General features: G+C 48.6%; 178 protein-coding genes, 2 pseudogenes and 1 riboswitch. Of the genes and pseudogenes, 119 read left to right on the top strand and 61 right to left on the bottom strand.

Annotated features, from left to right (window positions below):
- The first annotated feature begins 294 nt into the window (after positions 1–294).
- From BFJ94_RS21215 to BFJ94_RS21225, 3 genes are read left to right on the top strand one after another with little or no spacing between them, the layout of a single operon-like run.
- Positions 295–1,200 carry a copper amine oxidase N-terminal domain-containing protein gene (locus BFJ94_RS21215; protein WP_120464415.1) on the top strand — a complete coding sequence of 302 codons (906 nt, stop codon included), beginning with the start codon at positions 295–297 and terminating at the stop codon, positions 1,198–1,200.
- Between the two features lie 11 nt (positions 1,201–1,211).
- A complete protein-coding gene (locus BFJ94_RS21220) occupies positions 1,212–1,802 on the top strand; it encodes a hypothetical protein (protein ID WP_120464416.1) in 591 nt (196 codons plus the stop codon).
- Positions 1,781–2,182: a hypothetical protein gene (locus tag BFJ94_RS21225; RefSeq protein ID WP_120464417.1), complete on the top strand. Its 402-nt coding sequence runs from the start codon at positions 1,781–1,783 to the stop codon at positions 2,180–2,182. The genes BFJ94_RS21220 and BFJ94_RS21225 overlap by 22 nt, the downstream gene beginning before the upstream one ends.
- Before the next feature lie 128 nt (positions 2,183–2,310).
- Here the strand turns inward: BFJ94_RS21225 and BFJ94_RS21230 are convergent, their stop codons facing one another.
- On the bottom strand, positions 2,311–3,549 hold the full coding sequence (locus tag BFJ94_RS21230) for a peptidase (protein WP_120464418.1): 1,239 nt from the start codon (positions 3,547–3,549) through the stop codon (positions 2,311–2,313).
- A 209-nt stretch (positions 3,550–3,758) separates the two neighbouring features.
- Here BFJ94_RS21230 and BFJ94_RS21235 point away from each other — a divergent pair, with 209 nt between their 5' ends.
- Positions 3,759–4,082: an S-layer homology domain-containing protein gene (locus tag BFJ94_RS21235; RefSeq protein ID WP_120464419.1), complete on the top strand. Its 324-nt coding sequence runs from the start codon at positions 3,759–3,761 to the stop codon at positions 4,080–4,082.
- Positions 4,083–4,429: 347 nt separating this feature from the next.
- Here BFJ94_RS21235 and BFJ94_RS25475 read toward each other — a convergent pair whose 3' ends face one another.
- Positions 4,430–4,588: a hypothetical protein gene (locus tag BFJ94_RS25475; RefSeq protein WP_162944365.1), complete on the bottom strand. Its 159-nt coding sequence runs from the start codon at positions 4,586–4,588 to the stop codon at positions 4,430–4,432.
- Between the two features lie 298 nt (positions 4,589–4,886).
- A complete protein-coding gene (locus BFJ94_RS21245; protein WP_120464421.1) occupies positions 4,887–6,266 on the bottom strand; it encodes a Glu/Leu/Phe/Val family dehydrogenase in 1,380 nt (459 codons plus the stop codon).
- A gap of 299 nt (positions 6,267–6,565) precedes the next feature.
- Here BFJ94_RS21245 and BFJ94_RS21250 point away from each other — a divergent pair, with 299 nt between their 5' ends.
- The 8 genes from BFJ94_RS21250 (at position 6,566) to BFJ94_RS21285 (ending at position 17,508) form a co-directional block, all read left to right on the top strand.
- Positions 6,566–7,447, top strand: a complete 882-nt coding sequence (locus tag BFJ94_RS21250; protein ID WP_120465352.1) for an ABC transporter permease — start codon at positions 6,566–6,568, stop codon at positions 7,445–7,447.
- A 48-nt stretch (positions 7,448–7,495) separates the two neighbouring features.
- Positions 7,496–8,374 carry a carbohydrate ABC transporter permease gene (locus BFJ94_RS21255; RefSeq protein ID WP_120464422.1) on the top strand — a complete coding sequence of 293 codons (879 nt, stop codon included), beginning with the start codon at positions 7,496–7,498 and terminating at the stop codon, positions 8,372–8,374.
- A gap of 69 nt (positions 8,375–8,443) precedes the next feature.
- Positions 8,444–10,048 carry an extracellular solute-binding protein gene (locus BFJ94_RS21260; RefSeq protein WP_229716961.1) on the top strand — a complete coding sequence of 535 codons (1,605 nt, stop codon included), beginning with the start codon at positions 8,444–8,446 and terminating at the stop codon, positions 10,046–10,048.
- Positions 10,049–10,124: 76 nt separating this feature from the next.
- On the top strand, positions 10,125–11,843 hold the full coding sequence (locus tag BFJ94_RS21265; RefSeq protein WP_120464424.1) for a polysaccharide deacetylase family protein: 1,719 nt from the start codon (positions 10,125–10,127) through the stop codon (positions 11,841–11,843).
- Position 11,844: 1 nt separating this feature from the next.
- Positions 11,845–13,083 (top strand): DegT/DnrJ/EryC1/StrS family aminotransferase, encoded by a 1,239-nt coding sequence (locus BFJ94_RS21270; protein WP_120464425.1) that lies wholly within the window; start codon positions 11,845–11,847, stop codon positions 13,081–13,083.
- Positions 13,084–13,109: 26 nt separating this feature from the next.
- Positions 13,110–14,972, top strand: coding sequence for a hypothetical protein (locus BFJ94_RS21275; RefSeq protein WP_120464426.1), 1,863 nt, complete (start codon positions 13,110–13,112; stop codon positions 14,970–14,972).
- Between the two features lie 7 nt (positions 14,973–14,979).
- A complete protein-coding gene (locus BFJ94_RS21280; protein ID WP_120464427.1) occupies positions 14,980–16,017 on the top strand; it encodes an alpha/beta hydrolase family protein in 1,038 nt (345 codons plus the stop codon).
- Between the two features lie 33 nt (positions 16,018–16,050).
- Positions 16,051–17,508, top strand: coding sequence for an extracellular solute-binding protein (locus BFJ94_RS21285; RefSeq protein WP_120464428.1), 1,458 nt, complete (start codon positions 16,051–16,053; stop codon positions 17,506–17,508).
- A gap of 302 nt (positions 17,509–17,810) precedes the next feature.
- On the opposite strand, the gene arcC is transcribed toward BFJ94_RS21285, so the two are convergent.
- The 9 genes from arcC to BFJ94_RS21330 form a co-directional block, all read right to left on the bottom strand.
- The gene (gene arcC / locus BFJ94_RS21290) at positions 17,811–18,785 is read right to left on the bottom strand and encodes a carbamate kinase (RefSeq protein ID WP_120464429.1); all 975 of its coding nucleotides are present in this window, start codon (positions 18,783–18,785) and stop codon (positions 17,811–17,813) included.
- Positions 18,767–19,681, bottom strand: coding sequence for an oxamate carbamoyltransferase subunit AllH family protein (locus BFJ94_RS21295; RefSeq protein ID WP_120464430.1), 915 nt, complete (start codon positions 19,679–19,681; stop codon positions 18,767–18,769). The genes arcC and BFJ94_RS21295 overlap by 19 nt, the downstream gene beginning before the upstream one ends.
- 30 nt (positions 19,682–19,711) lie before the next feature.
- On the bottom strand, positions 19,712–20,977 hold the full coding sequence (locus tag BFJ94_RS21300) for a YlbE family protein (protein WP_120464431.1): 1,266 nt from the start codon (positions 20,975–20,977) through the stop codon (positions 19,712–19,714).
- Positions 20,978–21,008: 31 nt separating this feature from the next.
- A complete protein-coding gene (gene fdrA / locus BFJ94_RS21305) occupies positions 21,009–22,751 on the bottom strand; it encodes an acyl-CoA synthetase FdrA (RefSeq protein WP_120464432.1) in 1,743 nt (580 codons plus the stop codon).
- Between the two features lie 60 nt (positions 22,752–22,811).
- Positions 22,812–23,861, bottom strand: a complete 1,050-nt coding sequence (gene allD / locus BFJ94_RS21310) for an ureidoglycolate dehydrogenase (protein WP_120464433.1) — start codon at positions 23,859–23,861, stop codon at positions 22,812–22,814.
- Positions 23,862–23,923: 62 nt separating this feature from the next.
- Complete coding sequence (allE, locus tag BFJ94_RS21315) at positions 23,924–24,688, bottom strand: (S)-ureidoglycine aminohydrolase (protein WP_120464434.1); 765 nt, start codon at positions 24,686–24,688, stop codon at positions 23,924–23,926.
- A gap of 42 nt (positions 24,689–24,730) precedes the next feature.
- Complete coding sequence (locus BFJ94_RS21320; protein WP_120464435.1) at positions 24,731–25,978, bottom strand: MFS transporter; 1,248 nt, start codon at positions 25,976–25,978, stop codon at positions 24,731–24,733.
- Positions 25,979–26,036: 58 nt separating this feature from the next.
- Complete coding sequence (gene allC, locus BFJ94_RS21325; RefSeq protein WP_120464436.1) at positions 26,037–27,269, bottom strand: allantoate deiminase; 1,233 nt, start codon at positions 27,267–27,269, stop codon at positions 26,037–26,039.
- Between the two features lie 168 nt (positions 27,270–27,437).
- The gene (locus tag BFJ94_RS21330; RefSeq protein WP_229716959.1) at positions 27,438–29,120 is read right to left on the bottom strand and encodes a PucR family transcriptional regulator; all 1,683 of its coding nucleotides are present in this window, start codon (positions 29,118–29,120) and stop codon (positions 27,438–27,440) included.
- 257 nt (positions 29,121–29,377) lie between these two features.
- Between BFJ94_RS21330 and BFJ94_RS21335 the strand changes: the two genes are divergently transcribed.
- Both BFJ94_RS21335 and BFJ94_RS21340 read left to right on the top strand, forming a co-directional pair.
- Positions 29,378–30,250 (top strand): alpha/beta hydrolase, encoded by an 873-nt coding sequence (locus tag BFJ94_RS21335; protein ID WP_120464437.1) that lies wholly within the window; start codon positions 29,378–29,380, stop codon positions 30,248–30,250.
- 116 nt (positions 30,251–30,366) lie between these two features.
- Positions 30,367–33,711, top strand: a complete 3,345-nt coding sequence (locus BFJ94_RS21340; protein WP_188831426.1) for a chitinase N-terminal domain-containing protein — start codon at positions 30,367–30,369, stop codon at positions 33,709–33,711.
- Between the two features lie 647 nt (positions 33,712–34,358).
- On the opposite strand, the gene BFJ94_RS21345 is transcribed toward BFJ94_RS21340, so the two are convergent.
- Positions 34,359–35,132, bottom strand: a complete 774-nt coding sequence (locus BFJ94_RS21345; protein WP_120464439.1) for a Cof-type HAD-IIB family hydrolase — start codon at positions 35,130–35,132, stop codon at positions 34,359–34,361.
- Between the two features lie 234 nt (positions 35,133–35,366).
- Here BFJ94_RS21345 and BFJ94_RS21350 point away from each other — a divergent pair, with 234 nt between their 5' ends.
- Positions 35,367–35,705 carry a DsrE family protein gene (locus BFJ94_RS21350; protein ID WP_120464440.1) on the top strand — a complete coding sequence of 113 codons (339 nt, stop codon included), beginning with the start codon at positions 35,367–35,369 and terminating at the stop codon, positions 35,703–35,705.
- Between the two features lie 133 nt (positions 35,706–35,838).
- Here BFJ94_RS21350 and BFJ94_RS21355 read toward each other — a convergent pair whose 3' ends face one another.
- Positions 35,839–40,227, bottom strand: coding sequence for a collagen binding domain-containing protein (locus BFJ94_RS21355; RefSeq protein ID WP_120464441.1), 4,389 nt, complete (start codon positions 40,225–40,227; stop codon positions 35,839–35,841).
- A 214-nt stretch (positions 40,228–40,441) separates the two neighbouring features.
- Positions 40,442–41,590, bottom strand: coding sequence for a response regulator (locus BFJ94_RS21360; RefSeq protein WP_240431924.1), 1,149 nt, complete (start codon positions 41,588–41,590; stop codon positions 40,442–40,444).
- A gap of 181 nt (positions 41,591–41,771) precedes the next feature.
- On the opposite strand from BFJ94_RS21360, the gene BFJ94_RS21365 reads away from it, so the two are divergent.
- A complete protein-coding gene (locus tag BFJ94_RS21365) occupies positions 41,772–43,160 on the top strand; it encodes an aldehyde dehydrogenase (RefSeq protein WP_120464443.1) in 1,389 nt (462 codons plus the stop codon).
- An 18-nt stretch (positions 43,161–43,178) separates the two neighbouring features.
- Here the strand turns inward: BFJ94_RS21365 and BFJ94_RS21370 are convergent, their stop codons facing one another.
- Genes BFJ94_RS21370 through BFJ94_RS21385 form a run of 4 tightly spaced genes read right to left on the bottom strand, consistent with a single transcriptional unit; the run spans position 43,179 to position 47,350 of the window.
- Positions 43,179–44,348 carry a GerAB/ArcD/ProY family transporter gene (locus BFJ94_RS21370; RefSeq protein WP_120464444.1) on the bottom strand — a complete coding sequence of 390 codons (1,170 nt, stop codon included), beginning with the start codon at positions 44,346–44,348 and terminating at the stop codon, positions 43,179–43,181.
- 17 nt (positions 44,349–44,365) lie between these two features.
- Entirely contained in the window at positions 44,366–44,602 is a 237-nt protein-coding gene (locus BFJ94_RS21375; RefSeq protein WP_120464445.1) for a hypothetical protein, read from the bottom strand.
- 6 nt (positions 44,603–44,608) lie between these two features.
- Entirely contained in the window at positions 44,609–45,814 is a 1,206-nt protein-coding gene (locus BFJ94_RS21380; protein WP_120464446.1) for a Ger(x)C family spore germination protein, read from the bottom strand.
- 21 nt (positions 45,815–45,835) lie between these two features.
- Positions 45,836–47,350, bottom strand: coding sequence for a spore germination protein (locus BFJ94_RS21385; RefSeq protein ID WP_229716964.1), 1,515 nt, complete (start codon positions 47,348–47,350; stop codon positions 45,836–45,838).
- A gap of 515 nt (positions 47,351–47,865) precedes the next feature.
- On the opposite strand from BFJ94_RS21385, the gene BFJ94_RS25480 reads away from it, so the two are divergent.
- Entirely contained in the window at positions 47,866–48,225 is a 360-nt protein-coding gene (locus BFJ94_RS25480) for a hypothetical protein (RefSeq protein ID WP_162944366.1), read from the top strand.
- Positions 48,226–48,901: 676 nt separating this feature from the next.
- Here BFJ94_RS25480 and BFJ94_RS21390 read toward each other — a convergent pair.
- Positions 48,902–49,948: an SIS domain-containing protein gene (locus BFJ94_RS21390; RefSeq protein WP_120464447.1), complete on the bottom strand. Its 1,047-nt coding sequence runs from the start codon at positions 49,946–49,948 to the stop codon at positions 48,902–48,904.
- A gap of 256 nt (positions 49,949–50,204) precedes the next feature.
- Between BFJ94_RS21390 and nagA the strand changes: the two genes are divergently transcribed.
- The 6 genes and pseudogenes from nagA to BFJ94_RS26350 all read left to right on the top strand — a co-directional run.
- Positions 50,205–51,434 carry an N-acetylglucosamine-6-phosphate deacetylase gene (gene nagA, locus BFJ94_RS21395; RefSeq protein ID WP_120464448.1) on the top strand — a complete coding sequence of 410 codons (1,230 nt, stop codon included), beginning with the start codon at positions 50,205–50,207 and terminating at the stop codon, positions 51,432–51,434.
- Between the two features lie 24 nt (positions 51,435–51,458).
- The gene (locus tag BFJ94_RS21400; RefSeq protein WP_120464449.1) at positions 51,459–52,424 is read left to right on the top strand and encodes an ROK family protein; all 966 of its coding nucleotides are present in this window, start codon (positions 51,459–51,461) and stop codon (positions 52,422–52,424) included.
- Positions 52,425–52,498: 74 nt separating this feature from the next.
- Positions 52,499–53,365 (top strand): class II fructose-1,6-bisphosphate aldolase, encoded by an 867-nt coding sequence (gene fba / locus BFJ94_RS21405; RefSeq protein ID WP_120464450.1) that lies wholly within the window; start codon positions 52,499–52,501, stop codon positions 53,363–53,365.
- Positions 53,362–54,291: a 1-phosphofructokinase family hexose kinase gene (locus BFJ94_RS21410; RefSeq protein ID WP_120464451.1), complete on the top strand. Its 930-nt coding sequence runs from the start codon at positions 53,362–53,364 to the stop codon at positions 54,289–54,291. Before fba ends, BFJ94_RS21410 begins: the two co-directional genes overlap by 4 nt.
- A gap of 94 nt (positions 54,292–54,385) precedes the next feature.
- A complete protein-coding gene (locus tag BFJ94_RS21415) occupies positions 54,386–55,177 on the top strand; it encodes a DeoR/GlpR family DNA-binding transcription regulator (RefSeq protein ID WP_120464452.1) in 792 nt (263 codons plus the stop codon).
- 161 nt (positions 55,178–55,338) lie between these two features.
- A pseudogene (locus BFJ94_RS26350) lies at positions 55,339–55,866 on the top strand (transposase family protein); the annotation flags it as partial.
- A gap of 20 nt (positions 55,867–55,886) precedes the next feature.
- On the opposite strand, the gene BFJ94_RS21425 reads toward BFJ94_RS26350, so the two are convergent.
- The gene (locus tag BFJ94_RS21425) at positions 55,887–56,420 is read right to left on the bottom strand and encodes a hypothetical protein (protein WP_120464454.1); all 534 of its coding nucleotides are present in this window, start codon (positions 56,418–56,420) and stop codon (positions 55,887–55,889) included.
- A 362-nt stretch (positions 56,421–56,782) separates the two neighbouring features.
- Between BFJ94_RS21425 and BFJ94_RS21430 the strand changes: the two genes are divergently transcribed.
- The 13 genes from BFJ94_RS21430 (at position 56,783) to BFJ94_RS21490 (ending at position 72,996) form a co-directional block, all read left to right on the top strand.
- Positions 56,783–57,154 (top strand): helix-turn-helix domain-containing protein, encoded by a 372-nt coding sequence (locus tag BFJ94_RS21430; RefSeq protein ID WP_120464455.1) that lies wholly within the window; start codon positions 56,783–56,785, stop codon positions 57,152–57,154.
- A gap of 37 nt (positions 57,155–57,191) precedes the next feature.
- The gene (locus BFJ94_RS21435) at positions 57,192–58,082 is read left to right on the top strand and encodes an aldo/keto reductase (RefSeq protein WP_120464456.1); all 891 of its coding nucleotides are present in this window, start codon (positions 57,192–57,194) and stop codon (positions 58,080–58,082) included.
- A 335-nt stretch (positions 58,083–58,417) separates the two neighbouring features.
- A complete protein-coding gene (locus BFJ94_RS21440; protein WP_120464457.1) occupies positions 58,418–59,833 on the top strand; it encodes a helix-turn-helix domain-containing protein in 1,416 nt (471 codons plus the stop codon).
- A 198-nt stretch (positions 59,834–60,031) separates the two neighbouring features.
- The gene (locus BFJ94_RS21445; protein ID WP_120464458.1) at positions 60,032–60,217 is read left to right on the top strand and encodes an aspartyl-phosphate phosphatase Spo0E family protein; all 186 of its coding nucleotides are present in this window, start codon (positions 60,032–60,034) and stop codon (positions 60,215–60,217) included.
- An 815-nt stretch (positions 60,218–61,032) separates the two neighbouring features.
- The gene (locus tag BFJ94_RS21450; RefSeq protein WP_120464459.1) at positions 61,033–61,923 is read left to right on the top strand and encodes a nucleoside hydrolase; all 891 of its coding nucleotides are present in this window, start codon (positions 61,033–61,035) and stop codon (positions 61,921–61,923) included.
- A gap of 17 nt (positions 61,924–61,940) precedes the next feature.
- On the top strand, positions 61,941–63,197 hold the full coding sequence (locus BFJ94_RS21455; RefSeq protein WP_120464460.1) for an ABC transporter substrate-binding protein: 1,257 nt from the start codon (positions 61,941–61,943) through the stop codon (positions 63,195–63,197).
- A 108-nt stretch (positions 63,198–63,305) separates the two neighbouring features.
- A complete protein-coding gene (locus BFJ94_RS21460; protein WP_120464461.1) occupies positions 63,306–64,175 on the top strand; it encodes a carbohydrate ABC transporter permease in 870 nt (289 codons plus the stop codon).
- On the top strand, positions 64,175–65,008 hold the full coding sequence (locus BFJ94_RS21465; protein WP_120464462.1) for a carbohydrate ABC transporter permease: 834 nt from the start codon (positions 64,175–64,177) through the stop codon (positions 65,006–65,008). The genes BFJ94_RS21460 and BFJ94_RS21465 overlap by 1 nt, the downstream gene beginning before the upstream one ends.
- A gap of 16 nt (positions 65,009–65,024) precedes the next feature.
- Positions 65,025–67,175 carry an ADP-ribosylglycohydrolase family protein gene (locus tag BFJ94_RS21470; protein ID WP_120464463.1) on the top strand — a complete coding sequence of 717 codons (2,151 nt, stop codon included), beginning with the start codon at positions 65,025–65,027 and terminating at the stop codon, positions 67,173–67,175.
- Positions 67,176–67,201: 26 nt separating this feature from the next.
- A complete protein-coding gene (locus BFJ94_RS21475) occupies positions 67,202–68,209 on the top strand; it encodes a LacI family DNA-binding transcriptional regulator (protein WP_308424677.1) in 1,008 nt (335 codons plus the stop codon).
- Positions 68,210–68,216: 7 nt separating this feature from the next.
- A complete protein-coding gene (rbsK, locus tag BFJ94_RS21480) occupies positions 68,217–69,176 on the top strand; it encodes a ribokinase (protein ID WP_120464465.1) in 960 nt (319 codons plus the stop codon).
- Positions 69,177–69,211: 35 nt separating this feature from the next.
- On the top strand, positions 69,212–70,909 hold the full coding sequence (locus BFJ94_RS21485) for an alpha-glucosidase (RefSeq protein WP_120464466.1): 1,698 nt from the start codon (positions 69,212–69,214) through the stop codon (positions 70,907–70,909).
- Positions 70,910–71,076: 167 nt separating this feature from the next.
- On the top strand, positions 71,077–72,996 hold the full coding sequence (locus BFJ94_RS21490) for an LTA synthase family protein (protein ID WP_120464467.1): 1,920 nt from the start codon (positions 71,077–71,079) through the stop codon (positions 72,994–72,996).
- A 66-nt stretch (positions 72,997–73,062) separates the two neighbouring features.
- Here the strand turns inward: BFJ94_RS21490 and BFJ94_RS21495 are convergent, their stop codons facing one another.
- A complete protein-coding gene (locus BFJ94_RS21495) occupies positions 73,063–73,839 on the bottom strand; it encodes a DUF1266 domain-containing protein (protein WP_162944367.1) in 777 nt (258 codons plus the stop codon).
- Positions 73,840–74,145: 306 nt separating this feature from the next.
- Between BFJ94_RS21495 and BFJ94_RS21500 the strand changes: the two genes are divergently transcribed.
- The 7 genes from BFJ94_RS21500 (at position 74,146) to BFJ94_RS21530 (ending at position 82,585) form a co-directional block, all read left to right on the top strand.
- Positions 74,146–77,553, top strand: coding sequence for a copper amine oxidase N-terminal domain-containing protein (locus BFJ94_RS21500; protein WP_120464469.1), 3,408 nt, complete (start codon positions 74,146–74,148; stop codon positions 77,551–77,553).
- Between the two features lie 214 nt (positions 77,554–77,767).
- The gene (locus BFJ94_RS21505) at positions 77,768–78,769 is read left to right on the top strand and encodes a glycosyltransferase (protein ID WP_120464470.1); all 1,002 of its coding nucleotides are present in this window, start codon (positions 77,768–77,770) and stop codon (positions 78,767–78,769) included.
- 216 nt (positions 78,770–78,985) lie between these two features.
- Complete coding sequence (locus tag BFJ94_RS21510; protein ID WP_120464471.1) at positions 78,986–79,891, top strand: polysaccharide deacetylase family protein; 906 nt, start codon at positions 78,986–78,988, stop codon at positions 79,889–79,891.
- A 185-nt stretch (positions 79,892–80,076) separates the two neighbouring features.
- On the top strand, positions 80,077–80,409 hold the full coding sequence (locus tag BFJ94_RS21515) for a PadR family transcriptional regulator (RefSeq protein WP_120464472.1): 333 nt from the start codon (positions 80,077–80,079) through the stop codon (positions 80,407–80,409).
- A complete protein-coding gene (locus BFJ94_RS21520) occupies positions 80,406–81,023 on the top strand; it encodes a DUF2812 domain-containing protein (protein ID WP_120464473.1) in 618 nt (205 codons plus the stop codon). Before BFJ94_RS21515 ends, BFJ94_RS21520 begins: the two co-directional genes overlap by 4 nt.
- Before the next feature lie 183 nt (positions 81,024–81,206).
- Positions 81,207–81,737 carry a sigma-70 family RNA polymerase sigma factor gene (locus tag BFJ94_RS21525; RefSeq protein WP_188831423.1) on the top strand — a complete coding sequence of 177 codons (531 nt, stop codon included), beginning with the start codon at positions 81,207–81,209 and terminating at the stop codon, positions 81,735–81,737.
- Positions 81,734–82,585, top strand: coding sequence for a DUF4179 domain-containing protein (locus BFJ94_RS21530; RefSeq protein ID WP_120464474.1), 852 nt, complete (start codon positions 81,734–81,736; stop codon positions 82,583–82,585). Before BFJ94_RS21525 ends, BFJ94_RS21530 begins: the two co-directional genes overlap by 4 nt.
- A gap of 97 nt (positions 82,586–82,682) precedes the next feature.
- Here the strand turns inward: BFJ94_RS21530 and BFJ94_RS21535 are convergent, their stop codons facing one another.
- From BFJ94_RS21535 to BFJ94_RS21565, 7 genes are all read right to left on the bottom strand, one after another.
- A complete protein-coding gene (locus tag BFJ94_RS21535) occupies positions 82,683–84,419 on the bottom strand; it encodes a putative bifunctional diguanylate cyclase/phosphodiesterase (RefSeq protein WP_120464475.1) in 1,737 nt (578 codons plus the stop codon).
- A 346-nt stretch (positions 84,420–84,765) separates the two neighbouring features.
- Positions 84,766–86,379 carry a response regulator gene (locus BFJ94_RS21540; RefSeq protein ID WP_120464476.1) on the bottom strand — a complete coding sequence of 538 codons (1,614 nt, stop codon included), beginning with the start codon at positions 86,377–86,379 and terminating at the stop codon, positions 84,766–84,768.
- Entirely contained in the window at positions 86,354–88,267 is a 1,914-nt protein-coding gene (locus BFJ94_RS21545) for a cache domain-containing sensor histidine kinase (protein ID WP_229716952.1), read from the bottom strand. The genes BFJ94_RS21540 and BFJ94_RS21545 overlap by 26 nt, the downstream gene beginning before the upstream one ends.
- A gap of 66 nt (positions 88,268–88,333) precedes the next feature.
- A complete protein-coding gene (locus tag BFJ94_RS21550) occupies positions 88,334–90,013 on the bottom strand; it encodes a type 2 periplasmic-binding domain-containing protein (RefSeq protein WP_120464477.1) in 1,680 nt (559 codons plus the stop codon).
- Between the two features lie 95 nt (positions 90,014–90,108).
- Entirely contained in the window at positions 90,109–90,999 is an 891-nt protein-coding gene (locus BFJ94_RS21555; protein WP_120464478.1) for a carbohydrate ABC transporter permease, read from the bottom strand.
- 18 nt (positions 91,000–91,017) lie between these two features.
- Positions 91,018–91,956, bottom strand: a complete 939-nt coding sequence (locus tag BFJ94_RS21560; protein WP_229716962.1) for an ABC transporter permease — start codon at positions 91,954–91,956, stop codon at positions 91,018–91,020.
- A 377-nt stretch (positions 91,957–92,333) separates the two neighbouring features.
- Entirely contained in the window at positions 92,334–93,164 is an 831-nt protein-coding gene (locus BFJ94_RS21565) for a hypothetical protein (protein ID WP_120464480.1), read from the bottom strand.
- 298 nt (positions 93,165–93,462) lie between these two features.
- Between BFJ94_RS21565 and BFJ94_RS21570 the strand changes: the two genes are divergently transcribed.
- Positions 93,463–94,263 carry a formate/nitrite transporter family protein gene (locus BFJ94_RS21570; protein ID WP_120464481.1) on the top strand — a complete coding sequence of 267 codons (801 nt, stop codon included), beginning with the start codon at positions 93,463–93,465 and terminating at the stop codon, positions 94,261–94,263.
- Positions 94,264–94,326: 63 nt separating this feature from the next.
- Here BFJ94_RS21570 and BFJ94_RS21575 read toward each other — a convergent pair whose 3' ends face one another.
- The 4 genes from BFJ94_RS21575 to yedE all read right to left on the bottom strand — a co-directional run bounded on the left by BFJ94_RS21575 (position 94,327) and on the right by yedE (position 98,413).
- Positions 94,327–95,160: a glycosyltransferase family 8 protein gene (locus tag BFJ94_RS21575; protein WP_120464482.1), complete on the bottom strand. Its 834-nt coding sequence runs from the start codon at positions 95,158–95,160 to the stop codon at positions 94,327–94,329.
- 199 nt (positions 95,161–95,359) lie between these two features.
- Positions 95,360–96,550, bottom strand: a complete 1,191-nt coding sequence (locus tag BFJ94_RS21580) for an ROK family transcriptional regulator (protein WP_120464483.1) — start codon at positions 96,548–96,550, stop codon at positions 95,360–95,362.
- 439 nt (positions 96,551–96,989) lie between these two features.
- Positions 96,990–97,217 (bottom strand): sulfurtransferase-like selenium metabolism protein YedF, encoded by a 228-nt coding sequence (gene yedF / locus BFJ94_RS21585; RefSeq protein ID WP_068779406.1) that lies wholly within the window; start codon positions 97,215–97,217, stop codon positions 96,990–96,992.
- Positions 97,214–98,413, bottom strand: coding sequence for a selenium metabolism membrane protein YedE/FdhT (gene yedE, locus BFJ94_RS21590; RefSeq protein ID WP_120464484.1), 1,200 nt, complete (start codon positions 98,411–98,413; stop codon positions 97,214–97,216). Before yedE ends, yedF begins: the two co-directional genes overlap by 4 nt.
- Positions 98,414–98,860: 447 nt before the next feature.
- Between yedE and xylA the strand changes: the two genes are divergently transcribed.
- From xylA to BFJ94_RS21650, 11 genes are all read left to right on the top strand, one after another.
- Positions 98,861–100,177 carry a xylose isomerase gene (xylA, locus tag BFJ94_RS21595; RefSeq protein ID WP_120464485.1) on the top strand — a complete coding sequence of 439 codons (1,317 nt, stop codon included), beginning with the start codon at positions 98,861–98,863 and terminating at the stop codon, positions 100,175–100,177.
- A 125-nt stretch (positions 100,178–100,302) separates the two neighbouring features.
- Positions 100,303–101,799: a xylulokinase gene (gene xylB / locus BFJ94_RS21600; RefSeq protein ID WP_120464486.1), complete on the top strand. Its 1,497-nt coding sequence runs from the start codon at positions 100,303–100,305 to the stop codon at positions 101,797–101,799.
- Positions 101,800–102,297: 498 nt separating this feature from the next.
- On the top strand, positions 102,298–104,088 hold the full coding sequence (locus tag BFJ94_RS21610) for a sensor histidine kinase (protein ID WP_120464488.1): 1,791 nt from the start codon (positions 102,298–102,300) through the stop codon (positions 104,086–104,088).
- 6 nt (positions 104,089–104,094) lie between these two features.
- Positions 104,095–105,618: a response regulator transcription factor gene (locus BFJ94_RS21615; RefSeq protein ID WP_120464489.1), complete on the top strand. Its 1,524-nt coding sequence runs from the start codon at positions 104,095–104,097 to the stop codon at positions 105,616–105,618.
- Positions 105,619–105,773: 155 nt separating this feature from the next.
- Positions 105,774–107,255 (top strand): ABC transporter substrate-binding protein, encoded by a 1,482-nt coding sequence (locus BFJ94_RS21620; protein ID WP_120464490.1) that lies wholly within the window; start codon positions 105,774–105,776, stop codon positions 107,253–107,255.
- Between the two features lie 141 nt (positions 107,256–107,396).
- Positions 107,397–108,329 carry an ABC transporter permease gene (locus BFJ94_RS21625; protein ID WP_120465357.1) on the top strand — a complete coding sequence of 311 codons (933 nt, stop codon included), beginning with the start codon at positions 107,397–107,399 and terminating at the stop codon, positions 108,327–108,329.
- A 76-nt stretch (positions 108,330–108,405) separates the two neighbouring features.
- Positions 108,406–109,272, top strand: coding sequence for a carbohydrate ABC transporter permease (locus tag BFJ94_RS21630; RefSeq protein ID WP_162944420.1), 867 nt, complete (start codon positions 108,406–108,408; stop codon positions 109,270–109,272).
- 147 nt (positions 109,273–109,419) lie between these two features.
- The gene (locus BFJ94_RS21635; protein ID WP_120465358.1) at positions 109,420–111,657 is read left to right on the top strand and encodes a glycoside hydrolase family 3 N-terminal domain-containing protein; all 2,238 of its coding nucleotides are present in this window, start codon (positions 109,420–109,422) and stop codon (positions 111,655–111,657) included.
- A gap of 5 nt (positions 111,658–111,662) precedes the next feature.
- Complete coding sequence (locus tag BFJ94_RS21640; RefSeq protein WP_120464492.1) at positions 111,663–114,785, top strand: alpha-mannosidase; 3,123 nt, start codon at positions 111,663–111,665, stop codon at positions 114,783–114,785.
- A 43-nt stretch (positions 114,786–114,828) separates the two neighbouring features.
- Positions 114,829–116,148, top strand: a complete 1,320-nt coding sequence (locus tag BFJ94_RS21645) for a glycoside hydrolase family 125 protein (protein WP_120464493.1) — start codon at positions 114,829–114,831, stop codon at positions 116,146–116,148.
- Positions 116,149–116,330: 182 nt separating this feature from the next.
- The gene (locus BFJ94_RS21650; RefSeq protein ID WP_120464494.1) at positions 116,331–117,329 is read left to right on the top strand and encodes a glycoside hydrolase family 130 protein; all 999 of its coding nucleotides are present in this window, start codon (positions 116,331–116,333) and stop codon (positions 117,327–117,329) included.
- A gap of 137 nt (positions 117,330–117,466) precedes the next feature.
- Here the strand turns inward: BFJ94_RS21650 and BFJ94_RS21655 are convergent, their stop codons facing one another.
- Both BFJ94_RS21655 and BFJ94_RS25485 read right to left on the bottom strand, forming a co-directional pair.
- Positions 117,467–118,018, bottom strand: a complete 552-nt coding sequence (locus BFJ94_RS21655) for a hypothetical protein (RefSeq protein WP_120464495.1) — start codon at positions 118,016–118,018, stop codon at positions 117,467–117,469.
- A 95-nt stretch (positions 118,019–118,113) separates the two neighbouring features.
- Positions 118,114–118,278 carry a hypothetical protein gene (locus tag BFJ94_RS25485; protein ID WP_162944368.1) on the bottom strand — a complete coding sequence of 55 codons (165 nt, stop codon included), beginning with the start codon at positions 118,276–118,278 and terminating at the stop codon, positions 118,114–118,116.
- A gap of 193 nt (positions 118,279–118,471) precedes the next feature.
- Here BFJ94_RS25485 and BFJ94_RS21660 point away from each other — a divergent pair, with 193 nt between their 5' ends.
- The 3 genes from BFJ94_RS21660 (at position 118,472) to BFJ94_RS21670 (ending at position 124,217) form a co-directional block, all read left to right on the top strand.
- A complete protein-coding gene (locus tag BFJ94_RS21660) occupies positions 118,472–119,188 on the top strand; it encodes a response regulator transcription factor (protein ID WP_120464496.1) in 717 nt (238 codons plus the stop codon).
- The gene (locus tag BFJ94_RS21665) at positions 119,185–120,543 is read left to right on the top strand and encodes a sensor histidine kinase (protein WP_120464497.1); all 1,359 of its coding nucleotides are present in this window, start codon (positions 119,185–119,187) and stop codon (positions 120,541–120,543) included. The genes BFJ94_RS21660 and BFJ94_RS21665 overlap by 4 nt, the downstream gene beginning before the upstream one ends.
- 287 nt (positions 120,544–120,830) lie before the next feature.
- Positions 120,831–124,217 carry a discoidin domain-containing protein gene (locus BFJ94_RS21670; RefSeq protein WP_120465359.1) on the top strand — a complete coding sequence of 1,129 codons (3,387 nt, stop codon included), beginning with the start codon at positions 120,831–120,833 and terminating at the stop codon, positions 124,215–124,217.
- 107 nt (positions 124,218–124,324) lie between these two features.
- Here the strand turns inward: BFJ94_RS21670 and BFJ94_RS21675 are convergent, their stop codons facing one another.
- From BFJ94_RS21675 to BFJ94_RS21685, 3 genes are all read right to left on the bottom strand, one after another.
- Entirely contained in the window at positions 124,325–125,182 is an 858-nt protein-coding gene (locus tag BFJ94_RS21675; RefSeq protein ID WP_120464498.1) for a sugar phosphate isomerase/epimerase family protein, read from the bottom strand.
- Positions 125,183–125,286: 104 nt separating this feature from the next.
- The gene (locus BFJ94_RS21680; protein WP_120464499.1) at positions 125,287–126,165 is read right to left on the bottom strand and encodes a sugar phosphate isomerase/epimerase family protein; all 879 of its coding nucleotides are present in this window, start codon (positions 126,163–126,165) and stop codon (positions 125,287–125,289) included.
- Positions 126,166–126,398: 233 nt separating this feature from the next.
- Positions 126,399–127,457, bottom strand: a complete 1,059-nt coding sequence (locus BFJ94_RS21685; protein WP_120464500.1) for a Gfo/Idh/MocA family protein — start codon at positions 127,455–127,457, stop codon at positions 126,399–126,401.
- Positions 127,458–127,589: 132 nt separating this feature from the next.
- Between BFJ94_RS21685 and BFJ94_RS21690 the strand changes: the two genes are divergently transcribed.
- From BFJ94_RS21690 to BFJ94_RS21720, 8 genes are all read left to right on the top strand, one after another.
- Positions 127,590–128,453: an AraC family transcriptional regulator gene (locus BFJ94_RS21690; RefSeq protein ID WP_120464501.1), complete on the top strand. Its 864-nt coding sequence runs from the start codon at positions 127,590–127,592 to the stop codon at positions 128,451–128,453.
- 124 nt (positions 128,454–128,577) lie between these two features.
- Positions 128,578–129,660, top strand: coding sequence for a hypothetical protein (locus BFJ94_RS21695; RefSeq protein ID WP_120464502.1), 1,083 nt, complete (start codon positions 128,578–128,580; stop codon positions 129,658–129,660).
- Between the two features lie 748 nt (positions 129,661–130,408).
- Positions 130,409–131,560, top strand: coding sequence for a group II intron reverse transcriptase/maturase (ltrA, locus tag BFJ94_RS21700; protein ID WP_229717260.1), 1,152 nt, complete (start codon positions 130,409–130,411; stop codon positions 131,558–131,560).
- A 19-nt stretch (positions 131,561–131,579) separates the two neighbouring features.
- Positions 131,580–131,741, top strand: coding sequence for a hypothetical protein (locus BFJ94_RS25955; RefSeq protein ID WP_229717261.1), 162 nt, complete (start codon positions 131,580–131,582; stop codon positions 131,739–131,741).
- A 233-nt stretch (positions 131,742–131,974) separates the two neighbouring features.
- On the top strand, positions 131,975–132,943 hold the full coding sequence (locus tag BFJ94_RS21705) for an AAA family ATPase (protein WP_120464503.1): 969 nt from the start codon (positions 131,975–131,977) through the stop codon (positions 132,941–132,943).
- Between the two features lie 10 nt (positions 132,944–132,953).
- Entirely contained in the window at positions 132,954–134,075 is a 1,122-nt protein-coding gene (locus BFJ94_RS21710; protein WP_120464504.1) for a DUF58 domain-containing protein, read from the top strand.
- 39 nt (positions 134,076–134,114) lie between these two features.
- Positions 134,115–134,984 carry a GNAT family N-acetyltransferase gene (locus tag BFJ94_RS21715; protein WP_120464505.1) on the top strand — a complete coding sequence of 290 codons (870 nt, stop codon included), beginning with the start codon at positions 134,115–134,117 and terminating at the stop codon, positions 134,982–134,984.
- A 192-nt stretch (positions 134,985–135,176) separates the two neighbouring features.
- Positions 135,177–136,439 carry a glycosyl hydrolase family 28-related protein gene (locus BFJ94_RS21720; RefSeq protein WP_162944369.1) on the top strand — a complete coding sequence of 421 codons (1,263 nt, stop codon included), beginning with the start codon at positions 135,177–135,179 and terminating at the stop codon, positions 136,437–136,439.
- A gap of 207 nt (positions 136,440–136,646) precedes the next feature.
- On the opposite strand, the gene BFJ94_RS21725 is transcribed toward BFJ94_RS21720, so the two are convergent.
- Positions 136,647–137,954, bottom strand: a complete 1,308-nt coding sequence (locus tag BFJ94_RS21725) for a right-handed parallel beta-helix repeat-containing protein (protein WP_162944370.1) — start codon at positions 137,952–137,954, stop codon at positions 136,647–136,649.
- A gap of 107 nt (positions 137,955–138,061) precedes the next feature.
- Here BFJ94_RS21725 and BFJ94_RS21730 point away from each other — a divergent pair, with 107 nt between their 5' ends.
- Positions 138,062–139,039, top strand: a complete 978-nt coding sequence (locus BFJ94_RS21730; protein ID WP_120464508.1) for an NAD-dependent epimerase/dehydratase family protein — start codon at positions 138,062–138,064, stop codon at positions 139,037–139,039.
- Positions 139,040–139,167: 128 nt separating this feature from the next.
- Positions 139,168–140,517 carry a DUF4129 domain-containing protein gene (locus BFJ94_RS21735; protein WP_120464509.1) on the top strand — a complete coding sequence of 450 codons (1,350 nt, stop codon included), beginning with the start codon at positions 139,168–139,170 and terminating at the stop codon, positions 140,515–140,517.
- Between the two features lie 63 nt (positions 140,518–140,580).
- Here BFJ94_RS21735 and BFJ94_RS21740 read toward each other — a convergent pair whose 3' ends face one another.
- Together BFJ94_RS21740 and BFJ94_RS21745 are read right to left on the bottom strand one after the other, a co-directional pair.
- Positions 140,581–141,681, bottom strand: coding sequence for a C40 family peptidase (locus BFJ94_RS21740; protein ID WP_120464510.1), 1,101 nt, complete (start codon positions 141,679–141,681; stop codon positions 140,581–140,583).
- 238 nt (positions 141,682–141,919) lie between these two features.
- Positions 141,920–143,239: a hemolysin family protein gene (locus BFJ94_RS21745; protein ID WP_120464511.1), complete on the bottom strand. Its 1,320-nt coding sequence runs from the start codon at positions 143,237–143,239 to the stop codon at positions 141,920–141,922.
- A gap of 253 nt (positions 143,240–143,492) precedes the next feature.
- Positions 143,493–143,592: riboswitch (purine riboswitch) on the top strand.
- 54 nt (positions 143,593–143,646) lie between these two features.
- Here BFJ94_RS21745 and BFJ94_RS21750 point away from each other — a divergent pair.
- On the top strand, positions 143,647–145,083 hold the full coding sequence (locus BFJ94_RS21750) for an NAD(P)/FAD-dependent oxidoreductase (protein WP_120464512.1): 1,437 nt from the start codon (positions 143,647–143,649) through the stop codon (positions 145,081–145,083).
- Positions 145,084–145,333: 250 nt separating this feature from the next.
- Positions 145,334–147,310 (top strand): type I pullulanase, encoded by a 1,977-nt coding sequence (gene pulA / locus BFJ94_RS21755; RefSeq protein ID WP_120464513.1) that lies wholly within the window; start codon positions 145,334–145,336, stop codon positions 147,308–147,310.
- Between the two features lie 226 nt (positions 147,311–147,536).
- Here pulA and BFJ94_RS21760 read toward each other — a convergent pair whose 3' ends face one another.
- The 3 genes from BFJ94_RS21760 to BFJ94_RS21770 form a co-directional block, all read right to left on the bottom strand.
- Positions 147,537–149,837 carry a glycoside hydrolase family 65 protein gene (locus BFJ94_RS21760; RefSeq protein ID WP_120464514.1) on the bottom strand — a complete coding sequence of 767 codons (2,301 nt, stop codon included), beginning with the start codon at positions 149,835–149,837 and terminating at the stop codon, positions 147,537–147,539.
- A 60-nt stretch (positions 149,838–149,897) separates the two neighbouring features.
- A complete protein-coding gene (gene pgmB / locus BFJ94_RS21765) occupies positions 149,898–150,554 on the bottom strand; it encodes a beta-phosphoglucomutase (RefSeq protein ID WP_120464515.1) in 657 nt (218 codons plus the stop codon).
- A 191-nt stretch (positions 150,555–150,745) separates the two neighbouring features.
- Positions 150,746–151,786, bottom strand: coding sequence for a LacI family DNA-binding transcriptional regulator (locus tag BFJ94_RS21770; protein WP_120464516.1), 1,041 nt, complete (start codon positions 151,784–151,786; stop codon positions 150,746–150,748).
- A gap of 776 nt (positions 151,787–152,562) precedes the next feature.
- Between BFJ94_RS21770 and ltrA (BFJ94_RS21775) the strand changes: the two genes are divergently transcribed.
- The 4 genes and pseudogenes from ltrA (BFJ94_RS21775) to BFJ94_RS21790 form a co-directional block, all read left to right on the top strand.
- On the top strand, positions 152,563–153,633 hold the full coding sequence (gene ltrA, locus BFJ94_RS21775; RefSeq protein ID WP_229717066.1) for a group II intron reverse transcriptase/maturase: 1,071 nt from the start codon (positions 152,563–152,565) through the stop codon (positions 153,631–153,633).
- Positions 153,630–153,941 (top strand): reverse transcriptase domain-containing protein, encoded by a 312-nt coding sequence (locus BFJ94_RS21780; RefSeq protein ID WP_229717064.1) that lies wholly within the window; start codon positions 153,630–153,632, stop codon positions 153,939–153,941. Before ltrA (BFJ94_RS21775) ends, BFJ94_RS21780 begins: the two co-directional genes overlap by 4 nt.
- 23 nt (positions 153,942–153,964) lie before the next feature.
- Positions 153,965–154,255, top strand: coding sequence for a group II intron maturase-specific domain-containing protein (locus BFJ94_RS21785; RefSeq protein ID WP_229717063.1), 291 nt, complete (start codon positions 153,965–153,967; stop codon positions 154,253–154,255).
- A 65-nt stretch (positions 154,256–154,320) separates the two neighbouring features.
- Positions 154,321–154,769: pseudogene (locus tag BFJ94_RS21790) on the top strand (group II intron maturase-specific domain-containing protein); the annotation flags it as partial.
- An 86-nt stretch (positions 154,770–154,855) separates the two neighbouring features.
- On the opposite strand, the gene BFJ94_RS21795 reads toward BFJ94_RS21790, so the two are convergent.
- Positions 154,856–155,509 carry a hypothetical protein gene (locus tag BFJ94_RS21795; RefSeq protein WP_120464519.1) on the bottom strand — a complete coding sequence of 218 codons (654 nt, stop codon included), beginning with the start codon at positions 155,507–155,509 and terminating at the stop codon, positions 154,856–154,858.
- Positions 155,510–155,681: 172 nt separating this feature from the next.
- Here BFJ94_RS21795 and BFJ94_RS21800 point away from each other — a divergent pair, with 172 nt between their 5' ends.
- Positions 155,682–155,924: an S-layer homology domain-containing protein gene (locus BFJ94_RS21800; protein WP_120464520.1), complete on the top strand. Its 243-nt coding sequence runs from the start codon at positions 155,682–155,684 to the stop codon at positions 155,922–155,924.
- A 63-nt stretch (positions 155,925–155,987) separates the two neighbouring features.
- On the opposite strand, the gene BFJ94_RS21805 is transcribed toward BFJ94_RS21800, so the two are convergent.
- Positions 155,988–157,733, bottom strand: a complete 1,746-nt coding sequence (locus BFJ94_RS21805) for an alpha-glycosidase (protein ID WP_120464521.1) — start codon at positions 157,731–157,733, stop codon at positions 155,988–155,990.
- 393 nt (positions 157,734–158,126) lie between these two features.
- On the opposite strand from BFJ94_RS21805, the gene BFJ94_RS21810 reads away from it, so the two are divergent.
- From BFJ94_RS21810 to BFJ94_RS21875, 14 genes are all read left to right on the top strand, one after another.
- On the top strand, positions 158,127–159,167 hold the full coding sequence (locus tag BFJ94_RS21810) for a LacI family DNA-binding transcriptional regulator (protein ID WP_120464522.1): 1,041 nt from the start codon (positions 158,127–158,129) through the stop codon (positions 159,165–159,167).
- Between the two features lie 658 nt (positions 159,168–159,825).
- Positions 159,826–160,998 carry a Gfo/Idh/MocA family protein gene (locus BFJ94_RS21815; RefSeq protein ID WP_120464523.1) on the top strand — a complete coding sequence of 391 codons (1,173 nt, stop codon included), beginning with the start codon at positions 159,826–159,828 and terminating at the stop codon, positions 160,996–160,998.
- Positions 160,999–161,273: 275 nt separating this feature from the next.
- Positions 161,274–162,920 (top strand): extracellular solute-binding protein, encoded by a 1,647-nt coding sequence (locus BFJ94_RS21820; RefSeq protein ID WP_120464524.1) that lies wholly within the window; start codon positions 161,274–161,276, stop codon positions 162,918–162,920.
- Positions 162,921–163,033: 113 nt separating this feature from the next.
- Complete coding sequence (locus BFJ94_RS21825) at positions 163,034–163,891, top strand: ABC transporter permease (protein ID WP_120465360.1); 858 nt, start codon at positions 163,034–163,036, stop codon at positions 163,889–163,891.
- A gap of 33 nt (positions 163,892–163,924) precedes the next feature.
- Positions 163,925–164,809, top strand: coding sequence for a carbohydrate ABC transporter permease (locus tag BFJ94_RS21830; RefSeq protein ID WP_120464525.1), 885 nt, complete (start codon positions 163,925–163,927; stop codon positions 164,807–164,809).
- 30 nt (positions 164,810–164,839) lie between these two features.
- Positions 164,840–166,573: a sensor histidine kinase gene (locus BFJ94_RS21835; protein ID WP_120464526.1), complete on the top strand. Its 1,734-nt coding sequence runs from the start codon at positions 164,840–164,842 to the stop codon at positions 166,571–166,573.
- 13 nt (positions 166,574–166,586) lie between these two features.
- A complete protein-coding gene (locus BFJ94_RS21840) occupies positions 166,587–168,275 on the top strand; it encodes a response regulator (RefSeq protein ID WP_120464527.1) in 1,689 nt (562 codons plus the stop codon).
- 92 nt (positions 168,276–168,367) lie between these two features.
- Positions 168,368–169,609: a Gfo/Idh/MocA family protein gene (locus tag BFJ94_RS21845; protein WP_120464528.1), complete on the top strand. Its 1,242-nt coding sequence runs from the start codon at positions 168,368–168,370 to the stop codon at positions 169,607–169,609.
- A gap of 975 nt (positions 169,610–170,584) precedes the next feature.
- Positions 170,585–171,175 (top strand): hypothetical protein, encoded by a 591-nt coding sequence (locus BFJ94_RS21850; protein WP_120464529.1) that lies wholly within the window; start codon positions 170,585–170,587, stop codon positions 171,173–171,175.
- On the top strand, positions 171,130–172,377 hold the full coding sequence (locus tag BFJ94_RS21855) for a sensor histidine kinase (RefSeq protein ID WP_162944371.1): 1,248 nt from the start codon (positions 171,130–171,132) through the stop codon (positions 172,375–172,377). Before BFJ94_RS21850 ends, BFJ94_RS21855 begins: the two co-directional genes overlap by 46 nt.
- A gap of 55 nt (positions 172,378–172,432) precedes the next feature.
- Positions 172,433–173,557, top strand: a complete 1,125-nt coding sequence (locus BFJ94_RS21860; RefSeq protein ID WP_120464531.1) for a response regulator — start codon at positions 172,433–172,435, stop codon at positions 173,555–173,557.
- Positions 173,558–173,936: 379 nt separating this feature from the next.
- Positions 173,937–174,827: an ABC transporter permease gene (locus BFJ94_RS21865; protein WP_120464532.1), complete on the top strand. Its 891-nt coding sequence runs from the start codon at positions 173,937–173,939 to the stop codon at positions 174,825–174,827.
- Positions 174,828–174,872: 45 nt separating this feature from the next.
- The gene (locus BFJ94_RS21870; protein WP_120464533.1) at positions 174,873–175,757 is read left to right on the top strand and encodes a carbohydrate ABC transporter permease; all 885 of its coding nucleotides are present in this window, start codon (positions 174,873–174,875) and stop codon (positions 175,755–175,757) included.
- A gap of 64 nt (positions 175,758–175,821) precedes the next feature.
- Positions 175,822–177,573, top strand: a complete 1,752-nt coding sequence (locus tag BFJ94_RS21875) for an extracellular solute-binding protein (RefSeq protein WP_120464534.1) — start codon at positions 175,822–175,824, stop codon at positions 177,571–177,573.
- Positions 177,574–177,648: 75 nt separating this feature from the next.
- Here the strand turns inward: BFJ94_RS21875 and BFJ94_RS21880 are convergent, their stop codons facing one another.
- Positions 177,649–178,344, bottom strand: a complete 696-nt coding sequence (locus BFJ94_RS21880) for a 4'-phosphopantetheinyl transferase family protein (RefSeq protein ID WP_120465361.1) — start codon at positions 178,342–178,344, stop codon at positions 177,649–177,651.
- Positions 178,345–178,573: 229 nt separating this feature from the next.
- Between BFJ94_RS21880 and BFJ94_RS21885 the strand changes: the two genes are divergently transcribed.
- Complete coding sequence (locus BFJ94_RS21885; protein WP_120464535.1) at positions 178,574–179,965, top strand: L-cystine transporter; 1,392 nt, start codon at positions 178,574–178,576, stop codon at positions 179,963–179,965.
- Between the two features lie 471 nt (positions 179,966–180,436).
- Here the strand turns inward: BFJ94_RS21885 and BFJ94_RS21890 are convergent, their stop codons facing one another.
- From BFJ94_RS21890 to BFJ94_RS21900, 3 genes are read right to left on the bottom strand one after another with little or no spacing between them, the layout of a single operon-like run.
- Positions 180,437–181,708: a hypothetical protein gene (locus BFJ94_RS21890; RefSeq protein WP_120464536.1), complete on the bottom strand. Its 1,272-nt coding sequence runs from the start codon at positions 181,706–181,708 to the stop codon at positions 180,437–180,439.
- Between the two features lie 11 nt (positions 181,709–181,719).
- On the bottom strand, positions 181,720–182,202 hold the full coding sequence (locus tag BFJ94_RS21895) for a PulJ/GspJ family protein (protein WP_120464537.1): 483 nt from the start codon (positions 182,200–182,202) through the stop codon (positions 181,720–181,722).
- Entirely contained in the window at positions 182,199–182,684 is a 486-nt protein-coding gene (locus BFJ94_RS21900) for a type IV pilus modification PilV family protein (protein WP_120464538.1), read from the bottom strand. Before BFJ94_RS21900 ends, BFJ94_RS21895 begins: the two co-directional genes overlap by 4 nt.
- 389 nt (positions 182,685–183,073) lie before the next feature.
- Between BFJ94_RS21900 and BFJ94_RS21905 the strand changes: the two genes are divergently transcribed.
- The 10 genes from BFJ94_RS21905 (at position 183,074) to BFJ94_RS21950 (ending at position 192,156) form a co-directional block, all read left to right on the top strand.
- Positions 183,074–184,759: a GspE/PulE family protein gene (locus BFJ94_RS21905; protein ID WP_120464539.1), complete on the top strand. Its 1,686-nt coding sequence runs from the start codon at positions 183,074–183,076 to the stop codon at positions 184,757–184,759.
- Positions 184,756–185,808 (top strand): type IV pilus twitching motility protein PilT, encoded by a 1,053-nt coding sequence (locus tag BFJ94_RS21910; RefSeq protein WP_229717059.1) that lies wholly within the window; start codon positions 184,756–184,758, stop codon positions 185,806–185,808. Before BFJ94_RS21905 ends, BFJ94_RS21910 begins: the two co-directional genes overlap by 4 nt.
- Position 185,809: 1 nt before the next feature.
- Positions 185,810–187,018: a type II secretion system F family protein gene (locus tag BFJ94_RS21915; RefSeq protein WP_120464540.1), complete on the top strand. Its 1,209-nt coding sequence runs from the start codon at positions 185,810–185,812 to the stop codon at positions 187,016–187,018.
- Positions 187,019–187,237: 219 nt separating this feature from the next.
- Positions 187,238–187,675, top strand: coding sequence for a prepilin-type N-terminal cleavage/methylation domain-containing protein (locus BFJ94_RS21920; RefSeq protein WP_120464541.1), 438 nt, complete (start codon positions 187,238–187,240; stop codon positions 187,673–187,675).
- A gap of 267 nt (positions 187,676–187,942) precedes the next feature.
- The gene (locus BFJ94_RS21925; RefSeq protein ID WP_162944372.1) at positions 187,943–188,431 is read left to right on the top strand and encodes a prepilin peptidase; all 489 of its coding nucleotides are present in this window, start codon (positions 187,943–187,945) and stop codon (positions 188,429–188,431) included.
- Positions 188,401–189,363 (top strand): type IV pilus biogenesis protein PilM, encoded by a 963-nt coding sequence (gene pilM, locus BFJ94_RS21930; protein ID WP_120464543.1) that lies wholly within the window; start codon positions 188,401–188,403, stop codon positions 189,361–189,363. Before BFJ94_RS21925 ends, pilM begins: the two co-directional genes overlap by 31 nt.
- A 1-nt stretch (position 189,364) precedes the next feature.
- The gene (locus BFJ94_RS21935) at positions 189,365–189,922 is read left to right on the top strand and encodes a PilN family protein (protein WP_120464544.1); all 558 of its coding nucleotides are present in this window, start codon (positions 189,365–189,367) and stop codon (positions 189,920–189,922) included.
- Positions 189,919–190,566, top strand: a complete 648-nt coding sequence (locus tag BFJ94_RS21940) for a hypothetical protein (protein ID WP_120464545.1) — start codon at positions 189,919–189,921, stop codon at positions 190,564–190,566. Before BFJ94_RS21935 ends, BFJ94_RS21940 begins: the two co-directional genes overlap by 4 nt.
- Positions 190,567–190,777: 211 nt before the next feature.
- Positions 190,778–191,215 (top strand): NfeD family protein, encoded by a 438-nt coding sequence (locus BFJ94_RS21945; RefSeq protein WP_120464546.1) that lies wholly within the window; start codon positions 190,778–190,780, stop codon positions 191,213–191,215.
- Entirely contained in the window at positions 191,215–192,156 is a 942-nt protein-coding gene (locus BFJ94_RS21950; RefSeq protein ID WP_162944373.1) for an SPFH domain-containing protein, read from the top strand. Before BFJ94_RS21945 ends, BFJ94_RS21950 begins: the two co-directional genes overlap by 1 nt.
- 77 nt (positions 192,157–192,233) lie before the next feature.
- Here BFJ94_RS21950 and BFJ94_RS21955 read toward each other — a convergent pair whose 3' ends face one another.
- From BFJ94_RS21955 to BFJ94_RS21970, 4 genes are all read right to left on the bottom strand, one after another.
- Positions 192,234–193,118, bottom strand: a complete 885-nt coding sequence (locus tag BFJ94_RS21955) for an ATP-binding cassette domain-containing protein (RefSeq protein ID WP_120464548.1) — start codon at positions 193,116–193,118, stop codon at positions 192,234–192,236.
- A 29-nt stretch (positions 193,119–193,147) separates the two neighbouring features.
- Positions 193,148–194,389, bottom strand: a complete 1,242-nt coding sequence (locus BFJ94_RS21960; protein WP_120464549.1) for a hypothetical protein — start codon at positions 194,387–194,389, stop codon at positions 193,148–193,150.
- A 114-nt stretch (positions 194,390–194,503) separates the two neighbouring features.
- Complete coding sequence (locus tag BFJ94_RS21965) at positions 194,504–195,178, bottom strand: PspA/IM30 family protein (protein ID WP_120464550.1); 675 nt, start codon at positions 195,176–195,178, stop codon at positions 194,504–194,506.
- A gap of 62 nt (positions 195,179–195,240) precedes the next feature.
- A complete protein-coding gene (locus BFJ94_RS21970) occupies positions 195,241–195,465 on the bottom strand; it encodes a PspC domain-containing protein (RefSeq protein ID WP_120464551.1) in 225 nt (74 codons plus the stop codon).
- Between the two features lie 491 nt (positions 195,466–195,956).
- Here BFJ94_RS21970 and BFJ94_RS21975 point away from each other — a divergent pair, with 491 nt between their 5' ends.
- A complete protein-coding gene (locus BFJ94_RS21975) occupies positions 195,957–196,682 on the top strand; it encodes a glycerophosphodiester phosphodiesterase (protein ID WP_120464552.1) in 726 nt (241 codons plus the stop codon).
- Between the two features lie 16 nt (positions 196,683–196,698).
- Positions 196,699–197,910 carry an SLC45 family MFS transporter gene (locus BFJ94_RS21980; protein WP_120464553.1) on the top strand — a complete coding sequence of 404 codons (1,212 nt, stop codon included), beginning with the start codon at positions 196,699–196,701 and terminating at the stop codon, positions 197,908–197,910.
- 275 nt (positions 197,911–198,185) lie between these two features.
- On the opposite strand, the gene BFJ94_RS21985 is transcribed toward BFJ94_RS21980, so the two are convergent.
- Positions 198,186–198,905: a YcnI family copper-binding membrane protein gene (locus BFJ94_RS21985; protein WP_120464554.1), complete on the bottom strand. Its 720-nt coding sequence runs from the start codon at positions 198,903–198,905 to the stop codon at positions 198,186–198,188.
- Positions 198,906–198,926: 21 nt separating this feature from the next.
- Positions 198,927–200,657, bottom strand: a complete 1,731-nt coding sequence (locus BFJ94_RS21990) for a copper resistance CopC/CopD family protein (RefSeq protein WP_120464555.1) — start codon at positions 200,655–200,657, stop codon at positions 198,927–198,929.
- A gap of 262 nt (positions 200,658–200,919) precedes the next feature.
- On the opposite strand from BFJ94_RS21990, the gene BFJ94_RS21995 reads away from it, so the two are divergent.
- The 7 genes from BFJ94_RS21995 (at position 200,920) to BFJ94_RS22025 (ending at position 208,087) form a co-directional block, all read left to right on the top strand.
- On the top strand, positions 200,920–201,897 hold the full coding sequence (locus tag BFJ94_RS21995) for a diaminopimelate dehydrogenase (RefSeq protein WP_120464556.1): 978 nt from the start codon (positions 200,920–200,922) through the stop codon (positions 201,895–201,897).
- A 261-nt stretch (positions 201,898–202,158) separates the two neighbouring features.
- Positions 202,159–202,722 (top strand): helix-turn-helix transcriptional regulator, encoded by a 564-nt coding sequence (locus tag BFJ94_RS22000; protein WP_120464557.1) that lies wholly within the window; start codon positions 202,159–202,161, stop codon positions 202,720–202,722.
- A gap of 1,005 nt (positions 202,723–203,727) precedes the next feature.
- Positions 203,728–204,684 carry a cytochrome aa3 quinol oxidase subunit II gene (gene qoxA / locus BFJ94_RS22005; protein ID WP_120464558.1) on the top strand — a complete coding sequence of 319 codons (957 nt, stop codon included), beginning with the start codon at positions 203,728–203,730 and terminating at the stop codon, positions 204,682–204,684.
- Between the two features lie 24 nt (positions 204,685–204,708).
- Positions 204,709–206,652, top strand: a complete 1,944-nt coding sequence (qoxB, locus tag BFJ94_RS22010) for a cytochrome aa3 quinol oxidase subunit I (protein WP_120464559.1) — start codon at positions 204,709–204,711, stop codon at positions 206,650–206,652.
- The gene (qoxC, locus tag BFJ94_RS22015) at positions 206,649–207,245 is read left to right on the top strand and encodes a cytochrome aa3 quinol oxidase subunit III (RefSeq protein ID WP_120464560.1); all 597 of its coding nucleotides are present in this window, start codon (positions 206,649–206,651) and stop codon (positions 207,243–207,245) included. Before qoxB ends, qoxC begins: the two co-directional genes overlap by 4 nt.
- A 1-nt stretch (position 207,246) precedes the next feature.
- Complete coding sequence (gene qoxD, locus BFJ94_RS22020; protein ID WP_120464561.1) at positions 207,247–207,531, top strand: cytochrome aa3 quinol oxidase subunit IV; 285 nt, start codon at positions 207,247–207,249, stop codon at positions 207,529–207,531.
- Between the two features lie 208 nt (positions 207,532–207,739).
- Positions 207,740–208,087 (top strand): metal-sensitive transcriptional regulator, encoded by a 348-nt coding sequence (locus BFJ94_RS22025; protein WP_120464562.1) that lies wholly within the window; start codon positions 207,740–207,742, stop codon positions 208,085–208,087.
- An 80-nt stretch (positions 208,088–208,167) separates the two neighbouring features.
- Here the strand turns inward: BFJ94_RS22025 and BFJ94_RS22030 are convergent, their stop codons facing one another.
- From BFJ94_RS22030 to BFJ94_RS22045, 4 genes are all read right to left on the bottom strand, one after another.
- The gene (locus BFJ94_RS22030) at positions 208,168–210,234 is read right to left on the bottom strand and encodes a serine hydrolase domain-containing protein (RefSeq protein ID WP_120464563.1); all 2,067 of its coding nucleotides are present in this window, start codon (positions 210,232–210,234) and stop codon (positions 208,168–208,170) included.
- A gap of 147 nt (positions 210,235–210,381) precedes the next feature.
- The gene (locus BFJ94_RS22035; RefSeq protein ID WP_120464564.1) at positions 210,382–210,993 is read right to left on the bottom strand and encodes a hypothetical protein; all 612 of its coding nucleotides are present in this window, start codon (positions 210,991–210,993) and stop codon (positions 210,382–210,384) included.
- A complete protein-coding gene (locus BFJ94_RS22040) occupies positions 210,974–211,174 on the bottom strand; it encodes a type II toxin-antitoxin system antitoxin (RefSeq protein ID WP_120464565.1) in 201 nt (66 codons plus the stop codon). Before BFJ94_RS22040 ends, BFJ94_RS22035 begins: the two co-directional genes overlap by 20 nt.
- Positions 211,175–211,191: 17 nt before the next feature.
- Positions 211,192–212,043: an SPFH domain-containing protein gene (locus BFJ94_RS22045; RefSeq protein WP_120465363.1), complete on the bottom strand. Its 852-nt coding sequence runs from the start codon at positions 212,041–212,043 to the stop codon at positions 211,192–211,194.
- Positions 212,044–212,263: 220 nt separating this feature from the next.
- Here BFJ94_RS22045 and BFJ94_RS22050 point away from each other — a divergent pair, with 220 nt between their 5' ends.
- The 10 genes from BFJ94_RS22050 to BFJ94_RS22090 all read left to right on the top strand — a co-directional run bounded on the left by BFJ94_RS22050 (position 212,264) and on the right by BFJ94_RS22090 (position 222,037).
- Entirely contained in the window at positions 212,264–212,938 is a 675-nt protein-coding gene (locus BFJ94_RS22050; protein WP_229717057.1) for a stalk domain-containing protein, read from the top strand.
- A gap of 173 nt (positions 212,939–213,111) precedes the next feature.
- On the top strand, positions 213,112–213,855 hold the full coding sequence (gene nfsA / locus BFJ94_RS22055) for an oxygen-insensitive NADPH nitroreductase (RefSeq protein ID WP_120464566.1): 744 nt from the start codon (positions 213,112–213,114) through the stop codon (positions 213,853–213,855).
- Between the two features lie 843 nt (positions 213,856–214,698).
- Positions 214,699–215,286, top strand: coding sequence for a TOMM precursor leader peptide-binding protein (locus BFJ94_RS22060; protein ID WP_120464567.1), 588 nt, complete (start codon positions 214,699–214,701; stop codon positions 215,284–215,286).
- The gene (locus tag BFJ94_RS22065) at positions 215,283–216,680 is read left to right on the top strand and encodes a YcaO-like family protein (RefSeq protein WP_120464568.1); all 1,398 of its coding nucleotides are present in this window, start codon (positions 215,283–215,285) and stop codon (positions 216,678–216,680) included. Before BFJ94_RS22060 ends, BFJ94_RS22065 begins: the two co-directional genes overlap by 4 nt.
- 44 nt (positions 216,681–216,724) lie before the next feature.
- Positions 216,725–217,468 (top strand): nitroreductase family protein, encoded by a 744-nt coding sequence (locus BFJ94_RS22070; protein ID WP_120464569.1) that lies wholly within the window; start codon positions 216,725–216,727, stop codon positions 217,466–217,468.
- A gap of 180 nt (positions 217,469–217,648) precedes the next feature.
- Entirely contained in the window at positions 217,649–218,572 is a 924-nt protein-coding gene (locus BFJ94_RS22075) for a polyprenyl synthetase family protein (protein WP_120464570.1), read from the top strand.
- Between the two features lie 177 nt (positions 218,573–218,749).
- Positions 218,750–218,923, top strand: a complete 174-nt coding sequence (comX, locus tag BFJ94_RS25490; RefSeq protein ID WP_162944374.1) for a competence pheromone ComX — start codon at positions 218,750–218,752, stop codon at positions 218,921–218,923.
- Positions 218,924–219,012: 89 nt separating this feature from the next.
- Positions 219,013–220,023, top strand: a complete 1,011-nt coding sequence (locus tag BFJ94_RS22080) for a hypothetical protein (RefSeq protein ID WP_120464571.1) — start codon at positions 219,013–219,015, stop codon at positions 220,021–220,023.
- 132 nt (positions 220,024–220,155) lie between these two features.
- Entirely contained in the window at positions 220,156–221,400 is a 1,245-nt protein-coding gene (locus BFJ94_RS22085) for a sensor histidine kinase (RefSeq protein WP_162944375.1), read from the top strand.
- Entirely contained in the window at positions 221,378–222,037 is a 660-nt protein-coding gene (locus BFJ94_RS22090) for a response regulator transcription factor (RefSeq protein WP_120464573.1), read from the top strand. Before BFJ94_RS22085 ends, BFJ94_RS22090 begins: the two co-directional genes overlap by 23 nt.
- Before the next feature lie 153 nt (positions 222,038–222,190).
- Here the strand turns inward: BFJ94_RS22090 and BFJ94_RS22095 are convergent, their stop codons facing one another.
- Positions 222,191–223,018 (bottom strand): TatD family hydrolase, encoded by an 828-nt coding sequence (locus BFJ94_RS22095; protein WP_120464574.1) that lies wholly within the window; start codon positions 223,016–223,018, stop codon positions 222,191–222,193.
- Positions 223,019–223,510 lie beyond the last annotated feature (492 nt).

The following is a 223,510-nucleotide window of genomic DNA, read 5'->3' on the forward strand; positions in this document are numbered from 1 at the left end:
CATTTTAAGAAGGGACGGTTTTTTTATACTTCTAGGATTCAACCAAAATGTTTCAGGTCTGATCCGCCGGCTCGAGTTGGCTGTTCATACTCATAAGGTCACTTCAGTAATGGGTCTAAAGGCCATGAAAATTTAGGTGGTTGTACTCAGTAGGGATTAATTATCTGTAATTCCATTGTTTGTGGTATGTGCTGATAGTATAATATCAAGGATTACATAAGGGGAATATTTCCATAAACCCACAAAACATCCTGTCTATCAAGATATCAAAAAAATTTAAGGAGTTGATTATTCATGAAATTAAAGAAAACGGGATTTGTACTTATGTCATTGGTTCTTCTACTGACCATGATGCCTGCCATGACATCCGCTGCCTCCAAGCTGTCGATCGTAGTTGAGGTTAACGGGAACCTAATCTCATTTCCGGATGCGAAGCCGTTTATGGACAAAAGCAATCGAGGGCAGGTGCCAGTCCGATTAGTAAGTGAAGCACTCGGAGCAGAAGTAGGCTGGGACAGCAAGAGCAAGCAAGTTACCGCGGAAATGGGAGAGGACACCATTGTTCTGACCATGGGACAGAAAGCGTACACCGTTAACGGCCAAACGAAACAACTGGACACAGTAGCTCAGCAGAAACAGAATAGAACCTTCGTTCCTCTGCGCTTTGTCAGCGAGGCGCTCGGTGCTAAAGTAATCTGGCATAAGGATCTTTATAGTGTGGAGATTTTAACGGGGCTTGCGGCGGTGCAGGAGGAGAAGAAGGACGACAAGGTGGATGATACGGCAGATAACGCTACGTCTACACTACCTAAATATATTGAGGATTCATGGGGCGTTAAAAGAAGTATAGAGGGGGAGACTCAAAAAACGACTTCTGAAGGATTCAGTCACTATAACTCCTATAATTCGGGGTTAATTGCATCTGGTCATAAATCAAACGGGAAAGATTTAATGTTCTTACAATCTCAAGTTCGTTTTGATAAAGATGGTGTGGATTATAGCCAACAGGTTAAAGATTTGGATGAATTATTGCGCCAAAAGATTGAAACTGAAACAGTAGACAAGATCATGAAGTATGTAAAACAAAAGACCAAAAGGGAAGATGAATTGGAAGCAAAGGAATTCAGTGACAAAACCTATGGTATTCAGGTTGAGTCCAGGTATTGGGATAATATCGTTGTATCGATTTGGTATAAGTAGGTGTAATTTAAATGAAAAGACAAATCAGTATATTTCTTTTGATCGTTCTTTTCTGCGGTATGGTATCGCAAAACATTATAGCTGCTGAGGAAGAAGATAATGGAGAGAAGATAACTCTCGAGGAACTAAAGACGCTTACTCCGAAAGCAGTGTTAGAAAGAGCTAATAAGGATATGGAAGAGTTGTATGGTTTAAAAAACTTTTTTCCACAAAAGGTAAAAGGGAGAGAGCTTAATACTGCCCTGTTACAGCAACAAATTAATGAAGCGATTAGAGCGCCTGAGAGGTTTACAGGTTTTGACATTGTATATGGCAGTAGCCACGGCACAAAGATTACCCATAAAGGAAAAGTCATGACCAGATATTCTGGATACAATGTATTTGGAGATCCTGTATCCACGGATGGTTTTCCCTGGGATGCAGGCTGGAGCGGAACTAAAATTCAAAACTTCCTGTTTATACCAAGTCCCTGGGATACCAAGAAACTAAATCAGCTATTTGACAATTTTCCCGAAAGCTTCGGTTCAAAACCACCCGAAAAACTCACCGAATACCTGGGCGGCGAAACCTTCGAAGGCAAGTGCACACCGAAGGATCGGTAAGCAGACCCTATGAGTATAAGCATTATTATACGGTGTGCACGGGTGAAGGTGAGAATAGAAAATGTGAGGAGAAATCAGAAACCCTGACAGGAACCGCGACCGCGAAGTTTTTACCAAATACAGTCCCTAATACCTACGAAATGTATGTATACAACGGGATGAAGGATGTTCCAAAGCGCGAGTACCGTGACGAAATCGAAGATAATCAAACGGATTCTGTTGTTAAGAATCTATTTTGGACGAATGAACCCTATCCCTATAATGTGATTCGCTGGATGCACCATCAGGATGCAGAGGGGAAAAAGTACGACTGGACGAAAGCTCCAGGACAATATAAGCGTCCATGCACCGCCAATCAGAAAAAACTAAGTATTATGTAGCTAGCTTATGGGTCTGTCGAATAGCCTTCAAACACTGCACCAGTAGCACCAGCTTGTCTAACAAAAAAGGCTCCCCACAGGTTTATCAAAACCTGCAAGAAGCCCCTTTGTAGTATTTTCACCAATTATTATTCTGCTGCTGCATTGCCACTATCACCACTAACAATGACTACCTCTGCGTTCGTAATTCCTGGCAAGGATCTGGTCATGATCGGAGAGTGGTAGACTACAACTTTCATTCCGTCCTTCAATTCGGAGTCTCCGCCAAGCGCCGGAAGTACGACCGTCTTATCGGTGATGTTCAGGATGATATCGTTCTCCGTCTTGTCATCGGAGCCGACATTTAGGTAGACTTGGCCTTCTGCAGCCCGTTCGGAAGTGGAGATTGTGCCTTCAGCCTTCACTGCTTCAGAGGCTTTGACCACGATCTTCTTGGCATGGGTTTGTGCAGGGTAGCTCATGGCCATAACGTTGCCATAAAGTGCATCAATATAGGCGTTCTCCTTCAATGCGTCAGCGGTCAGAGCAGCTCCGTTCTCATCGACAATTTCCGTGTCTTGATCGACATGCAGTACCAAATAGTTGGTGCCGCCTTGCTCCATTGCATTGCCGATAACCGTGATCGATCCGGTTTTATCGTTAATATTCGTAATGATACCGCTAGTTCCTGGAGACAGATCAGCGATCTCCTCGGTATTGACAACCATATAGTTCGTTGTGGATTGAGCCGGCAGGCTCATGGCTACAGCCGGTCCATAGAAGGCTTCAATGCTCATACCTTTTTTGATATCCCCAGCTTCAATGGCCTTGTGATTCTGATCGAGGATCGAGGCTTTAGAGTCCAGATGCAGGATGATTTCATCTTGATGACCGCCATAGAGGTCGGTGCCTTTTACGAAGAGGCTGCCGTCCTCGCGAACCTCGGAAACTGTGCCCTTGATTGCGCTGAAATCACGATCCTGAACGACGAGCGTCAGAGCAGTTCCGCGGGCGGGCAGGCTCTTGGTGATGTTCGGATTGTAGAAGGCTTTGACGACCTTCTGATCATCGATGATCTTCTGCAGAGCTACTTTATTGCCCCGGGCATCCACGATCTTGGTATCCTTGGTGATCGACAGAATGATCTCACTTTGGTCTGTTGGCGCCAGGCTGCGGCCCGTTACTGTAATGAACTTTCCTGTATTATCATTCACGAAATTCGTGATCTTTCCCATGGTACCAGGTACTACCTTTACTTGATTGACGATAGCTTCGTTATTTCCATTCGAGATGAGAGGGGTCTGTGCATTTTGGGCAAAAGCTGCTGCAGGTATAGCTGCCATGGCCAGAATCGTCGCGGTTGCTAGAACTTTGAATGGTTTTTTCATGAGTGATTCCTCCTAGTTTCTGTGTGTAGGGTCGTACTTATGGCACTACGGCCAGCCGTTAGAGACATTTATATTGCCTGTCCCAGTTAAGCTTTTCGCCATTATAGACGGAGGACATTAAAGAATGTTGCAGTTCGGGATGAACAAATTTGAAGGCATCCTTTCATCTCGATAGGCGCTGAAGAAAGAAGAGGAGCTTACGTTCCAGGATGCAGCTCAGCTTCCGAAATGGGCGAGATCCGATATTGCCCAATGACCATACCTTCCGTGCGGATCAGGAGATAACCCGTACTGAGCTGGCGGTGATGGCCGCGAAGGCGCTGGGCGCCAACGAGCCTTCGCAGGAGGCATTAACATTTGCCGATGCTGGCAGTATTCCGGCCTGGGCACAAGGCTGGATCGCCACCGCTGTTAATGAAGGCCTGATACAAGGGCGCGGCAGCAACCGCTTCGCCCTGCGTGAGCTGGCAACCCGGGCGGAAGCCTTAGTCGTTGTCATGCATTTGCTTCAGGTTCAGGCTCAAGGGCAGTGATATAAAAAAGAAGAGGCTGTCTCAATAGTCGATCTTTTGACTTGGAGACGCCTCTTTTGCGTGCCCGAAAATGTGAACATCCCCATGCACTGGCCGGATCACTCGGACACGGACATTATTGTCCGTTAGCGCTGATCCTGTGGCACTTAGCTCTTGTAACGGACAATGATGTCCATTACAAGGGAAATAGCCGCGAAAAATTGCATTTTGTGCCTCTACTGGTCAAAAGTGTCCGTTGGAGAAGCGTATTTGCTGTTTCCATGCTCTAACGGTCATTTTTGACCGCTTGAGCATTGCGATCACATCACTCCTCGAATTGCCGTTATTTCTCGCAAAATTTCTTTTTGTTATCTGAGCAATAGCCCCGGAATTGAATATTTATATAAATCCGGTGTCTCCGGATCTGTGAACAAGTAGAAGCTCCCAAAGTTATCCTGTGCCAGCTTGCGAACGCCAGTAGCCAGTACAGTGATCTCCTTCGTCAAGGCGTCGACCTTGAATATCATATTTGGGGGAAGTTGCTGGCTTAGGATCCTTAACAACTTTAGCCTGAGCTTGAGCTTTAGCAGAATTCATCGGGAAGCCGGAACAGGTAAGCGCTATCACTAGATAGCAAAAGAAAAGCATCAGAGCGGTCCTTCGGAACTTCACCATTCGTGGACATACCTCCTTTTTTATATGCGAAGATTTGAATACGTGTATATTACATGCATACATAAATCGTCGATCCCTCGTCAAGCTTTATTTAATTTAATAGAAAAAAGGGTCAAGCAGTGTCTAATCTGCTTAACCCTCTGTCTTATCCTAGAATAGTTTCCCTTGCGCGTAAAGAATCGTCGATATCCTCATAATGGCATGGTCAAAACAAGTTTGTCTAAGGGATTTATCAGTGCCAAAATAAAGCGGATAAATCTTTTTCATGGTGCTCTCCATCTTTTTATGCAGCTGTTCGAAGATCTCTGATTCGGTGTAGTATTGGGTCTCCCGGCCCTGCAGCCATTCGAAATAAGATACGATGACTCCACCTGCATTCGCCAGAATATCCGGAATCACAAGTGTACCTCGATCCGCTAATATATCATCCGCTTCACCCGCTATTGGAGCATTCGCCCCTTCCACAATGATCGGAGCCTTAACCCGGTCTACATTGTCTACTCTAATCTGATCCTCTAATGCGGCCAGTACGAGCACATCCACATCAAAATATAGAATAGCCTCCCGATCCAGAATGTCAGCCTGGACACCTGCTTCAAGAAGCTGCTCTTGATTGATAGGGAGATCCCCTTGGTTAGCCGCGGCAAATTTGGCCAATGCAGGGATGTCCATTCCGTTCGAATTATAAAGGGTAATATTGCGGTCACTGACGGCGATGATTGTATTGTTTATGTATTGACAGCGATAAGCCTCAGAGGCCATGACAGATCCGACATTACCGAATCCCTGGACAGCTAGAGTGATCGGACGGTTCCGGCACTCCAGGACGGTTGCTGCCTGCCTGGTAGCAGACTGAGATAATTGCTCGTGATGTTCCTCTGGATAGTCATGTAATAAATATCGGAGTGTATAATAGACTCCTTTACCAGTAGCCTCTTTGCGGCCGAGGGACCCACCATTCAGTACGCTTTTGCCTGTGAAGCTGCCCAGATAGGGTTTTCCGTAGTGGATATCTTTATATTCACTCATCATCCAGTCCATCTCACGTGCGCTGGTTCCCACATCGGGAGCGGGGATATCCTTGTCCGGACCCAGGACCTCGTTAAAATAATGGACATATTTTTTACATATTTGATAGAGCTCCTTGGTAGAGTATTCTCGCGGATTAATGGCAACTCCGCCTTTGCCTCCCCCGAAGGGAACCTCATGCAGCGCATTCTTTAATGTCATCAGAGCTGCTAGATTGACCACCTCTTTTTCATTGACGGACTCATGGAACCGTATACCGCCCTTGTAGGGCCCAAGCGTGTCATTATGCTGCATACGGAAGGCGGGGATTCGTTCTATCACTCCATTATCCCTAGCAATTCTCAAGTAAGCTTTATGAATATGGTTAGGGGTTGATAGAATCGTAATCAGGGATTGAATAGCTTTGACCCTGTCCTCATTTTTGAGCTCCGATAAGAAGAGGGGTTCATCCAATAGATCGTTTAAGGACTCCTTAATAACATCTGTTGTCTGCTTTGCCATGACTTTAATCACCTCAATTTAAATTTAACCGCCTATACAGAGTGTAGCAGTGAAAGAAAACGCTATCAACTATGATTAATTAATACCTGTATATTACATGTATACACATTAACGTGGAACTCGTCAACTATTAGCCACGAATCGTTGCCAGGACTGAAGAAATAGCAGCTTCCGATTTAAAAAAATTCGATATTTAAAATTAAGGCATTGACAATGATTACCGGTTTGGTTAATTTAAATACAGGTAATATACAGGTTCTTATAAGGGGGGGTTTGCATTGGCAGGAATATTTAATCGCATGAAAAGAGAACGCTTTATTTACTTATTGCTGCTGCCGGGACTGTTATATTTCATCATTTACCGTTATCTCCCCATGGCCGGTTTGGTCATTTCGTTCCAGGACTATAATCCCTTTGTGGGAATTTGGAAGAGCGAGTGGGTAGGCTTCAAGCATTTTGCCCGTATGTTTGAAGATAGCGAAGTGATCCATGTTCTAATCAATACGCTGCAAATCTCAGTATTGCAAATATTCGTGGCCTTTCCGTTCTCTATTATTCTGGCGCTTATGCTTAATGCTCTGCGTAATGAAACGTACAAGAAGCTGATCCAATCGATGGTGTATCTGCCGCATTTTCTGTCTTGGGTAGTAGTAGTCGGGATCTTCGTCGTATTCATGCGTGGAGAGGGGCTTATTAACTCCATTTTGGCGCAATTCGGCCTTTCCGGGATTCCCTTTTTGACAGAACCAGCACTTTTCAAGCCGATTATTGTTCTGCAGACGATCTGGAAGGAAGCGGGCTGGGGCACGATCATCTTCTTGGCCGCTCTATCCGGGGTGAATCCGGCTCTCTATGAAGCAGCTGTTATAGATGGAGCCTCCAGGTTTCGGCAGCTATGGCATGTGACTCTACCAGCGATTCGAGGTGTGATCGTCACTTTATTTATTTTGCGGCTAGGTAGTGTTCTGGACACCGGGTTTGAACATATTTTCCTGATGCTGAACCCATTTAACATGGAATCGGGGAATGTGCTGGATACCTATGTTTACTACAAGGGGATTCAACAGGGGAATATCAGCTTCGCTACATCGGTCGGAATGTTTAAGGGAGTTATCGGTCTTATCCTTGTTGTAAGCGCTGGCAAGTTAGCCAAGCGATTTGGCGAGGACGGACTCTATTAATCTCTCGGGTGATCGGGACGATCAGGACAGTGAGAAAGGAATTTATCTATGAATACAAGAAATGTTGCGGAGAAAATATGGGATTGCTTCAACATTGCAGCTTTAGCGGTGATTGCTAGCTTGATGCTGCTCCCGTTCGTACATATTTTTGCAGTCTCCTTCTCATCGCTGGAGGATGTGCTGCAGAAGGATTTCATATTGTGGCCCAGCCATTGGACGGCGGATTCCTACCGGGTCATCTTCCAATCCAGGCCATTCATCAGCTCGCTTGGTGTGACGGTCACGATTACGGTGCTAGGCACCCTAGTGAGCTTGATATTAACCACATCGATGGCTTATGCGCTAACTCGTAATATATTGGGGCAGCGGGTCATCCTGCTGATGATCATCTTTACGATTCTATTTAACGCGGGCATGATTCCCGTGTATCTGGTCGTCAAATCGACGGGGCTGATTAACTCGCTATGGTCCTTGATCATTCCGGGGGCGATCAGTTCATTTAATCTGATTGTCATCCGGCAGTTTTTCCTGAATATTCCCGGCGAGCTGAGCGAAGCCGCCCTCATCGACGGTGCCAATGAGATAAGAACATTCTGCTCCATTATACTTCCGCTATCGAAGCCGGCCTTGGCGACATTCGCCTTGTTCTATGCGGTCGGTTACTGGAACAAATATTTTGAGGGGATTTTGTATCTGAATGATGCCAGGAAATGGCCTGTTCAAGTCGTCCTGCGTCAGATGGTCATTATGAACGAGACGACCTCTACTTTAGGCTCGGATGTGCTGCTGCAATTTGAGAATCAACCCCCTCCCGTGACGATCCAGATGGCGGCGATTCTTGTAGCTACATTACCTATTCTCATTCTCTATCCGTTCCTGCAGAAGCATTTTGCCAAGGGGGTGATGATCGGTTCAGTAAAGGGTTGATGCTGCAGCATGATCAGACTATGAATGTAAGGCTGTATCTCAATTAAATGTCGGAGGGGATCAATTGAAATGAAGCTCAAGAGGCTGACCATGTGGGTAGTTGTTCTGCTGCTCGTGTTCACGACAGCATGTTCATCTAGTAAGGGCCAAGGTGAAGCTCAAGGTGAGACAACGGACAAGAAGGAAGCTGCAGCGTCAGAGCCAGAGAAGACAGAGGAGAAATACAAGATTACGGGGGCGACCTATATTTTCGGTAATCCGCCTCCATCCGGTGGGCGTGGGCAGCAGATGCTTAACGAGAAGTTTAACGTCGATTATTTCGTAGAGAAGATTCCAAGCGAGAATTTCATCGAGAAGATCACGGCGATGGTGGCAGGTGGCAATATGCCCGATCAGATCAGCTTCCGTGCAGCGAATATCGAATTGTTCAATCGTTGGGCCAAGCAGCAAGCCTTTCTGCCTCTTGACGATTACATTCAGGAATTTGATTACTTGAAGGAGATTCCTGATGAGCTGTGGCTACCATTTACGGTTGATGGGAAGATATACGGTATTCCAACATGGTCTCCGGTAGAGTCGCAATCCTTCATAGTGCGTAAAGACTGGCTGGATAAATTAGAGCTGTCTGTGCCGACCAGCTACGAGGAGCTTGAGCAAGTGGCCATCGCCTTTACGAAGAAGGATCCCGATGGCAATTCGAAGCATGACACCTACGGTTTAGCTATTGGTCAGGATATCAATCCTTCCTATGCGATGGGTCCCTATTGGCAGAACGACACCTGGTATCACAAGAATGCGGAGGGGAATTTCATTCCGGGCATGATCTCGGAGGGACGTAAGGAGCTGATCCAATTCTTCGCTGATCTGCATAAGGAGAAGGCTCTGACCAGTGATTTTGCGGTAGTCAATTGGGCGGATACGAATAATGAATTCTATTCCAGCAAAGCGGGGATCTTTCTAATCGCTGTGCGCGGAATGTCCCAGGATTATATGGATGCGTTGCAGAAAATTGACCCATCTGCGGAATTTGTCGTGCTTGAGCCGTTTGCCGCACCGGATGGCTCAAAGGGCTTTACCGCAGGCTCGGGATACTCCAGATTCCTGACGTTAAATGCCAAGCTGGCTGACAGCCCGGATAAGGTGCGCAAAATGCTAGAGATCCATGGCTTCTCACGCCAATATTATCCGGCTTCTACCACGACCTCAGCCAATGAAGACTTCGATTGGTACTACGGCAATGAAGGGGTCGGCTATAAGCTGGACGAGAACAATATCCGCGTGCCTCTTACTGAGCCGGGTAGCGGTACCGAGCCTTTTCTGTACTTTATAGATAGCACAGCCTGGGTAGGTGCCGAGGATGATGCCGAATTCCCGCTTGCTTATACGAATGAGAAATTGCGAGAGGCTACACAGCAATTAGTAGATATTAATAAGTCATATAAGCTGTATTATCCACCGAGCGTAGGCATTATTTCCGCTGCGGAGACGGAGCACGGCGCAGAGCTGAACACTTACCTGATCAATGAGCAGACCAAGATGATTACGGGCAATCGGCCGATTTCCGAGTGGGATGATATGGTTCAAGAGTATTTGAAGCGCGGCGGCTCGAAGATTATAGAAGAATACAACGCGGTCATTAAGGGGCGCGGGTATACCGAGCATATCTGGAAATAGAGTGTTGTTAAGGGAATATGCTGAAGCCTGAGGCATTTCAGCATATTCTCATCATTCGATAAAGGTTGTGAAAGCGATGGGATTGGCACGAATAGGAATATGGCTGGATCAAGGAGCCCTGGAGCACAGACATCGATACGGGGTGAATGTTTTTCAGGCCTATATCTTGGAGATTATGGATCATTTAGGCTTCTCATTTACGACGATAGACCATGCTGCACAGATCCGCCGTGAGACGGTGGATGTAGTCATTATTGCATTAGCCAGCGAACAGCGAGCGGACCATGAGGTGTTATGGAATTTCATGCTGGAAGGTGGGAGCGTCATCTCCTTCGCTGGACTAACCGCATTATCCGCTCGATTGGGATGCTCGCCAATGCGGGAGATTCCAGTCGCTTATGCGGATATAACAGTGGACTGGTATAGAGATGTCCGACTGCGCGGATTTGATTATCGCCCTTGGGCGCGGGATGTTCAGCGATCTGCGGATACGAATGCGGTAAGCATGGGCTATGGGTCAATCCATCAGGGGAGACCCGACGGGGAAGCCTGCGGAGATGTCATCCAGAGCTTCTGCATCGGTAAGGGGCGATTGGAGCGCTGGGCCCTGGATATTCCGGCGACCATCGTGCGATTACAGCAGGGGAAGCGGCCGGTTGTAACGGATGGGCTGCCAGCACCCGACGGAACCGGGTCCGTTGATGATTGGATTCTGAAGGCAGATGATGATATGCAGCAGGATTGGGAATATGATCGGTTGACTACGGAGACCGGGATGAAGTATTTTGCGTACCCATATGCGGACTTATGGAAGCAGGCTTTTGCCGGACATTTATTACATGTCGCTACGGAGCAGGGACTGATCCTGCCCTTCATTGACTATTGGCCGGATGGTGTAGAGCAGGTCGCCATGATCTCCCATGATAGCGATCATAACATAGATGAGTCAGCGGAGCTCACCCTGGAGCTGCTTCAAGAGCATGATGTGCAGAGTACATGGTGTATGATCGAGCCAGGATATTCCCCGCATCTATATGAACGGATTAAGAATAATGGCCATGAATTAGCTCTGCATTACAATGCACTGCCACTGGATAACGGTGCCTGGGAGCAGGCTGAATTTATCCGGCAGCATGAATGGTTCAAATCAATAACAGGCTTCTCCCATGCGATTTCCAATAAGAATCACTATACCCGGTTTGAAGGGTGGGGAGAATTATTCGATTGGTGCGAAGAGCAGCGGATCGAATCGGATCAGTCCAGAGGGCCGAGCAAGAAGGGGAATGTAGGCTTCACGTTCGGAACCTGTCATCCTTATTTCCCAATCGCTTGGTCAGATCAGAAGAATCGGATTTACAATGTGCTGGAGATCCCCTTTTTAACGCAGGATTTGAATCATGATGCACTGGCGGACAGCAGCGTGATCCAGCCATTCCTGGACGGTGTAGCTAGGGTGCGCGGGGTAGCCCATTTCCTATTCCATCAGGTACATATTTTGAAGCAATTGCCTGTGCGAGAGGCGCTTTCCAAGGTCATTATCGAGGCGAAGCAGCGGGGCTTTGTCTTTTGGACGGGGAAGCAGATTAATGATTGGGTACGAGCCAGACGACAAATCTCCATTCTTGGAATCCGCGCGGATGGTGCTGTTGAATTCAGTCATCCAGATTCGGCCCATCAGGCTGTAGTCTGGGTTCCGCTGCAGGCGAAGGAGCAGGTAGAATCCGGGCATGTGCAAGTGAAGTATGGGATTCGCTGTAAGAAGCAAGTATTGACTAGTATAAAAGAGGTGAACTGAATTGACCCATACCAATAAACTGGCGATACATGGCGGGGAGAAGGCGAAGCAGACCCCGTTCGGAACAGGCAAGAGATTCGGACTTGAGGAAGCGAGAGAGCTGTTAGAGGCGTTGGAGCAGAATACACTATTCTATCATTTTGGAAATAAGGTCAAACGCTTTATTGCTGATTTTAATGAAATGTATGGAGTCCCTTACAGCGTTGCTACTTCCTCAGGGACGGCTGCGATCCATGTCGCCTTGGGAGCAGCGGGTGTTACGGTAGGTGACGAGGTGATCACTAGTCCGATTACTGATCAGGGAACAATGATTGGGATCTTGTATCAGAATGCGATTCCTGTTTTCGCCGATTTGGACCCGTATACCTACAATTTGAACCCGGCATCGATTGAAGCTCGGATTACCCCGAGGACGAAGGCGATACTGGTGGTTCACTTGGCAGGTAACGCATGCGATATGGACCCGATAATGGAGATCGCGAGAAAATATAATATCAAAGTGATCGAGGACTGTGCCCAGGCCTATCTGACGGAATACAAGGGGCGGCTCGCTGGCACGATGGGGGATTATGGCTGCTTTAGCACTAATGATTTCAAGCATATTTCAACAGGTGACGGCGGGATTGTGACTGTAAATTCCGGGGACGAGGAGGATTATCGCCGAACTCATGCCTTTGCGGACAAGAACTATAAACGAATCGGAGAAAGCCTGGATCGCAATCCGAGTAGCCTTGCTCCGAACTATAGAATGAGTGAACTGCAGGGGGCAGTGGGGATTGGTCAGTTAAAAAGGCTGGAATGGCTCTGCGGCAGAAGAGCGGAATTAGGCAGCGCCTTAACCGAAGGGCTGAAGGATCTGCCACAATTGACCACGATGCAGGTTCTGCCGGATAGCCGCTGTACCTACTGGTTCTATATGTTCCGATTGGTCGAGGACAAACTGAATTGTACTAGAGAGGAATTCGGCGCAGCGCTTGAAGCGGAGGGCATTAAGAACCGGTTAGGTTATATTCCATCTGTAGTGTACATGCAGCCTATGTTTCAGAATAAACAGGCCTATCTGAATAGCCAGTTCCCATTTGACTTGACCGGCACGGATTATAAGCAGGGCGACTGTCCTGTATCTGAGGAGATCCTGCGGACGGCTATTCAAGTGCCGCTCAATGAGTTCTATACCGATCAGGATTTGCAGGAAATGATAGAGGCGATACGGAAAGTCACTTTGTATTATGCCAAATAGCGAAGTGTTAGAGGTGAATCCGCAAAATGAGTATAACTAAGCTGGGGATACCGGTAGATGCAGCGGAATCCAGAACGGCAGCAGTATGTATAAATGAGACTGGCGATAGCCGAGTGGTCATTGCAGCCAAGGGCTTCCTGCTCGTCGTAGATATAGAGTCGGGGGAGTGTGCGCAGTTACTCTTTCCCGATGGCAATACCGAGTATCCGTACGATTGCTTTGCAAGCAGCAACGGAATGTTCTATGTTGGCGCGGGGAATAGGTTCTATGCATTAGATCCGTACCAACTCATCTATGTGGCTGTGCTCCAGATCAGCCAGCATCGAGATGAATTATGCGGCTTTAGCTATGCGGAGAATTTGCAGGGGCATATCTATGTCGCTTCATATCCAGCGTGTCGCTTGTATCGCTATCGTCCAGAGGAACAGGATATCACCTGCTATGGGAGCATGGATTCTGAGCAGAAATACCCCTCTTATATGGCAGTGGATGCTTATGATTGGGTGTACCTGGGAATAGGAACAGCTAGGAAAAATATTGTTGCTTATCATCCCCAGCGCAGTGAACGTCGAACCTTGCTCCATGAGGAATTAAGAGGTATCGGTATGGGGCAGGTCATGCAGGGGGAGGATCATCAGGTATACGCGCTTCTAGGAGAGCATTGGGCAAAAGTTGAACAGGGAGTGGTTATCGAGCGGTTAACGGATAACCAGCTCCCTGCCTCACTTTACAAGGGAACCAGCTTCGACAAATTTCATCGTCAACTGCAAGGAAAATGGCGGCTCCTCAGCCATAGCCTGTCGAATCGCGAGCTGCTTCTGAAGCATATAGATTCAGAGCAGGTGAAGGTCATTCGGCTCACCTATAAATCCGAAGGAGCTGCGCTGTCTACACTGATTTCTGGGCCGGATTCATGTATATATGGAACGTCGATGCATCCTTTGCATTTCTATAGCTATGATCCACATGCGCGTGGGAAGGGGGAAGGACAGAACAGGCTTATCAATTGGGGACCCCATGTCATTCAGCATGGCTTCGGTGGGAACATAGCCGCTTATACCGTGCAAGGGAATCTACTGATTGGGGCGGCTTACCCTGAAGGGCGACTCCATCTGTATGATGTAACAAGGCCGATTCAGACCGACAAGGCATCGTTGCTAGCGAATCCGAATGGCCAGCCGTCGATACGTAATCCTCTTTGTGTAAGCTCTCATCCTGAGATTTTTCGCCCCAGATGTGTGGTTGCATTGCGGGATCAGGAGCATGTCGTATATGGCGGTTTCCCTGGCTATGGCATGGTGGGTGGGGCTCTATGTATCTATCATCTGCGATCGGGTAAGGAGTGGCTCATTCCAAATTCGGCGTTGATCGAGGGACAGAGTACGGTCTCATTGGTAGAGGCGATCACGGACAGTGTGCTCATCGGCGGAACCAGCATTGAGACCCCTGGAGGCGCAGAGCCGAAGGCACATTCTGCCTGTATTTACACCTTGGACTTGGAGAAGAGGAGCGTTATGCAGTGCTGGATGCTGCGCGAGGATATTCGGGAATATACTTTGCTGTTGGTAGCACCCAACGGCTGGATTCATACGATAACCTCCTGCTCTAAGTACCTGGTATGGGACCCGGGCTGTGAGGGGGTTATACATGAGGTCGATTTGTCATCCTGGGGCAAAGTATTGCATAGCGGCTGGTTGCTATCTGTAGAGGAGGAGTGCATCTATGGAGTGATGGGTTACGCTATATTTCGAATCCCCCTGGATAGCCTGCAGCCCGAGCGGCTTTTCATTCCAGAGAGGGAGATTACTGCCGGATTAGCCAAGGTAGATAATGAGCTTTATTTCGCGATGTCGGCAGTGCTATGCAGCTACTCAATGAAGGAGGGGTGACGGGGGCATGGGATATCGCTTATCAGCATTGTCGAAGGAAGGGTTTCCGAATCTATTAGATGGAGTTAATCACATGAATGATTGGGCGAAAAAAAGAGAGAACATTGCGCAAACATGGCAGCGCTGGATCGGCTGGATGCCTGAATCTGTCCCGACGGACTATACGATATATTCCGAGCAGCCGCAGTCGGATCATATCCGCATTCACCTCTCTTACAAGACGGGCTTCGGCGATCATGTATATGCTTATTTGCTGATCCCTGGCAAGGAGAGGAATCCCCGAGATCCATACCCGGCGATGCTGGCGCTGCATCCGACCGATGCCAAAGGCAAGGCGGATGTTGCGACGGAAGAGGGACGGGAGAATCGCAGATATGCGCTGGAGCTTGTCTCAAGGGGATATGTCGTACTGGCGCCGGATACCATTACGGCAGGCGAGCGTATCTATGAAGGGGCGGAGGCATTTCAGACCGCTCCCTTCTACCGTGAATTCCCCCATTCGACAGTGATCGGGAAGATGATTCATGATCATCAGCAGGGGATTGAGCTTTTATTAACCCTGCCCTATGTAGACCCGGCACGGATCGGTGCAATCGGGCATTCATTAGGTGCTTATAATGCTTACTTCCTAGCTGCGGTAGATCCGCGGATCAGAGCTGTTATTTCCAGCTGTGGTCTATGCCCCTTTACGGACGACCCGACCCCGGAGCGATGGGGACAGCGTGACTGGTTCTCACATATGCCCAAGCTTACGGAGGCCATTCTTGCGGACGAAGTTCCGTTTGAGTTCCACGAGATTATGGCCCTGATGGCACCAAGACCTTTATTCAACTGGTTCACCCAGAACGATCCGATCTTTCCAAATTGGCAAGCCGCAGCCCTTGCCTCTAGCAATCTCGACGCGCTGTACCGATGGTTAGGTCATGATAGCAGCTATATTTCTTTGCTGGGAAATGGGGGACACGACTTCCCTCCAGGCATCAGAGAGGAGAGCTATGAATTTGTCGATCGTTGGCTTAGAAACAGTGGATCGTTTATAATATAGAAAATAATTGCAATAAATAGGAGCGGATTGTTTGTGTTAAGTCGAAAAAATGATTTCTTAATACGTTATCAAACTTTAAGAGACGATCTGCGCGGAGAAATATTAAGCGGTAGGATTAAACCAAATGAATATATACTGCCTGAGAATACACTGAGTCAGAAATATAATCTTAGCCGGGTATCCGTTCGTAAAGTGTTGGCGGAGCTTGTCGAGGAAGGACTTATAGAGAAAATTACGGGAAAAGGGAACCGGGTTACCATCCCCAAGGACGGCCTGGCTAGAGAGAAGATCAAGCTCGCCTGGTTCTCTTCCTCTTATGAGTTAAATATCGTCGAGGAGATTGTGAAGAGGTATAATCAGTCCCAGCCGTTCGCTGAGGCCGAGCTGACTATTATTCCAGAGTCCAGCTATATGGAGAGCATTGTGCAACTGATCGAAAGCGAAGACGGCCCGGATGTGTTCATGGTATCCGACAGCCAGTTCAGGCAATTGTTAGATATGGGCAAGCCTCATCTGCTGCATCCGTACTTATCGGATAAGATGAACCCGCAGGAGGATAGCTATCCGAAGCTGTATGAATTGTTCGAGTATGAGGGAAAGTCAATCATCACTCCGTTTTTATTTTCGCCTGTTGTGGTTTGTTATAATCAGCGGCTATTTGAGCAGGCCGGTATCCGTGGACAGGACCCTATTCACAATTGGACAGCACTTATAGATACGGCCAAGTCCTGCACGAAGGATACCGATGAGGATGGCCGGATCGATCATTATGGATTTTGCTTCTCCTCCTCTCCTCATAGATGGCCTGTATTCATGCTTCAGAATGAAGGCATGCTGGTTTCCGATAATAATGAATGTGTCCTAGACCATCCCAATACGATAGAGGCATTGCAATTTTGTCTGGATTTAATGTATAAGGAGCAGGTTTCCCCAATTTATTCCCATGGCAGTGAGTATATGGCTGAGTCCTTATTTATGAAGGAACGTGTGGCTATGATTCTCAGTACGTATTACTTCATGAATGAATTCAGAGGGAGTACGATGCAATGGAATGTGTGCCCGGTTCCCGCGCAGAAATCGGAAGGGACGTTGCTGCTGGGCGGCGGACTGGGGATCAATAAGAATAGTCGGCGTTTGAAGCTGACCGAGAGTTTTGTGGACTACATGGTTGGGACTGAAGCCCAAACATTATTGAAGAAGATGGGCTGCACGATCCCGGCACTGAAAAGTGTGGCAGAAGACGACACCTTGCTTGATCCGGCAATTCACCCTGAGAACTACAACGTGTTTCAAGAGATTATGCCGTATGCCAAGACGCTTCTTGAACTGAAGCTGAGCACGAGTGAGTTCGATCTACTGAGAGATGAAATGCAGCTGATGTGGATGAACATTGAGAGCCCGAGCGAGGCTTGCGTGCGAATTGTGCAGCTTATTAATGATCAGCGCGCTCAAGCTGCTGCCTCTGCCAAGTCCGTGGTTGAAGAATCATAATAGTCTAAATGAAAATACAGAACGCTATTTTCTCCCCAATATGGCTCCCCCGTTTCGTTAGAGTATCGTTCGAGCTCGTTGGGTGGGGGAGGTTTCGCCAAAGCCTGCAAATATGCAGGAATTTCGCTCAAATTCCCCTCTGGACGGATAAATTCCTGCGAAAAGGCAGGTGTTTTCCACGCCTAGGCCCGTTTCCGGAGAAAAAGAAGAGAAAGCCTGCATATTTGCAGGCTTTCTCTCGTAACAGGCGCTTTCAGGCTCAAAAACCTGCATATCTGCAGTTTTCGTTGTTACACTTACACCTAGCCCGATTGCGACGCACACTTATAATAATCGTTTTCCCTGATGATCCGGGTGCCCGATTTACCCTCCAGGGCCAGATCAGCCTGATCCAGCGAGCAGATGACGGACATCCCGCCTCTTTCAGCAAAGCCGATCGCAGCCTCCATTTTAGGCCCCATGCTTCCGGCACTGAACTGGCCTTCATCCGCATACTGCTGGGCTTCCTCCAGGGATATCGTTCCCAGCGACTTTTGCTGCGGTGTTCCATAATTCACATACACATTTTCCACATCCGTCAGGATCATGAATATATCCGCGTCCACATCCTGGGCCAACTGGTATCCACTGCGATCCTTGTCAATTACCGCTTCTACACCGATCAAGGTTCCATCAGCCTGACGGTATACCGGAATTCCACCGCCACCTGCGGCGATCACAATCGCTCCCTGATCCGTCAGCGACCGGATGAAATGGGCGCCGATAATGGATATCGGCATCGGAGAGGGAACGACACGGCGCCAGCCTCGGCCCGCATCCTCCTTAACGATCCAGCCCTTTTCTTCCGCGAGCTGTCTAGCTTCTTCCTCCGAATAGAAGACGCCGATCGGCTTCGCCGGGTCCAGAAAGGCCGGGTCTTCCTTCGACACCTCCGTGAGCGTCAGCATACTCGTTACATGATTGCTTAATCCGAGCTTCTGTAGCTCGTTCTTCAAGCATTGATTCATCATATATCCGATGAAGCCTTGGGATTCTGCGCTGCATACATCCAGCGGAAACGGCGGAACCACTTCCTTGGCTTCGTCTTGCTGACGCAATATATTCCCCACCTGCGGGCCATTTCCATGGGTGATGATGACTTCATAGCCCTGCCGCACAATGCGGGCGATCACCTCGCAGCATTTCCGGACGTTGTCTACTTGATTCTCATAGGTAGCCTGTTGCTTCGGCTGTAGAATGGCGTTGCCGCCAAGGGCTATCACGACTTTTTGTGCCAAATTGGATTCCTCCCTATTGTTAGCATCCCGAGCAGTATCCCAAATGCGGTATCCAGACCGGAGCTATGTCCCACGGACAATAATTCTCTGGTCCGCTTCATCAGGTTGCCGGTGTCCCCTAGAGCAAGGGCATGCAAGACATTCGATACTACGGAACTGAATTGTCCCTTTAGCGCATAGCGCAGATATTCCCGGCTGATATCCGTCGTTAAAGCTTCTAGCTCGATTAGCTCCGATAAATGCTGTCGGAACCGGTCCGAACAGATACCTGTAATGGCATCCCCTGCCAGTATTCCCGTCAGCATGTCATCCCCGGAGGGGGTCAGACCGTTGCCTCTGCCCATCCAGTATCTGAGAGTTTCATCGATGAGGGATAGGCTCTGCATTTGAACTGAATTCATAAGCTGTATCGCCTTGTGCTCATGATCTGAACAGGAGGCATAGGATCTAACAAGAATGCATTCGGTAAAATGCTCCACTTGAATCCCCGTGCCTGTAGGCCGGCGATATGCGCCTATTTCGGAGGCGAATACACCCAAGCTCGATAGCAAGGCTTCAGGCTGGACCTCCGCCAATCCTATAGTAGAATCATATGCACGCGGGCGATCTAATTTAATACAGAATGAGGAGAAGAAGAGGGACGACATGACGCGGTCATACAGCACGGCATCCCCTTGATGAAGTAGTGCGATGAGCTGCGGTACCTGTTCATCATCGAGATGGATGCCGAACGGAAGCTGCCCGTTCTTCATACCGCCGATGAAGATAAGTCCGTCTCCCATCCTTATATTCCACCCATTCTGAAAAATGCTGTGCACATAGCCTATTTCATCAGCATGGAGAAGAGGGTGTATAGAAGCGCTATGGGCTTCGCTCGTCTGGATGAGGTATGTCATGCCGTTCTCCCCTTGTCCTTCATTATTGATTCAGATCAGTCCCAGCTTCAGCGCATAGGCCTCAAGCGCTTTCTCGAAGCAGGCCAGAGGTGCGCGAACCGTACCTGCGCCGATCTGACCAACGCCCGGTTCCTTGTGAGCGATCCCTGTATTAATTACTGGAGTAATGCCTGTTTCAACGACCTTCCGGGCATCGATACCCAGGCAGGTTCCTTGGAAATTCCAGGTCGGGATCGTGAAGTTAGGGTTGTGATCGATACAGATTTCCGTCATTTCATTACTGGTCGCCAGCGCATCATCGAATCCCCCTGCGCCTACGAACCGGGTTACACCAGGCGCAGCCACCATGGCCATGCCGCCTACGCCAAAGGCTTCAGTAATGGCGCTATCCCCGATATCCGGGTTGGCCATGTCCTGTGAGTACCCGGTGAAGAACAAGCCTTGCGGAGTATTCACCGGCGCAGTGAACCACTCGTCGCCCATGCCGCTGATACGGATTCCGAAGTTTTGACCATTTCTGGACATGGCTGTAACGACGGTGCCATGTTCGATCGTTCTGGCCGCGTCGAGCACCGCCTTGGAAGTCGCCATAGCAATATTCAAGAAGAACTGGTCAGTATCAGCCAGGAATTCTACTACCGCGGATTTATGTTCTTCGCTCAGATCCGTCCGCAGAATGTAAGGTGTGATCTCCTTCAAGAATACGAGGGAGGCCGCGATATTCCGTTGGTGGAATTCATCCCCCATCGTGATCGCCTTCGCGATCATCACGTTGATGTTCAGTCCATTCTCGGTAAGAGATAGCGCTCTGGACAGAGTAGGGCCGAGTACATCCCGCATCCATTTAAGACGCAGGATGACCTCATCAGAATAAGCTCCGAAGCGCAATACCTTGCCGATCCCCTCATTCATCGTGCAATAGGCCCGGTTGCCGTCGGTCCGGTTCTCTACCACGACGACCGGCATATTAGCGGAGGTAATGCCTCCCATCGGCCCTACCGCCTGCACATGGTGGCAAGGGATGAAGGTGATCTCCCCTTGCTTCAACAGGGTCATGGCCTGCTGTTCATCCTCCGCCCATCCTTCGAACAGGCAGGCTCCGACACAAGCGCCCTGCATAGGGCCGGTCATGTCCTCGAATTGTATCGGCGGCCCCGCATGCAGAAGCACCCGTCCGTTAAGCTCCTCCACTACCGTCTTGGCAGGAACGACATCCACCAGAAATGGGGCGCCGGCCACGATTTTTTGAATGACTGCCTGATTCGCTTCGTCGATTGTTGTATAAGGTCCGTACATGCTGCATCCTCCTAAATTAGGTGTATTATCTCTAGCTGAGCAGGCTCAGTATTCTGCGCATTTTTTCATTGCCTCCGGCGATCGGACGCCAGTCATACTGGACCGTGCTGCCCCCGTAGCTGCTGATCGTATGGGTGAATTTCTTCAAGCCGATATTGATGACTCGTGGTTTACTGCTTAACAGCTCGGCGATAGCCTCCGAGACCTGAATCTCTCCCTGCATTGTCTGCTTCACTTCAGAGTGGGTCTTATCGTTGTCCTGGAGCTGAATACCCATCATAGCCAAAGCGGTGCGTACAGCCTGGTTATTGCTCTCCTTGACGATCACGCCTGCCTGCTCCAGCTTGGCCTTCTGCTCCTCATAATTCTGCGGGTCATTCGCCGTGCCGCATAACGCCGCCACGAAGTATAGATTCCTTCCCTTGGCTGCCGCTTCGCTCCGGGTATTCTGAATGACGGGCAGCAGAGCCCCGGCCATATCATCATGGGAGCCATATCCCAATACAATATCCAGCAGGATAATCGCCGTAGACTCATCTTGCGCGGCCTGCTTGATATAATGGACTCGCGTCTCTGGGTCGATCATCGGGTGCGGCTTGCCCTGGGTGTATTTGTCGTCTCCCAAGTCGATGACTTCATGTCCACCGGCTTTAAGCAAGTAACCGTCCTCATGAATGAGCTGCCCCAACTCCAAGCCTTTCGACATGAGAACCGCAGCCTCATAAGCGAGGGTACCGCCCGAATAGAGCCCTTTGATCGTCGTTTGCTCTGGTCTGAGCGCTGCGCTAGGCACCTCTCCGTTCAGCTTATTGTAGTTCGCCTGAATCGCTCGGCCTTTGGACAGATCGACAGCGATCATAGCGGTCTCTTCCAAGGTGGAGGCGTAATATACGCTGCCTTCGTGAGTCTGCGGCTCCTCCCCGACGAAGATAGCAACGACCGGCTTCGACAGACGGTGCAGCAGCTGCACAACCTGATTCCGCACTTCCTTGGCGGGCGGTTTGGAGATCACAGCGATCACTTCGGTATCCTTATGCTTCTCCAGCCCTTGTATCGCATTTAACATCGTGATCGCTCCGATCGTATCGGACAGATCGCGTCCTCCAGTCCCGATGGCGTGACTCACTCCGCCGCCCAGGCGGTCGATAAGGCTGGTGACCTCCTGAATCCCGGTGCCGGAAGCGCCAACGACGCCGATATTGCCCTCTGTGATGACATTGGCGAAGGCGATCGGGATACCGGAGAATACCCCGGTTCCGCAATCCGGGCCCATCACCAGCAGACCCTTCTCAGCGGCCTTTTGCTTCAGGCGCAGCTCATCGTGAATGTCAACATTATCGCTAAAAATAAAAGCATGAAGTCCATGATCAAGCGCCTTCTCGGCCTTTTCTGCCGCATATTGCCCTGGAACAGAGATCAACGCCAGATTGGCATTCGGCAGCGTCTTCATCGCCTTATCCCAGGTGCGTACGGATTCGAAGGCCTGTTTACTGCTGCTTACGGCCTGGTTTTTAAGTTCAGCTTCAATCGTAGCCAGTACCTCGGTTACTTTCTCGGCATGATCAGTTCGGATCACGATGCACATATCGTTAGGGCCAGCTTGGTCCAGTTCGTCCGTATACATGCCGGTATTCTGGAAGATTTCCTTGTTCGCCGGCGTTCCCATCATAATTGAGGCTTGATGAACGCCATCCATCATGGAGATCTTGTTCGTCAGCAGCATGAGGTTCACCGAATCCTGATAGGAATTTTCTTGAATGATGGAATATAGCATGGAGATGAGCACCTCTTTTTTCGTCAGTAAATTAGTTCGTAATTACAGCTTGCCCGTCCATTACTTGGCAAAAGGATCTTTGTTATCGTACTGGTTCTTATGAACAATATCCGAGACCAGATATTCATAGATCTCATCGACAATCTCGATGCCGTTCTTCTCGTACTCGGCTTGAATATGATCGCTATTCTGCCCTGGGAACAGCACCTGCGCAATGCCGGGCGCCGGCTTGATTCGGTTCAGTTCATCCATGGTCTGTGAGATGCGTTGTTTAAATTCACCCGGGTCGGTGAAGAAGGCCGGATTAATGACCAGATGGAACTGCCCAAGATTACGGTATTCGGTCAAATCATGATACATCGAAGAGACTTTGTTCCCGAATGGGAGGCCTAGCAGTATGCCCGAGAGCACATCCACCATCATCATCAGTCCGTACCCCTTCGGTCCGGCGATAGGGAGCAGGGCGTTCACCTTGAAAGGATCTGTCGTCGGATGCCCCTCTCGATCCACTGCCCAGGATTCCGGAATGGATTCATGCCTGGATCTGGCGTGCAGGATCTTCCCCCAAGCCTGTACCGTCGTGGCCATGTCCAAGGTGATGATGCGGTCGTCCTGGCTTGGCGCGGCAAAGGCGATCGGGTTCGTTCCGTAATACGGCTCGGAGCCGCCGAAGGGAACGACCATCGGGTCGGATTGGCAGACGGAGATGCCGATCATTCCGGCTTTGGCCGCCTGCCGTACGAAGTAGGATAATGCTCCGCTATGCCCGATTCTCCGCACGCCGACAGCGGCGATTCCGCTGCTCTCGGCCATCTTGATCGCTTCATCCATCGCCTGCTTGGCAGCGACATGGCCAACCCCGTTATCTCCATCGAAGACAGCTGTACATGGCCCGGTTTTCTCAAACTTGAATTCTGGCTCCGTATTGATTCCGCCTTTGGCAATTCGCTCGGCGTAATATTCCACTCTCATAGCTCCGTGGGAATGAATGCCTCTCACATCGGCATGGACCAACACGTCCGCCACGCCGTCAGCATGCTCCTTAGATAGACCTGCCTTATGCAACTTAGCGGCAATCAGTTCGTTCAACTTGGCTCTATTCACTCGCAACTCCAACACCTCTGTTCATTTATGTTTGTACACTAGGTTAACCGTTGCATTAAGATGCGGTCTTAGAGATTAGCGTCCCGGTTACAGTCCTTGGAATAGACATAAGCGAGCTTATCCCGGCCGACAGCATAGCAAGCCTGCTGTACATAGGGGCCCATGAAGATATAGTCGCCCTTCTTCACCGGAATCCATTCATTGTCCAGGTTGTACATTCCTTCACCGGAGAGCAGGTAAGCTCCATGCTCCTGCACATGAGTCTCGATAAAAGGATGGCAGGCCCCGGGATCGAAGGTCAGAATATGAAAGTTCATATCGAAGGCAAGCTCTTTAGGCAGCAGATCCTGAATCCGCATATCGGTCATCCCGTCATAATCCTCTTCGGGAATATCGTTCGAGTTGCCGGTGACGACCCATGGCTTCAGGTCTTTTAACGGTTTATGTTTCTGCTTGTAGAGGAACAACTTGCTGTCGCCATCCTTCAGATTTTCAAGGTACATCGTCGTACCAGGAGGGCAGTAGAGATAGCCGCCGCTGCTCAGCGTGTAAGCTTGATCGTCGGCAGATGCCTTAATCTCGCCCTCAAGCACATATACGAACGTCTCGATATGCTCCTGGCCGCCGAAGCCATCCTTGTTCATGCCTCCTTGGTGCATCGTAACGATGTAATCTACGAAGCTGGCTCCCAGCTTAGGGGTTGCCAGTATCGATATAGAGCAGTTCTCGAAGCCGGGAACGACGTTATTAACGAGCCCCTCCGGGGCGATTAGCGCGTATTTCCCATGTTTGATAATAGAGCGGCTAGACAATAGATCCGTAGGATATCCCATTGAATTTCTCTCCTTAGATTTTTTGATTTTCTATATTTATCACTACTTGCCCTGTGCTGCAGGACGTTTAACGAGATTGGCGAAGAACAGGAAGGCGGTTCCCACTAAAATGATGCCGATCGCCAGGTAGAAACCAAGGATCTTGCTGCCCGTAGCGTCAGAGATCAGTCCCGTTACGAACGGAGCGATAACTGAAGACATCATGCCGAAGAAGTTGAATACGCCGAAGGTGGTGCTGTATCCTTTCTTAGGTGCGATGTCAGCTACGTAGGAGATCATGATCGGGTCAACGGCTAATTTACCGAAGAATCCGTACATAATCAGGAACAGAATCAGCAGTTCATTGCTTTGAATCGCGACCGTCAGATACAGAGTAACGGCGGCGATGATTTGCAAGATAATGACGACCCTGATCTTCCGATTCTTGAACTTGTCGGACAGCTTGCTGAACAGCAGGGCGCCGGGAACCGAAGCGAAGGCAACCAGAGCTGAAGCGAAGCCGATGGCAGCTCCCTGGAATCCACGTTCCATTTGCAGGTAGCTCGGCAGCCAGGTCACAATCATGTAGTACCCGTAACAAATCGCGAAGTATATGACATAGGCCGAGATCATTCGAATATCTCCGAACAGTGTCTTTAGAGAGGCCCTGTCCTCCGCGTTCTTCTCCTTGCTGGCTTCAGCGGATTTTATCGGCTTCTCCTTAATTACCTTGGCAAAAGCGAGAGTTACGGCGATAATCAGACCGGTTGTAATGAAGAGGAGCGGCCTCCAGTCCCAGCCCTGTCCTTTTACCAGGTAAGAGGAGCCGATATAGCCGATCGCCATCCCCAGAGCCGAGCCGCTATTGATAATGGCTGTGGAGAAGCTTCGCTTCTCATCCGGGATAGAGGATGAGGAGATCGAGTAGGCCGGTCCATAATAGGTACCTTGTCCAAGTCCCGCCAGGAAGCTGCCCACGAGCAGGAATAGCAGGGAAGGGGCGATACCGACGGTAAAGGCACCGAAGGCGAAGATTAAGAAGCCTGGGATGAGCATGATCTTCCTGCCTAGTTTATCTGCCAGGAAGCCGGAAGGAATCTGCATAGAGGTGTATGCCAGGAAGAACAGACTAGAGATCAGGCCCATGCTGGCATCGGATTCGATTCCGAGTTGGATTTTGATTTCAGGCAGGATCGGATTCAGCACTGTTCTGTAAATCCAGATAACAGTCCAGCCAAGACAGAATAGAATCACGATCTTCTTCCAATATTCCATTCCGCCTTGCTTAGCTGTCGAAGCTTGTTTGTTCATCTCTTTATTTCCTCCTTAATCATGAGGGGTTTCGGGATGCAGTTAAGCTGAATACTGTTTACTCTTGGTATGCCAGTTTGTACAGGGTTCCGATCAGAGCCTTAACTCCTTCAGCCAGATCATGGGGCTCGGTATATTCCGCCGGATTATGGCTGATGCCATCTCTGCTCGGTACAAAAATCATAGCTGTTGGCGTCAGTTCGGCCAGAATCTGCGAGTCATGTCCTGCCCCGCTATGCATCAGCCTGTAGTTCAGGCCCTTCTCTTTGCATTGGCGTTCAATCACTTCGACGATGCGTCCGTCCATAGGGACCGGATCGGCATCCATCCACATATCGATATTTAGCTCAACGCCCATGTCCTCCGCGATCCTTTTCAGGGAAGCTGTGATCTCCTCGGTGAATTGAATAATCTCGCTCTTCTCGGTATGACGGACATCCAGGGTGAATAAGGCGTGGCCTGGGACGACATTAACTACATTGGGCTTCACTTCGATCTTGCCTACCGTGGCAACTAACGGATCTCCATGCTGCTTCGCCCGGTTGATGATATCGCAGATCATGGCGCTGGCGGCCTGAACGGCATCCTTGCGGTAGCCCATCGGTGTTGTCCCGGCATGGTTCGCTTCTCCGTTCACTTCGATGGTGAATCGGCGCTGCCCCACGATGCTGTGCACGACACCGACCGATTGGCCTTCCTTCTCAAGCACGCTGCCTTGTTCGATATGAATCTCAACGAACGCTTTCAGATCCCGGCGAATCTCCGCGGACTCATCGCGGAACCTAAAGCCGCATTCTCTCATCGCATCCACGAAGGCGATGCCGTCAAAATCGGCAATATTCTGCACCTCTTCGCGTTTTGCTGTACCGACTATATTTTTAGAGCCCCAGAAGGCATATGGGAATCGGCTTCCTTCCTCCTCCGCCATCGATACGACCTGTAGATTGCGTAGCGGCTGCCCGTAGGTTTCCTTCAAATACTTCACAGCGAGCAGACCAGCGACAATACCGTATTGTCCGTCGTATAACCCGCCATTGCGGACTGTATCCACATGCGAACCGGTCAGGATAGTCTCGTCTTGATATTTCGTGCCCTGCAGGCCTCCGAACAGATTTCCGATTTCATCGAAATACACGTCGAAGCCTTCTTGTTTCATCCAGCCTTCCAGAGCCTTCTGAGCCTCCAGCCATTCTTTAGAGTAGAGTAGACGGGTAATTCCCCCCTCAGGGTCATCCCCGAAATATCCGAGCCATTCTAATAGCTGCATGATATCGTGACTTAATTCTTGCATGCTCATCGTTCCTTTCTATGATGATGAAGATGAAGCTAAGAAATGGTTAACCTTCTTACACTTAAATTGTAAGCGTTTACTAAAATGTGATCATTAACAGAAGTGGATAAAAGTCCGCCGGACGTTTTATCCACTTTGGGTAAAAACAGAGCTATGCTGTTTGAAAAATCATCTTGCTATTTCTTTTTTTAACAAATTTAGAATCTTAATCCCAACGCGAACCTCGAGCATTTCCTCCGAATCCTCAAAATCCATATCCGTGATCTCCTTGATTCGTTCCAGCCGGTACATCACGGTTTTATAATGGACGAACAGGTCCTGGGCGGCTTTGGCTGCATTTTGATTATGCTGCAGGAATATATCGAGCGTGTGGAGCAGATCATTCTTAATGGCGTTCTTGCTCTCAACCAGTCTGCATAGCGGAGCAGGGATGAAGGAGGTGAGCGCCTCCTGCTCTGGAAACTGACACAACAGCCGGAATAGGCCGAGCTCCGAGAAGGCGGTGATCGATTCACTGCCATGTAGTACACCGCCGAGCTCTAAGGCATCTTGGGCTTCCTGATAGCTCTTCGACACCTCCATCGCCGTTTCCGCTATCCCTCCGATGCCGATCTGGACTACGATATCCTGGGTCTTTTCGCGGATATCTTTCTGAATTTCACGGGCTTTTTTCTTGACGGCTGACAGCCAGTCCTTGCTCTTAACTCCTTGCTGCTTGACGGGCAGGAGCAGAATGATCATATCGCTACGGCTGCGCATGATGCCGTTTTTGAAGCTGGAATGGATCGCCTCATGCAAATAAGTGAAGGTGTCACTTTGTAATTTTCGCATATTTTGCGGTTTATTCATTTCATTTTCACTAAGCGAGGAGAACTCTTCCTGGACATGGAATAACAATACGGCATACGAACGCTCCAGTTCCCAGCCGATCAGATTGGCCCGCTGGTAGATCGTCTCCAGCACCTGGGGTCTGCCCGCCAGCAGATCGTCAATGATGTCGTTCTTGAACTCTCGCTCCACCTCCGCCACGGCGAACTGCTTGACCAGCTCCAGGGACAGCGCTGTAGCGGCATTCTCTATCGCAATGAAATCGAGCTCCTCCAGTGGCCTGGTGGCCTCGGTGATAATTAGATACACTTTAATATGATTAACCGTTCGAATCGGGACGACGACTTGATCGACATTTTTCACGGTGGGTTCGGATACTTGCGCTTTTCTCCAAAAATACGGGAATTTTGTCTCGAATATTTTCTCAAGCTCAATGTCCAGCTCCTGCTGCTCCAAGGGGATTGCGGATAGGGAGTCAGGGATCATACAGGCGAAATTTCGGTCATAGAGGGATACGGGGTTGCCGATCAGTTCCTCCAGAGTATCGATAATGGAATCCAGGCCTGCATCTGTCAGGGAGAGCGCAGTGAAGCGGTCATGGACCTCTTTAAAATATTTAAGCTTCATCACCTGGTTATTGAACAGCTCCTCCATCACGGGATAGAGCACATCGACATACGGGATATCCTGAGGAATCTGAATGATGGGCAGCCCAGCCCGCTCGCCGGTCTCTATGATGGCATCAGGGATTTCTTTGACAAAACGGTGATTCTTGATCATCAGAGCGCTGACCCCTCTTTCAGCCAGCCGAAGTATAAATATCCGCTGCTCTTCCTCCGAATAATTGAGAATCGGGTACAGGCTCGTCAGCAGCATCTCGCCGCCCTTCAGCCAATCCGCGATATCGGGAGCCTCCATGATCGTGATTCCTTTAATGACGTTGCATAGTCCGGCTTTGCCTCCCAGGACCTCGGCGTTCCTCAGCCTTTTCATTCTCAACACATGTTCTACTCTAAACTCCATTATCTAGTCTCCTTTGAAGCGATAATCCCCATCTAAAGAGCAGACGGGGATTTGATCGGGGATGGTAGATCATTGTTCTGTTCTCCTTTTTTCGACAAAAACTTTTCGATCTCCTGCACCATGCACGGATTGTTGAACCTGGCTTCCAAAGACAGTACGATAAGCATACGCAGCCGGGAGATGTCCGGGCAGTTTGGAATATATTAGATAGCATTGACGGTTAGGACTGACAATATGAACGAGAAAGGGGATAAAAGATGAGAACAATCTGCTATAAAAAGATTGGCGGAGTCGAGCTGCTTGGGGACTTCTATAGTACCGGTCAAGTGAATTCGCCTGTAGTCGTCTATATTCATGGGGGAGGCTTCATATGGGGGTCGAGACAGGAGATTGCCAAGGAGGAGGCCGAGCGCTACAACCAGGCCGGATTCCATGTGTTCTCGATCGATTATCGGTTAGCTCCGGAGACGAAGCTTGCAGCGATCGCTGAGGATATTCTCGATGCCATCCATTGGCTGCAGAATGAAGCGACTGATGTGCTGGGGATTGAGGTGCCTGCCATCGCTGTGGTTGGCCATTCGGCAGGAGGGTATCTTGCGCTGCTCGCCGGGGCGAGAGAGCCGAAGCTGAAGGCGGTCGTGTCTTTTTACGGATATGGGGATCTGCGGGCCGACTGGTCTACCCAGCCGAGTCCATACTATCTGGAGAAGCCGATCGTACCCCGGAAGCTGGCGGATCATTTGATCACAGACCGCATACTAACGGAAGCTTCTGTTCAACGCAGATACGGCCTTTACCTATATCATCGTCAACAAGGGAGCTGGGTTCAGGCAGTCACCGGGCTTGATTCTGAGCGGGATCGCGCGGAGCTGGAACTGCTCTGTCCTGTGGAGTCCGTAACGTCCGCTTTCCCGCCGGTTATGCTACTGCATGGTGAGCAGGATCAGGATGTGCCGTGTACAGAATCCCTGCTCATGGCGGAACGTTTGCACCGTGCCGGAGTTGCTCACACGCTCGTTACTTTGCCTGGTGAAGATCATTTGTTTGATCAACAGAAGGGGAAGGAGAGTGTCCGGCAGGTCTTGGCCCAGGAGCTTGATTTCCTTCGCGAGCATTTAACGTCTGTATAATTTTTCCGCGAAAGCTCTGAATTTACATAAACCTGAACATCATTTAGTCCTCCAATAATAATCCGATGTAAGAATGAAGATGTTGTACTAGTATTTATCAATCGGGGAGGGTAATGATGAACAAATGGTCTAGAGTCATATCCAAATGGTTAAAATCAGGTATCGCACTGTCATTAGCATTATCGCTTCAACTCGGGTTGGGCCAGGAGGCCCCGTCTGCTCATGCGGAAGGCCCGAATGATCCCGCGCCATTTATTGCCGCGAAGGTCGTTAATGAGAACGCTGGGAAAAAAGTGCTCTTCGACAATACGCATGGGCAGACAGCGGGAGCCGCCGATTGGGTGATCGACGGGGGCTTCTCGGACTTCGGCAATGCGTTAGCCAACAATGGGTATGATGTGAAGGAGCTTCGCAAGCCTACATCATTTACTTACAATGATCTGAAGGATTATGAAGTATTCGTCATTGCTGAGCCTAATATTCCTTTTAAGCAAAGCGAGCAGCAGGCGATGGAGCAATACGTAGAAGAGGGTGGCAGCATCTTCTTCATCGGGGATCATTACAACGCGGATCGCAACAAGAATCGTTGGGACGGTTCTGAAGCGATTAACGGATATCGCCGGGGAGCGTGGGAAGACCCCAAGAAGGGAATGAGCACGGAGGAGAAAAATGCAGCGGCCATGCAAGGAGTTGTCAGCTCCGATTGGCTCGCTGATAATTTCGGTGTTCGGTTCCGTTATAATGCCTTGGGTGATATCAACGCTAATGATATCGTAGCCCCGAATCAGGCCTTCGGGATTACGCAAGGGGTGTCCAAGGTAGCGATGCATGCCGGTTCCACGCTGGCGATTACAGATCCGAATAGAGCGAAAGGGATCGTGTATCTTCCGCAGACCAATGCAGCTTGGCCTAATGCGGTGGATCAAGGCGTCTATAATGGCGGCGGGAAGGCGGAAGGCCCCTATGTCGCCGTCTCCAAGGTCGGTCTGGGTAAGGCAGCATTCATCGGGGATTCCTCTCCGGTAGAGGATGCTTCGCCGAAATATCTGCGCGAAGAGACGGGAACCAAGAAGACCACCTATGACGGGTTCAAGGAGCAGGATGATGCGAAGCTGCTCGTGAATCTGGTAGATTGGCTATCGGAGCAGGAGAATTATACGGGTCTGAATCAGGTGAGCGGCTTGCAGCTTGATGCGGCGACTGAGCTGCTGCCATTCGAGGCGCCTGCCGCCTCCACTGAGCCTCAGGCTGAGCCATGGTCGGCTCCAGCTGCAGGATACAAGTGGTGGGATTCCTCGACCTTCAAGGCAGGCTCCTATGGTGGGCCGGCAGCGAGCGCGAATGCCGCTTATTCCTTCGTGCATCAAGCGCTTCTCCCTAATGCCCAGGATTTTCAAATCCGTGTTGTGGTGGATCAACTCCCAGCCAACTCTACGGTATCCGGTCTGGGCCTGGGAATCTATCTGACTGGCGGCACGCAGGTCGCCAAGGTTCAGAATGCAGACGGCAGCTGGCCTTCGGCTTACGGATACAGCCAAACCTTCAGCGTCACCTCCAACAGCCAGGGCCGCGCCTATAAAGATCTGACTGTTAGAATCAAGCCAGGTACAGCGGGAGCCGCGAATCTCAGATTAAGACAGAATGGCAATAATCTGTTGACTACATCTGTGACACTAGCTAATGTGCCTGCCGAACCGCTTCCAGAAGAAGGCGGCTCCACTCCGCTTCCTGCTCTGAGCACGATTGCAGAGGGAAGGGGCAAGCCGGAGGGAAGCGTAGTTACGCTGCAGGGCACGATTACGACCGAACCGGGCTCGTTCGGCGGGCAAGCTTTTTATATGCAGGATGAGACGGGCGGTATTTATGTGTATCAGAGTACGGGCGGTTTCCATCAAGGCGATATAGTTAAGATTACTGCTCCGCTCACTCTTTACAATACGGAGCTTGAGCTCGCCGATCCGCTCGCGATCGAGAAGGTTGGAACGGCTGAGCTGCCTGCATCGAAGCAAGTAGTTTCGGTGAATGCAGATAATCAAGGCCAACTGGTCGAGCTGAGACAGGCGAAGATTCAGAATATCATCGCGGCGGCTCCGACAGGTTCGTTTGAGTTTGATGTAGTTCGTGATGGGATCAGCAATCATGTGCGTGTGGATGCCAGAACAGGGCTGCAGCTTGCCGATTTTCCTTATGAGGAAGGTCAGGTTGTTGATTTGCGGGGGATCTCCGCCATTTTCAAAGGCGTCTATCAGTTGAAGCCGCGGGGGTTGAGCGATATTTCGCTCTCCCCAGCTGCTGTTGCGCCGGTGACCACGGCGATGCTCTCTGAGGTGCCTAACGGTAACGGTTGGTTTAAGCACGGGGTTAAGCTTACGCTGAGCGTGGAGGGGCAAGAGAGTGGCGGTAGCGGCAATGGAGGTACGACTGGTAGTACGGGGGGTACGACGACGAAGTATGCGGTAAATGGCGGGCCAGAGACGGTTTATACCGAGCCTGTAGTGATTGACTCTGAGGGCGCTCATACGGTTCGATATTTCTCTGTGAGTGCGGCAGGTTATGTGGAAGAGGCGAAGTCTATCGAGGTCAAGCTGGATCTGACCGCGCCAGCCGTTACGTTGACCCAATCGGGCCAAGTGGTTGGTGATGTGCGGGAGCAGGATATTTTGAAGTTTGAACTGAGCAGCTCGGATGCGGGGTCTGGCGTAGCTGCGGAGAAGCTGTGGATTGATGGGCAAGAAGTGGCAAGCGGACAGGCTGTTGCCGCGAAGGATCTTGGTCTGGGCGAGCACACGGTGAAGTATGCGGTGGAGGATTTGGCAGGAAATATTGCTCAGGATAGCGTTGTTTTTCGTGTGAGCGCGGACGGGGACAAGCCACAGCCGAAGGGAGCTCCAGGAAAGCCTGTACTGTCCAGCACGAGTGGACATGCTAACGGGCTTCGGGAAGGAAATTTCAAGATTCAAATGAATATGTGGTGGGGCAATAATGGTACAGAGTTCAAGCTATATGAGAATGGTGAACTGATCCATAATATTGCCTTATCAGATGCATCCCCGACTGCCCAATTCGCAAGCGTGGATATAGCTGGTAGAGCGAATGGTACCTATGTCTATACCGGGGAGCTGATCAACTCGCAAGGCTCGACCAAGTCCCAGGAGTTAGTCGTCGTTGTGACTGATGCCTCTCCAGGCAAGCCGGTCCTCTCGCAGGATAACTGGGACGGCGATGGAAACTATAATGTCTCCATGAACATGTGGTGGGGAACGAATGCTGCGGAGTATCGGCTATATGAGAACAGCGTATTGATAGATACGCAGAATCTATCCATCAACACCCCCTCTGCACAACGCGCTGTAACCTACCTGTCCAACCGCGCCGTCGGCACCTACGAATACCGCGCCGAATTGATCAACGCCGCGGGTGTAACTTCCAGCGAGGTGATTACGGTTCGGGTGAGCAAGTAATTGGGATTAGAGTACGTAGTAGGGGGCAGAACTTTGTCCCTTTCCTTGAGGCTCGACCTTTTAGGAGCCTTTTAGGACATTTTGGACTTTATAGAGCTTCAAACCTGCAAAAATGCATCTTTTTTTGCTGTGATACCCCTCAACGAGAACAAAGCCTGCAAAAATGCAGGCTTTTCACTTTAAAAAGCGATAATAGAAGTAAAATGGCTGAAATTCCTGCATTTTCGCAGGTATTTACTCAAAAAGGGGAAAATTAGGCGAAATTCCTGCATTTTCGCAGGCTTTTTCTAAACGTCCAGCACCCCGCACCAATATCCCGTCTGAACGTCCTGACCTAAGCCCCAAACGCCCAGCACCAAGCGAACAAACCGCCCCGCAGCACCAGCTCAGCCCAAGTTACTAACCTTCCCTAGCCAATACCCGGAATTAGCATTCAACGAGGCTCCTCGCACCACAGCATCCTGCAATGTTCAATACCCGCCACTACCATCCACAGCGCCTTGCTCGAATCCAACACGACCTCCAGCACCCAGCACACCACACCATCTCGCCCCCACTGAGCGACCAACTGGTACAGCATGCACAGCGTGCTTGGCCTTTAAACAGCGCCCGCACCTGTGGCCTCACTAACCGCTTAAGAAATCCGCCTACAGGATCTGTGCATATTTCAGGCCGTGGAGGATGCCGCCCTGGTCGACGTGGCTGGTTACATAGTTGGCATAGGGGAGCAGGTCCTCATGGGAATTGCCCATAGCGATGCCAAGGCCTACGGTGGACAGCATTTCCTTGTCGTTCAGGCCGTCACCGAAGGCGATCGCCTGCTCTGGCTCCAGCTCCAGAAGACGGAGCATGGCCTTGACCCCCTCCGCTTTGGAAGAGTCAGCTGGCAGTACGTCCATCGCCGTTTTATGCCAACGAATGTAACGCAGCCCTGGAATTTGCTTCTGATATATAGGTTCATCCTGTTCTTCACAGTGCAGAAAGACTTGATAGATATCCGCCTTGGTCCAGAAGTCGGGATCATAGCCAGGTAGATCGACCTTCAGGGATAGAACGGCATTTTGAACAGAAGGGTCAATCTCATTATTGGCATAGAATTCCGCACTTCCCTCAAACACCAGCGAATGACGGTGCTCCGTCGACAGTCTGACCAATGCTTCCACATCAGTCCGCGGTATCGGATGCTGGTAGATCGTTTTGCCTTTATATACGACATAACCCCCGTTCAGACTTACATAGGATTCGATTCCCAGCTGCTGGGCCAGCTTCTCAAAGAAATACGGTGCCCGCCCTGTAGCGATAACGGGCTCGACCCCGCGCCGCTTCGTCTCGGCGACCGCTTCGATGGTGTCCAGCGGAATCTTCTTCTCATCATTCACGAGCGTACCGTCAATATCAAAAAAGGCAATTCTATAATTCATCAATTCGTTGTCTCCTATCCTCTGAAGTATCTCTCTACTAATATGGACGTAATATACCATCCGCTTGAGCGGGTGGCAAGCTACAGACAGGCCCGGATCAACAGTTTATAGCTTGGAACTGGTTGCTGCAGATTCATGAAATACATAAGCCGAGTATAAATCCGCACCGACTGAGGCTTCATAGATATAGTACAATTATCTAACAGATGGCTTATTCATGAAAGGATGAAAAGAATGGACAAGAAGGTTATTTTTCTGACTACAGACAGTTTGGGGAACGGTGATACAGAGCTAGGGGCGCAGCTGTTGGAGACATTCGTAAATCTGCTTAAGCAGCGTCAGCCCTTGCCTGTAGCAGTATTTTGTGTGAACCGTGGGGTACTGGCTTTAACGGAGCAGTCATTTGCATCCCTCCATTTAAAGGAGCTTCAAGATAAGGGCGTACCTGTTCTTGCCTGTGGTACCTGTGTCGATTATTATCAAATCCGCGAACAGTTAGTAGCCGGAGAAGTGTCGAGTATGGGGCATTTCATGGAACTGGCGGAGAAGTACGAGGTTGTTACTATCGCATAGCATTCGGGAGGAATGTCACTAACGGCAAATTCCCTATTCTCATAGAAAAAGGGGCGTCTCCAAGTCGAAAAATCGACATTTGGGACAGCCCCTGCTTTACTTTTTAGTTATAAAGGATGGTTAAGGCTTCATCTTACTTAGTCTGCAGTTGCCTTCTTCTTAGGAGGTACAGCGTAGCTCCAACAGCGATGAGTGCCAGGCCTGTCAGTTGGTAGGGTAGAAGGCTCGATTCGCCTGTTTTCGGCAGCACTTTGCCTTTGCTTGCTTGATTCTTGGCTCCTTCAGCCCTTCCTTTGTCAGACGTTTCAGCTGCTGGCGTTATTGGTGTTTCTTCCTGCGATTCGGTCAGCTCTTCCGTCGTTGGCTCAGGATTTACTGTTTGGCGATTCTCTGGATCAGTTTGTCCAGGCTGCCTCGAATCGGGATTCTCACCAGGTTCTGACTCCTTGTCCGAATTTACTGGGTGGGGGGGAGTTGGACTTACTGGCGTAGTAGTGCCACCACCACCGCCTCCGTTTCCGCTACTGTTCCAGTTATCACCGCCCCCGGAATTTGGAAGGCTGGTGTTTATCTTTTCCACGAAAATAGTCTCTGTCTGCTGATCAGAAATTTCAAATTGTACAGGTGTCTTATCCAGTAAGAAGCCTGCTGGTGCTTTGACTTCAATAAGGTGGTATTTATTCGGCTTCAGATTGTCCAGGAACAGTTCTCCGTTCTTGTCTGTGGTCAATTTGGCTGTATCGATATCTTTGACGAGTTGGTACAGATAATTACCGTCTTGATCGAAGATAGGCGATTGCTCCCACAATTCGAATACAGCGCCTGCCAGCCTCTGATCCTTGCTTGAGTTATATTTACTTAAATGAACGGAGCGGTCATTCACCTTGTTCTCAATAGTTCTTGACGTTTCTGGCTGATTAATGGATATCGCAGTTTCAGCCTGCTCGATGACATAGCCATCCGCCTTGATCTCAACCAAGGTATAGTTGCCATACTTCAGATTATTGAACTTGATCAGACCATTCTGATCGGTGACACCCTCGGCGACAATCGCATTAGAGCTGTCCCGAAGCTCGAATTCTACCCCTGGAATGGCGGATTGATCCTTGGCATTTACCTTGGTTACGATCAGTTTGCCGTCGAGACCCCATGCATTAGTCTTTGACAATGGCACGAAGGTCGTCTGGTTTTCCTTTATCTCAAAGGTCACTGGCCTCGTATCCAATTCATAGAATTCCGGAGCGGTGATTTCGACCAGCTGATACTTTCCTGACTCTAAGCCGCCTTTTGCAATTCTCCCCTCAGTATCTGTCTCTAGCACATCGATAGGAATCCCCAGCGGGAAAGTGCTAGTAATTTTATTTAAGACAAATTTAGCTCCTTTTAATTTCTTGTTTGGATCGCTAGAATCTGTCTTGATTAGTTCAAAGCCCTGCCGGATAATCTCATTGACAATCGTGAAAGGCACTTCAGGATCTTTGAAATAGATATCCTTTCCTTGATCCGTTGCATAGTCAGGGTCCGCTAAGTAGCCGCTAGGAGTAGAGACCTCTTTTAATTTATAGGGCAAGCCTTCTGTCTTTCCGTTGTACCTGTATTTCTTGACAGTCTTGGCGTTCCCATTGCTATCGGTAATAAGAGTTTCCAACAGAGCGGTATTTGAAGCGTTCCAGAGCTCGAAGATGACTCCCTCAATCGGCTGATTCAGATCATCCAGCTTGTGAATCTTCAGCTGCCCATTGCCGGTAGATACTCCTCCGCCAGCTCCCGCGAGTGAGACCTGTATCCCCTTCGCTCCATCGTTACCTTCAACGGATGCGATGCGGCCTGCGAACTTGGCTTCATTTTCAATTCTCTCGCCACTATCCGCATTAATATAAGATTCATATTGCAGAATATAGGCGGTTTTTAATTCTTTCTTGAAGGTAAGGGTGAAGGTGTTATCTTGAACCTCCAGCTTAAAGAAATCATTATCCTGATTTCCATCTTTATTGAGCGGCTCACCGATCGTTGAGATCTCTCCATTGTTACCGGCAGGTAGATCTGTCTTATATAGTCGCAGGGAATCCGCTAGTAAAATTTGATTATCCGATAAAGTATCTGTTAAAACAGAACCGGCTGGAATGTAAGACTGGCTAGGGTTGATTGTAACTTTCCAGGCAGCTTTGTCTGTTTTCCCTTCCTGTCTGCCCTGCTTGTACAGCAGTTCGCCGCCATGCTTCGGGGTCACTTCAGCCTTCTGCTCGAATAGACTTGTAGTTCCATCCAATAGAGCCGCATAATTAGAATAGATTCCCTCTATCGGAAAATTGCCATCAAGGCTAGTTCTGTATTTGACCTGATAGGCTTCTTTACCTATTTTACCTAGACTTAATTCGAAGCTCTTGTCATCATCAGCTATCTTGAGATTATAATTCGTAACAACCTCGCCGATAGATACCGTATTATTCTTGCTATCCAGAATCAGCTTATTGACCTCGAAGGAGTCTTTGATATAAGTCTGATTTCCTGTCAAGGAGTCGGTAATTGTCGCATTCTCTACGTTAAACAGATTGTAATTGGCAATAACCGTCCAAGTGATCTCTTTGTCCTTGGCGCTGTATGTGCCTATTTTTCTGCCATTGTTATTCGTAAAGTCCTGAGGGGTTACTTTGGCCTGTTTATCAAGCTGATGAGAGCCATTCAGATCTTTCCATGTCAATGTCGCTCTATTCTCATAAGCGCCATCCGCAGGTTTGCCTGCTTTAGGATCAAATGATGTCTTATAAGTAATCGTAACTGGATCTTTGATCACCTCTCCACTCTTGAGCTGGAGCGTGAATCCCTCGCTATAATCATCTTGCGGCATCAATTTGAAGGGGGATTTAGTCAGTTCTTGATCATTAACTTTAATACTCTCCGGGAGCAGATTCATATGATTACCCGCGTAATCATCTTTGATCACAATGTTGGACATTTCAATCCGATCCTCATTGAGGACAAGCTCCCATTCAATTTCCTTCTCATTGAAGTCTTCATGCTTTACATTCTTCCTGAAGATCAGTTCACCAATCCAATGGGAAGCGGACTTCTCGATATTCCCGAAAGTAACAGAGTTAGTGACGTTTTGATCTTCATAAACACGCTCTTCTATTTCCGTTTGATACTCAATCAGGTAGGCCTCGGTGATCGTATTTTTGAATTCAAGTGTAAAGCCGGTCTCGAAGCCAGCGTTATCCTGCAAGACTTGTAAATCATATTCGCTCTTGTCGATTAGAGCATCGCGCAACGCATGTCCATAACTATCTATGGTTACTTTATACACGTTGAACTTGTTATCGGCCAGTTTGAGTTTAACCTTATTGTTGGGGTTGAATATGTCCTTAATGATCGGCTGTCCAATCTTCTGTAAATTATAATTGTACTCAATGGCCCAATCGATAGTCCGCTTGATCCCCGCAGCAGTAGAGACAGTATCCGAATTGGTGACCTTCTTGTTCAACGGTTCATTGAAGCTTATATATACACTGGCAGAGGTCTCTTTGCTGTACTTTCCATCATTTCCGGTAAGCGTGACAGCATTCTTGTATTCTCTGTTTAAAAAAGGTTCTTCGGTTGGAGCGGCAACATGAGTCTTGTACTTTACTCTATAGGCTTTATGGATATCTCCCAGCTTGATAGGGAATTCCTGTTCTGTTCTGAATAGGGAGCCCTCCTTAACCGTTCCATCGATATTTACTATTAATTCATAGACCTTAATATCATCTTTGAGGGATAATCCGTCCCCGAGTTGGTCATTCAGCTCGGCGCCTTGTATTGCTTGCTCTTGCTGATTGAAGTCAACCGTCCATTCCACTTCATCAGAGTTGAAGCCCTTCGGATTGTTGACGTTTTTTATCAATTGATCTGTAGCTGTGTTTTTGAAGTTTACAACGATGCTGCCGGCGGACGCGAACTCAAAGAGTTGCTCCAATCCATCGCCAAATTTCTGCTTATTGAACTCGATCCATACGAAGAATTGGCCCTCATACCCCAGCCCATGATCAATGCTGTCGTTGAACGTGAACGTGACAGTTCCCGCCGGGGTTACAACATAATCCCCGACTCCGCCTGTTAATGAACCGCTCAGAACATCAGGGATGGCGAACTTGTCCGGGAGAGTGAAGGTGTAGGCTGAACCAGCGCTGTAAGGGTGGCCATCCTCTAGTTCCCAATCAAAAATAATGGCTACTGGCCTATCCGCATTGGCCAAATAATCAGGGCTATCCAATCGTTTGCCATTCGGATGAAGCGCACCACTATTCTCATCATAAATAGGCTTGTCATCATACATTTCTACTGTAATAAGGGAGAACTTATCCGTAATCCCAATTCCAGACTGAGGACCCTCACTACCATATACATTTTCCGTGACACTTTCCTGTGCCGTTACTGCAGCATCCTCGGATTCACCTTCAGCCAGGGTGACGGAAGAGGGCAGCATAATATTTAGCATTAAGACAAGCACAAGAAACATAAATAACGGCTTTCGATACTTCTTCATGATAGAGTCATTCACCTCTCAAAAATTTTGTGATCATGTCGATTTAGGTCGATACTTATCCCAGCTAATATAAAATAGGTCACTGAATATATTCTAAATATGTATGGGTGGGGGAGCTTAACAGAAAAAAGACGATGAGTTCCTCGTGAAGAGAAACTCATCGCCTAGATTTTGCTCTATGTTCGCTCTATTATAAGCTTCTTACATATCGCCATTAAATCGATTGCTTCCATTCCAGGTACCAATTTGTCAATTCTCTGCTAGGAGCTACGTCAAATTCATCCCGCAGCTTAGTACATAGAATCCGGTACACTTTCCTGACCTCTAACTGATGATTCGATATGGAGTATACCTTCATTAAGCCGAGGTATCCGTCTTCCACATAGGGCAGTCTATATACGATTTCTTGGTATAATGACATAGCTTCCGTATACATCTCACTAGACAGACAATACTCCGCCAGTTGCTTCACATGAGTCAGCCAGATCAGCCGGAGGCGTTCCTGCTCATATTCTGCCCAGGTATAGCGATGATCGGCTAGATAATCCCCTTTATATAGGGACAGGATAGACAGATGTTGCCCCATAGTATCAGCAGTTACGGGCCGAGCCTTCTTGACCCGAGACTCCCAATCCTCCACATCCAGCTTCACATCTCCTAGCAGAAGGCTGTACCCGCCATCCTTATATTTGATCTCTAGCTCGAACTCCGCTTCCTTAAGTACTTTGCGAATCTGGTAGATCGCGGTATGTAATTGGGCTGTCGCTTTGTCGATATCATATTCCGGCCATAGCAAGTCGATCAACGACTGCTTGGTTACGATGGTATCGTGATGAAAGAGCAGGTAAGCGAATATCTCCGGGGCCTTCAGTGTTCTGCAGGCAAAAGACTTCGTTGTTCCATCCGCATCAACATAATGGATATTCCGAAAACAGTTCAGCTGTATAGCGTTCGCTTCATTGCCACGGTCTGTTAATTCTCCTGCAGCTTTGGCAATACGCTGTAAGGTGATAACTAATCTGTCCGGACTGACTGGCTTGAGCAAGTAATCAAGCGCGTTGATCTCAAACGCCTTCAAGGCGTATTCCTGAAAGGCAGTCGTGAACACGATTTCAATATGTGGTTGAATATTCAGCAACTGATTAGCCAATTCAAACCCGGTAATCTCAGGCATTTCAATATCCAAAAAAGCCAGATGCAGAACTTCCCGCCGAGCTGCTGCAAGAGCTTCAAGAGGATTCATGTAGGAACCGGCAAGCTCTATATCTACCTCGGTCTGCTCCCTCAGTAATGTCTCCATTTTCAATATAGCAAGGCTTTCATCATCGACGATAATTACCTTAAGTCCCATACCTCTCTTCATGCACCTCCGCTTGTTTGCTGCCCTCATTCTAGCACAGAAAGTGGTATCTAAGGATGATTGTATGTTAAATCCTTGTCTTTACCTGGTCAAGCCTTCTTGCGCAGGGATTGCTCCTTATGCTTGTGTCGGTGTATGTTTAGTATAGAATGGATTGGATCAGTAAGAAGGGGGAGTGAGTAAAATGGCGGAACTAAATCCTGAGGTAGTCGCAGAAATACTTAAGCAGCAGCACAGCGTTATAAATACAGGGAGAACCCGTTCTCTCGAGTTCAGGCTGCAACAGCTCCAGGCGTTGAAGAAATCTGTTCAGCAGCATGAGCGTGAGATTATTCATGCGTTGCATCAGGATTTGCGCAAGCCCGAGTTCGAGGCTTACTCCACGGAGGTCGGGTATTTCTATGACAGCATCGGCTACATCATAAAGAATCTACATAAATGGATCAAGCGGGAGCGGGTTCGTACCCCGATCGTTCACTTCGGGTCACGCAGCTATGTATATTCGGAGCCGTATGGCTCGGCATTAATTATCGGGCCGTTCAATTATCCGTTTATGCTAGTGATGGACCCACTGGTCGGTGCGATCGCTGCCGGAAATTGCGCAGTCATCAAGCCTTCAGAATATACACCGTATGTATCACAGATTATATCCAAGCTGATTGGCGAATGTTTTGACGAATCCTATGTACGGGTCATTGAAGGGGGACAGGAGGCCAACTCCGTATTGCTTCAGGCACCATTCGATATTATTTTCTTCACGGGGAGTGTCCGGGTCGGCAAGATCGTCATGAAAGCTGCGGCCGAGCATCTCACCCCGGTCGTGCTGGAGCTGGGCGGCAAGAGCCCTTGCATCGTGGATCAGGAGGCGAACTTGGACTTAGCAGCACAGAGGATCGTCTGGGGAAAATATTTGAACACAGGGCAGACCTGTGTTGCTCCCGACTATGTGTTGGCCCATCAGGCTATCCGTAAGAAGCTTATAGCGAAAATGAAGGAGTACATCCTGGCCTTCTACGGAACGCAGCCGCGGTTCAGTCCGGATTATGGGCGGATCGTCAATCTCAAGCATTGGGATCGTCTGAACGGGCTGCTGGAGGGAGCTGTCATCGCTGCCGGAGGGCAGACGGACCGGGATGATCTGTATATTGCACCTACCTTGCTGGACGAGGTGAACTGGAATGACAAGGTGATGGAGGATGAGATCTTTGGCCCGATCCTGCCGGTACTGGAATATAGTGATCTGCAGCAAGTGATTGATGCGGTCAACTCCAGACCGAAGCCGCTGGCCCTTTATCTGTTTACGAACGACAAACAGGTCGAGCAGCGGGTGATGAGTACGGTGTCTTTTGGCGGGGGATGTGTGAATGATACGATCATGCATTTGGTCAGTCCGTATCTACCTTTTGGCGGCGTTGGCTCATCTGGCATGGGGGCTTATCATGGACGGCATAGCTTCGATACCTTTTCCCATAAGAAAAGCGTGCTGAACAAGTCCACCCGGATTAACCCAAGCTTCCTGTTCCCGCCTTATAACGATAAGAAACTGGGACTGGTCAAGCGATTTCTAAAATAGATCTGCGCCATTAAAAGCTTATTGAGTTTCGTTCGAGTTCGTATTATTCGTATTATTTGTGTTGTTATTATTGTTCGAATTCCTATTTGCAAAGAGCTTGCGAATGAAATGAGTGAGCAGCATGATGACCGGCAGGAGAAAACCCCACAGCAGCATAAAGGCGGGCCAGGTTTCTCCGTCCCATTTTTGCTGATAAGTGATATTAGGGTAGATGATCTCCGCCATAGCTACGAGAATCATACCAAGCGGCAGCACCAAAGGGCGATAATCCCGCAGATTGAAGATGCATGTCAATCCCAAAGCTATGAAATACATGTAGATTGCAATTCTGAAGAACAATGTCGTGTACCACATGATCCCCATAATGACCTCAATCCGCTGCAGAAAACTACCGATGTTGATCTTCTGAGCTAGCAGATAGCTCGGATACATGCTGTTCGCTATAATATCAGGTCCGAAGACCAGTATACCCAGAGCCACAATCAAGGTGATGGCCAGTCCTCCGATTATAGTTCCGATTAAGAGGGCTCTTCTCGCTTTTTTGGCATCATTTACGGCCGCGGAGTGGAAGATGAGCAGGCAGAAGTGAGGAAGCACCACGCCTGACAAGAAGCCGCTGGCCGCCGGCCAGATGGGCTTCATCCCGTTCTCCATCAAGGGTAATATATTCTCCGTCTGCGTCTGATTAAGAATCAGGATGGCGAAGGAGAAGAACAGGAGGATGAAGGGAAGGATCAGGAGCTCAGAGGAACGGGCGATGGTCTCGATCCCCAGATGCACGCCCATTACAATGACAACCGTAAATAGAATATTAATCGCTTGTGTCGGAGTCTCCGGCATAATTTGTGTTGTCACAAAGTTGCTGGTGAAGTAGAGCGCTGGCGAAGGGCCAGTGAGAAATAGTGTAATAACGACCAGCAGTGCAATCGTTTTGCCCAGCCATTTGCCGAACAGAGTCTCCATCATAAGGATCATGTTCAATTGGGGATAGAATTTCGTCAGCAGATTATACAGACATAGTACGGCAACCCCCAGGAACAGTCCAACGAGACAAGCGATCCAGGCATCCTGCTTCGCAGCCATAGTTACAGCGGACGGAATGATGAGTATACCGCTGCCGATCGTGAAGAACATCGTCAAGGTCGTAAGCTGCCTGGGAGATATATTAACTTCGCGGTATTTCTTCATGAACTTCACTCCTCGGACTAGACCAGTCCAATATTTTTCAGCAAAAGAATGAGCGGACTAAGTATATTCGTGATGACTTGAAGCGGCGTAGGAACATCATGCAGCAGATTCACAGTAAGACTTGCGGCGACTCCAATGCTCAGAAGAATGAAGAAGGCCCACAACTCTTTATAGTATTTATTTTTGAACAGGTCAGGGGCCACGAACCAGATAATATAACTGGTCACTACTAGGATCACCACAATGCTGAGCATAATAGATTACTCCTTCAAGTTTTTCAGAAAAGAGTCCTTCGTCGTACCAAGCCGCTTTATGCTTACATCTACACTGATATTTACCGGCAGATTGCGAAAATATCGCTGATCCCAATCCTCTTGCAGCTTCTTCCAGGCCTTGGGATTGGAACGATGGATGGTATCGCCGAATCCGAAAATATCTGAACCGTATTTTGTCTGTACGGTATGAATAGAGTTCTCCATAAGGGTCTTGATCCGTTCGCTGAACAGCTGCTCGAGCATATTGACCGTTTGCATATCGAGCAGATCCAGGTTTTTACATTCTACATCGGAGATATTCCCGGTGACGCGCACATCAATATTGATCTGCGGCTGTCCGTCGATGACCTTGCCGCGGGATTTCGTCTTCGATGTGATAACCTCGAACGAGATTTTGCCGCCGCTGGGGCATTTGGCATGATCCATCGTAGTTTTGATGTTGTCGCGAATGAAATTATAGCCCTTGCTTTCATCTTCAGTTAGGAAGCCGACCACTTTATCGTAATTAAACACAGCGATCCCCGAAAATTTCAACTGAGTAGGCGTATTGATCCCTTCCACATTCTGTTTCTTTGCGCCCAATTCCGGATCCCCTATAATCCGCAGAACAGGCAGTACGGGATGTTTGCCTTTGCTGAGCAAGTCACTGACCATTTCATTCAAAGTTTCCGTTAAGCTAGGCGCCCAGGTCTGCTCGGATGTCTCCAAAGAAGCGAATAATTTATTGGCCGGAATTTTCTGCAGTGGTGTCATGATCTTCAGGGCCTCCTCGGCCGTGGCACCTCGTACGATAGCGAGGTAGAAGTCCGTCCGCATCTCATGGTCCCGGAGCAGGAAATCCAGCGACTCGGCTACGCCATCCTCAGCTAGAGCCTCTCCAATCAGCACCATTCTCAATTGGGCGACATACATTTTACGCGGACTGGTATTACTGATCCTCCGTATGGCCTCGGAGACGGTATGTCCCTTCGCGGTATACAGGGTAGCCGGAGCCTCGCCTCCTCCTTTGCCGCCTGTAACCTCGCTCGGATTTACAACTTGTACCGATACCTGGTAGCTGTTGTCCCCACTCTTGTCCAGTCCAAATCCAACAGCTATGGCGAGCTCGTTTAACTCACGGCGATTCCAGCATCCCGTTAAGAGTGAAGTCACGATAAAAAGCAGAAGCAGACAAGCTGCATATTTTTTCATTGTCTGATCGGTGCCACCTTTCTATCTGTGCTTCGGTGGGTTTGGTCCCGAGTTAGGGCCTTGCCGCTGAATATTCTTCTGATTAATGAGCCGCGGACGTTTGATCATGAAGCGATGCGGTAGGCGCAGAAGCGTATCCTTGTTATCGCTCGGGATAATCGGCGCCAGTGGAGTCATATAAGGTACACCGAAGGTACGCAGACTGCACAGGTGCAGAATAATGATGGTACATCCGGCGAAGATGCCCACCAGTCCAAAAGAGGCCGCCAGACCCATCAGCGGGAAGCGCAGCATTCGGAAGGCGATGGACATATTATACGAAGGCAGCACGAAGCTGGAGATCGCAGTGAGTGAGACGACGATAACCATGGCTGCCGAGATAAATCCGGCCTGGACTGCAGCTTGACCAATGACGAGAGTTCCTACGATAGAGACAGCCGCTCCAATATATTTAGGCATGCGTACGCCCGCCTCACGCAGAATTTCAAACGTCATCTCCATCATGAGCGCCTCGAAAAAGGCAGGGAAAGGGACAGCCTCCCGCTGTGAAGCCAAGCTCATCAATAGAGCGGTAGGAATCATCTCCTGATGGAAGGTGGTAACTGCAATATAGAAGGACGGGCTCAAAAGAGAGACCACCAGACCGACATAACGGAGAAGGCGGATGAAGGTGCTGATGTCGGCACGCTGATAATAATCCTCTGCAGCATGCATGAAAGAGACGAATGGCGCCGGTACACAGAGCACAATCGGAGTGCCATCGACGAAGATGGCGATCTTGCCCTCCAGCAATTCAGCCGCGATGACATCGGGCCGCTCCGAGTAGTATACCGTTGGAAAAGGGGTCATTGTCTCGTCCTGAATCAATTCCTCAATATAGCCGCTCTCCAGAATAGAGTCGATGTTGATGTTGCTCAGCCTGGAACGTACTTCCTCCACGATCTGATCATTTACGATCCCTTTGATATACATAATGGCCACATCCGTTCGAGAGACATGGCCGATTTGCATGGATTCCATCCAGAGGCTCGGGTCCTTAATTCTGCGCCGGACCAGCGTCGTGTTGGTACGCAGCGCCTCGGAGAATCCTTCGCGCGAACCGCGCACGACATTCTCGGAGGAAGTCTCGCCGACACCGCGATCCCTCCAGCCGCGGACACTGGCTGCGGTGGCGGTATTCTCACCGTCGACGAGCAGGATCGTATCCCCGGATAATAGCGAATGGAACAGGCTGTTGTAGTCCGGAAGATCATGTATATCACCGAAGGTTAAGGCCCGGTCTTTAATAAGCTGAGACACGTTGGAGATATCGCGCTTCTCTTCACTAAGAAGATCTAGAACTTCCCCTTCCGGTTGCATTAACGGTTCCATAATATAGTCATTAATGATCGTGCAATCGGCTAGCCCATCGATGAACAGAATAGCGATCAGTCTGTCATTAGCGGGGCTGAAGGGGAATCTTCTAATAATGAGATCAGTGCTGTTACCAAGCGAGTCCTTAATGAACTTAACGTTCTGCTCAAGACTTTTAGAGATCGGTGGAAGCTGCGGGTCTTGGCCCGATTTTGTTTCCTGAGTGGCATGCGCCTTGGGATTATTCGGTGTATTTGGCTGCTGTCTGTATTGTTGATTTTGCTGATTCTGTTGGTTTTGTGCGCTCTGTTGGTTTTGTTGCTGTTGTTGGTTCTGCTGATTTTGTTGACCCTGCTGCTGTTGTTGCTCTGCTGGTTCTAACCCGTTGCTGGTAGGCCCCCCATCATTCGGAACCCCTCCACTATTCCCACTGGACGCACTCGCTTGATTGCTTCCACCTTCCGTCTGATTGCTTTGGGAAGCAGCGTTTTGGGGCGTTTGGTTCTGAGAAGCATTGCTCTGGTCAGCGCTATTTTGGGTTCCACCGCTTTGTGACGCGCTGTTCTGGGTTGAGTTACTCTGTGATGTATCGCCTTGAGACGTATTATCTTGGGAAGCCCCATCCTGAGAAGCATTGTTCTGAGTATCGCCTTGAGATGCACTGTCCTGAGTCGCACCATTTTGGGATGTCCCGCTCTGTGCCTGCATTTCTTGCGACTCCTGAGCCGTCTCGGTTTCTTGACCATTTTGCGTTTTTTGGCTGTTCTCAATCTCCAGCATGGCTTGCGATTGCTGATATTGTTGGCCGTTTTGGCCTTGTTGAGTCGCCTGATTCTGTTGCTCTGCTTGTGCCTTTGAAGGCTGATTACTATCTTGACTCTCTTGCCCTTCAGGGGCATTTTGAGTGTTTTGCGTTTCCGGTTTTTTTTCTGATTGTTGACCCGTTGCGGCTGCGGAACTATTTATTTTATGAAGGTTTTTCCTTTTACGCATGCGCATGGCTGTCCACCCTCTTGTATTTATTAGCAATCATTATTGCCAACGAGGCTGAGCGATAAACTTGATTCTTGATTATCGGAAGACATTCCTGTGCCACATAGTTAGATATGTAATTGTGAAGCCACGTTCGTGCTCAATCGCCCCGTATACCAGAAAGCCTGCAAATATGCAGGAATTTCGTCTCTCTGCCGTCCCAAAATGGAAAATTCCTGCGAAAATGCATCCTTTTTCACCATATCGGCCTGATTCTACAGAAAAAGGTGGAAAAGCCTGCATAATTGCAGGAATTTCCTAGTAACAGGTGGTTTTGAGGTTAAAAGCCTGCATAATTGCAGGCTTTTAACATTGCATGGGCACTTCGAGCGGTATGCGGGGGAAAGTTACGAAGCTACTAAGGGTTTCCTTGGGGCATTTCGCGGTAAGTAAGTCACTATTGATCTATTTAGGTCAGTCCGTACGAATACACTGGTTACTATAAAAGCCACTATTGAGTGGTCGCGCAGATATATGGGTCTACGGATTCCTATGGCCACTTTCATTTGAACTCAAAGGGGATCGAGGGAACTTGTACTGGGTTCGCCCATTCACTACAGGCTACAGGTGGACCGCCCAGCGATGAGCGAACTATCGGCATGTGCCAAGTACAATAAGGATGTAAAACGGATTGAAAAAAAGCAGGCCCAGGAACTTAAGTTTCCTGGCCTGCTTTTCTGTTATATGTCTGGACTTGGAGGGTTAGAGCTTGACCCAGGCGACAAGGCCGTCGGGCTGATCCGGGTCGATGCCTAATTGTTCAGCTTTGCTAAGCGCAACAATTTGCGGGATGAAAATAAACGGAATGCCGTGTGCGGCAGTATCCAGCTTGTTGGCGGAGACGATGGCCAAGTCAACGAACTCGGCAGGAATCACGTCTGGCCGATCCGCGAAGGCAATAATTCTCGCTCCCCGGTTCTTAATATCGCGCATAAGCTTGTGTTGATGCTCGGTTCCACGATCCGACAGTGCCGCGATCACCAAAGTATCTTCTCCTACCGTAACCATCGGTCCATGGCGAACATCGAGCAGATGGAAGGAATGAGCCTGAATCTTGGCAATTTCCGTTAGCGCAATAGCTCCTTCAGAGGCAAGCCCCTGGAGCTCGCCATCAGCCAACAGGACGGCATTAGTCCAATTGAAGTCAGCTGCACTGCGGATGCTGCTCTCAACAGACTCCATATAAGCTTCGCCCTGGCTGATTGCAGTCTGCAGATCGGCGATGAGCTTGTCATCTCCACCCACGAATGCACTCAGCAGCAGATTGGCCATATACAAATTCGTGACTGTCCGGGTCTGGCAGACGCTATGGTCGAATGCCCATGGCAGTTCCAGAGCGAAGTCAGCTTGCTTCGAGAGCGGTGAATCGCTCACACAGGACAGAGCCAGTACCGGAAGGTTATTGCCTGCTTCGCGGAGTAGACGAACTGCTTCCACAACCTCGCTGGTACTGCCGGAGCGGGAAGGTGCTACCAACAACGTGTTCCGCAGCATTGGCTGATACTGCTCATAGTTCAGCATAAGATCTCCGCCCGCCAAGGCGTAGGCAGGTAGGCCAGCCCGCAAGGAGACGGACTGAGCAGCGGAGCGGCTCAGACAATAACTTGATCCGCAGCCGACGAAGGTGATCGAAGAGATAGCTTGGGTTTTAACGAAGTCAACGATTTGTTGTCTTTTGCCCATCATGTAGTCATAAGTTTGTTGCAGGGCAGCGTATTGCTGCTTGATTTCACTGTAAGTCAAGCTCATAGACGCTTAGACCTCCTATTAGATAAGTTCGAATATTCATTTATAACGTATGAGGACAGTGTATATCATAAAAATGATTTTTTCAATCAAAATAAACACAACAATGATTGATAAATTTAAAAAACGATCATAAATACCGAATTTATTCATTTATCAATCAATTATATATTGATTTGATCATAAAATAAGAATATTATAATCATAAAGTGATTTATTCAATCAAAATAGATGTCGAATAACATAGGAGGGTGCATCTATGGAGTCCAGCGCGATTCAAATTCAACATGCTCGAATTTTAACGCCACAAGGCTGGATCAACAACGGAAGTTTATTTATCAAAAATGGAAAAATCGTCGGCATAGACCAGGGAGACGAAAGCGGGGTAAAGAGCAGCGAACAGCTGACCTTCGGCGACGAACGATGGACGCAGGTCGATGCGGCGGGGAAAATGCTGCTGCCCGGCTTTGTAGATGTCCATGTGCATGGCGGTGGTGGATTTGATGTTATGAAAGGGAGCAGCGAGGAATTGTACGGCATGTGCCGGTTCCATGCATCCAGAGGCACCACTTCATTGCTGGCCACCACGTTGACTGCGACGCATGAGGAGATTATCTCCGCGCTAGAGGCATCCGCCAAGGTCGTTCAAGATACAGATCGTCAGCCGGATGGTGCTCATCTGCTCGGGGTTCATTTGGAAGGGCCATTCCTGAATCCGGCAAGGAGCGGAGCTCAGAATCCGGATGATCTTCGCGAGCCGTCTATCGAGGAGTTCGAATCCTTCTGGTCCGCCTCCAAAGGCACGATCAAGCTGATGGCGATTGCTCCTGAGCTGAATTCTGCAGAAGAAGTCATCGTACATGCTGTGAATAAAGGAGTCACCATCTCATTAGCTCATACAGATGCGGATTACGCAACGATGAAAAAGGCTGTGGAGTGGGGAGCTACGCAGGTCACCCATCTATTCAACGGCATGCGTCCATTGCATCATCGGGAGCCTGGAGTTGCCGGGGCGGGGCTAATGCTGGATGAACTCGCAGTAGAGTTGATTTGCGACGGTCATCATGTCCATCCTGATTTGATCAAATGGGTATTCAAAATCAAGCCTGAAGGCAAGGTCATTATGATCACCGATAGCATGTGCGCGGCCGGTTGTCCTAATGGTGAGTATTATCTGGGCAAGCTTCCCGTCCTGATGCATAACGGGCAGGTCCATCTGAAGCTGGATGACGGCTCTTTGGGCAGCTTGGCAGGCAGCTCGCTGACGATGATCGATGCTCTATCCAGAACTGTGGCTTTCACGGGCAAGGAAATCGCTGATATCGTTCCAGCCCTTACGATTCATCCGGCCACGCAGATCGGCGTCCAGGATAGGAAGGGATCGATCGAGCTTGGAAAGGATGCCGATCTAGTCCTGATCGACGATGATTTCCAAGTACATCAGACCTATGTGCTAGGTTGGCAGGTCTATGATGCTGCAAGCCATTAATAGTGAGGGGAGCGGGATTCTTCTATGAAGTATGCCGTTGGAGTCGATGTAGGAGGCACCAATATTGTCTGCGGGCTGGTGGATGAGGACGGGAATATCGTAGCCCAGCGTAAATATCCTACCGATTCGCAGGAAGGCCATCAGGCTATTTTATCAAAAATCAGTGCCACGATTGAGCAGTTAATAGAGGAAGCCGGCATAGCATCAGAGCAATGTGTTGCAGTAGGAATGGGGATCCCGGGCTTGGTAGATCCGGAACAAGGCGTGAGCCTAAGGGCAGTCAATCTGAATTGGCGCAATATTCCAATAGCTGGCCGTTTAAAGGAGCTTACTGGCAGATCGGTCTACATCGATAATGATGTGCGCATGTATGTCTATGGAGAGGCGGTTGCCGGAGGCGGCAGAGGTCATGAATTTGTCTATGGAGTGACGATCGGAACGGGCTTGGCTTCAGCCTTCGTGCAGCATGGTAGCTTGCACTACGGACATCGCTTCATGTCTGGGGAGATCGGCCATGTACCTATAGAAAATGTGGATTTTCCGTGCAATTGTGGACGGATCGGCTGTCTGGAGACGGTGGTGTCCGCGACTGGCATTGCCAGACAAGCGCGCAGCCGGATTACGAAGGGGGAAGCAAGTTTGCTGCAGGAATGGTTCCCGGATATCGCTGATATCACAGCCAGCGGGGTATCCAGAGCTAGCGATGCCGGGGATATCCTGGCCCGCGATGTTCTGGCCCAGACCGGCAAGACGTTCGCCAGAGCTCTAGCCTGGGTGGTTCCCCTGCTCTCACCGGATGCCATTGTAATCGGTGGCGGCGGAGCATTAGCAGGCGAGGCGTTATTCGCCCCTATGAGGCAGGAGTTGGATGATTTACTGCTTCAAGATTATCTAGGCCAGTTCGTGATCAAGACCGCCGAGTTAAATGATCATGCCGGTATAGTTGGCAGTGCTCTTTGGGCGCTGAAACGCAGCGGCAGTAACGATTAGCGATTCAGTTTAGCAAGTTAATTATAAGCCATATGAATTATCCCATTAATTATATTTTTAGGAGGACAAATCTTATGCCACTTATTTCGTCTACTTCCATGCTTCAACAAGCCAGAGAGAATGGATACGCCATCACTGCTTTTAACGTTCATACCTTGGAGATGCTGCAGGCTGTCGTCGAGGCGGCCAGCGAGACGAATTCGCCACTTATTATTCAATCGACGGTGGGCACCGTCAAGCATCTGGGACCTAAATATATCGCTGCGGCAGCTAAGGTTGCTGCGGATCAGACTGGCTTGCCGATCGCGCTTCATCTGGATCACTGTACGGATTTCGCTACGATTATTCAATGTATCCGGGCGGGTTATACCTCAGTCATGATCGACGCTTCCATGCTTCCCTATGAAGAGAATGTGAAGCGGACGCAACATGTAATGGAGGTAGCCGCAGCTATAGGAGTGAATGTCGAGGCTGAATTGGGCAAGGTTGGCGGAGTTGAGGATGATATCGTAGTCGATGAGCGCGACGCTATGCTGGCTGACCCAGATGATTGCAAGCTGTTTGTTGAACAGACGAAGGTGCTGACATTAGCGCCAGCGATCGGAACTGCACATGGTATCTATAAGGGCGAACCGAACATTGATTTTGATAGAATTGCGAAAATTGCCGAGAAGGTAGACGTTCCGCTTGTCCTTCATGGAGGCTCTGGCATTCCGGCTGACCAGGTGAAGAAGGCTGTTGCCCTAGGGATGTCCAAGATGAACGTAGCCACTGAGCTGAGAATCGCCTTCTCTAATGCGATCAAGGACGTATTCGCGAAATCTCCTGAAGAGAATGATCCGCGCAAATATATGGTTCCAGCCAAGGAAGCAGTAAAACGCCTGGCCATCGAGAAAATGGAATTATGCGGATGCATCGGTAAGGCAGGAACATTGAAATGATTACTACTGTCACCTTGAATGCGGCGATCGATAAGACCTATTATGTCCCTCGGTTCGTCCCTGGCGAGGTGCATCGCGTGGCTCAGCAAATCGCTGAGCCGGGCGGCAAGGGGAATAACGTCGCCAAGGTTATTCGCTTATTGGGCGGCGAGGTGACCGCATCTGGTTTTGTTGCCGGGAACAATGGGGCCTTTATCGAAAAGGGCATGCAGGCGCAGGGAATCCATACGGCATTCGTAGCAGTGGCGGGTGAATCGCGCGTATGCCTGAACATCATGGACGAGTCGAATAGCCAGTCCACAGAGTTGCTGGAGCAGGGGCCCAAGGCCGGGCATATGGAGCTTGCCGAGCTTAATTTAAGATTGGGCGAGCTGACCCAGAAATCGAACATTGTTGTGCTGTCCGGGAGCCTGCTTCCTGGCGCCTCAGCCGGATTGTATGCGGAACTGATCGACACCATTAAATCGGTGGGAGCGCGGGTGTTTCTAGACACGAGCGGCGCTGCTCTTAACGCCGGGATGGAAGCTAAGCCTCATTTTGTGAAGCCGAATGAGCATGAATTAGCAGCCTGGCTCGGCAAGGAAGGCTTGAGTGAGACGGAATGTATTGAAGCGGCCCGTCAATTGTCAGAGTCGGGTATTCCACAGGTATGCGTTACATTGGGCGAGCGGGGGACGATTGCACTCATCGATGGAGCTGGCTTTCGTGTAACTCCGCCCGAGATTCAGGCTGTAAATACAGTCGGCTGTGGGGATTCTTTTGTGGCCGGGATGGCATTTTCGGAGGAACGTGGGGACGCACCGGCAAACAGACTGCGAATAGCGACAGCAGCGGCTGCGGCTAATGCGATGTCGGAGCGGGCAGGGCACTTCGAGCAGGATGTATATGAGAAATTGATTGACCAAGTGAAGGTTGCTCCATTATAAGCTCCCAAGTTCCCGCTTGCATTCTTGTCCTTCATCCTCCAAAATTATATGTTAGAGCTGTTGACGGACCATTAGTTTACAAGAGGAGAAGGCTATGGAAATTTCAAAAACCGGACTTCGCAGAGCGAAGATTCTGGAACTGATAAAAGTAAGCGGCAAAATATCGATTCAAGAAATAATAGAAGCGACGGGCTGCTCGGAAGCGACGGCCAGACGCGATCTCGACTCGTTGGAGAAATCAGGAGAGATTATCCGTACCATTGGCGGAGCGATATATGATGGAGATCGTGCTTCGACATCCGAGGTATCTTTTGCGGATAAACGCTTCTCGCATCTTCCGGACAAGGAACGGATCGCACGTAGGGCGGCCTCTTTAGTTGAAGAGGGCGATGTGGTCGGGCTTACGGGCGGGACGACGACTTTTCTGATCGCCAAGGAGTTGAAGAAGCTACGCAATATTACGATTGTGACCAATGCGGTTAACATCGCTGCGGAGCTGGTTGATGCGGAAGAGATCCAGGTCGTAGTTATTGGCGGAGTGATGCGTACGAAGAGCTATGAGTTGATTGGACCCCTCGCTGAGAGCGTGGTGTGCAAGCTCAATGTTACGAAGATGTTTCTCGGTGTAGATGGAGTCTCCCAGGAGCATGGCTTCACGATGCATTCGGAATTAGAGTCCCGGATTGCCCAGCAGCTGATCGAGCGCTCAAGCCAGGTCTATGCGGTATTTGATGACAGCAAGCTGCGGAGATCGGCCTTGTTCACGATTACCCCGTTGTGCCAGGTTACAGGGATTATTACGAACAAACTGCCTGACGGCTGGACGGCTCCCGAATGTGAAGAGCAGCAGCTTGAGATTTACATCGCATCAGATACAGATCAGTAGGACGGATCGTGGTTACTGTGGACATATACACCTATAGATAAGATTGCCCGGATCGGGCGATCTTTTTTTAGCGCTCTGGGAAATCACAATACCGATATAGAAACTATAAATGAGCAAATTGGCTTCCAGAAAACTGTAAAATCAAAAAGAATAGAGACAAAGTGAACCTTTACGACAAGACATTCACTCACCCGGACGGCTCTGCATATACGAAAATCGACCGGGTTTGTGACCAGGCTCAGACCTTGCCTCTCCCGCCTCATCGCGGCTATTGTCTGGTCGATTCCTGGTTTACCTGTCCCCGCGTCATGGATGCGTATGCGCGGCGGCAGGCTATCACGTCATCGGTGCACTGAAACCAATCGGATTCTCTACCCCCAGGCATCCGGGTCTCCATTCAAGACTACGCGCAGCATATCCGCAAAGTAGACGTTCGCCTCGTCACCGTGAGCGGTTCGTCGTACTGGATGTATCGCTACGAAGGGGCATTGAATGGAATCGACAACGCCGTGGTTTTACTTTGCTGGCCGAAGCAGGCTTTCGGAGAGCCGAAGGCGTTGCGCGATTTTTGTTGTACAGATATCACACTGGAAACGGATACCATTGCAGCATTCTACGCCAAACGCTGGCCCATCGAGATTTTCTTTCGGCAATCCCAAAATAATTTGGGCTTTGACACGTATCAGGTTCCACAAACCGTGTACTCTACCTAGTTATAATAAATTGTTCTATCCATTGAATGTCTATTAATTCCAAACATATTAATTGCTTTGAGATTGTCATTATATATCATAAGATTATAATCCAAGTTATTACGTAACAACTCAATCTCTTCATCTGATAATTCATTGTCCATAATCAGTGGTATTTCTATAGCGTACTCTCTTTTCCCATTAGGCTCGATAGGTTGAAGTTCAAAATAATCGGATTCTTCAACTTTAAGAATATTTGAGACTTCTTTTGGAAAAAGTAATCTGTAATATATTTTTGGTTTTGTGATTAATAATTTTTGATAAAATTTCTCGTGAAATGTAAATGTCCATGTATATACTAGTTTATTATTTCCATACTTTATATCAAATGAACTTACACTGAAGTTGGCAGGCACAAACCAAAGATTATTCTCAGTTCCAGACGCTTCATCCAATTGACGATTGATATTTTCAAACGTCATATTTTGATTATTGCTACAACCAGCAAGAAACAAACAGAGAACTATAACAAATAATCGTAATTTAGGCATGTATAATCACATCCGCTAATATAAACTATTATTACGTAAAATTGAGTGAAGAGCATAACACCTTGTACATACTCCAAGATTGCAAAATTGTAATATATTTCAATATAAATAATAATATAGAATATTTGGTTGAGTCAATAATAATTAGAGAATGGTGCTAAGGTCTTGGTGATGAACCATTCAGCATGTGCCTGATGAAACCAATACCCTAGTAAATTACTCAGTTCATGGCTACCTGTATTCACTAGAGCCCAATTGATCAATTAATGAAAAAATGGTATAATTTATATAAGCGTTACCGCTGATTAATGTATCTGTACAGGATATATTAATTATTTATTCTTAATATTTTGGGTGAAAACATGGATACTGAAAAGTCGAAGTACATCACTATACTTCGTCCTCTCGATTACATTATGGATGTTAAAGAAGCAGCCAAACTTTGGAATAATAGTCCATCGTATGTCAAAGACCTATGTAGACTAAAACTTAAAAAAAAGGGGATGGCAATTAAAAAAGGAAATACCTGGATCATTAATAAAAGTAATGTTACTGACTCAAATAATCCTCTACTTTACATTTTAGATGCGGAAGAAGCAGCAGTACGTTGGAATTATAGCCCATCCTACGTAAAGGATCTGTGTAGAGAGAGTCTTGAGGAAAAAGGATATGCAATCAAAAAAGGAAAGACATGGATATTGGATGCTAACCAACCAAATCCTAAATTACTTTAAATAGATCTATCGTATCTAATAGATGAGGAGGGGTAGAATGAAATATCGTACACTTGGGAAAACAGGCCTCGATGTGTCGGTGATCGGCATGGGAACTTGGCAATTCGGCGGAGAATGGGGCATTCAATTTACCCAGAATGAGGTAGATGCGATTCTCGATCAGGGTCAGGAGCTCGGCATCAATCTGATCGATACAGCCGAGTGTTATGGCGATCATTTGTCCGAGTCCTTCATCGGGAATTATATGGGCCGCCGCAAGCGGGAGGACTGGATTATCGCTACGAAATTCGGTCATCATTTCCATGAGCGCTTTACCCGTACAGATGTGTTCGATGCTGCTGATGTTTTGAAGCAACTGGATGCGTCTTTGAAGGCGTTGAATACGGATTATATTGACCTGTACCAGTTCCATTCCGGGCCGGATGCAGTATTCGATAATGATGCGCTGTGGACTATGCTGGACAAGCAAGTGCAAGACGGAAAAATACGCCATTTAGGCACTTCGATCGGCAATAACGATAACCTTCATCAGACAGAGCAATCCAGTAAAGTCAATTCAGAAGTGATTCAGGTCGTCTATAACCGTCTGGATCGCAAGCCAGAAGAGCGTGTATTCCCGTCCTGCCAGAAGCAGAATCTGGGTGTGCTGGCCCGTGTCCCGCTGGCGAGTGGTTATTTGAGCGGAAAATATAAGCCGGGTGCGGTGTTCGATTCCACTGACGTTCGCCATCGTCATGATCCAGAGAGCACGCGCCGCAAGCTGGAGGAAGTGGAGCGAATTTATCGCAACGAAGTTCCGGAAGGCGTGAATATGGCACAGTGGGCCTTGGCCTGGTGTCTTAAGAATCCGGTCGTCACCGCAGTAATTCCGGGATGCAAGAATCCAGCGCAAGTAGCCTCCAACGCTGCGGCTGCGCAATTGCTGTAAAATCGGTGCATTGGCTCTAAACGAAACTACATATCGCTATTTTCACAAAAAAAGCTGTAAAAAATTTTAACGAAACACCATATTGTTATTTTGTGGAAATCCGGGTTTTTGACCTCCAATGGGCTCCAATAGCGATACCCCGTTCGTTAGAGTGAACAAATGGATGTTCCGACATAGCCATCCTAATTTATCAAGTATTTGGCATAAAATTACGGGAAACGTGATATTTCTTATTGACCATTGTCAAAATTAGCCTTAATATTAAATTATAGATTTTTTTCAATATTATGGATTGTCTGGATTGGCTATTACTTTCATAGGGGGGTGAATCCTTTTTGATTTCCACCGTCACGATACGCGCAGAATTAGAAAGCTACATCAAGAAGGAGGGGATAACTCTTCATCAATTTGCTGAAACATCCGGAATTAATGTAGGCACCCTAAGTGGCATTATTAACGGGAACAGACCGATATCGATTGGACAATTGGATCTCATTACCGAGATTATGGGCCTTCCGGAAGGCAGCTATTATGAAATGTATGTGGATGAGAGTTTTGCTTCATCAGCCCCACATTGGCGTAGGTTACGTCCCTTTCTGCTTCGCTGCGCGGAGCTTCGGAGACATGATTGTATTCAAAAGGTACTTGTTCTCCTGATTGAAGATATCAAACAGGTGGCAGGTATTTTTGAAACGGCGGAAATCATGTTTGAACAAGGACTGAAAGAGGCAGCTATTCTTCTGTATGAATGTGTGGTCGAAAGTGAAAGATCAAGTCATTGTGAACGTTTAGCTATCAGTTATTTCAGATTGTTTCAAATCTATCAAAAGGATAACCATAAGAACTTCACTGCCGCAGCTCAATTTATTCCATATCGCCACAGACTGCCTGAACATCTCGTACTCGACGGGTTAGTCATGTTGGCTGAATTATACTACGTGAATAAAGATTGGGATGAAGTTGAGAAATATACGGATGAATTATGCAACTTGACAGAGATTCTGTATCGTAAACGTTGTTGGGAGACTCCTGATTTTAGGCCCTCTCGATCATTGGTCTATTACTACGGTATAGGTTATCTTTATAAGGGTGCTTGTTATGAATTCCGAAGGATGTTCAGTGAATCCCGGAAATGGATCGCTAAATATGCCGACTTAAGCTGGTTTGAGAGTTTGGATCAGAATATGTTAGTGGAAGTTGAGAGATACAAGATGTTTGCTCGTGCCAATTTGCTCTCCATAGATGTCAAGGAGGGGAGAGTGTCGAGAATCCCCGAGTATATTGAGTTTCTGAAGGAGAACCCAAGCGAAGTGCTGGAAGGCTTGATTACTTTGCTTGAATCGGCAAATCGGCATAAGTTTTTTGTGGACGAGCATCTTAGTTTATTTTCAGATGAGATTAAATATTATCTCAGTATTAGTAAGCAAATACCGGATGACCATAACAATCAGGACTTTGTTTACAAAGAACAAGTTCATACATTCCGCTGTTCCTTATTTTTTCAGAAATATGCAATCTATTGTTTCAGGAAGAAGATGCTGGCAGAGGGGATTAAGAATACCTTACTCAGCCTAAAGTTTTCGATCCGAATCAACAGTAAGAGCATGATGGCGAACAGCATGATTTTATATGAGTTCTACAGGGACTATAGCACCACGGAGCAACAAACAACTTATATCAAATTATGTGAGGAGGCGTGGGACAATGAAGAAGAGTTTAGTATGGATGACTATGCAAATTCTATCTGTTAGCGTTGTTATTGGAGGAGTAATCACAGCATTTACACATGGCGCTGGTTATTAAGATTAATTTGAGATTGGACGAAGAATCAACTCTATCTTGAGTTGATTCTTTATTTTTACCAAATTTGGGATTTTTTATTATATGCACAAACATCCAATATGCATTATTTAGCAACAGACCCTAAAATATAACATAGGGTGATTGACGTGATTAGAAGAGAGACGATAAGAACTATTATTGAGCAGGAACGAGAGGAATTAAACCGACTAGCGGCACAATACGGTTTATTGGACAGGCGTGTGCTTGAACAATCTGTAGAGCTCGATGAATTGATAAATAAATATAATAAAGTCAGGTATTATGACTCTCAGAAGAAGAAGCCGATTGCTTAGAAAGCGAAGGGGCTTCTTTTTCTGTACTCTCCCCATTCTAACGAAACTGGGCATCGCAATTTGCACGAAAAAGGGCTGTTCCCAATCCTAACGAAACTGGGGATCGCTATTGAGGCCAATAAGTAACTAAAAGGCTGATTTTCGCCCAAATAACGATATGGAGTTTCGTTAGAGTTAAATTAACGTCGTTTTCCCTAAAATAACGATACCCAGTGTCGTTAGAGTTAAAGCACCTTGAGGAACTCGATTAACCTTCAACGACCTTCAACAAACGGAACGTCATACTACACAAATGTAGCCAGTGTAACGCAACCAACACAACCAACGCAACTCAACCAGCAAACACAACCAGCGCCACACAACACAACCAACCAGCCCCAAGCTCCCCTCCCTACTACTCCAACTCCTCAAACTACTCTCCAACTAATCCTAGACAACTCTCGAACTCCTCCCCCAACACGTACCAACTCTCCCCAATTTGCTTCAACACGCATCAATTCCCTGAGACACCGCAGATAACCCATATTTCCCTAATCGTCCTTATGTGTAAAAATTACATATTTTTATTTAGCAAGAAGTAAAATCAACCAATTGACATCCCAACCTTTTAATTTAAGGAAAACCGCGTCGTTTCAACAAAAATTCATACAAAAGGGCACCTTCTGCCCTTGATGAAAACGTTTGAACCTGTTAACATAGCGCTTATAGTTGTTATGACAACACTATAAAAGGTTGAGGGATATGTAATAATTACACCCAGTAAACTCACACCTTTTGAACAATTACATATTTCTCTCCTATTTCAGCGATAGGAGGTGGTAACCATTCGAAAGATAATCATCGACACAGATATTGGCGACGATATCGATGATGCCCTGGCGATTGCGCTTGCCTTGAATTCACCCGAGCTTGACTTGGTTGGCTTAACGACGGTATATCGCAATACGCCGATTCGTACTAAGCTGGCGCTTCAACTGCTGAAGGCTTACGGAAGATTGGATATTCCGGTAGCCACGGGGATCGGTAAGCCGCTATTTGCGGAGACGAATATTGACGATATTCCATGTCAATGGTCCGATGAGTATCATGATATTGGACTCAATAGCGATCAGCATGCAATCGATTTCCTAATCGAGCAAGTACGACTTGATCCGGAAATTACGATTGTTGCGATCGGCCCGCTAACGAATATTGCCTGCGCAGTTATGAAAGCACCAGAGGTTATGAAGCAGGCTAAAATCGTCATGATGGGCGGCATGTATTCAGCTTATTATCCGGAGTGGAACATCGTCTGTGATCCGGAGGCGGCGGCGATCGTGTTCAATGCCGGTCTTCGCTTAACGATGGTAGGCTTGGATGTAACGCTTAAATGCCGCTTGACTGAAGCGGATGTGGAGAAGATCAATCGGGCCAGCCAGAGCGAAGTCAGCTTCCTCTCACGTCTTCTCACCCAATGGATGGATTCATCGAAGCATCTTCCAATCCTTCATGATCCGTTAACTGTAGCCTATGTAAGTCATCCAGAATTGCTAAAAGTGGCACCGAAGCGAATGCTTGTAGAATGCAAGGGCGAGCATACAAGAGGAATGACCGTCGAAGAGCAGGATGTATTCTTCGGTCGTCCGACAGAGACAAATATGCTTGTAGCCGTAGATGTTTTGCGAGATCAGTTTGTTGACATGTTTATGCAAAGATTGTTCAAGTGAACAGGGGGATATTACAAATGAGAAACAAAAAGGCAACTTGGGGAGTAGCGCTTCTAGCAGGCGTATTGCTGTTATCTGGATGCGGGAGCAAGGCGAACAACAACGTAGCCGCTAACAATAACAGCGAATCCGAAGGTAATCAGGTAACGATTGAATTGTTCAACCAGAAATCAGAGATTAAAGATTATATGGAGCAGATTATTCGAAACTTCGAAGAAGAGAATCCAAACATTAAAGTAAATCAGGTTCAAGTCCCTGACTCACGTCAGGTTCTATATAGCCGGATGGCAAGTAACGACGCACCAGATATCATGTCGATTTTTCCGAATGAATCCGACTTCAGAACTCAAGCTGAATCTGATTATTTCCTGGACCTGACGGACACCGATCTTCTGGCTAATGTCGATCCTACATATTACGAAGATGTGAAAGTTAACGGCAAGGATTACAGTGTGCCATTAACGATGAATGCTTATGGTATTTTCTATAACGTTACGAAATTCAATGAGCTGGGATTAACGGTTCCTACAACTTGGGGGGAATTAGAGAACACAGCCAAAGCAATTAAAGAGAAAGGTAAGATCCCGTTTGCAACCAGCTTCAAGGATGCCTGGACGGCGGGTCACCTTACCGAAGCGTTGATTACCAATGCAGAGAATCCTGAGGCGGCAGCGAAGTTCTTCGCAGATCCTGCTGCGAAGGCAGAGGATAACGCGGGGATTCAGAAGATGATCACTCAAATGGACTTTATCCGTGATTACAGCCAGGCGGATGCGGCCGGTAATGGATACAATGAAGCGGTCAATCTGTTCGCTACTGGAGAAGCTCTGATGCTCCCTCAAGGGATCTGGGCTGTGCCGGTCATTGATATGGCAGGTATGGAAGACGAGTATAAGATGTTCCCTGTACCGAATGACAGCGGCGCTGGTGTTGTTACTGGCGGTATTGACTATGCGCTTGCGATCTCGGCAGAGACGAAGCACCCGGAAGAAGCGAAGAAATTCGTTAAATTTATGACTGAACAGAAGACAGCTCAATTCCTAGCGGATAACGAGAAGTCACCTTCGACTGTGAATGGGGTAAAAGCGAATTCACCACAGACAGAGGATGTTACCAAATTGCTCTCTGAAAATGGACGCTTTCAGCCATGGCTTCACTTTGATTGGAAAGCAGGTCTCGACTCCAGCTGGGGGACTGAAACTTCTGCTTATCTGATCATCAAGGATAAAGGGGCTCTGGAATCCTGGATTAATAAGGAATTTGGCAAGAACTAAAAATGGTAATCGGACGATAATAGGTTGGAACTGGGGAGTAAAATCCTTGGTTCCACTCTCTTTATTCGGTGATTGTATGTCAACTTTTTTTGAAATGGGGGACAGTGAATGAAAAACTTCAACAGACATGCCCATTATTTTTTCACACTGCCAGCTCTACTCTTGTATGCCATCTTCTTCATTTACCCGTTGATCAACGGGTTTCTGTATAGCTTGACGGATTGGGACGGGTTGAGTAAGACACATAAATATATCGGATTCGATAATTATAGCGAGCTTTTGAGTGATGGACGGATACGCAACAGCCTGGGCTTTACATTTCGATACGCGCTGCTGCTGATTGTTCTGACGGTCGTGCTGGGCGTAGTTATTGCGTTGCTGCTGAATCGTGTTAAGAAATTTCAATCCTTTTTCCGGACGACTTATTTCTTCCCGGCAGTTCTCAGCTTGATCACCGTAGGCTTGATCTGGAATCAACTGTTCTCTCAAGCTCTTCCGGCTTTCGGTAAAGCGATCGGTTCCGAGATGCTGTCGAAGAATCTGCTATCTGACCCGAGCTGGGCTTTCTATGGTGTTCTGTTCGTCAGCCTATGGCAAGGACTGGCCATTCCGATTCTATTATTCCTGGCTGCCCTACAGAGTGTGCCGCAGGATTTGCTTGAAGCGGCCAGTCTTGATGGTGCTAATGCATGGCAGCGTTTTCGTTCGGTGGTTGTGCCTTTTCTGATCCCGACCTTAAATATGGTCGTTATCTTATCGGCCAAGAATGGAATCACCGCCTTTGATATTATCGTCGCCATGACTGGAGGAGGTCCGGGACGAACGACGGAGAGTGTGGGGCTGCTTGTATATAACTTCGCCTTTAAGGAGTTTAAATTCAGCTATGCCAGCGCACTTGCCATGATCCTGTTCGTTATTATCGGCCTGGTGTCGATCATTCAGATCCGCTCCAGCAGCAGATATGAGGTGAATGCATAATGAGAACAGAGAAGCGTTTGACCGCAGTGAGTTATATTTTGCTGCTTATGGGCTTGGTGGTTATACTTACTCCACTGTATCTAACCCTGATCACGGCATTCAAGACAACGAAAGAGAGTGCGAGGAATTTCTTCTCTTTTCCTACTGAATTGTATTTAGGCAATTTCCAAGAGGTTATCAATAGCAATAATTTCTTTCAATTTTTTGCTAACTCGATTATGATAACTGCAGTTTCTATCGTGCTGATTCTACTCGTTGTGCCGTTAACAGCCTACGCGATCAGCCGCAATCTTGATAAATGGTACTTCAAAACCTTCTACATCCTGTTGATCCTCGGAATCATCGTTCCGTTCCAGGTGATCATGCTGCCGGTCACTAAGCTGATGACCCAGCTTCATTTATTGAACAGGGTCGGTTTGATCTTCCTCTATGTTACTTTTGCTCTGACCCAGGGGGTATTTCTGTATGTTGGTTACATTCGGACGACCATCCCGAAGGAGCTGGAGGAAGCCGCCTATGTTGACGGTTGTACGAAATTCAGAACCTATTGCTCTATTATTTTCCCGCTCCTGGCTCCTTTGACAGCGACAATCATCATAATCAATGCGTTCTGGATCTGGAATGACTTTCTGCTCCCGCTGCTGATTCTGAATAAAGCGGAGACGTATTGGACGCTTCCGTTATTCCAATATAACTTTAAGTCAACCTACTCTGTGAATTACAATCTGCTATTCTCATCCTTTGTGCTCACGATTATTCCGATCATGACGGTATATGTTATCTTCCAGAAGCAGATTATTGCCGGTCTGACGGGCGGAGCTGTGAAAAGTTGATTAATGAGGTGAAAAGATGAGTTTTCCTGCTAATTATATGGAGAAACTGTACGGAGGCTGGCTGGGTAAAGTGATTGGAGTTGTCCATGGCGCCAACATTGAAGGTTGGAGCTATGAGCGAATTGAACAGACCTTCGGTGAGATTAGTGAATACCCATTTTTGTTCAAGCATTTTGCCGCTGACGATGATATTAATGGCCCTGTGTTCTTCATGAGGGCGCTGGATGACTTCGATCCACAGCAGATTACCCCCAGGGAGATGGGGCACACTCTCTTGAACTATGCAGCGGAAGGCCATGGCTTCTTCTGGTGGGGAGGATATGGTGTATCTACGGAGCATACGGCGTATATGAATGTGAAGAACGGCATTCCTGCGCCGCTGTCCGGTTCGATTGAACAGAACGGCAAGACGACAGCAGAGCAGATCGGCGGTCAGATTTTCTCGGATTGCTGGGGGCTGGTCTGTCCAGGGAACCCGGCGAAGGCGGCGGATTTAGCGGCGATGATGTCGAGTGTCACCCATGATGGTGACGGTATTCGTGGCGGCAGATTTATTGCGGCATGTATCGCTTCCGCTTTTGTGAATAGCCGAATTGAAGATATTATTGCCGATGGGTTATCGGTCATTGAAGCTGATAGCGACTATGCAACTATGGTTCGCGATGTCGTAGCCTTCTATGATCATCATCCGGGCATCCAGTGGCGCGAAGCTTTTAGCTATGTGCTAGAGAAATACGGTTATCAGCACTATGAAGGGGTATGTCATATCATCCCTAACGCGGCCGTCATCGTCTTGTCCATGCTGTATGGACAGGGGGATTTCAGCCGGACGATCAACATCTGTAATATGTGCGGATGGGATACGGATTGTAATGTGGGGAATGTAGGCGCTATTCTTGGTGTGCTCTGCGGCCCTGGCGGTATCGACCGAAAATGGACGGAGCCGATTAATGATTTTGTGTGCCTGTCGGGGACGATCGGCAGTCTGAATCTACAGACGATACCACAGATTACAGCTTATACGGCGAAGCTGGCCTGCAAGCTGCATGGCGAGTCCATCGATGGCTGGGATCCTATTATACATGATGACAGCACGCATTACTTGCATTTTGAGCTGCCAGGCTCTACCCATGCTTTAGAGTGGACATACAAAGGGAATGACCGCATCATTCTGACCAATACGGATTGTGAAGCTTACAGAGGTAGACGTTCCTTGCAATTGACGGCTCCTTCCGTTTTTACAGGAACGACCTTTGATTTGTATTTTCTGACCTATGCCAAGCCTGCGGATTTTGATGATAGTCGTTATGATCCGGATCTATCGCCGACGGTCTACCCGGGACAGAAGGTGGACGCTTATTTGAAGCTGGATGAATCCGTCGGCCCAGGTCTACATGTTCGTCTCTTCGCGGAGGATGACGCTACGGGCCGCCGTATGTATAGCGAGCATTTCATTTTGAACGGGGATTGGCAGAGGGTATCTTATCAGATTCCTGCAGCCGAGAATGTAATGATTCGTAAGCTAGGGCTGGAGTTCACGGTAAGCGGAGATGCCAGCTTGAGAGAGAAGTCCTTCCCACTGAAGTGCTTCCTGGATGAATGGAAGGTATATGGTGCGGCCGATTACGGCACAGACTTCTCCTCCGGGCGGTTGGAGAAATGGAATGCCATCCATCAGACCGTATCTCAGTTGACTTATCTGCGCGGGATTTGGCGGCTGGAGGAAGGTCGATTGGCAGGAGGCCATGGCTATGATATCGCCGAGTGCTATACCGGTTCCCACGGCTGGGAGGATTATGTCTTCAAGGCCAGATTGACGCCGCTTAAGGGCGAGCATCATCATCTTCTGTTCCGCGTGCAGGGAGCCATGAGGAGCTATGCGGTTGGATTCGCACCGGATCATACCCTTTGTCTGTATAAAAATTTCGAAGGCTATCGTAAATTACAGGCTTGTTCTTTTCATTGGGAGAATCGTGTAGAATATGAGCTACAAGTGTCTGTGGTCGGCTCGCAAATCGATATTGCTGTGAACGGGGCTCCGCTCCTTCAATATCGGGACGAGGATCTTCCCTATCTGCGAGGCTCGATCGGCTTCGGCAATAGTCACGGTAGTCGGACAGCTTATTCCTACTATGAAGTAAGACCTGTTATGAAATCAGGCAAATAAAACAAGCAATTACGTATAGAGTGGTGGTGTTGAACTTGTCGACGATCAAGGATGTGGCCCAGTTAGCCGGTGTATCGGTAGCTACGGTATCACGCATGATCAATCAGAACGGCTATGTTAGCGAGGGTGCGCAGAAGCGCATCGCTGAAGCGATGACCCAGCTTGGGTATGAACCGCTGAATCGGCGCAGACTTGCTGATCTTAGTATGCCAACGATTGCACTTATCCTTCCCGATATCACGAACCCCTTCTTCTCCGAATTGGCGCGAGCGGTCGAGGATGTATGCCAACAGCGGGGTTATACGGCCTTCTTCTGCAATTCTGATAATCAGGACTATAAGGAGAAGTCGTATCTTGAGGCTCTGAGGAAGCGAAGAATCGACGGGATCATTTATGCGTCCAATTATTTAACGCAGGATGAGCTGGATAAGCTGGAGCGAGAGAAGATTCCGGTCGTAGTTCTGGACCGTACATCGGATGAACAGAAATGCACGTTGATCCGCTGCAACAACTACGCAGGTGCACAGATGGCGGTTAAGCATTTACTGGATATCGGCTGCAGGAAGATTGCTCATATCTATGGTCCGCAAGAGATAGTCACTGCTCAAGAGAGACTTAATGGGTACGAAGACTTTGTCAAATCATTCTCCTGGTATACCCCATCCCTAATGGCACCTGGCCATTTTCAATTGGATGGGGGGATGCAGGCGGTTGAGACATTGCTGCTGCGCCATCCGGATATTGACGGGATCTTTGCCGGCAATGACTTCATGGCTATAGGCGCCTTGAAGGCGCTGCACCGCAGGGGAATCCGGGTGCCGGAGAATATTGCCGTCTGTGGCTTCGATGGCATCAAGCTGGCTGAGATTATCGAGCCAGAGCTGACGACGATTGCACAGCCCATCTATAAGATGGGGGAGCAGGCGGCTCGCACTATTATACAGCAGGTGGAATCTGCGGAAGCAAGGTCTCAATCCGAAGTGATTGAGATCAATGTATCGTTAATCACCAGGGATTCAACACGAAGGGATTGAGATAGCAATGATAGGCAACCAAGAACCTAACATTGTCGTTATAGGAAGCATTAATATGGATATTATGATAGAGACCCCTATTATTCCAGGGCAAGGCGAGACCATTATGGGTCAAGGGGTAAAGCTGCTGCCTGGGGGAAAAGGGGCGAATCAGGCCGTGGCGGCTTCACGTCTGGGCCTGCCGACATCATTCATCGGAGCCGTGGGCGAGGACACCTTCGGCCAGCAGATGCAGCAGGAGCTGAATCGCCATTCGATTCATCAGTCGTTGAATATTATGCCGGAAGTGAAAACTGGCGTAGCCTCCATCTGGATTCATGACCAGGACAACCGAATTGTCGTGATCCCGGGTGCCAATGGCGAGATTACATGGTCGGATATCGAACGGCAGCATGCCTTGATCGACCAAGCGGATGTCGTGCTTCTGCAGCTGGAGATCCCGCTGGAGACGGTAGTTAAGTCCATTAAATATGCATACGATAAAGGAAAAAAGATCATTCTAAATCCGGCGCCGGCCCGTGAGCTACCTGAAGAAGTGTATCCGATGCTGCACACGATCACACCGAATCGCCAGGAATTATCCATCCTGGCCGGGATGCCGGAGTTAATGGAGACGGATGACCAATCTACCTTACATATAGCAATGAAGAGGATGATTGAGAAGGGCCTTCCTTCGATCACTGTGACTCTAGGCTCCAAAGGTATGGTCTATATGAATAAATCGGGCAACTGCTTCCACGTTCCGGGCAAGAAGGTGGATGTCGTGGATACTACAGGAGCGGGGGATTGCTTCAATGCCGCTTTGGCGGTGTCTGTCGCCAGAGGCTGGGAGATGAAGCGGGCCGCAGAATACGCGGTAGCCGCCTCTGCACTAGCGGTAACGAAATTTGGCGCGCAGAATGGGATGCCTAGCGAAGAGGAAGTTACGGCTTATCTTACAGGTATGGTGAGTCACACAACGGCATAGTTTCTTGTATTTCTTGCATATATGGAGGCAGCGATATGCGTAAAGTATGGTGGAAAGAGGCGGTTGCATACCAGATTTATCCGCGGAGCTTCATGGATTCGAATGGAGATGGCATCGGCGATCTGCAGGGGGTCATCTCCAAGCTGGACTATCTGCAGGACCTGGGAATCGATGTCATCTGGGTCTGTCCGATCTATCGTTCTCCGAATGATGATAATGGCTATGATATCAGTGATTATTACGATATTCTGGATGAGTTCGGCTCGATGCAGGACTTCGATATGCTGCTTGGGGAGTGTCATAAGCGGGGGATCAGGCTGATCATGGACCTGGTGCTGAATCATACCTCGGACGAGCATCCCTGGTTCATCGAATCCCGTTCCTCACGGGATAATCCGAAGCGGGACTATTATATTTGGCGAGATGGCAAGGATGGCGCCGAACCGAATAACTGGGAATCGATGTTCAACGGCTCCGCCTGGGAATATGACGGCCAGACCGATCAATACTATCTGCATTTGTATTCCGTGAAGCAGCCCGATCTGAATATGGAGAATCCGGTTGTACGCCAGGAGCTCATCTCCATGATTCGCTGGTGGCTGGATAAAGGTATCGACGGCTTCCGAGTAGATGCGATCACGCATATCAAGAAGCTACCGGGACTGCCGAATATGCCGAACCCCAAGCATTTGCGATATGTGAACGCGATGGCAGGACATCGCAATATTCCAGGCATCCATGATTTCCTGCAGCAGTTCAAGCGTGAGGCCTTCGCCGATTACGATATTATGACGGTCGGGGAGGCAAGCGGCACGCCGATTTCCGAAGCGGATCAATGGATCGGTGAGGAGAACGGGGCATTTAACATGATCTTTCAATTCGAGCATGTCAGCCTGGACTTTGGGCCAGAGGGACGCTGGGATTGCGGTCCGTGGAGCTTAATTAAATTAAAGCAGATTATGCAGAAATGGCAGCTCGGGCTGGACGGTATCGGCTGGAATGCCCTCTATCTGGAGAATCATGATCAGCCACGCAGTGTATCGCGGTTCGGCGATCCTGTCCATTATCATAAGGAATCAGCCCAAATGCTGGCGACCTTCTTCATGCTGATGCAGGGCACTCCCTTTATCTATCAGGGACAGGAGATTGGCATGACGAATGTTCATTTCCATAGTCTGGACGATTATCGCGATGTAGAGATCTACAATTATTATCGGGAATGGTTAATGGATGGCCATGATATGGAAGAGACGATGCGCCGGATCAGGTTCCGGGCCCGTGATAATGCGAGGACACCTATGCAGTGGGAAGATACCCCGCATGGCGGATTCTCCAGCGTTGTGCCGTGGATTCGTGTGAATCCGGATTATCATCATATCAATGTCCGGCAGCAGCTGACGGACCCCGATTCGATTTTGAATTATTATAAGCGATTAATCTCTCTGCGCAAGTCGAGTGAGACGCTCATTTATGGCAAGTACGGAAGCTTTATGGACAGGCATCCTGAGATATTTGCCTATTCCCGTTCCCTGGGGGATGAGAGCTACTTCATCGCCCTGAACTTTTACGGAAATACGCCGGAATTTCAATGGCCGGAGGAACTGAAGGGAGAGCGCTGCCAGATCGTACTTTCCAATTATGAGCGAGATGAGCAGGACGTGCCGGATGACTGTCGGTTGAATTCTCACTTTGTGATGAAGCCTTATGAGGCCATCGTCTATCGACTCGGTTAGGGTATACGAAGCTTGAGCCTAGGAGCTCCCATGGTGTTATATATGGGCAGCTCCTTTTTAGTTTACGATACATAAAGCGGTAATCTCTTACTAGTGACCAAGTTAGATAATCTCGCTCATTGCTGCTATAATGTTCACTGACCAATACTAGAAAGAGATGAAATAAGATGGGAAATGACCGAACTGTAAACCGATGGAAATTTGTCGTTACGTTCTTGTTGATATTATTAAAAGTCGGTCTCATGCGTTTTTTCTTCTATGAAGGAATCCGTTGGGGCGGCTTGCCTGCTGAGGCGTTGTCTATGCTGGCGCTGCTATGCTTGGTAGATTTGCTGTTCCCTATTAAGAGGAAGGGGATCGTCTATACTAGCTTCAATATCATAATCTCATTGATCCTATTTGCGGCTACTTTGTACTTTGCCCACTTTGGGACGATTCCGACCTATGCGGTGCTGAGCGAGCTGAATCAGGTTCCGCAGATCCGGGGCAGTGTGAATGCGCTGCTGCGGCCGGAGCAATTTTTGTATTTTGTCGATATAGTTGTGCTATGGTTGGTGCTTCTAGTCCGTAAGATCGTCTCAAGCCGCCGCAGTCGCAGACTTAGCTTCTCAATGGACCGCCGTGATTCAGGTGGCAGAAGCCGTGGCTGGATGATCGGAGTATCCGTTGTTCTAGTACTGTGCGTTGGTGCATCAGCTCTGTATGTCCGTTCTGGTAAAGGGATTGATAATGAACTGGTGCGTGGTGAGAAAATAGGCTTATTGAATTATCAGGTAGATGCTGCTCTTCGTAATCAGGAGGAAGAACGCATGATCCGCGAAGGGAATCTGCAGGAGAAAGTGGATGAGATTCATGCGCTGCAGAACACATATCCTTACCGCGACCGCGATACGACCGCATCGGGGACACCGGATTATTTCGGCGCAGCCAAGGGCAAGAATCTGATTGTGATCCAGATGGAATCCTTTCAGAATTTCCCGATCGGCCTTAAGATCGGCGATCAAGAGGTGACCCCGGTACTGAATAGCCTGATTCAAGATGGAATCTACTTCCCGTATGTCTATCAGCAAATTGGCCAGGGGAACACCTCGGACGCAGAGTTTATGTCGAATACATCGATCTATCCTACGGCAGCCGTAGCGATGTCCACCGGATACGGGAACCGCGAATTGCCAAGCTTGCCACGGCTGTTGCAGCAGCACGGCTATGTAGCGAATACGTTCCATATCAATGATGTAACTTTCTGGGACCGGAACAAGCTGTATCCGGCGCTTCATTTCGATAAGTATTATGACAAGCCGGCATATAATAATGACCATTTTAATGATTTTGGTGCTTCCGATGAGGAGATGTACCGGGTTGGCGTGGATAAGCTGCAGGCGATTCATAACGAAGGTAAGCCGTTCTACGCTCAGTTCGTGACCACGTCCAGCCATTCTCCGTTCATCGTCCCTAAGGATAAGCTGCATATTCAGCTTCCAGAAGATATCGACGGAACGAATCTCGGGAATTATATTGCAGCGATCAATTATACGGATTATGCGATCGGGGCCTTGATAGACCAGTTAAAAGAAACCGGGATGTGGGACGATACAATGCTCGTCATCTATGGAGATCATTTCGGAGTACAGCCGAATGATACGAGCGCCAGCGAGATCGAGCAGAAGCTCGGTATCGCTTATGACAACCGGGTGAGCCGTTTTAACATCCCGCTCATTATGCATATCCCAGGTCAGCAGTTGGGGATTCGTTCCGAGCGTGCTGGCGGTCAGGTGGATATTATGCCGACGGCCGTCAATTTGCTCGGGATCTCTTTGCAGGATGAGGGCTTTACCGCGCTTGGACAAGACTTGTTGAATATCGACCGCAATGTGATCGGTATGCGATATTATTTGCCGACGGGCTCATTCTTCAACGATGAGATTATGTTCGTGCCTGGTCAGAGCTTCGAGGAGGGTTCCGCTGTGTCGATCAAGACCCTTGAGCCCGTGGTTGATTTCTCAAAATACCGCAACGATTATGACTATATAATGAAGCTGATGGGCTTGTCCGATCAGTATGTGAAGCTGCTGCCCAAGCGAGGGTAGCACAGACTAAATAAAGCCCTGCAGGAGACCCATTCGTCTCCAGCGGGGCTTTATTTAATGAAGCGCCTATTCTTTAGCAGCAGGCATACTAGGCGTAGTATTCCAATCTACGCTGTAGGGGCTGTCCGAGCTCTTCACAAGATCATCATAGATCTTCTGTCTTCTGACCAGTGTCGAGTCCGGATCGCTTGGGCTGTCCTCGGACCAATATTGATAGCCGAGCAGATAATTATCGATCAGGTCTTCCCATGAGGTGAAGTGCTCTTGCATCTTCTTCATAGCGTCTATGCTTAACTCGACAGCACGTTCGTATGATAAATGTCCGGCAATGTAGGACCAGCTTGCTACTTGAGTCGCCCGGCATAAATCCCAGGCGATGATGCCGTTATCCGGGGATGCATTATGTACATTCTCAAATAATTCAATGCTTTCTTTGAACTGGGTCTGTTCAGGTGTCGTATCGGAGGATGCATCCAATTCAGCAACGATGTTATTGAACTCATCCTTATTGGCAAGATACTCATCCATATACGTCATAAATTCGGCATTATGCCCTTCGGTCAGCAGCCATTGGACCATCGACTCAGCACTCTCGGTATCGGTGATATCCCATGAGCTTGCAAGAGCCTCCTTCAACATTTCGGCATTTTCCGGGGTAGGCTTCATTCCGCCGAACAGCTTCAAATCCTGTCCGTTATCCACAGTAATCAAGGCAGAAGTAGCGTTGATGAATTGAATCGTGTCGTCGGTCTGGCCCTCCTCCTTCGATGATAGTGAACAACCTGATAGACTCATAGCGATAATACATAGAACGATAAAAATAATGCGTTTCTTCCCCAACATGTTGTCTCCTTCCTGTTTGGTCTTCATCCTGATGTGATTTTAAATGCGAGGTTTATCTTACCATACTTTGGTATGAAAATCTGTGTGAAATGTTTCACTACTCGTTTTCCCAAATAAGGAAATTAAGTTGCGAAAAAGATACGCATGTTCCTGAAAACCGCCTGAACAGTTTCAATATTGTTGCACTAAGGTTAAATTTTCTTTACTAGGAAAATCAAAGAAACTTTTATGCTGGTTAGCGCGTTAAAATAGTCGAGGATAATTATCATGCTGGGTTTTAGAAAGGCATGAGGGAGGGTGGAATTTTTGAAGAAAATATGGACTGTACTTCTTGCAGCGATACTTGTTGTACCCTTATTGCTGCAGCCATCGACTGCGCAAGCGGCCAAGACGATCAGAATCTTCGTGGACGGAGTTCAGTTGAAGACGGATCAGCCACCAGTGATGGTTAAGGGACGTGTCATGCTGCCGCTTAGAGCGATCTTTGAAGCTCTGGACGCAAGAGTTTATTGGAATCAAAAAGCGAAAACTGTTACTGGGATTAAGGGAGATACAACGGTAGTTCTCAAAATTAGTTCGAAGGTAGCTACAATTAACGATCAGACGGTTACACTCGATGTTCCGGCGCAGACGTTAAGAGGTAGAACGATGGTGCCTGTCCGCTTCGTCAGTGAGGCTCTCGGTCAGGATGTGGGCTGGAATTCGAGAGATCAGATCGTAACTATTAAATCTGACACTCCAATCAACACCGGTATTTCTCCAGTGAGCTATGTATCAGCTCGAGACATCGGTAATCAAGGGGATGGGCGTGACCTGGAGGTTAGCTTCTCCAAATCGTCTACAGAGTCACTCGTCGATCATTACCGGGTTATGGTTGTGAAGGCTTCAAAAAGCTTCAATCTGGCTTCGGCTCTGAATGTCTCCGCTTCGAATTATACGACTGTGTCGACTGCAAATTCGGATCGCGCGGTAACCTTATCGCAGAGTTCGCGAGATGTGGACGGGGACTACATTAGAAATGATCAGCCTTATGTAACTTATGTACTTGCTGTTGGGAAAGGTTCATATTCCAGTGCATTGTCGAGCCCTTCTCCGAAGATTACTCTAACAGATGTGTCCTCGGTTGCAGCGGTAACGAATGTGAAGGTTAGCGATATTAGCGACTTCGGCGATGGACGCGACATCTCAGTCAGCTTCACTCGTCCGCAGAATGACAACAATATTTCGAATTACCGTGTGTTTATCGTCAAGACCAAGGATGCTAACAATTTCAGTCTTACTACGGCGAATAATTTATCCAGCAGCTACTATACGACAGTATATAAATCGGGGAGCAACATCAGCACGATGACAGGAACTCTGTCTTCCTCGGCACGTGATACCTCCGGCGATTATATTAAGAACGGCGTACCTTATACAGCGTTCGTTCTGTCTGTAAGCAACACCAATTCAGCCGTTAATAAGCTATCGTCAGCTTCATCGTCGGTAACACTTAATCCAAACACAGTGTCTACTCCGGTTATTACTCAAGTCGATGATATTAGTGACTACGGTGATGGACGCGACCTGCGGATTGGCTTCAACAAAATGTCTGATGAATCTAACATCAGCTCCTACCGGATCTTTGTGGTTAGAGCCAGCAACTATTCAAACTTCACATTAACGAAGGCGAACGGTCTGTCCAGCTCTTATTACACGCAGGTGAACAAGACGGGCTACAACATTACTCAGGTTCTCTCATCCGGAGCCCGGGATACTGATGGTAATACCATTCAAAATGGGGTCAGCTATCGTATATTCGTTATGGCCGTAGCTAAGAACTCAGGGAATAACGTGTTATCGTCTGCTTCCAATGCGATTACACTATACAGCAACAATGTAGGTACAGTATCGAATTTGTATGCCAGCGATGTGAATGATTATGGGGACGGTCGTGATCTCTATGTTTCTTTCAATAAGGTGGCAGATGAATCTAATATTAGCCATTATCGGATCATGGTCGTACCTACTTCTTATTACAGTAGCTTCAGCTTGTCAGATGCTAATAATGTATCCAGCTCTTATTACACACAGGTGAACAAGACGGGGAATTACACTTATGGGCAGGCGCTCACATCATCTACACGGGATGTGCGCGGCAATTACATCAAGGAAGGTGTTAGCTACCGCGTCTATGTTCTCTCAGTAGGCTATGGCAACTATTCCGGCAGCAACGCGCTGTCCTCGCCATCGTCTACGATTACACTCGGGAAGAACTACAATGTGCAAGCCGTATCGAACCTGACTGTCGCTGATGTGAACGATTATGGAGATGGCCGAGATTTGCAAGTATCGTTCACGAAGCCTTCCGATGAATCGAATGTCAATCATTATCGGATTCTGGTTGTGCCTACTTCTTATTACAGCAGCTTCAGTCTGTCGCAAGCCAATAGCAGCTCTTATTACACAACAGAGAGCAGAGGCGGGAACAGGTCGGTAACCCGGACCCAGGATGGGGCAAGGGACGTGCGCGGCAATTACATTACGGAAGGCACCAGCTACCGTGTCTATGTACTGACTGTAGCAAACGGAAATTCCTCGAACGCTAACGCGTTGTCTTCTTCATCCGTAATTACGCTTGGTAAGAATAAAGCCGTTCAAGCGGCGAGCAATGTTAGAGCAAGCGATGTAGGTGATTATGGAGATGGCCGAGATTTACAGGTTTCGTTCACAAAGGCTTACGATGAATCGAATATAGGTAATTATCGTATTCTCGTTGTCCCTGCCTCAAAGGCCAATGGCTTTGGTGTAAATGAAGCCATTAAAGCTTCTTATTATACTGACGTAAATAAAGGTCAATATAGTTTGAACTTGAGAAATGGTGATAGAGATACGGATGGTAACGTAATTGCAAACGATAAGGAGTATCGGGTGTACGTATTGTCAATAGGTACGGGAAGCTCCAAAGGAATGTATAACTTGTCCTCTCCTTCCGATGTTATTAAATTGACTAATCTTGCAAAAGTTGATGAAGTAGGGCAAGTAGTGTTAAATGCTAAAGGAAGCAAGTATAGTGATATCGAGGTCAGTTTTAAGAAAGTCAAGGATGAGCAGAATGTACAAGAGTATAGAGTGTTTATGATTCCAGAGGGGTGGGCCGGTACTTTCAATCAACAGAGTGCCGAAAGCATTAAAGATGACAGCTGGTACTCCATAATTAGACCCAATAATAATGATGTTGTGCAAACCTTGATGACTTCAAAAGATGCCTCTGGGAATCCTATTGTAGTTGGAACCTCGTATGTTGCTAAAGTAATGACCGTAGCTAAGACAGGAGCCAATGCATTGTCAAAACAATCTAACGCAGTAACACTCTCGCCAAATCCAGATGATATCACGGTTGAGGCGGCCACAATAACAACTGCGGATGCTGATGCTAACGGCATTACGGTTAAGTTTAACAAACCAGCTATAGACACAAATATTTCCGAGTATGAAGTATTTGTCGTTAATGATGGCTTAGAACTGACTTTGAACAACTTAAACACTGCTGTATACTCTCAAAAAGTGTCTAAAGATTCAGTAGAAGCTAAGCTTGTGGTGAGTACAGATAAAAAATATAAAATTTACGTGTTATCCAAAGCTAATGGGATCAATGCTAAAAAATCCTCATTATCGCAACCATTTATCACAAACGTGGTAACACCAGCCCCACCTCAAGACCCTCAATCTTAAGAGATGGGCTAAAATATTTTTTTCACAGCAGGGACTCCTCAACGGTGCATTATGGACCATAAGAGGGAGTCCCTTCTTGTTGTGCGCAGCAGAGCACATCCCTGCGACTGCATCCCGGAATAAACAGCATAGACTGGCACAGGGTAATCAAGTAGTTGTACAATAAAGGGACAAGCTATAGTACCAAAATTTAGGATAAGGTGGACATGGATTCATGAAGAAAGTCGGTTTAGTGATGCGTAAAATTCAATTTGCGGAGGCGCAGGGTCCCAGGGTATTTGCCGAACGGCTGCGGAGTATCGCTAAAGAGCTGGGAGTCGAGATCGTCTTTATTTCTCCTGAGCGGCATGTCAGCGGCCATGATTGGATTCCGGGCTACGAGCATGAGAAGGGGGATCTGGTCAATTACGATATTGTGCTTGATCAGATTTACGCAGAGCGTATCGAGCATGTGATCTATACGGTATCCGGGTTCACCTTCCTGAAGATGTTCCTGAAGAATAGCGTGCTGTTTCCGCATAGCTTTCCTGACCCAGCCCTAACAGGGTATGAGATGATGAAGCCCTTCTATAGCATCGTAGACAAGGCGGTCGTTCAGACAGACTTTCTGAAGCGCCAGCTGGATACGGTATTTGGCGTTAGTGACGTGGATGTGATCCCCATCGGCTTCGGTGAGGAATTAGCCCATCGGTATTACGACCCGAATGCTGTCGTGGCTAATCGCGTATTATGGATCGGCCGTGATGAAGAGAATCGTCGCCCGGATCTCGTGCTGGAATATGCCAGACAGAACCCGGACAAAGAGGTTTATATGGTGTTCGGCGGAATACGCTACAGGGAAAGTATGAAAAAATACGATATTCCTCACAATGTGAAGCTGAAATTTGCTCTGACTCAGGCGGAAGTATTTGAGCTGATGAACTCAGCCAAGGTGTACTGGAGCTGTTCTAAATTCGATACTTTTGCGATGCCGTTAACCGAGGCGCTGGCGATGGGGAAGATTGTGGTCAAACCTGAGCACCCTTGCTATGATCACATTAGCTCGCGGCATGCATTTGCTGGTAACGAGCAGAACTGGTTTGAGCTGGTTAATATGGCGGCGGCTCTGCCACAACAGACTTCCGTACATAATCGCGAGTACGCTTTTGGTAAATTTTCATCTACAGTGATGAAGCAAGGATACGAGAAGTTTTTTGATCAGTGGTTGAGCAATTAAATGCAAATCATTTGAAGAACAAGCGAAATCATCCGAATTGAGGAAATTGGGAAAAGGTTATTTCATATGTATAGAGTAGCCCTGTTTATAGGGTATGGTCAGAGATACGTAGTAGGCACTCTCGGGTGAATCACCCGTAAGAGTGATTCTTATTTTGTAAGCGCTATAATTTATAATTTTGGGATGATGAGGTTATGGGCGGGAGGAGAATGCAGGATGAGTTTGAATCACAGCTTGGGGTACGAAGATGACGCGAAATTGTTAATTGTAAATGCGGATGATTACGGTATGTGTCACTCGGAGAATCTGGCGGTTCAGCGGCTGTTCCAGGAAGGGATCATCTCTTCATCGACGATTATGATGCCATGTGGGTGGGCAAAGGAAGCTGCGGTCTGGAGCGCGAATCATAGTAAGTATGATGTCGGGGTGCACTTGACCTTCACCAGCGAATGGAGCGGTTATAAATGGGGACCTGTGACAAGGAATGGCGATGTAAGATCTCTGGTAACGAAGGAAGGGTACTTCCCGACTGATTGTAAAACATTTGAAGAGCAGGCTGAGCCTGAGCAGGTGCGCCTGGAGATCGTCAACCAGATTGAAGCTGCGCTGGCGATGGGAGTCAATCCGACGCATCTCGATAATCATATGGGCAGCCTATATGGCCTAGCGACCGGCAAGCAGTTCCTGGATGTTGTCTTTGAGATTTGTGCTTGGTACGGGCTGCCCTTCCGCATGCCAAGATCGCTGCCCAATATGGAGAAAGTGCCCCCCGAGGCAATAGAAGTGGCGAATCAGGTTACGGCTCTGGCTGATCGTATGGGCGTCGTTATTCTAGATCATTTGATTGGTCTACCCTTCGGGAAACTGCCGGGGGAGACGTATGATAGCTATAAACAGAGCATGATTGAAGTGCTGCAGAATTTGCAGCCTGGGGTGTCGGAAATTATCATTCACCCGGCGATTGCGAGCGAGGAGCTTAAAGCGGTCCATCACGAATGGGAGAAACGGCAATGGGATTATGAGTTGTTCCGAGACCAAGAAGTGCAGCAGGTGATTGAAGAGCAGGGAATCATTCGGACCTCATGGAATGCATTGCAGAAGGTGCAGAGGCAAGGGAAATAAATCGGGAAGCCGTAGGGCTGTCCTGTGAGTCGTCAAGACTACACGGGATAGCTCTTTTTTTCGTGAACGCAGTAAATTTTTAGAGAATCTAATTTTCCTATTGCATTATACAGTGGAACTGTATATAGTATAACTATACAGTACGACGATATATAGTTCGACTGAATAAAGGAGGTCAACATAATATGAAACGGGATAAAAATTTACCGCTGACAGAGACGGTTTATTATATACTGCTGGCTTTGCTTGAGCCGGCCCATGGATATTTAATTATTCAGAAGGTAGAGGAGCTGAGCGCTGGTCAGGTACATATGGCAGCCGGGACGTTATATGGGGCGGTAGATAATCTGCTGAAGCAGAAGCTGATCCAGCCCGTACGCAGCGAGGATAGCCGCCGCAAGGTTTATGTTATCACCGAATTGGGTCGCGAAATTCTGCTTCAGGATTATGCCCGCATGCGCCATATGATTGAGATGACAGGGATGCTTATGGATCAGGGAAGAGGGGGAGCAATATGAAGAAATATAAATTTTTTACCGATTTTGACCGTGAAGAGAAGTGGCTGAACGAGATGGCTCGTTCAGGACATCAGCTCGTGAATAAAGCCTATAGCTATGAATTCGCTGAAGGATCACCCGAGGAGGCAAATTACCGGATTGATTATCGAACCTTCAAGAATAGACAAGATTTCGAGGATTATCGGATGTTATTCGAGGATAGCGGCTGGAAGCATATCGCTGGGACGAAGAGCTCGGGAGCTCAATATTTCAAGCAAGTGATGGATCAAGGAGATGAAGATATATTCTCGGACGTAGACTCCAAAGCGGCGCGCTATAAGCGGCTCTCGGAAATGTGGCTGTCGCTGGCTGGCTGCTTCATCCCTTTGTTCGCGGTATTGATATCCACGGGTGCGATTAACATCACTGCTTTTGTTAAGCCCAAGCTTCTCTATTTTACGCCGGGACTTTGGGAGATGAGCGGGACGCATTTCTGGAGAGCATTTCTATTCGAGACACCATTCGCCTTTTTCCGCGGCTTCGGTTGGGTGATTTTACCGATATTCATTCTGGTGTATGTAATTTTCGCTTATAAAGCAAAGAAGCAATATGAGAAGACGCAGCAAGGACACTAGAGCTACCATATAAGAGCAAGAGCCTCCCGGAGACCGTAATATCGGTCCTATGGGGGCTTTTTCGTCCTTTTCTGCCTGGTACAGAAAAAATGAAAGAAGTATTGAAACTTTTTCTGCCCCTTCTCAGTCTAACGAGCACAACAGCAAGCCAAGCTTGTAACAAGCAAAGGATTTGCGATCCAAATGGGGGTGAACCAACTGAATAAAGAAACAGCACAAATGACGGAGCAACAGTTCAGCGAACGGATCGGAGCGTGCAAGGAGAAGCTGTACCGCTTTGCCTACTGTTATGTGAAGAATGAGCAGGAGGCGCTGGAGATCGTATCGGAGGCGACCTATAAGGCCTATCTCGCATACAGAAGATTAGATAATCCGCAGTATTTCGAGACCTGGATCAGCCGAATTGTCATTAACTGCGCCATGGACCATATGAGAAGACACAAGAAATACACCTACATGGAAGACAGCGTGGTGGAATTCTCCGCCAAGGAGGATCCGGTTCCACTGGAGGACAGATGGGATCTTTATGAGGCGCTGGATCGTCTCAAGCCAGAGGATAAGGCCTTTATTATTTTGAAATATTTTGAAGATCAGCGGTTCAAGGATATGGCCGAGGTTCTGTCGATGCCGGAGAGCACTGTGAAGACGAGACTCTACCGGATACTGGATAAGCTGAAGAGACAACTAATCAAGGAAGAGGTAGATACGCTATGACTGGAAAAGAACGCTATGAAAATATAGAAATTCCCTCCCAGCTATCTGACGTTATAGAAAAGGCAACACAGCGCGGGCGGGCTCACCAACGGAACCGAAGAATGATTCGTGGAACTTCTACTCTTGTCGCAGCTTGTGCTGCGTTAATGATCGCCGTTAATGTACCAGGTGTGGCCATGGCGTTATCCGATGTACCCGTTGTAGGATCGATCGTCAAGGTTCTACAGGTTGGAGGCGGGGGAGAACGTACGGATGGGGCCAAGGTAAGTACGTCGGTTCAAGAGAATGCGCTGGATATTCACTTTACCGTTGATGGAGAACAGATCGCAAGCGTACCAGCATATACGGTGGACTACAAGGAAGCACCAAACCGGTTGATCTTTAGCTTCAATGGTGTCCGCGATCTGGATTTGCAGAAATTACAGCAGGATATTCGTTCTCTCTCGAATGTGAAGGACGTGTACAGCAATGTTATTCTGGATGACTCTGCAATCCGCTTCGTCGTTGAGCTTAAGGATAATATTGATTACTCGGTGTCCGAATACAAGGAGCCTGGTTACATTCAATTGAAGCTTTACGGTGCTGCCAAGCAGTCAGAGCCTCACGAAGTCTTCTATGTCCACAGCCAGGAGATGGAGCAGGGTGAATCGCTTGGTATGTTGGATGAGCAATATGCTCAGGATGGCAGTTCGGTCATCAAGACGAAGAGCGGTAAGTTCGTGCTGGCGATCGGCGGCTTTGCATCTCGGGCCGAGGCCGAGGAGATGCTCCATCAATTGTCTGAACGCGAGGATTATTATGAGACACTGCAAGTAGATAGCTGGATGAGCAATGAGAATCCGCAATAATAATGCTAGTGAATAACTGTCTGATAAATAAAGAGAGAGCTGAAGGGGATACCTTCAGCTCTCTTTTTCAAGAAGCCATGCTTCGTGCAGCGCGACGCTACTTCAGCGACAACGTTTCTTCGTATAGCAATGCTTCTATCTTCTCTTTACTTAATGGCGGACTATAATAGTATCCCTGTATTTGATCGCAGCCATGGGCCTGGAGGAACTTGAGCTGTTCTTCCGTCTCGACCCCTTCGGCGAGCACCGTTAAGCCCAGCGATTTGCCAAGCTGAATAATGGATAGGAGCAGAGCCGTATCCCTTGGATCTTCTGGTGTTTGTGTGATGAAGGTCCGATCGATCTTGAGCACCTGAAGAGGCAGTTCTTTTAAGTAATAGATCGAAGAATAACCTGTACCGAAGTCGTCGATGGATAGTGAAATTCCCCGCTCCTTCAGGTAGTCCAGCTTATTCTTAATAATTACCGGATCATTCAGAATCGACTCAGTAACTTCCAGTTCGAGGTACTGCGGGGCTAATCCGGTCTGCTCCAGCGCCGCCTCTACGATATGTACGAATCTAGGATGCCGGAATTGAATCGCCGAGACATTAACAGAGATCGGCAGCTTCGGATAGCCAGCTTCCTGCCAAGCCTTATTCGTCCGACAGGCTTCACGCAATACCCATTCTCCAAGCTGTACAATAAATCCAGTATCTTCAGCCACAGGAATGAAGGTAGAGGGCAATATTCGCCCGTGATCGGGGTCGTTCCAACGAATAAGAGCCTCATAGCCGGTCAAGACCAGGCTGGATGAATCGACTTTGGGCTGATAATATAACTCAAATTCACCATTCTCCAAGGCATGCGGCAATTTCTTCTCGATTTGAACTCTTTCCAGCAGCTTATCCATTAAGTAATAATCAAAGTAGTGCGGCTCCTGTACAGAGGCTAGCTTCGCTTCCTTCATCGCTAATTCTGCATGCTTCAACAACTGGGTTACATCGGTTCCGTCATCCGGAAAAATGCTGATTCCCATGCCGAATCCGACATGAATTTTCTCCCCATTGACGAGATAGGAATGTCTAAGCGCCTCGCATAATTCGCAGGCCATTTTATGTATTTGTAACGGATCAGACAGGTTAGATAACAGAATGATGAACTCATCGGCGAAGCTGCGGCAAATCGGTGTTCCTTCCGGGAAGGTAGCACGCATGCGATCTCCGACTCCCTTCAACAGTTCATTGCCAGCACGCTCTCCATAGCTCTCATTAATATATCGAAAGCGATTCAGGTTTACTCTAAGCACGGCCGCTGTCTTCTGCTCGTCTTTAGTTTGCTCTAAGCTGGCTTTCATCACTGTACTAAATCGGCTCATGGTCAACAGATCTGTGACAGAGTCAAAATACGTGAGTTGACGGATCCTCTGTTTGGAGGCGTTACGATCTTCGATTTCTTCCGTTACATCGAACTGTAAGCCGATAAAATAGATCAATTCTCCGTCGGGATTCAGAATCGGGCTAATAATGAACTGATTCCAAAACGTGGATCCGTCTTTGCGGTAGTTCTTAATTGTTACCGTATCCGCTCGGCCTTCCTTGATCGCTTGCCTGATCACTCCTAGATGACGTTTGTCCGTCTCTTCTCCCTGTAGAAAGCGGGAATTGCGCATGAGTACTTCTTCGCGCTTATATCCAGTAATCTTCTCGAATCCCTGGTTGACATATACTAAGGGATTGTCCTTGAGCCTAGGGTCCGTAATAGCTATCCCAACACCCATCATATCGATGGATCGGAGCAGGGCCGAGGAATTGATAATTGACTCAATATGCGTATAATCTGACGCTTGGTCCATACTAATACCCCCTAACAGACCGTAATGAAATATGTAAGAAGAACCAATTTCATGAAGCGTGTTGCTCAATTAATCAGGATTGTGTTGAAATTGACTCTTTCGGACGATGTTCGGTTGGGAGCACCTCTCTTCCACATCATACATGCTGAACCGAAAGGAGATCAATGGTATAACTCACCGTTCCCCAGCAAAATTATGTATTGTCTAAGATGATATTACCATATTCGGAGCAATCCGTAGTTCGATTGTTCTGAACAGTTTGTAAATGTAGTAGATAAGTACTAGCTCTGGCGAATACAAAGAAGCGATTTCCGCGCATTCAGCGAGAAATCGCATACCACTCTGATTATTCTCCGTTACCCGAATGCTCCTGAGGGGTGAACCGCTCACTCTCTACAAACAGCTTGCCTCGGTACTCAAAAGGAGATATGCCCTCTAATTCCTTGAACACTCGTGAAAAGTGCCTAGTATTTTCAAATCCGACCGCTTCACTAATCTCTGCTATCTTCAGCGATCCATTTCCGATTAATTCCTTCGCCTTGCGAATGCGCACCTTCTTCAAGTAAGTCACGAAGCTTTCTCCAGTAAAAGTTTTGAACGCTTCGCTAAAATAGGAATAATTCAGAGATACGTGATTACTTACCATAGCCATATTCAGCGGACGATGATAATTTTCTTCGATAAAAGCCACAGCTTCCTTCATATCCCCATGCTCGGTATGAGCCGAACGGATCTCCTTGATGTATTTGTCCAGACTAGACAGAAGCTGCTCCAACGATCTGAAATAATTGTGAAAATGGTCGAAATTGGAGAGATCGCCAACCTTGCGGTACAACTTGATCACTTCTACAGATGCTTCTCCATATATTCGGAATACCTCATCAAGGACCTGTTCATTGATTTGCTTGCTGACAGCCTCCAGATATTGAGTATCAATCCCGGCCAACTGATCAATCCGAAAGATATGATGCAAGAGTGGTCCGATCTCTTTTTCCCGGCCTGTACCCAGGATGTTGCCCAGCTTGCGAATATCCTCCATAGGTATAGCGTAGAACTGCCGTTCCCTCGGGAGCTCGGAGTACCAGATCAGACGAGTCTTGGGATATATAAAGGAGTAGTTCAGAGACTCGCTTGCTTGTCTGTAGCATTTGGCGAGATCCTCCAATCGATTTCCCTCTTCGCTGACACCGATCAATAACCCATTAAGTCCTTTACTGCTGGCCAAAAGCGACATGTCAGCAAATTTCTGCTGCGATCCTCCTACGAGCACAACTCTTCCTTCACGGTCCAGTAGAGAGGCGTTTAGCTTGCCGTCTACACTTACAAACAGATCCTCAGCGAGAGACTTCAATCCTTCCTTCTTGATCCGGCTGCCGTCTTCGTATTTATAGGTTAGCACAGCGACCGAGAAGGGCAGGGCATACTGCTCAAAGTTGATCTCCTTGCTCCACAACCGGATCTCTTCCCTCGATAAATCCCGCTGTATCAACAACTCCTGCAAGCGTACCAATTGAACCTGCAGCCGATAGCCCTCAGTAATGGCCATCTGCTCGGCAATGAGAGAGCGTCTTGCCAGGTGATCGTTACATTTGTGCAGCGCAGTGAACAATTCATCTCTGTGGATCGGTTTGAGCAGATAATCGATCGCCTGATACCTGATCGCTGCTTTGGCATATTCAAAATCCTCATACCCGCTCAAAATAATGATTAGCGGTCGCTCATCTTGACTCGCTGGCAGAGGCTCTGTCGATAATGTCTCAATTAAAGAGATTCCATTCATAATAGGCATCCGGATATCAGTAATAATAATCTCGGCGCCATGATCCCGATATAACTCGAGCGCCTCAGCGCCCTGAGTAGCCGTAAACAATGTAAACTGGTCGGGAAATTCGCGTTCAATCATCGTTTTCAGACCCAAACGGATATTTTTCTCATCATCGACGATTATCAAATTTGTCATTCATGCCTACCCTCCCCGTTAGCAGTACCTTTGGCAAGGACATCACAACCGTTGTAAACTGACCTTGTTCACTGAATACTCTAAGGCCGTATTCGTTGCCATAATATAACCGAATACGCTCCTGCACATTTCGAAGGCCAATTCCATTACGATTCGCCTCTGGTCCGGAACTGCGGAAAAGTTTATCATTCATCCCTATAGACTGTAATTCCTGATTTAAGACGGACAAATCCTCCGCGTGTATTCCTATGCCATTGTCCGTGACTATGATCTGCACGTCGTGATTCTGCCAATCAAGCACTTGAATCAAAATTTGTTTATCGGACTCTTCTCCGATCCAAGCATGCTTTACGGCGTTTTCGACAATCGGCTGAAGGGACATCTTGAGCATTTCCAGCTCCAGGGCCTCTTCAGGAATATCGAGCTTAAGAAGAATCGGTTCGTCAAATCGGATGTTCATCACTTTCGTGTAATTCTCGATATGCCGAATCTCATCGCGCAGCTTCGCATACTCTCCAGACCATTTAAAGTTATATCGCATCATTCCCCCAAGGGAAGTTAACGAATCAGAAATCGTTCGTTGATTCTCAATTTCGGCTAACATTTTTATGTTTTCCAATGTATTGAATAGAAAGTGGGCGTCAATTTGATTATGAAGCGAGCGCAGCTCCGCTTCCTTCGTTAGCGCTTGCTTGTATACCGCTTGAGCGACCAATGTATTAATCGTATTCATCAGCTTGGAGAAATGATGTGCGAGCTCTCCGACTTCGCCACCGCCGCGAATAGAGATTCCACTGTAGGCTTCTCCTCGCCGTACCTTTTTCATCTCCTCCGTTAATAGGCGAAGATTTTTCAGAATAAAGGCATTCAGGATATAAGTGATCAGGGTGACCAGCGTGATAAACACGATATTGGCCCCAATGAGGAGATTGCGTGTACGGGATATATCCTGGATCACTCCCTCCATAGATACGATATTGATCAGATTGGCATTAATCCGTTCAATTCGCTGATGTAATAGTAGGAACTGTTTTCCGTTCTCCTTATAACGAATATCCCATTTTCCCGTATCTTGATAAAGCTGAAGGCGCTCCTTAATCGTACTTTCCATTTCCGGGTTCGCTTTCAGAAAGGAGTCCTTCTCCCGTGTGAATGTCTGTGCTTCGCTGTCCACAAGCAGCATCTGCGACTTGCTGTCCTGCATGACCGAGTAAGTCCTCGGACTGAAGTTCTCCAGCAACATGTCAACCTGAACCATACCGACATGATGGCCCGCAGGAATGCTTAATTCACGAAGCAGCGACACCTTCGGTGTAAGTGCGGGTGTTTGCCCTATGTACCGTTCCATCAGATCCGGATCATTGTATTGGAAAGACCAGGACTCCAATCCCTTCATCTGCACGGCCTTCTTATACCACAATTCATCGGCTACGCGGTATTCGCGGAAGAAGATCGGCCAAATCTCCACAATATCACTGCTGGAGAATAGGCGAAGATGTGCCACATTGGGATTGTAATACTGAATGCGTGTCAGATTCTTGAAGCTATAGTTGTTGAAGTTGACCAGTTCATCGGGATCTGGATCGCTGGTATTTGCCAGGTAATCCTTTACCTCCGGGTCTTCATAAGCAACCACAACGGCTCTGACCATAGATTCAATTTGCGTATCAATATGTAATTGCTCCATTTCCAGCAAGGAGATACTTTTGTCCTCGGCATCGCGCAAATACATGTTGTTGATCGCCTTATAAGAATAGAAGGACACCAACAGGCAGGGTCCTAAAATGATAAAAATATAGGCAGCGATCAGGCGGCTCTGCAGAGAACGGCGCCCAATCCAATACATCAATGAATCCCAAATCGCTCGCAAGCGCTTCCCCCTCATCATAGCTAGCGACTCCTTTATAGACACCCAAAAGCCCGCGGTAAGCGGGCGTTTTGGGCAGGGCTATAGTTACATGCCGAGCTTCTTCTTATTCTCTTCATACTTCGCTTGTTTGTATGCCTGTACTTTGGCATAGCCAAGGTCATCTTGCTTCTTAATATATTCATTCCAGATTTTATCGAATTCGGTTTCGGAACTTGCCATAATCAACTTAGGCAATGTCTTGCCGCGTAAATCCTTAATCTTGGTGTTGATGATGCCTTCATCAGAGTTGGCAAGCGGATCAAGCTCATCGAACTCAGAGAAGCTCTTCGTTTTGCCGCGAGTCCAATCTTCCAATTGTTTGTACGGTTCAACCGATTGCGGCGCCCATTGCTGGGTAATATTCGTATTTTGCATCATCCAGAAGGTGAAGGAGGAACCGTATTTCTTGTCAAAAGCGGAACGGTCTTTGTTCATCAGGTCAAATGCTTCAGGCAAGAATTGCTCCTTACCGTCAATTGTATCATAGCTGACGCCTTTTTCACCAAGATAAAGGTCTTTCTGGCCTTCTTCACTGTTCAGATAGCTAAGGAATTTAATGGCGCGTGCTTTGTCTTTCACATCTTTAGAGATCAGGGTCAAGGTCCAACCGGAAATGCTTGGGCCGTTCAAGGTTGGTGCGTCCAGGTTAGCATTCGCAGGACCATCGACGGCGATATAGATTTTGTTAGGATCTTGCTGGAACAAAGTGCCGAGTTGGGCTGCAAAGTCTGTACGCTGGTACAGCATTGCAAAGTAACGACCTTGGGCGATTTTTTCTTCCATTTGTGCACGTTTGTCGATAAAGATATCTTTAGCCAGCAAGCCGTCTTGGTTCGCTTGACGCAGCACTTTCATCCATTTGACGTATTCTGGATCCCGTTCACGTTCATACAATTGACCGTCTTTTTCCCGCGGAATCGCCAGGAAGTTCTGAATATAGCCTTCCAGGGAGTCATTTCCTGTCTGAATGAACTCATGCAGTCCAAACGGAATCATCGGTTGGCCGTCGATCTGCGGGAACTTCTCCTTAGCAGCCTTCAGGGCAGCCAGGAACCCTTCTGGAGTGCGCATGTCTGGACTGCCAATCGCCTCATAAATATCCTTGCGTACTACAAACGTCTGGTTGGATACATAAGTATCACCAAATTGTTGGTAGTCTTTGGGGGATGAGGAAGAGTTCGGATAACCGTACACGTTGCCGTCTTCTTGTGTGTACCAACCGAGCTTGTCAGGGTCGGATACTTTGAAGAAGTAAGGATCGTATTGTTCTGCCAATTCGTTGAGCGGAAGTACGAGCCCGCCTTCGATCATCTTCTTCACGCCATCTTCCCACCAGCCAAGCGTAATGAAATCAGGCAGCTTGCCGGAAGCAATCAGTGTATTCAGCTTTTCGTTTTCGTTACCGGCAGGAACGATGAAGTTAATATCAACGCCTGTCTTTTTAGTGACATACTGGGAAGTCGGGTCAACCCCCCATTTATTAGGGAACCAGGCAAAGTTCAAATACCAGTCAAACGTAATCGGAGATGTGTCTGACTTCCAACCTGGCTCGTCTGCGGATGGAGCTGCTTTGTCAGACGTTGTAGATGTGTTCGCTGGAGTATTGTTAGCGTTTTCTTTTTTGGCAGAATTATTTCCTTTTCCGGAACAAGCCGCCAAGGACAGAACCATGATACATGCCATAAGAAGCATTATCACTTTCTTGGACTTTCTTTTCATGCCCATGCTTTTTAACCCCTTTTCTTAATTTGATTAGTGCTATATTGTGCAACTCCAAAGCCGCCGTTAGGCGGCCTGGAGGAGTTACTGTAAGTGAGGCCTTATCCCTTGATGGAGCCAATCATCATTCCCTTGACGAAGTAGCGCTGTAGGAATGGGTAAGCGAATACGATAGGAAGCGTAGTTACGACCATGGTTGCCAGCTTCACCGATTGCGAGGTGACCGTTTTGGTTACGGCGCTTCCCTGCAAGGCGGTAGTCATAATATTCGAGCTGGACTGAGCGACTACCCGGTAAAGGAAGGTCTGGATCGGTTGCAGCGACTCTTTATTGATGTAGATAATCCCGGCAAAATAATCATTCCATTGGTATACCCCGTGGAACAAGGCAATGGTGGCGATAACAGGCATTGATACTGGAAGTACAATTCTCAGAAGAATCGTCCAGTCGTTGGCTCCGTCGATCCGGGCTGCCTCGTCCAGTCCGTCCGGAATTTCCCGGAAGAAGGTCATAAAGATGATGAGGTCAAAGAAGCTGAACAGCACTGGAATAATGAAGACCGCAAATGTATCAAGCATGTGCAAATCGCGAATCAGTAAATAAGTTGGAATGAGACCCCCGGAGAAGATCATCGTGATCGTTCCTAGAAAGATATAGAACCTTCCAAAAATCAACTCTCTGCGTGAGAATGCGTAAGCTACCATGGCGGTGAAGAAGACGTGAGCTCCCACACCTACGAGAGTCTTGGCTACGGTGAGCAGCATGGCCGTCGTAATACCGGGATTGTCGAATACTGCCTTGAAGTTCTCCAGGCTGAATACCCGCGGCCACCAGTAGATGCCGCCCAGCATGGCGTCCTTGCCGTCATTGAACGCATTGATCAGGACATACCAGATCGGATACAGGGTAACGAAACAGATTAGCAGCATCCCTAGATTATTAATAATATCAAAAACGGCTTCGCCTATGGTTTTACGTTTTATTAAAGACATGTGCAGTTCCTCCTTGGCCTAAAATAACGAAGTATCGTTGAGTTTTTTGGATACTTGGTTCGCAATCAGCAGCAGCGTGAGCGCAATAACGGATTTGAACAATCCGATCGCTGCAGAGAACGAGTAACGGCCTTGGGAAATCCCTGTATAGTAGACATAGTAATCTATAACATTACTTGCGCTGTCGTTCAGAGAGTTGCGCAATACGAGAATCTGGTCAAAGTTGGAGTTCAGAACACCACTGACTGCCAATATAAACAGAATACTGATCGTGCCTTTGATCGCTGGAAGTGTGACATACCACATCTTCTGGAAGCGTCCGGCACCGTCAATGGTTGCCGCTTCATACATTTCAGGCGAAATCCCTGTGATGGCTGCCAGATAAATGATGGCTGACCAGCCAAGCTCTTTCCAAATATCCGATGTAATGACAATCGTCCAGAAATATTTCGGTTCAGCCAGGTAGGAAATCGGCTGATCTATCAAATGCAATGCCATAAGGATATCGTTAATGATCCCTACATCCGATAACCAAGTGGCCAGGATTCCACCAAGTACAACCCAGGACAGGAAGTGGGGAAGGTACGAAATGGTCTGGATCGCCCGCTTGAACCGCAGGATGCGCACCTCATTCAAGAAAAGCGCGAATATAATCGGAAGCGGGAATGTCATCAATTTAATCAAGCTGATTCCCAAAGTGTTCTTCATCACGTAGCCAAAGTTCTCATCCGACAAGAACTCCTTGAAGTGCTCCAGTCCGACCCAGGGTGCTTCGGAAATCGTTCTGATAATGTCATAGTCTTTAAATGCGATAATAACTCCGTACATGGGAATGTAGTTGAAAATGATCATCCATGCGATTCCGAGCAAAGCCATAATTTGAATATGTCTTTGAGATACAAGTTTCTTCAGCCATTTCTGCCTTGCAGTTGGTGGTGATATATTCGAATCTATCATGGCTGTGGGCGGTGTAGACTTTTGCATTTCCATAGTAACCTCCAAGTTATGCAGTATCTTGTTTGAAAGCACTTTCGCTGAACATACTTTCATTGTAATTGGATAACGGAGTGAGGATAATGCTTCAGATTTCGTATTGATGTACTCATTTTTCGGTTATGAGACAAAAAGTTGTGAAAAGAAAAGTCGGATTTATTTTGTGATATATTTCATTTTTTTGGCAATCCATATGGTGGTAACATGCACACAACATACTGTAGTACAGCGAATTAGGGAGAGACCCTATGCCTTAAGGCGGGGGATAGATATATACTGGATAGGGAAAGAGGCCTCGGGAACTTTAGTTTCCGAGGCCTCTTTTGTAATAAGTAAGAGATTCAGGGCAGCATACTGTTGGCGCGCTGGATAATCGAAGATACTTTTGACTCATGATTATATATATTTTGCTTTTTCGTATTGATTTGAGTGGATAGAGTAAGTAGTCTGGCCAGAGTATCCGTCGCTCGATCGGCATCATTCTTCTTCACCGCAGCTTTGAAATTGGACCATTCGGTGGTTAGCTGTTTGTTGGGGGTGGAGATAGCACTTTTCTCGGCCTTGATCTTCGTCTTGACGGTATCGATTTCCGATAGGACGCTGCGGATTTGCTTCTGTTTCTTCGTTCTTTCTGATTTGGCGGTCTTCAATGCGGCCTCCTTCGACTTGAGGTCCTGCTTGGTGATATCGACAACCAATTTCATTCCTTCAGCTTGTGCCTTCAATACCTTATAAAGAGATTTGTCCTTCAATTTATTTGCGGCGGCTACCTGTTTATTGAATGAGGTATATGAGGTATATAGAGGCTGGTATTTCGATTTGGTTGTCTTGACCTGTTCCTCCAACTTGCTGATCTTGCTTGCATCGATATTGCTGATGGCCTTGCGCACAGCGGATGCCTTGCTCTCATTGTCGTAATGCAGGGCCGATGTTCGGTCATCCAGACTTAATATCTGCGTCCGGCTGCTCTTGAAGTCGGTGTATTGCTTGCGGAGCTTGGACCCGTTCTTCCCAGCTTTATCTGCGGTTGCGTCGAGTTGAGCGTTGATCGAGTCGGTGAACTCGATGGCTGCAGCGGATGCCTGGCCCGGAGGGGATAAGGCGGTGATTCCCGCAGTAATGAGGATGATGAACGCCAGTACAGTTATGCCAGTCCTAAGATGGTTTACCATAGAGCATCTCTCCTTAATCAGATTGTGCTGCAATACGAGTCATAATCATCTATACATGTATACGTAAACGCCAAAAAGCACCCGCAGGCCAGGCTCGTGAAGAGCCAAGCTTACGGGTGCTTCCATCGTAAGATTGATCGTATTGCAGCTTCGTTCAATATACACATAAATGGGGGATTTTGTCAATTGGACTATGTGTTTGTGGAAAGTGAATAATTGGTTCACAGAATCGTAATACTTGACTTGACTTTGTCCAGAAATGATGGAAAATGAGGGAAATAATATACTTGGAGGGTTTATGGAGACAGAATCGCTATTGAAGGTTGAAGAGCTGGCCTTGAAGAAGTATAAGATCTTTCGGCAGAGCCAATTGCGCTACATCGCCAGGGCCATGCTGGCAAGCATGTTCATCGGATTCGGAGTGATTGTTGCTTTTAAGACCGGAAACTTCTTCTATATGGAGAATTCCCCGTTCACTTATCCGATGGCGGCGATTACTTTTGGTGCGGCTATCATTTTGATCGCTTATGGCGGAGGAGACTTATTCACCGGCAATACGTTCTACTATACCTACGCGGCCCTGCGTAAGAAATTGCAATGGTCTGAGGTCGGGAAGCTATGGGTATTCAGTTATGTAGGAAATATTATGGGAGCGGCAGTGTTCGCCCTGCTTATTTTTCTGACAGGTCTATTTACCGATGCTTCAGTGAATAGCTTCCTGCTGAATGTTGTAGAGCATAAGATGAATACCTCGGCGATAGAGCTGTTCTTCCGGGCTATTCTATGTAACTGGCTGGTCTGTCTGGCCTTCTTCATTCCGATGTCGCTCAAGGGCGACGGAGCCAAGATGTTTGCGATGATGCTGTTCGTGTTCTGCTTCTTCATATCCGGTTACGAGCATAGTATTGCGAATATGTGTACCTTTGCGATCGCCCTTGTGCTGAACCATCCAGGAACGATCTCCTTCTATGGTGTCATCCACAACCTCGTTCCTGTAACGATCGGCAATTTGATCGGCGGCGTATTGCTGATGGGCTTTATGTATTATTTCGTGAACAAGCCTTTTCTGGATGCGGTGGAGAAGGGGAAGGATGAATAGTAAATGGAAGTTAGGTCTGGTGACGGTGATGTCACCAGCCTTTTTATGTCCACGTGGAACAGTTTATGAGTCGGCAGCATTACATAGCTTCTCCATATATTTGAACAGTGCATGGAACTTGCCGCTATAGTCTTTCTTCCAAGGCTTTCTTTTGCCACAGAAATGCAAGAATACGGTATGGTCTATCACATGCTCCATATTCCATTCGCCATTGCTCGTAATCTTGTAATAGCGGTAGTATCTCGCATCATAATTATACAGCTTCTCGTCGATGCTCTTGATCCGTTTGGTATACAGCGCATTGATAATATCCTGATCCGGCATAATCAGCTTGGAGCGATTATTCTCAACGAAGTCGTAAATTTCTTCCTCGCTAATAAGCTTTCTTTGCAGCTTCAAATTCATCAGCAGTACTCCAGAATTGTAATAAGCCTCGATTTTATAAGGGTTCAACCTCAGCTTGTTGATTTCTTTAATAGAGATAAGGTCATGAGAAGCCGCGGCATACAAATAATGCTCCAGATCGGTCTCATAAAGCTCCCTGACGGAGTTAAGCACCAGAATATCCGGATCCAGATAAAGGATTCGCTCCATATGGTCCGGCAGGAAGCGAAAGGCGAGCAGGCGGTAATACATCTCCTTGGTGTAATGGAGCAGGGTAGGGGCTTCGGCGAAGCTATGGTCGTCGACTTCAATCTCCTCCAGCAGGCTGCCTTTCCCTTGCTCAGCGCATAACCGGCGCAGCCCCTCGATCTCCTTGCGCTTTAAGCTTGAATGCATGACATAAACCGTAAACCGCTCTCCCTTATTATTAAGGAATAAAGAGTAGAGCATCACTCGCAGAGGCTTCAAGTAGTTAGAGTTCAAGGTGACCAGAATATTTAGCGGTTCAGACATGTGGACATGCTCCTTGTAAAGATATTTCCATTGAGTATTCAATGGGCTATACCTCTATTGTATGAATAATGGGAGCAAACGAAAAGGTCCACTGGCGATTACACCCCAGTGGACCGGAATTCTAAATAGTACAGCAGATCAAGGGATCATTCCCTGATGGAGAATCTTATACTTTTTGAACAACTTCTTATATTACTTGCTAGGAATTCAATGCAGCTTCCGTGACGCTTACATCCGGCTCTGCCAGGAATGCAGTGATCGGCAGGGAGGCAGCTCCTAGCGCAGTGGAGCGGATACCTAATTTGGCGAAGTCGACATGGGTTTGCTTACGATGATAGGACAGGCTGCGCTTGCCCAGTGTACTTAACATCGCTTGCCGCAAATAGTCGCCGGCCAGTGAGAGTCGGTTGCCAATCACAATTAACTCGGGATTAAGAATATTCACCAGATTAGCAAGGCCAACACCGAGCTGGGAACCAATCTGTTCAAGCAGAGTAAGCACTTGCTCATTGCCTTGCTTAGCCTCCTTCAGAATGTCCTCCAGACTCGGAGAATGATCCTTCCACAGCGTCCCTGCTTGATCAAGCAAGGCCTTCTCGGAAGCAAGTGTCTCCCAGCATCCCCTATTCCCGCAACGGCATAATGGCCCATTCTCGGCAACGGTCATATGGCCGACCTCGCCCGAGAAGTTGGAGGTACCGCGGTATAGATCCCCGCCTACGATGATGCCCGATCCGATCCCGATTCCGATGCTCAGGTAGATCAGGTCTTTCGAGTCTCGGCCTGCTCCGTACAATTTCTCACCGATTGCTCCCGCGTTCGCTTCGTTATCAATATGAATATTAGACCCGAATTCAGCGCTCAGAGCTTCATATAGATCGACATTATCCCAGCCGAGATTAGGAGCAGAGATGACCTGGCTTTTCTCGTCGACCAGACCGGGTACCCCAATGCCGATTCCGACAACGCCGTAGGGAGATGCAGGCAGTCTTCTCATCAGCCCGCGAATCGTCTTGCGAATTTGATCAAGCACTTTGCCCGGAGAGTAGTCTTCCAGTGGGACCGTCTTCTCCCGGACTACGTTGCCTTCCATATCTACGAGGACAGCCAGCAGATCATTAACGCGGATATCCACACCGATAGCGAAACCTGCGCTGCGATTGAACAAGAGCAGAGTAGGTTTGCGGCCTCCGCTCGATTCGCCCGGTCCGATCTCAGAGACAAGCTGGCTCTCGATTAGTTCGGACACTAGCGAAGAGACCGTAGCTTTATTCAGCCCGATCACCGAAGAGATATCCGCCCTTGATAGCGGTTGCTGCTGTCTGATCGTATTCAGGACGATCGTCTTGTTCATCTTCTTGATTAACTGCTGGTCGCCCGTAATTTTCATCATTAATCCTCCAGAAATTATTGAACATAGTACTATAATAACACAAGGCAGGAAATAAAAATAAACAACTTAGTTAGTTTAATAAACAAATTAACGTTATTTAGATTTACTATAATGAAGGTGCAGAAAATCTTAGATCATGCCAATAATCTCAGTAAAAGTGTGTGTTCGAAAAGGCCGTTTTTCAGCATCGAAGCTTATGCTTCCGATGTGCATTTTTTCAAAAAGCTTCAGTTGGATGGAGCTAGGGACGAAAGGAGCGGAGCGTAGGCAAAATCTACGTGAGCATCGGAAGGCCCGGCTGAATTCAAGATTTGATGTCGAAATACTTCTTGATTCACTTCGTGATCAAAAGCGGACTTTTTGAACAACCTCTAAAAAAGGAGCTGACCAGGTGAGTAGACAAGCTACTATTCAGTCAGCTCCTTATAGAATTAAATTACGCTTGGATATAGAAGATCAGTTCTTGGCCGTTCTTTACAGGCTCTTGCACAAGGGTATAGCCATGCTTGACGACCTCTTCCGGTACGTTCTTGAAGGCAGCCGGACAGTCTGCAATGACTTGTAATACCTGACCCTTCTTCATGTCCTGCAACGTTTCTAAAGAGTAGATTACAGGATACGGACAAGGTTCCCCTCTAAGATCCAATGTGAAATCGATGGTCATTTGTTTGCACCTCCTTTTTTGAAGCCAACGCCGAAGCGGTAATTTTTTTGCCAGTAGCTTGCTACGATATATCCGACGGCAAGCAATACGAGTGTGACGATAAGTGCCCAAGCCGGTCCCATGACGGAGATCAGATTGATTTTCGCTCCGCTCTTCACGAGCAGGTCGAATACGCCAAGATGATCCCAGGCATAGGCAAGGAAGGTAGCTCCGATAATGTTGCCAATGAATACGGGCAGGAAGATCACTTGTCCTTCCATTAAGCGGTACATCATACCAGTCTCGCAGCCGCCGGCAAGCACGATCCCGATGCCGAACAGAAGGCCGCCGATGAATGTGCTTGGAGCAGCTATTTTCGTAATCGGATCGACGTCGTTCACGAGAATGACGATGAGCGTCAAGACAGAGCTGATCGCCATCCCAAGAATAATAGCCTTCGTCATCGTGGCGCGTCCGCTAATCCACAGATCGCGAAATGCAGAAGTGAAGCAGATCTGTCCTCTTTCAATCAGGATGCCGAAGGCAGCTCCGAAGATTGCCGCTACACCAAGCATCGTCTTGCCATTAAGGAAGAAATACACGATGAGTCCTGCGTAGACAACCGCAACAAGCCCGCCGATATAAGGCTGAACCTTTCTCGACTTGCGTACGGCGGGTGCCGCATTTCCTTTTTGCAGAATAGGCTTGCCCTTCCACCACCTTGTGCTGACGATCTTCACACCGACATACGTGCCGATGGCTGTAGCTGCCATGAAGATCCAGGCATGAAATGAGAATTGCGGTACGCCCGTGAAGAAGGCAGCTAGATTGCAGCCCAGTGCCAGTCTTGCACCCACACCTGCAATAATGCCGCCAATCAGGCCCTGCACCAAGCGGCGCTTCTGCTTAGGCATGCGAATCTTGAAATTGTTGCTGAACAGAATCATGATCAGTGCGCCGATGAACATGCCCCAGACAATCCATCCGTCCGTACGATCAAAGGTTGAGCCCTTCATCTGTATCAAGTCGAAGTAAGCCCAGTCGGAAATGTCGACCCCGAAGAGCTGGAGAATATGTCCTCCAAAGCGAGTGAACTCGCCGGTAACGGCCCATACCGTATTGGTAATGCCGAAGTACAGAGCGCTGAGTACGCCTGCGATACCAATCGCGACATAAGGGCTCCAGTAGTTGGTGAACAGCTTCCGTAATGTTGTCATATCTTTCTTACCCCTTCAACCCATCATAGTAGAGTCCGTTGAAAGCCGGTAAGAAGCGGCTTTCTATACTCGACTGAACTATATGGATTTTTTTGAATACGGCCATTCACATTCTGCTAGAGCATAGTTGCAAATAAAACCATTTTTCATTCTACTACAATCTTCGCAAAATGTGGTGAAATAACATTTTGGAAAACGGACTATAGGTGCCCACGAAACATACTATTATATTTCAGTTGAATGTATTCGTACGGAGTATCCAGGAGACCGCTGTGACGAAGTGGGGTCATAACTGAGACAGGGCTAATAATATTTTCTTGCAATCTTAGTTAGTTTACTAGACAAACTAAGTTGAACGTGATACGATCTAAGTGTAAAGGCAATCATACCTTTCGCAGATGGGGTGTAAATGCTTTCAAAAAACTCTAATTCAGGGAGGATTTTAGCGTGAGTTATTTTAAGAACATTAGCAAAATTCAGTATGAAGGCGCAGGTTCCGACAACCCGTTGGCATTCAAACACTATAATGAAAATGAAGTTGTGCTCGGCAAAACTATGAAAGAACATCTTCGTTTTGCAGTAGCTTACTGGCATACAATGACGATGAACGGCAGTGATCCATTTGGTCAAGCGAACATGATTCGTCCATGGGAGACTGTATCCGGTCTTGATCTGGCGAAAGCTCGCGTCGAAGTAAACTTCGAATTCATCGAGAAATTGGGCGCTCCTTACTTCTGTTTCCATGATGTTGACGTGGCTCCTGAAGGCGCAACACTGAAAGAGTCTAACGAGAATCTTGACGTAATTGTCGCTAAAATTAAAGAAGGCATGAATTCCACAGGCGTTAAATTGCTTTGGAACACAGCTAATATGTTCTCCAATCCGCGTTATGTTCATGGTGCTGCAACTACTAACAATGCAGACGTATTTGCTTATGCAGCAGCGCAAGTGAAGAAGGGTCTGGAAACAGCGCTTGAACTGGGCGCTGAGAACTATGTATTCTGGGGCGGCCGCGAAGGTTATGAGTCCTTGCTCAACACAGATATGGGCTTCGAGCTGGATAACCTGGCAAGATTCTTCCAGATGGCTGTTGATTATGCGAAGGAAATCGGATATACCGGTCAATTCCTGATCGAGCCTAAGCCAAAAGAGCCAACCAAGCATCAATATGACTTCGATGCAGCAACAACGATTTCTTTCTTGCAAAAATACGGCTTGGACAAACATTTCAAACTGAACCTTGAAGCGAATCACGCTACATTGGCTGGTCATACATTCGAGCATGAACTGCGCGTAGCTCGCATCAACAATATGCTCGGTTCGATCGATGCGAACCAAGGCGACATGCTGCTCGGCTGGGATACTGACGAGTTCCCTACAGATTTGTATGCTGTAACGCTCGCTATGTATGAAATCTTGGAAAATGGCGGTATTGGCTCCGGCGGCGTGAACTTCGACGCAAAGGTAAGACGTACTTCCTTCGAGCCTGAAGATTTGTTCTATGCGCACATCGCTGGTATGGATACCTTTGCTAAAGGCTTGAAAGTTGCTGGTAAAATGATCGACGACAAATTCTTCGAGAACCTACTGGCTGATCGTTATGCAAGCTTCAAGACAGGCATCGGTGCCGATATCGTATCCGGCAAAGCAAACTTCAAGACATTGGAAGCTTATGCTCTTGAGCACAGCCACATCGTGAACAAATCGAACCATCTGGAGCTGTTGAAGGCTCGTCTGAACGAATATATTTTCGGAACCAAATAATAGCCGCTGACAAACATTGGTCAGTCCGGTGAAATAGATGATGAAGGGGCGCTGGTCGTCCCTTCTTTGTTAATAGTCCGGTTTTAATAGTTAGAACCCTAGAAGATTGAAGGGAGAAATATGAGATGAAGTACGTAATCGGTGTCGATCTTGGCACGAGCTCCGTTAAGACCTTACTGGTGGATCAGCAGGGTGAGATCAAAGGCGAAGCAACCGCTTCTTATCCGCTTATTCACGAACGTCCTGGCTACAGCGAGCAGAATCCGGAAGAATGGGTGAACGGAACGATCGCCAGTCTGCAGCAATTGCTGCGGGAATCCGGCATATCTCCACTGGATATTGAAGGAATATCCTTCTCCGGGCAAATGCACGGCCTTGTTCTGCTTGATGAACAGAACAACGTGCTGCGCAATGCGATTCTATGGAATGATACGCGTACGACGAAGGAATGCCGTGAGATTGAGCAGAAGCTCGGCGATGGATTGTTGAAGATTACGCGCAATGCTGCATTGGAAGGCTTCACGCTTCCGAAGGTTCTGTGGGTGCAGAAGCATGAGCCAGAACTTTTCGCAAGAGCGGCCCGCTTCGTGCTGCCGAAGGATTATTTGCGCTACCGTATGACGGGGCATGTACAGATGGAAATCTCCGATGCAGCAGGAACACTGATGCTTAACGTTGCTGAAGGCAAATGGAGTGAAGAAATTGTTCAGGCATTCGGTTTGCCGGAGGGATTCTGTCCGCCGATCGTCGGGAGCTCGGAGGATACAGGCACGATTCTGCCTGAGTTCGCCAAGCTGAGCGGCTTGTCCGAGAAGACGCGCGTATTTGGCGGTGGAGCCGATAACGCTTGCGGTGCCGTTGGCGCGGGGATCGTTCGCGAGGGCGATGCGATGTGCAGCATTGGTACCTCTGGTGTTGTACTGACTTATGAAGAAGACAAGAACAAGGATTTTGCTGGTAAAGTTCATTTCTTCAATCATGCGCATCCAGGCGCTTTCTATGCGATGGGCGTTACGCTGGCTGCAGGTTACTCTTTAAGCTGGTTCAAGGATTCACTCGCACCGGAGCTTAGCTTCGATGAGATGTTGAAGCCGGTTGCTGATCTGCCGCCGGGTGCGGACGGCCTGTTGTTCACGCCTTATCTGGTTGGTGAGCGCACACCGCATGCCGATAGCGCGATTCGGGCCAGCTTCATCGGCCTGTCCGGTACGCATCGCCGCGAGCATATGGCACGCGCTGTGATGGAAGGCATCACGTTCTCACTGGCCGAGTCACTTGAGCTCTTCCGTCAGGCCGGAATTAACACCAGACGGATCATCTCCATCGGCGGTGGAGCGAAGAATCCGGTATGGCTGCAGATGCAGGCGGATATCTTCAACACACCAGTCGTCTCGCTTAAGAACGAGCAGGGACCTGCCATGGGCGCTGCGATGATGGCTGCTGTAGGCAGCGGCTGGTTCGACAGCCTCAAGGAATGTGCCGACAAGTTTATCGGCTACGGTAAGACGTATGAACCGATTCCTGAAAATGTTGCGACTTACGCTGGTCTCTTCAAGCTGTACCAGCAAGTGTATTCGGCTACCCGCGAATTGAATCAAGGGTTACAGGAGTTCCGTGGGTAATCGTACAATCTAATTATTAAATCCTGCCTATAGACAAAGCTCCGAAAGGAGCAGGCTCTATAGGCTTTTTATCGAATAAATAATTGAACCGTATTAATTTAGTTTTATTATAGTAATAGCAACATAGAAAGGAACATAGAACATTCAATATGAAAAGGATAAAATACGCAAAAAGTCTAATAGATAGTTTAATACCAATGGGATTGATTGTTGGTTGTGCTATCGGTGCAATTGTGGGTGTTTTTCTCAAACCAAGCATACTGATATTTACAATTAGTGTAGGATCTGGAGCAGGCTACTTATTTGGAATTATTGCTTATGTAATTTATGGTAAGAGGGGGCATCATAGTTAATGATAACTATATGCTTCTAAAGCGCCCGAACTTCAGTAGACCCTGGAGACGGGCGCTTGTTCTATGTATAGGATAACGGTTATGATAATTCTGCCGGCTTTATCCGGATCGTGGCTTACAGATCGAAGGAGGACATTGATGATTTATGAAGATTTACCGCAAATATTTCAAAGATAAATTGTTTCTGAAGATCATTTTTCTCTTTTCGATGATTACGATCGTAACCATTATCATCTTCTCTTATTTGATGTTCCGCTCAATGTCTGACGCCGCGGTAGAGCGGCAGCTGGGTATCCAGCGCAGTGCAGTGCAGAATATCAATAAATATATCAACAACAAATATGAATCTGTGCAGAACATGATGCGTGACACTTATAGGGACGCTGAGCTGGCTTTCAACACCTCGTATTTCCTCGAGCATCCGTTTAAAGACTACATCGAATTCAGACTGAACCGTAATGATAGCAGTTCAACCAGCGATACTGTGCAGATATTCAGGAATCGGTTCGAGGATGATCCAGACATCGCTGCCCTGATGCTGTACAGTGCTTCATTGCAGCAGTTGTATGTATATAACGATTTTAATTTTAAAATCATCAGTACCAATGCGGCGAGATCTCTCGTTCCCGATGCGATGTATGCTGGAGAGAGCTCGAAGGTCTCCACACCTAATGTGTGGGTGAGAAAGACTATTGAGATGCCGGAGTCGCCGATGTTCTCGGTGCGCATACCGATCAACAATAACATTACACTGCGCAATATCGGCCAATTAGAGGTATATTTCAACTCGGAAAAAATATGGAACAGTATTGAAAATTACAGGGAGGAAATCAAGGGACGGATCGTTGTATTATCTGGTAACGGAGACGTCATTTTCGATACGGATGGAAGCTTCTATGGAGACAGATATCCATATGTGGAGCAGATTAACTCGGTCTACGACAATGATGTGACAGAGGAAGGGGACTCAATCATCAAGCTGACGGACACCCAGGGGGGATATACCGTGCTGAGCCTGATCCCCAAAAATGAACTTGCCGGAACCTATCGAGGAGTACGTAATACGATTGTTCTGGTCAGCTCCATCTGTATTCTGTTCGCGATCCTGATATCCTCTCTGTTCATTATGAATTTCGCCAGACGGACTCACAGCATTATTCAATTTACACGCAAGGTGAAGAACGGAGACTTGAATGCGAGAATTGCGGAGACCAAGGACGATGAGATTGGACAGATCGCCAAGAGCTTCAACGAGATGCTGGTCGATTTGAACCTGTATATCGACCGGGTCTATAAAGCGGAGATTAAGCAGAAGCATACCGAGATTGCTGCCCTTGAAGCAAGGGTAAATCCCCATTTCCTATACAATACGCTCGAAGTCATTCGCATGCGTGCCGTGTCCCAGGGGGCGGCGGATGTAGGGGAGATGATCTACAGCCTGTCCATGTTGTTCAAGAACTATGTTCAGCAGAAGCCTCGCTACACCCTAAAGGATGAGCTTGAAGCCTGCCGAATGTATCTTGAACTGTTCCGAATCCGCTACAAAGATAAGTTCTCATACGAGATTATTTGCGATAAACAGCTGATGGGCAGGACTTTGTTGAAAATGTCTTTACAGCCGATTATCGAAAACTATATCCTGCATGGGATGCGGACCGATGGAATTGATAATGAAATTACGATTAAAATTACGAAAATAGATGAAGATCTATGCGCTGAGATCAAAGATAACGGGCAGGGTATCCCTCCGGATCGCTTGGGACAAATTAAAGAGGCGCTAGCGAACCCGGATGAATATTCAGGCTCCTTTGGGCTGAGAAGCATACATGAACGGCTAAAATTGTTGTACGGAGCCCCGTACGGTGTAGATATCAAGAGCGATCTGGGGAGAGGGACGGTTGTCACCGTATTGTTTCCCGATCTGGGGGAGGATTGATAGACGATGTACAAAGTGTTCATAGTTGATGATGAACCGTTTATCATAGAAGGTTTATACGATATTGTGGATTGGGCAGAGCTGGGGATGGAGATTGTCGGACAAGCCGGGAACGGGCTAGAGGCGCTTGAAGCATTGAAGCAGATCCCTGTCGACATACTTGTCACCGATATCTCTATGCCCAAGATGAATGGTCTTGATTTAATCCGTCAGGCTCGTGAGCTGCATCCGGAGCTTAAAGTGATCGTTCTGAGCGGTTATAACGAGTTTGATTATTTAAAGGAAGGCATGATGCTCGGCATTGAGAATTATTTGCTGAAGCCGATTAACCTTGAGGAGTTTAAAGCTACACTGAACACAGTTGCAGAGAAATTGAATGCCTCCAAGACTCCTTTCGTTGATCTGAGCGAGCAGAGCATATTGATCCTCAAGGACAATATTATGTATCGCTGGATAAGGAATCAGATTAAGCCTCAGGAGTTCCAGGAACGTGCTGACCTACTAGGGATTCATTTAGACAACCGCTATATCCTGGTATCGCTGCTGTGGTCCGGAGAATTGAGCCAATCGCTGTTCGATGCAGTGCTCCATCAATTGTGGGGCAAGGAGGGTGTGATTCCTTTCCGCGATGTAGAGGGAAATATTGTACTAGTATATAACTTCGATGAACTGGAACAAGGCCTGGAGGAAGCGGAACTTACGAATCATCAGTTGATGAACGTTCTGCTGTCTTACCGTCCGCTTAGGATGTCGATCGGCAGTACCCAGGAGATGGAGGGAGAGCCATCCTTGAGCTATACTCACGCCAAAAAGGCCCAGGAATACTTCATGATCTATCCGGAGCAGGATATTCTTCATTATGACCAGTTGAAGGATCATCAAGATAATGCCGAACGCAGCATTCCAATGAATTGGATCGAATATTCGAAGCTAATTATGGCGAAGGATAAGGCTGGGCTGATTGCTCGCATAGATGAAGATTTCGGGGTGCTGCAGCAGATGCAGGGCATATCGCCCAGACTGCTTCAGGAATTGGCCATGGAATGGATTATTCGCTTCAAGATGCAGCTTGAGGAGATCAGGCATGACGAGGAAGCCGATCTTTACAAGAATCAGTTCGCGAGAATCCGCACGACGTCTTCGATTGAAGAACTGGTTCAAATTATGCATGAGGTCGCAGAAATTACGGTCGAATCCTTGGCCAATGATATGAAGAGTCCGGTCGTTCAGCAGGTGCTCCATTATATCGAGCAGTCCTACAACGAGGACATTTCGCTGAAGACACTTGGGGCCCTGTACAATATCCATCCGGTCTATCTTGGTCAGCTGTTCCATAAGGAAGTTAATCAGTCCTTCACCGATTACATCAATTGGTATCGGATTGAGAAGGCCAAGGAGCTGCTGAAGCACAGTCCCATGAAGGTACAAGAAATTGCTCGCGGTGTTGGCTATTGGGAGACCGGGTATTTTTACAAGCAATTCCGAAAATATGTTGGTATTTCACCAACAGAATTCAAAGGGCTTAGCTAGCGAATATCGCTGGCAAGCCTTTTTCTTTACTTTGTACATGGAATTATTTATTTTCACTTCTATTTGAAAATGCTTTCATAATTTAAAGTTAAGGTAGTCCTTGAATATAGAGCAGATAAATAGTCAAGGTTATATCAAAAGGAGGGTATTCAACAATGAGTTCTAAAAGAAAAAAATTCTCTCTTCTATTGGCCTCGCTGATGGCACTTACACTTCTCGTTAGCGCCTGCGGAGGAAAAAATGCAAGCAACAACGCAGCCGGCGATGGTAAAGGTGAGAAACCAGTCGAATTGATCTGGTACACAATCGGTACGCCGCAAAAAGATACGGATAAAGTTATGGAAGAAGTCAACAAATATACGAAAGAGAAGATCAATGCCACTGTTAAAATGAAACAGATTGACTTCGGTGATTACAACCAAAAAATGCAAGTAATGGCTGCATCTGGCGAACCGATGGACATTCTGTTCACAAGCTCTTGGGCATTTGATTATGTACAAAACGCACGTAAAGGCGCCTTTATGGAGCTTGATGATCTACTGAAAACCCATGGTCAAGGCATCGTTGAAGCTCTTGATCCTGCTTTCCTTGAAGGCTCCAAGGTAGACGGACATAATTATGCGATTCCAGCTAATAAAGAATTGCCAGCTCAGGAAGTATGGCGTTTCAATAAAGAATTGGCAGACAAGTACAACCTGGACATTTCCAGTGTCCGCTCGATGGAAAGTCTTGAGCCTCTGCTGAAGACGATCAAGGAAAATGAGCCTGGAATTACTCCATATGCAATGGTTAAGGACTTCGTTCCTCTGATGCCATTTGACTATATTATTGAGAAGTTACCGATGGCGGTTAGAATTGATACCACGGACTACAAGGTTATTAACATGTTGGAAACTCAAGAAGCCAAGGATGCTTTGAAGACGGTACACGAGTATTACAAAGCAGGATATATTTCTCCAGAAGTAGCTACAACATCATCCGTTGACGATTTGTACAAATCCGGCAAATGGTTTATGGACCGTGCCAGCACGCAGCCTTTTGCAGAAAATCTCTGGTCCGCAAGCTATGGCTACCCTGTAGTGTCTACACCGGCTGGAGATCCTTACATCTACAACTGGTCGGTAATGGGCTCCATGCAAGCGATCTCTGCTAACTCGAAATACCCAGAGAAAGCAATGGAATTCCTGAACCTTCTGAATACAGATCCGGTACTGCGTAATATGATTGATTCCGGTATTGAAGGCGTTCATTATGAAAAAGTCGGCGACAACGTAATGAAGAACCTGGATGAATCCAAAAACTACGATATGCCTACGTTCTCCCTTGGGAACCTCATGATCACTTACTTGAATGAAGGCGACCCAGAGAACAAATGGGATGAATTCAAGAAATTTAACGAATCAGGCATCAACGCTCCATTGCTCGGATTTAACTTCGACTCTTCGAAAGTAACGACTGAGCTGGCTGCGGTTCAAAACGTGAAGGAAGAATACTGGTCCGCACTGATGACAGGTACTGTTAACCCGGACGAATACCTTCCTAAAGCAATCGAGAAATTCAAAGCAGCTGGAATTGATAAAATCATCGAAGAAGCTCAAAAGCAAATCGATGAGTGGAGAGCAAGCACCGGCAAGTAACATTAGCATAACGGAGAAGATCGGGCGGGTGATTTGCCTTAAGCCCGATCTTTTTTTCGATTCATATAGTTATACGGCTCTATAGGCCGACTATTAACTGGAATTGAATTTCATCACATTCAGGAGGGATAAAACGTGAAAATGGTCGGCGAGTTTTTCAGGAATATCTTCAAAAATAGAATGATGCTGCTTATGGTACTTCCGGGAGCGCTCTGGTTCCTCTTCTTTTCTTACCTGCCGATGCTGGGTACTGTTATCGCATTTAAGGAGTACCGCTTCGACCGGGACGGCTTCTGGGCCAGTATTGTCAACAGCAAATGGGTAGGCTGGCAGAACTTCAAGTTCCTGTTCAGCACGAATGATGCGTTTATCATTACAAGGAATACCCTGCTGTACAACATAGTGTTTATCTTTTTAGGCTTGGTTTTTTCCGTATTATTGGCCGTGATTTTGTCTGAGATCACCAATAAACGGCTTTCAAAAATATATCAAACCGGCATGTTCCTTCCCTACTTTTTGTCATGGGTCATCGTCGGTTATTTCACGTTCAGCTTCCTTAGCTCGGACCGCGGTTTATTGAATGGATTGTTCAACTCATTAGGAATTCCACCGGTTCAATGGTATTCGGAATCGAAGTACTGGCCGCTTATTCTTGTACTGGTCTATTTGTGGAAAGCAGTAGGATATAACAGTGTTGTGTATTTGGCATCCATTATGGGTATCGACAGATCTCTTTATGAAGCAGCAATGATTGACGGAGCCAGCAAAATTCAACAAATTCGAGCTATCACATTACCTCTGCTTAAACCGATCATTACGATTATGACCCTGCTGGCGATCGGGAAAATATTCTATGCAGACTTTGGTTTGTTCTATCAAGTACCAAGAAACTCCGGTACTTTGTACGGAGTAACGAATGTTATCGACACTTACGTATATCGTGGTCTGAAAACAACAGGTGAAATTGGCATGAGTGCTGCTGCAGGTTTGTATCAATCCGTTGTCGGCTTTACTCTCGTCATGGCATCTAACTATATCGTACGCAAATACGACAAGGATAACGCCTTGTTCTAAATATACTTGCAAGGGAGTGAGCAGAGTGTCTCAAAGAAAGAAGAAAGAACGCGATTTTCATAACCTGTCAACACCGATGAATATTACATTTAACTTGATTGCCGGTATTTTTGCCATTCTTTGTGTGTTCCCTTTCCTGTTTGTGGTCATTATTTCACTTACGGATGAAGGAACGTTGGCTAAAAATGGATATCGGTTGATTCCCGAGCAATGGAGCCTGGGGGCTTACCGCTACGTGTTCGAGATGGGGGATACGTTGCTTCGTTCATATGGGGTAACGATCTTCGTAACTGTTGTAGGTACCATTATCAGCTTATTATTTATGTCATTTTACGCTTATGCAATCTCCAGAAAGAGCTTTCGCTACCGTAACTTTTTCTCGTTCTTTGCTTTCTTTACGATGCTGTTTAACGGCGGTCTCGTACCGACCTATATTATAGTGACGCAATTCATGGGTCTGAAGGACACAATCTGGGCTCTGATCTTGCCACTGGCCGTAAACGCCTTCTACATTATGATTCTGCGGACGTTCTATGCAACAAGTGTTCCGGAGGCTATCATAGAATCAGGAAAAATTGACGGCGCGGGTGAGTTCCGCATCTTTATCAAGCTCGTTCCTCCATTGTCCTTACCTGGTCTTGCAACCATCGGGTTGTTCAGTACCCTCGGCTACTGGAATGACTGGTTCAACGCACTTCTCTACATCGACAATCCGAATCTGGTACCGCTGCAGTCGATGCTGATGCGGATTGAGACCAGCTTGCAATTCATTCTGCAAAATGCACAGAACAGTTCACTGGGCCTTGAAGCGATGAGATCGATACCGCAGGATACTTCACGTATGGCGATGGTAGTTCTAGCTACGCTGCCGATTATCTTTGCTTATCCGTTCTTCCAGCGTTATTTCATTCAAGGTTTGACAATAGGTGCTGTTAAAGAATAAGTTTTAGGAATATGAGTTCAAAATGGCCGGTTTTCAACACCAAGAAGGACTTTTTGAACAACCTCTGGAAGGAGAGTGCGGAGACAAGTGATCTATAAGGATCGTAGCTATTCCAACTCGGAACGGGCGCAGCATTTGCTCAGTCTGATGACACTTGAAGAAAAGGTCGGGCAACTGGTCCAACCATTCGGATGGCAAGTCTACGAGCATAAAGACGGTAAGATCGAGCTGACTGTAGAATTCAAGAAGCAAGTTGAAAGTGGCGGAATCGGCTCCTTGTACGGAGTTCTTCGTGCTGACCCGTGGACCGGTGTAACTTTGGAGACCGGACTTTCGCCAGCGGAAGGCGCGGCAGCTGTCAATGAAATTCAGCGGTATGCCATTGAGCATTCCCGATTAGGTATCCCGATCCTGATTGGAGAGGAATGCTCACATGGCCATATGGCGATAGGTGCTACTGTATTCCCAGTGCCGCTCAGCCTGGGCAGCACTTGGAATGTGGAGCTATATCGCGAGATGTGCCGCGCTGTGGCCCGCGAGACGCGCAGCCAGGGTGGAGCAGCGACTTATTCGCCGGTACTTGATGTGGTTCGTGATCCGCGCTGGGGCCGGACGGAGGAATGCTTCGGCGAGGATGCTTATCTCATCAGCGAGCTTGCGGTAGCCTCGGTGGAAGGACTGCAAGGTCAGTCGCTGGATCAGGAAGATAGCGTAGTTGCTACCTTGAAGCATTTCGTAGGCTATGGCAGTTCAGAAGGCGGTAGAAATGCAGGGCCGGTGCATATGGGTAAGCGGGAACTGCTGGAGGTTGATCTGCTTCCCTTCAAGAAAGCGGTGGAAGCGGGAGCGGCATCGATTATGCCGGCTTACAATGAAATTGACGGTGTCCCTTGCACGACGAATAAAGAACTGTTACAGGACACTCTCCGCACGGAGTGGGGCTTTGAAGGCATGGTTATTACCGACTGCGGCGCGATTAATATGCTGGCTGCGGGCCATGATACCACAGAGAACGGAATGGATGCGGCTGTTCAGGCCATTCGCGCCGGCATCGATATGGAGATGTCCGGTGAAATGTTCGGCAATCATCTGCTGGAGGCCATACGGCAGGGCAAATTGGAAGAGGCTGTCATCGACGTAGCGGTCCGCCGGGTGCTTGATTTGAAGTTCGCGCTCGGCCTATTCGACGCGCCGTATGCTGATCCTGAGCGCGCGGCCAGAGTGATCGGCAGTGAAGAGCATGTTGCGCTTGCCCGGAAGCTTGCCGAAGAGGGCATTATTCTCTTGAAAAATGAAGATCAGATTCTTCCGCTATCGAAGAAGACCGGCAAGATTGCCGTGATCGGACCGAATGCGGATATCGGCTATAATCAGCTTGGAGATTATACTTCGCCGCAGCCGGCTACAAAAGTAACGACCGTGCTGGGCGGAATCCGCAGCAAGCTTGCGGATGATCCGGATCGCGTGCTCTATGCCCCGGGCTGCCGGATCAAGGATGAATCAAGAGAGGGCTTTGAATATGCCCTGGAATGTGCTGGACAAGCTGATACGGTCGTGATGGTTGTCGGTGGTTCTAGCGCGCGCGATTTCGGCGAGGGAACGATCGATCTGAAGACGGGAGCTTCGAAGGTGACAGATCATTCCTGGAGCGATATGGATTGCGGCGAAGGGATCGACCGCATGTCGCTCAAGCTGTCTGGTGTGCAGCTGGAATTGATTCAAGAGGTTTACAAGCTTGGCAAGCCCGTCATCGTTGTTTATATTAACGGCCGTCCGATTGCCGAACCATGGATCGAAGACCATGCGCATGCGGTTCTTGAGGCCTGGTATCCGGGACAAGAGGGAGGACATGCCATAGCTGATATCCTGTTTGGCGATGTAAACCCTTCGGGCCGGCTGACCATTTCGGTACCGAAGCATGTCGGACAGCTACCGGTTTATTATAATGGCAAGCGTTCCAGAGGCAAACGCTATCTGGAGGACGATTCACAGCCGCGTTATCCGTTTGGCTATGGATTGAGTTATACGGAATTCAGCTATTCCAATCTTACTGTTGAGCCGCAGGTCATCCCGACAGATGGACAGGCGACGGTCCGTGTGGATGTTGCTAATGTCGGCGGCCGCGAAGGTTCGGAAGTGGTACAAATGTATATTTCCGACGTAGCCAGCACAGTTACAAGACCGGCCAAGGAGCTGAAGGGCTTCCGCAAGATCAAGCTGGCACCAGGCGAGAGCAGAACGGTTGAATTTACAGTTGGAGCAGACCAATTACAATATATCGGGCAAAACTATAAGCCGGTCGTTGAACCGGGACAATTCCGCATTCTGGTCGGCAAACATGTGAATGACACGCTGAGCACCGACTTGTGGATACAGGAGGATTAAGAGCGATGGAACGGATCAAGCGTTTTATTCGGGAATTATCCGAGTGTCAATGGCTGGAGCAGCATGAGCTCCGCGACTGGGAGATTATATCGTCCACATACAAACTGCCTGGGCAATATGTCGATCAGGCTCCTTTTACAGAAGGAGACGATTTCGACCTGTTTCCTAGCCAGCAAGGGACGACTTATTTCTTCCGGATGCAGCTTGAAATTCCGCAGGAATGGATGCAGCAGGAAGGACCGCATATCGGCCTGATCTTCCAGTCCGGTGGCGAAGGGCTGCTGCGTATCAACGGGAAGTCTTATCAAGGTCTGGACCGCAATCATTCATTCGTTACCCTGAGTAATGACATTATACGGCGCCCGCTCAAGCTTGAGATTGAATTGTTCGATCCGATTCCGGAGCCGGTTGACCCGTTGAATCAGCAAGCCGTGATCCAGCCGCCGATCCGCTCGATTTATAGTTCGATCGTTAGCGTGAATCGCCCGGTTCAGCAGTTGATGTATACGGCGACAGTGATCCGCGATTCGGCGGTGCTGCTGCCAGAGCAGGATTTCCGCCGGGTTCGGCTGATGGAGGCGTTATACCAGGCTATGGATGAATTTGTCGCGCTGGATCGCGGGGCTATTCGTGAAGGCAGCCGGGTAGCGGCCATAGATGATCGGCTCGGACAGAGGGTCTTGGAGATCGGCAGGAATGCTGAAGGTTTGATTCATATGGTCGGACAATCCCATATCGATATCGCCTGGCTGTGGCCGGCGCGGGAGACAGTGCGCAAGACGAGCCGTACCTTCTCTACGGTCGATGCCCTGATGAATGAGTATCCGGAATACCGCTATGCGCAGAGCCAGCCGCAACTGTTCGAATATCTGAAGGATAACGACCCTGAGCTGTATGAGCGGGTGAAGCAGAGAATTGAAGAAGGCCGCTGGGAGCTTGTCGGCGGCATGTGGGTGGAGCCGGATCTGAACATTCCGAGCGGAGAGTCGCTGGTGCGGCAGATGCTGTACGGACAGCGGTTCTATGAGGAAGAGTTCGGACGTAGTTCCAAGATTGAGTGGCTGCCGGATACCTTCGGATATTGTGCATCCCTGCCGCAGATTCTTAAGCATGGCGGCATCGAATATTTTATGACGACGAAGCTCGGGTGGAACGACACCAATGTCTTCCCTTATGATCTGTTCTATTGGGTAGGAATCGACGGAACCCCAATGCTGTCTTACCTTAACCATGGCGTAAATGAGAATACGCTGCCCAAGGATGTTCATGAGCACTGGCAATCCTATCGGGAGAAGGCAAAGCATAATGAGCAGATGCTGCTGTACGGACATGGCGACGGAGGCGGCGGAGTCACTCGGGAAATGCTGGAGTATATTCATCGCTCCGAGTTGATGGTTGGTCAGCCTGCCAGCCAATTCAGTTCAGCTGCCGATTTCTTCGCCGGAATCTCCGACGCTAAGTCGCAATTGCCAAGCTGGCGTGGCGACCTGTATCTGGAGCTGCACCGCGGAACCTATACGACCCACAGCCGCAATAAGCGGAACAATCGTCAGGCCGAGGTACTGTATCGGGAGGCAGAGCTATGGAATACACTGGCTGGGCCGGGGCTTGATTCCGAACGTGGGCGAGAGATTGGCAGTGCGCTGCATAAGGGCTGGAAGCTTATTCTGCTGAATCAATTCCACGATATTATCCCAGGCTCGGCGATTACTGAGACGTACGAGACCTCGATGAAGGAATACAGAGAGATATTTGAACTTGGGAACAATGGTTTGCGGCAAGGTCTGAAGGCTTTGGCAGACCAAGTGAATACAGAAGGCGAAGGCAAGCCTTATATCGTATTTAACAGCCTCGGCTGGAGCCGGAATGTTATCATAGAGATAGCTGGAGCTGATTGCCATAGGGGGCTCGCGGTATATGACGGAAGCGGACTTCGTCTCCAACATGAGACCGCTGACACTGCCGAAGGAAGCCAGGTGATACTGGTCCAGGTACCGGATGTTCCGGCATTCGGATATAAGACAATCTGGTTGAAGCAGGAGGGGACCAAGATCCCATCCTCATCAGACAAGAAGTCTGGGGAACTTCTGGCGCAGGGTTGGGAGACCGGGTATTACCGAGTCCGCTTCAATGAGCAGGGAGAGATCATCAGCCTGTATGATAAGGCAGCCGAGCGCGAGATCCTTCTGGCCGGTGCGCGCGCGAACCGCTTCCACTTCTTCCATGATCGTCCGACGCTGTGGGATGCCTGGGACATCGATTCCAGGTATGAGGAACAGCCTGCCGGCGATGCAGAGTTGCTGGAGATGAGGCTGCATAGCACAGGCCCTGTCCGAGACGTGCTTCGTTTCCGCTGGAAATTGAATGAATCAGAGATTTCACAGGATTTGATCCTGTATCATCAGGATAGACGCATCGATTTCGAGACGAGAGTAGAATGGAACGAGACTCATAAGCTGCTCAAGGTAGGCTTCCCTGTTGATATCGTAACGGATAAAGCGACGTATGAGATTCCGTTCGGTGCGCTGGAGCGGCCAACCCACCGCAATACAAGCTGGGAGCAGGCGCAATACGAGGTGTGCGGTCATCGCTTCGTCGATGTATCGGAGCATGGGTATGGCGTCAGCCTGCTGAACGACTGCAAGTACGGCTATGATGTTCAAGGCAGCACGATTCGTCTGTCGCTGCTGCGGGCGCCAAAATGGCCGGACTCGTCCGCCGATCTTGGCGAGCATGAATTCACTTACTCGTTGTACCCTCATACAGGGGATTGGCGTGAAGCGCATACACTCAGAAGAGCAGCCGAACTGAATCATGCAGCCGAGGTTGCTGAAGCGGAGCTTGGACCAGGAACGCTGCCGAGCGAGCAGTCCCTGATCCGGTTTACGGGACAGCATGTCGTATTAGATACGGTTAAACCCTCCGAGGATGGGCAAGCCAGTATTCTGCGCCTGTACGAGTCCTCCGGTGGCCGGGAGAAGATTACCCTGCAATGGCCACAGTCATGCAACGGAGTCTACCTGTCCGATGCCTTAGAGCATGAGCTTGAGGCCTTAGATCCTCAAGACGGCTTGATCGAGCTGCAATTTGCTCCGTATGAGATCAAGACCATCCGAATTAACAATTAGTACTATTATTTCATCAGACTATAGACTATAGGAGCGTGAAGACATGGAGCAATTCAGACTCCCGAAAATACCGATGCCTAAGCTGGAGCTCCCGGCGGCAATCAAGGATGTATTAGCCGAAGCAGAGGTGAAGCTGGCTCATCGTCCGAAGCTGTTGCAATTATTCAAAAATTGCTTCCCGAATACGCTGGAGACGACGACAAAGCTGATGGAGGACGGAACAACCTTCGTCATTACCGGTGACATTCCAGCTTCCTGGCTGCGCGATTCGGTTGAGCAGGTGATTCATTACGTACCGTTCGCGAAGCAGGACGAGGATCTGCAGCGCATCATCAGCGGTTTGATCAAACGCCATATTCAATATATTCATATTGATCCGTATGCGAATGCTTTCAATGAATCCGCAAATGATTGGCATTGGAATACAACCGATGAGACCGATATGTCTCCATGGGTATGGGAACGCAAATTCGAGATCGATTCTCTGTGCTTTGTCGTACGCCTAGCTTATACGTATTGGAAAGAGACTGAGCAGACTGACATCTTTGACGCTGGCTTCAAAGCGGCGATGAGAAAGATCGTAGAAGTCTTCAAGACGGAACAGCATCATTTTGAGAATTCACCTTATCGCTTTACCCGTAACAATGGAATTCCTGAAGACTCGCTGCGCAACAAGGGTCTTGGCATGCCGGTTAACTATACGGGTATGATCTGGTCTGGCTTCCGTTCGAGCGACGATGCTTGTGACTTCCATTACAACATTCCAGGCAATATGTTCGCAGTTGTAGCGCTGCGGCAGATGCAGGAATTTGCTGAGTGGGTATTCCGCGATATGGACTTCCTGGCCGAGCTGAAAGAGCTGGAGTTCGAAGTAGACTACGGCATTAAGCTGTACGGAATTTATCGTCATCCAGAATTCGGTCCGATCTATGCATATGAGACTGATGGCTTCGGCAACTACTGCCTGATGGATGATGCAGGTACACCGGGCCTGATCTCCATTCCGTATCTCGGATACGTAACGGCCGATGACCCGATCTATCAGAATACGAGACGCTTTGCCCTGAGCAAGGAAAATCCGTTCTACTTTGAAGGGAAAGCAGCCAAAGGAATCGGCAGCCCGCATACTCCGGAGAATTATGTATGGCATATGGCTCTGTCCATGCAGGGAATCACGGCGCAGACGAAGGAAGAGAAGCTCGAGATGATCGCGATGCTGGAGAACACCGATGCGGATACCGGATTTATGCACGAAGGCTTCCATGTCGATGATCCAACGATTTTCACGCGGAAATGGTTCGCCTGGTCGAACAGCCTCTTTTCTCAGCTCGTATATCGGGCGATGAAGGAAGGCATCTTGTAAACTCGAGATACAAGCAGCAAAGGCAAGATAAGCCGCGATCTGCAGGATGAACCGCGACGCGATGTCGTGATTCTTCAATTGCAAATTGGGCTTTCGTCACTTACAATTCGTAGTGCGAAAGTGATCTTGAGTATGATTTTTCATTACTTAAAACTTATCGTTAAATGAAAAGGAGAATTGAAATGAGCAGAATTATTGGCGAAAAACTGACGAACATCCCTTGGCAGGACAAGCCTGCTGGCAGCAACGCTCCAGTCTGGCGCTATTCGGCCAACCCGATCATTCAGCGGAATGCAATTCCGAACTCCAACAGCGTGTTCAACTCGGCTGTAGTACCTTTTGAGGATGGATTTGCCGGTGTATTCCGTTGTGACTCCAGATCCGTCAGTATGGATATTTTCGCCGGCTTCAGTAAAGATGCCGTGAACTGGGAGATCAATCATGAACCGATCCAATTTGAGGGTGATGAAGAAGTAACCAAGCGTGAGTATCGCTATGATCCACGGGTCTGCAAGATTGATGACCGTTATTATATCACTTGGTGTAATGGATATCATGGTCCTACGATCGGCATCGCTTATACGACTGATTTCAAGACTTTCCATCAATTAGAGAATGCTTTCTTGCCATATAACCGTAATGGCGTATTATTCCCACGCAAAATTGGCGATTATTATGCTATGGTCAGCCGTCCAAGTGATACAGGACATACTCCATTCGGAGATATTTTCTACAGTGTAAGTCCTGACCTTACTTTCTGGGGCAAACACCGTTATGTAATGGGTACAATAAATTCGGATGAATCTGCTTGGCAATCCAAGAAAATCGGCCCAGGACCAGTTCCGATTGAGACCGATAAAGGCTGGCTCTTGATCTACCACGGCGTTATCAACACGGCAAACGGCTTCGTATACCGTGTGGGCTGTGCATTGCTTGATATCAACGAGCCTTGGAAAGTGCTAGCGCGTTCCCGCAACTATATTCTTGGACCTGAAGAGTTGTATGAGTGCGTAGGCGACGTTCCGAACGTTACCTTCCCTTGTGCGGCCTTGACCGATGCAGAAACTGGTCGGATCGCCATCTACTATGGCTGTGCGGACACAGTAACTGGACTTGCCTTCACAACTGTGGATGAGCTGCTCAGCTACATGGAAGAGTATCCTTTAGAGACTGAGGCTTAATATTTTATAATAAAACAGGGCTGGCTCTTCGTCATGGAATATGACAGAGCCGGCCCTGTTTTAATTTGCCGCTTCAGTTTGCTTTATTGCTTTATTTTATGTGGCAGGGTATTGGTTCAACGGGGCTATTAAACGTCTTATTCCCCCGCTGCATCCCGCTCTGCGTTAACTAGTTTGAGCTGCTCTAAAAGTCTGTCCAGCGCTTCTCGAATAGCGGCGGCATCCTTGGATTCTTCCGCCTTGGCCAGGGCGGCCCAGCCCTTCGAGAAGCTATCCTCCCCTACAGTGGCCTTGTCCTTGGAGACGAATACAGCGACCGAGGTTTGTCCAGGCAATGTTTTGGCTTGCTCCTTATCGCCTACTTTGATTTCAGACAGGCTTTTTACTTGCTTCGCTTCGATGGTTTTTGTAGCAACAGTGCTTTTCCCTAACTGTTCCAGCGCTTGCTTCCAATCCTCCACCGTATCGGGAGCGTATTGCTTGGCCAGCTCCAGCGGATCAGCCATTTTGACCATGGAGATCTTTTGCGATTTTCCGTCCATGCTCACCATAGTTGCTGCCTGTGTTTTTGCAGGCTGGATTTCTGCTTTTACGTTGTTGTCCGCAGCATGGGTAATTCCTGGTGCAACAGCGGCGGATAACATAACGGCAGAGAGGACTGTCTTTTTGATTACATTTTGCATCTTCATGAGTGAACACTCCTTTGAAGGTTAGATTTTGCAAGCTTCCGTAGGTTCGCGGCGGCTTTGGTTCGGTTCGTCTTAAGCAGAAGTACTCTATATTTCTACTCATTGCCGAGACCGGCCCATATCACGTCGTAGGTTAGTATGACGGCCCTGGAGCTGGCTAGAAATACGAACCAGCATATCAGCATAAAACCGACCAATAGGCTTACCTTTTTCATCGTTGCAGTTATTTTTCGAAGGGGATTCCATCTGTTTGTTGTCACCGTCTATTCTCCTATTGATGAAGTGATATTGCCCTGCTTGATGTTCCACAGGTGCTTGCAGGTATTAGTGTAAAAAATGTCTATGTCAAGCTATTGGTGGATTTGTGGAAAAACGATGGCATTGGCCCTACCGATCTAAATTCGTTGTTATACTGATGTAGGAAAAACCGATAGACCGATGGAGGACATGAAAATGAAACATCAGTATGTGATTGCCGTCGTAGATGACGATTCAAATATTCGAAATTTGGTAGAGGCCTATTTACTGAAGGAAAATTATCGTACTGTCGGTCTGAGCAGCGCGGAGGAGGCCTGGACTTTATGGAGAGACCATCCGCCTGATTTGTGGGTGCTGGATATTATGCTGCCCGGCATGGATGGATATGAATTCTGCAGACGTATCCGCAATGAAGCGGAGGTGCCTATTATTATGATTTCCGCACGGGATAGTGAGGTCGATAAAATCCTGGGTCTGGAGCTAGGCAGCGACGACTATCTGGTCAAACCGTTCAGTCCGCGCGAACTGGTGGCACGTGTCAAAAGACAGCTTCAGCGCTGGTATAAGCTAAATCAGCCTGAGGGGCCCGCAATCCCTACTCCCCCTGTACAGATCGAGATCGGTCGGCTGTTGCTGCTGCCAGATGAGCGCCGGGCTTTTTGGGATGGAGAGGAAGTGGATCTGACCAGCAAGGAGTTTGCGATGCTGCGGGTGTTCGCCGAGAATCCGAATCGTGCTTTTACACGGGATGAATTGCTGGCTTATGTATGGGGGGATGATTACTTCGGTAGCGACCGGGCTGTGGACCATTTAATCAAACGGGTGCGCAAAAAAATCGGACAACTTCCCATTGAAGCGATATGGGGGCATGGTTACCGGATGAGAAATGATGGAGGTGGAAGGACAGAATGAAACTCGTACATCAGATCAATCTGGCTTTTGGCATTGCGCTGGTGTTGGTACTGTCGGTTGCCGGAATCGTCATTCACTATGTATTGCTGGATCACCTGATCGGAGCGCAAAGGGAAGATCTAAAAGTAATGAGTATTGAAATGACAGCTTTACTTAAGGAGGAGTATCCCCAGGTGACCGACGTCTCGGTGAGAAAATTGCCGTTTGAGCTTCCAATCACTGCTCCTTCTTCAGACGTGAGTGCCGTTCTGACCGATCAGATGGGGAGTGTGATTGCGGCATCTCCAATAACCCATACAGCCAAGAATGTGGAGACGCTGACCGCGGTTACGACTAGCCAGGCTTCCAGCGTCCAGAGCATACAGGCCGGATCGGATAAAAACTTCATTACGGTAGAAAAATTGACACCTCAAGGAAAACTGACGCTGTACACGCCAATCAGCAAAGTCCGGACTATTGAACAGGCTCTACTGAAGCGATTGCTTATTATTTTCGGCGCGGCTGGTTTCGCCATGCTTCTTCTCAGCATCTTCATCACGAGAAAGCTTATTAATCCGTTAATCCGGCTCCGCAATGAACTTAATAAAGTCAAACAGCGACAGTTCTCGGACGTAGCCCTCATTAAGGCAGGAGGGGAGATCGGCTCGGTCGCTCACTCCGTACATGAAATGGCAAAAGAGTTGAACCACTTCAATCAGGTACAGAAGCAGTTCTTTCAAAATGCATCTCATGAATTAAAAACGCCGTTGATGTCTATTTCCGGCTATGCGGAGGGGATCCGCGACGGCGTCTTTGAAGGAGAGAATGTCCGGAAAGGGCTGGATATCATTATGAATGAGAGCGCCCGGCTGAAGAAGCTCGTGACCGAGATGACGCTTCTGGCGAAGCTGGATAGCGAAGAGGATGTATTCAGAAGCGAGGAAATTTCCCTGGAAGAACTGCTGACGGAAACGGTAGAGCGGCTGAATCCACTGCTTGTTAAGCAAGAGATCATGCTGCATACAGAATACGGGAATCTGGGGACCGTTAAATTGCGTGCAGACCGCGACAAGCTGTTGCAGGCGATGCTGAATATCGTCTCCAATGCGGTGCGTTATGCCCATCAGCAAATCTATATTCATGCCAAGCTTTGCAAGGGACAGGTCATAATTAATGTTAGTGATGACGGACCAGGTATACCGGAGGAGCTGTTGCCGTATTTGTTCCATCGCTTTGTCAAAGGTAAAGACGGGGAGTCCGGACTAGGGCTTGCCATCTCTCGTGCGATCGTTGAGCGCTGCGGGGGACTCATTCAAGCAGGTAATGGCAGCAAGGGCGGAGCGGTCATTTCGTTGAAGTTCCCAGAAATAGCCTAGATTATTCAGGATAACGGAGCAGGGCTGGCTGTTGGTCATGGAATATGACCTGGACCAGCCCTGTTAACTTTTAGCAGCTTGTTTTCGTACTTTATATAGAGCCGATCACCGCCTGGGCTGTCCAGACGGATCTTTTGCTTGGATGTAAATAAGTGTATATTGTCAGTGAAAAAATCCCTGTTATATGATAAGGGTGGATTATTCATCCAACTTATAGGTGGAAAATGGTTTTTTCCTGCAGTGCCGAGCAAAGCTGTTTCATCAAATCCAAAGCATATGGAGGGAATATGAAGAAAATCATTTGGAAAGTCGTTTCAACCATGCTTGTGTTGGCCCTGCTGTTGACACCTGTCGTACAGCCGGCTACCGTTCATGCTCAGCCTGCTTCCAAGGAGGCTGTGAAAGGGGAGGCATCTACGCAGACGAATCTGGCTCTGCATAAGCGCGCCTTCTCCTCTGGCAATGAAGTGGAATCATTAAAGCCGGAGCTGGCCGTAGATGGGAAGATCAACACCAGGTGGTCATCCCCCTACAAGGATGATCAGTGGTTCTACGTCGATCTCGGCAGCAAGATGGATATCGACCGCGTTGTCATCCGCTGGCAGACCCCAGCGGAGAGCTATAAAATCCTCGTCTCAGACGATGCCAAGCAGTGGAAGAATGTAAGAGCAGACGGCGGCACCATCACAAGCAAGGGTGGCGTAGAAACGGTAGATTTCCCGCTGCTGAAGGCAAGATATGTGAAATTCCAGGGGGTCAAGCGGGCGCCGGTAGAAGGAACGCTGTATGGCTACTCTTTTTATGAATTCGAAGTATACCAATTGCATGATCTACGCACGATCGTGGACAATGTGACCAAGGTGATCACGGTAACTGCCGGGCAGAAGAAACTCGATTGGTCTGCAGCCCAAATCCCTGCTGATTATGAGGTCAGCTTGTATGGAAGCGATCGCCTGCCGGTGATCGATTTGGAGGGCAATATCAACGAGCCCTTGGTGGATGCCAAGGTCAATCTGCTCATCCAGGTGACGGATAAGAAAGATCCGAGTCGCAAGCTGCTGTCCGAGAATATTACCGTCGTCGTGCCAGGACAGCATAAGCAAACCCCGGACCGCAACGGCGAACCTGACGTGATTCCATCCTTGCGGGAATGGTATGGTGGTACCGGGAACTTTCAGCTGACGCAATCCTCACGCATCGTCGTGGATGCGAAGGACCAGACTGCATTGCAGAGAACTGCCGAGCTGACAAGACAGGACCTACAGGATATTACTGGATTTGAACTCGAAATTGTGAACGGAAAGCCGCAGACCGGCGACATATACTTATCGTTGGATTCCCACTTGAAATGGCTCGGTGATGAAGGGAATCTGTTCCGGGTCGATGATTATGTATCGATTACATCTGCTTCCGTCCAAGGTGCCTTTTTTGGTACAAGGACTGCCCTGCAAACTATTAAGCAGCATCCGGACCGAACCATACCGCGCGGGGAAGCAAGGGACTATCCCAAGTATGAGCAGCGCGGGCTAATGATCGATGTGGCACGCAAGTTCTATACGATCGATTTCCTGCAGAGCTATGTGAAGCTGCTGTCTTGGTACAAAATGAACACGTTCCAGATTCACCTGAACGATAGTGTCGGAACACCATTCAAGGACGGGACGAGAGCGGCCTTCCGGCTGGAGAGCAGCACTTATCCCGGATTAGCAAGCCCTAACGGACACTATACGAAGCAGGAATTTAAGGATCTGCAGCTTATGGGCCAGGAATATGGCATTAACATCGTTCCGGAGATCGATACGCCAGGACATTCCCGGGTGTTCACCACTTATAATCCATCCCTGGGTAGTCCGTCCTTGGGAGACGATAATATGCTCGACATCTCGAAGCCGGAGACGGTGAAGTTCGCCAAAGCTCTGCTGGATGAGTACCTGGACGGCAATGACCCGACATTCATCGGGCCCGATATTAATATCGGTACGGATGAATACAAGGGCGATACAGAGGTTTTCCGGGGGTATATGGATACCCTTATCAAGTATATTAACAGCAAAGGTAAACGCCCTCATCTATGGGGCGGGCTTACAGAATACAGCGGAGTGACGCCGATCAGTACGGATGCCACGATGGATATTTGGCATGAACCCTACGGTGCTCCGCAGCAAGCGGTAGACCTCGGCTATGATGTGATCAATGCCCAGAATTCTTATATGTATATCGTTCCTACCCTGTACGGGAACTACCTGAATACTCAGTTCCTATATAATGAGTGGGAACCGACCCGATGGGAGACGACGACGCTTCCGTTCGGTCATCCACATGTTAAGGGCGGTATGTTCTGCTTATGGAATGATGCTTCCGAAGTCAACGGGTTGTCGATGGATGATTCGCATGATCGGATGCTTCCAGGAATTCAGGTCGTGGCCGAGAAAATGTGGACAGGGACGAGGGAAGACCGGTCCTTCGAGCGGTTCGAGCAGCGGAAGAAGCTGATCGGTGATGCGCCAAATGCGAATCTGTCCCATAAGGTTGTTGTCGACAATGAGGATAACAGTGTGATTCAATATCTATTCGAGCACGATTTCGAGGATGCTTCCGGCAATCACTATGATGGCAAGGGCGTGAATGTTGATATTACGGAAGGCAGATACGATAAAGGTGTACGGTTGAACGGAGGCAAAAGCTACATCGAGACTCCGGTGGAAGCCGTAGGCTTTGACTGGACGGCCTCGATGTGGATCAAGCCCGATCCGGGCAATCCGGCAGATGCTGTTCTGATGGAATCGCCTGTGGGAACGCTGAAGCTGAAGCAAGGGAGCACGGGCAAGCTGGGCTTTACGAAGGAGCATTATGACAGTACTTTTGACTATGTTGTTCCGGAAGGCAAGTGGACGCATCTGACCTTCAAGGGCGACAATAAAGGGGTCACTTTATTCGTGAACATCGATGAGTATGTGGAGCGGATGGAAGAGAAGTACCCTAAAATGAATACGCTCGTCCTGCCGACGCTTCGGATCGGGAGTGAAACCAATGCTTTTAAGGGCGTGCTGGATAATGTCATGATCTACAATAAGGCGATCGACCTGTTGAATAGTGAAAATCTGGCCTTGCACCAAAAGGCGGAGTCCTCCGCAACCGAATTCCCTTACTATTCGGCGGATATGGCTGTGGATGGCGATGTATCTCCGACTTCCCGGTGGTCCAGCGCTTATGTAGATGATGCCTGGTTCATGGTCGATCTCGGTGAGATCAAGGAGATCAGCAAGGTGATTATCAGGTGGCAGTCCGCTTACGCTGAGAAATACAAATTGCTGGTGTCCACGGATAAGACCAACTGGACTAGCGTATCCGGTGACAAGGATGGAATAATCCAGTCCAAAGGCAATCTTGATACGATTACTTTTGACAAGAAGCAGGCGCGTTATGTTAAATTCCAGGGAGTGAAACGGGCAACGGTGTTCGGAAATTCCTTCTTCGAATTCGAGGTGTATGGCGCGGATCATATTCAGGAATATAAGCAGTTGATAGCGCGGATGGATAAGCTTCTACAGCAGGTCGACAAGGACGGCAAGCTGCATGAGCTGTTGATTCAAGTATTGAACCGTTATCCGTATGACGTCAATCGCGACCTGCGTCCGATGCAAGATCTGATTAAGACGGCGCAGCCAAGCTAAAAGAAATAGGGGCTGTCCCCAAGTCTGAACCGCCGCTGAAATTAGCTTTGTGCTAACTTCGGAACATACGGCGGGTTCGACGGGGACAGCCCCATTTTCTATTTTGATTACAGCTCGTTCCAGATCCGCTTCACATTATCGAAGGCAATCTTCGCTCCGCGCTTGCAGTCTTCCATGCCTTCATATTCGATCGACAAGTAACCGTCATAGCCAGAGCTCTTGACGATACCTAGCAGGGCGGGTATATCGAGATCTCCTTGTCCGGCGATGGCACCGCGCAGGTAACGGCCCGCTGCGCTCGGGAACCAGCCTTCTCCCGGATTACGGTCGGCTGGACGGATATAGAAGTCCTTCACATGCACCATGGAGGCGATGCTGATATTATTCTTGACCGCGCTGATCGGATCTTCATCGACGCAGACGAAGTTACCGATATCGAGCGTCGTCTTGTAGTTGTCCCGGCCAACGGACTGAACTAACGTCTGAACCCGGTCGCTCGCTTGCACGTAATAGCCATGGTTCTCTACACTGGTCGTAATGCCAAAGCCTTTGGCATAATCGGCGATTTTGCGGCAGGCGGCAGCGATTCGCTCCAGATCGGAGTTGAAATTCTTGATCGATGTATCGGGGCGAGAGGCGACATCATGGCGCATCAGCTTCACGCCGAGCCGATGAGCGACGTCGACTTCCTTCATTACCCGCGCGATCTCAGCCTCGTAGGCCTCCTCGCTATCCGTAATGAAGTTGGCGCCGATCGCATAGTTGGAAATGTCGATTCCGGCCTTCGCGGCGCGCTCGACGATTTGGTCGGTCAATTGCGGATTATCGGCCAGGCTGAAGCCAAGCGGAACGATCTCGATATGCTCGGCTCCGATCTCCTTAACCCAATCGATGACATCCAGAATATCCATAGACCCTGCTTCCATGGCCTGATATAAACTATAAGAGCTGATTCCCAGCTTCATGATGATACATCTCCTTGTCTCTGTAAGCTTTATAAGCTGAACGGGTCAGGCAGCCGGGTGAAATGTCCTTCCAACTCCCCTGTCCCTTCTTTAGTTCAACATTTCTAGTTACGGAAAGCCTGAATGAACTTAACGGCTTTTTCGATGTCCGCTGCTGGATTGTCGCCCACTTCTCTCTCGATGGTCAGATAGCCTTTATAGCCGATTTCCTGCAGAGCTGCGAAGTAAGCCGGGAAGTCGACCTTGCCCTCTCCAAGTGGAACCTCTTCGAAGGCGGCGCCAGAGCTGGCCATTTCGGCAATCTTCTGGTGGTCCATCGCATCGTAGCCGAGATATCCATAGACATCTCTAGGGTCAACAGTGCGTAGGCGAAGTCCGTCCTTCACATGTGTATGCACGATATAATCCTTGAGCGTCTTGACGCCTTCTACCGGGTCATCGCCAGTGACCATGACCATATTGGCCGGGTCGAAGTTGACGGAGACACCGCGGGTGCTAAGCGTATCGAGGAAGCTCTTCAGATGAGCGGCTGGCTCCGGGCCAGTCTCGATCGCAAAGAAGGCATTCATATTGTTCGCATAGACGCCCAGCTCTTCACAGGCTTCCTGCATAGCTGTATAGATCCGTCCATTGCGATCCTCCGGGACGATCCCGATATGAGTGGTCACCACATTCGTGCCGAGATCCATCGCCAGGTCGAGAATTCTTTTGGATTTCTCGATTTTGGCCGGGTTGGCGGTGGCATCCTGGAAGCCATGGCCAGCCAAATCGCCGCATAATGCCGAGATTTCCAGCCCGAGGTCAGCGATGTATTGGCGCAGTTCCTTACGCTGGGTCGCGCTGAGCTGATCCGGGTCCATTTCACCCGATACGGCGTAGATTTGCACGCCTTCTGCACCGATCTCCTTCGCCTTCTTCAAGCCTTCACGTACGCCAATACCGAAGCTGTCTACAATGACACCGATTTTGTTCGTCAATTTCACCTTTGTTCACACTCCCTGATATTTTGTAAAATCTATGTTCTATCCTGAATCAATGAAAGTTCAAAAAGTCCGGTTTTCAGCACCGAGAAGGTTGGATGAAGCCGGGACTGAGGAGCGCAGCGTACGTAGTGGGTACGTGAGCACCGGAAGGCCCGGCTGAATTCAAGATTCGATGCCGAATTAGCCTCCTGATTTACTTCGTGATCAAAAGTGGACTTTTTGAACAACCTCTATTAGAATTCGATTTCTCGGCCTTCTGCTGCCGATTGATAAATCGCATTCAGAATCTGAATCAGCTGAGTTCCGTCCTCTACCGGGCAGATCGTCTCCGTGTTCCCCAGACAGCATTCTACAAAATGATTGATTTCCCGGTTGAAGGCACCTTGGAAGTCGAATCCTGGATGCGTGATCTGCGGATCGATATTCATCATCGTATTATGGCGTTCAGTCGTGATCTTCAGCTGCGGTTCGAGCTCGGCTCCGCCTTTATCACCGTAGATGTTGATCAATTGTGAATCCTGTGTAGCATGGAGAGTGAAGCTGACATCGACCATCAGGGAAGCTCCATTCTCGAAGCGGATCAAGGCATTGGCCATATCCTCTACTGTATTGTGGGCAGCATCATAATCCGCTGCTTTATAGAAATCATAGTTCAGTACATTCGAGCGGTTGCCCAGCTTGCGATACGTGTTGCCGGTGACCGATTTGACCTTCGGCTTGCCCATCAGATACCAGCACAGGTCGATGACATGCACGCCGATATCGATCAATGGACCGCCGCCGGACCGTTCAATATCAGAGAACCAGCCGCCGGGATTACCTATTCTGCGGATCAAGCTTGCCTTGGCAAAATAAACTTCACCCAGATCACCAGCATCAATGAAACGTTTTAATACTTCGATGTTGGAAGCGTGGCGGCGGACATATCCGACCTGCAGTGTTTTGCCAGTACGATGTACGGCTTCCTGTACGCGAAGAGCCTCATCTACCGTCTTACAGAGCGGCTTCTCGCACAGCACATTCTTGCCGGCCTCAAGGGCAGCGATACTGATCTCAGCATGGGAGTTGTTCCAGGTACAGATACTGATCGCATCTACTTCAGCATTGGCGAGCAGATCACGATAATCGGTATAGACATGAGGCACATTATACTTCTCTGCCGCCTTCTTGGCTCTTTCCTCGTTCAGATCGCAGACTGCGAACAATTGTACCTGAGGATTGGCTTGATAGGCATTCAGATGAGACTCTGAGATGGATCCACAACCGATGAGACCGATTTTTACCTGTTTCATTGTTTACGCTTACATCCTTTCATCCCCGCGGCGAATTTGCTACAATATAGTCTACTAAATTCACGGCGGCATGGTTTATTTGTTCAATTACCTACAATCTATCACAAGATGTATAAAGGGAGAATGTTCAGAATGACAAAATATATGGACTATACGATCAGCCCTTATCCACTGCGCACCTTCGACCCGGCGGTGGAGCCGAGCAGGCTGAAGCTGAAGTCCCTGGCGATCATTGGAGCGGGGCATCTGCCGGGAAGAACCATGCAGCGGGTGAAGGGGAAATTCCTGAATTGGGCCTTTGTCATAATTACGAGTGGAGAGGGCTACTATCAGGTGAATAACGGAGAGATTCAGAAGGTACAGGCTGGTTCCTGGTTCTGTCTGTATCCCGATGCTGAATTCAACTATGGCCCTTATGAGGGCGGATATTGGGATGAATATTATTTCAACGTGGAGGGGCAGCGGATTGAGGAATGGCTGCAGACCTGGCTGCCCAATCCCGAGCTGGTGAAGCGTAGTAATTCGGAGGAGTCGCTGCAGCATCGCATGGAGATTATGTTCACGCTCATCGACAGCCGACAGCCGAGCAACCTAGATCGGGCGGCCCTGATGCTGGAGCTGTTCCTGTATGAATTGGTAGCCCAGGCTGAGCAATCCCTGGCGGGGAACAGAGGAACCTTCGCTCTGCAAGTGATAGAAGACATTACGCGTTCGCTCTATGTACAGCAGAGTCCTGAGGATATAGCGGCTAGACATCATATTTCACTATCTACGCTGCGCAGGATTGTTCATGATTATAGCGGATACCCGCTCAATGAGTTCATCCACCGCCTGAAGATGACGGAAGCCAAAAATATTCTGCTAAACACGGACATGAGCGTCAAGGAGATTGGCGAAGAGCTCGGTTACAAGGATATGTTCTATTTCTCAAGGGTATTCAAGCGGATTACGGGAGTCTCACCGAGTGGATACCGGAAGCATGGCGGAAGCAGCTGAGCCAGCAGGGCTGTGACGTCCTAACTTCATATATGTCGAAATATGGGCTAACACACAGCATGGTTCTTTTGCATAAACTGTAGAGTATTGATTTTTCGGTTTAGAGAAAGGAGCAGGACTGAGTATGGCAGAGCAGGATCTTCATTATTTTGTACGGGGAAATACGGCGCAAGGATTGGCTAGCGTGGCGGATTCAGTATTTCAGGGACTGGGTACGATCTACGTACTGAAGGGGTATCCAGGGGGAACTGAATTCTTAATAGGGAGAATTGCGGCAGCATTGGAGCAGCGTGGTCTTCCGCTACACAGAATACATCAGCCGCTTGAACATGAGTATCTGGAGGGGATTATCGTTGATAGCCTCTCGATCGGAATCGTGGACGGGGATGTCTGGGCAGCGAATGAGGAATTAGTCGGAACGGATGTAAGGCATATTGATCTTTGTTCGGTACTCGATACGAGCAGGCTGGAGACAGCAGCGGTGGAGATTGAACGATTGCAGGAAGAGATGGAAGCAGCCTATGAAGAGGCATTCGCCACCTTCCTTAAGACGCTGCGTATTCATGACGAATGGGAGAAAATCTTCATCGACAACCTGGATCGTGGGGTAATGAACTCGCTAGCTGAGGAATGGGCGGAGCAATACCTACAGCCGGTCAGCACCGGCAAAAAGTCGCAGATCGTACGGCGTTTCCTTGGCGCAGCCACCTGGAGAGGGGCGGTTGACTTCGTTCCCAATTTGACCGATCGCTTGCAGACTCGCGTATTCGTTAAAGGCCGTCCGGGATCCGGCAAATCGACTTTGTTCAAGAAGCTGGCCGCCTTCGCAGAGCAAAAAGGCATAGATTTGGAAATATACCATTGCGGTTTTGATCCCGAGAGCCTCGATATGCTGGTATTTCCAGAGTTAGGCGTAGCGATATTCGATAGTACCGCTCCCCATGAGCACTTCCCCGTTCGCCAGGGAGATCAGATTCTGGATGTGTACCAGCTGGCAATTGCCGAGGGCACGGATGAGAAGTATGCAGATGTTGTACAGACGATGAAGAGCCGCTACTCCGCTTCCATGAAGCAGTCGATTTCGTATTTGGCTAGAGTGAAGGAGCTCCGCGACCGACTTAAGGCAATTTACCGTGAGGCAGCAGACGAAGAGAGCCTGTTCCCGCTGGAGAACACGATACTAAGCGGTATTGAGGCTCGGGTGTAGTTAAGGCGCTATTCAGTCCGCAGATATCTAACGAAACTCCATAACGCTATTTGCTCAAAAACATGACCAGCTTGAATCTAACGAAACTCCATAACGCTATTTTAATGAAATCCGGGGTTTAAGACAGAATTTCGCCCCAATAGCGATACTCAGTTTCGTTAGATTTTTAATTCGTCTTTTTTGACACAAATAGCGTTACCCAGTTTCGTTGCGCGCCTAGCCAAGCTAGGCATAACTAACTGATGAAAGTTCAGTCGGGGTAAAGACCAAGCTGCCCCGTAGCTAGCAGGCAGTCTACGACGAAATTCGTGGACTGAAGCCCTGTAAAAAGCATGTAAAAAAAAACATGTGAAGCAAATCCACAGGCCGTAATGAAAATGAACCCTACCGCATCGTCAAGGTTAACCTACCTCAAAGGGAGGAAAAGAGAGTGCCGAGCCCCGAGCGAAAGGGTGAAGGCCATGGAACGCATGAAGAACTTGGATCGCAGTGCGGAAGAACTCTCCGGTGTATAGGGGTCGGCATGTGGAGAAAGTTATGTCTGGAACTAGGGAGACCCTCACCCACACGAAAAAAATACGTAAATGGTGAACCTATAAGCCTAAATAGGTGAAATGGGAATCCGTGGGAAGGGAGTCGGAGGGGGCCATAGTACTGATGAGGCAAAGGACAACATAACCTTGCGGAGGGAAGGGCGTCAAAAGACAATACCCCACTTCATTCATGGGAACTGAGGAGGTAAGAGCGAGTGAATGCCCGAAAGGCTAACTACGCCAAAGAAAAAGCTCGACAACTACAAAGAACTCTATACCTTGCGGCTAAGGAAAAACCGACACGTCGATTTCATGCCCTCTATGACAAGATCTACCGGGAAGATATCATGACCTACGCGTGGAAACAGATCAAAGCAAACAAAGGTAGCGCGGGGATAGATCGAGTAACGATCCAGCAGATTACCGAAGAATATGGAGAGAAACGCTTTATCCAGGAAACCTGTGGTCAACTCAGAAATGGAACGTACCGCCCCTCTCCCGTTCGGAGAGTCGAAATCCCTAAAGGGGATGGTCGAACAAGACCCTTGGGGATTCCAACCCTGCGAGATCGACTGGTACAGATGGCCACAAAAATCGTGCTAGAAGGGATCTTCGAGGCAGATTTCAAGGACTTCTCCTATGGATTCCGCCCGAAACGAGGTGCCCACGATGCGATCCAGAAAATCATGACGACGGTCAATGAAGGGAAAATATACTGGGTCGTCGATGTGGATATCAAAGGATACTTCGATCATATATCGCATGAGAAACTGATGATGCTGGTAGAGAGGCGAGTAAACGATCGTAGAGTATTGAAACTAATCCGCGGATGGTTAAAGGCAGGAATCATAAAAGATGATCAGTTTTATGAATCAGAGCTGGGAAGTCCGCAGGGCGGCGTGATATCTCCATTACTGGCCAATATCTACCTCAACTATCTGGATACGATATGGGAGCAACAATTCTCCCATATCGGTACGCTGGTCCGGTATGCTGACGATTTAGTCGTTTTATGCTACCGAAAAACGGAAGCGATGGAGGCGATTCGCATCTTAAGAACGGTGTTCACCCGCTTGGAACTGGAAATGAACCTAGAGAAGAGTAAGCTGGTGAACATATGGGACGATGATGTGGGTTTTGATTTCTTGGGACATCACTTTCGGAGATTAAAAGTGGCTCGCAAAGGGGGAAAGGAAGCTCATATTTTGAGAAGCTTTCCATCCAAGAAGGCGATGAAGAAAATGCGAGCGACGGTGAAAGAGATAACGGGCTCACGACATCTACTCCACAAGAAAATAAATGACTTGATCGGGGAACTCAATCCAAAAAAGCCGAGGATGGAGGAACTACTACACCCAAGCGGATAAAGGGATAGCAAACCGTTTTCTGAGTAAGATCGATTGGTATATTCGAAGAAGATTGCTAATCTTCTGGAGGAAGAAACACCATAGACGCAGACCGAGCCAGGGGATCTTTGAGTTACTCCAACGAGAGGGTTTGAACTCGGTTACGACGTGGAAAAGGAAAAGTACGTACTGCCCAAGGTGAAGAATGTCGGAAAGCCGTATGCGGGAAAACCGCACGTACGGTTTGATGAGGAGGGGCTGGTAAACCCAGCCCTTTACTCTACATAATTTATCGGTCCTTTTGTTTTATGGGACAAGGTATATTTTACCACGGTCTCCTTGGCGTATGATACAATTATACTCGTGAAAATACATAATTAAGAGAAGCCTAGTAAATCAATTTTACCCTACTAGTTGTTAAGGCGGTGCAAATACATGAACTTACAGGAAGCTGTTGAAACCACCCGACGGATCTATGACAACATTGGAAAAGTGATCGTAGGCAAGCAGGAAGTGATCGAGCTGCTGCTGGCTTCACTATTTGGCAATGGTCATGTGCTGCTTGAGGATGTGCCTGGAACCGGAAAGACGCTGCTGGCCAAAGCTCTGGCCCGTTCCTTGGATGGGGAATTCAAGAGAATACAATTTACACCGGATTTGCTGCCCTCCGATCTGAGCGGGATTAACTTCTATAATCAAAAGACGGGGGAATTCGAATTCAGACCCGGTCCGGTATTTACTCATGTGTTGCTGGCTGACGAGATTAACCGTGCTACACCGCGCACCCAATCCAGTCTGCTTGAATGTATGGAAGAGCGTCAGGTGACGATCGACGGAGTTACGCATGAGCTGACCAGTCCGTTCTTCGTCATGGCCACTCAGAACCCGGTTGATAACCAGGGAACATTTCCGCTTCCCGAAGCGCAGCTAGACCGCTTCCTGATGCGAATTGAGGTCGGCTATCCAACATTCGAGGAGGGCGTCGACATCCTGCAAAGATTCCAGCTCAACAATCCGCTGCATGAACTTGGCCCGGTTGCTGCGGGAGCCGAGGTCAGGGCAGTTCAGCGGTTTACGGCTGGCATTGCCGTGTCAACGGATTTGCTAGGCTACATCGTCCGGATCACCGAAGCGACGCGCAGGCATCCTGATGTCAGGCTGGGCGCCAGTCCACGGGCGAGCAGTGCTCTGCTGCGCGCTGCGCAAGGGATCGCTTTGATTCAGGGACGGGATTATGTGACTCCGGATGATATCAAGCGGGTGGCAGAGCCGGTGCTGGCCCATCGCTTGCTTGTTCGCCATGGACTTCGTCTTGATGATCAGCAAGGCTCGGCTATAGTCCGCCAATTGCTGGGCGAGGTGGAGGTTCCGGCTGAGAATATGCTGACCGGAAGAGGAAAGTAGGTGGACCCGCATGCAATTAACCTGGTTAATTGTTAGCGCTTGCATCCTTATTGGATTGCTCTCGCTGGTGTATGGCCGTTGGGCGCTGAGTGGGCTGACCTACACCCGATATTTCTCCCGTAACTCGGCCTTTGAAGGCGATAGCGTAGAAATGGTCGAGGTCATTACCAATGCCAAATGGCTGCCGCTTCCCTGGCTGCGCCTGGAGTCTAGCATTCAGACCGGGCTTAGCTTCGGCAATCAGACGAATCTGGATATTTCATCAGGTGATATCTATCAGAATCATATCAGTCTATTCTATCTTCGTCCTTATCGGCGGATCAAGCGGCATCATCAGGTCGTATGCTCGCGTCGGGGCTTGTTCCATCTGGAGTCCGCTACGCTGACGACTGGTGATCCGCTCGGGTTCAGCGCCGAGGCGAAGACATTCCCGCTCGATCTGGAGCTGCTCGTATATCCGCAAATTCTCCCTTTACAGGAGCTGCCTCTACCCAATCATAGTTGGATCGGAGATCTGGCGGTACGGCGTTGGATAGTGGAGGACCCTTTCCTCACCTCGGGTATCCGGGAATATCGACCTGGGGACACGATGGGATCGATTAACTGGAAGGCTACGGCCCGTACGGGAGCGCTTCAGGTTCATAAGCGGGATTATACGGCGGATCACCATTTGATGATCTGTCTCAATCTGGAGGATAGCGATACGATGTGGCGTAATATCAATGATCCTGAGCGGATTGAACTCGGAATCAGATATGCGGCAACCGTCGCCGCCCAGGCACTGCGCAGTGGAGTCGAGACCGGCTTGATCTGCAACGGGCATTTACTTGACGGTCCGCGGGAATCGATCAGGATCGAACCGTCATCGGCGGCGGATCAACTCGAACTAATACTGACAACGCTGGCCAGACTGGTGTTGGATAGAACCGTCTCTATGTCTACATTGCTTGAGTCCGTTGTAAATGAGGCGTCGGTAGATACGGATTACCTGCTTATCTCCTGCCATCAGGGCGAGAAACTGAGGCTGGCGGCGGATCAACTGCGGCTGCAGGGCAATGGTATTGAATGGATGGAGATCCCTGTGCTTGAGGATTCTCAGGTCGCAGCCTCAACCTCAGCCTCAGCGTCATGATCCTATTTTATTAATTTTAAATTGCCAGGGGGAGTCCACTTGATTCAATATTATCGAGGTACAGAGCAGGATATGGAAGTGTTGTTCTCTGCTTTTCAGGCTGGATTTATCGACTATATGATCAAATTTGAGCTATCTCTGGAGCAGTTCGCCGCCCATTTCTTCGGGCCGGAAGGGAATGCGCGTGAGCATTCCTTTGTGGCTATGCGCGGTGAAGAGCCGGTGGGACTTATCCTTGGCGGGATGAAGCAGTACGAGGGAGTGCAGACGATGCGCTGCGGAACGCTTGCTGTGAAGCCCGATCTGCGCGGGCAGGGGGTAAGCCGGGAATTGTTCACATTGCATCAGGAAGAGGCCGTCCAGCAGGGCTGCCGCCAGCTATATCTGGAAGTGATCGTCGGGAATGACCGGGCGATTGCCTTCTATAACAAGCTCGGGTATCAACGGAGGTATGATCTGAATTATTATACGTTGAATGCCGCCTCTGGCTTGGCAATACCACCGCTTCAAGATGCGATCCAGAATAGCGCGTTAACCATCGGACAATTGGATAAGGAACAATTTATCGAAGCGCTGCAGGACCGGGGGGATTTCCATCTGAACTGGCAGAATGATCTGGACTATATCACCTGGTCAGACCGGAATTTATTTTACGGGGTCAGGATGAATGGCAGATCTATCGCGGCTATGGCGATAACTCCTCAAGGACGAATCAGCCTGCTGACCGTGAACGAGGACTATCGGAACAGAGGAATAGCTCGAAGGCTGCTTGCAACGGCCATCCGTGAGTTGGCATTAACTAGACTGCAAATTTCATTCTCCAGCAATGACGCATTGCAAGGATTTCTTCAGCGGCTGGGTTTTCAAAAGGACTCGATCCAACAGTACGAAATGTACAAATTTCTCTGAAAAGTGACATAACATGGCCGTAGTAACGCCTCAAAACAGACAAATCGCGTTTTTTCTCAATAGTTAGGCCAAGCAGAAGGGCGGATGCCGATTGTTCCTCGAGGTCTCCCGTTATTAAATAAAATTAAAGATATATTCGCGGCTCGATTTGCACCAGTGCTCATGAATATGCAAAATCGGGAGGAGATCAGTATGATCGACGTAAAAAAAGCGGGAGCGCGGGGAGATGGAAGGACGGATGATACGGCGGCCATCGAGAGAGCACTGCAGCAGGCGGAGCAGCTTAAGGAGACGGTTTATTTTCCCACAGGGGTGTATATCGTAAATCCAGCCAGAACGCTGTCGATAGGTGAGAATACTTCAATTCTGGGTACTGGCAAATCATCCGTCATTAAGGCCGCATCTAACGGATTTGGTTGGGAAATGATCAGAATACTCGGTAGCAACCTCAGTATTAACAATATCTCATTGGATGGAAATAATCGCGTAAATCGGGTGCTCGTGATTGGCAACGGCTGCTCGAATATAACGATAGCCAATAGCTGGGTCGCCAACGCAACGCATAGTACTGATAGCAATAGTCCTTACTATACTGGGGTCGTATCCGGTATCGTTATTTATGGGGATACAAGTGATATTTTGATTTCAAAGACGGAGGTCTCGAATGTTACTGCCATTAATATGTCAGACGGTACGCTGATCGCCAGGGGAATCTTCGTCACTATCACATGGGGCAGCCAGGAGCGCATAGGCAAGAATATTAAAATTTCAGGCTGCTATATCCATCACATCAGTCCAGCCGATGACGGGGATGGCATCTACTATGAAGATCCAGCGATAGATGATAACCAGGGCGAGGATACGGGCAGCATCATATCTAACAATCGATTCGCTTATTGCTGTAAGCGCGCGATCAAAATCTACGCCCATGGGATCAAAATCCAAGGCAATCAGATCGACAATCCCTTCTTGAACAATAATTATTATCAAGCCACGAAGAAGGGGACGCTGGCCCCGGATATGTTCTCCGCCATCAGCATCTTCGGCAACAATACCGTGATCACCAATAATATCATCAGCGGAATCGGCAGCTTCTACGCCGCCATCGAGGTAGGGATCAGCGAAGTGATCGAGAATCTGGTCATTCAGGGCAACAATATTAGTATGGGGGATCGGAGCAATATAGCGGGAACTACGGCAATCCGTTTGGGAGATGTCAGAGGTTTTCAGCTATTGCACAATAATATCTCCAATGGCGAGAGAGGGGTCTGGACGTGGTTGGACGCGGATGAGGGGCTGATTCAGAATAACTCCATCGTGGTGAGAAAGGGAACGGGTATAGACCTGACCACGTATTTAAGCGGACATGTGGTGAAGAATATTACCTGCATCGGCAACAACATTACAGCGGGTAAAGAGAAAATTTTGATCCCGATCAATATTTCCATCCAATAAAATCATCCATTCACATCGACAACTCACATCCTATTCTACCCCGTTTCGTTGCAATTTTAGGGTAGCCTTTATGCCGAAATCGGCAGGTTGATTTGCTGGTAAACGTGAGGAGGGCGATCCATCACCAATCATTCAAACCTCCCGAATATGCAACGACTCTCAAAAGCCGGCATCTGCCTTCCCTGGATTGGGAAGGCAGATGCTGTGCTATTCCATAAGCTCGCTCACATGATTCTCGGACAAGATCCCCTTGAGCGCCTGGGCATCCTCAGCACGGATGCCTGTATTGACATCCCGAATCCAATTGTCACGGATCCTGGAATGACGGACTGCGCCAAGCCGTATTCCTGTCGTCATTTTCTGCGCTTCAACGTCATTCCCTCCAGTAATTTTATTATTCTCAATCACGAGATGCTGCAGCGCTTCAAAATCTGCTTCGATGGCGGCATAGTAGCTTCCTGTACCATCAATGATATTGCCGATTAACGTGACATGACTTGCATAGACCGAGATCGCGGAGTACATATCCTGGGGCAAAGGCTCGCTGATGTCCGTCTGGTAACGATTATCGCCTGAATAAGGGTTGGTAATATGGTTGTTGCGGACTATCACCCCGGGCGCAGAAATTTTGATGCCTCTTTTGGCGCTATGATGGATTCTATTGTTCTCTATGATGGAGTCGGACAGCTCCGCAGGAGCAGAGGAAATATCGAAGAAGATTCCGTCCGCGTCCTCTCGTGGAGAGATATATGAGATTTCATTGTCGGAGATCATTACGCGCTTGGCAGGCGAAGCACCAGAGGCATTCCAGACCATAATGCCCCGGGCGACGGGCTGCTGGTTCATCGCGTGAATACGGGTGATCAGGGACGAGGTGATCCTGATGTCTGCGGTATCTCCATAGATCATAATGCCGGAGACGACGGCGGAATAGAGAGGACTGTCCGGATCGGTGCCTTGTCTCATATTTTGGATTACTGAATTTGTAATCGCCACATTCGCAGACCCCGGGTGAATGCCAATGCCGCGAATGAAGCGATCTTCGCCGTCAATGATCACTCCATCAATAAGAACATGACGCCCCGAGATCATCATCGTTTCATACCCGGAGGATTTAGGCGGTTCGACCGTAAATTTCAATACGGGCTTGTCCCTTCCAATGAGGCGGACGTTGCTGTGCAGCTGCAGCGGATGCTTCACCAATAGCCGATAGGTTCCGGATGGGATGATAATTCGTGTTAACCCTTTGCGCTCAGCTGCTTGATGTAGAACCTGCGTGAATATGGCACTATCATCAGTCAGACCATCTCCCTGTGCACCTGCCTCTTTAATATCGATCGTCATTGAAGGAGAAGGCTGCTTGATGGTCAGAGCCATCATGACCAAGAAGACCCAGAATAACAGGCGGAGGAAGAACCGGGACTGCGGTGGGGTCCGACGTACTGGATGAACCGGACGTATCGAGGGTTTCGAGCGCACCGGGGGAGCTATTTGCTTCGTTCGATGGTCTGTCACGAGGGAAACTCCTTTCATATCTATGAATATGTGCTAAGCGCATAATTTACATCTCTCATTCATAAATTGTCTAAACAGATAAATTGGAGAATGGAGAGTAGACAAAGATGAAGGTGTTAGTTACCGGAGGTGCCGGTTTTATTGGCCGTTGCACAGTTAACCAGTTGCTTGAAAGAGGTTGCCAGGTGGTCGTTGTTGATCAGCGGCGTGAACAGGATGAACCGGTCTGGGACAAGTCAGTTACATGCTATAAGACCGATATTAGAGCAGAGGAGCTGGAGCGAATCTTCGCTGAGGAGAGGCCGGACTATTGCCTCCACCTCGCGGCCCAGGTCAGTGTCGCACAATCCTTCGAGAATCCTGATCGGGATGCGGAGACCAATATTCTCGGGACGATTAATGTATTGCGTATGTGTGTTCGATACCATGTCAAAAAGATCATATTTGCCTCCTCGGCGGCGGTCTACGGGAATCCAGTTAGTTACCCTATAGTGGAGAAAAGCGAGCTTGATCCCCAGTCCTTCTACGGGATGTCTAAATGGGTGGCGGAGAGCTATATTCAATCCTTCTCAGATCAATATAATCTTGATTATACAATCCTTCGCTATGCGAATGTATACGGAATACGCGAGCGGAGAACCGGCGAAGACGGTGTGCTGACGGCCTTCATTGAACGGATGGCAGGTGGACTGCCGATGGTGATCTATGGCGACGGCTGTCAGACGAGAGATTTCGTCTATGTAAGAGATGTAGCGGCAGCGAACGTGTTGGCGCTTGAGGCCGGATCGCGGCAGATCATTAATATAAGCAGTGGTTCTGGTATTTCGCTGCTAGAGATCGGGAATATTTTGCAGGATATATGTGGTCACAGCATTTCTCTTCAGTTCATGCCGCAGAGGCCGGGAGATATTGATCGAAGCGTACTGAGCAATGATAGAGCCCGGGAACTGCTGGGATGGTCGCCTTCCTATTCGCTTGCTGAAGGGCTGCGGGCGATGATTGGATATGAATACATGATGAGGAAGACGAGAGGGCTAGTACATATACCGGATCGTCTCGATTATAGCAGAATTACAGCGATTTGAGGATGCGGGATCCTTCCCTGAGATTGGGGGCAGGGTCCTTTGTCATGTTTTCGCAGACTGTGCTATGATTTAAGTTGAAGCATGAATCTGGATGCCGACCTGATAGCATCTGCGATGGAGGGTATTTATTGAAAAATACTGGTTCCGCTTACATAACGAAAACTATGAAAATATGCCTATCCTGCTTAGGTGAGCTGGTGATCCTGATGCCGCTATATGTGGCTGGCGCTGTGTTTGTGGTGCCGCAATATTTATCTTTCGCCTGGATCGCGCTGCTGCCGCTCGTTTCTTTTCTCGGGGTGGCGGTTCGACATTATGTTCCGGTATTGTGGAAAAAACTTGCCGCTGCGATTCTGATCGGAGCAGGCTGCACCGCTATTGTCATAGCAAGCGGGCTTACGGGGTGGCTGCAGCTGGTGGGGGTGGTCGCTGTCCTCTTCGCCTTGCAGGGAATGACTGCTGCTGAACGGGCGGGGGAGGCCAAGCTGTATTGGTATGGCGTCGCACTTTATTTTGTGGCGGGGATCGTCTTTTCTCGAGTAGATATATTACGTGCGCAGCTTCCTTTGATTACTTGGCTTGGTATCGGCTGCCTGGCACTGGCCTTGTTCATCACTAATTATGATTATCTGCGTTACAGTACCTTGTCAGATGCCTCTTCTCCTCTGCCTAAGGGAATGCGGCGGCATAATACCATCTTCATCGTGATTATACTAGGCCTGGTGATCCTGCTTGCCGCCGGGGCTGGACGGTGGATCGGCAGCAGGCTGCTGAGCATCGTGAAATATATCTTCGCCTGGTTCATGCGCCCCTCGGAAGAGCCGGTGGCCCCACAGCCTGAAGAGGCCGCGCCGCTGCCGATGCTCTTTCCCGGAGAAGTTCAGGAGCCCGGACTGCTAGCTCATATATTGAATGTGATTTTCTATATTATTGGCGGAGCTTTGGTAGCGGTATTGCTTGGTCTGGTCCTCTACTGGCTATACAAGAACGCAGGGGGAGTCTGGAGGCGTGGAATCGAGCGCTTGCTCGCGCTGCTGCGCAGGCGGGATCATGGCGAAGGGAATGTGGCTTACCATGACGAAGAGACCTCTATCTTCTCCTGGGAGGAGACGAGGCAGAAATGGAGTCACTGGCGGAAGGCATTTAACCGCTTGAGCCGCCGACAGGAGCGCTACGAAGACATGACCAGCAATCAGGAGCGGGTGCGATATCTATATCGCCGCCTGATCTCGGCCGGTCGGGAAGAAGGCTATCCATTTAAACCCGGACTGACGCCGCGGGAGACCGTTCACAATATGCAGCAGTATGACGAAGAGCAAGACAAACAGGCACGGGGCAGGAAGTCAGTGAATTCAGGGCGGATAACCCGAAGGACGGCTATGGAGCCGTTCATCGCTATTTATTACCGAGTTAGATACGGGGAGCAGGAGCCGGAGGATGAAGAGGTAGCTGAGATAAAACGGAAGTTGAATTTATAATGATAAAACCTGTGAAGCGGCCGGCGGGCTCCAGGAAATAGGCGATTTTTTCGTTATCTTATTCTAAAATACTCTCCGTGCGGTGACAAATCGTTTCTTCCAAGAGTCGGAGAAATCCTCTAAACGAACACCGTATTTGACAGAGTAGGTGTGGAGCAGCTGACCGTTACCCGCATAGAAGGCTACATGGCCGATTTCCAAGCCTCGTGATTCAAAGAACAGCAGATCCCCTTTGCGGAGCTCATTCAGGCTGACTTCTTTGCCTTCCTTGGCTTGGTCGTAAGAGACCCGAGGCAGATCGACCGATAGGATATCAGCGAACACACGCTTGACGAACGACGAGCAGTCGAACGTTTGTGTCTGCTCCGACGAGGCGCCAAATTCATAAGGTGTGCCCAGATACTTCATACCGTAGGCGAGCAGCTCGTTCGCCTGTTTCTCCCGCAGGGCAGGACTTGAGTAGTCGGTATATTTGGGTTTGGCCGAGATATAACCGGACCGGTTATCGGTTGTGCGTACCTCGAGCCAGAATGGAGAGACTTCACGAACGACGTGGACCTTGTCCCCGGCAGGAAGCGAGTCCCCGGAAGTCTGGCTCTCCGCATTCGGTGCGGTGCGCAGATTGACGCCCCATAGAATGCTGGTCTCGTACTTGATCGGCGAAGTGGAAGTGATTATAACGGTTTTGGTATCCGCCTCCCATTTCACTGAGTTACCGAGGGCTTCGCTGACAAAGCGTAAGGGGACTAGCGAATATCCTTGCTCGATCCGCCCCGGGACCGTCAAATTTATGACTTGTCCGTTCAACTGTGCAACCGAATCTCCGATGCGGTAAATCAACTTGGTCTCGCCTTTGGTGGCCGTGACTGTTTTGCTGCTTCCCTCCCAGGCCAGCTTAGCGCCTTGGGCTTCAAACAATCCGCGCATCGGAACGAGTACGGTTCCGTGTACCAAGATAGGTTCGGTCTCGAGCTGTAGTTGTTGTCCGTCTAGGTGAACCGATACTGGACTGGAAAACGAACCGGTTGCAGGCTTGGCCGATGTATCGCTCACAGGGCTGGTCACAACCGTTGAGGCCGCGCTTGCAGATTCCGCATGCACGGGAGTCGAATAGAGCAGGGTCGCGGCCAGCAGAAGAAAGAGTGCACTTTTTTGTGTTGTCATGTTATTCATCACCTTGTCGTTATTTGCTACTTAATTGGACGAAAGTGGATGGGGATAGTTGTGGTTCTCAATGATGGTAATTATAAGCAGTAATGCAGACCGTACGGTAAAAGGGTGGGCGTATGACGGGGGATTAGAGTCTTTGGAGGGGGCCATAATTTTACGACAAAGGCCGTCCCCCTGTTTAGGAGACAGGGGGACGGCCCAAATAGATAGTGAATTTCTTAGTATATTTAGGTCAGACTCTCGATTGTTCGGGCACCAGCTTGATGATCTCCAGCTTGCGGAAGCGGTTAGGTTCCTTCTCCAGCAGCTTGAAGGTGAGCTCCTCATGCTCCAATATCTCTCCGATTTGCATTTCGGGATTCGTTCCGAATAGCCATCCGCCGATGGTATCTACATCCTCTGTACTCAGATCAGACATGAATAAGTCATTGATTTGATTAATCGTAACCTTGCCGTCCGCAATGACGTGATGATCATTGAGCTTAACGAGCGGTTGTTCCTCTTCCCTGTCAAATTCGTCGCGGATTTCCCCTACGATCTCTTCCAGAATATCTTCAATCGTGACCAATCCGGCCGTTCCGCCGTATTCATCGATCAGAATAGCCATATGGGTGCCTTCGCGCTGCATCTTTTGCAGCAGCTCATTGACCGGCATGACCTCTGATACTGCCATCGCGGGCTGGAGGATCGAGGCCAAATCCAGCTCGGGATTATCCTCGGAGGCCAGGAAGAACTGCTTCGTATTGATGAAGCCGATGATGTTATCCTTATTCTCTCTAACCACCGGGAAGCGGGTATACTGCTGTTCCTTGATGATATCCAGGTTCTCCCGGCGGGATTTCTCTGTATATAAACATACCATGTCGGTGCGAGGTACCATGATTTCCTTAGCTAATAAATTGTCAAAAGCGAATATCCGGTTCACATAACCGTACTCATTCTGATTGATCTTGCCACTCTCGAAGCTCTCATTAATAATGATCTGCAATTCTTCCTCCGAGTGGGCTTCCTCATGCTCTGAGGCAGGCTTAATGCCGACCAGGCGTACGAGCTGATTGGCCGACCCATTCAACGCCCAGATAAAAGGCCGCATGATCTTGTTGAACCAGATTAATGGTTTGGCTGTAAGCATAGCCACGCTCTCCGCCTTGCGGATCGCTATCGTCTTGGGAGCCAGTTCCCCGACAACAACATGCAAATAAGTGACGACGACAAATGCGATAGCGAATGAAAGTACCTTGCTGATTGCTTCAGGTATTTGGAGGCTATGGAAAAGAGGGCGCAAAATTCTTTCCACCGTCGGTTCCCCTAACCAACCGAGTCCGAGAGCTGTAATAGTGATCCCTAACTGGCAGGCTGACAGATAGTCATCCAGATGGGTAATGATCTGTTTGACGCCGAGTGCCTTCTTGTTGCCTTCCAGAATCATTTGATCCACTCTGCTCTCTCTTACACGGACGATCGCAAATTCTACCGCTACGAAAAACGCCGTCAAAGCGATTAGAATTGCCACCATAACCAAATTTAAACCCAATAGCCTGTCACTGTCCATTCTCTACATCTACTCCTCTTGTCTATAAAATAATTAAAATGAATGCATAGCAATATTATATAATACGCTATGATATAAAGCGAATTAACATGATGAATTATTAGTGGAATGAGATAAAATATTCGCGTTCAGACGTAATTATTAAGATTTATAATCGATATTCAATGAATTATTCGGTTAAAGTCGAATATTATATTGAAAGTTCTATTGAATTATTCGTATGGTTTGTTAAACTGGAATTGTCGATAAAATCTGAATGTTTTGCACATTAATTCGTATAACCTCAGAGATATGGTTTGAGGGTCTCTACAAGGAACCGTAAAATCCTGGCTACGATAGGCATGTTTTGCATACCTATTCATAGGCTCGGGATTTTTTTGCTATTTTCAACTTCAGGAGGGACATACATGAGTAAATATGATGTGATCGTAGTCGGAGCAGGACCCGCTGGTATTTTTGCTTGTTATGAGCTAACGAGGAAGGTGCCGGATTGGAAGGTGCTGTTGGTTGATAAAGGAAATGATATCTATCGTCGCCGTTGTCCGATTCTGGAAGAGAAGATTAAGCTCTGTCCGCCGGCGGCTGGACGCAAGGAATTCGCGGGCTGTCTGCCCGCATGCTCCATTACAGCCGGGTTTGGCGGGGCGGGTGCATATAGTGATGGGAAGTTCAACATTACGACGGAGTTCGGCGGCTGGTTAACCGACTATCTGCCTCCGTCCAAGGTGCTTGAGCTTATTAAATACGTAGATCAGATTAATCTGGAGCATGGAGCGACAACAGAGATCACCGATCCGACGACAGAGGCGATTAAGAGAATTGAGCAGCGCGGCTATGCGGCTGGCTTGAAATTACTCCGCGCCCAGGTACGTCATTTGGGTACCGAGCAGAACCTGGAGATTATGAAGTCCATTTATGAGTATTTGCAGCCGCGGGTTGATATGCTATTCAAAGCCGAAGTAGAGGATATTATTACCGAGCAACGGGATGGACAGCAGCAGGTACAAGGCATTGTGATGAAGAGTGGCGAGATTCATGAGGCGGAGTTCGTTATGCTGGCTCCGGGCCGGGATGGCTCGGTGTGGCTGTCGGATATATTGAAGAAGCGCAGGTTGAAAATGACCAACAATCAAGTAGATATCGGTGTGCGTGTTGAGACTTCTGACATTGTGATGCGGGAAATTAACGAAAATCTTTACGAAGGCAAATTCATCTTCAATACCTCCGTGGGAACTCGGGTCCGCACGTTCTGCAGCAATCCCTCCGGCCATGTCGTCGTGGAGAATCATACCGGTGTCATGGCAGCGAATGGTCACGCCTATAAGGATCCGGTGCTGGGCTCGGCGAATACGAACTTCGCCTTGCTGGTCTCCCATAAATTCACGGAGCCCTTCGACAAGCCGAATGAATATGCCCGGGAAATTTGCCAAAGAGCGAATGACCTATCCAATGGCGGAGTGATTGTACAGAAGTACGGTGACATTCTGCGGGGGAGAAGATCGACGGCAGTCCGAATCTCCGAGGGCTTCCTGGAGCCCACGCTGAAGGAGGCTGTACCGGGAGATTTGGGTCTCGTTCTGCCGTATATTACGATGAAGAGTCTGATCGAAATGATCGAGTCTCTGGATAAGGTGACGCCGGGAATCGCTTCAGAACATACCTTATTCTATGGAGTAGAAGCGAAATTCTATTCTGCGCGCCCGAAGCTAAGTGCTTCACTTGAGAGCGAAATTAGCGGTCTGTTCTGCGGCGGAGACGGTGCAGGGATTACTCGGGGTCTGGCGCAGGCAGGAGCAGCAGGGGTATGGATCGCTCGCGGTATGATGGAGAAGAAGGCAGATTAGCAACACATATGTGCAAACGATTGCTCAAAGTGAGAAACGATGCTAGAATGCATGGTATACAGTGTTTTGGATAACCTGTCTGGTAACTTTGTTCGCGGATTATGATCATCATATTACTACTAACTACTAGACAGGCAGTGGGGTGGCGGAACGTTTTGGGGAATGGTTGCCATATGATACATTGGCATCTGATATGACCTTTCTCGATTTGCTCACACTTTCACATTTTCATGAGATAGGAGTGAAGCCAGTGTCGGTACAGAAGGAAATAGATGTGGTTACGGATTATGGGGATCTTAGCGTGACTGATGGCGTTTCCGTGTTTGATGCGGAGTTTGACGAGATGTTCTATTACGATGGCGATGACTTGGGGGTCACTTACACGCCGGAGCGGACGGTATTTAGACTATGGGCTCCGACAGCCTCCGAAGCTAGCGTTCTGATTTATAATAGCTGGGACGATGAGCTTGTAGAGCGCCGGCCGATGATTCGTGATATTCAAGGTACTTGGGTGCTTACTGTAAATGAAGACTGCAATCATTGGTACTACACCTATGGAGTGAAGATTGGCAGTCAATGGAATGAAGCGGTCGATCCTTATGCCCGAGCTGTGGGCGTGAATGGCGACCGTGGAGTTGTGCTTGATCTGCGCAGCACGGAGCCACAGCAGTGGACCGAAGACAGACCTGCGTTGGCTGCTCCGGTGGATGCAGTGATCTATGAGCTTCATGTTAAGGATCTTTCGATCCATCCCCAGAGCGGAAGCAGGTATCCGGGGAAATTCCTCGGGTTAGCGGAGAACGGTACGACTGGGCCGGACGGAATTCCGACAGGACTTGACCATATTTCCGGGCTCGGTGTGACCCATGTCCAGCTGCTCCCGGTATACGATTATGCGACGGAGAGCGTAGACGAGACCAAGCCAGAGCTTCCGCAGTATAACTGGGGCTATGATCCGAAGAACTATAATGTTCCGGAGGGCTCCTATGCTACTGATCCATATGCGCCTGGGCTGAGAATCAAGGAATTGAAGCAGACGATCCAGGCGCTGCATGACCGCGGCATAAGAGTCATTATGGACGTCGTGTACAATCATGTGTATGACGGGTATCAGGTCAATTTCACCAAGCTTGTTCCTGGCTACTATCTGCGTTATAAAGCGGACGGAACATTCTCTAACGGTAGCTTCTGCGGTAATGAATGCGCCTCCGAACGGGCGATGATGTCCAAGTTTATCGTCGATTCCATCGTCTATTGGGCCAAGGAATATCATATGGATGGCTTCCGCTTTGACCTGATGGGATTGATGGATATCGTGACGATGAATGAGATCAGACGTCGCCTGGATGAGATTGACCCTTCGATTATGATGATTGGCGAAGGCTGGATTATGGATACGGTACTGCCAGAGGCGCAGCGTGCCAATCAGAGCAATGCCGCCATACTGCCGCGTATCGCACATTTTAACGATGGTTTCCGCGATGCGGTGAAGGGGAATATTTTCATCTATGATCGAAAAGGCTTCATCAGCCACGGCGACGGCTTCGAGGAAAGCGTGAAGCGGGGAATCGTCGGTGGAATTCAGTATGGCGACTCCATTGCGCAGCATGCTACTGAGCCGGATCAAACGGTTAATTATATAGAATGCCATGATAATCATACTTTATGGGATAAGCTGCTGCTCTCAACGGAGGGCGAGACGGATGAACAGCGGCGTAGAATGCATCGACTCGCCTCGGCGATGGTGTTGACGAGCCAGGGCATCCCGTTCATTCATGCCGGGCAGGAATTTATGCGCACGAAGCAGGGCGTAGAGAACAGCTATAAATCTCCGATAGAGATCAATCAGATGGACTGGCAGCGCTGTGCCGATCACCAGAGCGATGTACTGTATATGTGCAGCCTCATCAAGCTGCGTCAGGCCCACCCGGCCTTCCGCCTGAGAACGGCTCAGGAGATTCGGGAGCATCTTCATTTTGAACAGGCACCGGATCATGCGATTGCCTACACGCTGCGCAATCACGCTGGCGGGGACCCGGATCTTCACCTCTATGTGCTCTATAATGCTAACCCGGGACTTATTACCCTTGAGCTTCCACAGCTCGGAGAGTGGAAAGTCCGCTTTGGCAGCGAGAATATAGTCTCCCTGGAGCAGCAGCAGCTTGAGGTGCAAGGAATAGGCATGGTTATGCTTGCCGTTGTTCACCCGGCGACCAAATCCAAATAATATTAGATCAACAATGGACCGAGTTCAGGATTACATTAGTTTGTATCCGAGCTCGGTCTTTTTTCAATGCGCCAGAGTCTAACGAAACAGGGTATCGCTATTTGCGCCCAAAAGCGCTGATCGGAATTGTAACGAGTTTCCTTAGAGAAAAGAAGTGGGCTAGCTGCATGAAAAAAGGCACCCAACCCAAGCCACACGTGACTTAAGGGGCGCCCCTAGAAGTAGATTACTGATGCTTGATCTCGCTATTGCCGTCTACCGTATAGCTAGCGTCGTACACTCGGATCGCTGCCGGGGTATCCGTCTCATTGAGCACTTGGATAGCGTCCTTGGTCACATTCACCTTTAGGCGCGAGCCACGGAACATGACCTTGAACGAGAAATTATCCCAGTGGGATGGCACGAATGGACGCAGCACCAATTCGCCGTCTACGACGCGCAATCCGCCGAAGCCTTGCACGATGGACATCCATGTGCCCGCCATACTTGTCGTATGACAGCCATCCTCTGTATCATTGTTGTAATTGTCCAGATCCAGTCTGGCAGTCCGCAGATACATTTCATAAGCCTTCTCCTGATAACCGAGCTCACAGGCGATAATGGAGTGTACGCAAGGGGACAGGGAGGACTCATGCACCGTCATCGGCTCATAGAAATCGAAATTCCGTTTCTTCGTGTCGAGATCATAGCGGTCACCTAGGAAATACAAGCCTTGCAATACGTCAGCCTGCTTGATGAAGCAGGAACGCAGAATGCGGTCCCAGGACCAGTTCTGATTGATCGGCAGATTACCAGCTGGCAGATCCTTCACAGCGATCAGTTCTTTGTCCAGGAAGCCATCCTGCTGCAGGAATACGCCGCGCTCCTCATCGTACGGATAATACATATTGTCGATGATATGCTGCCATTGCTTCGTCTCCTCCTCCTGCAGACCAAGCTTGGCGATCAGAGCCTGATATCTGTCCGGCTCATTCGCCTTCAGGTATTCCAGTACCTCCAGCGTATATTCGAGCGTCCAGACAGCAATCCGGTTCGTATACCAGTTGTTGTTGACGTTGTTCTCATATTCGTTAGGTCCGGTTACGCCGAGCATAACGTATTTATTCTTGGCCTTGGAGAAGTTCACACGCTGCTCCCAGAAGCGGGAAATCTCCGCCAGCACCTCGAGCCCGTATTGTCCCAGATAGGCAAAATCGCCAGTATAATTTACATAGTTATAGATGGCATAAGCGATCGCACCGTTCCGGTGGATTTCCTCAAACGTAATTTCCCATTCATTATGGCATTCCTCACCATTCATCGTCACCATCGGATAGAGCGCGCCCTTCGTGAAGCCGAGCTTCTTCGCGTTCTCTTTCGCCTTCTCCAGATGCTTATAGCGATAGATCAAGAGATTGCGAGCAATATGGGCATCCGCGGTACTAAGGTAGAAAGGAATACAATAAGCTTCGGTATCCCAGTAGGTACTTCCGCCGTATTTTTCACCAGTGAAGCCCTTCGGTCCGATATTGAGGCGGTCATCCTCACCGTTATAGGTCTGATTCAATTGGAAAATATTAAAGCGGATCGCCTGCTGCGCCGATACATCGCCTTCGATGATGATGTCGCTATCTCTCCATTTATCCGCCCATCCGGCAGCTTGCTCACTGAGCAGCGTGTCGAATCCGGCTTGCTTCGCTTCCGCGAGCAGCCCCTTGCCGGCTTCCACCAAATCCCCAAGTCCATGGTCTCGGGAAGTCACGTTGGCCACGTATTTGAACAAGGCAACTGGCTCATTCGCCTGCGCTTCCACGCTGACTTCGCCGCCTACGTATTTTTCCTTCTCACTTACGGTAGGTTGGAGATCCAGCTTGACGCCATTCTTGAACACATCGAAAGACATCACCGAGGTTACATGGAAGTCCAGCTTCTTCGTCTTCACGGTCAGATAATAAAGCTCAGGCGCAGCCGATTTCTCCACTTCCAGCCAGAATTTCTCCTCATAGTTGGAGTCTTTGTTCTGTACATCTCCATCCAGATAAGGGTTCAGGGTGATATTGCCTGTGAAGTTGAGCGGCGTGACCGTATAGCGGATCGCTCCGATCTGATGGCGCTTCACGCTGACGAAGCGAAGGGACTCAACGGCTAATTCCTTGCCATCCTTCAGCACTGCCACAAAACGGCGGGACAGATAGCCTTCCTTCATATTCAGCTCGCGCACGAAGTCCTTGACTTCACACTCAGCCAGATCGAGCGCTGTTCCATCGATCGTGACGTTTATGCCGATCCAGTTCGTACTGTTGAGCACCTTGGCAAAATACTCCGGATATCCGTTCTTCCACCAGCCTACACGGGTTTTGTCAGGATAGTATACGCCCGCCATATAGCTGCCTTGCAGGCTTGCACCGCTGTACTGCTCTTCGAAATTCGCGCGCTGTCCCATATATCCATTGCCGATACTGAAGATACTCTCGGAAATTTCATGGTTTTGCGGATCGAAGGATTCTTCGATGATGGACCATTCGTTCAATTTCAAATATTGCTTCACAGTAATCTTCTCCTTTTCATCTACAGTGATTTAATTCAAACTTTGATAAAACTCTTATGATTAAGCTTCAAGCTCACTCAGGCGCTCTACAGTCATATCAGCCAGGGAAGCGATCACGAAGTCAGCTTGGCCCAGCGTGGCTGCTGAGCCGATTCCGATGCAGCTCATACCCGCCCGGCGCGCGGCTTCAACGCCAGCTTCCGCATCCTCGAACACCACGCAATGCTCTGCAGGTACACCCAGCTCCTGGGCGCCTAGCGTGAACACTTCAGGGTCCGGCTTGGCACTGGAAGTGCGAGTTCCATCGATGATCGCGTCAAAATAAGGGGTGAGTCCTGTATTATTAAGGATCGTCATTGCATTTTTGCTGGCAGAGCCCAGAGCCGTCTTAAGCCCGTTATCCCGGCAGGCCTGCAGAAACTCAAGCGCCCCCGGCAATATTTCGGTATGATCCATATTGGATATCGATTCAACATACCAATCGTTTTTACGTGCGGCCAGTTCTTGCTTCTTAGCATCCTCCAATGTGAGCTTCCCAATACTTAACAGGATGTCCAGCGAAGCCATGCGGCTGACGCCTTTTAGTCTCTCATTATCCTGCTCGGTGAAATCGAAGCCCAGCTCCTGGGACAGACGCTTCCAGGCTAAATAGTGATATTTGGCGGTATCTACGAGGACACCATCGAGATCGAACAGACAGGCGCGAATATGGCTCATAAATTCTCCTCCTTAAGTGTGCAGAAAGTGTGTAGTAAATTGCGCAAACGTTTGAACAAATGATAAAAAATAAAAGAAGCGGGTATGCTTCCATTATTTTATGCAGAATGTGGTTGATTTGAACGTTAATGAGGCAAAGATCAAATCAATATTGCTTCAAATAAGGTTTTCAGACGTAATTATACAGCAGATCATGAGCCTTTTGGAACTGAAAATATTGAGGATTCGCGAACAACCAGACGATGGGGGATAATGAATCTCCCTAGTTCAGTCTTTGCTTCGCGCGTATTCTGAATCGCTTGGATCAGCAATTGGGAAGCGGTATATCCCATATTGTAAATCCCGATATCAACGCTGCTCAGCGGCGGCGTGGACATCTCCGATAGCGGAATATTGTTGAAGCTGACTAGACATAGATCCTCAGGCACCTTGTAATTAAGCTCATGCAAGCCACGCAGGACACCAAAAGAGACAACGTCGTCAATCAGGACGATCGCTGTAGGGCGGTCGGGGAGATTCATGAAGAAGGAGATAGCCCGATAGCCACTTTCCTGCAGAAACTCACCCTCGACAATCCATTCCGGCTTCGATTCCAGACCTGAATCAATGAGGGCCTGCATATATCCCTTCAAGCGATCCTTGGAGACGACCAGCTCAGGCGGCCCGCTGACGAAGCCGATCCGCTCATGACCGAGCGAAATCAAATGCTTCGTGGCATCATAGGAAGCTTGTACATTATCGGTATCGACCGACAGAATGTCGGGGTAGTGCTCGCTGCGTCCGATCAGGACGAATTTGTGATTATTCTTATGCAAAAAGTCGACGACCGGGTCGTCAATTCGTGAATATAGCAGGATTACTCCATCTACCCGATGGCCATTCAACAGCCTTGACACGCCTTCCACTTCATCTTTCTCATTAGCACCGGAACTGATCAATACGTCGAAGCCTTGCCGGTTTGCCTGGGTGACGATTCCGCGGATTAACTCCATGAAGAAAAAGTTGGAAAATAGTTCTTCCGCTGATTTCGGCAGCAGAATGCAAATACTATTCGTCGTCCTGGACACCAGGTTTTTGGCCATAATATTCGGATGGTATCCAAGCTCCTCCATAATTTCCCTGACTTTTCTTGAAGTTTCAGCGCTTATCCTAGGATGGTTGGATAGCACCCGGGACACGGTGGAGGGAGAAACTCCTGCTTTTTTGGCTACGTCTTTGATAGTAACAGCCATTCAAAACCCTCCTGTTTGTGGAACCGTTTGCTTTCACAGTAATCTTAATCGAAACCACATCGAAAGTAAATAGATAGCCAGAAATGCGGTCGGAAAGGAGAGCGGTGTTACCCTATTGAGCAAACCGGAGTCTAATTTTCCAAAAAAATATAAATCGGCGATATTCAGCGATAATAAAAGATAAACTCAGATATATAGCCTAAAATCATTACAAATCACGAGTGCAAACGTTTCAACTTTTGAAGAATGTTTCGGTGTTTCGTTCTCAGAATTTTTTTGGAGGACGAACCCTTGGAGTCTAGAAACGAATTGATCGGTCTCTAAAAAAGAAACCTTGTATGCTTAAGGAGTCGCGAAAGTTGCGTTTTCTTGCATTATACAACAAACCCAGTACCGACACGGTACTGGGTTTCATTTTAGTACGCCCAGTATGGGCGTCATCTCTAGGGTGAAAGTTCCGAACGGGGGCCGGCGAGCGCCTACCGTTAGCCAAGGGCAAGGGTGTCCATCGCGAGGTGGAATCTGAAGGAAGCCGGAGGCAAAAGCACGGCCTGAGGTACACGAATCTGATTTGAGGCGGTTGTAGCCGGATGAGTCACCTAAACATGACGAAATCCAAAGCTGCCAAGGGCTGCAGCCGTAGACTTTGGCAGGCCCGGGCGGAAAGATGACGTTCTTATCTGGGGAGGCCTGCCGGATACGCAAGGAAAAAAACCTGTAACCGAAGTCGAGAGGCTACGCTGAACTGGCAGGAGTCAGCAGAGGCCATATTGGAAATGGCTTGGGAGTCGGTGAGAGCAAACGGAGGCAGTGGTGGAGTTGACAAGGTCGCCATCCCGGCATTTCAAGCAGTAGCCCACGAGGAATTGAAACGACTCCATGAAGAACTGAAGCAGGGTACGTACCGGCCGATGCCGGTCAGACGGATTCTCATTCCCAAGAAAGGGAAGCCAAACGAGAAACGTCCACTCGGCATTCCGGCGATACGGGATAGGGTATGTCAACAAGCACTGAAAAACAGACTGGAACCTATCTTTGAACCCCTGTTCAGCGAATGCAGTTTCGGATACCGACCGGGTCGGTCTACGCATCAAGCTATGCGAAAAATTTACCGCGAGATGATGGATGGGTGCGAATGGATCGTGGATGCGGACCTACGAGATTTCTTCGGGACAGTCCACCACGGGCCATTGATCGACATGATGGCGGAACAAGTGAGCGATGGAAGAATCCTGAAACTCGTCAGGCAAATGCTCGAAGCCGGGTACATGGAGAGCGGAAAGAAACACGCCACTCCAAGCGGAACGCCGCAGGGAAGCGTCGTTAGTCCACTGTTCAGCAATATCTACCTGAATCGGTTCGATCACGAAATGACGGGAAGAGGGTACCGGCTTACGCGTTTAGCCGATGATTGGGTTGTCCTCTGCAAGACACAAGCAGAGGCTGCACGGGCGCTTCGGGATGCAAGAACCATTCTGGAATCGCTCGGGCTGACACTTCACCCAGATAAAACAAGGATCACCCACATCAAATGGGGATTCGAGTTTCTGGGCTACAAGCTCAAACGAGGGAAAGGCCTGTCGTTGCCGCGGGGAAAGGTAAAGAAGCAACCGAAAATGAACATCTACGCCTTTCCCAAAGCGGAGTCCGTTCAATCGTTCATGGACACCATTCGAGCCCGAACGCACAGACGCGTTCCGTTGACCGTCTTCCAGCTCATCGATTCCATTAATCCTGTCATACGAGGATGGGGCAATTATTTCCGTAAAGCCCACGTAAGAAAGCTTTTCAACCGACTTCAACGCTGGATTATTTGTTCATGCACTACACGTTTGACGTCTGGATGACAAAGGAGTACCCTCAAAACCCGTGGGCTAGACATGCGGATGATGCGGTGATACATTGTCGAACGAAAGAAGAGGCTGAACAACTGCTGAAGGGACTTAAAGAGCGGTTTAGGGACTGCGAACTCGAGCTGCATCCGGACAAAACCCGGATAGTCTATTGCAAAGATGATGACTGTAAAGGAGACCATCCCGAAATCAAGTTCGACTTTCTGGGATACACCTTTCGTCCAAGGCGGTCAAAGAACCGATGGGGAAGTATTTCATTAACTTCACGCCAGCAGTCAGTAATAAAGCGTGTAAGGCAATGAGGCAGACGATAAGAGGATGGCGGATGCATCTGAAACCGGACCTGGAGATTAATGACCTGTCAAGAATGTTCAATGCTTCCATCAGAGGTTGGATTAACTACTATGGCCACTTTTACAAGTCACAATTGTACAATGTTCTAGGTCATATGAATGATGCACTCGTCAAGTGGGCCCGGCGGAAATACAAGAAACTGGAGAGACACAAGATACGGGCTATTCGGTGGCTAGGGCGACTAGCGAAGAACGTTCCCGAACTATTTGCTCACTGGCGATTAGGCATATTGCCTGCGGCTGGGATAATGGGAGCCGGATGAGCCGAGAGGTTCACGTCCTGTTCTGAGAGGGCCTGAGGGTGCAATTCCCTCGGGCTACTTACCGTAATATCTTTGTGGTGAGTAGGCGAGCAGGCGAACGCGTCATGAGATCGGTAAGCCAGTTTGTAGAAGAAAAGCTAAAACTGTAAGTGAACCGGGAGAAAAGTGCGGTGGTCAGACCCTGGCACCGGAGGATCTTAGGATTTAGTTTCCTGAGCCAGAAACAAGCGACGATTCGAATAGCAGCGAAGAGCCTCAAAGTGTGTAAAGAGAGGATTCGAGAGCTAACAAACCGAACATGTGCATTTCAATGGAAGAACGGATTAGCCGATTGAACCGTTACCTGATGGGGTGGGTCGGTTATTTTCGCCTAGCCTCGGCGAAGACGCACCTCCAAAAACTAGACCAGTGGATTCGGAGGAGACTCCGAATGTGCCTATGGAAGCAGTGGAAACGAGTGCGGACACGAATCCGCGAACTCCGGGCACTTGCCGCCCCCTCCTACTCGATCAGATATTGTATTCGTTTTGTCATCATCAAATTATAAGGTTTGGGTTGGATCAAGGGTTATTATTCTCGAAAATGTCGGGGGTTTGTGACTTAAGGCCACTGTACTCCTTTAATCGATAATGACCAATCAAATGCAAAAACTTTACTTGTTGCTTGATTCCAGTAAGTAGAATGTAAATTAAGACCCATTTCAGTAGCCAAACCACCATCAAGAACCTCTACCCATTTAGAAGGAGCTAGGCCCATATATGTAGTACCAAAATAATGATCTCCTCCAATTGGCGAGACATCTTTACTCTGATTCTGAGCCTTACTATTAATGCCAGGTCCTATTTGAACCATTTTAGCAGAATTTATACCATTAGGAAGTATATCAGAAGTCCAATTGCTACCCTTGTCCCAGCGCCAATATACTTTATCTAATCCAATATAATTATAACTATTTTGTGAAACACTATGATAATATAATGTGATAGTCACTTTAACTGTTTTATCAGAACTTTGTGTGGACCCTGAATACGAATAAGGGTCAGATGCGACAACCATCACTGTTTGGTACTGTGGGATAACATCACCCGTTTCAATGTTCTGTAATTCTCGATAAATATGCGTTTCATTTTCTAAAATTTCATACGTTGCATCCTCATACTCAATATTATTTGATAGAATAGAACTGCGAATATTTTCTGCTTCGGATTTAAGGCTTTTTCCCTCTACCAGAGCGCCGTCTACTTTCGTACTCACATCTGTAGTATCATATTCCTTAACAACCCGATATCCTTCTGGAACTGAAGAATCCAGTGGTATTGACGAGTCTGTACCAGGTGCGGCCGCAGCTACCGAACTAAAGGCCAATAAAGATGTTAATACGACACCGACAATCTTTGATGGCAGCGCTGAGGTGACACGTGAAGAAATGGCAGTGATGCTGATCCGTGCTTATTCCCTGTTCATCGGAGAAGAGTTGAACCCGGCAGCAGCCACACCGTTCAAGGATGCTGGGGAGATCGCTCCATATGCAAGAAGCTTCGTGGATCAAGCGGTTGATCTGGGCTTGCTGAAGGGAAGAGGAGCGGTAGAGTTCGCTCCGAAATCAGCGCTCACACGGGCCGAATCTGCGCAAGTGATTGTGAACTTATTGGGTGGCCTGACCCATTAATGATTGATGAAGAAGGGCCTCATCCCCACATAATGTGGAGGATGAGGCCCTTTAAATTGCAGCTTATCGTTCAGGTGTCAAAATAGCGTATCCGTAAGCAGGAAGTCTTACCATCAGCTTGCCATCTGCAGTGGTATAGCTTGTCCCGTTGATCCGATCGAGCCAGGACTTGTCCAGGGTATCGATCTCGAAGGTTTGCGCGGCGTCATAATTGTTCAGCAGCACGATGACAGATTCTCCGCCGAGCTTGCGTTCATAAGCGAGCTTCGAACCAGCTTTCTCAGCTTCAAGGAACTTGATTGTTCCGTTACGTAGTGGGGCTAGCTCTTTACGCAGGGCAATCAGCTTGCGATAGAAGCCGAACAAGTCTTGATCCTGATGCTCAGGCCGCCATTCCATGCATTTGCGGCAATCCGGGTCCGCCCCGCCGTCCAGTCCGACTTCATCACCATAATAGATACAAGGTGTACCCATGTAAGTGAATTGGAACAGTGCGGCCAGCTTCATTTTGTCCTTGTTATCATCGCAGAGTGTCAGCAGGCGCGGCGTATCATGGCTGTCCAGCAGATTGAAGGCTACCTCGCTCGCTTGCTGCGGATAGCGGGAAATTTGCTGACCGATAATATTCGCGAAGCCTTGTGCATCCATTTTCTGTCCGATAACGAAATCCAGCACCGCATTGGTGAAGGGATAGTTCATGACGGCGTCGAACTGATCGCCTTGCAGCCAAGGAGAGGATTCATGCCAGATTTCACCGAGGATGTAAGCCTCAGGATTGGCTTTTTTAACGACTTTGCGGAATTCACGCCAGAACTGGTGATCCACCTCGTTAGCTACGTCCAGGCGCCAGCCGTCAATGCCCACTTCCTTGATCCAGAATTCGGCGACTTTGAGCAAGTATTGCTTCGTCTCCGGATTGCCAGTGTTCAGCTTCGGCATGATTGGCTCGAACGAGAAGGTGTCATAGGTCGGCAGCCCCTTGGTCGGATCGAGCGGGAACTGGTGGATATGGAACCAATCCTTGTAGCGGGACTTCTCGCCCTTCTCCAGTACATCAAGGAACGGAGCGAAGGCTTGGCCGGAGTGATTGAACACCGCATCCAGCACGACGCGGATTCCCCGTTCATGACAAGCCTTGACCAGCTTCTTCATCGTATCCACATCGCCAAAATGCGGGTCGATCTTCATATAATCGGTAGTATCATACTTATGGTTCGTCGTCGCTTCGAACACAGGAGTGAAGTAAATGGCATTCACGCCAAGCTCGCTCAGATGGTCGAGATGATCGATGACACCTTGCAGGTCGCCTCCGAAGAAGTTGTGGCGTTCCGGCTTGCCGCCCCAAGGCAGCACATCCTCCGGATCATTGTCCGGGTTTCCGTTAGCGAACCGTTCCGGGAAGATTTGATAGAACACAGCGTCCTTCACCCAATCCGGCACGGTGAATACGTCATCAGGATTCAGAAATGGATACTCGAATAGGCGATCCGGATTTTCCGGACGCTCTGGAGTGAACTCATTCTCTGTCATCCACATTTCAGTATCTACGCCTTTGAGCAGGAAGCCATATTTCAGTCTGCGGTAGGTCGGCTTGACAGCACATTCCCAGTAGTCGAACAGCTCGTCGCTAATGAGCTTCCGCATAGGAAGCAGTTCCTTGCTCTGATCCCACATATATTTATCGCCGGCAAAGGCGTAGACCTGCAGCAGGTCGCCCTTCTTGGCGCGCAAGCGCAGGTGAATTGTCTCGTAATCATAGGCATAGGACCAGTTGAGTTTAGGACGGTGATACACAGCTTCTAGTAGCATGGATAATCCTCCTGATTCTGTTATGATATAGTGCGGTAAAAAACAAAAAAAGATACTCCTAAGCCAAAAAATATGGGCCGAGGATGTACCTTTCGATAACAGTGCCTTCAAATTGTTAATGCAGCCCTCGGTAGGGCTGTTATGATAATGATAAACGCCCGTGAGAATTGGAAAATTCATTAGCGTTATCGACTGGATTATAGCATGGTTCAAACCTTTGCACAATAGCTATACTAGGTTTCGTTAGAGGGAGGGCCGATAGCTTTATTGGAGTATTTTCTAAGTGCTAGCTTTGAATAAATATTTCAGCTCGTTATAATGAGAGGAAGCAAGGGACCGGGAACGCTCCTTGAATCTTAAGTATCTGAGCCTCGTAATGGACGGGAGGTAAACATGGCTACACTGAAGGAAATTGCAGAGCGGGTGGGTGTCTCCATCTCGACTGTCTCGCGTGTTATTAATCAGAATGACAGCCGCAGAATTAGTGAGGACACGAAGCAGAAGATCTGGAAGGCTGCGAAGGAATTGAATTATAGTTCGACCGGAAGAACCAGGTCTTCCAGGGCGAAGCAAGCCAAGGACTCATCATCGTTAACCAAATCTGCGGTCGGATGCATTCTGGCGTTGCAGGATAATAAGTATAATCATCCTTATTTCTCGCCGATCATTCAGGGGATCGAAGCGAAGCTGCTGGAGAAGGGGATTTCACTGGCTTTTCTCCATACGCAGACGGAGCTGCATAATGAGGATGTGTTCAATTCCATGCTGGAGGTGCCGAATCTCCAGGGCGTTATTTGTATTGAAGGTTTAAGCAACGATATGTTCAAGCGGCTAAAAGAGCGGATTCCGTTCATTGTCGCTATTGATGTGAATGACGTGGATATTCCCGTCGTGACCTATGATCGTGTTGCCGCCGCTCGAATGGCGGTCGGATATTTGATCGAGAAGGGGCATACGCGCATCGGCTTCATCGGCGGAGTGGGTTTGTCGGGCAGTCTGCAGCGGGAGAAGCGCTACTCAGGTTTTCGCCGGGCGCTGGACGAGCATGGCCTGGAGCTTCAGGAGCAGTGGGTGATTAACGCGAATTGGGATGCGGATGAGAGCTACAGGAAGATGAAGGGACTTCTGGATCTTCCAGAGCGTCCTACAGCGATGTTCAGCGCCAGTGATATGCTGGCTATTGCCGCGATGAGAGCCGTCACCGAAGCGGGCTATAGCATCCCGGCTGATATGTCTTTTATCGGCATCGATGATATTGAATTCTCGAAATATACGACACCACCCCTGACGACGGTGCATGTACCTAAATACGAAATGGGCTATGCGGCAGCCAAGATCCTGCTGGACAGCCTGGAGGACGCCTACCCATTCGCCTTCCGGATGCAAATCCCATACCAGCTTAAGCAGCGGGACTCGGTTTCACGGATGCAATAGAGAGAGCTAAGGAGCTTGGCAGACAGATTATCCGTCGGCAAGTTCTTAGCTTTTTTTGTGTGGGGAGAGGGGATGGCCGCAGTTACCGTGCGAGCTTACGAAAACTGCAAAAATGCAGGTATTTTCGCTCGAAGTCACCTGTTCTGCTGAAATTCCTGCAAATATGCAGGCTTTTGCGCTGTGCGCTGTGCAAGTGCGGGGGCCAGGTGCCCGCTGGTAAGCGAAGATAGGAGCTCATGTGCGAAGATATAATATACTCGTGTGCGAAAACATGTGCTGGTATTCGAAGATATGCACTTGTATGTGAAATTCGGAACATTGTGATAATCGCGTGCTTTTGGGTTCCTTATTTGCCCCAAATTATCCTGCTGTTTTTGCACTTTATTTTGCACAAATGTATTGACGCATTTTCCAGGCAGTTGTATGATGGAGTCGTTACAGATCAATGGGATGTAAGTTGAATTGAATATTGTGTTCGTAAGTTGTAATTCAAGAGTTCGTAGGTTGGGGTAGTAGTGAGCTGTGCTATATATCTGTAATTTGCGCATTGTTTGCACTGAATTTGCGCAAATACATCGGATTTGGGCAACAGCATCACGGTCGGTCAATTGCTATTCATTTTCCATTATATCGATTTCGTATGGGAGGCAGCGTGCAGATGAAGCAAGTAAGGCTAGGTATCATTGGTGCTAGGGGCAGAGGGACCATCGCGAGATATTGGCATAACCCGGAGGGGCGTTCGGTTGTTGTTGGAGCAGCGGATGTAAATCCGGATTTCCTGGAGGAGTTCAAGGCGGATATTAATCCGGATGCATTCGTTACTACGGATTACCGCGAGCTCATCGCCCGCGATGATATTGATGCGATTGCTGTCATGTCGCCGGATTATTGTCATGAGGAGCAGGCGATTGCAGCCTTGAAGGCGGGCAAGCATGTCTTCTGTGAGAAGCCGCTCGCGATTACGGTGGATGGCTGTGACAATATATTGAGAACCTGGAAAGAGTCGGGCAAGCATCTGATGGTCGGCTTCAATATGCGTTATATGAATATGTTCCGCACGATGAAGGAGATCGTGGATTCCGGTGTGATCGGCGAGATCAAGGCCGTCTGGGTTCGTCACTTCGTTGGCTTTGGCGGCTATTACTACTATCATGACTGGCATGCGAATTCCAAGAATACGACAGGACTGCTGCTGCAGAAGGGCTCGCATGACCTGGATGTCATCCATTGGATCACGGGTCGTTATGCGACGAAGGTCAGCGCGTTCGGCAGCTTGGACTTCTATGGCGGAGATAAACCTAACGATCTGACTTGTCCAACCTGTGATGAGCGTGAGACTTGTACGGAAGCGAGTATGAAACGACTCATTCAATGTGCGTTCCGCGAAGAGGTAAATGTCGAGGATAATAATGTGGTCATTATGGAGCTAGAGGGTGGAATTAAGGCCTCTTATCTGCAATGTCATTTTACGCCGGATTATCATCGCAACTATGTATTCATCGGTACGGAAGGCCGGATGGAGAATAGCGAGCCTGAGAATAAAGTCTATGTGAAGACGAGACGCTCGAATAATACTAGAGAATTAGCCGACCGCGTCTATCATATTAAAGAGGCTGATGGCTCCCATGGTGGCGCGGACCCGAATATTTGCAGGGACTTCATCGATATGATACTGGATGGCAAGGAACCGGTAGCCACACCAATTGCAGGCCGGATGAGCGTAGCTGTGGGCTGCGCGGCGACGGAATCGATCCGGGCCGGCGGGAAAGTCGTGCGAGTATCACCAGCTCCGGCATTTATGGAAGAAACGGCGGGTAGTGTGCAGGAATAATAGATACCCCTATAAAATATATAAAGCTGTCCTCATCGTGATGGGTACGATGTGGGGCAGCTTTTTTTGTGCCATGAAGAGAGGCTACTTCACCTCGAACGCCCAGCCTGTCCCTCCACGTGATCAACGTCCTCCCTACGCCATACCTCCCCGCTCCGGGGTCAAGATCTGTATATCGATGTCAACACAAGTATATAGAATGCATGCGGTTACATTTCTATACTTGAATTAAGCAAGCCGTAATGAATTCTAAAGAAACATAATGGAGGGGTAATATGAACAGAAAGGCTAAGATGCTTCTAGTCTTCACACTAATACTCAGCTTAGTCCTCACAGCATGTGGCAAGACCGAGGATAAGGCCAATCAGTCGAAGCAGCCGGATACTCCGGCAGCGCAGGAAGAGCAGAATACCGTGATTGAAGTATCCACCGTCGTGCCGAGTGATCCTTATTTGAAGTTTGATGAAGGCGAGACCTACGATGACAACTCGATCTATGATGCGTACGAGAAAGATATCGGGGTAAGGATTGTGAATAAATGGGTCACGGACGGTAGTCAGTTCAAAGAAAAGCTTAAAATGACGATTGCCTCCAATGATCTGCCTGATTTCTTCCCGGTCAATGCGACCCAGCTGAAGGAATTAACCGAAGCAGATATGATTATGGATTTGACAGAAGTGTATGAGAAATATGCTACGGATGAGACGAAGGAATTCTTCATGAAGGATGGCGGAATGCAGATGAAATCCGCTATGTTCGACGGCAAAATGATGGGGATTCCGAGATCGTCCAATCCATATTATCTTCAGTTCCTGTACGTCCGTACCGACTGGCTGAAGGAGCTAAATCTCCCTGAACCGAAGACGATGGATGATCTGGTGACGATTGCCGAAGCATTCGTGAAGAGAGATCCGAGCGGTAAATCCTTCGGTCTGGCGGTGAGCAAGCTGCCCTTTACGGTCGACACTGGCGTCACGGGCCTGAGAGGCTTCATGAACGGCTACCATGCCTATGAGAATATGTGGATTGAAGATGGGAACGGAAATCTGGTGAATAGTGACATCCAGCCGGAGATGAAGAACGCACTTGCTGCGCTGCAGGAAATGTTCAAAAAAGGCCTGATCGATCCGGAATTTGCCGTCAAGGATGTCGAGAAGGAATCCGAGCTGATTTATAACGACCAAATCGGTATCGTATATGGAGCTTCCTGGACGCCAGCACAGCTGGTTAAAGGGGCGGTTAAGAATGATGAGGTTGTTCAGGAATGGGGCGTATTCCCGATCCCTTCAGCAGACGGCAGCCCAGCTTTGAACCAGATTGGTCTTGGGGCGGATGAATATTATGTCGTAGCTAAGAATGCCAAGCATCCAGAAGGCGTGATCAAGCTGCTCAACCAATGGATCGCCGTTGACAACCATCCGACCGAGGAGCAGAAGGTATACGAATACGGCAAGGATCTCAAGGAGAAAGGGAATAACTATTGGCTGCTCAATCCCGTTCGCGTAGGCAACCAGACAGACAATAACGGGGTCATCCTGCCGAAGGCTATTGAGAACAGGGATGAGAGCATTCTGGAGACGAAGGATCAGCGGACTCGTTATGCCAGAGCCGTCCAATATCTCGATGGGGATAAGAGCATGTGGTGGGAATATTTGATCTCTGGTCCGAATGGCGCTTCTTCAATCATTCCGAAGGTACAGGAAGAGAAGCATTATTTGCAAAATAAATTCTACGGCGCGCCTACACCTACGATGGTGGACAGACAGGAGATTCTGCTGAAGAAACGCGATGAAATCTTCTTCAAGATCATTATGAACCAGATCTCCATCGATGAGTTCGACAAGTTCGTCGAGGAATGGAAAAAGCTTGGCGGAGATCAGATTACGAAGGAAGTTAATGAATGGTACGCCGATCATAAATAAAGGACATTCAGTATAGAGGGGTTGGGTGACTCAATCCCTCTTTCTATTCCAACGAGGTGATACGAGTGAAGACTTTAACGCGGACCTGGAGAAAAGAGTGGCCGCTACATACGATGCTGATCCCTGGACTGGCGATGCTCATCATATTCAGCTATATACCGATGGCCGGAATCATCATGGCCTTTCAGAAATATATTCCGAATCGCGGCTTGTTCGGATCGCCCTTCATCGGCTGGGCCAACTTCGAGCTGCTGATCGAATACCCGGATATTGGCCGCATCTTCTTCAACACGATCTTCATTGCCTTTATGAAGATTGTAGCCGGTCTGCTAGTACCGATTACGATGGCGATCCTGCTGAACGAGATCGGGCGGGAATGGGTAAAAAGAACTTTTCAAACCTTGGTTTACTTGCCCCACTTCCTATCCTGGGTGCTGCTTAGCGGTATTCTGATCGATGTATTGTCACCTTCCTCAGGGATCGTGAATCAGGTGCTGGGACTATTCAGTGTCAAACCGATCTTCTTCCTGGGGGATAATGCCTGGTTCCCGTATGTCATGGTGATCTCCGATGTGTGGAAGGAATTCGGGTTCGGCACGATAGTCTACCTGGCCGCACTGACCGGGATTAACCCTTCTCTCTATGAGGCGGCGGAGATCGATGGCGCAGGCCGGTTCAAGCAGACGCTGCATATCACTCTGCCGGGGATGATGCCGATTATCGTCCTGATGGTGACGCTGAATATCGGTAATGTCCTGAATGCAGGCTTCGATCAAATATTCAACCTGTACAGTCCTCAAGTATATGAAAGTGCAGACATTATCGATACTTTCGTATATCGTATGGGGATTCAGCAAGCCCAGTTTGGCTTTGCCACAGCTGTAGGATTGTTGAAGTCCGTGGTCTCCTTCATTTTTATGTCATTGTCTTACATTCTGGCTTATCGAATTGCCAACTATCGAATTTTCTAGTTCATTAGCGAATGCTTGGAAGGGAGCAGCATCATGACACACAATAAATCATGGGGCAGACGGGTGTTTCTATTCAGCAATTATTGTTTTCTCGGCTTTGTCTCCTTGCTGTGCTTAATGCCGATCATCCATATCCTGTCGATGTCATTAAGCTCCGGGGCTGCTGCGTCGGCCGGGAAGGTCATCCTGTGGCCGGTTGAATTTACGACCGCCGCTTACGAGAATGTATTCGGCAAGCCGGAGTATCTGCGTGCCTTTGCCGTATCGATCCAGAGGGTGTTGCTGGGAACTACGCTCAGTATGCTCTTGACCATTATGACCGCCTATCCGTTATCCAAGGATACGCAGCATTTTCGGTTCCGGACGGGGTATGCCTGGATCTTCGTATTCACGATTCTGTTCAACGGCGGACTGATTCCGATGTACTTGACGGTGAAATCGCTCGGTCTGATCGATTCGATCTGGGCGCTGGTACTGCCGGGTGCGGTTCAAGTATTTAACATCATTCTGCTGCTTAATTTCTATCGTAATCTGCCGAAGGAGCTGGAGGAATCCTCGCGGATTGACGGAGCAGGTCATTTCAAGACACTATGGAAAATATATGTCCCCTTGTCTCTGCCAGCGCTTGCGACTACCGGCCTATTTACGATCGTAGGTCATTGGAACAGCTGGTTTGACGGCATGCTCTATATGAACCATTCTGATAATTATCCGCTCCAAACTTTTCTGCAAACGATTATAATTAATATGGACTTCCGTTTCATCAAGGCGGAGAATGCAGAATTGATGCTGAAGCTGTCCGACCGGACCAGCCGTGCCGCGCAGATCTTCGTGGCGGCGTTCCCGATCTTGATCATTTATCCGTTTTTGCAGCGCTTTTTCATAAAAGGTATAGTGATGGGAAGTGTCAAAGAATAGCCGTGGATCCGTCGATTAGGAGAGCTAGCCATGAGAAAATTACTTCATTTCCGTGACTTTTCCATATTCAAAAAAATTATGGCTGCCTTTCTGGCTGCCTTGCTGCCGTTAATGCTGATTACATGGATTATTAACGAGCAGGGCACCGCGAGTATCCGCAAGGAAATCTCTGAATCGATGATGAACACAACCCGCTTCTATATCGATTCACTGGATCAGGAGGTTGATCGAATCTGTCGGTATTTGCCGAACTACGTGATGGATACAGACCTGATGGAGGTGGCGACCACCGGAGATGTGATGAGCGCCTATGAACGGTCAAACATGATATTAGAGATTCAGCAGCGCTTGCATCTGATGAAGGATTCCAGTCCATTCATTCAGGAAGCCAGGGCGTATGTGCCTCTCATTGAGCGAACGATATTAAGCTCGGGCTTTGAGACGAATGTCGATGATCAAGAGTATGTGGCGATGCAGCAGAGCGCTAATATGTATGATCAGCCTTTTATTTATTGGCAGAATCGTTTGTTCATCAGTATGCAATACCCTGTGAGTACGGCCAGAGCGCCGCTTTTTATCGTTAGTATAGAGCTGTCAACGAATAAAATTGTTGAGAAGCTGGCGCAGATCACTAGCTCCCGCGAGGGACAGACCGCGATGCTGCGCATGGATGAGCCGTGGTCCTTAGTAAGTGGCTCCAACACAGGACTGCTGGAAGCGATGAAGCAGCTAGCGACGGAGAAGCAGGAGCTGCAGGTGCAAGAGGGCTATGAGACGATTAATTTTGATGGGCAGCGGTATTTGACGATCTACCACTATTCCGAGCTCTGGAATTCGTACTTGGTATCGAGTGTTCCAGAGTCGACGATCCTGGGCCCGATTCAGAAGTACCGGATCTGGTTCTGGTGTGCGGCGGTGCTCGCGGTCTGTATCGTTCTTTTCTTCTCTTATTCATTAAGGCGGTTAATCTATCGTCCGTTGATGCGGCTCATTCATTCGTTCCGGCGGGTACAGCAGAATAAGCTGGAATTCATTGCGATTGATCGTGGAGAGGATGAGTTCGGCTATCTGTATCATGCCTTTAATAATACGGTCCGCTCCTTGAAGACGCTGATTGAGGAGAATTATGAGCAGCAGATTCGTAGTCAGCGGTCTGAGCTTAAGCGTCTGCAGTCGCAGATTAACCCGCATTTTTTATATAACTGCTTCTTTGTGCTCTGTCGGTTAATTAAATCCGATCACCAGAAGGAGAAGGCTTATCAGTTCTGCCTTTATATCGGGCAGTATTTTCAATTTATAACCCGCAATACCGAGGATGATATTTCGCTTAGTGTGGAGATGGAACATTCACGGACTTATGTGGAAATGCAGCGGATATGCTATGGGGATCGGATCGAAGTGGAGTTCGATGCTCGTGTTCCTGATATGACGGTGCCGCGTCTTATTTTACAGCCGATTATTGAGAATGCTTATGTGCACGCTCTGGGGAACCTGAGGAGTCAGGGGATGCTTCGGGTCTATGGGGAACAGTTGGATGATTCATTCGTTCTGTATGTGGAGGATAATGGTGACGGTCTGAGTGATGCTGAGATCCAGCAGCTTGCTGGGCGCTTGGCGAAGCCGCATTATACGTTCGAGGAGACGACAGGATTGATCAATGTTCATCGCAGATTACAGCTGCGATACGGCGAGGAGTATGGAATCAAGGTTTCACGTTCCGAATTAGGTGGCCTACAGGTGACGATTCAATTAAGAATGAGCTAGAGGGGGAAATGGCATGTACCGGTTGTTAATCGTCGATGATCTTCCCATCATAGTGGATGGCCTTCTCGAATTATTCGAGCAGACCAAGCATTTGGAGCTTGAGCTGTATAGAGCGTATTCCGGGGAGGAGGCTCTGGATGTTTTGAAAGCGCATTCGATCGATATCGTGATCTCGGATATCAAGATGCCTGGTCTTGAAGGGATCGAGCTGCTGCGTGAGATCAAGGCCTATTGGCCGTCCTGCAAGGTTATTTTCCTGTCGGCCTATAATGATTTCCAGTATGCCAGGAGCGCGATTACCTATGGCGGATTTGAATATATCTTGAAGATCGAAAGTGATGATAAAATCATTCATTCGGTGGAAAGGGCTATCGCCAAGCTGGAGGAAGAGGCCAAGGAGAGGGCGATTGTAGCGAAGGCTCACAGGAATATGAGGATAGCTATGCCATCTCTGCAGAAGGAGGTTGTGCTTGAACTGCTGAAGGGCAGACAGCTTAACCCGGCCCAACTCCAGCGTATGCTGGATGATGTGCGCATTCCACTTGAAGCGGAGCAGCCGGTATATATGCTGCTTGGCAGGATTGAGGAATGGAAGGAAGGCTTGACGGTTCAGGATAAGGCCCTATATATCTATGCATTCAAAAATATCAGCGATGAATATTTGACATCCCGGGTACGAGGCTATTCCTGCTGCTACGATCATAATAGAATCATCTGGCTGATTCAGCCGGTGCGTGAGGTTGTCGATGCATCCAATGAGCCCTGCATGGACTGGATGAGAGCGCATCGCGAGACGAAGCAACTGATCTCGGTCATTCAGCAGAGCTGCCAGAGAATCCTGGGCTTGAGCGCTTCCTTTGTGCTCAGTCCGAAGAGTACGGGCTGGAATGAATTATCCCAGTGCTTCCATACGCTAAAATATGATTTTGCTTACCACCGGGACGGAATAAAGGAGAATGAATCAACGGCGGCGGATTTGACAGATATGAACATGAACGGTGCCAGATCCCAGATGCAGAGTCATGATTCTTTCTATCATGCTCGTGTCCAACTGCTTATGTCTTGCCTGGAGAATAATCATCAGGAGCAATTCAGTGAGCTCTATATTGAACTGGTCTCGGTCTGGAGGGATGACTCGGCGATCTATGAGCGCAAGATCGAGTTATATCACTCTTTGTCTGCGGTCTACCTGTTCTATTTCAGTAAGTATCCGGAGGTGCGAGATTATCTGAATACGCTGCTCGATCTGGATCAGCTGTTCCAGCCGCCGCATCATATATCCTGGGCAGAGCTTGATCATTATTTCTGGCAGATGGCGGAGTATATCTTTGAATGGAATGCTACGAAGGGCGATGATTCACCTGCGGAGGTTGTGGCGATGATTCATCATTATATTGAGAGGAATATTGCTGCGGATACGTCCCTGAACGCTCTGGCCGATTATGTGGGGCTGAACCCTTCTTATTTATCAAGACTGTATAAACAGATTACCGGAGTGGGATTGTCCAAATATATTAATGATTATCGTACAGTGGCCGCCAAGTCCATGCTCTTGAACTCATCGAAAAAGGTCGGCGAGGTGGCCACTGCCTTAGGCTATAACTCTGCCTTGGCTTTCATTCGCTTCTTCAAACGGCAAAGTGGAATGACGCCGCTGGAATATCGAATGCTTGGATCAGAGGCGCAGCAGCAAAGTCAATAAGTGTATATGAATATATAATCTTATCTATTTATCCTCGGTCAGGTCCGTTACTACAATATGAGTGAGCGGTGAACTATCGAGGAGGAATAGACGTGAAGACAATTACAGCTGTCTTACTGGGGGCTGGAAGCCGGGGGCGCTTCATCTATGGACCCTATGCCGAGAAATTTCCGAATGAGCTTCAATTTGTGGCGGTCGCTGAACCGAATGCCGAGCGGCGGGAGCAATTTGCCAGCATTCACAAGATCGCCGATCCATATGTATTCGACACCTGGGAGAAGGTATTCGAGCATGGCAAGCTGGCTGATGTGATGATCATCAGTACGCTCGATCGCGAGCATTATGAACCAGCCATGAGGGCGATGGCACTGGGTTATCATATTCTGCTGGAGAAACCGATGTCGCCTTCGCAGGAGGAGTGCATTCAGTTGGAGCGAGCCTCACATGATTACCAGAGATTACTTATCGTGAGCCATGTGCTGCGCTATGCGCCATTCTGGTCAGGAATCAAACGCTGCATCGATGACAGGGAATTGGGGACGGTAGCTACGATTCAACTGACGGAGAATGTGGGCTATCTTCATATGGCTCACAGCTATGTGCGGGGCAACTGGAGAAATTCGGAGGAGTCCAGCCCGATGATCCTGGCCAAGTCCTGCCATGATCTGGATCTGATCTCCTGGCTGATGGACGAGAAATGCACCAGTGTCAGCTCCTATGGCTCGTTGCTGCATTTCCGGAGGGAGAACGCTCCTGCTGGCTCAACGGATCGCTGCATCGATCTGTGTGCGGTGGAGAAGGAATGCCCGTTCTCAGCGATGAAGATGTATATTCAGCCACCGGAGCATCCATGGGCACGCTATATGACTGATGATTTATCCCAGGAGGGCATCCTGAAGGCGATCAAGGAAGGGCCGTTCGGGCGCTGTGTATACCGCTGCGATAACAATGTCGTAGATCATCAGATCGTGAATATGGAATTTGCCAACGGTGCGAATGCTTCCTTCATCATGTCCGGGTTGACGAAGAGCGGCACGAGACGGGTACAGCTTATGGGAACCCGCGGGGAGATTATCGGGGATATGGATGAAGGTAAATTTACTTTGTATCGTTACGCGACCGGGGAGAAGGTTGAAATCGAATGCAGTGTCGCTGGCGATGGTCATGGAGGCGGAGATGAGCGCATGATCAGCTCCTTCCTCAAGCATGTTCACGCCTTCGAGCATGAGCCGGATTTTGGCCTGACCTCAGCGACGGCCTCTCTGCAGAGCCATCTGATAGCCTTTGCCGCAGAGCAGTCGCGGCTAAATGGCGGGCAGCCGGTGCTGATCTAGCTTTGATAGCCGAGCCGAGCTTCAGGTGATCACCTGAAGCTCGGCTTTTTCGTGCTGCGCCCAACCTCACGAAGCACACATAAGTGCATATATGCAACTAAATTGCTCCATTATCCTCACTACCTGGCAAATAGATGCTATTGTGCAACTATTCGAACGGATTTCCTCCTAATCGAGGCTAAAACCAGTAAATAGTTGTATATTTGCAGGTATTTCCAAATTTCCAGATGGTTTTCCGAGTATAGTTGTATTTTTGCAGTTATTCAACTGGTTTCAGCACCACGCTAGCCAAAGCACCTCATTCAGCACCAAGTACCACTTAGCGCGAGGCAGATCGCATCCTTACCCCGTTCTCACTGCAAGGTGGATTACCCGAATAGAGTGAGAAATTTAACGATATGAAGTAAGTGGAAGTTGGATCGATGCAATATTTGCAGGAAAACGGAGCAAGTCCGTGAAATCATACTATTTTCTGGCGGAAATAATAAATGAAAACGTTTTTGAACGCTAAGGAATATGTTGTATGATAAATAGTAAGTTGAGATGTTAGCGGAAAGTTGTCGAGTGAATTACAAACGTTTGCACAAGCTGCTACGCACAAGTTACTGAAGATAAGTGTACTGAGCTTCCTAAGTGGAGAGTGCTGGAGCTTACTGAGCGGAGGTAGGTCTACTGGGTTTCCTAAGTGAGGATAGGTCTACTGAGCTCCTCAAGTGAAGATAGGCGTACCGGAACTTCCCAAGTGGAGATAGGTCTGCCAGAGCTTACTAAGTGAAAGTTAATTGTGCCGAAGCTTTGCAGTCTTTGTGCGTAGTGCGTTGCGCCGTGGCAGTATGTTCAAGTTATAAGGAGCCACCAAGGCAAAAGGTGATAGAGAGGGGGAGGGCGCTTGCGAACAGAATTCCAGGCCAGATATGAAAGCGCTTCAAATCGGAACGGAGTGGCAGAGCTTCAGCATATAGAGAGGATCATGGAATGAGGCGGCTTCGTCTTGGGTTTTATTTCAAGGATTTGTTCAAGGTCCGAGCGTTGAAGCAAAGGCTGATATTCGTCGTCGTCATTGAGACGATTGTAATCCTGCTAATTCTGGCGGTGGTGTCTTATGAGGCGATCCATTCGATCGAGAAGAATAAATTGAAGACCTCTATGGTGATCGATCTGCAGCAGCTGACGGACAAGATGGAGGAGAGCTATAAAAATATGGCGCAGGTCTCCCAGCAAATGTCGCCGGATGGAACGGTAGGCTCTTTGTTGGGCGATTATTTTCAAGAGAACTCGAATTTTGAGAAGTATCAATTGGGGCGCAGATCGCGGATAATCTCGTTAAAATTACTTTTTCGAACAGCAATCTCATTTGCAGAACCTACTTCGATCCGAAGACGGGGAAGAGCTACTTCTATGATTTTCTGCCCTATGAGAACTTCTCACCCGATGATTTCAAGGTCCTCGGCAGAAACGGGACCTTCGCCTTCCATAGCCTGCATCCGTCCAGCATTAAGCGGCTGGGGAAGCATCAGGTATTGTCTGTATCACGCAGTATTATGCTGGAGGATGAGCGGGAGCTGATCATCTATATCGAATCCCGCCTGGAGGCGGAGGCAGTCATTCATAATTTATCCAATTCACAGAATATGAATTATGTCCTGCTGCAGCTTGATGCGGATCACCGTATCCAGTATTCCAGCAGTGAGGATTTTGCCGTAGGGCAGAAATTCCAGCTGCGGGATGAGGAGCAGATCAGCGCCGGATATTTCGGCAAAGCGGATAAATACTTGGGCGTCCGACTGAATACAGAGCTGGGATTCAACAATATTCTGCTGCTGCCGTCAGTGGACTATAATCGCGAGCTCTACGCCTGGATTCGGAATGTGGCCGGCGTATTACTGCTGGCTTTGCTCGTATTCGTGGCTTCCTTTGTCCTGTTATCCCGGTTGATCTATACGCCACTGGCTATCTTCTCGAAGGAGATGAAGAAGCTGGGGCGGGGCGATCTGAATGAAGTGTCCGTACAGAGCGGAGTCATGGAATTCGATGCGCTGTTCAAGCAATTCAACAATATGAAGAAGCAAATTCAGGGGCTGCTGCTGGATACGGAAAAGATCTCTCAGGAGAAGCATAAGCTGGAAATTGAGAAAATCTATTATCAGATTAATCCCCACTTCCTGATGAACTCACTCCATTCCATTCACTGGATGGCGAAGATGCACGGGCAGGATGATATCGAGACTTTCATCACAGAACTGAATTATATTCTTGCCTACAGCCTCGATAAGATCGATAAGCAGGCTACTTTACGGACGGAAATCCGAATGCTGCAGGCTTACTTGAAATTGCAGAAGATGCGCTATGACTTCGAAGTGGAGGTCAACATTGAGGAAGGGGATTATCTGGATACGCCTACGGCGCGGATGATTCTGCAGCCGATCGCCGAGAATGCACTCCATCATGGGCTAGGGGAGGAGGGCTGCCTGAAGATAGGCATGTACCCTTCCGTCAACCATAATGCGATATGCATTACCTTTGAGGATAACGGCAAAGGGCTGAGCCGAGAGGAGCTCGATCGTATCCGCCAAGTCTTGCAGCATAGCCCCTCTGGGGATCACAAAATCGATGGCATCGGCCTACGCTATGTGCGTTATATGCTGGAGTCATTTTATGGGGATAATGCCGTAATTACAATTGAGAGCGAGCTTGACCGGGGAACGAGAGTGAAGTTGATCTTGCCGATAGATCGTGAGAAATTGATGCTTAGCTTTCAGCAGAAATAATGAGGTAGATCCGTATAGAAGGAGAACATTATAGCCGAAAAGGGGAGAAGATCGGATGTATCGTGTGTTGATCGTAGATGATGACCGTCTGGCCCGCAAGGGGATTATCTCGATGCTACCATGGGAGAAATATGGCATGGTTGTGGCTGGCGAGGCTCAGAACGGAGCGAAGGCGCTGGAATTTCTGCAGAATCATCCCGTGGATTTACTATTTGTTGACATAGATATGCCGGTAATGGGCGGAATTTCCTTGATGGAGAAATGTCATCTTCTCTATCCTCATCTGTTGTTCATTGTGTTGACTTTTCATGAGGAATTCCATTATGCCCAATCTGCGCTGCGCATCGGAGCGATCGATTATATATCGAAGCTGGAGATGGAGAGCACGGACTGTGATGAACTTTTGCACAGAATCAGCCAGAAGGTGGAGAGCATATTGAAGCTTCCGACTGCTGGGGCTCATACAGCTGAGGAAGGCCATCCAAGCGGCGACGCAGACAATCGGGACAATTCAGATCATCCGGACAATCAGCAGGCACCGGAGCAGTTTAATATGAAGGAATGGGAGTATCTTGTCGGGAAGTGGAATCAGATGTATTGGCTCTACGATGATACCACCTTCAGAGAGCTGTGCAAAGGAACGCGGGCGCTGAATATTTCCGTATGGAGAGCAGCGCAGGTTCTGCTCCATCTGACAAGCGTGGCTGAGGAGAGCATCGGTACTGTGCAGAAAAGTGTCCAAGAGTACAGTGATCTGGATGAATTTATCGACTGGATCGTTTCCTTCCGGGAGGCGCTCTATAGACAGGCGGCTGCGGAGAGTAGCCTGGACAATATCCAGCTCTGCATTTTGAAGGCGGTGATATACATTAAGCAGAATCTGGGGGGCAAGCTGCATGGCGAGGAGGTAGCGAGGATCGTCAAGCTAAGTCGGAGTTATTTTTCCATCAGTTTCAAGAAGTATACCGGAATGTCCTTCAATGAATTCGTGCGTGAGGAACGGATCAGAAGGGCGCAAATCCTGCTGGTCAAGCGGGATGATCTGGTGGCTGATATCGCTCAGGAGATCGGTTATGAGGATGTCAATTATTTCATCCGGGTATTCTGCGAGATCACCGGTATGACGCCGGGAGAATACAGGAAGCATCATGGCGGGAGGCAGAAGCTGATGAGGGCCTAGCTGCCTTTTACGGACTATAAATGACTGGAGATTGGACTGCTGCGGAAGCTAACGAAGGTTAGTTTGGCGGTGGTCCTTTTTTGGCTTGTTCGGGTCTGAATCTGGAGAGATGTTCGCTATGAAAAAAGAGGATCTGGACTATTGTTCTGTCATTCGAGGATAGGAATGCTACTTAGCGGCCGAGGCATGAATGTGCCAGCTGCGAATCAGACGATTCGTTGATTTGTAGCCAACAGCTCTCTATACGGGGGAGCGAAACTTGAATGGTATAGTTGTTTTGTAATAAGAAAACGCTGTCATAGATTCGATGCAACTTTGAAGTTGGGAGCGATTTTCTTGAAAGCGCCATTAATCTATGTGAAGGGAAGAACAGAATGATATGTACAGTAAAAAGAATATAAAGCACTATTGGCTCATGATGGCACCAGGATATATTTGGCTTACTCTATTCAGCATAGTTCCCATGTTTGGAATCGTGATGGCATTTCAAGATTTCAATCCGGCTTTAGGGATATTCAAATCGCCTTGGATCGGACTTGAGAACTTCCGCTACATGTTCAGTATGGATGATATCACCCAAGTGTTCATCAATACGATCGTCATCGCCGTCGGAAAATTGATCGGGAATTTGATCATTCCGCTGATCTTCGCGCTGATGCTGCATGAATTGACGATCAAGAAGCTCGTCAGACCGATTCAAACTCTGGTGTACCTGCCATATTTCCTGTCCTGGGTTATTCTCGGCAGCATCGTGCTGAATATCTTCGGGGTGGATGGTCCTGTCAATAGTCTTCTCAGCGTGTTCGGTGTAGAGCCTATCGTCTTCTTCGGCCGTGAGGATCTATTCAGACCTCTAGTCATCGGCTCGGATATATGGAAAGGGTTCGGCTATAATGCCGTTATTTACTTGGCTGCGCTGACCTCCATCGATCCGTCTCTGCATGAAGCGGCAGCTATCGATGGTGCAGGCCGATTCAAAAGGTTGATTCATATTACGCTTCCAGGTATTAAGACAACCGTGATCCTATTGGCAATTCTTTCTCTCGGGAATGTGCTTAATGCAGGCTTTGACCAAATCTATAACCTGTACAATCCGCTGGTCTATTCCACCGGGGATATTATCGATACCTGGGTGTACCGGGCCGGTCTGGTAGAACTTCAGTTTAGTCTCGCTACTGCGGTAGGGCTGCTGAAATCCGTCGTCAGCTTTATTCTGATCGTGACCAGCTACGCCTTGGCGGACAAATTTACAGGCTACAAAATCTTTTAAGTGGTTAAATACTCATTCTAAGACATCTAGTGGGGGGAGAAAACCTTGGTTGAGCATAAATCCTTTGGAGCCAGGTTGTTTAATGGAGTAAACGCGACCTTGCTTATCTTGATTACATTGTTATGTCTAACACCTCTATGGTATATTCTGATGATTTCCGTCAGTGATAAAGCGGCGGTAAATGCCGGGGCGGTCACCTTCTGGCCGATTGGCTTCAACTTATTGTCCTATCAGAAAATAGTGTCGGAGGTAGCGTTCTTCACCTCTTTCTGGGTATCTGTAAAAAGGGTGGTGCTCGGTACCGCAGTCAGTCTGGCCGCGATTCTGATGATGGCCTACCCTCTGTCGAAGACATCGAAGCAGCTGCCGCACCGCAACGCTTATATGTGGGTACTCGTATTCTGTATGCTGTTCAACGGCGGGACGATTCCATGGTATCTCGTCATCCGCGGCTATGGGCTGATCGACTCGATCTGGGGGCTCGTATTGGCAGGCAGTCTGCCGATCTTCAACGTCATCCTTGTCGTTAACTTTTTCAGGAATATCCCGGGGGCGCTGGAAGAGGCGGCTTATGTGGATGGTGCAGGACCTTGGCGGACCTTCATTCAGATTTTCATTCCGATCTCGGCACCGGTAGTGGCCACCATATCCTTGTTTACAATCGTCGGCTACTGGAACGAGTTCTTCCAGGGCCTGGTACTAAGCACGAAGCAGTCCAATTACCCGCTGCAGACCTATATTCAACAGCTGGTCGTGAACCTGAACCTGTCGACATTGGATACAGAGCAGATCAAGCAAATTTCACAGCTGAATAACCGTTCTCTGAACGCTGCGAAGATCTTCATCGCCATGATTCCGGTTCTCGTGATATATCCGTTCCTGCAGAAGTATTTCATTACCGGGATTACGCTCGGATCGGTGAAAGAGTGATTTTAATTGTACCCCAGGGTGCAGTTGAAATATATTTATTTAAAATCATTTAGGGGGAAAATCAATGAAAAAGCGCAAATGGCTACTATCAGGATTGATTACGGTCATGCTTATGGCTACTTTGACAGCCTGCGGCGGTGACAAGGCAGACTCTGGCTCGAATGGCGCATCCAACAATACAGCTGGTAACACCGCTGCGAATACGGCGGATTCCAAGGATACGAATTCCTCAGCGGCACTGGATCCGTTCGGCAGATATGAAGAGCCGGTCACTCTCCATCTTGTCCGTTCCCTTGATCCGAATTTGAAATTTGATGAAGGTAAGTCTGTGGAAGATAACGAGTTTCTTGATGAGATCAAGAAGCAATTGAATATTGAGATCGTATATGACTGGATCAGTGCTCCGGCGGACTGGGATCAGAAGATCAGCTTGGCGATTTCGTCCAATAATATCCCCGATGCTGCGATTGTTAACTTGACTCAGTTCAAATCGATGCAGAAGTTTAATCAATTGGCGGATTCGACGGATGCGTTCAATTCCACCGCCAGCGATATGCTGAAGAGCTTCTATGAAAGCGGCGGAGACGCTCTGAAGCAATTGGTGGAGACGGACGGCAAAATTATGGCGATTCCTGCAACGGTACCGAAGGCTTCCGGGATGAGCCAAATGTGGATTCGTCAGGACTGGCTCGATAAGCTCGGTCTGGAAGCTCCGAAGAATCTCGAAGAGCTGAAGAAGGTCGCTCGTGCTTTTATCGAGCAAGACCCGGATGGTAACGGCAAGAATGATACGATGGGAATCGTCGGTCCGTCGAAGTCCGGTGGGCTGAGTGGCACAGACGGCAACCTGTACGGACTTGATCCGCTCTTTGCGGCTCATAAATCCTTCCCTCTATACTGGTTGGAGAATGAGCAGGGTGAGGTAGTATATGGCTCGACCCAGCCGGAGACGAAGCAAGCGCTGCAGACGATGGCTGAAATGTATAAAGAAGGCCTGATCGACAAGGAACTGCTTGTCCGTGATGACAGCTTGCAGCCGATTCTGGATGGCAAGGCCGGTATTTTCTTCGGACCATGGTGGACGGGGTACACGATTGCGGATGCCTACAAGAAGGACCCGACTCCAGACTGGCAGGCATATGCTTACCCACAAGCGGATGACGGCAATTACTATGCGCATATGGCGGCTCCGGCCAATACCTTCGTGGTCGTGAACAAGGATTGCAAAAATCCTGAAGCCGTCTTGAAATTAATCAACCTGCTCCTGCGGGATGAAGCAAAATGGGTAGAAACAGGCCTGGGTAAAAATCCGGGGACATCAGGCGGTTACCCACTCTTCACCGTATTCGATAATGTGGATGAGATCGAAGTATCCTACGACATTCTCAACAAGTATTTGAAAGGTGAAGTTGAGATCGATAGCGTCGACTTCAGCACGCATAAGCTGCTCAAGGATGATATGAATGCGATTAAGAAGCTGAAGAAGGAGCCATTGGATGACTTTTCGATCACGAATTGGGATTTGAAGGACAGTGGTGATCTGATCACAACTAATCTGCCGCGTCTCGTCTCGATTATGGTCGGCGACAGACCTCTGGCTACAGATCAGAATATCAAAGAGGTATACAGTCTGTACTACGGTCAGACCGATACGATGTCCTCCAGATGGGCGAACCTGCAGAAGCTGGAGAAAGAGACCTTCGCCAAGATCATCATGGGCTCAGCTCCGATCGATTCCTTCGATGAATTCGTGACTAAGTGGAATAAGCAGGGCGGAGAGAAAATCCTCGGTGAAGTTGCCGAGATGAGCAAATAATAAGGTTATAGACTTATAGCCGGGAAGCGGTAGATGCTTTCCGGCTATTTTTGCTGCTGATATTCATGGATAGCATTAACTGACGCTCATAAACCGTTCATACAGTTCATTGAAATCGATAATTTCTGCCTGGATGGGGAAATCTGTACTTTGGGCGCATACGGCCATTTTGTGCAGGGGATCAGGGGAGTATTGCCTGAAAAAGCAGTGCTTGAAGCTGTTCTCGGTGTCGAGTTGAATCTGTTCGCCCTGCTTGCGAACTGTAAAAGAAGACAGAGGCAGGGACAGCCCGCTCCCCTCCGCCTTGATATAGCTCTCCTTCAAGGTCCATAGCTCGAAGAAATAATCGGTTCTGGCTTGAGGCGACAGCGCGTTCAAATCGCTATTCTCCTGATTGGAGAAGAAGCGTTCAGCAATTCGGAGGTCGATGTCAGAGATTCTCTCTACGTCGATTCCGATCGGGGCGTCGGAAATGGCGCTGACGATCCATTGGCCAGAGTGGGAATGGTTGAAATGCAATTCACTGACGCCTTGTACCATCGGCTTGCCATAAGCAGCCTGTTCAATCTGCAGCGACCTGTTCTTAATATGGAGGTGACTGCATACTAGCCATCTGGAGAGAATATCAGCCATAAGCGAGCGGTAGGCATCCTCTTGCCGGGTGAATCTACCGATTCTATCCCGTTTAGGTGCAGGCAACTGTTGAAGCAGATTTTCAATATAAATAGGATTCATATTTGTTCGTAAAGGGGTCATATAGATTTGTATCATAAGCTTCTCCATCATATTGAAAAAATATTGAGAAAGATTTCTTCCCGGTTCATTTTCATTTTAGCACAGTATGGATATAATGAGATTTGTAGACTCTATCGTAAATATAGTTACTACCAAAAAATAATCTTAAATTAATCCTATCCATTTAGTCGAGATTATGATATTATAATCGACAGTAATTAACCAACAGGGTCATACGATATGACAGTTGAGGGGAGAGACAGAAGTGGAAATTATTCAAGTAATTCTCAATGTTGTCGTTATGCTTGCATTGATTGGGCTGTTGCTCTGGATGCAGAAGAAGCATATTTCTTTTACAAAACGGGTATTCACAGGTCTTGGACTAGGACTTGTATTCGGAGTTGCGCTGCAGGCAATCTATACATCCAGCTCTGATGTGTTAGCCAAATCGACGGATTGGTTCAATCTGATCGGTCGCGGCTATGTCGGCTTGCTGCAAATGGTCGTCATACCACTGATTATGGTATCGATTATTTCGGCGATTATGAAGCTGAAGGGTAAGCAGAATCTGGGCAAGATGACGGCGCTGATCATCGGTACGCTGTTGATTACGACGGCGATTGCCGCAACGGTTAGTATCGTCACCAGCCTCAGCTTCGACCTGAAGGCGATTCAGATTGAAGCGGGTCAGAAGGAACAGGAGCGCGGAGCGAAGCTTGAAGAGCGTGTCGGCGATGTAGCCGATAAGACGATTCCGCAGTATGTCCTGGACTTCATTCCAACCAATCCATTTGCGGATATGGCAGGTTCACGCAGCACTTCTACGATGGCGGTTGTCATTTTCTCGGCATTTATCGGTGTGGCTGTGCTTGGAATTGATAGGAAGAAACCGGAGCAAGCGGAAACCTTCCGTAAAATGGTGGATGCTGTATATGCGGTCGTTATGCGGATCGTTACCTTGGTACTGCGGCTTACGCCTTTCGGGATTCTGGCACTAATTACGAATGTGGTCGCGACGACGAATCCGGAGGAGATTCTGAAGCTGCTCAAGTTCGTGGTCGCTTCCTATGTGGCGCTGATCGCCATGTTCATCATTCATTTAATTATACTGGCACTCTTCGGATACAATCCAATTCAGTATGTGAGAAAAGTATTCCCAACGCTGATCTTCGCGTTCACCTCCCGTTCCAGCGTAGCTACCATTCCGCTGAATGTGGAGACACAGACAAAACGGCTTGGCGTGCCAGAGGGCATTGCTAACCTGTCCGCTTCGTTCGGTTCGATGATCGGGCAGAACGGTTGCGCCGGGATTTATCCGGCCATGCTGGCTGTTATGATCGCACCAACGGTGGGGATCAATCCGATGAGCTGGGATTTCATTATTACCTTGATCCTCGTGGTCGTCATCAGTTCGTTCGGTGTTGCCGGCGTTGGCGGCGGGGCAACCTTCGCGTCGCTGATCGTGCTGTCGACGATGAACCTGCCCGTCGGCCTGGCGGGTCTGCTGATCTCGGTTGAACCACTGATCGACATGGGCCGTACTGCCCTGAACGTCAACGACTCTATCGTAGCCGGTGTTGTGACTGGCAAGGTGCTCGGCGATAACGATAAAGACGTGTTCAAGCAAGATGTCGAGCTCGACGTTGTGCAAGCTTAAGCAGGACGGCGCGAGTCTAATAAACTTTACCTGTCCCAGCATGTCAAAACTGCAAAAAAGCAGGCTTTTATCGCCTAGCCTCCCGGTTATGTGGAAATTCCTGCGATAATGCATCCTTTTTGCAAAAAATCATCCAATTTCGCTTAGATAGTCTGAAAAGCCTGCAGATTTGCAGGCTTTTTCCAAATAACCCAGCTAGGAGCGATCAGCCTCACGCAATTTCCTCAATCTGACCAAGCTGTCCCGCCGTTCCCCTTCAGTCGGATCTCTAACGAAACACCATAACGTTATTACTGCCGAAACCGAAACATTTCAAATCTAACGAAACACCCTATCGTTATTCTGAGGGAATCGCGGCTTTAGACCCCAAATTGCTACCAATAGCGATACCCCGTTTCGTTAGAATTGGGGAAGACTCTTTTTGACGCGAATAGCGATACATAGTTTCGTTACAGCTGCTAGTACCAATGATCACCAGTTACCTTCCTTAAACACAATATCGCCGGGTTGATCAGGCGGCTTTGGCTTCCAATCCAGGCCCTCGATGACCAGCCCGTTATTTCCGACAATGTGAACCGCGCCATTCGAGTAAATATAGCCGCGCAAAGAGGAGGGGGTGGAGCCTCCATTGATCTTGGTGGAGCCTGCGGTATAGAGCTTGAATTGATTTTTGCCATATAGAGTTGATTCTAATTTGTCATTCACATAAATTCGCCCAGCGGTTAGCGTACCCTCTAAATCGATAGAACTCGTATACAGATCCCCGATAATGATTACCTTAGGCGGCGGATTACTCTCCGGACTGGGGGCTTTTATATCCATTGCTCCGTTCACCCGTATAATATTCCCCGAATGAATCTCTCCATTCCCATGAAGCTTCAGGCTTCCGTTAATATAAATACTTCCGGTGGCGGAGAGGGCCGACCCGGCTTCCATCGTCACATCTCCTTGAATCAAAAGATCACCATCAACCTGAACGCGTATTCCAGGCATTAGGTTCAAGTCTCTCAGGGCAACCGATTCGGTAAAGTGCTGGTTCTGTGATACAGCTCCGGAGTAAGTGGGGATCATGTTGAACAGGTCGGATAAGGAGTCAGTTAATTCTTTGTTGAGATCAGTAATTATTTGGGCTACATCAACCTGACCGGGCTTCTCCAGTCCATTCGAGGGATTTGAGATCAGTGTCACCTTTTGCCCATTAATCGTTGAATCGGTAATCATAAAACCACTAGTAGAATAGATATTTCCTTCAACAAGGGTACTGTTAATATCTATGGGGCCTTGGCTAACAATCGTATAACCGTTGTCTGTTCCATCAGGGGGGCCAGTTGGGCTGTAGTTGAGAATGATCTCGACTTTTCTCTGCAGGGTCTGTGTAATCTTGCCCGATTTGCCTATTGCAGAGACGACGGCGGTGTAACGCGAGCTCTCTTCGTCCATCGTCACGCTGCCCGCATCCACAAAAGACGCAGCGATGTCCTGGACGTCCTCAAGGGTAGCTGGCTCCTCTTCATTCTGTAGATTCATGATTTGCGCGCGGAGATCGGATAGCTTCAGCATCAGCCGCGTCTCTCCATCCGCCTGAGCGGACACGATATCCCCGGAGATGTTCACCATACTCCTTGAGTCGGAGACGCTCCTCATCACAAGCGTGCCCAGGATAAAGAGAAGGACGGTGAGCAGCAGTACGGAGAGCAGGGCGTATCCGCGTTCGTGTTCATGGGAGCGGGGGAAGATATGCATGCTCATTCACCTCATGATATAAATTTGATCGATACGAATAAATACAGAGGCTCAACCTTCGGCTCATCAGCCAAGCGGAATTGCAAGTGAAGCTGCAGCCCCTTGGAGTCTTGGGTAAAATAGGAGTCAGCCAACGATAGATCCTCATCATGCATCATGGAATCATTCATATACAGATTTCCTTCCTTCAACTGGAGCGTAACCGGCTCGGTCACTCCGCTAAGCACATCCGTCAGCACCTCAGCCCTGATTTGGTCGAGTGGCCCGTCGGCGATCCTGACCGTATTTTTTAGCTTGGCTTGCAGAGTAGCGCTGAGGGTGACTGCCTTATTCCGCAGTTCGGTCTCATGGTTAATGCGTCCAAAGGCAAATAGCGAGGTGGTAAGAATGGTTGAGACCAATAGAAGGATGAGTCCAGATAAAGCGATCGCGGCGAGCAGCTCTACCAGAGTTAAGCCGTCCTCTTTTCTTATCTGCTGGGCCAGATTTCTCATGTGTGCTCACCCCCGGCTGGTGCAAAATCCCGTCTGGCGGCCCCGACTAACGAGACTTGATGCTTGTATTCCCCCGCGAGGTCTGGATCTTTAGACCAATTTACAGTGACTATGATATACAGGAAATCGGAATGGGAGGGATAATCGGGATAGGTCGTGCTGATCTTGGCGTGAATGGAATAGATATCGCGATTCTCATTAGGCAGTGAACGGCCGGAAGTTGCATACTTCTGGAGCTGGTCGAAGGGCATTGCCTGGATTTCATGCAGCCTTGCATTGGCCAGGTGAGTGGCTGACAAATGTTGATTGCTAAGCTTGCTCTGCGCAGCGCTGTTCGTGAAATAAGACAGGAAGTAAAGGCTGATCAGCGAGAGGATAACCAGGGCGGCCGCCACTTCGATCAGAGTCAGTCCCTCCTCGCGCGCAAGCGCGGAGCGACGTGAGGTCCAGTGGTGATCATGGGCAACACTCATCATCATCATGCTCCCTTTCCTGGGAATAGTTGATCTGCTATACGAGCAGGTTATATGCGGTTAGTAGGAGGGGTGTAGGAGTTAATAGGGACAATCTACCAATTATCATAGCATCTTTTCAAAAAAAGGTATATAATGTGTAACATAACTTCCATAATATCCCCGAAATTTTGTTTTCTTACCCATCATAGTATTTTTGACCTACCAGTTTATTTTCCATTTACACGAACTATATAAGTTGCATCTTGGCTCTACAGTCGACACAGTCAGAGAGAATTGTCCTAAGAAAGGGTGACTTTTTTTATATTGGACCCCTCTGTTTGTTTATTGCTATTTTTATAGTCCGAATTTATCAACTTATATAGTGACTATTGTCTTTTCGAATTCAGAGGAGAATGATGCAGATGTTCAAAAAGAAGCTCGGCGAGCTCCTTCTGGAATCAGGAATCATTACGGAAGCGGAATTGCAGGCAGCGCTGGAGGAACAACGGCATTCCCGAAGAAAGCTCGGTGATATTCTGTTGTCGCAGGGCGCCATGACCGAGCATCAATTGATCGAGGTGCTTGAATTCCAGCTTGGAATTCCCCATGTAACTCTGTCGCGATTCCAAATCGATCCCAAGCTGGCCCAGATTGTACCTGAGACGCTAGCCAGGCGATATCAGGCATTGCCAATCCGCGCGGATGGCCGCAAGCTGATGGTCGCCATGACAGACCCGCTGGATTTGCTGGTTATTGATGACCTGCGGATGAGCACTGGCTTTACGATTGAACCGGCGATTATCTCACAGGGAGAGCTACAGCTCGGCATTGCTAGACTGTACGGCCTGCAGAACTCGATGAATGAAATGATCAACGACCTGAACGGGGAGGGTCATATCGAGGTCGAGGAGTCGGCGATCACCGATGAGGATTCTCCGGTCGTGCGGCTGGTGCAGCAGATGATAGAGCAGGCTGTCCGGCTTGGAGCGAGCGATATTCATGTCGATCCGATGGATACCCAAGTAGTGATACGTTACCGGATCGACGGCATGCTGCGCAATGAGCGTTCTATTCCGAAGACGATGCAGGGAGTGGTTACGGCCCGGCTCAAAATTATGGGCAACCTGAATATCGCCGAACGCAGACTCCCTCAGGATGGACGGATCAAGCTGTCCGTTGACGGCAAAGGGATTGATATTCGCCTATCCTCGCTTCCTACAGTGCATGGAGAGAAGATTGTTATGCGACTGCTTGATACGACCTCAGGGATCAAAGGAATTGAGAAGCTGGGCATGACGCAGCACAATCTTATGCTATTCAAGCGCATGATCGAGAAGCAGCATGGCATCGTGCTGCTGACAGGACCGACAGGCAGCGGCAAGACGACGACGCTCTATTCTGCTCTGCAGCACTTGAATCAGGAGCAGTCCAACATCATTACCGTTGAAGATCCTGTCGAGTACATGCTCGAGGGTGTGAACCAGATGCAGGTGCATACGGCGGCGGGGCTCACTTTCGCCAAGGGGCTGCGCTCCATATTGCGGCAAGACCCGAATATCATCATGGTCGGGGAAATCCGTGATTACGAGACAGCCGAGATCGCCATCCGCGCTTCATTAACCGGGCATTTGGTCTTCTCGACCTTACATACCAATGATGCGGCAAGTACGGTCGTACGGCTTAGAGATATGGGGATAGAGCCGTATTTAATATCTTCGTCATTAATTGGTGTGGTTGCCCAGAGGCTGGTCAGGCGCATCTGTCCCGATTGCCGGACGGCTTATACGCCGGATCTGCAGGAGAGGATCTATCTTGAGCGCATCGGTGTGCAGGCGGATACGCTGTACCGTGGAACAGGCTGCGGAACCTGCGGCAAGAGCGGGTACCGGGGGAGAATGGCGATACATGAAGTGCTGTATCTGGATGATGAACTGCGCGCCGCGATCGTGAAAGGCGTACCGATTCAAGAACTGCGCCGTTACACCGGAGAGCAAGGGATGAGGTCGCTGTTCGAGGATGGCCTTCTCAAAATGCAGGAGGGCAAGACGACGCTGCAGGAAATACTCCGTGAAACCGGAGAGGAAGAGGAGGTATGCGGATGATGAAGCCGGCTGCGGTCTATTTCTCCGATTTATTGAGACAAGCATTCGATCAAGGGGCGTCTGACCTTCATTTGACGGTCAATTCCCCGCCTGTGCTGCGCATTGACGGGCAGCTTCATCGGCTTGAGGCTGGAGCGCTGGCTCCCGCGCAATTGGAAGAGTTCACCGAGTCCATGCTTAATCAAGCGCAATATGAGAAATTCACAGCGCGGGGCGAACTGGATTTCTCTTATGGAATTCCCGGGCTATCCAGGTTCCGGATCAATGTCTATCGCCAGCGCGGTTCAATTGGCATCGCCGCGAGGGTGATCTCGCCGACGATACCTTCATTTGAATCTTTGAAGCTGCCGTCGGTGCTGCTTAAGCTGGCCCAGAGGCCTCAGGGCTTATTCCTTGTTACTGGGCCGACAGGCAGTGGCAAGTCTACGACGTTAGCCTCGCTCATCGACCATGTGAACAAATCCAAGAGGAAGCATATCGTCACCCTGGAGGACCCGATCGAGTACCTGCACCGTCATGAGCAGTCGATTATTAATCAGCGTGAGGTGGGCCTCGACACCTCTTCTTTCGGCGAAGGTCTGAGAGCCGCACTTCGTCAGGACCCGGACATTATTATGGTCGGGGAGATGCGCGATCCTGAGACGATCCGCACTGCAATCACCGCTGCCGAGACCGGTCACCTTGTCTTTGCCACTCTTCATACCTCTGACGCTCCACAGACGATCGACCGGATTATCGATACATTCCCGCCAGAGCAGCAAGGTCAGATTCGCATTCAATTAGCTGCCACCTTGTTGATCGTTCTATCGCAGCGACTGCTGCCAGCCCGCAGCGGGAAGGGGAGAGTATGCGGGACAGAACTGCTGCTGAATACACCGGCTGTAAGCAATCTGATCCGTTCGGGGAAGGTGCATCAGATCAAGAGCGTGATGCAGACGAGCCATCACCTGGGCATGCACACCCTTGAGATGAGCCTCAAGGAGCTGCTCCGGCAGGGAACGATTGACGAGGCTTCTGCTAAGCCGTACTTCTTAGAAGGGCCGCTCTAATATGCCGCAATTTGCATATCGGGGAAAGGATCTCGTCTCAGGTAAAATCCGCCGTGGTGTCATCCAGGCAGTAGACCGGAATCATGCTCTGACTGAGCTAAGGCAGCAGTATATTGTAACGGAGATCCATGAGCAGCGCGAGACGGTCTGGAACAAGGATTTCTACATCGGCAATCCGGTCAAGAATGAGCAGTTTGTCGTCTTCTGCCGTCAATTCGCCACGATGATCCGCGCCGGGATATCGATCGTGGATGCGACCGAGGTGCTGGCTGCGCAATCCGAGAGCAAGCCGCTAGCGAAGGCGCTGCATGAGGTGAATGCAGAACTGCGTAAGGGCAACACCTTCTCGGGGGCGATTTCGGCTTATCCGCGTATTTTTCCGCCTATTTTCGTACATATGATTCAGGCAGGGGAAGAGTCGGGCAGCATGGAGGATACGCTGGAGCGGCTAGCCGTATATTTCGAACGGGCCCATTACACCCGCGAGAAGGTCAAGTCGGCGATGACCTATCCGGCAATTGTCAGTGTGATGGCGGTTTTTGTAGTGGTTTTCCTGTTAAAATTCATCATTCCACGGTTTCAGACGATGTTCCTGCAGCTTGGCGGCGAACTGCCGGCCATTACCCGATTTACGCTGTCACTCAGCCGGAGTATAGAGAACCATTGGTATATTTGGCTGTTGGCTATCATCTGGCTTATCGCCATCATTTATTTGCTGCTGCGCTGGGAGCGCGGGGCCTACGCCTGGGACTATATCAAGCTGAAGCTGCCGGTGTTCGGCCTATTGCAGCGGAAGAGCGCTATCGCCCAGTTAACCCGCACATTGTCCTCGCTCTATGCCAGCGCGGTGCCCGTATTGCAATCGCTCGCCATCGTCGAGAAGATCGTCGGCAATAAAGTGATCGGGGCAACGATCCGCGAATGTCAGACCTCACTGAGGCAGGGGCGACCGCTCTCAGAGCCGTTCCGGCAATCATGGATTTTCCCTCCGCTCGTTACCCAGATGATCGTGGTAGGGGAGGAGACGGGCTCGCTCGATGAGATGCTGGGCAAAATCGCCGATTTCTACGAAGTCGATGTAGAGAATAGCGTGGACAAGCTCAAGCAATTGATCGAGCCGATTATGATCGTCCTTCTGGCCGGTGTCGTCGGCTTCATTATGGCATCCATCATGATCCCGATGCTGAGCCTTTATGGAAATATCAATTGATACCTCTAACGAAACTACAGATCGCTATTTCCGCAGAAACAGCCCTCATTTCAATCTAACGAAACACCATAACGCTATTCAGGACAAAAACAGGCTCAAAGCTACTATTTTGCCTCAATAACGATACCCAGTTTCGTTACAAATCTCAGCGGCTCTTTTTGGCGCAAATAACGCTACCACGTTTCGTTAGAACTAAAAAAATTAGGAGGTTTCATTACTATGACTGCACTTATTCAAAGGTTTAGAAAAGAAGAGAAGGGTTTGACATTAATCGAGTTACTCGCGGTAATCGTCATTATCGGAATTATCGCCGCGATTGCGGTGCCGTTGATTACGGGAATGCTCGACAAAACGAAGGAAAATGCGCGTGTGGCGACGGCAAATCAACTGTTCGAGGCGGCGAAGCTGCGGTCGATTGCGATTAATAATGGGGATTTGAAGGAAACACATGCTTTGCAGGATTTAATTGATGATGGATATATTCAGGGGGGACTTACCGATCCGGAGACGGGCAAGTCTTTCGAAGCAGGCACCTTAGTAAATCTGGATAATATTAAATCTGGGGATGTAGTTACTCTTGTTGTTGAAGGAGTGTCTAAATCCTACACAGTGGCGGAATTGACCAAGAATAGCGAAACCGCAAAGGCCACTCCCTAAAGGAGGAAAGTAAGCTAAAACAAAACGATGAGCCCAACTATTATAATCGCTAACTTTATCATCGGATTGGGGGCCGGCTGGGCGCTGGGCGAGGCCGGCCGCTGGCTACTCGCCCGGCGCGGCCTTACGCCGCCGGGCACTTCCCCCGCGGCTGGCGCAGCCGCCGCGGAGCCGGGCACCCCCGGCCGTGCCAAGCACCGGCCGGGGCGCCTTGCGGCGAACAGCGCCGCCGCCTTCGGCACGGCGGTGCTGTTCGCCTGGACGGCCATGCGCTTTGGCTTCGCCGGCGCATGGGGGATCGGACTGCTGCTATCCGCGCTGTCCGTCCTGGTGACCTACACCGATCTCGCGGCACGTATTATACCGAACGAGATCGTGTTGGCCTTTGGCGGCGCCTTGCTCATCGCGGCGCCGATTACAAGCGGTGAACCGCTCTGGGTTCACCTGCTCGGTGCGGCAAGCGGCAGCGCTGTGCTTCTGCTGCTTGCCGCACTGACCTCTGGCCGCGGCGTAGGGATGGGGGATGTGAAGCTATTGTTCATCCTCGGCTGGGCCGTCGGCTTCCCCGGCTCTCTCATCACATTGTTCCTGGCTAGCCTGCTCGCCCTGGGCGCCGGTCTGCTGCAGATGATCTGGCGCGGCTCCAAGCAGCGCACGATCGCCTTCGGCCCCTATTTAACCGTTGCAGCTCTGATTGTGTATGCCTACGGAAAGGAGATTATCCATTGGTATATAACAAGCGTAATCCATCTATAATTAACCGCTGGTCCCGTCCGGCAACCCTGGGCGTGACCATGGAGGAAGAGGGCATCCGCTTCGTTCAGCTCGATCATAAGTTCGGCACAGTAGCCGCCTGCGATTTCCTGCCTCTGCCCTCTCTGTTCAATGAGGAAGGGGTACCGGAGCTATCCGTCCACCTTCATACGCTGCAGAGCTGGATCGCCCGGCATGGGCTGGGCAGGAGCAAGGCTCATCTGGCGGCTCCGACTTCCCAATCATTCATAAGGGTTATCCGCGTGCCCAAGGTAAAGGCGAGACAGCAGCGGCAGGTGACAGATTTGGAGATTGAGAGCAGTTTGCGCTTTCCGTTCGAACAACCCATCATTGACTATCATTGGATGGACGAGCAGCCGGAAGGGGATGAGGATACGCTGCCTACCCTGGTGGCTGCTGTGCCCCGTCCATTGATTGAGGAGATGGTCGATGTACTGGAGAAGGCTGGACTCCATATCACCTCGGTCGACCTGGGGGCGATCGCGGTATCACGGATTTTGCAGCGTCAGAACAGACTTGAGCAAGGCTGCGTGATGGTGATTCTCTTCCAGGCCAAAGAAGCAGAGGTCTACTTATTTTATCAGGGCATTCCTGATTTCATCCGTACCTTTCCGTTAGAGCAAATGACCGAAGATAGCCTGAATAATTGGCGATATAGCGAGATTATCTCTTCCGTTACCAGAATTGTTAATTTCTACGAATATACGCTGCATGAAGGTGCAGTGCGGATTTCTAGCATCGTTCTGGCCGGAGCCGCCCCTGACAAAGGAGAGATCCGACAGCAGTTAAGTGAGACGTTCGCTCAAATCGATGTGTCAGAGCTGAATGTTCAGGAGTATTTCACCACAGTGACCTCGGAATATCTGGACAGCTACGCGATCGCGCTGGGGCTGGCGCTGAAGGGGGCCAAGTAAGATGATCGATATTAATCTGCTGCCGCCACGCCCGCGACCGGTGTGGTCCACACTGCTGCTGCCGGTCCTCCTGCTCCTGGCCGGAGCGGCTCTGGCCATTTATCTAGCTGCGGGGTATATAGAACTCAGGCAATCCGTAAGTACGATGCGGGCCGACATCGAGGCGACAGAACGGCGGCAAGCCGAGCTGCAATTGGAGATTCAGCAATTAAGCAAGACCTATGGAATCGGTGTCGATGGCAAAGAATTATTGCAGAGCTTGCGACGCCTTCGCCCCAGGTTGGAGCCTTTAATGAGAGATCTACAAGCTCCGCTTCCTGAAGGCGGGCAAATAGAGGATATACAATTTGGGCTCCGCAGTCTGGTCTGGACATGCTCTTTTCAGAGCTTGAACGAAGTAAGGGATTATTCTAAATCGATGCAGCAGGTATTCGCCGCTGGCGAAGTATTCATCCAGACGATCCATGAGCAGGAGGAGCAATATGTCGGGACCTTTCAACTGCTTGGAGAGGACATAGCAGGGATTATAAGTCGGGGGCAGGCAGGTGAAGCCGGATGATTTCAGGGCAGATGGAGCGAAAAGACGGGTTTCTGTTATTTTTGGCCGTCATTATTTTTATATTTAGCGGTGTATTTTATTTTCTATGGTACCGGCCTGCAGCGAATGAATCGCAGAGCTTGTCCGTCAAGCAGAGGGAAACCGAGCAATTCCTACATAAAACAGAACAGATTGTAAAGGATAAACGCGCCGAGCTCCAGGATGCGGCCACAGCGCAACAGAGCCTGGACAGTCGTCAATTGCCCGTGAAGGCAGATCAGAATGGAGTGCTACGGGATTTGGAAGCAGCCTCGAGTCATTCGGGGGTCAAAGTCGTGGGGGTGTCCTTTGTCCTGCAGGAGACCCCCCGAGCGGAATCAGCTTCTACCGGGTCGCCCGAGAGTGAGGATTCTCAAGCTAGTGCTGAAGACTTCATAAGCCTGCTGGATACGGTGAGTCAGCGGGTGCAAGGTCTGTCTGCGATGGGGGTAGAGCTTCGTGTGCAGGGAACGCTAGAGGAGATGAAGGAATTCCTGGCGGGGCTTCATTCGGAAGAACGCTTATACGTGGCTGAATCCATGCAGTATGCAGCAGGCAAGGGGGATGAGCCAGGGGTAACCAGCCTCCGCTTGCGCAGCTTTTACCGTTCTACACCGAATGCCTGATACGTATGCATATACTATCATCGACTGCCGTTCGAGAGAACGGCTATTTTTATAGGAATTGGATTTTAAAAGATATCCGACTTAAACACTGTAAATTTGACATTATATATGTATACTATCAGTAAGTGCTTTCAGTTTTTTTTGAGACGCTTTGCCTCATGTTCGCGTATATACTATTACTACTATGCGGAAAGGTGGTGTATTTGGCGGAATGGATGCATGGGTGCTATGGCTAATCGCCGCAGGAATATTACTCGTATTCGAGATGATGACGCTGACATTCTACCTGTTATGGCTAAGCCTTGGAGCAGCAGTGGCAGCGATTGTTGCTTTGGTGGTTCCAGATGCTTATATTTTACAGGTTGTAGCAGGCTGTGTAGTGGCTATTGTGCTTACGATCTTTACGAAGCCGTTATCGCGGAAATTTCGCTCATCGTCCAAGGGATTCGAGGATGCCGGGACAGAATTGATTGGAAGACAGGGAGTAGTAGTTGAACCTATTGAAGAGGGACAGTTCGGAATCGTGAAGATTGGCGGAGATACATGGAGCGCTACATCAGCCCGTTCTCTGAAGAAGGATGAACTGGTTCGGGTGCTTAAGCGCAGCAGTACAATTTTAGAAGTAGAACGATGGGAGGATTTCACTTAATGGGCTGGGAATTAGCTATAATTATTGTCATTGTGCTAGTTGTTGTTGTATTCATTTCACTGACTGTCAAGATCGTACCACAGCAACGGGTTGGCGTTGTAGAACGTCTCGGTAAGTTCAATCGTCTGTTAACACCGGGTCTTAATATTCTGATTCCGGTGATCGATCAGGTTCGTATTTATCATGACCTACGGATTCAACAGGCCAATGTACCACCGCAAACGGTCATCACTAAAGATAACGTACAGGTGCAGATCGACACGATTATCTTCTATCAGGTTGTGGGACCAGAGCAGGCAACTTACGGAATTTCAGATTATGTATATGGGGTAAGGAATATTTCGACAGCTACGATGCGTCAGATCATCGGTAAGCTGGAGCTGGACGAAACCTTGTCCGGACGGGAAAAAATCTCTACAGAAATCCGGATCGCCCTGGACGAAGCTACGGAGAAATGGGGCGTGCGGATCGAGCGGGTAGAAGTCATCGACATTAAGCCGCCGCTCGATATTCAGGAAGCGATGGACAAACAAATGAAGGCCGAGCGGAATAAACGGGCGATCGTCCTTGAAGCCGAAGCGGCGAAGCAAGATATGATCCTGCGCGCTGAAGGGGATAAGCAGAGTAAGATCCTAAAGGCGGAAGGGGATAAAGAAGCGCGGATTCGTGAAGCGGAAGGCTTGCGCCAGGCGCAGGAGCTTGAGGCCCTCGGGGAAGCGAAGGCAATCCAGGCTGTCGCCGAAGCGGAGAAAGCACGGATCGAGATGCTGCGCAGCGCGGCCTTGACCGAGCAGGTTCTCGCTTATCAATCATTCGAAGCCTTGAAGGAAGTAGCCAAGGGACCAGCGAACAAGGTGTTCATTCCGTCGAATGCGGTTGAGACTCTCGGCAGCCTCGGAGCGATTGGCGAGCTGTTCAAGGAAAGCAAAGGCGATAAATAGAAATGAAGCTCAAAGAGCCATCCCGGAAGGTAGTAGCTTACTACTCAGGGGTGGCTCTTTTTTTGCGGGGCACTATTTTAAGAATAGTATAATAAAGCATCTTCCAAATCCGGTTCTACGATCGTGTACTGAAAATCTGGAGTTCTATTGCCGAGGATAAGTCTGACATGGATTCCCTCTTGCATTTGCTTCATGGAGATCACTTTGAATTCACGTGCTAAAATATTTAACTGATGAGTTCCTTCTACCTTCGTTTCGATCACCGGATTTTGTATTCCACTAAGCCATTCAGCGGGCGTGCCCTGGAAGTCGATCGTCTTATTCTTGATGAAAATAAATTGCTCGCAGACGGCGGCAATGTCGTCTACCCTATGTGTGGACAGGAGGATTAATTTATGCTCGGCTATAGTGGTCAATAAGGTACGGATGCGTACCTGCTCGAGCGGGTCCAGTCCGGCTGTCGGCTCATCTACGATGATCATCTGCGGATCTTTCATCAGGACAGTGGCAATGCCTAACCTCCGTCTCATTCCGGGCGAGTAGGCGCCGATTTTTCGGTATGCAGCCCCCCGAAGGGTCGTCAGCTCCAGCACATGCTCAATGCGCTCCTCGATTCCTTTGCGTGTACCTATGCGGTTGAGCTTACCGATATACCCCAGCATTTCATAGGCATTCAGTTCATCGTACAGGCTAAAATCCTGCGGAAGATATCCGACCAGCTCCTTAACCTTGATCGCATCCTCGACCGTATCCAGATCGTTGAAGCGGATCATCCCCGTTGACGGCTTCGTCAGAGCGGATATCATATTCATCAAGGTCGTTTTCCCAGACCCGTGATTGCCGAGAATTCCAAAAGTGCCTGTATCCACGCTAAAGCTGATATTTTTCAACACTTCATTCTTCCTGAAGGATTTACTGACATTCGATATTTCCAGTTGCTTCATCGTTCCCTCTTGACGCATGGTTTCCTCCTCTTACCAAACAGGTCGGTTTACGTTTCTCTGGCTTTGATGACGGACACATTCAGAATAAAGAGCATAACAGATATCGATAGGAAAAAAACAGGCCACAGCATATGCCCCAGATCGGCGAGATTGAGAGGGGCAATGCTCCAGAGCAGCAGCGCTGCCGTATATCCAGCCATGCTTACCCTCGTCATATTAGCTGCTGTCAGTCCGGTTAAGGCGAGTAGAAGACCTCCGCTTAACAGAATTAATAAATTGCCTAATCCGGTCTCCAGACCGAACAGAAAGGCGGCGGCATAGACAAAGGCGATGAAGGATTCCGACACAATCGCTCCATAGGCGAAACGCTCGATCAGGATTTTATATTTAGGTGTGCTGCTGGTATAAATAACGCCTTCCCGTTTGTTTCCATAAATTTCCGAATGGATAGGGATTAATATATAGCCTGGCAGCAAGACCAGGGCATAATGAATGATCGTCCAGAGCGACAGGTCATTCTTGATAAACGCATAGATACACAGGATTAACATCACGGCGGTGACCGGGGCGAAGCCCTTTAATAAGATCGTTTTATTATAGGAATAGCATATTTTTCTGACTTTCCTTTTGTATTTTCTTCGCTTATTCTCTCGGGTTATTTCTTTATCTTCCAAAATGGCATAGTACAGCCCAAAATAGACCGTCAGCAGCAGGATGAAGCTAATCGGTGCGAACAAGGTAACATCGAAGATAGCCGGAGCATAGCCCGCTAGTAAAGTCATGATGATCATACCGACATAAGAAATGACGATGCTGCGGAACAGCATAAATAGTATGGCACTGAGAAGCGAAGCCGTGAAGATAATAGGGGCCACGACCATAGCAAAATCGGACACAAGCTTAAATGAAAAGAAAGCCGGTTGTCCTATAAATAAAGGACTCAGCGCAAAGAGAAGCATGCTTGCCAGCGACGCAAAGAAGAATAGCGAGATAACGGCAAACCATTTGCCAGATGCGATGCTGTGGATTCTTATAGGCTGAGAGTATAGGATGTGGTTCGTGAGAACACCCGTATTCTCCTTTAAGACAACAGCGACTGGCCATGGAATTGCGCAGAGAATCAGTATTTTCAGATTTTCTGTAAAATGAGCTACCGCCTGCTCAGTGCTCCAGGAGCTATGAAATACAGGGCTGCTGATCAGTGCGGATAGCAGGATGATGGCTCCGATCAGGAGCAAACAATAATTTTTATAGAATCTTCTGTATTCAAGAAAAACTAAATTTTTCATTTCCGGTTCCTCTTGTTTAACATAATCTTGGTTTACTAGTTATGTAATGATGTTAGGGCCGCCGGACCAATGAGGGGAAGAGTCATTGATTCAGCAGCCCTTTATATAAACCGCTTAGGAATTACGCTTGGACAGCTGTTCCTTCAGCCGATCCAATTCTTCGTTGACTGCTGTGGAATTGGCTGCAGTCGAAGCACTGGCTGGATTGCCATAGGCTTGGGAATTTACCGAAAGGTCGAGGTCCGTCTCCCACTCCAAGATTTTCTCTTCCATTCGTTCGAATCCCCGTGCCGCATCGCCGCTCTCGATTCCGCGACTGAAGTTAGGCTGCTGCACTGCGGCGCGATCTTTAGCCTTCTGGGCTCTATTGGCCAGTTCATTGCGTTTTTCCTTAAGGCGGGCATGCTCTTCCTTAGCAGCGTCCAATTGCAGCTGCAATTCAAGAACTTGCTCTTTAGCCTGATTCATCTCGTCAGTGTGCTGCTGCACTTTGTCTTCGAATTGAATCTTGGCGATCGCCGCCTCGCGGGCCGCTGCTTCATCGCCTGCTTCCAGCGCCGAGAGGGCGCGCAGTTCGAATTCTTTGACCGCTTGTGCAGCCTCATTCATTTTTCTCTCTGCGATGCTGGCCGCTTTTTGCCGACCTTTAATGTTCTCCTCCGCAGTACGAATATCCTCCTCCATGTTGCGCAAATATTGGCCTGTCATCAAGACGGGATCCTCCAGCTTGTTCAATACCTCGTGGACGGTTGCTTTGGTTATATTAGAGATTCTTTCGAAGATACTCATTTTTCATCTGCTCCTTTGAGTTTGGATTTGAATTTTAGAATTTGAATTTGCGAATCTGTTGATTAGTAATTGCTAAAATGATCGTAGTATTCAGCGCCGCCAATCGGCTCCTTTGGAACGATCACGCTGGCGATCAGGTAGAGAGCGATAACTGTGCCGAAGCTGCACAGGGCGGCTACGACGGCGATGAGCCGTACTACAGTGGGGTCAACGCCGAGCCAGGCTGCGATCCCCCCGCAAAGCCCGCTAACCTGTCTTTCTGTCGTGGAACGGTATAATTTTTTCATAATACAAACACTCGCTTTCTTTATAGATGTAGTTCAAAAAGGTCGCTTTTGATCACGAAGTGAATCAGGGAGTAACTCGACGTCGAATCTTGAATTCAGCCGGGCCTTCTGGTGCTCACGTACAAACTACGTACGCTCCGCTCCTCAGCCCCTAGCTTCATCCAACCTTCTCGGTGCTGAAAACCGACTTTTTGAACTTGAATTTAAAGAAGTAGCTCAAAGTAGTTCAAAAGGTCGCTTTTGATCACGCGTTTTTAAGACAGCCATTTGTTTATGTTCCGTTTTGTTATGCTTTAATTGTATATGGATTCTGCGGCGGGGATAACGGGCTTAAGATGGTTTCTGAACTAGACCTTAGTCGGGCTAAAGTGCTCGCCACGAGACCGGGGAGAAATAATAAATGCGGTAATACAGGCTTAACATAGCAGGATTATACTGGATATACGAATAATATTAATAAAAGATAGGAATACGCTTAAGGAGGATACAACATGGCTGATTTAATTAATTTCGCGCATCGCGGCGCTTCCGCTTACTGCCCGGAGAATACGATGGCTTCATTTATTCGCGCTATTGAGCTAGGCGCTAGCGGGATCGAAACCGATGTGCAGATGACGAAGGATGGCCGGCTTGTGCTGATCCATGATGAGTCTTTGGAACGGACAGCCGGGAAGAAGGCTTGGGTGAAGGACTTGACCTGGGAGGAGCTTCAGACTTTGGACGCCGGAGGCTGGTTCCACGAAGATTTCAAGGGGGAGAAGCTGCCTGCGCTGGAGCAATTGCTGGAGCTCGCTAGCGACAAGGATATCATCGTCAATATCGAGCTGAAGAATGGATTTTTTCAATATCCAGAATTAGAACAAAAGGTTATCGACATGGTTAGACACTACGGAATGGCGGAACGGACGATTATTTCCGGGTTCAATCATTATTCCTTGCAGGAGTGTCACCGGATCGCGCCGGACATCCGTACGGGCATTCTTTATATGGAAGGTTTGTACGAGCCATGGGATTACGCGAAGCGGATTGGGGCCGATGCGCTGCATGCCTATATGTATGCGTTGACACCCGAGCTGGTGGCCGAGGCGGGCAGACATGGTGTGGCGTATCACCCTTTTACAGTGAATGAAGAGAGTATGATGAAGTCTTTGATTGCGGCAGGGGTAGCGGGCATCATTACCGATTACCCGGATAAGCTGGCTAAGCTATTAAGTTAATAAGGGGCGTGACCGAATGAAGAAAACCTGGCTGCTGGGACTCGGTTTTTTTAGCATCAGCTTGACCTGGGCGCTATATAATGCGTTTGTACCGCTGTTCTTGGATAACTACTTGAAGAGCACGGCCATGATTGGGTTTATGATGACGATTGATAATTATTTTGCGATGTTTCTACAGCCATGGATCGGTCACCGTAGTGATAGAACGAATACGAGATATGGGCGAAGGATGCCGTATCTGTTAATTGGAATGCCGCTTGGCGCGGCGTTCGCAGCACTTATTCCCTGGCATACAGGCTTCTTCACGCTAGTATTGTTCATGGTGCTGATGAATCTGTCGATGAGCTTGTTCCGGTCTCCGACGGTTGCATTAATGCCGGACATTACAGAGGAGGAGAACCGCACAAAGGCTAACGGAATTATTAATTTCATGGGCGGTATCGGGTCTGTGCTGGCTTTTGGCGTGGGCTCCAAGCTGTATGGGATCAGTTCTTATATGCCGTTCCTGTTTGCAGGCATCGTGATGCTGGTGGCGCTAGTCGTGCTGAAGGCAGTCATCCGAGAGCCGATTACACTGCAGAGCACAGGGGAGGCGGCAAAGCCGATCCGTCCGATCTCCATCAAGGAGGAGTTGAACCGCACGACGCTGTTCATCTTGGGTGCGATTTTCTTCTGGTTTGTAGCCTATCAGGGAGTTGAAGCATTATTCACTCTATATGGTACAAAATATATCGGCATGACCGATAGCGAGGCCTCGTTCTCGTTGACCTTCTTCTCGCTGGCTTTTCTCTTGTTCGCTCTGCCGAGTGGCTGGCTGGGGGCCAGGTATGGGAAGAAGAGGATCATCTCTATCGGTGTAAGCGGCCTCGTTCTCATTTTTGGCTCGCTGATATTCGTGGAGTCGGTGTTATGGCTGCGCGTGCTGCTGATTGTCGGCGGGATTTTCTGGGCCTGCATCAACATTAACTCGTATCCCTGGGTTATCTCCACAGGCCGTGAAGAGAGTATCGGTACGCGGACAGGGATCTATTATTTTGTCTCATCTCTGGCAGCCATCACCTCACCTCCACTACTGGGTTGGGTCATCGACATATTCGGGTACTCCGCGCTGTTCGTATGCGCCTCGGTCGGTATGCTGCTTGCCTTGGCCTGTCTGTTCGGAGCCGCTGGCGAAGGGAAGTCCTCCGGGCAGAAGCCGCAGGATGGGGCTCGGGTGCCACTGAGTTAAAACAGAAAATGCACCTGTATCTAAGGAGAAATCCTTGGTACAGGTGCATTTGTGTATTAGCTGCTGGAGAAACTAGGCTCTAATGAACTCTAACGAAACGTGGTATCGCTATTCACGCCCAAAAGCGGCGCTGGGAATTGTAACGAACCTGGGTAACCTTATTTAGCCCAAATTGTCAACTAAACTCGTTTTTTGCTCAAATAACGCTATGGTGTTTCGTTAGGTTCGAAATGGCTCTGTTTTTGAGCAAATAACGCTATGGAGTTTCGTTAGAATTACCGTTTAGATTTGCGAATGGCCAGGATCAGTGCTGCGGCAGACAAGATGAGCGCCACTGAAGCTATAACGGTAGCTATCCGCCCAGAAGGCTGCTCAGCGGTTGCGGTTGTCTTTGCTTTGTCTGGAGCGGCTGCGCTGCTTGTATCCTTGCTGCCAGTATCGAGGGCGTTCGATTGGCTGCCGGAATCGCTGGCGGTATCATGATGATCATGCCCCGGGGTCAGAGTAGTGCCCGCTTCAGGATCATTGGTAATGACCGTGATGGAATGCGGCTTATCCGAGTCTGCTTCGCCCGTCCATTCGACGATACTCCCGTCACTATAATATTGGAAGGCATCCCAGGCCAGGTTCGCTTCCCTGTCGGGGTTTTTGCCGACGAATTCGAATTTCTGGAACTCCCCGGGGCCGATCCCGTCCTTCTCAGCCGACCAGGATACCGTTGTGATTCTGCCCGCCTCATCCTTCGTCAGCTCCACCTCCCAGTCCGGGACCGGACGATACTGTTTGAAGTCGAAGCCTTCCGGGACCTTTAATGCGACTTTGGTTGTCGGGAGGTCCTTTTCCGATGGAATCTTGATGCTGTAGGTTTCCCAAGAGCCGGGGGCCGAGCTGCTAGGCGATACGGTAACATGGGCGCTGGCATTTGCAGAGAATAGGACAAAGAATAGAGCAGTTGCAGATAATATCGCTGTTAATTTTGCATGAGTTTTCTTCATAATGGGTTAGCTCCTTATATTTTAATTACCGACCTGTAGAATGAGATCATGATCGATGGAATCCAGTGTGGATAATAGAATATGGACATGAACATTCCATTTCCCACCCATGGTGATGATTTCTTCTGCCTCCAAGGGGGCGGAACCGGGCATTTCAATCTGGATGACACCCATATCCATCTCCCTTGAAGTCAGGCTTAGTGTGACTTGCTCGATGTTATCCAGGCTGGCTCCGCTGGGGTCCTGGACACTCAGGCTAAAAAGATTCTGCCCGACACTATTCGGGCTGATGCTCATTGAGATCCGGTAGCCGCCGTCCGTAATGGCCTGCAGATTGGCCGGGCCTGGAGCAGAGGCGGCCGTAGGGAGATTGCCCAGAACTGCTGCGAGCACAAGAACAATGGCTCCGAGGCCAAATTCGTACCATACACCGCGACCGAGCGGCTTGTTGCCCTTTCTGCCGCGCATGAATGCGGGTAGGGCCAGAGCCAGCATGATAAGCATAAGTGATAATTTGGCCAGTAGGACAAGCCCGTAGCCAGTATACAGCAGCGCATGCATAGTTGGGATATGCAGGGCACCTCCATAGATGCCGGTCAATAGCAGCATAATGACGCAGATGGAGGCCATCAGAGAGAAGCGGCGAATCATTTGCCAATAGAGCGGCTTGTAGCTCTCTAACCGTTCGGTTTGCTTGCGTACGGTTGGAAGCAGCAGGGCCATCGTTAATACTCCGCCAAGCCAGACTGCGGAAGCGAGCAGATGGATGAAATCCGCACCTCCTGCGAGCAGCTTGTTATCGGCGGCTGCTGCATGGCCGATGAAGGCCTTGGCGAGCATCAGACCCGCGCAGGCGATCAGAACGAGCCAGCCCCACATCTGCTCCCATCCAGTGAGTCTGGCGGTGGATTTGTCCGCTCCTCCAGGCTGCGCCGGACTATCTCGCTGCTCTGAAATGGTATAGCTTAGCCCCATTATGAATATGGCGAGCAGCAATACCTGAATCGCTTGCCAGGTCCAGATTTGCCCGAAGCTGGTATAACGCAGCGTCTCTTGCAGCAAATCTATATCCCAGGCGTTGATCCAGGAGACGCCTGCATCATTGGCTGTCTGCTGGGGCAGGCTGAGCAGGACGCCGATTACGGTGGCGGCGAGTCCAATATAGAGGAGCAGCAGGCTACGCTGCTGCAAAGTCTCGCTCATGCGAAGCTGCTTCGCCGGGAACAGTAGCAGGCGGAACAGCACGGTGCCGATGCACAGGCTGATCCCGATGTAGAACAGCCAGCGGATCAGAATCAGGCTGCCAGGGGGTAGTGAGATATCCTTTGCAGCGGGGGAGTGCATATTAAAGCTGCTGCCCTCCGCGCCAATTCCGAACGGGATCGTCCCGCTGATGGCATGACCGTCGCTGGAGACAGCTCTCCATTTGATCGTATAGATTCCGCTTGCCAAGTCGCTCTTCAAGCTGGCTACTAGCTGTTCAGGCTGATCCGGGTGGACTGTGGCGTCGTCCTGATCGGCAGGCCGACCGTCAGGCCCGGTCACTGTGATAGAATAGAACGCCTGTTCAATCGGTTCATTGAAGGTGATAATAACTTCCTCAGGAGGTAGTTCCAGAATGCCATTCGCTGCCGGGGAGGAAGAGATGACGGTAGCGTGAGCTGCGACCTGCCCGGAGGGGATGCCCCATAGTATGCCTGTCAATATGAACAATGGAAGTAATCGGAATTGAAGATTCCTATAAGTTCGCATACATCAACACCACCTTTTTGTGAAATGCTATGACATTTGTTACAATTAACTTCAATTTTAAAATTATTTTTTCGGAATGAGTATGGCCATAATGGGCTATTAAATTGCCCTTGCGGCACTAAATATGTCTAAAATCCAACAGTTTATATAAATCCGAGCTGTAGTTGAGGGAATGGCGCTTACTTTTTATGTTAAATATTTAAAAATGGACAAGATTGAGCTAAAATAAGTGAAGAGCTATTATTTGAAGGAGGAAGGTTTAGTGACATCGACGATTAAAGTAGGCATTGTAGGATACGGAAATTTAGGGCGCGGTGTAGAGAAAGCGATCAAACAAAATCCAGACATCGAATTGCGCGCCATTTTCTCAAGAAGAAACCCAGACGATGTAGCGGCTGCAAATGGCGTCGTACATATCTCTGAAATTGAGAAGTACAAGGGCGACATCGACGTAATGATCCTGTGTGGGGGATCTGCAACCGACCTTCCTCAGCAAGGACCGGAATTCGCGGCTATGTTCAATACGGTCGACAGCTTCGATACCCATGCGAAAATTCCGGAGTATTTCGAGCATGTTAATGATGCAGCGACTAAAGGCGGTAACGTCAGCTTGATCTCCACAGGCTGGGACCCAGGTCTGTTCTCGCTCAATCGTCTGCTTGCCCAATCTATTTTGCCGGAAGGCAAGGAATATACTTTTTGGGGAAGAGGGGTTAGCCAAGGGCACTCCGATGCGATTCGCCGTGTAGCTGGCGTGAAGAACGGTGTGCAATATACGATTCCTGTGGAGTCCGCAGTGGAACGTGTGCGCAAGGGTGAGAATCCGGAATTGTCCACCCGTGAGAAGCATTTGCGTGAGTGCTTCGTCGTGGCTGAAGAGGGCGCTGACCTGGCCAAGATCGAGAGCGAAATCAAGGAAATGCCGAACTATTTTGCAGATTATGATACGACCGTGCATTTCATTAGCGAGGAAGAACTGAAGAAGAATCACTCGGCTATGCCTCATGGCGGTATGGTGCTGAGAAGCGGCAAAACGGGTGAAAATAGCACGCAAATCTATGAATTTGCGCTTAAATTGGACAGTAATCCGGAATTTACAGCTAGCGTGCTGGTCGCTTATGCGCGTGCAGTATACAAATTGTCCCAAGCTGGACAATCGGGAGCGAGAACGGTATTCGATATTCCGTTTGGACTGATGTCCCCGAAATCGCCGGAACAGCTTCGTAAGGAAATTCTGTAACAGCGTGATTCAAACCTTCAAGAACATGTAAGAGAAGCCTAGGGCCGATAGCCTTAGGCTTTTTTGTGTGTTGCCCTGGCACGGCGCCCGCTTTTTCCGATTGAATCTCGTGTATTTGTCACGTATAATTCATGATGAAAATGATAATCATTATCACACAATTTGAATGCAGATGAATAATCATGTCCAAATGCTTAAGCATGGGCTTGAGCCGTTCCAAATGTTATCCATCGGCGTTCCCGTCAAGACGTTTAACGCTTTATGGGAGAGGCATGGAATACAGGAGCATCGGTCGATTTTGAGCGGATCATGGGAAGTCGGGACTTGCGGGTCTTTCAAGAGAGGATCGGGCCTGCCGTTTCATTTCTGTTGAAGCGCTTTGCGTCTGCTATAGACAAGCCGGGAGCCTCTAATCTGGAGCTGGAGTGTCATGCGTTGGAGATATTTATGCTAGCCTGCCGCTTATTCTTGAAAGAGGGAGAGGAGTCCTCCCGGGCTGTAGCGTTGTCGCGGGATGAGATGGAGAAGCTTCAAGAGGCAAAGCGGATTATGAAAGAGCGGTTAATCGATCCGCCTACGCTGCTGGAATTGTCGCGTCTGATCGGTCTTAACGATTATAAGTTGAAGGTCGGCTTTAAGGAGCTATACGGTACGACCGTTTTTGGATATCTGAAAGACGAACGTTTAAAGCAGGCGTTGCTCATGTTGCAGACGGGTCGTGTCAATGTAGGTGAAGCAGCATGCGCGGTGGGCTACCTTAACCCCAGTTATCGCCATGTATTCCGGCAAAAAACAGTTCGTTACTTGGAACGACGGCCGATTTGATCCGTTCTATACAGGAAGAGTAGGGTGGAGTGGTAGTGGGTTGAGGTAGATGATACAAGGTTAGGGAAGCTTGGTCGCTCTTTGCGAAGATTTTTTTGAAAAAGCCTGCGTCTATGCATCCTTTTACCCGAAAATGGCCCTGTTTAGTAAAAAGCCTGCAAATATGCAGGATTTTTCGATTATCTGCGTGAAATCGGGTGATTTTCTTCAAAAAGCCTGCATTTTCGCAGGAATTTTCGCAATTTAGGTGTTTCTAGGGATAAAAGCCTGCATTTTTGCATCTTTTTTATGCTGGCACGGGTGGGATCTACCTGATTCGTACGAATTGTATATGTTACTTGCTAGGCAAACGGTACTTCACAAGTATCGGCAATTTCACGAAACAAATGTTACTCAACAATAAGACGCAACTTCGCACTCGGATGGAACTTCCGCAACTAGTCGCAACTTCGCACTCGAACGGAACTATCGCTACTAGATGGAACTATACACTCGGACGGGGTTTTCGCTACTAGTCGCAACTTCGCACTCCAACAGAACTTTCACCGCTAGGCGGCGCTAACTCTCCGCAAGATTCCTACATCCATCCTTTCCACTGTGCTTTTCCTCACAATCTATACCGCAAAAATAGGAATATAACGTCAGTGTAAAAAACGCCACAAGAGAAGTTTAACTTTTCTTTCCTAAAGTAAGTGATAATAATCACGAAGTGTTCGATGAATTATGACAATTCAGCGAACTTTGACCTGTGGAGGGGTCAATGTGAACAATTATCAAAATCGCTGATTTTGCTGGAATACGGTCGAATTTGGCTGAATTTGAACATTTGAATAAACAGTGACGGTAAAAAGTGAGAAATAATTGTAATTATTTTTCAATAATGTAATTTGCTATGAATTGTTATTGTTTAAGAGCTTACCTAACATAGTGGTAGATAATTAATACTACCATCCAAATGAAGATTGGGTGGTGCGTTATATTGCTGGAAAGGGGTAACGGAATTTTATGAAAAGGAAAGGATTGCTGCTGGCCGTTTTCTCAGCGTTTCTTGTCCTCTTGACCGGTTGTAATTCGCTAGCGGTGTTGAACCCTAAGGGGCCGGTAGCGAAGACGCAGTCCAATGTAATTTTGTTCTCGATACTGGTCATGGCGCTAATCTTGCTGGTTGTCTACGTCTTGTACATCTTCATGCTTACGAAGTACCGTGCTTCCAAAGCGGCTCCAGACTATGAGCCTCCTCATATTGAGGGTAGCAAATGGCTGGAGATTACCTGGATTACTATTCCGGTCATTATCGTAGCGATTCTGTCAGTAGTGACAGTTCGGACTACCAATGCATTGGATAAGGTCCCGGCAGGCTATGAAGACCAAAAACCGCTAGTTATTTATGCTTCATCCTCAAACTGGAAATGGCATTTCAGCTATCCGGAGGAAGGAATTGAAACCGTTAATTACGTTAATATTCCTACGCACCGTCCGGTTGAGTTCAGACTTTACTCCTATGGACCGATCACCAGTTTCTGGGTTCCGCAATTGGGCGGTCAGAAGTACGCGATGAGTGATATGGTGACCAAGCTGAATCTTGTTGCCGAGCATGAAGGCTCATTCATGGGTAAGAACTCCAACTTCTCCGGCGAGGGCTTCGCGGGTATGGAGTTTGAGGTTCTCGCTATGTCTACAGCCAAGTATGACGAGTGGGTTAATGATGTTAAGAATACAGCTTCCAAGTTGACGGAAGAACAGTTCGATTCACTACTCGAGACTGCCAAGGTAGGTAGACAGACGTATTCCTCGACACATTTGGAATTCCGTCCAGCGCCTGAAGGCGAGCATGGCGGACATAATCATGGCGGAGCATCTGCAGATGATTCACAGGCAGATCACTCGGAGATGGATCATTCCGAAATGGATATGAGCGATTCTGAACATGGTGAGGCAGATCATGCTTCACACGGAAATTAAGAGGCAGAAGGGAGTAAGCATGACATGAAATGGGACGAATTTTTCGTCACCGGGGAGCCGATGATTTACGGAGCAATGGTCAGTATCGTCGTCGTATCCCTGGCGATTGTCATCGGATTGACCTATTTTAAAAAATGGGGCTACCTGTGGCGCGAGTGGTTGACAACGGTTGACCATAAGCGTATCGGTATCATGTATATTATCAGTGCGCTCTTGATGCTGTTCCGCGGCGGCGTTGACGGACTGCTTATGCGGTCGCAGCTCGCGATACCTGAGAACGGACTTCTCGATGCGCAGCATTATAATGAAATATTTACGACCCACGGGGTTGTTATGATTCTATTTATGGCGATGCCATTCATCATCGGTCTGATGAACGTAGTTGTGCCATTGCAAATTGGTGCGCGCGACGTGGCCTTCCCGAGATTGAATGCGGTCAGCTTCTGGCTGTTCTTCGCCGGAGCGATGCTATTCAACCTTTCCTTCGTCATCGGCGGTTCGCCAGACGCGGGCTGGACGGCTTATTTCCCGCTAGCGAGCAATGAATTTAGCCCGACGGTGGGGATGAACTACTATTCGATAGCAATTCAGATTGCCGGGATCGGTACACTGATGACAGGCGTGAACTTCATCGCTACGATTCTAAAGATGCGCGCACCTGGCATGACGCTGATGAAGATGCCGATGTTCACCTGGTCGATCTTGATCACTAGCGTAATCATCCTGTTCGCGTTCCCGGTTCTTACGGTAGCGCTTGCGCTGATGATGTTCGACCGGTTGTTCGGTTCTCAGTTCTTCACGATGGCCAACGGCGGGATGGATATGCTCTGGGCCAACCTGTTCTGGGTCTGGGGGCATCCGGAGGTATATATCGTTATTTTGCCAGCCTTCGGTATTTTCAGTGAAGTGATTTCAACCTTCTCTCGTAAAAATCTGTACGGGTACGCCTCGATGGTAGGGAGTATGGTCGTCATTTCGCTGCTGTCCTTCGTCGTCTGGGCTCACCACTTCTATACGATGGGTCACGGAGCGATGGTTAACGGCGTGTTCTCGATTACGACGATGCTCATTGCGGTTCCGACCGGGGTGAAAATATTCAACTGGCTGCTTACGCTTCATAAGGGCAGGATTGAGTTCACGACCCCGATGCTCTACTCGCTCGCCTTCATTCCAATCTTTACGATTGGCGGGGTTACCGGGGTTATGCTTGCGATGGCGAGTGCGGACTACCAGTATCATAATACGATGTTCCTGGTTGCTCACTTCCACTATGTGTTGATTCCGGGTACCGTATTCGCGGTTCTTGCCGGTTTCTACTACTGGTTCCCGAAATTGTTCGGCTTCCGTCTGAACGAGCGTCAAGGCAAGCTGGCTTTCTGGCTTATTGCGGTCAGCTTTAACGTAACCTTCATGCCATTATTCTTCCTTGGACTTAAAGGGATGACACGGCGGATGTATACTTATTCGGCAGATACAGGCTTCGGTCCGCTTAACTTGATTGCGACGATCGGTGCATTTGGTCTAGCTCTCGGCTTTATACTTCTGGTCTATAACATTTACTGGAGCTTCCGCTACGCGCCAAGAGAGACATCAGGCGATCCTTGGAATGCACGTACGCTTGAGTGGAGTACACATAGTCCGATTCCGGATTATAACTTCGCTATTGTGCCTACGGTAACTGGACGCGATCCTTTCTGGGAGCATAAGAAGGGCGGACATCAGCTCTATAAAGGAAAATATGAAGAAATTCATATGCCGAGCAACAGTGGTCAACCGATCATTCTTGCGGGAATCTTCTTCTTGTTCGGCTTCTCCATGGTATTCAGCTGGTGGGTTCCAGCGATTATCGCAGGAATTGGTATTATTGTAATGATGGCGGTTCGTTCCTTCGAACGCGATCACGGCTATCATATTCCGGTTCGCGAAATTGAAGAGACGGAAGCCAGATTGCGGGGTGAACAGGCATGAAATTAGATAACTCTTTGCCTTTGGAATATCGTTCTGAAGAGAATAGTAATCGCATTTTCGGATTTTGGCTGTTCCTTGGCGCGGAAATTGTACTGTTCTCAACGCTGTTCGCCGTCTATTTCACGCTTTGGAATCGGACTGGTAACGGCCCGACAGGTAAGGAACTTTTCGAGATTGGTCCAGTGCTGATCGAGACCTTCGTGTTGCTCACAAGTAGCTTCACCATTGGCTTGATGATTAACAGTATGCGTCAAGGGCTGCAGAAGGCCGCCATGGTCTTCCTGTTCGTTACCTTGGTGCTCGGCCTGATTTTCCTGGGTGTAGAAATATTCGAATTCGTCACTTATGTTAATGAAGGAGCAACGATTTCTACGAGCGCCTTCATGTCCAGTCTGTTCGTTCTGCTCGGCACCCACGGTGCGCACGTCACCTTAGGTTTACTATGGGGAGCAGGCATTATGCTGCAGATCAAGCGCGAGGGCTTCACGCTCGATACAGCGAATAAATCATTTATTTTCTCGCTCTATTGGCACTTCCTCGACGTGGTCTGGATCTTTATCTTCAGCTTCGTATATTTGAAAGGAATGATGTGACATGAAAAAATTATTCCCTGTCCACCACGTCATGGGATACGTGTTCTCACTGGTCCTTTCGGTCGTCGCTCTGTCCGTCATTCTCTGGGATATGTCGCTGGCTGTCGGTATGACGATCCTGATCATCTGTGCAGCGATCCAGATGGGTGTCCAGTTGTTCATGTTCATGCATATCGGCGAGACAGGTACGAAGACCTCGCTGTATACCAACATTGCCTATGCACTATTCGTAGGGCTTGTAACTGTGTTCGGTACGCTGTTCACCATGATCTGGGGATATCAATAAAGTAAAGCTAGACCGGGTATTCGTTTTGGTCTAATAAGAATCACCCTGTGCCTTGATTTTGGGAGGTGCGGGGTGATTTTTGCGTGAATGGATAGACGAGGTGCGGAATATAATGAAGTGAATGGTCTGCTAGTTATCCCCCATCGATTGAAAGGTTGGCGGGATTGCGATAATATTATGTAAAGGTCCAATATTGCGAGGTGATAACATGGCGGAACAGGAAGACAAGAAGCATGGCGTTACGGGTGATTGCTGCAGTGTTGAGGGCGAGGGCCATGTCCGTCATAGCCATCATTCCGAAGCGGTGAAGAACAATCTGACGAGTCGCTTGAACCGGATCGAGGGTCAGATTCGCGGGATTAAAGGCATGATCGAACGAGATACCTATTGTGATGATGTCCTGAACCAGATCGCTGCGGTGCAGTCCGCGTTGAACAGTGTCGGCAAGCTGCTGCTGGAAGGTCATATGAAGAGCTGCGTCATTGAGCGGATTCAGGCTGGAGAGATGGACGTAGTAGATGAGCTGTTGGTTACCGTGAATAAATTAATGAAATAATGTGCGAAATATATACCCCATACTGGTATATAGAATGGTAAAGCCCCACAGGTTCGTATTAAACCTATGGGGCTTACTGTTTATTTTAACGTGATTTCAAATTGTGATCCTGGGTCGCCGATGAAGGCGATGATTGCATTCTCCGGCAGACCCACTTCATTCACACCGCTCACGATGCTGTAATTCACGCAAGTTCCATTGGCATCATAGACGGCAAAGGAGCCTGTCTTCGGCGTGTTAACGACCAACGTCTTGCCAAACGCTTTCTCCGGAACGGTATACCATCTCGTATAGCCGTTGTCCTGGATCTTCGTCTTCGAGTTGGCTCCGGTATAGAGCGGCTGGAAATGATCCTGACTGACAAACAGACTGCCGCCAGCCTTCGCATATTCTACTCCGTCTTCTGTGAAGATATGGAGCTCATTCGTATCTCGGCCCATCAATGTCGGGATATTCAACATATTCAGAGCCTCATCGGCCCCCGTAATCTTGTTCGTCATCAAGTACCCCGGGAATTCCTTAAGGGTAGCGATCTGGACGATCGGAGGGATCATTAGGTAAACCTGGGAGGTATATTTTTCATTGACGAGAAAATAGGTCTTGCCTTCCCGAGCTTCCCATGCCTTAGCCACATCCTTAGACAGTTCATTAGGCTCCAGCTTCTCGGCCTGGTATTCGGACATAGCCAGCTGGCCAAGCTCTGGAATGTCTGTGTAGGTTCTTACCCATAAGTAAGTACGTCCATTGTCTTCTTTTACAAAGCTAACCTTCGCACTGCCAATCTCGTTGACAAAGGTCCCATCCGCTGTATAGATGAATTTCTGAACCGGAGCTTCAGGTACTGCTAATGAGCTTAAGGATAGCTCGCCATCCTTGCTAATATCCAGCTTAATCAATTGACCCGTAGCGCCATAGACTCCTGCATTTGTCGTCACATCCGCTGGCATAGCCGCCTTAACAGGTGCACCAAATGATTTGGCTGGCTTCCGTTCTTTAACGATGCCTTTCTCTTGCAGCGCGCTTAACAGGATCTCATTTGCCAAAAGCCCATTTAATGAGCTCGAACCGCCAGAAGAGAGGACCGCCACGGACAGCTTCTGCTCAGGCAATACAACCAGAGAAGCGTGAGATAAGAGGGTGTCTCCGCCCTTCGTCAGCGCCTGAATTCCATAGTCGTTGAATGGGAACAGGTTGACACTATCCCAGCCTAATCCGTAGGCGACCGAGCTATCCGCTTCATCCGGCCACATGCCTTTCTTGTACTCTGACTTCGCTGTAGCGGTTACTGATTTCTCCGATAGAATGCCGCTAGCATTTCCTGTGAAAATTTGTGAGAAGTGAGCGAGATCTTCCGCTGTAGAGTAAATACCGCCGGTTCCGATAAAGTTAATCGTATCTCTAGGCAGCTCTCCTTGATAGGCAGGGGAATAGACGCCAGCCAGCTGCTCGATGTTCACCTCATCTTGCGGAGTTTTCGTATTTTTCATGCTAAGCGGCTCGGTAATATATTTATGTATGTAGTCCGTGAAGTCCATGCCGCTAACTCTCTCTACCAATATTTCTGCTAGAGTGAAGCCGTCGTTGCAATAAACCGAGAATGCACCTGGATCAGCCTTCAGTCGCTGTGTGGAGAGCTGCTTCAGCAAATCGTTATACCCGGAGGTGTCATTGTCGTCAAATAAAAAGCCATTGGTAAGCGTAGATCCGTTTAATCCTGAGGAATGATTCAACAGCATGCGTGGGGTGATCTGTTTGTAGCGCTCGTCTTTCATTTTAAAATCAGGAATATAGTTGGTCAGAGGCTGATCCAGATCTATTTTTCCTTCATCCACGAGCTTCATGACCGCGACGGTCGTGAACATTTTGCTCGTCGAACCGATGCCATACATCGTCTCTGCAGTCGGTGGTTTCTTGTCAGACAGATGATTGATGCCGGATTGCCCGGATACTGCTATCTTTCCATCATCAATAAGTGCATATTGCAGGCTAGTCGTACCATAATTCTTCGTCACCAGTTCGGCCTTCTGCGCCGCTAGTTGCTTCGTCGCCTCATATGAGGGGCTGCTCTCAGCCGCAAACGCCCCAAGCGGCATAAGCAGTGTCAACGTAAGAGTGGCCATGACTATACGTGATAGGCTCTTCTTCATCTCTGATTCTTACCTCCTAAGTGTAGTGGTAGTGAAATTTCCACTCCTAACCTATTTATACGGCTGTAAGTGTTTAAAGATTCATTATGGAGCGGACGCAGGTAGGCATAGGCCTGTAGTGTAGCATCCGCTCATATGATTTTATTTTTAATTTACCTCACGGACCATTCCTTGCTCATAGATCGCTTCGATGAACAGTTCCGTGAGCTTAACACATTCATGCAGCAGCGCTATATCGACCTTCTTATGCGTTTCTGTGAAGGATAGCTCAGCTTCATGCTCCTTGACTCGCGTCTTGAGGCGTGCGCCCTTATGTTCCTCCAGCAGCTCCGCAATTCCCTCATACTTCAGAATCCCCCTCAGTAGACTAGGATGTGAGGCTCCGGCATGGAATGACTTGCTGAGCGGATTCGGCAGGGTGACCTGCCGTAAGTTTCCGCGGAAGATCAGGAACAGCGCGCTCTTGATCGGGCTAAGGATATATTCAAGCTTCCGTCTCGGCTTGTATTTATACTTGATTTGGATGACTTGACCGCTGCTTGTATTGGTTCCGTTGGAGCTGCTGGAATCGGTAACCGTGAGATACAGTTGGCCTCGTCCATGCGGCAGACCGATGATGACATGCTGTCCGGTATACTTCCAGTTCTTGAAGGATGCCGCTACAAAGGTAGCATCGTATTTAGCCGCATATTCCTGCAGCAGGAACTTCGATTTCGACTCCCACCAGGGCTTAGCAGATTTAATCCTGGTTTGTGCCATTGTCTTGGGCCTCCTTGATGCGCATTTGAGGTGAAGGCAAGCGCCCTTCTTTGCGCAGGGCCTCGCGTAATACATATTCGATATGACCATTCACGCTTCGGAATTCGTCAGCCGCCCAGCGTTCCAAAGCTTCATATACGATGGGGTCCAGACGCAGTGGGAAGCTCTTCTTCTTAGCCATCGTGAATGGGACTCCGATTAATACAGACTGCTCGTATTAATGATAGGTTGGGCGGAACGGTCCGATACGACCGCGACTAACAGATTGTTGATCATCGCAGCTTTGCGCTCATCATCGAGTTCAACGACGCTCTCGGTCTGCAGGCGCTCAATCGCCATTTGTACCATCGTAACTGCGCCGTCCACGATCTTCTCGCGAGCAGAGATAATCGCTTCGGCTTGCTGACGCTGCAGCATTGCGCTGGCGATTTCCGTAGAGTAAGCCAAATGCGTCAAGCGGGACTCGATTACTTTAACACCGGCTATAGCCAAGCGGTTTTGCAATTCATCAGTCAATTCCTTGGCGATTTCCTCTGTATTTCCACGCAAGGAGAAACCATTGCCATCCAATTCGTCGTAAGGGTACTTGCTGGCTACATGGCGCAGAGCAGCCTCACTCTGAATTTCTACGAAGGTCTCGTACTCATCGACTTCGAATAATGCTTTGGCGGAATCGATAACCGAGAATACGACGACAGTAGCGATCTCGATCGGGTTCCCGTTAACATCATTGACCTTCAGCTTGGCACTGTTGAAGTTGCGTACACGCAGCGATACCTTCTTACGAGTGGAAAAAGGAGTTACCATATAGAACCCGCTATCGCGGATCACACCGAGATACTTCCCGAAGAAGGTGATGACGGCAGCCTGGTTCGGCTGTACAACCGTAAGGCCGGTTAAGGTCACAAAGGCGATCACACAAGAGATGACTCCCAGTAAGACGGGAAGGGGATCACCGAGGGTGAACAGGAATATCCCGGCGCCGGCAAAGGCGATGAAGAGGAGCAGAGCGACAAATCCGTTCAGGTGAGATAGTTGTTTTTCCTTCAGCATAGGTTGAAGCACTCCTTAATATTGATTTAATATTTATTTGATATTTATATGATATCACTTTTAGAATATATTGTAAAACAATTTGTGCAAATGGTGCTTAAGAAGGGAGATTTGTACTCTGATATGGTTAATAAGTCGCTTGAATTTTGGAAATTAAATTTTTATATTCTTCATATGAATGTGCAGTAATCCACTTATATATAGAAGGGAAGATGAGATGTTGAAAAAGAAATGGATAATTAGTGCCATGGTGGCAGCACTTATGCTGACAGCCGGGACTGGAGTGTATGCAGGTGCGAAACTGCAGGAGGTAAAAGCCTACTTGAACAGTAGTATTCAACTCAAGTACAACGGAACGCCCGTACAGCCGAGGGATGAAAAGGGAAATGCAGTTTTACCGATTACATATAACGGAACGACGTATCTTCCTGTACGTGCGGTAGCTGATATTGTAGGAGTCGCTGTATCCTATAATCCGGAAACCTATACGGTGGAATTGGGCGAGAAGGCGGAAGGCATAGCTATCGCCGAAGGCTTCGAAAACATGTATTATACGAAGGACTCGAAAGAAACGACCTACCAGGGTAAGGACTATAAGGAAGCTTATTTCGATAATGCTAGTGGCAAACGCAGCAGCGGATTTATGCTGTACCCGAAAGGGAAGTATCAGAAGCTTGTTCTACAGGTGGCAGCCATTGGCGAAGATATTGACAACTTCTTCATTAACGACAGCGAAAGAGATGTAAAGCTGACGAGCGAAAAAATTGCAGTTAAGGACGGTCTCAAGACCATTGAGGTAGATATCGCAGGCGTGAACGAGTTGTTTATTAATGCTGATATACTAAATGATGGGGCTATGTTTGTTCCTTTAACAACGTCATATTATAAATAAGCTTATCTATTGAATAAACCAGTCCGATACGTGATTTCGTGTTTGGCTGGTTTTTCTGATTCGAGGTTGTCCATTAAGTAAGGAGAGCTAAAAACAGTATAATAAAGGTATGATCATGTCTCATTATTATGAGGCAAGATAACAATAACCAGTATAGAGGAGATGAGCGTAGCATGAACGAGACAATCAACCTGTTAATGGCGCATCGCTCGATCCGGAAGTATGCGGACAAGCCGGTGCCTCGGGAGATCATTGAGCAGGTCGTAGCCGCAGGGCAAATGGCTTCCAGCTCTAGCAATGTACAAGCTTATAGCGTCATTGCCGTCACTGACGCAGAACGCAAGCAGAAGCTGTCGCAGCTTAGCGGACGCCAAGCCTATATTGTGGAATGCCCTGTCTTCCTAGTATGGTGCGCTGACCTGTCCCGGCTGAAAAATGCAGCTCGACATCATCTGCCTGATTCGGAATCCTATGAAGGGGTGACCGAGAACTTCATTGTGGCGACAGTCGATGTCGCGCTGGCCGCACAAAATGCCGTGATCGCTGCTGAGTCGCTCGGACTTGGCATCGTCTATATCGGGGGAATCCGCAATCAGATCCAGCAAGTGGCTGAGCTGTTGAACCTGACTGAGCTGGTCTATCCGGTGTTCGGTATGTGTCTAGGCTATCCCGATCAGGATCCGGGCCTTCGTCCGCGGCTGCCTCAGCAGGCGGTTCTGCATTGGGAGGAATATGACGGAGTTGCGAGCGAGAGGCGGGTAGCCGAGTATGATGAGATCATGAGCGAATACTTGCGTAAGCGTACAGGCGGCGTCAAGGATACGCCGTGGTCGAGACTTATGGCGGAGAAGCTGACGACACCGTCGCGTCTTCATATGAAGGAGTTCCTGCAGCAGCGTGGATTTAAGTTGGAGTGACCCTAGAAAACCGTATAAGACTGTATCCGGCTATTGGTAGCAATGGTTCGGGTGCAGTCTTTTTTTGCCTGGTTTGTATCGCATCGCCCGAGAGCGCAATTTATTTGTGGGAAAACGTAAGCGGGTTTTCGGTGTGAAACTGAAAAAGATAGATTACTATTAAATCAGGAGGGGAGGCTGTTTTGCTGCGAGTGAAGGTCACTACGTTTCGTTATAATTTGCTAGAGTTGCCAGAGTTCGCTAGAGTCTGCTAGTGCTTGCTGGAGCTTGCGGCACAACAGCCTGGGTTTCACGAAAATCCTGCCTATTTGCAGGAATTTTCTCAGAATAGGAATTTTGGGTGATAAAGCCTGCATTTTTGCAGTTTTAAGTTTGAGCGTGTGACGAGGCGCGGGGATGTGCTAGACAAATGTAAGAATGATTACATAAACAATCACATAATCGTGATAAATATTACATCTAGGGCATTGGTTTAGCGATCGGGAATTCATGTAGTGAGTCACCATTAATGTGGCGGAGGGCAATCAATATGCTGGGGAGTAACCAATCCCTAGCATGAGTAGCTAGGTGAGCAATCATCCAGCCAAGTTCGCAATTACGCTGAACGAGGCAGTGTAATTATAGAAATTGAAACAGAGGGAGGGATTATCATAGGCCCTGGGAGTGAAGCGGCTGTATCTGTTGCTGAGGTCTTCATAGGGAAGGGAGGAATAATATAGGGATGGCTGGTCGATCGGATGGAGGTCGTTAAATAAAATAGGGGAGGTAGAAGTGGATGTATCGTCGTTATGATTTGAAGTCATATTCATATGAAATGATTCTTAAGAAGGGAGGTCGGTCCGTATGAGTCAGGTAACCATTCTGTGCGAGAGGGAAGCGGTTAATTCGGCGGATTCGCTCGAGGTCTTGCTCACGGGCTTCGGGATTGAAGTGAGCACCGTGAACGAGTTTACAGAGACCAGGGCGAGTTCCGAACTGGTCGTGGTGCTACAGGCCGAGAAAAGAGGGGAAGCATTCAATGCTTACGCGATGAAGCAGGGGATCATGTGGCTTCCGGTGCAATTCTCTTATTCTACGGGGAGAATCGGTCCGATCATCGTTCCCGGCTATTCGGCTTGCTATGAGTGCGTACAGCGGCGTGGCCATTCGAACGGCCTGGCTCCACTGGAGCCGAAGGATTCCATGCTCGACCTATCCTGGTCGGTGCTAAGCGGTGTCATTGCTATCGAGACGGCAAAATGGGTTTCACGTCACACCAGCGATGATCCGCCGTTATCGCTGGGACATATGATCGAGTTTGACGCCTTCCACCTGCAGGGGGACGTTAATCCGGTCTATAAACTGCCGACCTGCCCTTCCTGCGGAGCAAGAAGTCAGGCGCATCTGGCTTCACAGTCTTGGCGTGAGTCAGATCTGGTGCTTGGGCCATGAGTCGAACATTGATCCGCAGGTCGGGAGGGGCGAGTTATGCAGGCTACCCTGGAGCCGACAACACCGTGGCACCAGCCAGAATTCAAGGTTTGACGGCAACTTTGCCGGACTATCTGCGGAAGGCGATTAGTCCGCATGGGGGCATGGTCGGTGAACTGAGAAATTTGAGCACGGACCCTGGAGACCCCAGACTATATCTTAGTATCGCTACTCCAGCCAATCCGAAATATTTGGCGGATGGGCAGTACGGTCTGATCGATCCCATCGCCAGCGGGATCGGATTGACGCTGGAGGAGGCGAATACAGCTGCTGCTATGAAAGCTATTGAGCGATATTGCGCCGCTTATGTCATTCCGGAACGACTGGTGCTGGCAACCTGGGAGGAGCTTGGCGAGGACGCGCTTCATCCGGGTGAGCTCCCACTATTTACGAAGGAGCAGTATGAGCAGTGGCAATTTCCGTATCGGCCTTTTACCGAACAATCGCGGGTCCGCTGGGTGCAAGGCCGCAGCCTTACGACGGGCCAGACGAAGTGGGTGCCCGCAGCCATCGCCTGGGACTCTTACCTCCCGCAGAGCAAGGATGAGGAAGCAATCTGCTTCGGCTTGATGACAGGCTCAGCGGCAGGAGCTACGAAGGAACAGTCTATGAGGGAAGGCTTATTGGAGATCATCGAACGGGATGCCTTCATGATCATGTGGTATAATTCGCTCTCCTTGCCGAGATTGGATACTCGCGATCTGCCTGTCATGGGGCACTTCAAGGAACTGCTTGATCCGAACAGATTCGAGCTGACGCTGATCGATACGACGAGCGATATCGGCCTTCCATCGGCGTTTGGTCTGCTGACGACCCGCGATGGCAAAGTATCTGTCGGTGGATCAACCCGGCTCTCGATGGAGGAGGCGGTACGTAATACGCTGATGGAGATTAGCCAGCTGTTCATCGGTGATAAATCGCTGATCTATTCGCCATCAAATCCACCGCTTCTGCCACATCAAGTTACAGACTATAGCCAGCGGCTTTCTTATTATGAACAGCCCTACGCTCAGGAGGAACTGGCCTTCACTACGGCCTCAAGCGAGTTCCGGCCGATCCCTGAGGCTCCGTCCATCGCGAGCGGTACTGAAGCGGAGCGTCTTCAGTATATCGTTCAACAGTTGGAGAAGCGGGGGCTAGAGGTGCTGTGCGTAGATGTGACTACGGACGATGTCCGTCAGCTGGGTCTGCATGTCGTCAAGATGATCGTTCCGGGTATGGTCCAACTGCCGCGCAGCGAGCCGGAACGGATGATCACAAGTGAACGAATCTATAAGATACCGGTTGAGCTTGGGCTACGCACAGCGCCGGTCCAGCCGCTAAATTTGAACCATAGCCCGCATCCATTCTCATGAAGATCGTCAGTTCTGACTCATAAAATAATAAGGATGTGATATGCATGCAAATCAAATATATGGATTGGCGGTCTGATCAGGCTTTGGAAGAAGAGCATTTGGCGGTGACCTACCATCTGAACTCCAATCATCATCCGCAGCTTGATGTGCTGACCCGCTCGCGAATGAAGATGCTCAGAAATCTGTTCATGCAGATGAATCAGGCGGTAACACCAGTCAAGCGATATTATGCGTCGGAACGCTTCAGGAACGATGCGCTGCGCCAGGAGGGGTATCCTCATATGGCGGAGATTATAGCAGGTCTGGAGAAGCTACAGCGTACTACTGTGCCGTTCTGGGATTATGAGAGCCTGAAAAACCTGGGGCCAGCCGATAAGCTGGACGCGCTCGATTTGTATTTTATATCCAAGGGTCAGACGAATGGCAGCTACGAGCTCTTCTATTACAGCCCTGTTGAGAAATTCATGGAGTATGTCAAGGAAGTAGAGGACCCGCACTGGTGGAATAAGACCTACGATCCGGGGCTGGAATTCCGTGATGGAGATTTGGCCCTGTTCATTACAGCGAATATTAGTCGCAGCATTAAGCTGTTTGGAGAGCGGGGATACCGTCTGATGATGCTCGAGGGCGGCCGTCTGACAGAGCGTCTTGCCCGCTGCTCGCAGGAGGGCGGAAGGCAGCCCGTTCCCGTAATGACTTTCTATGATAAGCCTGTTCAGGAGTTGCTCGGTGTAGATGGTTACTATGATGTCGTGTTATCGAGTCTTATATTTCGTGAGGGAGAATAGAGAGGTTACTTGAATATACTTACTTGATAAAGTTTATCCAGTGAACATTTCATGGGATAAGCTTTTTTCTTACCGTTTTTTGTAGTTTATTTTGACGAGGAGCAGGGGTTAATTAATATATATGGAATACATATAAAGAATTGGGTAATTTTATATCACATTTTGTAGGGAGGTAATAGAGTGGAGCAATTTACGGAAATGCTGGAAGTCGAGCTGCGAGAGAGCCTGAGAGCCTATTTTAGTGTCCCGCAGCTTTATGAACATTCGCTGGCATGCCTGGAGGACAAAATAGAGGAATCTTCCATGCTATTAGGCAAAATGGCGGTGCTTCATTACCGGATGTTTGGCGGCACGGATACCAAGGATATCTATAGAGTGGCTGCAGCTATTGAGTTGATGATGCTGAGCCTGGATATTATCGATGATATTCAGGATAAGGACAATGGCAAGATGGCCTGGAACCTGCTTCCGTCTGAGATCGCTCTGAACATTGGTATCGGCATGCTCACGCTGTCCGGGCAGCTGATTCTGTCGACCGGTTTCCCGGATGAACGGAGATTGCAGGCGGCTGAGCTTCTTCATAAGGGCGTGCTGACGGCCGTGAATGGGCAAATGACAGATCTGTTCAATGATGTCGATACGGAAGAGGATTATATCCAGATGGTATCGCAGAAATCGGCAAGACTGCTCGTCGCAGCAGCCATGATCGGCACGGTGCTGGCGACGGGGGAATGGATCGAGGAGGTCCAGCAATATGCGGAGGAACTGGGCATCGCCGCGCAAATCAAGAATGACATCCGTGATCTGCTCAATTGGGACGATAAGAATGATTTCCTCAATCGCAAGAAGACGCTGCCGACATTGTACCTGCTGCAATCGGTATCAGACGAGGAGAGCTGGATTATCGACTATTTCGAGGGGCGCCTGGATTTCGCTGACGTCGTAGGGCGCAGGCAGGAGGTCGAGCAGATCATCGAATCGACGGGAACGCTGATCTATACCTCGGTCAGAATGAGGACGCATTATTACCGCTATCTGGAGCATATTGAGCGCCTTCAACTGGAGCCGCATTGGAAGGAACGGATGCTTTCTTTTGCCGAGTAAGGGTTCTGCAGCTCTCACCGAGACACCGCGATTGACGACCGCAACATCCCGCAAAAGCCCGCAAAAATGTTTGCGGTAAATACGGGCACGGTTGTCGTTTCCAATATGGAGAATCCCCTGTATATTGGGCTTAAGAGGAAAACCTCTTAACCAAAAAACCAATTGGAGGGATTTAATATGTTGAAAGAACTGATTCAAGCTTTGGTGAAGGATTCCGGTGCAATGATGAATATTCGGGTAGGGCAGCTTCAATTGGCTGGCATGGATGCTGTTGAACAAAGAGCGTTGATGGATGTGCTTAAAGCTTCAGACGAAAAGAATGAACCGATGCGCTTCATCCCATGGTGCTAGACATAACCGACTGCTTCAATACGAGATAAGAACGCCAATAGCGGGTGACGCAGATATTATGGACTATACTAAATTGTGAGGGAACCACATTGGCATATAAATCAAAGATGTTAACATTTATATTTCTGATCAGCATTCTTGTAGGGTATCTATCATTCTCGATATATAAGAATGCTTTCATCGGGGTGTTGATTTCTCAAAATAGTGAAGGGCAGTATGTAGTGACGGATCACTCATCCAAGACACACTGGGGATTCGGGAGAATATTCGTCGGTGATGTGATTACTGAGGTGGACGGTCAGCCAGCTAAGGATTTCTTCTCGATCAAGACCTACGGTTTGCTGGAAAGGGCTTCGACCATCCATTTGAGCAGAATAGGAGAAGATGGCTCGCTGCATCATATTCAGCTTCATGTCGACAATCAGCTATCGCTTAATGAATTGATGATCCAGCTCTTCTCCCCTCTGACCGCGGTACTGATATTCTCCGGACTATCCTTCTTCGTATATCGGAGGAAAAAGGGTGATCCCGCTGCAGTTCAGCTTATCCTGTTTTTTCTATCGATAGGCATCGCTTATTTAAGCTCGCTCTCTTCAGGAAGAGCCGATCCTATTGGCAGATTGACGATGACCTTCACTATTTTACTGGTGCCGATCTTTTTCTTGCAATTCATGTCTTATTATCTTAGACGCTATCAGGAGACGATAGTCAATCGGCGTTGTCTCGGGGTCTTATATGCGGTGATCTGTATCATTATGGGGCTGAATTTAAGCAAAATCCTGTTTAATTTTGGCTCGCCCATGGTCATCTCAACATTAATATTGATTTATTTCATAGGCATTAACATATATATCATCTTCAGGCTTGTTCAGAAGTTCCTGGCTCATCGTCACGGAGGGCCATTGAAATCCTTGTTTAAGTTAATTCTGATTGGACATGTGACAGGCTTTTTTCCATTCGTCTTCTTGTTCGCCGTACCTCAATTGTTCGGAATCTCCTTCTTGTCACCGGAAATCGCCGCCGTCTTTCTTTTGACCATTCCAATCGTCTATCTGTATATGTTCACCACGAATCAGCTGTTCGATATTGATTTTCTATAATTAGCGCAAGAAATAATACGATCAGACAGAAAGAACGGGTGTAATCACTAATCACGCGAACGACGGGACGACAACTCAGTCCTATTAGTAAGGACCCATTTTACCTGCCAGTTATTCCTCGTGTGCTATCTATTGGTTACGTTGATGCTGTTCCTGAAGGAATACGCGGATCTTAAGCTGCGGCCCAGACTGAATAAGGATCTACATAATTTCCAAGGCAGCCTCAATCGGTTTTCTGCTCGAATATCACGTGTCATGAAGCGCTCTGATCTGGAACGGGTATTGGAGCAGGAAATTTACCATGTTCTGCCAGTTAAGAAGGTTGCTTTTCTCGAAGTGGATACAGATCGCCTTTCGGAGCTTAAGCTCGATCCGTCGCTGGCTGACATTCGGGAGTCCGTAATCAGTGCGGTGCAGGCCTCTGCGAATCAATTGGTAATTGGAACAGTTCTGAATGTGGAACGAGGAATCTGCGTAATCGCCGGCAAGAAGCTGAACATTCTGCATGTGCTATGGCTGGATGTGAAGGGGAACCGGACCAAATATAATCTGGATGAACTGGCTTGGCTGCGGACATTGGCGAATTACAGCGCGATTGTCTATGAGAATTTATATTTAATTGAGAGCTTGGTGGAAGAGCTGGAGCTTGAGTTCCAGAAGCAGAAGGGCGCGGATACTTCGCCGTGGCTGCTCAGGTTAATCTTCAAGCTGTCTGAGAAGGAACGGCGCAAGCTAGCCTCCGATCTTCATGACTCAGCGCTCCAGGATCAATTGATCTGGTATCGGAATCTGGAGTCGGCGATGCTGGATCATGATATGTCCCCGGAGCTTTATGAGAAGCTGGTCAATGTGAGGGAGGGGCTGCTGGATGTCATTCACCAGATTCGGGAGACCTGCAATGAATTGCGGCCGCCTTTGCTACAGGAAATGGGTATTATAGAGGCGCTGGAGGGGTTATTTGAGCAAGCGCAGATTCGTTCCAATTATATAATCGACTTCCGTTACGGGGTTGTTACAGCCGACATTAATGATGAACAGTTACTCACGATCTTCCGGATCGTACAGGAACTGCTGCGTAATGCCAGCAAGCATGCCAAGGCTTCTCATATCAGGATCACGCTGGAGCAGCAGAGGAATGATATCCGGCTTACCTATATGGATGACGGTATCGGGCTCAAGCTGGAGGATCTCAAGGATTCTTATCAGCATATGGGTCTGTCGGGAATCAAGGAACGGGTGCACAGTATGGAGGGTGTCATAGATTTCAAATCAGAGCCAGGAAATGGGCTCGAGGTGGAAATTTCATTGCCGCTGGAGTCGGTGAGCTGGGATAGAGAAAGTGAGGGGGATTCAGATGGTTCGCATCTTGCTGGTTGATGACCATCCTTCGGTAGGGGAAGGGACGAAGAATATGATTGAGCAGGACCCGGATATGGAGGTGACTGTGCTCATGTCCGCGATGGAGGCGCTGGACTTGGTTGAGGATGAGCGCTTCGATGTCATGCTGTTCGATTTGAATATGCCCGTCATTAGCGGGATTGAGTTGACGAAGCGAATTATGAAGATCAAGCCGGAGAGTCGCATTCTAATATACACGGGCTATGAGATCAGCCCTAACTTCAATATTCTCGTGGAATCTGGAGTCAGCGGCGTAGTTAGCAAGACCGCGACCCGGGATCAGCTGCTGAATTCAATCCGCTGTGTTCTGCGCGATGAAGCCGTCATCCCGGTATCATTGCTTCGTCAGTTGCGGCGCAGGGAGATTCGTCTGAGTCAGGGGCGGGAAGAGAAGTCGATGGAGGAGGTATCCATCAATGAGCGCGAGCAGGAGATCCTTCAGGAAGTGTCCAGCGGAAGCAGCAACAAGGATATTGCCTCCAAGATGTTAATGAGCCAGAGGACGGTTGAATACAATCTGACGCGAATCTTCGAGAAGTTGAATGTGCGTTCAAGATCCGAAGCGATTGTCGAAGCGAGGCGGCTCGGCCTGATCCGTACTGGTGAGTTCGTATAGATGGAATAGTCGCTATAGTTGCAATAGATAGTTGCGATAGATGTGATAACGATGATGAAGAATGCTGAAGCCATCCCTTGGGATGGCTTTTTAAGTATTATAGAATGTGATGTAGGGGGGGCTTGTCTAGATAAGGTAAGGTCAAGGTAATATTCAGGCAAGGCCGTAAAAGCAGCGGGTATTATTATATAAAATCGATCTAGCTTCCTCCTGCGGGAGGCCTTGGATATTAGCCCAGGCTGCGGCTGCATCATTAACCATCTTGGAATGCGTGGTTTGACCGCGGAAGGGGCCTTCAAAAGGCCAAGGGCCATCCGTCTCAACCATAACCTGTTCGGCAGGATAGATACGGGCCAGCTCAATGATCTCTTCTTCATACAGAATATCGGGAGTGAACGATATATAGTAACCAGCTTTGGCCATTCTCGCTATGGTGTCCGGCGCTCCCTTGAACCAGTGGAAATGTGCCTTCGTAATTGCATATTGCTCCAGAAGGTCGCATACGAGAACGGCATCGTCATAGACGGCATGCAGTACAACCGGCTTATTATGCTTGCTCGCGAACTGCAGCATCCTCTCCAGCAGCTGGACATATGGCTTCAAGTCAAAGTCGCGCCCTTGTTCTAGCGCTTCCTGACGGGAATAGTAAGGAAGACCGATCTCCCCGACAGCGATCATATCAGCCGCATGCTCGTCCATCCACTGCAGCAGGCGCTCTAGTTCAGTCTCGGAAGGTACGCTCTGCTCCGGATGATAGCCGAAGGCAGGATGGACGATGCCAGGATACTGAGCCGCCAGATTCAGGCTCTCTTGGCATGAGGGCAAGTCTTTCGAAACTGCAATCATGGCTTCGATTCTATGCTCCGTCAGCTCCTGCATAATCCATTTCCTCTCGTCTGTCTCATACATATCAAGATGAATATGCGCATCAATCAAAGGCAGCCGCCCCTGCACTGATAAGGATGAATGATCTGAACTCATCGCTGTAATCCTTCCTTTCTCAAACGTTCATCTATCATCTCTACTATACCTATATGACAGGGCAATTGCTATCACCTCGAGAAATATGGCGGATATGTCGTACAATATTAATTATGCGACATGAAGTAGGCAAAAAGGATGAATATTGGTAAGGTTTGTTACTGTAACTATTTAACATTATAGGACAAAAGAACAACGTTTGCACGGCCATAAAGTCACATTAGTAGGAAAAAAGTTTCAATTCATCGGATTTGGACTAGACTTTGCAACAGAATTGAAAAATTCTAGGATGAATCCGCAAAATATACGAAAAAACTGCATAAATTTTCCTCGATTTAGCACAGATAATGGACATAAAACGACAGAATCAACCGCATTTAGCATTATAAGAAAACATTCAATATTAATGCACAGTAAGCTAGATCTTGCTCTTGCCCCACGATTGCCTCATGTCTGGATCACGATAACGATTCCTCCTCCCTGTAACAAAGA

This window comes from Paenibacillus aceti (genome assembly GCF_003614185.1).
In the GTDB taxonomy this organism is placed as follows: domain Bacteria; phylum Bacillota; class Bacilli; order Paenibacillales; family Paenibacillaceae; genus Fontibacillus; species Fontibacillus aceti.

Bases quoted from the DNA above. Each gene is read 5' to 3' on its own strand.
- BFJ94_RS21455 (WP_120464460.1), top strand. From the start codon at position 61,941: ATGAGAAACAAAAAGGCAACTTGGGGAGTAGCGCTTCTAGCAGGCGTA.
- BFJ94_RS22060 (WP_120464567.1), top strand. From the start codon at position 214,699: ATGAGTCAGGTAACCATTCTGTGCGAGAGGGAAGCGGTTAATTCGGCG.
- qoxD (WP_120464561.1), top strand. From the start codon at position 207,247: ATGAAAAAATTATTCCCTGTCCACCACGTCATGGGATACGTGTTCTCA.
- BFJ94_RS21980 (WP_120464553.1), top strand. From the start codon at position 196,699: ATGAAGAAAACCTGGCTGCTGGGACTCGGTTTTTTTAGCATCAGCTTG.
- BFJ94_RS21785 (WP_229717063.1), top strand. From the start codon at position 153,965: ATGCATCTGAAACCGGACCTGGAGATTAATGACCTGTCAAGAATGTTC.
- BFJ94_RS21570 (WP_120464481.1), top strand. From the start codon at position 93,463: ATGGAGACAGAATCGCTATTGAAGGTTGAAGAGCTGGCCTTGAAGAAG.
- BFJ94_RS21260 (WP_229716961.1), top strand. From the start codon at position 8,444: ATGAAGCTCAAGAGGCTGACCATGTGGGTAGTTGTTCTGCTGCTCGTG.
- yedE (WP_120464484.1), bottom strand. From the start codon at position 98,413: ATGACAACATTACGGAAGCTGTTCACCAACTACTGGAGCCCTTATGTC.
- BFJ94_RS21580 (WP_120464483.1), bottom strand. From the start codon at position 96,550: ATGAAAATTACGGGCGACCAGCAGTTAATCAAGAAGATGAACAAGACG.
- BFJ94_RS21350 (WP_120464440.1), top strand. From the start codon at position 35,367: ATGGACAAGAAGGTTATTTTTCTGACTACAGACAGTTTGGGGAACGGT.
- nagA (WP_120464448.1), top strand. From the start codon at position 50,205: ATGGAGTCCAGCGCGATTCAAATTCAACATGCTCGAATTTTAACGCCA.
- BFJ94_RS21335 (WP_120464437.1), top strand. From the start codon at position 29,378: ATGAGAACAATCTGCTATAAAAAGATTGGCGGAGTCGAGCTGCTTGGG.
- fdrA (WP_120464432.1), bottom strand. From the start codon at position 22,751: ATGCTATATTCCATCATTCAAGAAAATTCCTATCAGGATTCGGTGAAC.
- BFJ94_RS21255 (WP_120464422.1), top strand. From the start codon at position 7,496: ATGAATACAAGAAATGTTGCGGAGAAAATATGGGATTGCTTCAACATT.
- BFJ94_RS21560 (WP_229716962.1), bottom strand. From the start codon at position 91,956: ATGATAGATTCGAATATATCACCACCAACTGCAAGGCAGAAATGGCTG.
- qoxA (WP_120464558.1), top strand. From the start codon at position 203,728: ATGAAAAGGAAAGGATTGCTGCTGGCCGTTTTCTCAGCGTTTCTTGTC.
- BFJ94_RS21245 (WP_120464421.1), bottom strand. From the start codon at position 6,266: ATGGCAAAGCAGACAACAGATGTTATTAAGGAGTCCTTAAACGATCTA.
- BFJ94_RS21425 (WP_120464454.1), bottom strand. From the start codon at position 56,420: ATGCCTAAATTACGATTATTTGTTATAGTTCTCTGTTTGTTTCTTGCT.
- BFJ94_RS21635 (WP_120465358.1), top strand. From the start codon at position 109,420: ATGACACTTGAAGAAAAGGTCGGGCAACTGGTCCAACCATTCGGATGG.
- BFJ94_RS21495 (WP_162944367.1), bottom strand. From the start codon at position 73,839: ATGTTGGGGAAGAAACGCATTATTTTTATCGTTCTATGTATTATCGCT.
- BFJ94_RS21365 (WP_120464443.1), top strand. From the start codon at position 41,772: ATGGCGGAACTAAATCCTGAGGTAGTCGCAGAAATACTTAAGCAGCAG.
- yedF (WP_068779406.1), bottom strand. From the start codon at position 97,217: ATGACCATCGATTTCACATTGGATCTTAGAGGGGAACCTTGTCCGTAT.
- BFJ94_RS21355 (WP_120464441.1), bottom strand. From the start codon at position 40,227: ATGAAGAAGTATCGAAAGCCGTTATTTATGTTTCTTGTGCTTGTCTTA.
- BFJ94_RS21465 (WP_120464462.1), top strand. From the start codon at position 64,175: ATGAGAACAGAGAAGCGTTTGACCGCAGTGAGTTATATTTTGCTGCTT.
- BFJ94_RS21555 (WP_120464478.1), bottom strand. From the start codon at position 90,999: ATGTCTTTAATAAAACGTAAAACCATAGGCGAAGCCGTTTTTGATATT.
- BFJ94_RS21670 (WP_120465359.1), top strand. From the start codon at position 120,831: ATGAAGAAAATCATTTGGAAAGTCGTTTCAACCATGCTTGTGTTGGCC.
- BFJ94_RS21830 (WP_120464525.1), top strand. From the start codon at position 163,925: ATGACACACAATAAATCATGGGGCAGACGGGTGTTTCTATTCAGCAAT.
- BFJ94_RS22035 (WP_120464564.1), bottom strand. From the start codon at position 210,993: ATGGCACAAACCAGGATTAAATCTGCTAAGCCCTGGTGGGAGTCGAAA.
- BFJ94_RS21275 (WP_120464426.1), top strand. From the start codon at position 13,110: ATGAGTATAACTAAGCTGGGGATACCGGTAGATGCAGCGGAATCCAGA.
- BFJ94_RS25475 (WP_162944365.1), bottom strand. From the start codon at position 4,588: ATGATATTCAAGGTCGACGCCTTGACGAAGGAGATCACTGTACTGGCT.
- BFJ94_RS21380 (WP_120464446.1), bottom strand. From the start codon at position 45,814: ATGAAAAAATATGCAGCTTGTCTGCTTCTGCTTTTTATCGTGACTTCA.
- BFJ94_RS21990 (WP_120464555.1), bottom strand. From the start codon at position 200,657: ATGCGAACTTATAGGAATCTTCAATTCCGATTACTTCCATTGTTCATA.
- BFJ94_RS22025 (WP_120464562.1), top strand. From the start codon at position 207,740: ATGGCGGAACAGGAAGACAAGAAGCATGGCGTTACGGGTGATTGCTGC.
- BFJ94_RS21935 (WP_120464544.1), top strand. From the start codon at position 189,365: ATGATCGATATTAATCTGCTGCCGCCACGCCCGCGACCGGTGTGGTCC.
- BFJ94_RS21665 (WP_120464497.1), top strand. From the start codon at position 119,185: ATGAAACTCGTACATCAGATCAATCTGGCTTTTGGCATTGCGCTGGTG.
- rbsK (WP_120464465.1), top strand. From the start codon at position 68,217: ATGATAGGCAACCAAGAACCTAACATTGTCGTTATAGGAAGCATTAAT.
- BFJ94_RS21915 (WP_120464540.1), top strand. From the start codon at position 185,810: ATGCCGCAATTTGCATATCGGGGAAAGGATCTCGTCTCAGGTAAAATC.
- qoxB (WP_120464559.1), top strand. From the start codon at position 204,709: ATGAAATGGGACGAATTTTTCGTCACCGGGGAGCCGATGATTTACGGA.
- BFJ94_RS21435 (WP_120464456.1), top strand. From the start codon at position 57,192: ATGAAATATCGTACACTTGGGAAAACAGGCCTCGATGTGTCGGTGATC.
- BFJ94_RS21740 (WP_120464510.1), bottom strand. From the start codon at position 141,681: ATGACAACACAAAAAAGTGCACTCTTTCTTCTGCTGGCCGCGACCCTG.
- BFJ94_RS21485 (WP_120464466.1), top strand. From the start codon at position 69,212: ATGCGTAAAGTATGGTGGAAAGAGGCGGTTGCATACCAGATTTATCCG.
- BFJ94_RS21235 (WP_120464419.1), top strand. From the start codon at position 3,759: ATGCAGCTCAGCTTCCGAAATGGGCGAGATCCGATATTGCCCAATGAC.
- BFJ94_RS21860 (WP_120464531.1), top strand. From the start codon at position 172,433: ATGTATCGTGTGTTGATCGTAGATGATGACCGTCTGGCCCGCAAGGGG.
- BFJ94_RS21645 (WP_120464493.1), top strand. From the start codon at position 114,829: ATGGAGCAATTCAGACTCCCGAAAATACCGATGCCTAAGCTGGAGCTC.
- allC (WP_120464436.1), bottom strand. From the start codon at position 27,269: ATGCAAGAATTAAGTCACGATATCATGCAGCTATTAGAATGGCTCGGA.
- BFJ94_RS21625 (WP_120465357.1), top strand. From the start codon at position 107,397: ATGGTCGGCGAGTTTTTCAGGAATATCTTCAAAAATAGAATGATGCTG.
- BFJ94_RS21780 (WP_229717064.1), top strand. From the start codon at position 153,630: ATGACAAAGGAGTACCCTCAAAACCCGTGGGCTAGACATGCGGATGAT.
- BFJ94_RS21505 (WP_120464470.1), top strand. From the start codon at position 77,768: ATGAAGAAAGTCGGTTTAGTGATGCGTAAAATTCAATTTGCGGAGGCG.
- BFJ94_RS22050 (WP_229717057.1), top strand. From the start codon at position 212,264: ATGTTGAAAAAGAAATGGATAATTAGTGCCATGGTGGCAGCACTTATG.
- BFJ94_RS21840 (WP_120464527.1), top strand. From the start codon at position 166,587: ATGTACCGGTTGTTAATCGTCGATGATCTTCCCATCATAGTGGATGGC.
- BFJ94_RS22000 (WP_120464557.1), top strand. From the start codon at position 202,159: ATGGGAGAGGCATGGAATACAGGAGCATCGGTCGATTTTGAGCGGATC.
- BFJ94_RS21950 (WP_162944373.1), top strand. From the start codon at position 191,215: ATGGGCTGGGAATTAGCTATAATTATTGTCATTGTGCTAGTTGTTGTT.
- BFJ94_RS21825 (WP_120465360.1), top strand. From the start codon at position 163,034: ATGCTGATCCCTGGACTGGCGATGCTCATCATATTCAGCTATATACCG.
- BFJ94_RS21575 (WP_120464482.1), bottom strand. From the start codon at position 95,160: ATGTCTGAACCGCTAAATATTCTGGTCACCTTGAACTCTAACTACTTG.
- BFJ94_RS21985 (WP_120464554.1), bottom strand. From the start codon at position 198,905: ATGAAGAAAACTCATGCAAAATTAACAGCGATATTATCTGCAACTGCT.
- BFJ94_RS21390 (WP_120464447.1), bottom strand. From the start codon at position 49,948: ATGAGCTTGACTTACAGTGAAATCAAGCAGCAATACGCTGCCCTGCAA.
- BFJ94_RS21690 (WP_120464501.1), top strand. From the start codon at position 127,590: ATGACAAAATATATGGACTATACGATCAGCCCTTATCCACTGCGCACC.
- BFJ94_RS21340 (WP_188831426.1), top strand. From the start codon at position 30,367: ATGAACAAATGGTCTAGAGTCATATCCAAATGGTTAAAATCAGGTATC.
- BFJ94_RS21815 (WP_120464523.1), top strand. From the start codon at position 159,826: ATGAAGCAAGTAAGGCTAGGTATCATTGGTGCTAGGGGCAGAGGGACC.
- BFJ94_RS21805 (WP_120464521.1), bottom strand. From the start codon at position 157,733: ATGCTACTAGAAGCTGTGTATCACCGTCCTAAACTCAACTGGTCCTAT.
- BFJ94_RS21630 (WP_162944420.1), top strand. From the start codon at position 108,406: ATGAATATTACATTTAACTTGATTGCCGGTATTTTTGCCATTCTTTGT.
- BFJ94_RS21955 (WP_120464548.1), bottom strand. From the start codon at position 193,118: ATGCGTCAAGAGGGAACGATGAAGCAACTGGAAATATCGAATGTCAGT.
- BFJ94_RS22040 (WP_120464565.1), bottom strand. From the start codon at position 211,174: ATGGCTAAGAAGAAGAGCTTCCCACTGCGTCTGGACCCCATCGTATAT.
- BFJ94_RS21250 (WP_120465352.1), top strand. From the start codon at position 6,566: ATGAAAAGAGAACGCTTTATTTACTTATTGCTGCTGCCGGGACTGTTA.
- BFJ94_RS21470 (WP_120464463.1), top strand. From the start codon at position 65,025: ATGAGTTTTCCTGCTAATTATATGGAGAAACTGTACGGAGGCTGGCTG.
- ltrA (WP_229717066.1), top strand. From the start codon at position 152,563: ATGGCTTGGGAGTCGGTGAGAGCAAACGGAGGCAGTGGTGGAGTTGAC.
- BFJ94_RS22065 (WP_120464568.1), top strand. From the start codon at position 215,283: ATGAGTCGAACATTGATCCGCAGGTCGGGAGGGGCGAGTTATGCAGGC.
- BFJ94_RS21905 (WP_120464539.1), top strand. From the start codon at position 183,074: ATGCAGATGTTCAAAAAGAAGCTCGGCGAGCTCCTTCTGGAATCAGGA.
- BFJ94_RS21490 (WP_120464467.1), top strand. From the start codon at position 71,077: ATGGGAAATGACCGAACTGTAAACCGATGGAAATTTGTCGTTACGTTC.
- BFJ94_RS21400 (WP_120464449.1), top strand. From the start codon at position 51,459: ATGAAGTATGCCGTTGGAGTCGATGTAGGAGGCACCAATATTGTCTGC.
- BFJ94_RS21965 (WP_120464550.1), bottom strand. From the start codon at position 195,178: ATGAGTATCTTCGAAAGAATCTCTAATATAACCAAAGCAACCGTCCAC.
- BFJ94_RS21280 (WP_120464427.1), top strand. From the start codon at position 14,980: ATGGGATATCGCTTATCAGCATTGTCGAAGGAAGGGTTTCCGAATCTA.
- BFJ94_RS21910 (WP_229717059.1), top strand. From the start codon at position 184,756: ATGATGAAGCCGGCTGCGGTCTATTTCTCCGATTTATTGAGACAAGCA.
- BFJ94_RS21890 (WP_120464536.1), bottom strand. From the start codon at position 181,708: ATGCATATCTTCCCCCGCTCCCATGAACACGAACGCGGATACGCCCTG.
- BFJ94_RS21230 (WP_120464418.1), bottom strand. From the start codon at position 3,549: ATGAAAAAACCATTCAAAGTTCTAGCAACCGCGACGATTCTGGCCATG.
- BFJ94_RS21540 (WP_120464476.1), bottom strand. From the start codon at position 86,379: ATGACAAATTTGATAATCGTCGATGATGAGAAAAATATCCGTTTGGGT.
- BFJ94_RS21410 (WP_120464451.1), top strand. From the start codon at position 53,362: ATGATTACTACTGTCACCTTGAATGCGGCGATCGATAAGACCTATTAT.
- qoxC (WP_120464560.1), top strand. From the start codon at position 206,649: ATGAAATTAGATAACTCTTTGCCTTTGGAATATCGTTCTGAAGAGAAT.
- BFJ94_RS21970 (WP_120464551.1), bottom strand. From the start codon at position 195,465: ATGAAAAAATTATACCGTTCCACGACAGAAAGACAGGTTAGCGGGCTT.
- BFJ94_RS21685 (WP_120464500.1), bottom strand. From the start codon at position 127,457: ATGAAACAGGTAAAAATCGGTCTCATCGGTTGTGGATCCATCTCAGAG.
- BFJ94_RS21650 (WP_120464494.1), top strand. From the start codon at position 116,331: ATGAGCAGAATTATTGGCGAAAAACTGACGAACATCCCTTGGCAGGAC.
- fba (WP_120464450.1), top strand. From the start codon at position 52,499: ATGCCACTTATTTCGTCTACTTCCATGCTTCAACAAGCCAGAGAGAAT.
- allE (WP_120464434.1), bottom strand. From the start codon at position 24,688: ATGGGATATCCTACGGATCTATTGTCTAGCCGCTCTATTATCAAACAT.
- pgmB (WP_120464515.1), bottom strand. From the start codon at position 150,554: ATGAGCCATATTCGCGCCTGTCTGTTCGATCTCGATGGTGTCCTCGTA.
- BFJ94_RS21545 (WP_229716952.1), bottom strand. From the start codon at position 88,267: ATGATGAGGGGGAAGCGCTTGCGAGCGATTTGGGATTCATTGATGTAT.
- BFJ94_RS21415 (WP_120464452.1), top strand. From the start codon at position 54,386: ATGGAAATTTCAAAAACCGGACTTCGCAGAGCGAAGATTCTGGAACTG.
- BFJ94_RS21800 (WP_120464520.1), top strand. From the start codon at position 155,682: ATGGCAGTGATGCTGATCCGTGCTTATTCCCTGTTCATCGGAGAAGAG.
- BFJ94_RS21925 (WP_162944372.1), top strand. From the start codon at position 187,943: ATGCGCTTTGGCTTCGCCGGCGCATGGGGGATCGGACTGCTGCTATCC.
- BFJ94_RS21300 (WP_120464431.1), bottom strand. From the start codon at position 20,977: ATGTACGGACCTTATACAACAATCGACGAAGCGAATCAGGCAGTCATT.
- BFJ94_RS21895 (WP_120464537.1), bottom strand. From the start codon at position 182,202: ATGAGAAATCTGGCCCAGCAGATAAGAAAAGAGGACGGCTTAACTCTG.
- BFJ94_RS21975 (WP_120464552.1), top strand. From the start codon at position 195,957: ATGGCTGATTTAATTAATTTCGCGCATCGCGGCGCTTCCGCTTACTGC.
- BFJ94_RS21835 (WP_120464526.1), top strand. From the start codon at position 164,840: ATGAGAAAATTACTTCATTTCCGTGACTTTTCCATATTCAAAAAAATT.
- BFJ94_RS22095 (WP_120464574.1), bottom strand. From the start codon at position 223,018: ATGAGTTCAGATCATTCATCCTTATCAGTGCAGGGGCGGCTGCCTTTG.
- comX (WP_162944374.1), top strand. From the start codon at position 218,750: ATGTTGAAAGAACTGATTCAAGCTTTGGTGAAGGATTCCGGTGCAATG.
- BFJ94_RS21730 (WP_120464508.1), top strand. From the start codon at position 138,062: ATGAAGGTGTTAGTTACCGGAGGTGCCGGTTTTATTGGCCGTTGCACA.
- BFJ94_RS21530 (WP_120464474.1), top strand. From the start codon at position 81,734: ATGACTGGAAAAGAACGCTATGAAAATATAGAAATTCCCTCCCAGCTA.
- BFJ94_RS21960 (WP_120464549.1), bottom strand. From the start codon at position 194,389: ATGAAAAATTTAGTTTTTCTTGAATACAGAAGATTCTATAAAAATTAT.
- BFJ94_RS21920 (WP_120464541.1), top strand. From the start codon at position 187,238: ATGACTGCACTTATTCAAAGGTTTAGAAAAGAAGAGAAGGGTTTGACA.
- BFJ94_RS21220 (WP_120464416.1), top strand. From the start codon at position 1,212: ATGAAAAGACAAATCAGTATATTTCTTTTGATCGTTCTTTTCTGCGGT.
- BFJ94_RS21565 (WP_120464480.1), bottom strand. From the start codon at position 93,164: ATGGTAAACCATCTTAGGACTGGCATAACTGTACTGGCGTTCATCATC.
- BFJ94_RS21515 (WP_120464472.1), top strand. From the start codon at position 80,077: ATGAAACGGGATAAAAATTTACCGCTGACAGAGACGGTTTATTATATA.
- BFJ94_RS21535 (WP_120464475.1), bottom strand. From the start codon at position 84,419: ATGGACCAAGCGTCAGATTATACGCATATTGAGTCAATTATCAATTCC.
- BFJ94_RS21550 (WP_120464477.1), bottom strand. From the start codon at position 90,013: ATGGGCATGAAAAGAAAGTCCAAGAAAGTGATAATGCTTCTTATGGCA.
- BFJ94_RS21330 (WP_229716959.1), bottom strand. From the start codon at position 29,120: ATGGAGTTTAGAGTAGAACATGTGTTGAGAATGAAAAGGCTGAGGAAC.
- BFJ94_RS21460 (WP_120464461.1), top strand. From the start codon at position 63,306: ATGAAAAACTTCAACAGACATGCCCATTATTTTTTCACACTGCCAGCT.
- BFJ94_RS21655 (WP_120464495.1), bottom strand. From the start codon at position 118,018: ATGAAGATGCAAAATGTAATCAAAAAGACAGTCCTCTCTGCCGTTATG.
- BFJ94_RS21720 (WP_162944369.1), top strand. From the start codon at position 135,177: ATGATCGACGTAAAAAAAGCGGGAGCGCGGGGAGATGGAAGGACGGAT.
- BFJ94_RS21375 (WP_120464445.1), bottom strand. From the start codon at position 44,602: ATGCTCAGCATTGTGGTGATCCTAGTAGTGACCAGTTATATTATCTGG.
- BFJ94_RS21615 (WP_120464489.1), top strand. From the start codon at position 104,095: ATGTACAAAGTGTTCATAGTTGATGATGAACCGTTTATCATAGAAGGT.
- BFJ94_RS21360 (WP_240431924.1), bottom strand. From the start codon at position 41,590: ATGAAGAGAGGTATGGGACTTAAGGTAATTATCGTCGATGATGAAAGC.
- BFJ94_RS21345 (WP_120464439.1), bottom strand. From the start codon at position 35,132: ATGAATTATAGAATTGCCTTTTTTGATATTGACGGTACGCTCGTGAAT.
- BFJ94_RS21265 (WP_120464424.1), top strand. From the start codon at position 10,125: ATGGGATTGGCACGAATAGGAATATGGCTGGATCAAGGAGCCCTGGAG.
- BFJ94_RS22070 (WP_120464569.1), top strand. From the start codon at position 216,725: ATGCAAATCAAATATATGGATTGGCGGTCTGATCAGGCTTTGGAAGAA.
- BFJ94_RS21750 (WP_120464512.1), top strand. From the start codon at position 143,647: ATGAGTAAATATGATGTGATCGTAGTCGGAGCAGGACCCGCTGGTATT.
- BFJ94_RS22030 (WP_120464563.1), bottom strand. From the start codon at position 210,234: ATGAAGAAGAGCCTATCACGTATAGTCATGGCCACTCTTACGTTGACA.
- BFJ94_RS21295 (WP_120464430.1), bottom strand. From the start codon at position 19,681: ATGACATACCTCATCCAGACGAGCGAAGCCCATAGCGCTTCTATACAC.
- BFJ94_RS21320 (WP_120464435.1), bottom strand. From the start codon at position 25,978: ATGAACAAACAAGCTTCGACAGCTAAGCAAGGCGGAATGGAATATTGG.
- BFJ94_RS21525 (WP_188831423.1), top strand. From the start codon at position 81,207: ATGGGGGTGAACCAACTGAATAAAGAAACAGCACAAATGACGGAGCAA.
- BFJ94_RS21875 (WP_120464534.1), top strand. From the start codon at position 175,822: ATGAAAAAGCGCAAATGGCTACTATCAGGATTGATTACGGTCATGCTT.
- BFJ94_RS21820 (WP_120464524.1), top strand. From the start codon at position 161,274: ATGAACAGAAAGGCTAAGATGCTTCTAGTCTTCACACTAATACTCAGC.
- BFJ94_RS21660 (WP_120464496.1), top strand. From the start codon at position 118,472: ATGAAACATCAGTATGTGATTGCCGTCGTAGATGACGATTCAAATATT.
- BFJ94_RS21850 (WP_120464529.1), top strand. From the start codon at position 170,585: ATGAGGCGGCTTCGTCTTGGGTTTTATTTCAAGGATTTGTTCAAGGTC.
- BFJ94_RS21945 (WP_120464546.1), top strand. From the start codon at position 190,778: ATGGATGCATGGGTGCTATGGCTAATCGCCGCAGGAATATTACTCGTA.
- BFJ94_RS21695 (WP_120464502.1), top strand. From the start codon at position 128,578: ATGGCAGAGCAGGATCTTCATTATTTTGTACGGGGAAATACGGCGCAA.
- BFJ94_RS21675 (WP_120464498.1), bottom strand. From the start codon at position 125,182: ATGAAGCTGGGAATCAGCTCTTATAGTTTATATCAGGCCATGGAAGCA.
- BFJ94_RS21710 (WP_120464504.1), top strand. From the start codon at position 132,954: ATGCAATTAACCTGGTTAATTGTTAGCGCTTGCATCCTTATTGGATTG.
- nfsA (WP_120464566.1), top strand. From the start codon at position 213,112: ATGAACGAGACAATCAACCTGTTAATGGCGCATCGCTCGATCCGGAAG.
- xylB (WP_120464486.1), top strand. From the start codon at position 100,303: ATGAAGTACGTAATCGGTGTCGATCTTGGCACGAGCTCCGTTAAGACC.
- BFJ94_RS21745 (WP_120464511.1), bottom strand. From the start codon at position 143,239: ATGGACAGTGACAGGCTATTGGGTTTAAATTTGGTTATGGTGGCAATT.
- BFJ94_RS21705 (WP_120464503.1), top strand. From the start codon at position 131,975: ATGAACTTACAGGAAGCTGTTGAAACCACCCGACGGATCTATGACAAC.
- BFJ94_RS21865 (WP_120464532.1), top strand. From the start codon at position 173,937: ATGTACAGTAAAAAGAATATAAAGCACTATTGGCTCATGATGGCACCA.
- BFJ94_RS21770 (WP_120464516.1), bottom strand. From the start codon at position 151,786: ATGGCTGTTACTATCAAAGACGTAGCCAAAAAAGCAGGAGTTTCTCCC.
- BFJ94_RS21880 (WP_120465361.1), bottom strand. From the start codon at position 178,344: ATGATACAAATCTATATGACCCCTTTACGAACAAATATGAATCCTATT.
- BFJ94_RS21620 (WP_120464490.1), top strand. From the start codon at position 105,774: ATGAGTTCTAAAAGAAAAAAATTCTCTCTTCTATTGGCCTCGCTGATG.
- BFJ94_RS21510 (WP_120464471.1), top strand. From the start codon at position 78,986: ATGAGTTTGAATCACAGCTTGGGGTACGAAGATGACGCGAAATTGTTA.
- BFJ94_RS21640 (WP_120464492.1), top strand. From the start codon at position 111,663: ATGGAACGGATCAAGCGTTTTATTCGGGAATTATCCGAGTGTCAATGG.
- BFJ94_RS21810 (WP_120464522.1), top strand. From the start codon at position 158,127: ATGGCTACACTGAAGGAAATTGCAGAGCGGGTGGGTGTCTCCATCTCG.
- BFJ94_RS21215 (WP_120464415.1), top strand. From the start codon at position 295: ATGAAATTAAAGAAAACGGGATTTGTACTTATGTCATTGGTTCTTCTA.
- BFJ94_RS21940 (WP_120464545.1), top strand. From the start codon at position 189,919: ATGATTTCAGGGCAGATGGAGCGAAAAGACGGGTTTCTGTTATTTTTG.
- BFJ94_RS21520 (WP_120464473.1), top strand. From the start codon at position 80,406: ATGAAGAAATATAAATTTTTTACCGATTTTGACCGTGAAGAGAAGTGG.
- BFJ94_RS21370 (WP_120464444.1), bottom strand. From the start codon at position 44,348: ATGAAGAAATACCGCGAAGTTAATATATCTCCCAGGCAGCTTACGACC.
- BFJ94_RS21610 (WP_120464488.1), top strand. From the start codon at position 102,298: ATGAAGATTTACCGCAAATATTTCAAAGATAAATTGTTTCTGAAGATC.
- BFJ94_RS21430 (WP_120464455.1), top strand. From the start codon at position 56,783: ATGGATACTGAAAAGTCGAAGTACATCACTATACTTCGTCCTCTCGAT.
- BFJ94_RS22090 (WP_120464573.1), top strand. From the start codon at position 221,378: ATGGTTCGCATCTTGCTGGTTGATGACCATCCTTCGGTAGGGGAAGGG.
- BFJ94_RS21900 (WP_120464538.1), bottom strand. From the start codon at position 182,684: ATGATGATGATGAGTGTTGCCCATGATCACCACTGGACCTCACGTCGC.